Raw genomic sequence first — 230,686 nt, forward strand, 5'->3', positions numbered from 1 at the left:
CCAATTGCTCGCACTTATGTAATAAGCAATACACAGTTATTACTACACGGCCTTCGACAAGCCGTTAGCGGATAAGTGATTGAACTGTTCCGATTTTAAATTGATTTATGGGAATAGCATATCACTGTAGCAATGAATTAACTCCACAGCTATTTGGTGTATCCAAATTGAAAAATGTAAATCATCAAGACAGTATACAAGCTGAATTAGCTCAAAACGAGAGCTCGTTGTACATCAAAGGAAGCAATTAGAAGAGGAGAAAAGTTTCTATGTGCTTTGGGGTATTAAAGAAACAAGTACCCCCAAATTAGATATTATTTTACTCATTTTCAAGTGATAAGTATAAATATTTTTTTCTCATGCTTGTTTTCCAAAAGTTCATCTGGGGTGTATATTGCATTAAAGAAAAAGAGAGAACACTGAGGATACAAAGCGAAGCGCCGTCAACGTCTAACTTTGTGTCCTCAGTGTCCTCTCTTTTTCTTTGTGCTATCAAAAAATGCCGCTTTAGTGATTTTTTGAAATCAGAAACGACTTTACTATTTCACCAGCACCACCGTTGGATTCAGCGGATACCGTCCAAATTTATCCCCATACACCGCCAAACCACCAGGCATTGATTCAGGTACTTCTAAACGTACGACCAATTCACCTGTCGCCTTCGCAATGTTCAGGGCCTGCGCAGGGATGTTCACTGCTACCCGATACCCATAAGAGCCCGCTTCCTGCAATTTGCGCACCTTGGGTTGATAATGCCAGGACAATACACCCCGGTGATCGGCAGGGTCATCCGCCAAATCCACGCGCCCGGCAAATACACCATTGATGCTTACATTCACCGAACTAGGGGCGAGGTATTCATCGGTCATGGGGTAGGAATTGGGATTGAGGCTGGGGTCAACTTTGCCACCCAACATATAGTCTACATTGACATTGGTACTTTTGTCGATGTCTTTGACCAACAATTGTTTGGCTCCCAATTCGGCGATGAAAGTAGCGGATTCAGTACCTGCCGGCTTTTCACTCAGCTTGAAGGTATATTCAAAAAAGCCACTTCCCGCACCGTTCACCTTGAGACCATCCAAAACGTTCCATTGCTTTTTGCTCCATTTGGCCGCGCTGAAGTTTTTGGCATCCACGCTGGTCACTTGAGCCGTTTTGCCGTTGGGCAAAGTCAATTGTTTGGGGGTAGGCGCTTCCATGATGAAACTCATGACGTTGTGGTGCAGGTCGTTGCCCAAGGCGTCTTGCAACACCAATGACAAATGGGCAATTCCTTTTTCATTAGGCAAGGTCAGCGCCAGTGAGTCCAGTTGCTTTTGCATCCAGGGCGTGTAAGGCACACTGCGTTGGGTGCGCATCCAGGTTTTTTTCTGGCCCAGAGCATCGTAACCGTAAAGCTGGATTTGCAGCGTAAGGGTGCTGCCCAGGTCCTTGCGGTTGGCATAAAAGGAAGCGTAGAGTGGGATTTTCACACTTTCGCCCGGCTTCACGGTCTTGCTGATTTCGTTGCCCGTCGAAATGTAAATCATGGAGTGCAGGTCTTTGATCGACATACCTTCCACCATTTCTTCCAAACCCGTGTATTTGTTGGTTCGATCAAACTTCCAGTAGCCGTTCCATTCGTTGATTACGTCGTGGTGTTCGGTGTAGAGCCAACCTGCCACCTTGGGGTATTTGCGGAAGGTGTTCATCATGCGGTGGTAATCCCAGCTCCAGTCCACATCCCCGGTGCTGCCATCGTAACCCCATACGTTACCACATTCCGAGTTGATGTTGGGTTGGCGGCCCTGGGTGTAACCCGCTTCCATGTGGTTTTTGCTGCCAGGATAGGTATTGGCGTCGATGTTTTTGAGGTGTTCCTCCCAAGCCCAGCCGGGCAGGTATTCGTGCCAGGAGTTGATGTCGGTTTCGGTGTGGCCGCGCCCGCAGCAAATGGAGTTATCTTCCACCAGGCGGGTGGGGTCGAGTTGTTTGGCGAGGCGGTACACCGAGGCTACCCATTTTTGGGTTTCGGGCAGGTATTTGCTTTGCTGTTTGCCATTTTCCTCCACTTTGGTGGTCAAGCCCCAGGTTTCGTTGAAGACGATCCAGGAAAAAATAGCCGGGTGGTTGTAGTCCCGTTTGATCATTTCATGCAGGGTGTATTCACTTTCCTTGCGGGCTGCTGCATCAGGCTCACCCCAAAAGTTGGGCAAATCCGACATAACCAGTACGCCGAGGCGGTCTGCCCAGTACAACTTGCGGGGAATGTCCACCTTGATGTGGGTGCGGATGCCATTGAGGCCAATGCCCCGCGCCAGCAGAATTTCGTTTTTCATGAACTCATCGTCCGGGAAAGTGTAAAATCCTTCGGGATGATAGGATTGATCCAGCGTGAGTTGCAGGTAAATGGGTTCGTTGTTGAGCGCAATGTAAGGATGGCTGGTGCCAGGCAAGTCCACTACCGAAATTTTGCGCATGCCGAAGTAGGTTTTGAGTACATCCGGCGCGTTTTTCCCATCGCTGAGTTTGGCTTCCACATCGTAGAGGTAAGGATCGTCCAAAGTCCACAAGTGGGTATTTTCGATGGGTATTTCAAAAGTCAAGCTGGAGCTACCCGCTGCAATTTTCTGCGTGTTGGTTTTGCCCGCCAGTTTGAGTTCCAATTGCAAGTCACTACCGGCAGGCGCTGGTAGGTAGGCGCTGACTTTCACCTTATTGTTGTCGATGTCTGGCGAAAAGTGCAGGGCATCGAGGTGGTTTTGGCCACGGGCTTCGAGGTAGGTGGTTTGCCAGATGCCCCGGGCATTGCCGTAGCCTTGTTTGCCGTAGAGGGTGAATTGGCGGCGTTTGTCATCCACTCTGATGTTGATGCGTTGAGGGCTGTCGTATTTGAGGTGGGGCGTAAGGTCAAAGGAAAAGGGGGTGTAGCCGCCCTGGTGTTTGCCCAGCTCCTTACCGTCGAGGTAAACGGTGGTTTCCCAATCGCTGGCTCCAATGGTAAGGAAAGTACGTTTGCCTTTCCAGCTGGCGGGTACTTTGATTTCGCGCTGGTACCAGGCGATATCGGCCTCATCCCCTACCCCGGACAAGGGCGCACCCCAGGGAAAGGGCACATTGATGCTTTTGCTGAACTTGCGGCTGCCGCTCATCCATTTTTGAGCTACGCCCTGATCGTTTTTGTCAAATTCAAAGGCCCAGCTGCCGTTGAGGTTGATCCAGTCCGGGCGCTCGAAGTCGGGGCGAGGGTGCTCCGGGAGGGGGATGGATTGGGAGAAAATGGAAACTGGAAAAAAGAGTGCGATGCTAAAAGCTAAGGCGCAAAGGCGCGCCAAGCTTTGATGTAGTGTGTAGGAAACCATGCTTCGTTTTGTTTGTTTCGGCCAAAACTAAGCATTGTTTTCATTTTACTTATACAACTTCTCCCGATCCGCCTTGATTTTATCCGATACCAAATACTCATCGTAATCCATCAAACTATCAATCACTCCACGAGGGGTAATTTCAATGATGCGGTTAGCTACTGAGGAAGTCAAAGCGTGGTCATGCGAGCTGAAGATCAGGTTGCCCTTGAAGTTTTGCATGGCCGTGTTAAGGGCAGTGATGGATTCCAGGTCGAGGTGGTTGGTAGGTTCGTCCATGAGTACAAAGTTGGGGAAACCCAGCATCACTTTGGCCAGCATACAACGCACTTTTTCACCTCCCGACAATACGCTGGAGTGTTTGTGTACTTCTTCACCCGAGAACAACATCCGACCAAGGAAGCTGCGGATAAATTGTTCGTCTTTGTTCTCTGAATACTGGCGCAACCAGTTGATCAGATCCGTATCGTTGCCTGCTTTAAAAAACTCCTGGTTTTCGTTGGGCAGGTAGCCTACCGTGATGGTTTGACCAAACTCAACAGTACCCGCGTCTGGTTTTTGTTTGCCAGCGAGGATTTGATAAAAAGCCGTAATTGCGGTGGCTTCGCGGCTTAGAATGGTAATTTTTTCACCCTGATTGACCGTAAAGGATACATTGGAGAACAACAAACTGCCATCCGAAGCGGTGGCCTTGAGGTCGCGTACGGCCAGAAGCTGATCCCCTGGTTCACGTTCCATCTGGAAGTAGATGTAGGGGTATTTGCGGCTGGAAGGTTTCATCTCTTCCAGGTTGAGTTTTTCCAGGGCTTTTTTGCGCGAGGTCGCTTGCCGCGACTTGGAGGCGTTGGCGCTAAATCGTTGGATAAACTCCATCATTTCCTGGCGCTTCTGCTCAATCTTTTTGTTCTTGTTGGCGGCCTGCTGGAGCATCAATTGGCTTGATTCGTACCAGAAGGAGTAGTTGCCCGTAAAGATGTTGATCTTTTGGAAGTCGATGTCGGCCACGTGGGTACACACCATGTCCAGGAAGTAACGGTCGTGGGAAACGACGATTACCGTATTTTTAAAATCCGCCAGGAAGTCGGCCAACCAGGTGATGGTTTCGGCGTCCAGGTCGTTGGTAGGCTCGTCGAGCAGCAGGATATCGGGGTCGCCAAAAAGGGATTGCGCCAGCAGCACCTTCACTTTATCGGAACCGTTGAGGTCCTTCATTTGGCGGTAGTGCAAATCCTCCTTCACGCCCAGGTTGCTCAGCAGGGTGGCCGCGTCGCTTTCGGCGGTCCAGCCGCCCATTTCACCGTAGAGGTTTTCCAAATCCGCCGCCCGCAATCCTTCAGCTTCCGTAGCATCGGGATTCATGTAGATGGCGTTTTTTTCCTGCATGATGGCGTACATCTCCTTGTGCCCCATCAACACGGTGTCCAACACGGTGAACTCCTCAAATTCAAAGTGGTTTTGCTTGAGCACCGCCATGCGGCAGTTGGGCTCCAAAGAGACCGAACCGCGGTTGGGGTTGATTTCGCCCGACAAAATTTTCAAAAATGTGGACTTGCCCGCACCATTGGCACCAATCACGCCGTAGCAATTGCCACGGGTAAACTTGATGTTGACTTCATTGAACAAAACCCGCTTGCCGTACTGCAAGGACACATCGCTGACTGTGAGCATTTGAGAAGGTATTTTTTTGCGGGGGCGAAGGTAAGAAAAAAATGTGTTGAGAAGGAAAGAATGTTAAAATAGCTTGAAAGGAAAGAATGCTATTTATCTGATTTTTAAGTTGTATGACAATTGACCTAATTCATTAAATTGCCAATGTGCTCAATTACGCCTAGTGATCTTGTCTATGGCAACCTCGATACCTTTGGCTATGTCCGTCCAAGATTTGTGGTCGGAAAGATTACGAACCCACTTGTTTTTGGGAAAACTCTGGAGTTGTGAGATTTTTAGGTTATCCCAATTTACTTCTTTGATGCGAATCGGGACCACTACTTTTTTTCCCAGATCATGAGCTTCCAATGCTTGAGTTAATTCCTTGGAATAACAAAAATCGGAGTTGATGAAACTCCCGCTAATCAAACAAAGCACAACGTGTGCCTTTTCCAAATTCTCATAAATTTCATTGAGCCATTCTTCCCCTGCATCAATACAATTGTCATCCCACAAACTGACCCGATTGAGTCTAAAAAGTGGACTTAAATGCTCCAGCAATTTCTCTTTGAATTTTTGGTCTTGTTGGGCATAAGAAATAAAGATGTGACAAGGCCTAAGTCCTTTTCGGATTTCGGGTTTTTCTATCTTATTTAACAAGGTAGAAACCTGGAATGATTCCTGCAGTTCCCCTGAAAAAAACTGCTTTTGATGGGCTCTTTCATGCCCTTGTAATTCCATATATTTTACCAATACCGGTTTACTTTTGTATTCACTAGGCAAAGGGACCCATTCAATAACATTCAAGTTTTGATAAATTGAATTTATTTCCTTAATTGTTTCCCGAATTACACTTAAAAAATCACGATTCCGCTCGCCCTTAACTTCAATGTTGATTTTCCGGCCTTCCTTGTCCATGACAATTTTGGCAATACTATAAAACAAGGTTTTTTCCTCTAATACCATTCCAGTCTTCCAGCACTGCTCTTGATAGATGTATTTATGTAGTTTCACCATGAGGCGAGGAATGATGGTGGCAGGCAAAAAATCGCGGTATTCAATCATAAAGAAAATAACCTCATTTTCTTCTGAAAATGACTGACTCTGTTCTTCATCTGGCAACAACGCCGGTACCAAGTAATGAAAATTATCCAATTGGAACAGGATTTCAAACTGCCTCATCATGGCTACGATGAATAAAAATTTCTCTTCGGGAAATTTTTTAAATTTTTGCTCTAGTTTCCAACTTTTGGAAATGTTTTCCCAGTTTTCCGGGCTTTCCTCTCGATAGTATTCATCATTGATGATAGCATCCAGATCGTTAATGTTGAAACGTCCATTGGATTGAGTAAGTATAGGCGAGTTGATGATGCGATATACGGCATTGGTTAACCAATGCGGGTTGAGCACTTGGGTATCAAACCATCGAAGATTTTCATAATTGATTACCACCCCCAAATCATTCAATAGTTCCAATAGTACTTTTTGGGAGGCCTCATCTTTTACATCTTTTTCCCAACAAATTTTCTGGTATTGAGAATACCCAATGAAGTCTTCCTGCATTTCCTCTAATGCCATTTTTGTGTTAGCCCAGCTTTTGGGTAACGTATACTCACGTAGCTCCATGTTCCAGAAATGTTTCAATAAGTCTTCCTTTAATTCATTAAACCCAGTTTCATCATTAGGCAATTCATAAAAATCCTGAATTCTGGGATATTTTTTACTGATGAAGTTTCGATTGACATTAAAAGTGGGGTTTTTATCTCTATCCAGCACAACAATTACCGGAGATGTGCCGCCAAAACTTTCAATGTAATTTAACCAATATTCTGTTTTTTCAACATTCCGACTATCCAAGACCAAAATATACAGACAACGTTTAGTCAAAAAAAACTGATGGGTGGCATGCATAATTTCCTGCCCACCAAAATCCCAGAAATGCACCAATAAGTCTTGTCCTTGGTGTTTAAATCTCTGTTTGGTAATTCTGATACCTTCTGTTTGTGAACCTTTTTGATCAGAGTTTTGCTGAAGCAATTGTTTAATTAATCTAGTTTTTCCTGTTCCGCCTTCGCCTAAAAGAAACACTCTAACCTCGTTGAGTTGATGCGTTTCATCAATTTTATTAAAAAATTCAAGCACAGTTGGCAAATCGTTTTGAACGATTTCAATAGGCGGATATATAAGGGGGCAGCCTTCAACAATAATTCCATTAGGATTTGATGTCCATTTTTGTTGTACCGGAATTCCATTGAAGATTAATTGTTTTATTGGTCTTAAATCACTTACTTCAGTATTTGAAAGATTAAGTAAAGTCAAATTGGTCAAAGAAACCAAAGGAATTAAATCATTCACTTTTGTATTTGAAATATTTAGAGAATATAAGCTAGTTAAAGAAGCCAGAGGTTTTAAGTCTTTTACGTACGTCTTAGAAATGTCAAGAAATGTCAATTTAGAGAGCAGTCGTAATGGTGTTAAATCGTTAACCAGTGTATTGGAAATGTGAAGTTTACGCAAATTTGACAACTTAGACAGTGGGTTCAGATCTTTCAAATTTTCATTCTCGCTTAAGATTAGTACTTCGAGCCATTCAAATGTTGATAATTCTTTCGGTATTTCACTAAGCTCACAATGACCTAAATCCAGATACCCTCCTCTTTCTTGTCTTTCATTCTCAATCAATTGCAATACCAATTCACTATCTCTACCTTTGTTCGCTTTTGGCACATCAAGCTGTAATGCATTCCAAACCTCAGTCGGAATCTTTGTTTTAAATCCTTTCCCAATTTTTTCTTCACCCTCAGTCAAAAGCCCCAAAAACGGCTTCAAACGTTCCAAAGCCCCCTCCAAATCCCCAGCCTTATATTGCCGAATGCCCAGTACCATTTGTTCAGCAGTCAACAAAGCATCACCAGCACTACCTGAAACCTGATTCAGTTTGTTCCGCTCCTTGGCCCAACTCAGGAAATAATCAATTTTGATGCCCGCATCAGGGTTTTCTTCTTCTTGTTGCAACAGGTCCAGGATGAGTTTGGCGGCTTTTTCTGGCTCCAGATAAGAGGCGACCAACCAACTTTGTGCCTCTTTAAAAGCAAGCGTGGGAATTTTCTCCGGGTTATACTGTAGGTAATCGCGTAAAAAACGCGCCAGTTCAAAAACTCGGGCCTCACCAAAGGCTTCAGAGGTCTGCAAGGTCGAGATCAGTAGCTCCCGGATGTCGGCTTGCATTTCATACATATCTCGCCCCACTTCCCGGAACAAATCAGAGTGCAACAAATCGGAAACGGTGCTCAACAATTCAAGCGGGTCTTCTGTAGTGGTCGTTTTGCGGAAATTAAGCCAGATTTTATACAACAGATCAGTGGTCAGGGCAATCGGAAAGGCGGCATGACAAGCCAAATGCAAATGCTCATCCCCAGGATAAGCCTGGCGAAAAGAAGCCCAATACAGGCGGGGAATGGTGTCAAGATTTCCGGTTTCGATTTGCATGATTTGCCCATTTAATGGCTGACCTTGTCCCTTCCGGATTAAAGGCTTCCATTTTGACCATTAATGAAAGATAGTTTGCTAAACTCCCGGCCCACCTGCGTTTGGGCAAAGGGTTGAACCAGCTGACCGTCACCCCTCGCTTGGCGATTGCATCAAAAAAATCCATCCAGTGCTGTAGCGATTCATGATCCAGGGTGGGTTGATACACGCCTGCGTCGCTAAAAATGACCAGCCAGATTGGAGCGGCTTGATTGCCCAGGATTCTTTCCAGGGTAAAAGCGCTGGTATGTTCTGGATTGGTATAAAATTTTAAGGTTTTGGAGCCATTATCATCTTCAACCGCACTGGGAAAGTCGTGAAAAAAATAACGCTCCACTGACTTGATCGCTGGGTGATCGGTAAAGACGCGAAATAAATAATCGCCCCAAGACTCAAATGCGGCCATTGAGCCTTGATGATCGCTCAGCAAAATTACCTTTTGTTCACTGACTCTTTGTAGTTTGTAATGCAAGGTGTCTACATAGCGGAATTTGCCAAAGGTATCAACCATCGCCGCTACGTCCAGTTGATCCCCAGGGCGATAACTTTGGTTCATCTGTAACTTTTGCAAGAGATGACCCATTCGCCGGGGGGCAATGGGTAGATGTTTGTCATCCGAAAAGATAAAAGTTGAGTTTTTTTCGGAAATCTCTTGGGGTGTTTTTTTTCCTCGGGTTGCTGCTTTACCTTTTCCTTCTTCAAAATTCAGCAGGATGTCGGTCAGGCTTAAAGAAGGCTCTGGTTTTTCACCTTCAGTTATTGGTTTTTTGCTTGGTTCCTTGCCCCGATTTGGTTCTTGAGCCTTTTGATCCTCCCTGGGTTTAGTAGCCTCATCCTTCTCCCCTTGCTTTCCTTTTTGATCATCTTTGTTTGTGTTTGCCTCATTCTCTGGTTCACTTTCAATTCCAGCAGAAGGCAGCCATTGCTCACGTAAATCCTTCACAGCTTCTTTAAACCAATGTTCAAAAATGTCTTTGTATTCCAATTTGGTCAACCAAAGGGTTTTGCACAAATTCAACAAGGCAGGTTCATCTTTGGCATGACCTTTTATAAAAAGTTCAAGAAATAAAAAATACTGATTCATATCCAATTCCATTCCTGCCGACTCCCGTAGTCGGTTAAAAAAAGGCAGTAGAATGAAGCCAGGCTTGGATGAACTCATTTCTTTTTGGCGTATTGTTTGTAATCATCCAGGCTTTTGAGCAGCACTTCGGGATAGAGCAGGCCGTTGGCGGGAAGTTGGTCTTTTTCAAACGGCAACTTATCCGTCAAATAGTAGTGATGAATGAGCCTGAGCCAGTCGAGTAGTTCGCTGGTCGAAACCCGCTTATCCGTATTGGGGCTGGCCTTCATGAATTGATGCAACTCGTAAAATTGATCCACTAATTTTTCCACCAGTGTATCCGGCATGGCTTTTTTTATTTCTTGCTCCTGGCTCAGCACCCGCGCTTTGGCGATCTGGTACAATTCCTCCAGCTTTGGGAATTCGATGTAATGGAAAACACAGCGGCGCAGGAATGCATTAGGCAATTCCTTTTCATCATTACTGGTAATGATCACAATGGGCGGGTGTTCTGCATGAATTTCCTCATGGGTTTCTTCAATGAAAAAACGCTTTTCATCCAGTTCCAGCAATAAATCATTGGGGAAATCCAAATCAGCTTTATCAATTTCATCGATCAGTAGTACCGCTGGTGCATCGGGTTTAGACGCCAAAAAAGCTTTACCCAATGGCCCGAAACTGCGGTAAGCGATGGGTTCTTGCTTGTTATAAGTCTGAATGTCCCTCAAGCGGCCCAAATGATCATATTGGTACAATCCTTCTTTGGCTTTGGTGGATGATTTGATGAACCATTCGAAGTAGTGATTGCGGTAATTGTCACCTTTCTGTTGATGGTAGAGTTCATACGCCAGTGCTTGGGCTACTCTGGTTTTTCCACAACCCGGTTCCCCACGCAACAAAAGTGGGCGCTGCAAAATACGGGCATATTCAATGGCGTCGATGAGCTCTTTGCTGGGAAAATAAGGTGCAATGTCTTCTACTATTTCCTTTTTGGGGACTTGTACTACGGTTTTGAATTGACTGTCGTCAACGGTATAGCGATGATTTTGAACCAAAGTAGCCAAAGCCTGGCCATCATAAGGTGTGTATTTGTTATCTTTCATTTACAGTTAGTTAAATGGTAAGTAATTTTTTACAGATTTCCGGGCATTTCATTAAATCACATATTTTAGCAATGGCTTTAGCCATGTAGGGGTCTCTCAGGATTTGCTGTGATTTCTCCTCTTGAATAAGCGAATGAAACAGGTCTTCCTTCGGAAAACGTTTCCCAGTGCTGGCGTGCCAACCATTCCAGATTTGTTCATTTAGTGGTTCAATCAGGTCTAGTGATCGTACATTAAACAAGGGTGGCTGATTGACAAAGCCCTGGGTAGTCCAATTTTTTTGGCTGTCCTGGCATTCCTTGTGGATGAAGAATAAAAAAAGGCGATGTTTGGTTTCCTGAAGGTGCAAGGTTAGTTCATTCCAGAAATTTTTAATCACGCTTAAACAATCGCCGTGATTTTTTGAAATATCGTTCAAAACAATAATTAAATCTTGTTGCATGGTTTTTTGCAGGATTGTTTTTCCAATCAATTCTATACCCAAATCCAAATCTACAGACAATAAGGTATGGGTTAGCATTCTACATAAGTCCTCCTTGGTCAATTTTCCAGGAAGATAACTTTTAACCGAAACAACATCAGGTTTTACGTTGCTAGAAACCCTAGGGTTTGCATATCGTCGTAGTTTTTTCACCAATAGTTCTTGAGCACAATTAGGGGAACCCTCAATCAACATCAGGTTATGCTTTCCAAAGCGAAAAGAAAGTTCCTCATCCTTGGATTCAAAAGGCAAACGCTGTTTTGTGAAATTAAGGTCTTCTAATTCAGAAGCAAGGGTAGCCTCTCTACTTCTAATACTTTTTGTAATGAATTGAGCACAGAAATCATTAAATGCAAATTCAAGGCCATAAACTTCCGAAAGTCTTTCCAAACTAGAACGTGGGCTAGGGAATATGGGAGCATCATCTCTTTCCAGTTGACTAGCAATTTGGGTAAAGGTTTTAGCTGTGTCACCAGTACAACCCAAAAAAAGTAACGGAGCTTTAGTTAATAAGGGAATTAACCATTCAAATCTTTTAAAGAAAGCAATCGTTTCCTCCGTCAGTAAAATGATCACCTGTTCTACATTGGCAACTAACTCTTCTTTTTGGTCTTCTAAAAGGATATCCGAAAACGGTAATATAAGAACGCCCTGATCTTGCAAAAAAAGATTATCAATAAGTCGGTAATATTTGTCATTTTCATTGCTGTCCTCAACGATAACCAAGATTTTAGTTTTGATGCTAGGTTCGAAATACCGCTGAATGGGTCGCTCAACCAGATACCAATTGTCTACAAATGTATCTTCCTTAAAAGATAAAGTCCAGGTTGATTCTTCATGGTCATCCCATTTAACAATCGAACGTCCTTTTTCTACACTTCGATAACCTACACTTTTTATATCAGCAAAAGAATCTACTGTTTGATCAAAGGCAAGTTTAAGATTTTTGCCAGCATGCAAGCTTTGATAAAATTTCTCGGCAAATTTCGCTGCGGTTAAGTCACTGATTTTGCTCGTTGTTTCTATGACAGCTTGTATATGATCACATTCTGCAAGCAACATTTCCCCCAATGTTTCTGAACTGCAACTATTCAAAAAAACCAGCTCAAGCTTTTTTTGATATTTGAAAAAGTTGACCAAGTTCTGGTTGCTTAGCATTCTGTTCCCTGCCCCATCTTGCTGCAAATACAATTGCTCACCATCGGAGTGGCCACAGTAATGGAAAACATTGATTTCTTTATCTTTTGTGTCTGGAGCATTAAAATTATCAAACAACCCTTCAAAAGTACATTCTTTCTCTTGCTGTAGGGCTATTTTACCCTTTTTGATAGAGTCGTTTAACACCCTTCCAATCCCATCCCGCTCCTCTTTCAGATGATCTAAGTATTCTTTATTGGTATTGACCTGAGCGCTTGCAAGTAAAATTCGCTTCAAATATGGCATACGTTTAGGGTGAAGTTGACATGAGGTTTCAAATGATCAGGAAAAGATAATAATTAAGGATGAGTTTTAAAAAAAATCTCAGCTAGTTCAATTTTTTTTAACAAGAATAGTAATATCTGCACAACTCGGAGCTTCAAATTGTGAGAGATAAATACACCCATTAAATAATTGAAACCGAATCCATTCCTCTATTGACTCAAACCCTCAAACCCCCTACATTTGCAATCTATCCAAATCACTTTTTAAGCCCAGGTGGACCATGTTTCACCACAGTTAAAACTCTTTTTTCTCATGGCAAAAAAAACATCAAAACCCACACCTTCCGAAGGAGGAGCTACCCATCCTCACTATTGCTCAATGATTCCTATTCCAGAGCGTCAATTTGAACCAGATGTAAGCCCTAACCGGCAGCGGATGATTCTGGTTACGGACCGAAAATGGGTCAATGGCACCAAACTAAAGTATTACTTTTTCAACGGTCCGAGTGACGGCTCTCCAAGTTCCTGGAAAGGGACAACAGCACAAAAAAACACCGTAATTCAGGCCTTCAAAATCTGGAAGGATTTAGGGATTGGCCTGGAATTTGAAGAAACCAATGACAAAAATGAAGCCCAAGTCAGGATTGGTTTCAAAAGAGGAGATGGTGCCTGGTCTTATGTGGGCAGAGACGTCATTGACATTGCCAGTTCGCCCAATGAAAGAACCATGAATTTTGGTTGGGACATCAGCAATGACCTTGATACAGCCTTGCACGAAATTGGGCATACCCTGGGTGCGCCACACGAACACCAAAACCCCAACGCAGGCATTGTGTGGGATGAAGAGGCGGTCTATACTGCCCTCGCTGCACCACCCAACCGCTGGGATCGGCAGACTACCTTTTTCAACATCATCCGGAAAATTCCGGCCAATGAAGTACAAGGTTCTACCCACGATCCGAACTCGATCATGCATTATCCCTTTGAGGCAGGTCTGATTCTGGAACCTGTGGCCTACCGCAATGGCATCAACCCTGCTGGTGGTCTCTCCAGTAAGGACAAGGAGTTTATGAAGCAATTTTATCCTCCCCTTACGACCAGCGATTACACCGAGCTCAAAGTTTCGGCCTCACAGTTGTTTAACATCAAAGCTGGTGAGCAAAAAAACTTCCGCTTCAAACCCACTGTTTCTCGCAAATACACGATTGAAACCTTTGGAAGAATGGACACCTTGATGGTGCTTTTTGAAAAAACAGCCGCAGAAGAGGTTTACTTGGCCGGAGACGACGACAGCGGTACGGGGTTAAATTCCAAAATTCAACTACGCCTCATCCAGGGCCGGGAATACGTCATTCGGGTGCGCCTGTACTATGCTGAAGTGGCGGGGTCCGGATCGCTGATGGTTTATTGATGCCGAAAGTGGTATTTCTAGTACCTGAGGTGAGTCTATCGTTTCTGAGGTTTCTTAGGTGGTTAAGAAGAAAGAACCTGCGTAGCAGGGCATTTTTTCACCACCTAAGAAACCTCAGGCACTTAAGGATTCACCTAAGTAAGGATAAAATTCATGATATCCACTACATTCATAGAGCTGTATCTCCTCAATTCCGCCCCATATTCTGCAACAAATACCCTTTCATGACCCGACTAATGAACTCATTCGTATTGATGTAAACACCCACCTCGGCATTTGGCGTCTTGTTTTCATCCACCTTCGTGAAGCCTTTGTCGTCCACACTCACATTGACCATTTTGGTTTTGAACAAATCAGGGTACAACAACATCCCAATGGCTACCGGATCAAACAAGGTAGGTGTTTCATGCCCCCACAATACGTACAAGCCAGATAAAGCATTGGTCAGTGGGGATTGGCGCATCAGGAGCATGTCGCGTTTGGCTTTATCAAGTTTGACAAAAGCGGTGATGTCCAGCCCGGCGTAGGCGATATTGGCCCCGGAGTTGACAAATTTTTTAGCGGCCTCAATGTCGCATTTGACATTCCATTCTGCCTCCGGAGTGGGATATCCACTGTAACTCACATAAAAGGAACCAAACATCGCATAGATCTTTTTGGCCATCTTCAGGGCATTGGGGTCTTTTTGCAGCACATCCCCCAGATTGGTAACCGGGCCCACCGAGATAACCACCACTTCATTGGGATACTTTTTGAGGCTTTCGAGGATGAAATCCGCTGCACCTTGTTTGTTGGGTTGGATTTTGGAAAAACCTTGCGCCCAGTAAAATTGCTCGGCGTACCAATTGGCTCGTTCACTGGAGGCAGAGGTGTTGCGGCCCATGTACACGGGGATTTTTTCCTGACCCATTTCATACAAAAACTTGAGGGCCAGAGTAGCGCGGTCATTGGTGCGGCCGTAACAGGTGGTGATGCCCAGGATGTCCACCTTGTCTTGGTTGGTCAGGAGCATGGCCAGGGCAAAAGCGTCGTCGATGTCATCGCCGAGGTCACAGTCGAAGATGACCTTTTGGCGGGTAGCGTTTTGGGCGGTAGCACCAAGGGTGAAGAGGAGAAAAAGGAACAGAGCAAAGTGTTTCATGTCAGGAATGCGGATTGATGGTTCGTTAATTTGACCAAAATAATGAATTGTGATTGTCAGAAACAAAATACTCCGCTTTCTGCGATTATCCAATTCCCAGGCTTACACTTCGTTAAAAACCTTCCAGGCTGCTTCCCGCCACTCCAATGGGGTCACCCTAAATTCCTGTTTAAACACCCGGGCGAAGTAGCTGGGATCACTAAATCCACAATCGTAAGCTACTGCCGTAACACTCAAATCAGGATCACGCAGTAAGGTTTTTGCATGATTCAAACGAATGTTGCGGATGAATTGATTGGGCGAAAAACCCGTGAGTGCTTCCAATTTTCGTTGCAACTGTCGTTGACTCAAGTGGATGGCTTTACACAAGTGTTCAATGCTGAAGGTGTAGTCGGATATATTGGCTTCAATACATTCGCGGATTTTTTGTACAAAAACGTCTTCTTGTTTTTCCAGCGCTGGAATTTCCTGCGCAGAGTCTCGTGAATCGAAAGTTTGCTGGTAGTGTTGTTTCAATTTTTCCCGCAGTTCCAGGAGCTTCCTGATGCGCAGTCGTAGCTCTTCGGGTTGGAATGGTTTTTCCAAATACACATCGGCACCCCGGTCCAAGCCCGTCAATTTGCTTTCAAAATCGGCTTTGGCGGTTAGTAGGATAATCGGGATATGGCTGCTGCGCTCATCGTCGCGCAGGTGTTGGCACAAGGTAAAACCATCCATCCGAGGCATCATGACGTCGCTGATGATCAGATCGGGGATGAGTTCGGTGGCTTTGTCTAAGCCATCCTGGCCATCTACGGCAAATTCCAGCCGGTATTCGGGCAAACAGGAATTGAGGTAGGCCGCCACATCGGGGTTGTCTTCTACCAATAAAATCAATTGGTGAGCTTCTTTTTTAATCTGAATTGGCGTTGCAAGCTGTGGATTGACAGGAACTGACTGGGGCTTTTCACTGGCCTTGGGCTGGCCTTCAGCAAGCGGTTCAGCTACCATTTGCAAGGGTAAAAGCACCGTAAATTCTGAACCTTTTGTACTGCCTATAGCGGGGCTGCTGACCCGAATTTCTCCTTGCAACAGATTGACCAGTTCCTTGGTCAGCGCCAGGCCAATACCCGCGCCTTCGCCTGGTCGGGTAATGCTGTCGTCAACCTGGTAAAAGCGGTCGAAGATATGGGGCAATTGTCCTCCGGGAATGCCGATGCCCGTGTCCTTAACCGTAATTTGTAAATATGGCTTTTCAGCTTGAAAACTGCGATCAATCGACAAATAAATATTGCCGGATTCCGGAGTGAATTTCAGCGCATTGGACAACAGATTGGAAACAATTTGCCGCAGTTTTTCTGGGTCATACGCACAATCCAATGCTTGCAGAGTGGACAAAAAATGCAATTGTTTTTGTTGGCTCTCCGCCAGAGAATGAAAGGATTCAAGCATGTAGCGCAAAAACGCGATCACATCCCCCTGGATGAAACGCAGGGCCATTTTTCCACTTTCCAGCCTGGACAGGTCGAGCATTTCATTGACCAGTTGCAGGAGTTGTTGCCCATTGCGCAGGATCATCTCCTGTTTGAAGGCCAGGTTTTCGTCAGGTTTTTCCAGGGTTTGTTGGGCCATGCCCATGATCACGGTGAGGGGCGTGCGGAATTCGTGGGTGATGTTGGTGTATAAGCGGGTTTTGGCCGTATCCAGTTCTTTGATGCGGCTTGCTTCGCGGGTTTCGTAGGCGAGCTGGTTCCGCAATTTCTCCCGGTTGAGGTAAAATTGGAATAGAGTCCTGCCCGCTGCTGCCAGGAGCAACGCGTAAGCCAGGTAAGCCCAGGTGGAACGCCACCAGGGGGGCAGTATTTTGATGTCGAGCCTTGCTACATAAGGGCTCCAGATGCCTCGGCTATTGCTCCCTTGAACCCGAAAGGTGTAATTCCCAGGAGGCAGGTGCAGGTAAGTTGCCGAACGGCGGGTGCCTGCTTCAACCCAATCTGGATCAGCCCCTAACAGCTGATAGCGGTACCGGTTAAACATTGATCCGGTGTAATCAAGCGCGGCGTAATCCAGACTAAGGATATCCTGCAAGTGGTTCAAGGTGATGCGCCGGGTGGTTTCGATACTGCTGTGCAAAATCCCGGTATCATCTCCAACTTTAACCGGACGATTGTTGACGGAAATGTTGGTAATGAAAGTTCGAGGCTGGTAGTCCCGTCCCAACATTGCCGTGGGGTCAAAAACATTGAGTCCGTTTACGCCTCCGAAAGCCAGTTCACCATTAGACAATTTGGCCAAGGCGCCGGTATTGAATTCATGATTTTGCAGCCCATCCGTTACGTTGAAATTCCGAACGGTATACCGAGGCTTTTCAGACGGATTGTGGGATGAGACGGCCTGGCTCAGGCAAAAAATACCCCGGTTGGTACTGCCCCACAAATTTCCCCCTTCATCAGCCAGGAGGCCGTAAATGACATTGTTGGGCAAACCATCCTCCATACTCAGGCGCAGGAAATCACCGGTCTTTTTGTCCAAACGATTTAAACCCACCCTCGTACAAACCCAAAGGTAACGCTGAGGCGTAATAGGGTCATCGAGAAAGCCAGTCACATAGTTGTAACTGAGCGAATTGGGCTGATTAGGCATATTTCTGTACCAACGAAAATGAGGTTTGCCCCTGGAAAAATCAGCTTTGACAAAACCCTCCATGGTTCCGATCCAGATTATGCCGTCGCCACTTTCGTACAAGGAAATCGACAGGGAGTGATGTTGCATGGGGTTGGCACCGTCGGCAAAATTATAGAGGTTCACCTGATTGTTCGTAGGATCAACCCGCGCCAGTGCCCCTTTTAATCCAGCCAGCCAGATCTTGCCGTGGTGGTCTTCCAACATGGGTTGCCTTTCCCCAAAAGTGGCGGCGGGGATGGGGATTTGGGTGGGGCTGTTGCCTGGCCGAAAACGAAGAAGCCCCTGCTTGGTCAAGGCCCAATGCTCAGCGGAATGGCTGATCAAAAAATTGCTGGTCTGGGAGGAAATGGAGCCCAGGCTATTTGTTTTTAAGGCATTGCCTTGTAGTTGGTACCAAAGCTTGCGGTAAGAGTCGAGGTATACCGAGCCGTCGGGTGCAGTAATGATTCTGCGAATGCTGATGCCTTCGGCGTAGTGTCGAAATTTCTGCTGGCAAGGGTTGAATTTGTAGACGCCATAGTCATGAGTACCCGCTAAGACCATGCCGGAGCGGTCGATGGCCAGTGAAGTTAAAGGAGCGCTTAAATCCAGAGCGAGTAATTTGGCTTGAAACTGGTCCTCTTTTTGCGCATTGACTAACGCATTTAAAGGCGCTTTCATTTGGGCAAAAAAAGGCGTTGTGCCCCATTTTAATGGTTTGCCGGGCTTCCATTCTTGCAAATCCAGACCATATAAACTGCTGCCTTTGATCAACCACAGCTTTCCATCTGGGGCTACTTGCAGGTCAAAAACCTGGCTCAATTCCTCAAAAAGTGGTGCTGCGCGTTTTCCATCCCAATGAAAGGGGGAATGGTTTTGGTCGCTGGCCCACAAGCTACCATCGGAATTGGCGCAAGCTACTTCAAACGAATAGCCCTCGATGGCCTTGCGCAATTGAAAGGTTTGTGCATCATACTGGTAGATACATTGGTCATCAGCTCCCATCCAAACCCTGCCCTTGCTGTCTTTGGCTATGCCGGTCACATTCAGGTGCCGGGGCAACGCTATCCGTTGGATTTTGGGTGCCATGTTTTTTTCAAAAGAATCACCAGCAAGCCTGATTACGTTCAGATCGGCGCCATCGGCGGCGGCCAGAATGTTGCCCTCAGCATCTTCGGCAATACAACGGATCTGATTGCTGGATAAGCTCCTGGGGTTTTGGGGGTCGTGTTGTATCCGCTGAAAACGCCCCGTTTTTTTGTCGTAAACATTCAAACCTTCATTGTCCGTTACCACCCAAATCCGGCCTTGTTGGTCTTCAAACAATTTCAGGATGCTGTTGCCCGAAAGGGAATGAGGATTGTAGGCCTCGTTGGTGAATACTTTGAGATTATAGCCATCGAAGCGGTTGAGTCCGTCCTTGGTCGCAAACCACAGGAAACCTTCGCGGTCCTGTAGAATGTCATAAATCATACCTTGGGAAAGACCCTGCTGAATGGAAATCGATTCGATTGGAACCTGTGCAAAGCTTTGGCCTGGCTGAAGCAGTAAGGTACACAGCATCCACAACAGGAATAGGATGGTGCTTCGTAATAGAGGCGTCAGGTGTGTTTTGGGTTGTTTCATGGCTAAGTAAAATGGGTCCTAGTACAACGTAGAAGACAAGGTATTCCGCCTAATTGGCCGGCAAAAAATCGCAGAAAGTCCGAAAAATCCTGGCAATGTCCAGCAAATCCTGTCCCTTGGCCAAAAGATCCTGCAAGTTGTCCGAAAAATGCAAGATTGTCAATAGCCCAGCCTTCACCTTTGTACCCGCAATTTTTTACCAAAACCCGACAACTTATGAGAAAATGTTTTTTGCTCTTATCGTTTGCCTTCTCCCTTTTTTATCCCCTGGGCAAAGGGCAGGATTTTATTCCAATCGTAACTGAATCATACGCTAAAAGCTGTAGCTGCCAGTCCCTGCAAAAGGAAGGCTCCAGGGATTCGTTGAAAGTTGATTTAACAGCAGGCCAACATCCACCACATTTTGATGATTGGGACAACTATGTAAAAGGTAAGGTCATTTACCCGCAATTGGCCCGGGAAAATGGCATCGAAGGCACGGTCAGCGTGTTGGTCTATGTATCTGAAAAAGGCCAGGTGACCAAGGCCCAGCTGCTAAAGAGGATTGGCTTTGGCTGCGATGAGGCAGCAATCAATTTGGTTTACGCCATGCCTTGCTGGACTCCGGCATCCAATTTTGGTATTCCGGTAAAAGGAAAAAAAGTGCTTGACATCAGTTTTAGGTTGCTCGACAATTGAGTGAGTTTTAAGTTTGGATTTACAGAGTAGTATCAAGTTGGAGCTTGCTGTCCCTGCCTCCTTTACTCAGCCCTATTAGCCAATGTTGGAGGCAGGGTGGCAAGCCTTTTGGGTATTACAAATTTCTCTTCTTCAACTCCTCCACCGCATTATTCGCCGCCCTTGCCGTAATCGCCATAAAGGTCAGCGAAGGGTTCTGCGTGGAATTACTGGTCATACAAGCGCCATCGGTTACGAATACATTTTTGCATTCATGTAGCTGGTTCCACTTGTTGAGCAGGGAGGTTTTGGGGTCCTTGCCCATACGTACACCGCCCATTTCGTGGATGTCCAGGCCAGGGGCCTTGCTGGGAACATCGTGGGTACGGATGTTGGTAAATCCGGCCGCACTGTACATCTCGGTGAGTTGTTCGTGGAAGTCCTTGATCATTTTTTCGTCGTTGTCGTCGTAGGCCACAGAGACTTTCAAGAGGGGAACACCCCAGGCATCGGTTTGTTTGCCATCGAGCGCCACGTAGTTGCTTTCCTTCGGAATCGTTTCGCCCATCATGTGGGAGCCTACTCGCCAGTTGCCGTATTTTTTGACCGACAAACTGTTTTTCAAGTCCTCACCGATTCCAGAAGTATCATTGTAGGTCATGCGGCTGGCGCTGAAACCGGCGGCGTAACCGCGCAAGAAATCAGTCTCCTGCTTGAATACGTTGCGGAAACGAGGGATGTAGCTGCCATTCGGCCGACTGCCAGCAGTGGTGCTGTCCAACATACCTTCGTATTCGCCGGAGATGGTGGTGCGGAAGTTGTGGAAGGCGATGTATTTGCCCAACAGTCCATTGTCGTTGCCCAAACCATTGGGAAAACGATTGGATTTAGAGTTCAACAAAATCAGGTTGGTATTCAGCGTAGCCGCATTGACGAAGATGATTTTGGCGTAATATTCCGTCATCTCTTTGGTGTTGGCATCCACTACCCGCACACCAGTGGCCTTGTTTTTCTTTTCATCAAAAATGATGGAATGCACCACCGAATTGGGCTGCAAGGTCAATTTTCCGGTTTGTTTCGCCCAGGGAATGGTGGAGGAATTGCTACTGAAATAACCGCCAAAAGGACAGCCGCGCTCACAGATGTTGCGGTGCTGGCATTTGCCCCGACCTTGTTGCAGGTGGATGGGTTGTGGCTGAGTCAGGTGCGCACAGCGGCCAATGATGATGGGTCGAGAGCCATTGTATTTTTTGGCCATCGTTTGGGTGAAGTGTTTTTCCACACAGGATTGCTCGTGTGGCGGCAAAAACTCCCCGTCGGGCAATTGAGCTAAGCCATCTTTGTTGCCAGAAATGCCCGCAAAAATCTCCACATAGCTGTACCAAGGTGCCAATTCCGCGTAGGTAATCGGCCATTCCACCGCAAATCCATCACGGGCTGGGCCATCAAAATCATATTGCGACCAACGCTGCGTACCTCTAGCCCACATGAGCGATTTTCCGCCCACCTGATAACCCCGAATCCAGTCGAAGGGCTTTTCCTGGATATAGGGATGCTCAGCATCTTTGACAAAAAAGTGAGCCGCGCTCTCCGTGAACGCGTAGCAACGGCTGGCAATCGGGTTGGCATCGCGCATCTCCTTGGTAATCTGGCCGCCGTGCTCAAATTCCCAGGGATTCATATTGGTGGTAGGATAATCCTTGATGTGCTCTACGTTGGGGCCACGCTCAAGGAGCAGGGTTTTCAGGCCCTTGCCGGTCAGTTCCTTGGCCGACCAACCGCCGCTGATGCCCGAACCTACGACAATGGCATCGAAGCTGCGTTTTTTGATGGAATCTATGGTGAGGTTAGACATTGTTTGCGTCTGATTTGAGTGTTACAAATAAAAATGACTTGTCCCTACTGCGTAACGGGCACACAACCGTGATAAAAACCAGGTACCAATGTAAATTTGGCAATGTTCACCAGGTAGTACTCCGAATTGGTGTAGCCGCGAATGGTGAGGTTTTTGACCAGGCCAATAAAAGCTTTGCTGCTGGCATCATTGCTCATTTTTTTCAACAACTCAATGCGTTGTGGAGTGTCACATTGCACAAACGTTTTGCTGTAGCTTTGTTGCGCCAGGGTATCGGTTTGGGTCAACCCTTGCTGAAAAGTAGCCTTGGCTTTGTCATCGTAGCAATCCTGAATCATCCGTTGTACAAACTGATGTACTTTGAGTGATTTGGCTCCAGGTGTGCTGGTTTCGGGAATGAAGGTTTCTACAATCTCCGCCAGCAAGGCTTCATCGGCTACAGCCGAAAAATGGGCAGGACCAAGGGATTCAGGCGTCCAATTGTTGGCCCAGGCGGGAAGTGCAACCAGGCCACCGAGGGCAACCCCCAAGCTTTTCATTGCAGCACGTCTTTTCATGGTTTTGATTTTGATCGTAATAGGAACATGGTTGAAAAAGGGAATCAGCCGAGATACAGGCGTCGGGTGATCAAGGAACTGATTCGTTGGGGGAAATTACAAAAAGTTCAATTCTGGGGCCCAAAAAGGATGTGTTAATCCCATTTTGCCAAATTTTTATAGCGGGAAAAAGGAAATCCCCTTTATGAACTGTATTTTGGGTTCAACTTCAAAAATCACCACACCATGCAATCCTTTTTTTCAACTACACCATTTTATCAAGAAATTGTTCTCGCCATTCTGCGCATCATTGTCGGTTTATTGCTGATTTACCATGGCTACGAGGTTTTTGATGCAAAACTGATGCAAGGGTATCTGGAATGGGAGAACTTTAAAGGCCCGTCGGGTGCATGGCTGGTTTATCTGGGCAAGGGCTCGGAGTTTGTGGCGGGTATTCTGCTCACGCTTGGATTGTTAACCCGGGTAGGCGCGCTGATTTGTATTGGAACCCTGGCCTACATCACCTTTTTTATCGGGCATGGAAAGTTCTGGTATGAGGACCAACACCCCTTTATGTTTGTGTTGTTTGGGGTCTTGTTTTTGTTTGCTGGAGCTGGGAAATGGAGTTTGGATGGGCTGCTGTTCCCAGGAAAAAAATAGTCGAAAATCACGACCAAAAGTGCTTTGACATGGCTTTTGTCATGTATTTTTAGGGATCATTTTCCCTAAAGCCGATAGCTTATGACAAGCCAAAAAATAATTACCCGTAAACTCAGCATTTACCTGTTGATATGCTATGCATTTGTTTGTTCTATTGACCTCAAAGCACAAACTTATTCCTTCAATTGGCAAGAACTGCAACTAAGCTGGCCCGTCCGCTTCGACCCCAACGTTTTGCCCATTTATGCCAATAGCAACCCCTACCTTTATCCCCTGCGTTACACCCTGCTCAAATCCGATAACACCGACTACAAAGGAGGTACCGGAGGACACAATGGCATCGACATTGGTTTGAATTCCTTTCGACCAACCGACAATAACGGGGCAAAAATTTACGCCGCAGCCAAAGGTGTTTTGGTCGCTTACCGCGACGGCATACCCGACCGCACCACTGGCGGAATCGCCTGGGATAAAATCATCCCTGCCGATAAATTGACCGTAACCAACCTGGCCCCCACACATACTGGTTTCAACATCCAAACTACGGTGGATGGCAGTGGCAACGTCATTTATTTACAACACGACAATGGTTTTGTTACCCAATACGCGCACTTGAAACAAGGGCTGGCTGTCCTGGAAAAATACAAATTGGGCGACGTGGTTCCTGAAGGTGCATTGCTCGGTGTGATGGCCAGTTCGGGATCTTCGAGTGGGTCACACCTGCATTTTGGCGTTTATTCTGGGCCTCACTCGACCAAAGCTGGAGTGAACATTCCCAGCAATAACCGCATCTACAAGGGGGTACTGGCAACACCCTGGGGGTATTTTGTTTGCCCCTTTTATGAAGAAACGGTGCAGGGCAAAATCACCAACATGTGGAAAGGGGCGTATCCGGAAGTCTACAAACCCCTCGAAAATGGCAACCTGGAAGTCGTTGATCTGGTGCTGGCTGCCACTCCTTTCAACTCCGTCACGCCTCCTCCCAACGTCGGTGCAGTGCCATTGGGTTATCCACTTTACCTGCTGCCTTACACTGTCGGAGCAAAAGGTTCCTATACCATCCAAATCAAATCGAATACGGAGACCATCAGTTTTGGCACCAGAACGGATACCTTAAAAGCCGGCGTTGTGCTTAATCCGGGCCAAACCATAAGCTCCAAGAATGGCAATTTTTACGCTAGTCTCCAGTCCAATGGCCAATTGGGCGTATGGGATCGGAGCAGCACCAAACCGCGTTGGACCAGCCCCCCTCCAAAGGCGCTTATTCCCAATGCCCAGTACTACCTGCGTTTGAATACAACCGGTTCCTTGTGTGTGTACGTAAAACGCCCGGTACAGGATTCAGTGATTTGGTGCAGCGACCTGACCCAGGGAACGGGGAATTTTTATGCTTTACTGCAAACTGATGGCAATTTTTGTGTGTACAAAAATCTAAATGAATACCGCTGGTGCTCCTTTACGAATTCCAACGACCGGGATTTGACCTCCAATGTCACCCAATTAAAAACGCTTCCAGCAGGTGAATACACCTTGAGTGTTTTTCGGCAGGTGCCTGGTGATCCTGCACCAGTGCTGCGCGCCCAATCGACCTTCAGTATTTTTCAAGGCTCGAAGCTGGAAAAATTGACCTTGCAAGCTAGTTCGGACAACGTGGTAGCGGGGCAATTGACCGCAGGAGATTTTTACAGCGCTTCGAATACAGTGGATAAACAGACTCAATTCACCGTTTATTTACCAAAACCTGCTCCTCCACGGCCCTTGCCGCAATTTGCGATCCTCTCAGTCCCCATCACTGGGATCACCGGACTCAACCCTTTTGAAGGGCAATGGGGCGCCAGCATGCAACTAAAAGCCAGTGTCAATGGTAAGTCGATTGCGGCTTTTAGCCCGGTTACCACAGTCAATGGTGTGGCCAAAGCGGTCATTTTTAACCCGACCGAACTATTCAACCCAGGAACTTACGGCCTCGCTGCCTGGCCCGCCAATGGCTTGCCGATTACCATTTCCTTTGAGGTGCCCCACAATTTCAACAAACAAAGCGACTACCTGAGTTTTGGGGCGGTCACCTTCGAGTATTATTATCAAACGACCACAACTGGGCTGCACGACCTGGAACCGCAATTGATTCAGGATGTCCAGCTTTTTCCCAATCCGGCGGCTGAAACGGTACAAGTTGCCTTTTCTCTCGCAGAGTCTGCGGATGTTCAGATACAGATTTATGACCTATTGGGGCGCTTGCAAGGACAGGGATTGAAACAGAAGATGTCGGCGGGCAAACAACAAATTCAGCTGAATGTAAAGCAGTTGCCGGTGGGGATTTACTCGGTGGAAGTGCGAGCTGGGGGAAAAAAGATGGCGCAAAAACTGGTGCTGGAGCGGTAAGTTTATCGCTAATTTTGAATTCTGAACAATTCTTTATCTCACATACAAATCTTGGTATTTACCAATCTTTAGCTGCTTGAACGCTCGCAACTTTGTCCCAACAAGAAATCATTCGACTACACACTTAAAACTTTGTGAGATGTTCAAAAAAGAAACAGTGCTGCGCATTGCAACCTTCGTGGTAATTGCCTTCAACGCATTAGGCGTACTGATGGTGAGTTTGCAAGCTTTTGTATCCCCTCAATCAGTTATGGATTTGGTTGGCGTTCAATTGAACAACACCGATGCCTTTAGCTCCATTCGGGGCGTGTATGGTGGCATTGGACTGCTGATTTTTATCCAATTGATCTACCTGGCTTTTAAAAACGCCAAACAGGGACTGGCGTTGGTCGCCTTATTTGGGGGGCTGTATGCCATTTCCAGAATCATGACCATTTTTATGGAAGGACAGTTGGGCGATTTTGGTCAAAAATGGCTGGTTATTGAATCCAGTTTATGTGTACTAGCCCTGTTGTTGCTATTTTTCCATGCTCGGGTACCGAAAAAAACAGCCTTAGAGCATGCCTAAAACCCATCTTCAAACACCTTAACCCATTGCGAACAGGTTGGTTGATGCATTCAACTGACCTGTTTTTTTGTTCAATTAAAAGCTAGAACGCTCCTCCTTCCCGCCTAAACAAATACCCAATTTCATTGTTCCAATCTCCGTTTTTAAACAAGCTTCGCTTAAAACTTAAGATAACCTATTATGATCCTTTCACTACCAGACATCGAAAAACTTCCCCGGATTCCTCGTTTGACCTTGATCAATGCGATTACAGGCTTTAAAAGTGGCAATCTAGTAGGCAGTGTAGGCCCGGATGGAGTGCCCAACCTAGCCATCTTTTCCTCTGCCGTACACATTGGTTCTGCGCCACCTTTGATTGGTATCGTAACCCGCCCGGTAGACGGAGATTTAAAAACAACCCGGCACACCTATCAAAATATTCAGCATTCCCATTTTTTCACCCTCAACCATGTGCAGGAAAACATCGTCCAGGCGGCTCACCAAACTTCAGCCAGTTACCCCGATGGAGTTTCTGAATTCAACGCAGTGGGGCTCACACCCGAGTGGCGCGAAGGCATTGCAGCTCCTTTTGTAGCTGAGTCCAGCATCAAAATGGGCCTGGAATACGTGGAAGAATACTACATCAAGGCCAACAATACCATTTTAATCATTGGCAAGGTGTTGGAGTTGATTTTGCCGGATGATTGTATGGATGAAAAAGGTAACCTTGACCTGCAAGGGGCAGGCACAGTGGCGGTAAGTGGTTTGGATACTTACTATCGTACCGAACAGGTTGCGCGCTTACCTTATGCACGAGTTTAGTCACCCTTAAAAATGAAAACCCAGTTTCAGCGAAGCTTCAGGGTTAAACAGGGGCAAGGTGAATAGTTGTTGGTCGACAGGAACATCGCGGTCGCCAGCAATCCGCATGCTCAAACCCGCCCAGGGCGAGAGGTAAAACTGCTTCCCCACTTTCAGGTTGTAGCCCAAACTGCCATTCAAAAGAAAGTTGTTAAAATGGGCGGTTTGAATCCGGGCATCGGTTTGGATGCGGCTTTGCCAATACACTGGCCCGGCGCCAATCCACCAACCCCGCCAACCGGGTTTCAAAAAAACGTCAACTACCGCTGCATAGGCCGCGACGTGGTGTTTGGTAAAACCCTCAGGCGTGCTCCAATCGGGCTTATTGACGTTGGCAGTCAAAACCCGGCAACGCCAATGACCTTGACCAGCCCAGCCAGCGATAAAATACCCGCCCGTAAGGTAAGGGAGTGCGTCCAGTTCCAACCCGACATTGAATGTGGATTCTTCAGCTTGTTGGCCTCGACAAAGGCCAACGCAAGCCAGCAACAACAAACTTAGTATGGCATTTTTCATGCTGCAAAAAACGATAAGCCAATTGTTGATGCACTGATTTTTGGCTTGAAGAACCCCTATTTTTTGTCATACCGTTTTGCTTACTTTTTTCCCGAAATCGCCTTAAAGCCTGGCAGGATAAGAAAATCGATTATTCTAATACCCGCAAAGCCCGCCTGCTGCATCCAGGCCTCAACTTCGGATTGACTCCAAAGCCCCGCGGTACTGCTTAACAGAAAAAACAAATCGCCCAATGCGCCCAACATATCCCCATTTTTTTTGATGGTGTCCTGCCGCATAAACTCCAATATGGTAAAAGTGCCCCCAGGTTTGAGGGCAGCATGGGCTTTTTGTGTCACCAACAGATTTTCTTCGGGCGTAAAATGATGCGCTACATTGACCATGAGAATGTAATCGTACTGTGCTGCTCCGATGTCGTCGGTCAAAATATTGCCAGGGCGGTAGGTAATGCGTTCACCCATGCCGTACTTGGCTAAAATCGGGCGAGCCTTTTCGACTGCTGCAGGTAAATCAAGAATGGTAGCGTGTAAGTTTGGGGCTTTTTTGCACATACCCACACTATACAAACCATGCGAGCCGCCAATGTCCAATAGTTGGGTGGCTTGGGCAGCAATGGGCAATTTTTTCATGGCTTCTTTTGCTAAACCTATGGCAGCAGATTCCATAGCATTCTGGTACAAATACCACTCATCGCTGTTAAACGTATCGTGGTATTGTAAGCCCTTGCCAGTGCGCAGGAATTCCGGAAAATAGCTCATCCAGGCCATACAGACCCGGTTATCGAACAACATCATCCAGTAGACACTGTCTGGGCTGTCTTTGAGTAAGTATTTTTTAGCCTCTGAAGTCAGGCTAAATTGACCATTTTGTTCATCCATCTGTCCCATTGAAGCTAGTACCCCAAGCGTTCCTTTGAGGGCTTTTTCATTCAATCCACCGCAAGCCTGGGCAATTTCGGCAATGTTTTTTTTGTCCTGACCAATGGTTTCGAAGATGCCAACATCTACGGCTTCCAATAAAAATTTACTCATCATGAACCCGAAATGGCCGTACAACAAAGGCATGGGCAGCAGTTTGGCCTGGATGGCTATCCATTCGAGTGGATTCTGGGAGATGGCTCCAATTTTCATAGTATTGGGTGTTTTAGTTGTAACCAAGTTTTAGCATGGGGATCTACGAAAACAAGAGCAACCTGATGTTGAACAATAGTAAATAGCATAAACTTAATAGTTGGCAAAAAATAAACAGGCCAGCTGAATTCATCCGCTGGCCTGCCTATTTTCAATGTTAATCTTTGGTCGGCGCTCAAGCTTTTTTCAGCACCATTACTCCTTCAGGTCCGCCGCGGCCCTCACAAGCATCACTTACTCTGGTCATGGTCATGGTATCGCCTTCCACTTTGAGTGTGTACACGCCAACGCCCGTGCATTCGGTGCCCTCAGTTTCCTGAATGGTCATTTTTGCCCCATCCATAGTGTATTTTCCTTTGGTTTCGATGCTGCCATCAGCACCAACATCCAGGGTAAAAGTTCCCTCAGCAGAAATGTCTACTTTCAGGGTAATCATGTTGCCACTTCCATCGGGAACGGGCAATTTCCAGGAGCCCACCGGGCTTTGTGCCATCAGGCTTAAAGGCGAAAGCAAGAGTGCAAGAGTCAAAAAACGCAAGAATGGATTCATAGGTGTGTTTTTAGGTGATGTAAAACAAATGGCCCACAGAATTGTGGCTATTGAAGCTTCAAAGTACGCTAAAAATTATTCAAAGTCAAGCATTTAGGCAATTAGCCATTTTGAACCTCCTTAGCTATACTACTTTATAAAAAGCTTGTATTTTTACACGCTTGCTTTCCCCCAAAGCATCCACATCCAAAATGCTATTGCCAACCTTTAAGCTTGTGTAACACATGAAAAACAATGCTCTTTTTTTGCTCTTGACACTGATCTTACTGCCGTCTTTAGCCTTTTCTATCGGCACTTATGCTGCGGGAGACAAATTAACCGTACACGCGGCCAGTGGGCTCATTCTGCGTGAAACGGCCGCACCAACGGGCACTAAAATTATGACTGTAGAGTATGGCGCCTTAATAACTGTTCAAGCCGAAGGCCTCAAAAAAACAGCTCACTCAGTGACCGTATTTCCTGGATTCACCATTAAGGGGTTTTGGGTAAAAGTAAAAACTGCTAATGGCAAAATCGGGTTCGTATTTGATGGCTACCTGTCCAAGTACAAAACCCCAGGCAGCTTGCCCAATGACGACGATTCTGACGTGGGCACCATTCAGGAACGCTACCTGAAAATGCACTCCCCGCGCAAGGCTAAGGTTGATCTGCCCAAAGGGGAATCTCGTTATGACCATTATAAAGTGACTTATACCAACGGCGCAGAAGTAGAAGCGGACATGGGCGAAGGAGGCTCGGCTTACACCATTCGCTTTAACCCCGGAATGACCATTGAAGAAGCTTACTTGATTGGCAAAGCCTTGTGGATGGAAGATGCTGAAAACATCAAATCCAGCATCAATAAGGGCGTGATTTCACTGCTGAGTGGAGACGAATTGTGGGCGATGGAAGTGTCGGTCAAAAACGGCATTGTGCATTTGGTGATGCAGCACGCGGATTAAAAAAATAGACTGGATCAGTGTTGTTGAGCATTGATCCAGTGTTGTTTAGTTAACGAAGCTAGCCTTTACATTAACTTTTTAGCCAAACGTTTAAAAAATGGATTGGCCATCAAATAGGCACTCCAATCCAATAACTTTGGTACAAAATGAAAACTGCGCAGCAAAATGGTGCTGGTTTTTAATTCCTTTCCAACGATTTTGAATAAATTTTTTTCATAGCTTTTTAAAAAATCAGCGCTAAAGTCCTGCTTTTTAAAGGCCACCACAATCGTTTCCGCGGCCACTTTTCCACTCACAATGGCATTGCTGATGCCCTCTCCAGAGGCAGGATCAATCAGCGATGCCGCGTCCCCGATCAACAAAAAATGATCGCCCGACATGGACACCCGCCGCGAACCCAAAGCCAGCCCAAAACCCTCCAACTTTCCAACCTGTGTGCTTTCGCCAAAACGTGCTCTGAGCTCAGGAGAAGCCTGAATGAAGGCATAAACAGCCTCTTTTAAATTGACTTTTTGTCGCGCAATGCTGCGCGTCAACATCCCAAAACCCACATTGGCCGTATCTTCAGACAAGGGAAAAACCCAAAAATAGCCAGGCATAAACTCGGGCAAAACAAACACTTCGGTGCGGTTCAAATGCAAACCCTTGACCCCACTAAAATAGGCGCGCACGGCCCCAGCGTGGTGGTTTTGATCCAGGCGGGTGGTGCTTAGTTTTTTGCTGACCATGGATTGGGTGCCGTCGCTGCCAACCAGAAACTGGGTACTGAAATAACGCCGTTGGCTGGAATTACCGACCAGGAACCTTCCAGGAGTTGTATCGTCCTGAACAATCTCATCTACCTGAAATCCTTCTAAAATCTGCACATTGGGAGCGTATTGCCGCACTCCTTGCAAGAGCGCATCATCAAAATCAACCCTCCGACAACAGTAGGCCTCATTGACCCAATGGATGTCGACGGGCTTGTGGGCGTTGATGTGCAGGCGAGTCTGTTTGATCTCGGTTTTTTGAGGGAAGGAACGAAATTGTTCCACCAGTTCCGGGCAACAGCGGAACAAGGTCTTGATGGAGCGGCCGGTGATCGCGTCGCCGCAGGTTTTGGAGCGGGGAAAGGTCGCTTTGTCAATCAAGAGTACTCTCAAATTGGAATGGCGCAGTTGTAAAGCACAGGTAGCTCCGGCAGGGCCGGCCCCGATTATGACGAGGTCGAAGTGGGATGAGTTTGGGTAAAGGGGGGCTTTAACTCGTTCTTTGGTCATTTGCTGCTGTGCTTTTCACGAAATGTATGGTTTTTTGCTTTATCGAAGCTTCCAGGCAAAAAATTGCATAATTTTTTTCAATCTAATTGGATTATTTTATCTTTGTAGAGTGATTAGTCAATCTACAAATGGATAAGGTTACGGAAATACTTGCAGCAGCGCTCAAGCTCTTTGTTGAATATGGATTTCATGGTACACCGACCAGTAAAATTGCTCAAGAGGCCGGAGTGGCCAATGGCACCTTGTTCCATTATTTCAAGACCAAGGAAGACCTGATAATTGCCCTGTACATCGATATCAAGACCCGCTTGGCACAGCATTTAATTGAAAATGTGTTGCCAGAAACTGCACTTAAAGCTAGAATCAAGAATCGCTATTTGCAAGTAATGTATTGGGCGCTGGAGCATAGTACAGAATTCAGGTTTATCCAACAGTTTCACACTTCGCCTTTTCTTTCACGTTTGTCCATGGAAGAAATGTACCGACAGATGAAACCAGATCTCGACCTGATTGAAGAAGGGATTGCCACTAAAATCATTCAGCCAAGGCCAATTGATTTTATCTTCAGCCTGTTTTCTAACCACATTTATGGTTTCAATCAATATTTGAGCAGTGCCAATATCCCTGCTGCTGAGCAAAAAAAACTCATTGATGATACTTTTGAAATGTTGTGGGGGATGATCACCTGAGTTTTTTTGTTCTTCAATTAGAGTGATCAGTCACTCCATTTAATCAACTAAATCTTCCTTAACCCATTAAATGATCAACCATGTCTACAAAACTCTTGGCCAGTGCCCTGCTGATCAGCAGCCTTTGGGTATTGGGCTCCAACTCCCTCATTGCTGAACAACAAGCCGTGCCAAGGGGAGTTTCAGTCGGGGACAAGGAAAAGTCGCTGGCTGCCTTCCAAAGCATCCTCAAAGTGCTAAAAAGTCCACGTTGCATGAATTGCCATCCCTCTGGAGACGTCCCACGTCAGGGCGACGATCAACACCTCCATCGTATGGGCGTCAGCCGGGGGAAAGCCGACCACGGTGGTCTGGTTAAAAAATGTGAAACCTGTCATCATCAGGAGAACAACCTTTATGCCAACGTTCCTGGGGCGCCGCATTGGGGCCTGGCGCCCCGTTCGATGGGTTGGCAGGGTTTAAGCGATTTGGAACTGGGTAAAGCTCTGGTGGATAAAAATAAAAACGGAGGACGTAGTCCGCAAGACCTTGTCAAACACATGGGGCAGGATTCCCTAGTGCTTTGGGCATGGAATCCTGGGCCCGGTCGGACTCCTCCACCTGTTGCCCTCCCTGAATTTCGGGCCGCCCTTAACGAATGGTTGACCAACGGCGCACATATTCCTCAATGATTCAAAATTATAGTCATGAAAATAGATTTCAGCATCAATAAAAAACCCGTCAGCGTAGATGTTGACCCCGAAATGCCCTTACTCTGGGTCGTCCGGGATGAGTTGCACCTCAAAGCCACCAAATTCGGCTGTGGCCGAGCCATGTGCGGTGCCTGTACCTTGCATGTCGATGGGGAGGTGTACCGTTCTTGCGCGCTGCCCGTGCAGTATGCCGCAGGTAAGGAGGTGACAACTCTGGAGGGATTGTCTACCGAGACCAAAATTCACCCCATTCAGCAAGCCTGGATTGAAGAAGAAGTTCCCCAGTGTGGATATTGCCAGCCCGGCTTTATGATGGCCGCGGCTAAACTCATTCAGGAGATTCCCAATCCCAGCGACGAAGACATCAAAAGCAATATCAGCAACATTTGTCGCTGCGGTACCCATCCCCGCATCATCAAAGCCATCAAAAGAGCAGCAGCCATTCAACAAGCTTCCAAAATCTGACACCATGAGCACTAAAGCCAATTCCAATAAAAGACCTTTTTCTCGGCGCAAATTCCTACGCCGTACTGCCGTTGTACTCGGCGGCTCAATTGTAGCGGGTTACCTGGGCTGCTCGCCTACCCGGCGTTATTTGGCTCAAACGGTAGAAGGTATGGACTTTCCAGCCGTCATCTCCTCTATGAAGCCCGATTTTTGGTTTCAGGTTTTGAGTGACAATTCCATTTTGTTCAAATCACCGAAAATAGAAATGGGGCAAAATGTGATTACTGGTTTGGCGATGCTAGCCGCCGAAGAGCTGGAAATCCCCTTGGAACGCATCAAAGTGGAACATGCCAGCACCGGCAGTGGGATTGTTGATTCCCTGGGCACTGGTGGTAGCAATTCTACGCTGGCCTTGTACATACCAGTGCGGGAAGTAGCCGCCACCATGCGCGAAATGCTCAAAACTGCCGCTGCTGAGCAATGGGGAGTACCATTGAGTAGTGTCGCCGCAAAAGATGGGGTATTGAGTAGTGGGAACAAAAGCATGACCTATGCCGAAATTGCGGAAAGTACCACAGAATGGAAAACCCCAAAAACTCCTGCACTGAAACCTTCATCTGCGTTCAAATACGTCGGCAAAACCGTAAAAAGGCTTGACTTACAGGAAAAAGTTATGGGCACGGCCTTATACACCATCGACCATGAGCGCAATGGTCTGCTACACGCCGTTACCCTCGAATGCCCTTATTTGAATGGCAAGATCAAAAGTATTGATACGACCGAAGCGGCCAAAATGCCAGACGTAGTGAAGGTAATCCAGGAAGACGATTTGCTTGCTGTGGTCGCCACCAACCGTTATGCCGCCGAAATGGCCGTGCGCAAGATCAAAGTGGAATGGGACATCCCCAAAGCCTGGCAGCAAAAAGAAATCATCGGCCTAGTCACGGTTGGCAAAGGCAAACCGGTCAATGTCCAGGATAAAGGCAGTGCCCGATCTATCCTGTCAAACAGCAAAGCCAAGATTTTTGAACAGGCCTACCGAACCCCCATGGCGGCGCATGCCCAAATGGAAACCTACGGAACCCTTGCCCATATTGAAAATGACGAGGCAAGCATCGTTATTGGCACCCAAGCTCCAGGGATGATCCAAGGGGAACTCGCTAGCGCAATGGGGATGAAGAAGAACAAAGTGGATGTACAAGCGCCTTACCTTGGCGGCGGTTTTGGCCGAAAAATGGGCCGCAACAACGCCACCCAAGCCGCCAGGATCAGCAAAATTGTAGGTGCCCCCATCAAACTGATTCCTACCCGTGAACAGGAGTTCCAAAATTCGGTATACCGCCCCAATACCCATCACGTATTGAAAGCCGTATTTGACGAGCAAGGGGAACTTGAGGCTATCTCTCACGACCAGGCTACACCGGACATGGTCATGAAAAACCTGGGTGGTAATTTTGCCCTTTCTATGGTTGGTGCAGATTGGCTTTCAGCAGGTCATGGTGCGAGCATTATGTACCCCGTCAAAAACCGCTCCGCTTCCGTTTGGAATGTGGAAGTCCCCTACCTTTCCGGCATTTGGCGCTCGGTGGGCATTTTTGCCAACACCTTTGCCATCGAGTCGTTTGTGAACGAATTGGCCCACCATACCAAGCAAGACCCAATCGAAATGCGGCTCAAACTGCTCAAAGGTGGCGATGAACTCAACCAACGGATGAGTAAGGTGCTGGAAGTACTGAAAGATAAAGCTGATTGGAGCGCTGAACGTAAGCCTGGGGTTGGCCGAAGCGTCGCCATTTGTAATGACCGCAAAACCATCGCCGCCGCTGCCATCGAGGTGTCGATTGTGGATGGGGCCGTCAAAGTACTAAAAGTGACCGAAGTGGTAGATTGTGGCATCGCCATCAACCCTGGCGGTATTCACCAACAGGTAGAAGGCGCGATCATGATGGGCATCAGCGCAGCTTTGTACGAAGAAATCACCATCGCGGATGGCAAAATCTCGGCGAGCAATTACCACGAATATCCTCTGGCAACTTTGAATGATGTTCCTGAAATTCAGGTCGTGATTCTGGAAAATGCCCCCGAGCCTTTTGGCATTGGGGAGCCGCCCCTAGGGCCGGTTGCGCCAGCCATTGCCGGGGCTTTATTGGATTTGACGGGAAAGGCGTTGCGGTCTTTACCGTTAAGATTAAGCGAGGGGTAAATTGCAGGTTTTTGAAGTGTTGAGCACAACAATATCACTTTCCAGCAATGCTTTTTTCTGGATTTTTGTAAAAATAATGGTACGGATTACCCATTAAACCGCTGGTTCAAACTTAGGTGTATTGAACCAGCGGCTTCATCTCAAAGTTTTATAAACACCCCTTATTTAAAACGAATCCCAATTTTCGCGGTATTCTCCCAGTCAATCAGCAGGTTTCCATTTACTGTACATTCAAGTTGAAATAGTGTAGTTGTAAAGCACAGATAGGCCCGATGATGAGGACCGCTCTTTTGGATTAACAATCCGTTAGGAAAAACTGCAATATCTTCCAAGACTCTCCGGATTCTGTGCATGAATATTTGTATCGATCAATTATTCATTCACCCTGGTATTTGGGTTGCAAACTCACTGCACCCGGGCACCGCCATTTTCAATCCGACAAATATGAAAACCATTTTTTTGCACACTCTTTTTTGCCTGCTTGCCACTACTACTTTTGCCCAAAGCACTCCTGAATCAAAATTATTAGGCGTGGTTGACTTAAATGGGCTACAGCAGGCACCTTATGCCAGCTGGTACAATCCCGCATACCAAAATTACACGCCCAATCCAGGTATTGCGGCCCAACTCAAACAGCAAAACACGGCTTCCATCAACATCAAAATCGTTTTTGGTACCTGGTGTGGCGATAGTAGAAGAGAATTGCCCAGAATGATGAAAGTACTGGATCAGCTCGCTTTGCCAGCTGCAAAAATCACCCTCATTGCCGTCGACAATGCCGATAGCACCTACAAACAAAGTCCGGGCCGCGAAGACCGGGGCTTGTTTGCTTTCAGAGTGCCCACCTTGATCGTTTACGAAAATGGGGTGGAACTCAACCGCATCAATGAATCCCCCGTGGAGAGCCTGGAACGAGACCTGCTCAAAATCCTGCGCAAAGAAGCCTACACGCCCAATTACCAGAGTTATTCCTACCTCAACAAATGGCTCAAAGCAGGTTTGTTGACTGATGAAAACGTCAGCTACCTGGGCCTGGCCAATCAAATCCGGCACAACATTTCGGGCGAAAGTGAACTCAACGCAGCAGCTTATTATTTGCTGAACAGTGGCCATGAAAAAGCAGCCCTCAGCGTTTTTCGAATCAACGTAGCCTTACACCCCAATTCGGCCAATGTTTACGACAGCTTGGGCGATGGCTATTTAAAAAATGGCAACAAGGAACGTGCCCTCGCTTTTTTTGAACAAGCCCTCAAATTGGACCCCAATGTGGAAGAAACCCGCAACAAGTACAAAAAATTGTTAATGATTCAATAAGGAAGTTAAGTGCCTGTTAAGCACTGCTTTTGTGGATTGTTGCACGATATGGATGTGCTAAATTAGCTCAAAATCAGCACTTATGGCCCAACATTCAGGCTTTGTATCAACTCCTCGAAGTCGCTTGCTGGTAGGTAAGCCCAAGCAGCAAGCGGCTTTTTATTCTCACCATGCCAAGCCACTCAAACCTAAGCATAGCTCTACAAACGAAGCCTCCCAAGAGGTCATTTTTGAACAAATCAAAATTTACCTCAGCCAGCATGTAAAAGACAAAATCTGTCTGGATGAGTTGTGCAAACGTTTCAATTGTGACAAGTTCAATCTCCTGCGCCAGTTCAAACAATATACTGGACTATCTCCGATCAATTACCTGATTACCCTGCGCATCCAAAGCGCCAAAGAACTGATGATCAGCACCAATTTACCTTTGGTACAAATCGCCCTGGAAAGTGGCTTTTATGACCAAAGTCATTTCAGCAATTGTTTTTTAAAATTAGTGGGGCTGACGCCCGGGGAGTATCGAAGGCGAGTTGCACAGCATTTGGATAGGTGAAATTTCAGGCATGCTCCAAGGCGCAAGGTGCTCATCTCACCCATAAAGCAATCAATGCTGCACTTTCCCTGGTTTGAGGAGGTCGCTCAGCTGAGCCTGCGCGCGCATCAGCCTTGGAATGGACTCGTGCTGCACATAGGAGCTTTCAGGATGGTGTTGCACATAATCCTGGTGGTAGTCTTCCGCCACCCAAAATTTGGTGAATGCAGCAACCTCCACCGAAATGGGCCGCTTGTACTTTTTAGAGGCGTTGAGCGTAGCGATATACTCTTCCACCATGGCTTTTTCTACCGGATTTTTGTAAAAAATGATGGAGCGGTATTGCGATCCAAGGTCTGGCCCCTGGCCATTCACCTGGGTCAGATCTCCCGAGGCAAAATACACCCGCAATAGGGTTTTGTAATCGATCACCGTGCTATCGTAATACACTTCTACCGATTCTGCGTGGCCGGTTGTACCGGTATTGGATTGCTCATAGGTCGGATTTTGGGTGGTGCCGCCTGCATAACCAGAAATGACTTCGGCCACCCCATTGATACTTTCGAATACCGCCTCTTCACACCAAAAACAGCCTGCTGCAAAAACGGCGGTATGGTATTTGGCCAATTCAGCGGAGGGGACTTTGGTAGTGGAACGTACCGTCGTTGGATAACCTTGTTTCTGTCCGCAGGAACTGAGGGCCAAAAAAATGGGGAAGCTCAGTAAAATATGGATCGGTTTCATTGATTTTTGCTTTGTCTGAAAGTTGATTTGTGGTTTAAGGGTAACAGGGAAGGGGTTGAAATGGTTTAAGGTTGTTTATCTTGGCTGGTAGAAAAATTGCTACAAACCTAAAAGCATGAATAAGGCCTGTTTGCTCCTTTTACTGATGTGTACATTGGGGATTTCCCTGGACTGTTTTGCTCAAAACAGCTACAATCGCACTACTCAGCCTCCCATTGCTCAGCCAGATTTGCTCATCCAATCTTCCCAGCAGGAATTGCTTGAGGCTTTCAATTGGGCCAAAGAGAAGGCCAGGTTTTATGTGCAAACCGGAAAAACGGGCCCCCTGGATGCCTGGGAACGGGGCGCAGGATCAGGAGATGTTTCCTATCTACCCACTTATTGGGCGGGTTACCCTAAAAGGTCGGCGTTTTATTCCCGCGATTTTTGTCACCAACTTATCGGCGCCCATCTGCTGGGGCTACAGGAGGAAAATTTTACGATGCTGAAAGCTTTTGCAGCTTCGGCTGACGAGGGCAAAAAATGGTTCCCATTGTGGGCCATCAACTTTAATGGCGCACCATTCCTGCTGGATTACCGGGGCAATGACAACTTTGTACGGGAGGTACCAGCAACGTTTGAACTGGTCGAAAAAGCGTATGAATTGTATCTATGGACTGGCGACGAGCGCTACCTCAAAGATGAAGTAATTTGGCGGTACTGCTCCAAAGTGGTGACCGACTTTATTGTGCTGCACGATCAACAATTGCCCAATGGTATTGCCGAGGGTACCGGCAAGGGCATTTTTCAGGGCGCCGCCTCCTACAACGAAGCCCAGGATGCTCCTTTGATCGAATCGGGCGACGGAATCGCTTGCCAATTCAAAGCTTTTGAGGCTTATGCTAAAATGGCGGCCCTGCGGGGCGAAGCCAAATTGGCCAAACTATTTGCAAAAAAAGCCACAGACCTGAAAACTTTTTTTAACCAAAACTGGGGCACCAAAAACACCAACACCTACAACCGGGGCTACACCGCAGATGGGAAAGCAGTGGCTGGATGGGGCAAAGAGAACTCCTGGTTCATGCCCATGAAAGGCTTGACCGAGGGCAATGTACCGCGCACCCAACTGTACCTCGATTTCATCAACCAACGACTGGAATCCAAGGACGATATTCCCGACAACATTGAAGCCATCAGCTACATTCCCGAAACCTTTTTCCTGCACCAACAGAATGAAACCGCCTGGAAATGGATGAAGCACATCATCACCCGCTTAAACCAGCAACACAGCTACCAATCGGCAACGGGCCGGAATGGGGATTATCCTGAAGTATCGTACGTCCTGATTCGCAACACGGTGGTCGACTTGTTGGGGATCACACCACAGGCTAGCGCTCATGCCCTGAGCACCTTGTCGCACCTGCCAGCGGAAATCGACTACCTTGGCCTGGAAAACATCCGCATCGGCCAGTCGCTGGTAGCACTCAAACAGGAAGCAAACCACACTTCTACCCTCCGCTTGCAAGCAGGAGATGCCCCGCTGAACTGGCAAGCTGGTTTCCCGGGGGTACACCAACAGGCTTGGGTGAATGGGGTGAAAAAGGCTTGTCGACAAGGCAAAGACCAGTCGGGACGAGTTTATTCGTATTGTAAACTGAGGGTGAAGCCGGGCGATGTGGTAAGGGTGACGTTGAAGGGGTGAGGGGGGCGATTGTGCAGACGTCTGCACAATTCCAAGTTTTGCCCCCACGATTCCTAATCCTAACGTGAGTTTTGAATTAATGAAACTGAAAATCAATTTAATAAATCCCAGACGAGGTATTTTGCTGCCTGGAGGGCAGCCATCTTGGTAGATTCAATGTAATCGGGATATTGTTGCGGCTGCCCGGTGGGCAACTATCTTTGAAAAAATCATGCAGATAGCTGCCCGCCGGGCAGCCAGGAATCATAAACATTCCATTATTTCTACCCAGATAACTGCCCTCCTGGCAGTTCTAATTCAAAACTCACGTTAATCCTGCGGTATTTCCAAAATCCGGTATTATTTTCACAAAAAACACCACCGCATGCGCCGAGTTATACTCTTTTTTGTGCCTTTATGCCTCAGTTTCCTCGCTGGGTTTGCCCAACAAGCACGTTCCCCGCTACAGGCCTCCTTCGCTCAGTACCAGTCCCTAAAAACTACCAGCACCTTTGGGCTCGATTGGGTGCCCATCGGCCCCATGCTCAACTCCGCCCGTGCCGATGTAGTGCAAGTGGATCCCCGCCACCCTGGCACCATGTACGTAGGTTTTGGCTCGGGTAGTTTGTGGAAAACGGTCAATCACGGAGTTAACTGGAATCCGATTTTTGAGGGGCAGTCCTCCTTTAGCATCGGCGATGTGGAACTTGCCCCTTCCAATCCTTCCATCATCTACCTGGGTACCGGGGAAAACCTCAAAAAGCCCCGCAATTTTACCTTGCCGGGCACGGGCATGTACCGATCTGCCGATGCGGGCAAAACCTGGCAGCACATTGGGCTGGAAGATTCCTGGGCCATTGCCGAAATCGCCATCCACCCCAAAGACCCCAACATTGTTTTTGTGGCAGTTCTGGGGCATTTGTGGTCTAAAAATCCCAATCGTGGTTTGTTCCGTACCCTCAATGGGGGCAAAACCTGGGAAAAGGTGCTCTACAAAGATGAGATGACTGGCGCCAACGACATTGTCATCTCCCCCAGCAATCCGCTAATCATGTATGCCACCCTTTGGGAGGTCTATCCCGGCATCAGTGGCAAAAACAGTGGCGTGTACCGTAGTTCCGACGGGGGTAAAAGCTGGACGGCCTGCACCAAAGGTTTACCCTCTGGGCCCAAGGTAGGCCGCATTGGCCTGGCCGTTTCGCAATCCAATCCTGCCAAGGCCTACGCGCTGATGGACAACCTGAACAATGCCCGCGACGAAGCTGCCGAGTTGTACAAAACCAGCGACGGCGGCCTTAGCTGGAGCAAAACCCACGCGGGCCCTTTCCAGATTTTTCCCGGCATCGGCTGGTACTTCACCGATGTGTATGTCAATCCCAAAAATGACGAAGAAGTTTTTTGTTTGGGCGTACGCCTGGCGCACAGTATGGATGGGGGGAAAACCTTTGATTTCATCGGGGGCAAGGTTACGCGTATGAACCCCAGCCTGGCCCAGGGGCTGCACCTTGACCAGTGCGAACTCTGGATCAATCCCCAAAATCCGCAACACATGGCGGTCGGCAACGATGGCGGGTTTTACCTGAGTTACGACAAGGGGCAAACCTGGATGCATTACAACAACATCCCGACTGGAGAATTTTACGACATCACCATCGATCAAAAAAACTACCTCATCTATGGCGGTACCCAGGATGACGCCACCGTATTTGGTCCGCCTACGGAACTCAATCCCCGTTTTCCAGACCCCTGGAAATACGTCTGGATTGATCCCTGGGATGGCGGCGACGGTTGTGTGAGCCAGGTAGACCCCAGCGACGGCAACATCGTCTACTACAGCATGCAGCATGGTGCAGCCATCCGCCTGGATCGTCGCGCCGATACCACTCATTCCATCCAACCTGAACTGCCCAAAAACAGCAAGGACACTCTGAATTTTAATTACATCGCCCCCTACTTTATCTCTCCGCATCAGGGCCAAACGCTTTACCACGGTGGGAATTTTATCTTCAAAAGTCAAGATAGAGGCGACACGTGGAAAGTAATCAGCCCCAATTTGGCACTTTCGGCCATCCCGGCGAAAAAGTCCTCCGCCGCTGGTGCCCTGGTAGAATCGCGATTAAACAAAGGCTGGTTGTACGCAGGTACGGACAAAGGGGCTTTTTGGGTCAGCAAAAACGACGGTGCAAGTTGGGAAGAGCATTCTTTGGGTCTGACCAACAACTACATCCGCAGCATTTGCCCTTCCCGTTTTGTCAAATCGCGGGTTTACCTTGCAATGACGGGGCTCAATTACGATGATTTGCACAGTTACCTGTACGTTTCCGAAGACGACGGAGCAACCTGGAAAAGCATCGCTGCTGGTTTGCCGGATGAGCCAGTGAATGTGGTTTTGGAAGACCCGGTTCAGCCCAATGTCTTGTATGTCGGCACACTGCGGGGCTTGTACGTGTCGCTTGATCGAGGTGAAAGTTGGTCTTTATTTGGGAAAAATCTGCCTGCCGCTGCGGTTGCTGACCTGGAGATTCACGAGGAGTCAATGGATTTGATTGTAGCCACGCATGGCAGAGGTTTGTATAAACTGAATTTACGCCCGCTACAGGCGCTGGTGGCGGGAACATTGCCCCTTGAGCAGGATCACCTTTTTGAGATTCCAGCAGCCAAAAGGCCCTGGCACAATTCTTTGGGTGGGGAACCCGATTACCGCACGGTAGAAAAAACGCCAATCACGTTTTGGCTGAGCCGCTCCAAGCCGGTGACGCTCTCCTTGCGGGATGTGACGGGTAAAGAGCTTTGGAAAACGCCCCTGGCGGGTCAGAAGGGTCTTAATCAATACCGCTGGGATCTGGTATTCAGCAAGCAGACCAGTGATTACCCGTATTTCGTGCATTATGAGCGTTTTTTGAGGGCTAGGACGTACCAGATGGTGCTCTCGGATGGGGAGCGTGAGTTGATACGCCCTTTGGTGGTAGTGGAGGGGGTGTCGCCTTATAAAAAGGAGCGGTGATTGTTGGCTTTGGTGCTTGATAACCTAGGTTTCCAATCAAACAGCTTTGTGTTGGTATTGTGCCTTGTCGCGTGGTGTTTATATTTTTTAACTAAAATTTTTAAAAATAAAAATTTAATCTATTTTTGTTTTTAAATTTTCCACACTATGCCTAAACCCATCGACTACGACGCTCTACTCAAAGATTTTATCACTGATTTTTTCCCTGAGTTCATTGCCTTTGCTGACCCAGCGCTTTATGAAGCCATTGACTGGTCAAGGGGATATACTTTTTTGGAACAAGAACTAATCAATGCCCTGCGGGGTAAATTCAAAATACGCGGCAAGCGTAAGTTTACAGACAAACTGGTCAGGGTTTACCTCAAAACTGGCGCTGAACACCTGGTATTCATACACGCCGAATTTCAACATCAGCCGGAGGTAGGTTTCGGGCGCAGGATGTACGAGTACCGAGCATTGATCGGCTTGCGTTATGGTGTGGAGGACATTAGTGCCATCGCGGTATTTACTGGTGCTCCACCACCAATTGAAGAGCGGAGCTATCAGCGGACTACCTTCAAAACCCGCATTCAATACGATTTCATCAGCATCGTAGCCGCGCAAGAAAAAGAGCAAACATTAATCAATGCATCCGACAACCCTTTTGCCTTCGCTTTACTCGCCGCATTGTATGCTTACCAAAGCAAAAAACAGCCTAAGTTGCGTTTAAAGCTAAAGAGCAAACTATTCGAGCTCGCCCGATCGAAAAAAATGCCCTTTGACAAAATCCTCAAATTGCTTATTTTTGTAAGGGATTTTGTGAATTTACCACAGACATTTGAAAACGAATTTCGCGAAACTCAATATTACCTGACTTTTCCAAAAACAGAAGCCATGACCATTTCAAAAGGAACCAAAGAATTTGCGGCAGGGCTGTATGAACATGTATTCGGCTACGATCCGGCAGTAGCATTGGAAGAAGAAAGAAAGCAATATAAGGAACTGCTTGAAAAGGAGCGTCAAAAGGCTGAGGAAGAACGTCAAAAGGCTGAAGAGGAACGCCAACGTATAGAAGCAGAGCGCCAGCGTACTGTACTCTACTTTCACGAAACCTTACAAATGCCTGCCGCTGAAATTGCACAGGTTTTGAATCTGGAATTGGCTTACATTGAAAGTATAATCAATGCATTAGAAGGTAAGAGTGAAGAATAATTCCCCTCACTCAAATCGCTCATCCCTCCGATAAGGCAATCTTTCCAAATACTGCAACGTAATGCTGAACACCCCAAACTCCTCAGTCACCTTACCCTGTAGCAAATAAATGCCTTGCCCTTTCAGTGGGAACTGCTTCATTTCTGCTGGAAAAACCACGCTATTGAAGTACTCGCCCTGTTGGTCATACCAGGCGTCAAAACCCATTGGTAGCCCTTGTTTGGTCGTCGTGGTTTTGCGACAAATGAAATAGCCCAAGATGGAAATGAAGGTGTTGACCTGATTTTTTAGCTGATTCGACAAGCTCAGCTTCTCTTTTTTGTCCTCTAAATAATCCCAATCCAACAAATCGAAAGGAGAGCAAAGTGGGAATTTGAGCAACTCTATTTCATCAAAAGCCTGATCGAACGCCCCCTCGTGAAGTTCAGGCAGGTTGAAATCTTCGTTGGCGCTTTCGAAAAAAGTAGCCGCCTGAACGAAGCTGTTTTTTGGGTTTAGCACCTTGTTTTTTTCCCACATCAGCTGGTATTTGTTCAGGCCAGTGAAGCGGAAGGCATTGACCTTGATGAGCAATTCCAGTTGTAAGGCAGATATGGGAACCCGGTTGATAAAATCCTCCAGACTTTTGTAAGGGCCTTGGTATTTGCGTTGGTACACAATTTCCTCGGCCAGGTTTTTTTCCAAACCCTGGATAAAAATCAGCCCGATGTAGAGGTTTTTGCCCGCAAGCTTGGCCAGCACCTCGCTGTGGTTCACACAAGGCGCATGCAGGGTAGCGCCCAGTTTTTTGGCCTCGTGCAAGTAAATTTCTGTGCGGTAAAATCCCCCAAAATTGTTGATCACGGCGGTGATGAACTCCAGCGGGTAGTAGGCTTTGAGGTACAAATCCCGAAAAGACAATACGGTAAACGCCGCCGAATGCGCCTTGCAAAAGGAATAGCCCGCAAAACTCTCGATCTGGCGCCAGACTTCCTGGACCAGCTCCTCCGGGTGGCCCCGGTCTTTGCTGTTGTTAAAAAACTTGCCTTTCAGTTGTTCAAAGGTTTCGGAGTTGCGGCGTTTGCCGCTCATGATTTTGCGCAGCACATCACTTTCCCCCAACGACAATCCGGCAAAAGCATTGCAAATCTTCATCACGTCTTCCTGAAACACCATTACACCGTGGGTTTCTGCCAAATGCTCCTTAAAGCAGGGGTGCAGGTACTCAAAGGCATAGGGGTGTTTGTGCCGCTGAATGTACTCGCGCATCATGCCTGAGCTGGCTACCCCCGGGCGGATGATGCTGGAGGCAATTACCAGATCGGGGTAATTGTCGCATTGCAGTTTGGGCAACAACTCCCGCATGTTGGGCGATTCAGCGTAAAAAACACCCACGGTATCACCAGTGCGCAGCAGCGCCTTCGCTTTTTCATCGGCGTAGATTTTTTCCATGTCTTCCACATCCACCGCTTTGCCCTGGTTTTCGCGGATATAGGTGACGGTATCGCGGATGTGCGAAAGCCCGCATTGCCCCAGGATGTCAAACTTGTTGAAGCCCCAGTCCTCTGCGATGTACATGTCAAAATGAACAATGGGAAAGCCAAAAGGCATCTGCCGAAGGGCTGAGTAGTGATACAGGGGCTGCTCAGCAATGATGACCCCCGAAGGATGCACGGAGAGTTCGTTGGGCATGTTTTCCAGACGGTGGCCGTACTCCCAGATTTTGCGGGCCAGTTCGTGGTGTTCTTCCGGGCTTTGGGGATTGGCTACAATCTTTTCCATTTCACTTTTGGGCAAACCAAACACTTTGCCCAGCTCCCACACAATGGAGCGAAACTGGAAGGTATCATACGTGCAGATAAAGGCCGTGTGGTGCCGACCATACCGTTTGAAGATATAATCCAAAATGAGCGGGCGTTGGTCAGAAGGAAAATCGACATCAAAATCGGGCGGCGAACTGCGGTGCTCGTTGATGAAACGTTCAAAGTAGAGGTTCAAACCAATCGGGTCCACATCGGTGATGCCAATGCAGTAGGCCACAATGCTGTTGGCACCACTCCCTCGCCCCACATGAAAAATATTGCTGTAAGAAGCGTATTTGATCAGGTCCCATACAATGAGGAAGTAGGCGGTAAAACCCATTTGGTAGATGAGTTTCAGCTCTTTTTCCACCCGATTTTGGGCCTCACGGTTGCGTTTGTTGTAGCGTCGACCAAAACCTTCCAGGGCCAGTTTGCGCAGCAGGGCCTGGTCTTCTTCAACACTACCCGTAAAACAGCGGCGATTGTGGCCCAGGTCTTTTTTAAATTCGATTTGGCAATCCCGCACAATTTGGGCCGTATTCTGGACAATTTCGGGATACAATTCATACGCCTTGAGCAATCTTTTGATTTCAAAAAGCCGCTCGTAAGGCCCGGCAAAGTCCTCTTTTTGCAAGCGGCTAATCAGCTCGTTTTTGCCAATGGCCCGCAGCACTTTGTGTAGCTCGTACTCCTCGGCCTCGGCAAAAGTGACCGGGGAAAGAGCTACCAGTTTAGTCGGGTGTTTTTTCAATTCCGAACTAAACAGGCTCTTGACCTGCTCGGGCCGCACCCCGATAAATTCATAGCTGCGGAAATGTTCAAGGGGTTTAACCAAACCAGGGTAAATGATAAACACATGCTCCATTTTGGGCGGAACAGTCGGCAATGGTTTTTGATCGATTTGAGAAAGCAGGTGGTTCAACTCGTACCAACCTTTGTTGTTTTTGGCCAGGCCGATGTAGAGGAGCTGGTGTTTTTCATTCCTGAATTCGATGCCCAAAATGGGTTTGATGCCCTGTTTTTTGCAGGCCTCCACGAATTCAAAAGCACCAGATACATTGTTGATGTCGGTCAATGCCAGGGTTTTAATGCCTTTAGCCTTTGCAGCTTGTACCAGCGCTTCAGGTGAAAGTGTGCCATAATTTAAACTAAAATGAGTGTGACAGTTGAGATACATCGGTTTTAGCTAAAAAAAAGTAACTATTTAGCAGCCGCCTGCGGCGGGATTTTTCACCACAAAGACAATAAGGCACAAAGACATTAAGCGCTAAAATGTTGTGTCTTTGTGTCTTTGTGTCTTAGTGTCTTCGTGGTGAAAAATCCCGCCGCAGGCGGCTGCTAAATAGTTACAAAAAAAATTACAATGCGGATGCCCATTTGATCGCATGCTGGCCAAAACGGCGGCGCACCCGATCGAGGGCTTGTAACAATTCAATTTCCTGAGGGGTATCTTCGAGGAGGCTGATCTGCAGATTGCCGCGCACCAGGCCGGAAAAACGGACGCCAATCAAGCGCACCAATTGCCGTCGGGTATACAGGCGATCAAACAAATCCAGGGTGCAATCGAGGAGGGTTTGGTCACTGGAAGTATAGGGGATTTGTTTTTGTTTGTGGTAAGTTTGGAAATCGGTGTAACGGATTTTGACCGCTACGCAAGAGGCCAGTTTGCCGGAGGCACGCAGATTAAAAGCCAGGGTGCTGCACAAGTCGGTAAGCTGGGCTTTCAAAAACCGGAGGTCAATGGTGTCGGTTTGGAAAGTGCACTCTTTGGACAAGGATTTTTCCTCGTGATAGGGAATCACCCGGGAGCTATCGATGCCGTTGGAATGTTCCCAGAGGGTAGTGCCGTATTTGCCAAACTCGCGCACCAGAAGCTTGGGGGGGATTTGGCTCAAGGTGCCAATCTTGCGAATACCCATGTACACGAGTTTGCGGGCGTAGACCTCCCCTACCCCATGCATTTTCGCAATTTGTAGCGGCGACAAAAAAGGTCTTTCCTGCCCCTGATCAATCAACAACTCGCCACAAGGTTTTGCGGCATTACTCGCCATTTTGGACACAAAACGATTGACCGACACTCCGGCTGAGATGGGCAAACCCGACTCCCGCATGATGCGCTGGCGCAATTCCCCCGACCACTTGAACGCACCAAAATAACGATCCAGCCCGCTGAGGTCTACTTCGAAATCATCAATGGAGTTTTTGGCAAACACCGGGGCGTATTCGGAAATGATGTCAGTGATGAGCTGCGATTCCTGGGTGTAGGCATCCATGTCTCCGCGCAGATAGATGGCTTCCGGGCAAAGACGCTGAGCCATTTTCATAGCCATTCCGGAACATACGCCGTATTTGCGGGCTTCATAACTGCAAGAAGAGACCACCCCGCGGTCACTGCCTCCACCGATCACGATGGGCTTGTCTTTTAAGGCGCTATTGCGCTTGCGCTCAACGGATACAAAAAAGGTATCTGCGTCGAGGTGTAATACGGCTCGGTCAAACATGGGCAAACAATATTAGACTTTATGAACAAAAGCTCACTTGGCCAGAACGGGGTCTTTTTGAGCTACTTTTCGGCTATTTTCTCATCCGTAGCGCTGCTACGTACTCAAAAATGAGCCTCAATTAGCTCAAAAATCCCTCCGTTCTGTCTCAAGCAGCTTCTGTTCATAAAGTCTATTAGTTTTTAAAGCTTTATAGTCAGGAAAGGTAAAACAAATTCTATCTAAAATGCGCGTTTTTGTTTGTTAAAACTTAGATTTATTTTTGTTTAAAACAAAAAAGATTGAAAGGCGTGGAGTGTATGGATAGAGAAAAGACGTATGCTAAACGTTGCTACTAATGGAGGGGCGAAACAAATAGAAACTTCCCGTATATTCCCGGTACTTAAGCACCTTTGGCTATGAAAATAACCCACCTCCTGTGCATGCTGTTGTGTGCAAAATTGCTTTGCGCCCAAACCGCATCCAACACCCGGCCCAATATCATTTTCATTCTGACCGATGATCACCGGCACGATGCACTCGGCTATGCTGGCAATAAATATGCCCATACTCCCGAAATGGATAAACTAGCCAAGGCGGGGGCGTATTTTAAAAAGGCCTTTGCCAGCACTCCGATTTGTGCGGCGAGTCGGGCCAGCATCTTGTGTGGCTTGCACGAACGCACCCACAAGTACACCTTTCAGGTAAACAAGGTCCGGCAGGAGTACATGGCTAACGCTTACCCCAAAGTCATGAGGGACGGGGGCTATTACACCGGCTTTTTTGGAAAATTCGGGGTGAATCACGATCGACTGGGCGACCTGTTTGATCGCTATGAATCTTATGACCGTAATGAAAACTACAAGGACAAACGCGGCTATTTTTATAAAACCCTGGGCAAGGATACCGTACACTTAACCCGCTATACCGGGCAGAAAGCCATTGATTTTATAGCGCAGGCCCCAAAGGACAAGCCATTTTGCCTTTCCCTGAGTTTTTCAGCACCACATGCCCACGACGGCGCAGCTGAGCAGTATTTTTACGATCAACAAACGGCGGGCCTTTTAAAAAATGTAAAAATTGCTCCGCCAACGCTTGCCGATGACCGTTATTTTGAGGCTCAGCCCGCGAAGGTTCGCGCGGGTTTTAGCCGCCTGCGCTGGACCTGGCGCTTTGACGAACCGGAAAAATATCAGCGCATGGTCAAAGGGTACTACCGCATGATTGCAGGGGTAGATCTCGAAATTGGTAAAATCCGCGCACAACTCAAAAAACAGGGCCTGGACAAAAACACCGTGATCATCCTCATGGGGGATAATGGTTACTTTTTGGGCGAGCGCCAATTGGCGGATAAATGGCTGATGTACGATCTCTCCGTTCGGGTACCACTCATTGTTTACGACCCGCGCATTCGCCAGCATCAGGACGTAGAAACGATGGCCTTGAACGTGGATATTGCGGCTACCATTGCTGAATTGGGCGGGGTATCATCGCCTCAGAACTGGCAAGGCAAAAGTCTTTGTCCTTTGTTGAAAAAAATGGCCCCAAACTTTAATCGGGACACCATTTTGATTGAACACTTGTGGGAATTTGAAAATATCCCGCCCAGCGAAGGGGTACGAACCAAGGACTGGAAGTATTTCCGCTACGTCAACGACAAAGCCTGGGAGGAACTGTATGACCTTAAGAATGACCCGAAAGAGGAATTCAATCTGGCGAAAAATCCCCAATACCAAGCCGTCCTGGCTCAATTGAGGCGAAGCCTCGAAAACTTCATTCAACAATACCGCGACCCCTACTCGGGTATTCCCCACGGACCCAGTGTTGCATACACGGCTAGCAAGGGAGCGAATCCTGAATACACCTGGCTGCTGCCCAAAGAAGCGCTGGCACAAAAAGCCTATCAAATTTTGGTGGCTACTTCACAAAAACAAATTGAGCAAAACTCAGGTGATGTGTGGGACAGTGGACAAGTGCGCAAAAACACCAACTCCAACATCACCCACGAAGGAAAACCGCTTCAGTCCGGGCAAACTTACTACTGGAAAGTCCGGATTTGGGATCAGGACAATCGTTTGAGTGAGTATTCGGCGGTGCAGTCGTTTAAGGCTGGAGAAGGAGGCTGAGGTGTCGATGCAAGGAAGATACATTGTCTGGGCAGGGTCAATACTTGCCATTGTACACGGTAACTACCACATTGTTGAACACACCATTTTCAATAGACAATTCGGACTTCTTTGCCATACCTAGGGGACGACTTAAGAACCCGCTGATTTTACCGGATATTGTTGCTGTTCCGTTTCCATTTTCTCGGTAGGAACTGATTTCAACTTTTAAATTTCGACCTTGTGAATCAGGGTACTTGTGGCCGTACAATTCCGAATTTTTTTCATCGCCAAGGGGAGATCCACTCAGTAGCAATTCAATCTGTTCACCGGAATAGATCCCTGGCTTAGCATCTGCGGTAGTCAAAAGAACATTGAGTTGTCGATTGTCAGGCCCATTCACCGCCTTAAAAGTTAGCATCAAACTTGGCTTCCCGTCGTTAAATTGTTTGACTCCGCCTTTATAAAAAAGATGAGAATTGGCAAAACCATTTCCGGTCCAAGCAGCCCCATCAATTTGCGCCATGAAGAGCCCATCCGTAGATTTGGTATTGGCCTGACTGGCAGGGACCGGAGCCCCCGGGCTGACAAAGGAAAAATTGCTGTTGAATACAGCATCCTTTGGCCCGCTGAGCATGAGGTAAACTGTTCCGGACTCTTTATCCGCACTTTTGATGTCTTCGAAAGGGTTGCGTATTTTTACGACCACAAAAGTGAAACGTTTGCCATCTGCGGAGACTGCATCAATTTTATCACCTGTTTTTATGACCCCACTTTCAACCTTTACATCCGCCTGAAAATTAAAAGCCGGATCTTTGTCGGGGTAAACTGCTTTGATGGCTGCTTTTAAGGGTGTTTGGGCGACCGTACTGGCTTTGCTACTGGTCGTTGAACCGCTGGTGGGATTGGGTTTGTTTTGACAAGCTGCCGTACTCACTAAAAGTACAAATAGAGGCAACAGGTATGACTGCTTTGAAATCATGTCGTTTGACTTTTAATTGGTAAATAATTTTGCTACCATTCAGTGACCAACCCAGTCCCATTCGGTTGGGTAACACATTTGCGACAATCTTTGACTTCCCATTTCCCTTTCACACAAATGGCTACTTTGTTTTCCCCCATACATTTCTGGCTATTCTTGACAATGGCCGGGTTGGTATCGTCACAATCAGGGCCGTGGGTTAAAAAATCGGCACCTGAGCTTTCTTTCTTGAGTGGTACGAGAATGATGCTTTCCCATTTTTTTTGAACGGCGTCTTTCGTTGTTCTAAAAACTGGTAAGGCACCAAGTCCATAATTGAAGCACTCACAGGAGGCTATACCGTCGCCGTCGCGGTCGCTTTCGCTTGGTTCTTGAACAAAACCGTGTTGAATATAACCTTGCAAATTAAGATCAACAGGTCCGATCGTACCGGGGTTGCAATCTTCGTCAAGCAAGGAGGGCATCCATATTATCGTTGTTCCATCCAATTGAAGAATGGAGTCTTTGGCACAGGTCTCCCTAGCAGAGGGGTTAACCAAGTAATTCCAATCATCACAATCGTCGCCTCCTATGTCCCATGCAGGGTGGCCATCTCCATCTTTATCGGTTTCAACACCTCTCTTAAGCCGGCGACAGACCGTATTCATCAAGGCGCTGGACTGGATTTGTATTTTTATTCTTTGCTCCAGACTCAAGGTACTGAGGTATTGTAAAGTTGCCCGGTCGTTTCGGGCTCTCAGGTGGGTGTTTAAAGTGGGGTCGGAGTATCCCGTTGAGGTTGCGGCATTTGCCGAGGGGGGCGCTACCACTGCAACATTCCCCATGTTGTTATTGACGACTTCCCCAATTTTGTCGTCAGCACTTGAATTGGGACTGATAAAGACATTGTATATCCCAGCGGCCCCGGAGACAAGCGGGGTTCGATTCTGGTTTCTTAATTCCCATTTGCCGAGCCCCGGATTGTAGACAACCTCTAGATCAGAATTGTTGTAATACGACTCTAGGCTTTGGGTACCAACGACGGTTGGAAATCGATGTGTCGCATAAATTTTTGCTGTAGGATTATTGTTAGTCAATGGATGGTCAATGATACATTTCCCATCCGGGGATGGAGATACATCGATCACATTGTCTCCGTGGGGCATGAGCCAATAGACAAAGGTTACCCCGGGAGGCATCGCCTTTCTATCCTCATTGTAGATGCACCAGGCGAATTTATTGTAGATATCCAGCCATACCCCTACAGGATGAGGATTAGCCGATTTTTGCCCTGGATTAGGTTTTATAATCATGGCGAATCGACCGTCTCTCGAGTAGGTATAGATGTCTTGTGGCAGGCTAATAAAAGTGTAATTGCCATCAATATTATTCGCAGTAGTGGTGTGAAAACGCGGCTCTCGGAATGTTGCCGGAATTTCTTGTGCAAATCCCAAAAAAGAAAGGCATAAAAAGTAGAGGAAAAGTCCAGCTTTAAGTATTGTTTTCATTGGAAAGAATTAGGTGTTAAGGACTGAGGTTTTAGTACTTCTCAATAAACCAGCGCTGGTTGCGTGCAAAATTGGCATCCCACTGGCCCAAGGGCGCAGCTACCTGGGTAGCGGCATTGTACACTTCCATCACGCGTTTGGTGCGGACATTCCGCAGCACCCAAGTCCCGTCGCAATACCGAATAAAAGCCCATTGCTGCGTTTCGCTGTTGTCAGGTGCGCTGGTGACGATATTTGAACCGTTGATATCGTTTTTGTTCAGCAAATCGAGATTGAGGCTGTTGTAATTGTTGGTGATGTTGAAGTAGTACTGGTTTATTTTCTTGATTTTCCAGCGTTGACTGCTTAGTCCTTTCAGGTCATTCAGGACAACATGTGTATTGCTGGTTCTGCCTCCGTTCAGCACATCGATTTCTTTATCGGCGGCGTGAACATTGCGGAAAGAATAGTTGGCCAAAGGATCAAACACATCCTGCCAAACCTTATTGATCGCATTGTATTGATTAGGATCATTTACTCTTTCAAAAGACAGGTATAGCGTGTATTCGCCTTTGAAGCGATCATCGTCTTTGAAGCGCAGGGGTACGATGCCGTTGCCGTAGCCAAAGTCTCGATCCACCAGCGTATTGGCGATGTTGTTGTCCATCCGGATTTGTAGGGGAGTAAAAACCATATTGGCATCAATACCAATCGGGCGATCATTGGGGCCATTTGCGTTGACGTAAAGTTTTCTCCGGTCTTCTTCTGAGAGTGTGGCCAAATTGGCTCGGTAAAATACATTTCCAAACTGTTGCGTGACCGTTGGTGCAGGCCAAACACCTGGACTGCTGTCATTGTACCCACTACCACTGCTGTAACCAGGTATACTGCTGAACAATTGAAAAGGTAAACTCAATACATTGGTTGCGGTTCTTGTTGCCAAACCGATGAAGCTGTTGTGCCAAAAATTGGTCAAAAAGTCGGCAGGGCCATCGTATTCCATGATCCCTGGGTGAATGATGACATAGTCGCTGCCCGGATAAAGATTTCCCTCCCACAAAACGTAGGGCAATAGCTCCCCGGAGGCGGGCGCATTATTTTTCCAGGGTTCAATGTCGGGTAGATTGTCTCCGGTTTGAATACCGCCCAAGCCTCCGCTGGCACTGCCGGCCATGGCCCATTTGTTTTCAGGGCCCCGACCATTGATGTCACAAAAAACGCGGGTACGGGTTCTAACGCTAGTGTTAGGGATGGTGTTATTGGCGTTGTTGACCATGAAACTGAAAGAGCTAAGGTAAATCTCGTCTCTTTTCCCATCTCTTTCCAGGATATCATCAGCAGTTTCACGGTTGCAGGTAAATCCTTTGGCTACTACCCGGAAATAGGTTATGGGCTTGTTCAGGTTTTTGAGATTGCGCGCGTCATCAGGTCTTATCTGTGCAGACAAAGGAGGCAGGCCAACCATGCAGGCCCCCAGGAAAAGAAGGAAAGGAAGTTTCATTTTTACGGTTTTTGGGCAACCATTTTGGCCAGCCGCCAGCATGGTCACATTTCTGATCCCTAAAATTGAAACACCCACACTTCCTGCACAAGCCCAATTGAGTATTGCGGGGGAAAACTTGATTATTCAGCAGTTATAGTTTGCGAAAGGTTTCCAGAAAAGCTTCTTTCTTGTTGCGGCTAATGCCAATTTGGGTGCCATCCTTCATGATGACATAGGCGTTGTCCCCTTTGACGTATTTGCTGATGTGGTTGATGTTCACCAGGTGACTTTGATGGATGCGGAAAAAAGGGTTTCCACTGATGTTTTCTTCAATTTCTTTGAGGGTTTTTGCCAGGGTTACTTTTTTGCCATTGGTCAAAAAGATGTGGGTATAATTGCTGTCACTTTCACAGCGGAGGATCTCATCTGGCAATACAAACTGCATGGCATCGCCCAAAGGCAGTGCAATCCGCTCGGTCATGCGATTTGGTGTTTGCAGTTGTTGAGATAAAGTCTGAATTTTTTGCGCTAAACTGTATTCCCCTTTTTTGTTCTTGACTCGTTCTACTGCGGTTTGTAATTCAATAATGTCAATGGGTTTGAGCAAATAATCAAGTGCCGAAAACTTAAATGCCCGGATGGCAAATTGATCATAAGCCGTGGTAAAGATTACTTCATAATGATACCCTTCCGTAGCCTTAATGACATCAAAACCATTTACATGGGGCATTTCAATGTCCAAAAAAACCACATCGGGCCTGAATTTTTTGATTGCTGCAATGCCTTTTTCACCACCTTTACAGGCAGCTACAACGTTTACATCTTTGCAAAACCTGGTGAGTTGCATTTCCAGTACTTCCAGTGCATTGTTTTCATCATCTATCAATACTGCATTGAGCATAACTAGGCATTTAATGATTTAAGTGGAATATTAAGCACCACTCTGGTACCCGCAACTTTGCCTGCATCATCTCTCAAATCAATGATTTCACAGGTGGCATTGATGTTTTGGGTATGGTTGATGACGGCGATGCGATTTTCAGTAATCCGCATACCATAACTTTTCTTTTGCAAAATTTGTTTACTGCGCAATTCTTCTGCCTTATCACGGCCTATACCATCATCTTCAATCGTCACTTGCAGTCCGTTTTTCCCTGTTTTACTGAAATGGAGTGCGAGTGTTCCATTCTCTTCTTTGTGGATCAAGCCGTGCCAAATCGCGTTTTCAACATAAGGCTGAATAAGCATGGATGGTATTTCGCAGGTCTCGATGTTCAAATTGGGATCAACATAAAAATAATACTCAAATTTATCGTCAAAGCGCAGGCTCTCCATTTCAATGTAAAGTTTCAATAAATCCAGTTCACTACTCAGCAGAATATTGTTTTGATTGCTGTGATCCAAAATCAGCCGAATCAGCCTTGAAAACTTGGTAAGGTATTGTGATGCTTCAAAATGTTCATTCTTTAAAATGTATTTCTGGATGCTGTTGAGTGAATTGAAAATAAAATGGGGATTCATCTGGGCACGCAAGGCTTTCATTTCCGATTCAGCAAGCTGTTGTTTGAAACTGGCTTTGAGCTGTTCTTCCTTACGGGCCTGGAGCACCCGATGGCGATTCCAAAAAAACAGGGTAGCAGTAATTCCAATCAGACAAATTGCGATGAACCAGCTCGTTGCATAAAAAGGTGGACGAATTTTAATGCGGTATTCGGCAGGAGTACCCCACACCCCGTCGCTATTAGCCGCTTTTACTTTAAAAACATAGGTGCCGGGTTTAAGGCGTGCGTAACTAACCTTGTTTTCATTGCCTCCATACACCCACTTCGGGTCAATACCTTGCATTTTCCAGGCATACTGATTGCGGTTGCTGTTGCCAAACACCAATGCTGAAAATTCAAATTGCAGGAAGTTTTCATCCGCATTCAACCTAATTTCCTTTTTGCCAGGCTCAAGCAGAGGCAACAGTTCTTTCTCCATTGCTTTGAGTGATTGAACCTGAACAGTGGGTTTGAAGGCATTAAACCGATAGGTTTTTAGGTCTAATAAATGCAGGGTTCCAAAAAACAATTGGGTGAGTAGATGCTCATCTATGATGTTAAAGGTATAGCCGCCATCGTCTACTGAAAACCCGTTTTGACTGCTAAAAACAGAAAGTACTCTTTTTTTTACCGGATCGATGCGCAACAGTCCAGCTACATTGCTGACCCACAAACTGGAGTCAATGGGGCTCTGCATGATGCGCCAGCAATAATCTCCGGGAAGCCCGGTAAAATTGCTGCTGTTGTAATTGTTGAGCTGTGCCACTCCATTTTTTTCATACCATTCATAAATGCCATTTGCCTGCGTTACAATCCAAAAGTGCCCCCGCTTGTCCTCGGCTACATCAAAAGTGGTACCCATTGGCGGTAGTTTTTTATGCGCATCCGCGTTGATGTAGGTGTATCGATTTGCTGCTTTGTCGTATCGATACACGCCATTGCTACAGGTAAACCAGCAATTGTTTTTTGAATCAATTAAGCAGGGTGAAAGCACATTGTCATCGGCATTTATTTTGTCGATATCGTGTTTATTGAAGTGTTTTATGGCCTTGTCCGGATAATCCCAGATGTAAAATCCATTGTTAACACTCGTAAGGTAGATCCGCCCGTCTTTGTCGCATACATTCCTGCCCACATCGATTACAGGCTTTCCTTTTTGATCATTCAGTGGATAAGGAGTCATCCTTTTTTGGGCGGGATGGTATTGAAACAAATTGCGGCGGTCAGAAAGAAAAATACTGCTGTCGAGTGTGGTGATTAAACCGTAGATGCGCTTGCGATCTGTTTTTGCCGGATTGACAACGGTATGAAAGGTTTTAGTATCCGGGTTGTAAACAATCAAGCCCTGGCTGGTGGTATTGGTGATCAGTAAATCCTTGCTACCTGGTGAAGCGAATACCTGAATGGGCTCCACATTGTTGTCTGTACTATTATCCTGGATGTTAAGTGTTTCAATCTGGGTATTCTGAAAAGGAATCATCGCAAGGCCATTGTGGCTGCAAAGCCAGGTATTTTGCTCACGATCTTGCACAATATTTACGACCTTGGTAATATGGAGTTTGTAATCTTCTTTGCTTTGGGGAAAAGTAAAAAAACGCCCTGTTTCAGGATGAAAATAATGCAGTGGATATCCTCCCAACAAATAGCCTCCCCCTGGCGCAGTGTGGATACTGAAAAAAATGTGTTTTTTTAGCGCCCCTTCGTTTATCAGGTTATCGATTTTTTTTGAAGAAACCTGGAAACTAAATACTCCTTTTCCGTCAGTGGTAATCAGGATGCGGTTTTGCGTTTTATCAAAAAAAGCATTGGTGATGCGCTTGAAAGGGAATAGATAGGTGCCGGAAAGTTTGCCCTTAGGGGTAAAACAGTACAACCCTTCGGCGTGTACAGCGTAAATTTCCTGCTCTGTTTCAATAATATTGACAACGGCCTTTGTGGCACTTGAAGGATAGGCGGCAAAATGGGTAAAAGAAGAATCGGCAGCATTGAAGCGAAAAAAATAATTGCCATTGGTGCACACCCACATACCGCCTTTTTTGGCCGGCACGATTTGCTGGATCATGCCTTTGATCATCCTTGAAACGGTTTTATTGCTAAAATCGGGTGTCCAGAATTGATAAGTTGAAGGATTAAACCATTGCAAAGTGTTGATACTACCCAGCCAGAGGTGATTGGATTCATCTTTGGCAATGGCGTGTAAAGTATTGGTAATGGTGTGGCCAGGTCGGTCAGCGGTGCTGCTGGTTTTTTTGAAGCGATGTCCGTCATACCGGTACAAGCCCGTGACGGTGGCAAACCACATGTACCCCTTGGCGTCCTGTACGGCGTCGTATACATACTTATCCGTAAGGCCATCTTTGGCACCAAAATTTACAAACCGATATCGTTCTGGCGCTTGCCCCTGCAACAAGGTATAGGAGTACAAGAATAGGAGGATAAAGCTACGTTTCATAGTGTTCAAATTTACAAAAGCAGCAGCTTTTTTCCTATTGAATGTCAGGTTCTGATTAATTTACCCTTTAGGCAATTTTTTCTTTATATTTAGGAGGAACTATTGAAACAGCCCTTTGCCATGAAGAACCTATTGCTTTTTCTGAGTCTTTTTTGCTTTCAAACCCTTACTGCCCAGGATGTTGCAACCGTAAAAACCTACCCTCAGGTTTTTAAAACCTATCCTTTTTCCGATCCCGACCCGGTTCCTCATCCGCAAAGCCGCATCTATCCCTATTTTCGTTTTGATGGTTACGCCAGCGAGCCCGTCGATCAGGAATGGACGGTAGTTGCCCTGGAAAACGACTACATCAAGGTATTGATTTTACCACAAGTTGGCGGAAAGATCTGGACGGCTATCGAAAAATCCACCGGCAAGCCCTTCATCTACAACAATGAGGTCATCAAGTTTCGCGACGTAGCCATGCGGGGGCCCTGGACTTCAGGAGGAATCGAGGCCAACTATGGAATCATTGGGCACACCCCCAATTGCGCCACACCAGTTGACTACTTAACCAAACAAAACGATGATGGCAGCGCCAGTTGTTTTTTGGGCTGGTTGGACCTGCTTACACGCACCTGGTGGCGCATTGAAGTGAGGCTGGAGGCCGACAAAGCCTATTTCACTACCCACTCGCTATGGCACAATGCAACTGCGCTGGAACAGCCCTACTACCACTGGATGAACGTAGGCATCAAAGCCGCGGGAAACCTGGAATTTATCTACGATGGCAAAAATTACCTTGGGCACGACGGGGAAATTGGGGATTGGCCAATCAATCAACAAAATGGCAAACGTGTCTCTTTTTACGAGCAAAATAATTTTGGAACGTACAAAAGTTACCACGTTTTTGGCCAGTACAGCGATTTTTTTGGCGCTTACTGGCATGACGAGGACTTTGGAATGGGGCGTTATGCGCCGCATGACGAAAAAGCGGGGAAAAAAATCTGGATCTGGGGGCTTTCCCAACAAGGGATGATTTGGGAAAAACTATTGACCGATAACAATGGCCAATATGTAGAAGTGCAGTCAGGACGCCTGTTTAACCAAGCTGCCGAAGGCAGCAACCTCAGCCCTTTCAAACAACAAGGATTCGCTCCCTACGCTACGGACACCTGGACGGAATATTGGTTTCCGGTCAAACAAACCAAGGGTTTTGTCAAAGCCAATAATGTGGCGGTTTTGAACGTGAAGGATGGCAAAATCTGGCTCATGGCTTTGCAACACCTGCAAGACAACATTAGCATCAGCAGTGGAAATAAGCAGATCGCCCAGCAAAAAATCACGCTTGCCCCGCTCCAGGTATTTGAATACGATTTGGGGAGCAATATCACCCCAGCTCAACTGCAAATCACCCTTGGAACCGAACTGCTCGAATACAATACCCGCCCTGAATCCCTCGACCTGAATCGCCCCACTACCGCCCCCAAAGATTTTGACCACAACAGCGCCTATGGTTTGTGGCTGCAAGGAAAACAATTCATGCACATGCGGGAGTACGCCAAGGCTGAGGAGAAATTACAAGCCGCACTCAAGCGTGAACCTTATCACATTCCCACGCTCTGTGACTTGGCCCAATTGTCCTATCAAAAAATGCATTACCCGCAGGCTTTGACTTTGCTCAAAACGGCCCTGAGCGTGAATACCTATGATGGCCAGGCCAATTACCTCTACGGCCTGGTGAATGTACAGCTCAAAAACTGGGTGGATGCCAAAGACGGCTTTGACCTGGCGACCTCGAGCATGGCCTACCGCTCTGCAGCGTATACCGAGTTGGCAAAAATCTATTTTACGGAATACAAAATGAGCAAAGCCTATCATTACGCCCTGAAAAGCCTGGAAAACAACAGCAAAAACTATGCGGCACTGCAATTGATGTCCTTTATTGCCCGCGAATTGGGAGAAATGAATCGAGCCGATTCGATCATTGAAGTGTGCTTGGCTGCCAATCCCTTCAACCCCATCGCGCGTGCCGAAAAAATGTTCAACGTGTATGGCCGATATCGCAACGGAGCCCTGGCCAAAGTTCAACTGAAACGCCACCTGCGCAGCGAACTACCCGAAGAAACCATCCTGGAATGCCAGGCTTATTATACCCGTTTTCCCATTGCCATGAATTGGTTTGAGGTGTACAGTAGCCCGGCCATCGTATTCCACAATCGTGCAGGGGTAGAGGATTTGCTACAACAAAAAACGCCGTATTTCCCTTTTCGACCCGAAACAGCCGTACTCCTGGAGGAGGCCATCAAAAACAATCCCCATTGGAAGTTGAAATACTACCTCGCTTTGGTCAAGTGGCACTTGGGGGATTTGCCCGCTGCCCAAACCTTATTGGAGGCTTGTGGCGAACAACCCGATGAAGCAGTGTTTTATGCAGCCAGGGCGGAATTTTTCCAAAAAGACCCCACTCGTTTTGCGCAAAACATGGAAAAAGCCAGAAACCTGGACCCGGCTCAATGGCGCTATGGCCAGGCGATGATTGAATGGCACCTCCAGCAAAAACAAGCTGCCCCTGCCCTGAAACTGGCGGAAAGCTACCTCCAGAAGCACCCCAAAAACTATTACCTGGGCCTGCTGTATGCCAAAACGCTGCTGCTGAATGCTCAGTATACTCAGGGCATCGCATACATGCAACTGCTTCAGGTTTTGCCCAACGAAGGCGCTACCGCCGGGCGCGGCGTCTGGAAAGAAACAAACCTGATGCAGGCTTTGCAAAACATCAAGGCTCAACAGTACGAAAAAGCCTTAAGCAATATCCAAGACGCCCGCCTTTGGCCCGAAAACCTGGGGGTAGGCAAACCTTATCCCAAGGACATCGATGAACGCCTGGAGGATTTTTTGGAAGCTTTTTGTCTGGAGCGCCTGGGTAAAATGCTTGAGGCAAAAAACAAGTACGCTCAGGCCAGGCAATGGAAAACTCAGGCTCCAGGTGCTGCGACCAATGATCTGTTGTTGAAGTTTTGGCCCAATCGATCTGCTTTACGGCAAGCCCTTTTGAGCGATAAATCCAGGGATACTGAAAATGGACGGGTTATTTTGGAATGGTGTAAGGTGAGGTAGGTGAGCATACTACTGGACATTTTTGTATTTCAGAAGCGAAAGGCATGAATTGCCACGTACTTTAGCGCGTGGATGAAGACTATCTCTATTAGACTTAAGGTGATTTGATTATCAGGTAATCGGGCAATCTTGGGCGTTACGGTTAGCGGCAGAGCCGCCAAAACGTCTGTAGCTCAAGGAACGAAGATAGATTTTAAGGTACGTAGTACCGTAACTGTTGCTTTTTGTTCCGGTGCTCTGCACCTTAAAAGCCTTGCGAGATCTAAATACTACAGACGTTTTGGCGGCTCTGCCGCTGGTCCTCCGAGCAAAATGTCCAGTAGTGTGGCAGATAAGATGCTAGGTGATTTTTCCCTATTCCTGGCTTTCGAAGCCCACCCACATCATTTCAAAACCTTCACCAATTTCTTTGCAATTATCTCATACCCCTTATCCGAAGGATGCAGTCCGTCGTAAGTCATATCAATAGCTTCAAGTGGATAGGGATATTCGTCCGTTGCAGGATCAAACGGGATGTCGATGAATGCCGGATATTTGTAATTTTTATAAACGCCAGTTTGTGGGTCTTTCAAACGTTTAAATTTCACTAGTTTTTCTAATTTCAAACTCGGGGTATTGTACAAATCCACCACCTCAATCTGTTCAAATTTGCCGATGGTATTGATGGCTTCGGCAAATTGCGCAAGCCGCTGCCCTTTTTTCTCCTTATACGAGCCGTAGGCATTGTTTTTCATATTGGCAATGTAGACAAAATCGACCCTTTGCATGGGGGTGATCAAAACGATTTTTGCGTCCTTGTTCAAGTCGCGCAACTTGTTGATGATGATTCGAAAAGAGCCGTACACCGTCTCATTACCAGTGTTGTTTTGATAATCGGAAAAATTGCCGAGGGGTCTACCCTGCCACCAATCATTGGTGCCCAAAAAAACGCTGTAGACATCGGCTTTGCTCAAGCCAAGGGTCTCTATTTTTTGAGCGATGCCCCCCGAAGTCCAGCCATTGTAGCCTTTGTTGACGTATTCAATCTGGGGCAATCGCTCCACCACCCGGGTCATGTAACCTTTGGTGATTCGATTGCCCGTTTCGTTGGGGTGCTCGTTTAGGTAAGTGATGGAATCACCAATGGCTATCCAAAGGGTTTTGGGTGGGGTGGTGGTGCTGAGGGTGAGTGTGGTGAGTAATAGAATGATTTTCAGCTGGATGGCTGTCTTAGCAAGCATTTTTAGCAAGGACCAATTTTTCATTCAATGTAGGTTTGGGGTAAATTTAAAAAATTAAAGGAGGTATTGCTTCGCCGTTTTTTATGGTTAATTTATTGACTGTTTTTAAGCATTAAACTTCTTATTTTTCTTTATGTCTTCACTAAATTGGATTTCGTTTTCAATTTTGGCAAGAAACTTTCTGGCCAAAGTCAATGGATGATCTGGAAAGTCCTCGTCATATTGAGCATCTTCTGATTTATTCATTAAAAGCCCTTCTTTAAAATCCTGGTCATAAGGATCTGAAAACCAATTTTCGAAACCGTTTTCCCCCAATTGCACCACATTCTCATCTAATAATTTGGCACTGATCAATGTGTCCCTGAACCCAGTAGTTCCAACTTCCGGGGCCTGAATTTTGACAACATAACTTGAGCGTTCAAAGGGTATAGTCAATGATGCGAGGTAGGCAACCCCAGTGGGTTCTTGAGGTATTTTAAATATTGTCCTCACTGCTGAGTGTCCTTTCAAAGTAAGCAAATTGACTTCTACAAGCCCACCATTAACTTGAGAAATGAGTCCCCGATAGAACTTTCTGAGTATTTCTACATCTTTGATCGTTGGGAGATCCGGTTCTTTGTCGAAATAATTGAGCGATAGTGCAATCGTCTGTTCTGGATTTACCCAAACGATAACCGAACTGTTTTCTTCTTCTTTTGTCCAACCCCATTCCGGAATTTGAACAGCATTAATTTTTGGGCTCTTTTTTTTAAAGATGTTTAGCATTGGCCATTTAATTGTAGTTCAACAAACGTATTTTTTACTTGGTTATCTCATCACCCCGTACCCTTTCTACACCCTTTATGCTATCATTAAGTTTTTCATCATAGCATGTGGAATTTTGCCAAGAAGGTAGAAACAAACATTCAATGTTGCAAGCAAAGGTGGAGTTGGGTTTTAGCTGCCCAAAAAAGTGTTTCAGGGTTTTCACTTTGGATCGGCCTGTTGATAAAATTCTTCTGGCAAATCCTCAAATTCCTTGATCAATTTTAATTGCTCTTCTTCAAGGTTTTTTTCTAATTTATACACTTCGGGAAAAGGCATTCTGAAATAATGCCCAAAATTTCCTGACTTTTGCTCCGCAGCCAAAAGTATATCCCGATAATCACCATAGTCAAACTCTCGTTTTAAAATAGCTATGTCTCCATCCGATATGAACAGCGCAGACCTAATTACTTCTTCTGAATATCCTGTATCCTTTCTAAGGGCAAACAGCACGGAACAAAGACTAATCGCATAATGACATGAAGGTACTGGAAACTTATCGACGATAAAATCAATTATGTCTGGTGGAAGGGCTTGGTATGCTTCTCTTTCGATCATTTTTTGCCTTTTTGGGAGTTTCATCCAACGGTATCACTGTTGATGCGATGAAGTTTGGGAGGTGCTTCGCCATTCAGAAAGGAAGCCTTCCTGAATGGCGAAGCTGGCCCTGTGACGAAGCATTTTCTTCATCGCCCAGTCGAAACGAACCATTTTTTTGGCCATTGCGGTTGTTTTTTAAACAAAGATAAGATGTTTTAGGGGGGAGAAGTGGAAGTTTTTTGTGTTGGGATTTTATAGAACTGTCAGCGCTAGCGACGCGCCCAGCTTTTGCAGGGCATGGTCGCCGGCGCAGTGTTGGACGCAGATTTTCATTTAAATTATTCCAATTTTGTGGAGATAATTTGCCACGTCTTTAGATGTTCGAATTAATTCTTCATCTTTGAAGATTGATTTAAATTTCTTTAAAATGTTCTTTTGGTAAACTTGTACTGTAATTCTACTTATATAAAGTTTTTTTGCGATTTCATTTGAATTAGCATTTATTAGTGAAGCTTCTAATACTTCAAGCTCTCTTTGTGTGTAAATACCTAATAGAATTTTCTTAACATTTTCATCATTGACAATTGTATTGGGTGTTGCATGATAAGCCTTTCCACTACTTTTTTCATAAGTCGTTTCAATATTGTTAATGATTTTCTTGACTTTCGACTCTGGGATGTTAATTCTTACTTCATTTTCAACACCCTTAGTGATATTAATTTTGATACTTTCTAAGCCAATTGAGTTGAATAAACTCTTGAAATAACCATTTAGACTTTTCATCTCATAATCACTATAACTTACATCGTTTAGACCAGCAGCATCTTCAGTGACATCCTTGTTATTTGTTTCTTTGTTGATCTCTTTTGCTATTGTCAAAATTCCTTTACCTATTCCTACTTTGAAAAGTTCTCCTTTCTCGTATTCAATAACCCCTAATATCAAATCTTTTTCGATTCTTGCTAATTTGCCAGAAAGTAATATAAGGGTACTATAGGTTTCGCTTATATTTTCAGGTTTAGAATCCAATTCATCAATTGATTTTAAAATGTAATCAATCGATTCTTTTAGATTCCCATTCGAAATAAGTTTATATATCTTACTTATGTCCATTTTATTGGTTTAATTCCTATTGCGCACAACAAGTCCCTGACGCAACATACGTCAAAGTGAAAGGTGTAATTCGGGTTTCACTTTGACATCTATTGCGTGTAAACCCGCCCTGTCTTCACCCCACTTTGCTTCGTCTACAGTCAAATATACATGATACAAAGGCTCAAGTCAAAGGTAATCTTATAGCCTAAAGTTTACAAAAAAAGCACATTAAATTTCCAAATCATCAATCGGACTTTTGATTCGATTCTAACCTTTGTGCGCAATGTGCCTATAATTTTATGTCACCACTATTTTCATTCCATCACCGCCTCAAAATCCCCCCAACACCCCCACCTCCAAAAATTCCAAATCCTCCGACCACCCCACCACCCGACTCCCCAGCCCCGGCGGCATCACCCAAGCATCCCCTTGTTTCAATTGTTTCAAAGCATACCCCTCCACTTGTAAATCCAAACTTCCTTTCAGCACAAAAGAGAAAAGAATATCCCAGTCGTGGCTACTAGTTTGAGGCTTTTCCACGCTTTGATCAGGCCGCACCACCTGTACCGATGCCACGCCTTTGGTCGCCTGATGAATCCCCGTATCCCGGTGCTCAAAGCCTTTTATGCGCCAGGGTTTCCAGCTGGCGGCTGCTACCTGATGATGGCAAAAAGTTTGCCCTTGAAATTCCCGATCGGGGCGAATCTGTGCAGTAGGCAAGGTCATCTCGTGGTCAATCGTGGTCATGTGCACCGCTGGAACCCCGATTTCGATCACCTCCAGATTGTCCGATGCTTCCAGTACCTGGTGCCGGATTTCCGGCGGTTGCGTCACACAATCCCCGGCATGGAGGATAAAGGGTGGCCCCTGGTCTTCGTACACCAGTTTCACCCAGCCGTTGTAGCAATAAATCAGCTGGAAGCCAATCGTGTGGTAATGTACCATGTCCGGCACTGGACCACCGTTGGGAATGCGGATGTGTGAGGCAATGATGCTGCCCCCCAAACGATCTGGGATCAGATCGCGGTACAACATACCCGCCCGGCCAATCACCCAGGGGTCTTTGTCTTGCAGTTGCCGCACTTCAAATTTGTGTTGGGTAGCTGGTCGGTGCAACTGATACGAGCGGGGGAGCAATTGGATGGTTGTTCCATTCGGGGCGATCAGGGTCCTTTCTGCTCCGGCCAGAGCTGCTGGGTCGTCGGTCAGGAGGTGAATGTTTGGCGCAGGGCACTTTGCTCCTTTATCAATCCGCAGGTGCAGGCCGTATCCCGACATAATCGCCACGGCTGGATCATCGGCCGGGAAGATGTTGTCCAGCCGGAAACCCAGCTTGGTAAAAAAAGCCATATCCTCGCTTAGCTCATTGCTGGGAAGCACAAGTTGGGGTAAAATGGCTGCTGCTTTGTTGCCCATTTTTGAATCCGGTTTTGTTGCCAGTTGTCTAAGGTGAAAGTTTTTGGCAGGGCTAATGTAGGCCGATTACCTAAAAAATTGGTAACTATTTAGCAGCCGCCTGCGGCGGTTTTTTATTTTATACCACCAAGACACGAAGACACTAAGGCACAAAGACATTAAGCGCTAAAATGGTGTCTCTTCGTGTCTTTGTGTCTTCGTGCCTTAGTGGCTAAAAAACTTTGCCGCAGGCAAAGCAAAATCCGCGTAAATCCGCCTAAATCCGCGTTCATCCGCGCTGCCATTATTGTCGCTTTGGTAAGAATAGTGTCTTCGCGAAATGGACTAATACACCCCCGAAAATGCAATCCCCGTATACCGATGCATGTCGTAATTCAAGGTAGTCAAATCATTGAAATTAAATTCCTGAACAGTATGGTGTCCACAGGCCCTGGCGATCACTTTAATCAAATCATTGGAGGCCTGCAAAAAATTGTGCAGTTGCATGGCCGAAGCTTCCACGATCAAGCGGCTTCTTAAACTTTCTTTTTGGGTCGCAATCCCCACCGGGCAATTGTTGCTGCCACAGGCGCGCATGCCCAGGCAGCCAATGGCCTGCAAGGCTGAATTGGCAATGGCCACGGCATCCGCGCCCAACATCATGGCTTTGGCAAAATCCTCGGGCACCCGCAGTCCTCCGGTGATCACCAGCGTAATGTCGGTGATCCCAAGCTTGTCCAGGTGTTTTCTGGCTCGGGCCAGGGCAGGAATGGTTGGCACATTGATGTTGTTCCGCAGGATGGAAGGCGCTGAACCCGTTCCACCACCCCGGCCATCCAGGATCAGGTAATCAACACCCACTTTCAGTGCAAAATCAATATCGGCTTCAATATGGCTGGCCGCTATTTTAAATCCGATGGGGATACCTCCGGTTTGAGCCCTTACTTCCTGTGCAAAGGCAGCAAAATCTTCCGGGGTGATCAGGTCGGGAAAAGCGGCGGGGGATATCGCAGATTGTCCTTCTTGCAGACCCCGAACTGCGGCAATCTCTTTGCTCACTTTGTTGCCCGGCAGGTGGCCACCCGTCCCGGTTTTGGCCCCTTGTCCACCTTTAAAATGAAAGGCTTGTGCTTTTTTTACCTTGTCCCAGGAAAAGCCAAACTTGGCCGAAGCGAGTTCATAAAAATAGCGGCTGTTGTTTTGCTGTTCTTCGGCGAGCATGCCACCTTCACCGCTGCAAATGCCGGTACCGGATAGCTCGGCACCCATCGCCAGCGCAATTTTGGCTTCTCTGGACAAGGAACCAAAACTCATGTCCGAAACAAAAATGGGGATCTCCAATTCTAGTGGCCTTTTAGCTCGGGGGCCAATTACCACTTTGGTCTGCACCGCTTCCTCATCGAGTAAAGGGCGTTTGGCGAGTTGAGCGGGCAAAAACTGAATGTCCTCCCACTTGGGCAAGGTATTTCTATCCACGCCCATGGATTCAGAAGGGCCGTGTTTGCCAAATTTTTTCAAACCATTCTGCGCGAGTGCTTTGATGTACCCCGTGTAGGGTTCGGTGCTTTCGGGATGGGTATCGGCATATTGCCCGAGGTATTGGTCGCGGTTAAAGGGTTGGGGATGTTGAGCCAAAAAGTCATTTATTTCGTCCTCATCTATCCATACGATCCCTTCTTTTACTTCTGCAAAAAACTTATGCAATACCTCATGGTTGTTGTATTCACTCACCCCGGTATCATAGCGGTAATCCCAGCCGTGCACGCCACAAATCAGGTTTTGACCGTCGATGTAACCATCCGCCATCAAAGCACCGCGGTGCAAACAACGGCCATAGAGCACCGAAATCTGGTCATCGTAACGAATCACCACCAAATCGAGTCCATTGATCAGCCGATGGGCTGGAATCCTGTCTTCAAAATTGTTGAAGGCAGCTAGTTCAATTTTTTTCATACTCACGGTTTTAGGTGTAATGTCAGGTCTTGCGCCTTAGGAGGAGAAGCAAAAAATACTTTGATAACCACCCCTTAGCAAGATGTACCACTTGACAAAATTCTGGCCAAAATAAGACTTGATCTGCTTCTGAAACGTTCTGTCAAAGACAGATTGAAGGTTCAGGTTTATTTCATTTTTAATTGTTACGACAGGTTTTCCACACCCGCTGTTTTTACCAACAGCCACTTGAAAAACCCCATATTGGCAGCATTTTTTAAGTTATGCGCAAGACTTGATCAAAAAAAACAATTATCACCCGACCACACAGGTGGCAGTTTGTACGGATGTGACTTGTGCGAAGAAGTGAGGGCTCCACATGACAAAATCGGGGCAACGCACTGTAGAGACGCACGGCTGTGCGTCTCTGATATGTTGTGAATACACGGAGTCCGACGCACGGCCGTGCGTCTCTACCTAGCCAAATCCTACTTCCAAATCTAAAGCTGATCGACCCCACCCGTTCCCCCTGCCGGTACAAACCGATTCTCCGTCACCTGCCCCGACCAATCAAAATCCGGGTTCTCCTCATGCAGTTTTCGGTATTGCAGCGGTGCACAATGGCGGTACTTCATAAACAAGCGGTTGAAATTGGTCACATTATTGAAGCCCGAATGAAAACAAATTTCCGTGATCGTTTCTTCCGAATCCAGCAGCAACTTACAGGCGAAACGCACCCGAATGTCGATCAAAAACTGCTTAAAACTGTGGTGCGCGTGTTTCCGAAAAAAATGACTAAAAGCGGAATCGCTCATGTTCATCAAGCCCGCCAGGTCGGATACTTTCATCTGGTGGTTGGAAAAATTCTCCAGAATATAGGTATAGGCCACCTGGATGCGGCGACTGTCAGATTTTGAAGTTGCTGGGGCCAGGCCCTCGCTGTTCAGGTATTCAAACTCAGTGGAGCGCGAGAGGACATCCAGCAGTTTAAAAAATTCCAATACGCTGTCCATGCCCTTATCGGTAGTCAACTCTTTCATGCGTAGGAAGGCATCCTCGTAGGTTTTTCCGTAAAAGCGGATGCCGCGTCCGCAGCGTTGCAGGAGTTTCCTGATTTTGTTGTAGGGCTCTTTTTTCAACAATTGCGCCGTGAAGAGGTCGGCGCCAAACTGGATGGTGATCACCCGGTAATTTTTGCCTTTGGGTTGTGCCGCCACTGCGCCATCCCACTTGTGGTAGAGGTAGGGGCCCATAAACACCAGATCGTTTTCCAGATAACTTTGGGTAGAGTCCCCCACCGTCCGGGTGCCCGAGATGCCACTGACCAAACTGAGCTCCAATTCAGCATGGTTGTGCAAGGGGTAAGCAAATTTATTGTTGACCGCATCCAGCACCACAAATACATCCGACTCTTTTAGAGGAGTTATTTCGAGAAAAACTTCCATCGTAAAATTTTCTTTTGGAATAGGAGGAAAAACTTTTCAAAGATTTCTTAAAGATACTACTGATTTGCTCGAAAGTGCCATAATTCCAGGTATTCTCCTAGTAATTTTGCAAGAGTTGGCAAAGTGACGAAGGTATCTTCTGAGTCGACTTCGCGGCGCACTCGACGATATGAAGCAAATTTTACCCTTATTGGCCCTGTTCTTATACGGAATCAACAGTTTATGTGGGCAAAGCACTGAAACATTCCAACTCAAAGGTACGGTATTGGATGCCGCCAACCAGGAAGCCCTGATTGGGGTAAACATTCAAGTAAAAGGAACCCAAACCGGCGCGGTCACCGACTTAGCAGGTGCCTTTAGTCTGGAATTGAGCAAAGGCAGTGTGCTCGTCTTCAGTTTTTTGGGCTATACCTCCCTCGAACGTACCATTCAAGACGCCACTCCCCTACTGATCCAATTGGAAACCGAAGCACAACTCCTGCAAGACATGGTGGTGGTGGGCTACAAACGGGAGTTCCGCTCCGACGTGGCCTCGTCCATCAGTTCCGTAAAAGCCAAAGACATCGCCAAACTCCCGGTTCTGGGCCTCGACCAGGCCCTGCAAGGCCAGGTTGCAGGCGTGCAAGTCACCCAGGCCACCGGCGCACCCGGCGACGACATTTCCATCCGCATCCGTGGGGTCAATACCCTTGGCAACAACAATCCGCTCTTCATCATCGATGGCGTGCCGACCACGGGTAGCATCAACATGTTTTCCACCAACGACATCGAATCCATCGAAGTGCTCAAAGATGGCGCAGCAGCGGCCATTTACGGTGCCCGCGCCGCCAACGGAGTGGTTTTGATCACCACCAAAAAAGGCAAATCGGGTAAACCCTCCTTTTCTTTTGATGTGTACCAGGGCCTGCAACAAGCCAGCAATTTACCCGAGTTGCTGAATTCCGCAGAATACCTGACCATCCGCAACGAGGCCATCCAGAACGCCAATGCGCTACGGGATCCACGCAGGCAACTCACGGGTTACGACCCCAAAATCCTGGATACCTTGCCCGACAACAATTGGCTCGACAAGGTCTTCAGCACCGCGCCCATGAGTCGCTACTACCTGAGTGCAACGGGTGGGGGGCCGCACGGATCGTATTATTTGATGGGCGAATACCTGGATCAACAGGGCATTTATACCGGACAAGGTTTTAAAAAATACTCGGTCCGGATGAACAGCGAAATCGGCAATTCCTGGCTAAAACTGGGCAACAACCTTTCCTTTTCGGTTTCTGACCGCAAGTTGATCGGCAGTTCCGGCGATGGTGGAGGCCCCGGCAATGAGCTGAGTGGCATTCGTTACGCCTTGATTGCTGCGCCCGTTTTTCCTGTGTCGCGAGCGGATGGAACGTATTACAAAACCAGTTCGGAATTGGGCGACCCTACTTTATACGGCGACGGCAACGCCAACCCGCTGGCCTTTAATGAAGCCACCGATTGGAACATCAAACGTTACCGGGTTTTTGGCAATGTTTTTGCTGAACTCCAGCCCTTAAAAAACCTGCATTTTCGGACCAACCTGGGCGGCGACTTTTTGTTCACCAACGAAAAACTGTTCAAAGAAAGACTCTCGCCAGCGATTTATTCCCCCACCTCGCTCAACGAATCACGGGTGTTTGAACAAAACCTGGTCTGGAACAACTCCGTCGATTACAACCTCAAAACTGGCCAACACAAAGCCTCCATTTTGCTGGGCATGGAAGCCATCGTAAACCGCACGAATTACCTGGGCGCGTCAGCCAATAACTTCTCGCGTACCGATCCCCTTTTCCGCAACATCAACAACTCCGTGCCACAAATTTTGACCAATCTTGGCGCTTCGGGCATCAGCACCGAATGGAGTTTGTATTCCTTTTTTGGCCAGGCCAATTACAGCTACGCGGGCAGGTATGTGCTGAATGCTTCGCTGCGGCGGGATGGTTCTTCCCGTTTTGGCGAGGGCAATCGCTACGGGTATTTTCCCTCGGTATCGGCCGCCTGGAATGTGTCCAACGAAGCGTTTTTAGCCTCTAATAAATTGATTTCTGGCTTAAAAATCCGGGCTTCTTATGGTGAATTGGGCAATCAGGAAATTGGCTTGTATCCGTATAGCTCCCTCGTACAAACCGGCCAACGAGTCTATTCTTTTGGCGGCGAAGTAGCCACCGGAGCACGACTGGTTGAAACGGGCAACAGCAAGATCAAGTGGGAAACCACCGCGCAATTCAACCTGGGCGTCGACCTGAGTTTGTGGAAAGACCGCCTCAACTTTACCGTCGATTTGTACAAAAAAATCACCAGCGACATCATCGTGCGGGTGCCGGTCCCTCAGGCGGGTGGCGGTTCCAATCCACCCTATGTCAATGCAGGCAAGGTGGAAAACAAAGGTATCGACCTGAACCTGAACTACCGGGCGCGCTTCAAAGACGGGAGTTACAGCGTTACGGGCAACCTTTCCCTGGTGCGCAACGAGGTACTTTCTGTGGCCGATTCTGAACCCATTTTGGGCGGATTTGGCCTCTCCGATGGCCCCATCACCAAAACCGAACCGGGCTACCCGATTGGTTCTTTTTTCCTGTATAAAATGGATGGAATCTTCCAAACCCCGGAAGAAATCGCGGCCAGCCCCTTCCAAACGCTGGATACCCGCCCCGGCGATGTCAAATTCGCCGACTTGAATCAGGACGGCACCATCGACGACAAGGACCGCAGCCACCTGGGCAGCCCCTTCCCGAATTTCATTTACGGCCTCAACCTCAATGTGCAATACAAGAGTTTTGACCTGTCGGTACTGGCCCAGGGCGTACAAGGCAATGACGTGTATTTCCTCTACGGGAATTTTGCCTACGAGACCCAATCGCGTGGATTCAACTCCTACCGCGAGATTTTGGACCGCTGGACCCCCACGAATACCGACACTAACATACCTAAAGTCAGTGTAGACGATCGCAATGGCAATCGCCGCATTTCTACCCGCTTTTTGGAAGACGGCTCCTACCTGCGCATCAAAAACATCACCTTGGGTTACGACCTGAAAAAGAGCCTGAACTGGCCCGGCGTCGGCTCGGCTCGCTTGTACCTAAGCGCCCAAAATGCCCTGACCATCACCCGTTACAGTGGCCTTGACCCGGAAATTCAGGCCAATGCCAACGATACCCGTGGCTACAATGTATCCTCCGACCTTGCCGTAGGCATCGACTGGGGAACGGTACCCGCCCCACGTACTTTCATCCTGGGCTTTCACCTGGATTTTTAATCAGATTCCTATTCCTAATCAGTACTTTATGAGATTTTGGAAACAAGTGTTTGGCATAAGTTTGTTTTTCGTTTGTTCTGCTTGCGCAGACATTCTGGACAAGGAACCCATCGGTATTCTGGACACCGGTTCTTTTTTCAAAACCGCCCAGGATGCTGAACAAGCCGTTAATGCCGCTTATAACTCCCTGCTGTTCAACAACGAAAACAACAATTTTTACTGGGGCCTGGGCGTCATCGCCTCGGACGAAGCGGTGGCAGGTGGTGACGGTTCACGACCAGGGTTGAGTGAATTTGATTTTTTGATCCATACCCCCCGTACCCAGGAACTCAACGACCTGTGGAAGCTCAATTACAACGGCATCACCCAGTGCAATACGGTACTGGAGAAGGTGCCCGCCATCGAAATGGATGCCGCCTTAAAAAGCCGCATTTTGGCCGAAGCGCAGTTTTTACGGGGCTATTATTACTTCATCCTGACCCAGGTTTTTGGCGATGTTCCGTTGATTACCAGGCTACTTCCACCTGCTGAAATCAAAATTCCCCGCACGCCTCTGCGCGAAGTGCAGGCGCAAATTCTCCTGGATTGTGAAAGCGCGGCAGCGGTATTGCCCCTGAGCTATCCGGCTACTTCACAGGGTCGGGCCACCAAAGGCGCCGCGCTGGCATTGGCGGCGAAAACCAAAATTTACCAAAAAGACTGGACGGGTGCTTTGGATTACATTCAAAAAATCAAGGCACTGGGCATCTACCAATTGGTGCCCGATTTTCGCGACAATTTTCGCAAAAACACCCAAAACAACAGCGAATCAGTGTGGGAAATCCAGCACAGCAACCTGCAACTTGGCGTAGGCAATTCGCTCAACCAGTGGTGGGCTTCCAAAAAATACGGTGGCGGTTATGGCTTTGCGGAAGTGACCAAAGAATTGGTGGATGCTTTTGAAACAGGTGACCCCCGGCTCAAATTCACCGTAGCCCGCAATCGCGACGATTATTTCGGAGTCGTCTATTTTGCCTCATTTTCCTCCACCCAATATAGTCCGCTTAAATACCTGCAATCGGACAAAGAAGCGACCCAAAAAGCTGACGGAGACATCAACTACACCGCGATTCGCTACGCGGAAGTTTTGCTCTGGGAAGCCGAAGCCCAGGCCGAACTCAACAAAATACCGGAAGCAAAAATTCCGCTGGAAGTAGTCCGGGCGCGGGCCAGGGCGCAAGCCACTACACCCGCTACGACTTTGCCTCCAATCAGTGCCACCGATCAGGCTACAGTTTTGGAAGCCATCCGCCACGAGCGACAGGTGGAACTGGCCTTCGAGATGCACCGCTTCTTTGACCTGGTGCGCTGGGGCTTGGCTAGCAAATACTTGCCCAACTTCAAAGTGGGCAAACACGAGTTGTGGCCCTTGCCACAAACGGAGCTGGATTTGAATCCCAAATTGGTGCAAAATCCGGGCTATTGATCATTGTAAACTTTAGTATCAGCTATTGCTAACTAGCGCCATAGGCGATACTTTCTAAGGTGTCTAAGGTGCCTAAGGTGGTTCAAATAAAAACTCTTCGCGCTTGCGCGCTTGAGTCATATTTTTTCTTAACCACCTTAGGCACCTTAGACACCTTAGGGGTCACTTTAGCTAGACAGTATCGACTATTCCCCAAAAAACAATCATTTGTATATGAGCATCAGCGTCTTCAGGTTTCGTGCATCACTTTTCCTCTCCTTCTGGAGCATCGGCATCTCCGCCTTCGCCCAAGCAGGCCAAATCGCCATTCCCCGCATTGAACAAATGCCCAACCAACCCAGCCCCTTCAACATCCGCAACTGGGCGCAGGTGGCCCTGAAGTACGACTCCTTTGTGTACGATGCCACCAAAACCGGAACTTACCTGCCACTGGTTTTTTTCAAAAATGCAGGCATTAACTATCCAGCAGCACCCGTTTTTGGCCTGACAACTTACGTGGGTTCAAATCCCCCGCCCGGTAATGAAGCCATCAACGTCTTGCCTTCGCTGGTAGGCGCAAGTTTGGTCGGCATCGACAAACAAAATCAATTTGGCCGCAACTGGCTGCTGCTGGCCCAGGATTTTTACAACAAAGCCAACGGCGAAAAGCTCTACCTCAACAATGCCAGTTCCCGTAGCGGGCAGGATTGGTGGTATGACATGATGCCCAATGTGTATTTTTATCAATTGACCGACCTGTACCCCCAAGGATTTGGGGAATCCAAACTCCAATTTACCACCATTGCCGATCGGCTGCTGGAAGCCACCAAAGCCATGGGCGGCAGCACGGCACCCTGGAGTAGCGCCTACCTCAATTACCGCGCCTGGAATTTTATACAAATGAAACCCTTGGTCGCTGGAGTCAAAGAACCCGAAGCCGCCGGAGCTTTTGCCTGGATTTTGTACCACGCCTACAAAAAAACGGGCGACAAAAAATACCTCCAGGGTGCTGAATGGTGCCTGGAATTCCTCAATGGCTGGCCAGATAATCCTTCCTACGAACTACAATTGCCCTACGGAACCTACGTGGCGGCCAAAATGAATGCCGAACTCAACACCCAATACGATGTAGAAAAAATGCTGAATTGGTCCTTCAATCGCGGTGCTTTGCGCGGCTGGGGCACCATTGTGGGCAAATGGGGTGGTTTTGAGGTGTCGGGACTGGTGGGCGAAGCCAATGACGCTGGCAACGATTACGCTTTTCAACTCAATGGCCTGCAACAGGCAGCTGCCTTGGTGCCGATGTTGCGCTACGACAAACGTTTTGCCCGAGCCATCGGCAAGTGGATGCTCAACCTGAGCAATGCCAATCGATTGTTTTACCCTGGCTTTTTGACCGATGCGCAACAAGATGCCTCGGCCTGGTCCAATCAATACGACCCGGATCGGGTAATCGGTTATGAAGCTCTGCGGGAAAAATTGAATGGAAGATCCCTGGTTTCGACGGGTGACGCCCTGGCTGGAAAATGGGCGGCTACCAATCTCTCCTTGTACAGTACCTCCTCGATTGGCTATTTGGGTGCCATCGTCAAAAAGACCAATGTGGAAAAAATCCTGTCCCTGGATTTGTTGAAGACCGACTTTTTTAAGGAGGCAGCTTATCCCAGCTATTTGTTGTTCAATCCTTATGCCACCGCCCAGGAGGTAGAATTGGACTTGGGCGCTGCACCAGTGGATGTTTACAATACGCTGCAAGAGGCTTTTTTAAAAACGAATGTACAAGGTAAAGTTAAGGTCTCCCTTCCCCCCAATGAAGCGGTATTGCTGGTGCTTACACCTGCTGGTGGCGCGGCAACTTATCACGAAAATCAATTTTTGGTGGATGGGGTAGTGGTGGACTATCGGCAAAGTACAATCAAACTCAATAAACGCCCCCGCATCCAGGGTCTTGGCCTCAAAGAAGACACGCTGATCGTCAAGGACCAAGTCAGCGTTTTTGGACAAGCCCTCGATCCAGAAGGCACTGCATTGACGTACATCTGGTCAACAAGTCAAGGGGAAATTTCGGGGACGGGCAAAGAAGTTTTGCTCAAAACCCCGGCCGCACCCGGCCAAATTCAAGTCCAACTGATCGTAAAAGACTCGGAAGGGCTGGCCGATACGGCTACACTGTTGCTGACCGTAGTTGCAGCCATCAACCGGGCACCCGTCATCCAGGGCATTGAAAAATCAGCGGCGTATACTTCTCCGAATACTGCTTTGACCCTGCTTGCTCGTGCTACCGACGCCAACCTTGATCCCTTGACCTACAACTGGTCAACCACGGGTGGAACGTTACAAGGCACTGGTGCACAAATCAACTGGCAGGCACCCAGTGTGGAAGGCATCTATACCATCACGGTAGAAGTCAAAGATCCTGCGGGTTTAAAAAGCAGCGCCAATACCAAAATCTGGGTGCGCAATTTTGCCCCCTCCACTGGCGAATTGGTCGCATTTTACCCTTTTCAGGGCGACGCCCGCGACATGGGATCCAATCACCTGGATGGTACCGTTAACCGTGCCCGGATCAGTTCCGACCGCAACGGCCTTACCTCCGAAGCCTTTTCTTTTGATGGCAACACCCAGCACATTCTGGTGCCCAATCATCCGCTGCTCAATTTTGATCGTGCGATTACCCTGAGCACCTGGTTCAAAGCCAATGCCATTCCCGATCGGGAGAGTTTTTTGTTGTCGCACGGCAGTTGGCAACAACGTTGGAAATTATCGCTTACTCCTACCCGCCAGCTCCGCTGGACGGTCAATAGCCTGAATGGCATCAAAGACCTCGACAGCGCGACGGAATTGCTGCCGGGCCAATACCACCAGGTCACGGCCACTTACGATGGCAGCTACCTGGCGCTTTACCTCGATGGGGAGTTGGAAGCAGCTGTACCTTTTACCGGAAAAATCAGGACAACAACCTTGCCCATGCTTTTTGGGCAAATGTGGCCGGACGACGCTCAATACAATTTTGCCGGAGTACTCGATGAAGTGCGCATCTACAACTATGCCCTTCCTCCCGATAAAGTGAAAGCGCAATACACGACTAATACGACTACACATACACAGCAGGCTCCAATACGTGCAGAGCCCTTGCAGGTAAGCCCCAACCCTTTTTCTCATTCCATCCAGTTGACCGATATAGCTTGGAAAAAACAATCCGGAACCCTCCAACTCTATCAACTCGACGGAAAAATGATCAAGACCTGGACGCTGGAATCCGTAGGCGGTCGCCCACTGGATTTGTCCTACTTACCTGCCGGTGCTTATTGGCTAAAGCTGTTTTCGAATGGACTCATCCAAGCCAAATTAGTAGTAAAACAACCCTAAAAATCAAAATCCAATGAAATTCAAACTACAACATTTGACATTGCTTTTTTTATGCCTCCTCTGCACTGGAGCGCTGTACGGGCAAACTCCGATTGCGAGTTACCCCTTTGACGGCTCGGCCAATGACGTTTCGGCCAACCACAACCACGCGGTGGTCAACGGGGCCAGTTTATCCGCCGACCGTTTCGGCTGGTCGAACAAGGCATTTTATTTTGATGGAGTGCAAAGCACCTTGCAAGCACCAAACTTTGCTGCCCTCAATACCCTCAACACGACCGTGGCTTTTTGGGTGAGGGTGAAAGCTCTGCCAGCACAAGGGGAAGTTTTTTTATTGTCTTTTGGCGGCTGGCAAGAGCGCTGGAAAATCTCCTTGCCCAATCACGGCAAACCAGTTTGGACGACCAACCACAGCAATGGCATTTCGGACATGGATTCCGGGGATGGGAACACCCTCGCCCTTGGGGTCTGGAAACACGTCGCTTTTGTACACGATGGGGCCAAAGACCTCATCTACATGAATGGGGTTAAAGTGGCCGAAAAAGCCGTAGCTGGCAACCTCAACAGTACGAGCAAGCCCCTCGGGATTGGATACAATGCAGTAGATGGCGGCAACTTTTTCAACGGCGACATCGATGAACTGAACATTTTTGGCGTAGCCCTTACGGCCGTCCAAATCAGTGCCTTGTATACCGCTCAAAGTACCGCTCCGGTCTTAGCCAAAGGTTTGTTGAGCCATTATCCCTTTTCGGGCAACAGCAAGGACATCGGCATTTTGGCCAATCACGCCGAAGGCAAAAACCTCAGTTGGAGAACCGATCGTTTTGGTTTTGGCAACTCGGCTTATCATTTTAATGGGACTTCTTCGGAATTGACTGCTCCTCCTAGCGCGCCACTCAATTCGCCCAAGGCTTCGATTAGTTTTTGGGTAAAAGTGAACAAACTGCCTGCTACGGGTGAAGTTTTCCTACTTTCTCATGGTGGCTGGCAGGAACGTTGGAAAATCTCTTTGCCTGGTCACGGCAAGCCCGTTTTTACCACCAATTATGCCACCGGCATTTCCGATATGGATTCCGGCGATGGCAATGCCCTGGTGCCCGGAAAATGGACCCATGTGGTGATGGTACACGACAGCCTCAAAGACCTCATTTACTTGAATGGCATCTTGGCCAATTCCAAAAATGTGGTGGGCAATTTGAATGCTACCAAGTACCCTTTGGGTATTGGTTATAACCCCATTGATGGCGGCAACTTTTTTGATGGCGACCTGGATGAGGTACAATTGTACAACACCGATTTGAGCGCGGCCCAAATTGGTATCCTGTATATTCTACAATCCACCGCGCCAAATAACCCTCCTTCACCATTAGTTGCTGAATTCAAAATGGCGGGCGATTTGCACGATGCCACAGCTTACAAAAACGATGGGATCAACCACGGATCGGTACCTGCAACAAGTCGCTTTGGTTTGGCCAACAACGCTATCGCTTTTAACGGTGCGGAAGGGGTTGAGGTGCCCAATTCATCCGCCTACAACACGCCCAATACGACGATTAGTTTTTGGGTAAACGTCAAAGAATTGCCCGGTACCGGTGAATATTACATTATGTCGCATGGCGGCTGGCAAGAACGTTGGAAAATCTCCCTGCCTGCGCATGGCAAACCGGTGTTTACCACCAACTACGCCACGGGAATTTCGGACATGGATTCTGGTACTCCACTCACGGTCAACACCTGGACCCACGTGGTGATGGTACACGATGGAGCCAAAGACATCATCTATTTTGATGGGGTCAAAGTGAATGAAAAAGCAGTGGTAGGTGCTCTCAATGCCACCAAATACGACCTGGCTTTGGGCTACAACAACATCGACAATAGCAATTACTTCAAAGGCAGTCTGGACGATGTGCAATTGTACAACAAAGCGCTGAGTGCCGCTGAGGTGACGGCTTTGTACAACCTTCAAAAACTGCCTACACCCATTGCAGGCAGTCTGGTGGCGGAATACAAATTCAACGGCAATGGTCAGGATGCTACCGCCTACCTTAACCACGCCAACCTGGGCAAAGCAACGCTGGACAAAGACCGCTTCAACAAGTCCAACAAAGCCGTCCTTTTGGATGACAAAACCACCGAGGTGAGTGCGGCCAACTCCGCGCAACTCAATTCGGATTATACCACGATCAGTTTCTGGACCAAAGTCAACAGCCTTCCCGGCAACGGAGAAGCATTTTTGTTGTCCTTCGGCGGCTGGCAGGAGCGTTGGAAAATCTCGCTGCCTGGCCACGGCAAACCGGTCTGGACGACCAACTACGAAGGTGGCATCTCCGATATGGATTCCGGTGATGGCAACGCTCTGGTCGTGGGCACCTGGACCCACGTAGCAATGGTACACAATGGGGTTCAGGATAAAATTTTTATCAATGGAAAATCCGTTGCGACCAAAAACGTACCTGGCAAGTTGAATAAAACGACCAAGCCACTCGGCATCGGTTTCAACATCATCGATGGAGGTTCCATTCTAGATGGCTCTCTGGACGATATCCTGATTTTCAACAAAGCCTTGGGCGATGCCCAAATCGACTCCCTGTACAAAACCCAAATCCTGGCACCTTCCTCCAGCGATACCCTGGCGCCCGATGCGCCTTTGAATCTGGTGGCTGTTGCTAAAAATACGACTGTCTCATTGGATTGGCGGGATGCTACAGATAACCTGGGCGTTACCGCTTACAACATTTTCCAGGATGGCAAAAAAATTGCCACTTCGATTGTATCTGAAAATGTGGTCGAAAACCTGAAGCCACTCACCAACTTTATCTTCGGCGTTACTGCACTGGATGCCGCTGGCAATGAGTCAGTGATGACGACGGTTACTGTAAAAACGGGTGAAGAAGCCAGTCCTGACCTCACTCCACCTACCAAACCCGGCGCGCTCAAAGTTGACGTAGGAACCTTTACCGCCATTCTTTCCTGGACGGCATCTACTGACGATCGGCAAGTGGCCGGGTATGTTGTTTTGGTCGATGGCGTCATTGTGGATACTTTGGCTGGCACGGCTACTTCGATTGTGGTTTCCGGCCTGGAGCCCGTTACCCCTTACACCTTTGAGGTCTATGCCTTTGATGGTGCAGGCAACAACTCCGAATACGCCGACGTAACCGCTGTCACCAAGCCCAAACTAGTAACCAGTGAACCCGGCCTCGTGGCCTGGTACCCTTTTGAAGGCAACGCCAACGATGCTACCCCGTACAACAACCACGGAGTGATCGGTGGAAATCCGGTATTTGAAACCGTTACCAATCGTTTGCGCCCCGGCGGCAGAGCCATTAAATTTGATGGCCAACAGGATTCCGTATTGGTTCCAAATGGCGTTCAACTGATTTCGGATTACACCACGGTGAGTTTCTGGATTCGGGTAGACAGCACCAGCACCAAAGATGCGGAAGCCTATGTGCTCGATTTTGGCCACTGGGATCAGCGTTGGAAAATCTCCCTGCCCCAACACAAACGGATCGTGTGGACGACCAACAGCAAAAATACCCAGTTCCCCAACTTCATCTCAGACATGGACGCCAAGGACGGCAACGAGCTGATTCTGCGCGAGTGGTGGCATGTCACCATGGTACACAATGGCACCGACGATGTGATTTACATTGATGGCAAAGAGGTGAACCGCAAACCTGTCACTGGTGTACTGAACCCTACCACACGCCCGCTGGGCATCGGAAACAACCCCGTGGAAGGTGGCCAGTATTTCATTGGTGCCTTGGACGAATTGAAGATTTACAATACCGCGTTGACTACCGCAGAGATTGCCAAATTGTACCAAAATGGCGTAACCAGTTTGAGAGACCTGCAAGAAAACGTGGGCCGGTACATTCAACTGGCTTATCCCAATCCATCACTCAACGAAGTGACCATCAAACACGCTCTTCCTGGCAATCAGGATCTGCTGGTGCGTGTTGTTGACCTGAGTGGTCGTCAGGTGGGCGCTTTTAATTTTGACAAAGGCAGCCTCGGTGCAGGTACCCTTAATCTGAACATTGCCAACTACCCGGCCGGGACTTACCTGGCTAATTTTATTTTTGGTGGCAAAAATATGGGATCGATCAAGTTTGTTAAAAAGTGATCGATTAAGTATTGAATTGATTTTCGGAGGGTTCAGGTTTTGGAACCCTCCGAAAAATTGAAATCAACTTCATTCATTCCGATTTTATAGCCTTCCAGCGCCCATTTTTAAACACCCAGAGGTCCTTGGGATTATCGTAGTTGGCTTCCTCCCGGGCACCTCCCCCAAAAAGGATGACTTGTTTGTGCTTTTGGTCGTACACCAAGGATTGGCCTTCCCGCAGGGATGGAGCAATGCCCAATTCCAGTTTAGTCCAGTTTGTTCCGTCCCAAATCCAGGTGTCGCTCAGGTTTTTTCCTGGTTCAAGCGCTTTCAAAGCGGCCAACTTGGTTGATCTTCCAAACAAAAGCATTTGCTGTTTTCCTTTTTCATTCATACAAGCCGCGTTGTAATTGCCCAATTCGATGGATGGCAAGTGGCTATCCAACAATTCAAAATTCTGCCCGTCCCAGGCCCATACTTCGTTGAACCTTTCATCCTTGATGCTCACGCCCCCTACAATCAAGGTCTTTTTTAAAGCAGGTGAATAAACCATGCTGTGGGCAATTCTTGGAGCTGGAGGATTGTGCGCTTCTATTTTTTGCCAGTTGTTCCCATCCCATTCCCAAAGGGCATTTGAAAAGCCTTTTTCGTCAATATTCACCCCACCGAACATGACTATCCGGTTGCGGTGGGGGTCATAAACGAGGTTGGTGTGTAACATTCTACCTGGTGCTGCCGATGCAGACAATAAGTTCCATTTGTTTCCATCCCATTCCCAAAATTCCGCCAATACTTCAACCTTGCCAGCAGGATTAATTATCCGGCCACCATAGAGGTAGGTTTTTCCGTTTTGGGCATGGTACACCATTTTTGCATCGTTGCGCAAGGATGGCCCCGTTTCAGACAAGCTGCTCCAGCCTGATTGGTCCCAGGCCCAAAGTTTGTTGTCGATTGAAAGCGAAGATGGGGCGGTATTTTTATAATGCTTCTCACCTCCAAAGATCAACATTAGGCCTTTTTTTGAATCAAAAGCAGCAGCATGCTGGCTTCTCCCGGAGGGCAATAAATGGAGTTTTCCCGGTTGAGCCAACACCTGAACGCCAGCTAGTAGTATGAGGATGATTAAGTTTGCTTTCATTGAGGCTTATTGTAATTTTTCCAGCAGCGGTCTCCAGCGGGCATCGGCTTTGAGTGAGTCCAAATCGGTATCATTTTCAAATTGCTCTTTGCCTTTAAAGCCATTTTCGATGGCTTTATTCAGTGTGTCAAAGGCTTGGTCTTGCTGACCACAAAGGGCATAACCGCAGGCGAGGTTGTAATAATTGCCAGCGTTGGGTTGCAGCTGCACCGCTTTTTCGTAACACCTTGTTCCTTCTTTATTTTTATTGATGGAACAAAGCTGCATGCCCAGTCTTCCAAAGGATTCCAAAGCACCTGCTGCGAGGGCATTCGACAGGTAATTTTCTGCTTCTGTACTTTTATTCAAGGTGTATAAAACCTGCAGGAGTCTAAAAAAAACATTGTGATCTCTAGGTTTTAATACATAAGCTTTTTTTAAGAGTTCTTCAGCAGCTGCATATTGCTGCATGTTGCGCAATAGTTCCCCATATTGTTGGAAGGCATCTCCATCTTCCGGGTGATTTTTTACCCAATCCGCCAGCATGTTGAGGGTTCGGGCGGAATCCATTGCCTCCTGTGGGTTCATGAGTTTCCAGGCTCCTTTTTTCCATTGCCAAATTTCATTGGATAGGCCCCATTCCACCACCCCGCCGTACAGGTACAAAGCCCCTTTGCCATACTCCATGGTTGCTGCAGCCCGTTTTGCAGGTGGATGAGCGGATACTACCTTTGTCCAAGAAATGCCATCCCATTTCCAAAAATCACTAAAAAAAGGATTGGCATTGTTGCGGCCACCAAAGAGAAAAGTGGCTTTTTCTTGGGGGTGATAGGCCAATGCGTAGCGATTTCTGGCATCGGGGAATGCTCCAGTTGCGGTAATCTTATCCCATTTTTCATTTTTCCATTCCCATACTACGGATTTGCCATTCTCCCAACAGGGGATAACGAGGGCATTTCTGGCAATGTCAAAGGCTATTTCATAGGCAGAAATGATGTTTGGCCCATCCGCCGAAAGTTTTTTCCATTGATTGGCCTTCAATTCCCAAAGTTCGAATACTTGGGGGTCACTACCTCGCCTGAGTTGGGTTTTGTTGTAGACATCACCATACACCAAAATTCTCTGATTGATGGGATCGTAAGTGGCCTCGGATGTTTTTACTGGAGCATCAGTATTGCTCAGTTCCCACTGTTTTCCATCCCATTTCCAAACATTCAGGTTGACTTTTGAAGCAGCTTGGGCCTCAGTGACCCCGGCAATTAAAAAGGTGGCTTTTTGCTGGGGATCATATACGAGGGCATGCCCAACGCGGTTTCCAGGCACCTCAAATTGGGCCTCTTTCCACGCAGATTGATCCCATTCAAAAACATTTTCGGGAAAAGCGAATCCCTTGCCAATCACATTGCCGCCGCCGCCAAAAAGAACAATTTTGTCTCTTTTTGAGTCGTAAGCGATTTCTTCAAGGTGTCGGGGATCTGGCGAGATTTGGGAAAATGCCGCTACTGCGCACAGCAAAATAGCTGCGATCAGGAAGGTCCTCATTGATCTATATTTTCACGACAGAGCGAGGTGGCATCAGGTTGAGCCACTTTGATTTCCCATTTTTAAAGACGGCAGGAATTGATTAAGGGTTGCAGGGGCTGCTCTGGTCAACTCAAATTTTCTTTATAAAATTAGCTTGCCAGCCGTCTTTTTACTTATTTAGCTGTTTATCAATGCATCTTTCCTAAAAACACCAATGACATGAAACTCCTGGGACGTCTCTTAAAATGGTTATTCCTGAGCCTGTTGGGGCTGGTGTTATTGGTGTTGCTATTTTTGGTTTTGGACCAGGATGCCCAACACATTACCCTCAGCAAAGCAGACCAGGAATCCATCAAAGTGCTGAAAAAATATGTGCGCCCGGCGGATTCCAGTGAATATTATTCTCTATTGAAAACCTGGGGAGAAAACAAAAAACTAGCTCCTGGTTTTGAACTCCAATGCCTCCTGGCTCTGTCGCATTATCCAGAACTCAAAAAAGCGTCCATCGATTTTTTGGTGCAGCCAGCCTTTATCCAATTGTCGGCCCGACCCGATCCCATCACCGTTTTGTTGCCCTGGGTAAAACGAAAATATCTGGTTGTGATCAGCAATGATACGGGTAGAGAAAATGACCCGATTCTTTTGTCAAAAGCACCTTTCAATGAACAAGTGGGGATCATTGGGCACGAACTGGCTCACGTGGTATTTTACCTGGACAAAAACTCCTTGTACCTGGCCTGGTTGGCTTACCAATACCAATTCAATGAGCATTTTGCTACGGTTTTTGAGCGGGAGACTGATAAAAGGGCGGTGGCACATGGCCTGGGTTATCAGCTTTACGACTTTGCTTTTTTTGTGCGAAAAGCTTTTGGCAATACGCTTGAGGAAATTGAAACGGAAAAAGGGGATATGTATTTAAGTCCTGGGGAAATTGCTCAGGAGATGAAGAAGTACGGGTTTTATAGGGACACTTTAGATGCGCCTAAAAGTTATTTTGAGAATTGAGGGAATTCCCTTTTTTGTACCCAAAACTCCCGCCGCATCTGATACACCAAACAATCATCTTCATCAAAGGTGCGTGCTTCCACAAACTCAAACCCCATTCGCTCATAAAAACGGATCGCCGCGGTATTGTACGCCAACGGATCAATCAATACCGCTGTAACCTCGGGATGGCTAAAACAACGATCCAACGCCTGGGTCATCATTTCAGTGCCATAACCCTTGTTCAGTTCATCTACTTCCCCGATCCAGATATCAATGGCGCGCAAATTGGCGGGCACCTCGCCCCAATAGTGGCTGTCTTCCAACAATGGATCGATGATTTGTACAAAACCAATCGGGCGGCCATCCAATTCGGCGATCAAAAACTCCCGCCATTCCGGGGTACGCTTCAGTTCCTCTTCCCAGTTCCAATCATCTTCATTCGGGTCTGAATGTAGGATGTGAGGTTGTGCATCCCAATGCCGCAAAATTGCCAGATCCTGGGGATTAGCGAAGCGGAATTGAATGTGTGGTTTACTTTGGCTCATTCAATTTAGTGTACTTTATAGTTGCTTTGTTCAATTTTAGACAGCAACACCGCTTTACCCTCCAGAAATACCCGATCGTAATCACGGGTCGCCAGAGTCGTGTCTTTTATTTCATAATTGTCATAATCCTGAAAAACGATCCCACCCACAGTTTCGCGGCGAGTAGCTTTGCGAAAACGCGGTCCTCCCGTAGCATAAGACAGGTAATCCATGGTATGCGTCTGCTGGTTGATCCAGTAGCAATACACATCCTGGAAGTCTTTACCGCCACCTTCCTGATCAAAGCTCACTTCAATTTTATCGTATTTTTGGTCGCCAATCTGGATTTCTCCCACGTGTTTGAGGTTCACGGCAGGTTCGCTCAGTTTGTAGGGCAACAAGACAAAATAAGCCAGTGCGTTCACACTTTCGCGGTACTTCTCCTCGGGAGTTTGGGCCTGGCCGTTGATGCTGCGGCTGAGCCCGGTATTGCTCAATACATCAACGATGACCTTACCACTGGTATCCCGGGTGCTGCGTTCATAGCGAAATTTACCGCCCTGGTGCTTCAGGCGAACCTGGAAGGCACGAAAATCAAAAGAAATATCAAAGTTGCGGTAATTGCGGCCGCCGTGGGTTTCGATGCATTGCTGAATGATGGCAGTAGCTTTGGGGTCGGTATTTTTTTGGGCATTGCAAGACTGAACGAGCAACAATAGCCCCAACAAGGGCAACAAAGAGATGCGCATAATTTGGTTTTTGACAAAAGTACAGTTTTGAGCGGGAAGGAGTTCAATGTTGGATAAAAGGAATTCCACAATTCGTCGTGGTCAGGACGAGCAGTACAACCACCGGGAACGTTCCCGTTAAAATTCTTTACCCAAAAGCTTCATCTACTTTAAATCAAAGAGTAAAAAACTTTATTTTGCCCAACATAGCAGTGGGGCAAAACAAGCACTTATTTTTTCTCGCCCCTTAGGGTATTTTATCATTACTATCGTCTTTATTTTACTCTCATCAAACCCATTAAAGGAATGATCAAAACGAACGAAAAACGTACTGCAACTGACCTGTCAAACAAACTCCAACGCTTTTGGGCGCTTTCCGAGCAAAAAATCAAGTTGATTGATTCAAATTACGATGAATCAAAAGGCTCCCCCGTTTTTACGGTAGCTGGGGAATACACCACCCGTGGTTGGACGGAATGGACCCAGGGCTTTCAATTTGGCTCGGCCATTTTGCAATTTGAAGCGACAGGAGACCAGGCGATTTTGGAAAGGGCCAAACAACAAACCCTCACAAAAATGGCCCCCCACGTCAGCCACATCGGCGTGCACGACCACGGCTTCAACAACGTCAGCACCTACGGCAACCTCCTGCGTTTGATGCGGGAAGGTAAAATTCCCTTTAACGAATGGGAGAAAAACTTTTATGAACTGGCCCTAAAAATATCCGGCGCTGTACAAGCAAGCCGTTGGACGAGCATCAAAACGGGGGGCTTTATTCATTCTTTCAACGGTGCGCATTCCTTGTTCGTGGATACCATTCGCTCTTGCCGGGCCTTGATCGTCAGCCATGAATTGGGTCATGTGTTCCAGGGCGAGGGGGATGCTAAAATAAGTCTGCTCGAAAGAGCGCTGCAACACATTGAAGCCACCGCCCGGTACTCGGTATTTTATGGCGAAGGCCGCGATTCCTACGACATCTGGGGCCGCACCGCACACGAGAGTGTGTTCAACGTAAAAGATGGCCAATTCCGTTGCCCCAACTCACAACAAGGTTATACTGGCTTCACCACCTGGACGCGTGGCCTCGCCTGGGCCATGTGTGGGTTTGCCGAACAACTGGAATGGTTGGATACCGCTGATGAAGAATCCTTGACTCCTTTTGGGGGCAAAGCAGCGCTGGAAAAAATGATGTTAAAGGCCGCTCAAGCCACCTGTGATTTTTACATTGAACATACGCCCGTAGATGGGGTGCCTTATTGGGATACTGGTGCCCCCAATTTGCATAAGCTAGGCGATTATTTGGATCGCCCTGCCGATCCGTTCAATGATTTCGAGCCTGTGGACAGCTCTGCGGCGGCCATTGGAGCCCAGGGATTGCTGCGTTTGGGCAAATACCTGAGCGAAAAAGGCAATGCTGCGGCTGGTGAAAAGTATGTACAGGCCGGATTGAAGGTAGTGGATACGCTCCTGGATGAACCCTACCTGAGCACCAATGAGCAACACCAGGGTTTGCTGCTGCATACCATTTACCATCAGCCCAATGGTTGGGATCACGTACCTGCTGGCAGCAAAATCGCCAATGGTGAATCCTGCATGTGGGGCGACTACCACATCCGGGAGGTTTGCCTGTACTTGCAGCGCATGATCAACAACGACACTTATTACACGTTTTTCAATTGTGTCAAATGAGTCCTAGTCCAATCACTGACCTGTCCAAACTCTGCATCCATACCATCACCACCAAGCCCTGGGCCATCGAAGAGTCGGCCAAAAACTTTGCGGCGGCGGGGGTGAAAGGCATTACGGTTTGGCGCGATGCACTGGCGGGCAGGAACATTAAACATACCGGCGACCTGCTGCGGGATCACGATTTGTCGATCGTGTCCCTGTGTCGGGGTGGCTTTTTTCCCAGCATTGATCCAGCCAAAAGACAAGCAGCGCTGGACGACAACCGCAAAGCCATTGAAGAAGCTTACGAATTGGGTACCAAATTGATTGTACTGGTTTGTGGTGCCGACCCCGGGCAACCCCTGGAAGATTCCCGGCAACAAATTCAGGATGGCATCGAATCCCTAATTCCCGAAGCTTCTGCAGCAGGGGTACAATTGGCCATTGAACCGCTCCATCCTATGTACGCCGACACCCGTTCCGCCATCAACACCCTCGGGCAAGCCAACGACATGTGTGAAGCCATCAACTCCCCCTGGGTAGGTGTGGCCGTAGACGTGTATCACCTCTGGTGGGACTCGAACCTGGAGCGGGAAATCAAACGTTGTGGGGAAAACAATCACCTGCTGGCCTTTCACATCTGCGACTGGAAATCACCAACCGTGGACATGCTCAACGATCGTGGGCTGATGGGGGAAGGCTGTATTCCGCTCAAAAAAATCCGCTCCTGGGTTGAAGCAACCGGCTTCAATGGTTTCCGCGAGGTAGAGATTTTTTCCACGGAATACTGGCAGCAAGATCAAGCTCAATTTTTGCAGAAAATAATCACTGGATACAAAAACAACTCATAGCGATCAGCTTTCAGCAATCAGCAATCAGCCAAATTTGCGCTGAAACCTGGCTGATTGCTGATTGCTGATCGCTGAAAGCTTTCAAACATGAAACAACATACCATCGGGATCATCATGAACGGCGTTACAGGGCGGATGGGTACCAACCAACATTTGCTGCGTTCTATTGCTGAAATCATGAAACAAGGCGGCGTCAAACTCAGCAATGGCGAAACCATCATGCCCGACCCTATTCTCATTGGCCGGGACGAAAGCAAGTTAAAAAGACTCTGTGCACTCACGGGCATCACCAATATGAGCACCAATTTGGAGGATGCTTTAAAAAGTTCACATTACAGCATCTATTTTGACGCCCAAACCACGGGTCGCCGGGCCGATGCGGTCAAGGCGGCGATCAAGGCGGGGAAACACATTTATTGTGAAAAACCAGTAGCCGTCAGCACCGAGTCTGCTTTGGAATTGTACAAATTGGCTACCGAGGCTGGCCTCAAAAATGGGGTAGTGCAAGACAAGTTGTGGCTTCCCGGCATTGTAAAAATCAAACGCCTCATTCAACAAGGCTTTTTTGGAGAAATCCTCTCCGTGCGGGGCGAATTTGGCTATTGGGTTTTTGAAGGGGACAACATCCCCGCGCAACGCCCCTCCTGGAATTACCGCAAAGAGGACGATGGTGGGATCATTGTGGATATGTTGTGCCACTGGCGCTACGTCCTGGATGATGTGTTCGGCAATGTAAAAGCAGTTTCTTGCCTCGGCGCAACGCATATTCCTACCCGGGTAGATGAAAATGGCAACACCTACAAGTGTACCGCCGATGATGCGGCCTACGCCACTTTTGAACTGGACAACGGGGTCATTGCCCATTTCAATTCTTCCTGGACGGTTCGGGTAAGACGTGATGATTTGCTCACGCTGCAAGTGGATGGCACCAAAGGCTCGGCGGTGGCTGGTTTGCGGGAATGTTACATCCAGCATTATGGCAATACGCCCAAGCCCGTTTGGAATCCCGATATAGCCCAACCCATCGATTTCTTCGGTGGCTGGTCCAAAGTACCCGAGCAGGAAGTACACGACAATGCTTTTAAAGTACAATGGGAGTTGTTTTTAAAACATGTGGTGCTCGATGAGCCCTTCCCCTGGAATTTGAAGGCTGGTGCCAAAGGGGTGCAGTTGGCGGAAAAGGGTCTTGAAAGTTGGGCGAAAAGAGCCTGGGTTGACGTACCTGAGCTTTAACCCCAAAGGGGTAACATGATTATAGCAAATGCGTAATAGAGGAATATTTTTCTGGATAAACCCCGAAGGGGTGGCATTATTCAATCCCAATTTTAAAATGTCACCCCTTCGGGGTTTATCCAGAAATTTAATCCTCTTTTTTTGCTATAATCATTTCACCCCTTCGGGGTTTTTGGTCATTAAATAAAAATCATACACATAAAATTCACAAATGGCTAGTGTTGCTTTAGTAACCGGAGGAAGCAGAGGGATAGGATTGGGCATTGTACAGCAGCTCGCACAACAAGGTTTTAACATCGCAATCAATGGCGTAAGGCCCCAAGAAGGCGTCACCGAAGTTCTGGAAAGCATCAAAGCCCTCGGCGTTGAGGTCATTTATTGCCAGGGCAACGTCGCGTTGAGTGCCGACCGCACCAAAATCCTCCAGGAAGTAAAAAACCACTACGGTCAACTCAATATTCTGGTCAACAACGCCGGGATTGCTCCCCGCGAACGCCGCGACGTACTGAGCACCAGCGAAACAAGTTTTGACGAAGTACTCGATACCAACCTCAAAAGTTGTTATTTCCTTACCCAGGCTGCCGCCAACTGGATGATCGAACAAAAGGCAGCTCAACCTGATTTTTCAGCCTCCATCATCAATATCTCGTCCATTTCGGCTACGGTTGCTTCGGTCAATCGGGGCGAATATTGTGTATCCAAAGCCGGAATCAGCATGGTTACTCAGCTTTTTGCCGCGCGTTTGGGCGAGTACAACATCCCCGTGTACGAAGTTCGCCCTGGTGTCATCGCTACGGATATGACGGCTGGAGTGAAAGAAAAATACGACAACCTCATCGGCGGGGGGCTTTGTGTACAACCGCGCTGGGGTACTCCGGAAGACGTGGGCAAAGCCGTTGGCGCTTTGGCTGCTGGGGGGTTCCCCTACTCTACCGGGCAGGTATTTATGGTAGATGGCGGGTTGACGCTGTCACGTTTATAATTTTAGGTTGAGAAGGTTTAGGCTGTCGCAGCGACTTAGACGAAGACATCGTCAGAATCGCTGTGGCAGCCTAAACCTTCTCAACCTCCCTCAACCAACCCATTTTAATACATCTACAACCACATCAGATGCAAGCAGACAAATTAAGCGCGGGACAATACAAAGTCACCGCCACCGGTTTTTTAAGTTTGTTTTCCATCGTAGGCATCATGTTCTATGGGCTGCCTTTTTTCTTTGATTTTTGGGTAAAAGAATTTGGCTGGACCCGGGCCATGGTCACCTCGGGCAACCTGGCTGGGAAAGTGATAGTAGGTCCCCTTTTTGGTTTTGCCGCAGGTTGGTTTATCGATCGTTTTGGCCCGCGGCGATTGATGTTGTCCGGCATTCTGATGGTTGGTTTGGCGGTGATGGGCTTGGGCATCATGCAGTCCACCTGGCAATTTTACACCTTCTATTTTCTGATTGCACTGGGTTACATGTGTGGTGGGCCATTGCCCAACCAGGTGCTGATTTCCCGGTGGTTTAGTACCGCGCGGGGCAAAGCCATGGGCATTGCCTATTTGGGGATTGGCGTAGGGGGAATGTTGGTTCCCCATATTGCACGATGGTTGAATCAGGAGGCCGGCTGGCGTACTGCCTTGACCGTGCTGGGTGGAATCATCATTGTGGTGGCCTTTCCAATGGCCTGGTTTGTTAAGGAGAATCCCGACGAACAACACGAAGTACAAAAAGCACCAGAGCCCAAAGTTTCCTTATCTAGCGTCCTGAAAAGCAAGTCTTTCTACCTGTTGGCCATTGGCAGTATGTGTTCCATTGGGGCAGTAGCTGGGGTCAGTCAAAACCTCAAACTGTTTTTGAGTCTCGATATGCAATACAGCCAAGGGCAGGCCGCCAGTATCATGTCGCTGGTGTTGGGGTCTAGTATCATCGGGCGTTTGTTGATGGGATGGTTGGCAGATCGTTTTGCCAAAAAGTATGTCATGTTGCTCATTTACGCCATTGTTACCTTATCCATTTTGTTGTTGTACAGCAGCACTACACCTACCGCCATTTATGTATTTGCTGTCCTGTTTGGCATAGGGCTTGGCGGTGATTACATGATCATTCCCTTGATGGCCGCAGAGTTGTTTGGGGTAAAAGTGATGGGCCGGGTAATGGGCTTGGTGCTGACCGTTGATGGCCTCGCAGAAGCTTTTGGGCCGATTATGGCTGGGGCGCTACGCGATAGAACGGGCAGTTACGCAATGGGTTTTACTGCTTTGATTGTGTTGTCGGTGATTGGGTGTATTGCGGTAGCGTTGTTGCCACGGAAGCAAGTAGAGTCGTTACCCGCCGCTTAGGCGCTAAACGTTGAATTTTTGTTTATTCGTTTATTGGACAGTGATGATGAATTACCTCAAGTTTCTAAAAAGAACTCAAAGCGACATTTTTATTATCACAAAGAAAAAAACAAGAACACGGAGGACACAAAGTTAGACGTTGACGGTCTTTGTGCCCTTTGTGCCCTCTTTTTTCTCTTTGTGGTCATAAAATATCGCTTTGGGTCATTCTCGATGGTTCATACCTGCTGTCTATAAAAAACCTTTCCAAATGGGAAATCAAATTCATTTCAGACAGCTGTGGTACTCAGCAATTTTTTGTGGGTTATTGTTGTCTATTGCTGCCTGCACCCCGGGCAAAGTTACCTCCACAAAAACGAGCAATTCCTCCAAGGATCAGGCCGCTTTAGCTTACTCCCAAAATGCCAATGTGTTGGCCAAAGGGCAAAAACTGTTCCAGGGCTACTGCTCTCCTTGCCACAATTTTTTACAAAAAGGCATTGGCCCCAGTTTGGAACAAGTGACTGCAGTCGTCACCCCTACCTGGCTCAAATCTTTCATCCGCAACGCGCCAGCAATGATCGAAAAGGGAGACCCACGCGCCAAACAACTTTTCGCAGAATACAATCAATTGATGCCCCCTTTTACTGAAATCAAGGAAGCTGACCTCGACGCCATTGTTTCTTACATCCACAGCCAACACAAAGAGCCTGAAAAACAAAGCAATGATCTGGGGACGCCCATGCAAAACCCCATCGCTGAAAAAATTGCCAAAAGTGGTTTGGCTTTACAAATTCAACACATCGCCACTGCACCGCCCACCGGTACCAAAGCGCCCATTGCACGCATCAACCAAATGCGAGTACTGCCAGGAGCCAAAGACCGTTTGTTTATTCACGATTTGCGGGGCTTTTTGTACGAATTGATCGACACCAGCTGGCATGTGGCTCTGGAAATGAAAAAGGAACGCCCCAAGTTTATTTTCGACCCAGGTATGGGTACTGGTTTTGGCAGCTTTGCTTTCCATCCTGAGTTTTACCAAAACGGTCTTTTTTACACCACCCATACCGAACCTCCCGGCACGGCAGTTGCTGATTTTGCCTATCCTGATTCCATCAAGGTCACCTTGCAGTGGGTAATCACCGAATGGACCATAAAAGACCCCAACGCAAAAACCTTTACTCCTACCGGCAGTCGTACCTTGTTCCGCGTCAACATGGTGACGGGCATTCACGGGGTGCAGGAAATAGCTTTTAACCCAGGTGCTAAAAAAGGGGATGCTGATTATGGCCTACTCTACATCGGCTTAGGTGACGGGGGCGCTAGCGAAAGTGGGTTCCCATTTATCTGCCATGACAAAAGCCGCATCTGGAGTTCGGTCCTTCGGATTGACCCAAAGGGCAAAAACAGTAAAAATGGGCAATACGGCATTCCCGCCACCAATCCTTACGCCAAACTCAGTGACGCAGAGGCTTGCCGGGAAGTTTTTTGTCGGGGCTTCCGCAATCCCAACCGCTACACCTGGACTCCTGATGGCCGACTACTAATCGCCGACATCGGCCACATCAACATCGAAGAGCTCAACCTGGCCGTCCCAGGCGGCGATTATGGCTGGCCCTACCGCGAAGGCACTTATGTGATCAATCCAAAGGCCAAAATGGATAAGGTATACGCTCTCCCTGCCGACGACAGCAAATACAATTACCTCTATCCGGTGCTCCAGTTTGACCACGATGAGGGCAAGGCGATCGAGGGAGGTTTTGTGTACACCGGCACGGCAATCCCGGAACTGCGGGGGAAATACATTTTTGGCGAAATTGCCCTCGGCCGGGTCTTTTATGCAGAAGTGAATGAATTGAAGCTTGGCAAACAAGCAACCATCAAAGAATTGGAGCTAAAAATGGGCGATAAAACGGTGAACATGCTGGATTTGAACAAAGGCATCAAACCGGATTTCCGTTTGGGAGTAGGTCTGAACAATGAGTTGTTCATTTATACCAAATCGGATGGAAAGGTGTACAAGGTGATGGGGCGTGTGAAGAATCAATAGAGTCCGTGATAAAATCGGGGCAACGCAGCGTAGAGACGCACGGCCGTGCGTCTCTACAATCCCACATCACCCGTCATGCTTTAACCATGACCAGTCGTATCCATTCATTATATAAATTCAGCCATGACAAACTCCTCTTTCATAAAATGCCTCTTGGCCTCATTCCTATTTTTGTCGCTCCCATTTTTGCTTGGAGCACAGGTAGGCAACAACAAGCCGGTCAAACTCCCCAAGCCCAACAAAGTCTGGGTTTTCTTACTGGCGGGTCAATCCAATATGGCCGGGCGAGGGGTAGTAGAAGCTCAGGATACCGTAATCGATCCACGCATCTTCAGCATCAATAGCAAAGGAGAAGTCATCCTGGCCAAAGAGCCTTTGCATTTTTACGAACCTAGCCGGGTTGGCCTGGATTGTGGATTGTCCTTCGGGAAAACCTTGCTCAAAGGCGTCCCCAAAAAGGTTTCCATTCTGCTCCTGCCCACCGCCGTAGGTGGCAGCGCGATGCGGCAATGGCTCGGCGATTCAACCTACCGGGAGGTCAAACTCTGGTCCAATTTTTTGGAAAAGGTGGCCATTGGCAAAAAATACGGCCAGATCAAAGGCATTTTGTGGCACCAGGGCGAAAGTGACGCCAATGACAGAAGTATCCCGCTTTATCCCGAAAACCTGGCTCGACTGTTGCAAAACTTCCGAACTGCTGTCGGGAATCCCCAAATCCCCGTTTTGATGGGGGAATTGGGCGCTTATTCCCAAAACCCGGAGCAATGGAAAAAGATCAATCAACTCATCTGGGCACATGCGGCTAAAGACCTTTTTACCTCCGTGATTTCCACCCAGGATTTGCAGCATAAGGGAGATAAGATCCATTTTGATTCGGCGGGGCAAAGGGCGATGGGGCAGCGTTTTGCGGATGCGTATTTGGGGAAGTTTGTTGTTCGAAAATAACAAGTCTGAAATTTTTTAAAACTAAAGTGTAACAGTTATGCCGATTGCAGATCACAATAGTTTTTGTCCAATAATAGAAGGAATAGGAGAGGTGACATTTGGTTACATCCGGCAACTTGAAGATGATGACCAAAAATTATTCTTCTTGAAAAAACGGTTGGAAGGTTTTCTTATTCAGCAGATCGATCCTGTTTCCGAAAGGAGTCAGTTCTTTTCTCCATTTCCATTGACCGTACTTACCTGTGTTGCGGTAGAAACGCTAGGGAGGGTAACTCAGCCTGTAACCAAATTGGAAAAAAGTGGGCACAAAAAAACTGAAATTTCAAAGCTTGTGTCAGTCCCTATATACGGCGAATTGGATAAAAAGCTGACTCGACCTCTGCCACAAGGTTTTAAAAAGTCGATGCAAGAGCTTTGGCCTAAGGACAAAAACATTAAGAGTATTAAAAGCTATGCCGAACTTTTTCATAGTTACCTCCGTACATCTTTCATGCATGGCTATCGTGCTAAAAATGTATATTTAAATGCTAATTTGGAAGAAGGATGGGTGGCTGAAAACGGCTCCTTAACCATTAATCCCTATTGGTTTTGGAAAGAATATAAGCGTGTATTTGAAGAATCCTTTGAGAAAATATTTGACAAAAAAGAAAAGAATAACCCATACAGGATAAATGCCCTTGCCTATTTACACAGATTGATTCATGAGTAAGTATTTAGGTTTTTTTAATAGGCTCACTCACCCCACCCTTTCTTACGTAAGTTTCCATTTGAAAGCGAATTGACAATAAAGTATTGTTCAGTCTCTCTGTCTCATCCAGTTTTTCAGCGCTAGCCTTAATCATGGCCTGCAAGGCCAGAAAATCAGCACTGTCGTAGTCAATAATACCTTCTGCTGAGCCGTTGATTCCGCCTTCGTTGATCACTTTTTCTTCTTCCATAAACCAGTTTTTAAGAGCCAAGGGTTTGCTTTTATTATAATCAAGTTACCCCTTTTTGGCCACTTTCCCAAACCTCTTTCCCCCAATCTGCCCAATCCCTTACAAAACCCTCACCATCAATCCTTTCTTTAATCCCGACAAAACCTTATCTTAGCCCACAAACCTAATATCATGGCCACCTACACGCTCACCATCAACGGTGAAAAAAAGACGCTGAATGTCGAGCCCGATACCGCGCTGCTTTGGGTATTGCGCGAGTACCTGGGGCTCACCGGTACCAAATACAGTTGTGGCAAATCCTATTGCGGGGCCTGCACTGTACATCTCGATGGGCAGCCCATTCGCGCCTGTGTGATGCCCATTTCCGCGGTGGAAAAACGCAGCATCACCACCATTGAAGGGCTTTCGGCGAATGCTGATCACCCCCTGCAAAAAGCCTGGCTCGAAGAACAGGTGGCACAATGTGGCTATTGCCAATCCGGCCAAATCATGCAGGCTGCCGCTCTGTTGAACGAGAAGAAAAAGCCCAGTCGGGAAGAAATCATCAGCCATATGAACGGCGTATTGTGCCGCTGTGGAACCTATATGCGCATCCTTAAGGCCATTGAACGGGCTTCAAAAGAAATTTGACCATGAGCAAGAGCAATACACCCTCCTCAACTGCCCTGTCCCGGCGCAAGTTTCTAAGCGCTGTCGGAGGCATTACCTTTGCGGTGAGCGCTTCGGCCATTTTGCCCAAATGGATCATGGATGCCGCTGAACCAGCATTGAACGCCGAAGACAAAGGCTCGGCTATCAGCGCCTGGGTGCACATCCGTCCCGACGGCCGCATCACCATCTACAACCCTGCCGCAGAAATGGGGCAAGGTTCCATGACGGCACTGCCCGCCATTTTGGCTGAAGAATTGGATGCCGACTGGTCAAAAGTACACATTGAATTCTCTCCGATTGAGCCCAAAATATATGGCCCCGGTGCCTGGGGTGGGCGTATGATGACCGTGGGTAGCCGGGCAGTATCGGGCTATTATGAAAGTTTGCGGCAGGCGGGAGCACAAGCCCGCTTTGTGTTGATGGACAATGTGGCCAAAAAATGGAATGTACCTCTGGCCGAATTGAGTACTGAACCCAGTATGGTCATTCACCGCGCCAGCAATCGCAAAATCAGCTATGGCGAAATTGCCAGTTTTGCCACCATGCCGGAAAAATTGCCCCAAATCCCCAAGGAGCAATTAAAGGACCCCAAAAATTTCCGCCTGATCGGCAATCCCGACATTGAACGCTGCGACATGCCCTCCAAGGTAAACGGCAGTGCCAAATACGCCATCGATGTGCGTATTCCGGGTATGGTTTACGGAGTCATCAGCCGATCGCCAGTGAATGGCTCTAAACCAACCTTGCTTAACGGGGAAGAAATCCGTAAAATCAGTGGGGTCATTGATGTGGTTACCCTCAATCACGGGATTGGACTAGTAGCAGACACGCTGGAAAAAGCTTTAAAGGTAAAGGCACAGTTAAAAATACAGTGGAGCGCTGATGCCAAAGCCGCCAGTCACAGCAGCGAGCAGGCCTATGCGGAATACACGAGCTTGGTGAAGGACGAAAACCGCAAGGGCCGTAGCCTGGAAGCCAAGGGCGACCTGAACAATGCGCTCAAAGATGCCCAGAAGGTCTACAGTGCCATTTACAAAAATGACTACCTCTACCACGCTCAAATGGAGCCCTTGAATGCCGTGGTTGCGCTTGCACCCGATGGCAGCAGTGCAGAAGTTTGGTGTGGTTCCCAAGCCCCAGATAGTGCTAAAGGCGCAGCGGCAAGGGTATTGGGGCTCGATGAGTCAAAAGTTACGCTCTACCCCCATTTCTTGGGTGGCGGTTTTGGGCGGCGCTCCAGCACGGATTATGTGGAGGAAGCCGCAGCATTAGCCAAAACCGTACGCAAACCCGTTAAACTAATCTGGACGCGCGAAGACGACTTGCAATACGGCCAATACCGCCCGATTTGTCTGCAATATTTAGAAGCTGGAGTGGACCAGGCTGGAAACATCAATTCCTGGAAATACATCATTTCAGGTACAGGTGACAGCCTTTTGGCCAGTGGCGCAGAAATGCCATTTTATACCTTGCCGGATTTGCAGATTGAATTACGGGCAGTAGACCATGGCATGCGTACCAAACACTGGCGGGCAGTAGGGCATGGCCCCAACAAATACGCCATCGAAGCTTTTATTGATGAAATTGCGCATGACCAGAAAAAAGACCCCTACCAGTACCGTCGCCACCTGATGCGCAACCATCCACGTGCATTAAAAGTGCTCGAAACAGTGGCAGAAATGGCTGGTTGGGGTAAAAAATTACCAGCGGGCCGAGCGATGGGCATTGCTTTTGCGGAGCGCAGTGGCAGCCCTGGCGCTGGAGTGTGTGAAATTTCCCTTGATCGAACTACTGGAAAAATCAAGGTGCATCGCATTTGGGCGGCTGTGGATGGCGGGGTTGTTGTTCAACCAGATAATGCCAAGGCCCAAACCGAAGGGTCGCTACTCATGGGCTTGAGCAGTGTGTTTTATGAAAGCATAACGATCAAAAATGGGGAAGCGCAGCAGTCGAATTTTCACGATTATCCGCTCTTGCGCATGGAAGATATGCCTGAAATCCTGGAGGTGAAATTTGTGGCGTCCAATGAACCACCATCGGGTTTGGGCGAAGCGGGTTTGCCTTTTATTGGGCCAGCTGTAGCGAATGCCTTTCTGGCACTGACCGGGAAGGCCTTACGGCACATGCCTTTTACACCAGAAAAGGTGCTGGCCGTGCTGGCAGCCAAGTGAGCATAGTCTTAGGTGCCTCTTTAGTGTCTTAGGTTTCTTAGGTGGTGAAAAAGAAAAGCTATGCGAAGCAATTTTCACCACCTAAGAAACTTAAGGCACTGAAGATACACCTTAGCCCTCATCCCGAACCACCAAAAAGCCTTCCACAAAAGGATCGACCACTTCCTCCAACACGGCTCCAAATTGAGGGCCATACTTCAGATAAAAATTCAGAAAATTATCCGTCCTTTCCTGTAGTCCATTGCCGGGGAATAACTTTTCCTTGAGGCTGCGGATTTGGTTAATGGCAGTTTCGTGCTTTTGTTTTTCGGCACGCACCAATCGGCCTTCCAATTGCTCGATGACTTTTTCCTGCTTCACCCCTTCGGCCAATACCGCTTTTTCAAGGGTAGCGTCAACCTCCAGGGCTTTGAGGCGAATTTGTTCAAAAAGCGCCTTCAGTTGAGCCATTTCGGCTTGAAGACTAAGTTCTCCTTCTGAATTGAGCGCCACGTATTGTTTGATCAGGAAATCGGTATCTACGAATAAGTCGTGCACCCGTAAGCCCAGTTTGTCAATGCGGCTAGAGGTCGCTTTGTCGATCCACAGCAAGGAGTTGCGTCGCAAAAGCAGGGGGTAATTGATCCCAAAATGAGCGAATTGCGCTTTACGTTCCAACCAGTAAGCTATCTCACCGCCCCCACCTACGTAGGCGAGGTTGGGTAAAATGAGTTCCTGAAACAAAGGCCGCAGCACTACATTTGGGCTAAACCGCTCGGGGTGCGCTTCCAACTCGGCTTCCATTTCAGCAGGAGTAAAACGGAGGTCGGTATTCAAGATGGCAAAATCCTCAGCCTCTCGTACAATGCGGTCGCGGCGATTCTCTTGCAGGTAAAACAGGTTAATGTCGCGGGCATGCGCCTGTCCGGAAAAACCAGCAGCCGTCAGCGCATCCTGAGTAGTCGCAATCAATCCTTGGGAGCTTTGTTGAAACAACTCTTCCCGCATGATCGGGATAAAGCGGCGTTTAAAAGCCGGAACATTCATGTTCAAAGCGACCAATCCGTAGCTCCCGAACAGGCGATTGACCAGGTCAATGGTGGCATCGGCGTATTTGGCGTGGCTGGTGTATGCCGCTTCGATTTGTTGATAGATGTATGTGGCGTTTTCACTTTCACCCAACACTTCCTTCAATTGAGCCAGTACTGGTGCCAGGGTTTCGGTGGACATGTCGCCACAAGATCCGCCTACTGCTTCGTGTTCCCAACGGATGGTTTTTCCAAAAATATTGGCGTGATTGATTTCTTCAAAATCGTGGTCTTCAGCCCCATTGACCAATACCGGCACAAAATTATAGTCTGGATAACCTGTGCTCAATTCTTTAGCCAGCTTGATGGCCGTAAATATTTTGTACCAGTAAAACAGTGGCCCGGTAAACAAACTGGGTTGATGCGCGGTCACCACTACATAGGTGTTTTCTTCTGCCAAAAGTTCGATGTTCAGCTTTACATCACGGCTGGTTTCCAGCTTGGCGTATTGTTCACGCAGCACTTCTACCAACAATTGGCGATCAATAGGCTGCTTGGCCTTGTCGTCGATCACTTGCCGAAAAGAATCGGGGCTGGGGCTATACTTGAAAAACGGTTTTAATGCCGGGTTCTGTGTAGCATAGGCTACGTCCTTTGGTGCCAGTTGTGGGACCGAAGCATAAGGGAGGATGTTGACGTCCATATCGGGTGTGTCGGTTAGTAGAGTGTTTTTTTGGTGTAAAAGCATTTTGGACGAATAAAATTTTATATTTGAAGTTGAGTGTCTCGACTTCGCTCAACAACCGACACTTCGACTACGCTCAGTGACCGGTTGTCGAGCGAAGCCGAGACACTCAACATCCTTAATGACATAAACACCAAATTAGTTTAACCCAGCATTCAAATTCTCCTTTTTCAATCATGCAACAATACATTCTTGCCCTCGATCAAGGTACCACCAGCTCACGAGCGATTCTTTTTGACCAGGATGGCAATGTGGCCGGTGTACGCCAACAAGAGTTCACACAACATTACCCACAGCCCGGTTGGGTAGAACACAACCCGCTGGAAATCTGGAATACCCAGTTGGCCGTTGCCCGTGAAGTGCTCAACGCCCACAATGTGAATCCAAGCCAAATCGTTGGCATCGGCATCACCAACCAGCGTGAGACCACAGTCGTTTGGGATAAAACCAGCGGGCAGCCCATTTTTAACGCCATTGTTTGGCAAGACCGCCGTACTGCGGCCATTTGTGATGCCCTCAAAGCCCAAGGTGAAGAAGCCTACATCAAGGCCCAAACCGGGTTGGTGGTGGATGCCTACTTTTCGGGCACCAAAGTAAAGTGGATTTTGGACAATGTGGAGGGTGCAAGGGAAAAAGCCGCAAAAGGGGAGCTGCTTTTTGGAACCATCGATACCTGGCTGGTTTGGAAACTGACCGGGGGCAAGGTGCACATCACCGACTATTCGAATGCTTCCCGGACTTTGATGTACAACATCCAAAAATTGGAATGGGATCAGCATTTGTTGGACGTGTTGGATGTGCCTGCCAATATGTTGCCCCAGGTATGTCCTTCCAGCCAAATTTATGGCAAAACCAGCGCTGATCTGTTTGGCGCCGAAATTCCGATTGGAGGCATTGCTGGTGATCAACAGGCTGCCCTCTTTGGTCAGGGTTGTTTTCAGCCGGGCGCTGCCAAAAACACCTACGGTACCGGCTGTTTTATGCTGATGAATACGGGTAAAGAAAGAATCCAGTCCAACGCCGGGCTTTTAACTACCATTGCCTGGGGCTTAAACGGTGAGGTTCATTATGCCCTGGAAGGTAGTGTGTTCATCGCTGGGGCGGCCATCCAGTGGTTGCGGGATGGACTAAAAATCATTGATGAATCTCCTGATTCTGAATTTTTTGCGATGAAAGCGCCCAGCACGGAAGGAGTGTATGTAGTGCCTGCCTTTGCGGGTTTGGGTGCACCGTATTGGGACATGTATGCACGCGGAGCAATTTTTGGACTTACCCGAGGCACCTCAAAATCGCACCTGATTCGGGCAACCCTGGAATCCCTGGCTTACCAAACCAAGGACGTTCTGGGCGCTATGGAAAAAGATGCAGGTACTCCTCTCGCAGTTTTGCGCGTAGACGGCGGAGCCTGTGCCAACAACCTCTTGATGCAATTCCAAGCGGATATCTTAGGCGTAAGTGTTGAACGACCAAAAATCATTGAGACTACGGCCCTCGGCGCAGCGTATCTCGCTGGTCTAGCCTGTGGCTTTTGGAGTATGGCAGACCTGCAATCCAAATGGCACCTTGATCGGGCTTTTCACCCCAACATGTCTGTGGAACAACGTGAGAAGTTGTACAAAGGATGGTTGAAAGCAGTGGAAAGGACGATGGGCTGGGAAGAGTGATAAAGTAATGAATGATGAATGATGAGTGATGAATTGGCTAGCGCAGCGTTATTGACAATTCATCATTTATCATTCATCACTTATCACTTTTAATATCCTCCTTCTCGTCCCACGTCATGGGTATCCGCCAAAGATTTGATCTCTGGATTGGTACCGAATACAACAAGGATGTCTCCTTCTTCAAAAATGGTATCGGGTTTGACGACACCTTCGGAAACGTAGATGACTTTATTGATGCCCAGCAAGTTTTTCTTGATGCGCTTGCGGACGATGGTAACGATGTTCAAGTTGAAATTTTTGCGCAAATCAACCTCCTGCACGGTTTTGCCTACAAAAGAAGGCGGAAGGTGCAACTCCACCACGGAGTGGTTTTGATCCAAATCAAAAGATTCGATGGCCGTTTTAAGGTTGAGTTTTTTGGCCAGGCGCTCCGCAGCTTCCAACTCCGGGTGCAGGATTTCCTGGATGCCCATTGCTTCGAGTACTGTTTCGTGGGTATTGGACAAAGAGCGACTGATGACCCGTTTTACGCCCAGTGTTTTCAGGTTGGCAGTGGTCATCAAAGAGGCACCTTCATTTTCACCAATAGCGACTACCGCCACATCAGTGTCTTTTAAAGGCAGGTTGCGCAAAGCCACCAGGTTGGTACCATCCAGGGTAACCGCGTGGGTTACTTTATCTTTGATCAGTTCTACTTTGTCCGGGTTTTTATCAATGGCAATGACCTCATGACCCATTTCAGTCAGCTGAAAAGCCAGAGATGCACCAAAATTACCCAATCCGAAAATCAACACTTTCATAGGTTGCAAGTATAATTTCCCACAAACATAATAATAATGCTGCGCAATTCGGAATATTCTGTGCATTAGACTTAATCTGGGCGATTAAGCCCGAAAATTATATAATATGAATAATGTTCCTTAACTTTAGGTTGCAAGGAAATGATATTAATGCGCTCCTATGAAAAACTTCCTAAACCGTTTCCTGCGTTTGAACGATACCACAGTACCTTTAGAGAACAAACTATCTGATATTGTTACTTTTGGCACTTTCGTTAGCGTGGGAGTTGGGCTTATTCAGAACATCACGATTGGCATCCATTGGTTTGTCAACTCGATGCTCGGTGGAACGATGCTGGTCAGCGCGATCTGTTTTTATTTGTCGCGGTACAAAAATCTTTTTCGAGAGATCCGACCTTATTTTCTGACAACAATTGGCGTTTTTCTGGCCATTTCCTGGTTTGCCAACTATGGCGTCCGGGGCCCTTCGCTGGTATTGATGGCAATGTTCGCTGTACTGGGAGCCTTGCTGATCAAAAAAAGAAACAACACCCTGTTTTTTATTGCATTAGCCCTTTTGTCTACGGTGCTCCTATTGGTCGAATTGTATCATCCGGAAACCTTGCGGGTTTATGAGACTGATTTACAACTGCAACTGGATTTGTTCAACACCTACATTTTTGGGATAGTCTTTTTGGCACTCACCATTTCATTTTTCAAAAGTAGTTATGAAGAAGACCGGGAAGTACTGATTCAAACCACAGAACGTTTGGAACGTTCGCAAGAGGAGATCATCCAGGAAAAGGAGAAAGCAGAGAAAGCAGAACGCGCCAAAACCGAGTTTTTGGCCAATATGAGTCACGAGATTCGTACCCCGCTCAATTCCATTATTGGCACAGCTGACTTGCTCAATGAAACCGAACTTACACCCCGGCAACAAGAATACCTCGAAACCATCAGCATCAGCAGCCGGCATTTGCTTGGTTTGGTGAGTGATGTACTCGACATGTCGCGGATTGACCAGGGGCGCTTGTTTTTGGAAAGCCAGGATTTCCAATTGACTACCTTAATGGACAGCACCCTCAAGTTGTTCAGCAATGAACCAAAAATCGGCAACAAACAATTGACCCTAAACCTGATTATAGACCCCAACACCCCACAAAACCTGAGAGGTGATGCCTATCGATTGCGGCAGGTGATCGTTAATCTGGTCAGCAATGCCATCAAGTTTTCAAACAGTGGCACTATTGAAATCAAAGTTGCCAAAAAAGCGGTCCAGGTACCGGGTAAAATTTGTATTGTTTTTGAGGTAAAAGACCATGGTGTTGGAATCGCAGAAGAGGACCTGCCTAAATTGTTCCGACCATTTTCCGAAATAAAAACGGCAACTCAGCATCCATTCCGGGGTGCTGGCCTGGGTTTGGCAATTACCCATACCATCGTTACCATGATGGGAGGTGAAATTAAAGTAGAAAGTGTATTGAACCAAGGGACTACCTTCACCTTTTGTGTGCAACTGGAGGCAGGAATTCCGCTTATTCAAATACCGGATAGCGGTGGTGGCGAAGAAGGCAAACTGGCCGATGTATACCCCTTGCGGATTTTGGTAGCCGAAGACAATATCCTCAACCAAAAACTGATTGTTCGCATCATGGAACATTTTGGATACCATATCGACATTGTAGACAATGGCAATGGAGTGATTCAAAAACTGGCTCAGCAGGATTACGACCTTGTTTTTATGGATGTACAAATGCCCGAACTGGACGGGATCGAAGCAACCCGCGCCCTACGACAACTCAGCACTGCCCAACCCTACATAGTAGCCATGACTGCTGCGGCAGCCCCCGAAGATCAGGAAGCTTGTTTTGCTGCAGGAATGAATGATTATGTGGTCAAACCGATTTCAATGACCAAAATTCGGACTTTGATCCCGAAATGGAAGGAGGGCGTGGAGAGCGGGAAAAGTGAAAAGTGAAAAAATGCGCTTTCACTTTAGTTCCAAACTTTAAGCTCAGAAAAATCAATTCAAACAGTTGAAAAACCAGTGGTGACCCAGCTTTTCACTTTTCACTCTTCACTCTTTAAACCTCCGCTTTCTCCTTATGTTTCAGCACCTGTTTTTTAATTTTTTCAGCTGCGCTGGCAAGTGCTTGTTCAAAAGTTTCTTCGGCAGATTCTGCAAAAAAAGTAGTTCCTGGCACCTCCAATTGGATTTCTACCACCCGACTAGGTTTGTGTAAAAAAGGGTTTACCTCATCGCGGAGAAAAACTTTTGCACCAAGGATACGATCGTAAAAAGTACTCATTTTGTTGAGTTTATCTTCGATCATTGCTTGAGTATGGTCAAAAATTTGAAAAGGAGCTTGGATATCAATTTTCATTTTTAGGGAATTTTATGTAAAAAAATCTGTTCTTGTCGTTAAGTATGTGATTAACGAGCATGTGTCAAAAGTAATTGGCGAAAAGAGCCCCTACTTTGACTTTTGTTACAGCTATAACTGATTTTCATCAACCCCCAGTCTAAATGCTTATGAAAAAGAATCTTACACTTTTCTTCGTCCTATGCACGCTAGGACTACAAGCACAAAATTTAAGTGGCTTTTGGGTAGGAACGGTCATGCAGAATGGTCGACCCAATGTATTTTCCTATCAATTGGACCTTCAACAGGAAGGTACCACCCTGACGGGCAAAGCGATTTCCATCACCCAGGATGGAACGGCCAGCGCTGAATTCTCCATTGCAGGCACTTGGGAAGGTGGTGGCAAACTCATCCTTCAAGAATTGACACAGGTCACCCCTAAAGGCGGCGGCTGGTGCCTCAAATACGCCAGTTTGCGTCTGGGTACCACTGGTGATGGCATCTGGGTACTCCAGGGCGGCTGGATTTCAGATAACTGTTCACCTGGTACCATGCGTTTGGTCAAAGAAGCAGATAGCAATCAACTGGATGTAGGTGCCGATGCATTTGTGCCTGAGGGCATCTGGACAGGCGAGCTCTCTCAAACTGATCGCTCCTATGAGTTTTATTATGAATTGGAGCTGAAGGAAGGAGGAAAGGGGTTTGCCAAAATCATGTCGGAAGAAAATGGTGGCAGCGCCCGACAGCTGTTGAATTGGAAACTCACCGAAAACCGTGACTCCCTGATCATCGAAGAGCAAGGCGTCATTGAAAAAACCGACCCCAACTGGCGCTGGTGCATCAAAAAATTAAAACTCCGCCTGGACGAAGACGTGAATCGTTTTGGCTTTCATGGCGTCTGGGAAGGGCGGATGGACGCGACCGAAACCCAAAAAGCCGGCGCTTGCGCACCAGGAAAAGTATACCTGGAAAAACCCATATTGGATAAAGACCTAAAAGCAAGCATTCGTAGCCTGCAAACCCAAACCGCCCTCAACAATCAAGGCCGCAAACTCAAACTCCAACGCACCATTGAGGTGAAAGCATCAGATTTGACCATCAGTGTGTGGGACAACGGCACCGAAGACGGCGATGTGATTACGCTCTTTTTTAATGGCCAACAATTGGCCAAACAGCACCGCATCTCCAAAAACAAGTCCAATTACCGGGTTAAGTTGTCGGGCGATGAAAACTTTTTGATCCTGCAGGCAGATGACCTGGGGAGCATCAAACCCAATACCGTAGCCGTTTCGATCAATGATGGTCAACGAGAACAAATTCTGGTGATGAGCGCCGATTTTGAGGAGAATGGGGCGGTGTTGATTCGGAAGATTCAGCAGTGAGGGACACAATGTTAGTAAAAAGTTATACCAAAACGACACAATTAGCACAAAGGACACTAAGGCAGCACAAAGGACACAAAGTTAGACGTTGACGAGGCATTTATTAAAGGTTATAGGAAGCCCAAACTCGGGTGCATCACTTTGTCAACGTCTCGCCTTTGTGTCCTTTGTGCTGCCTTGGTGTTCTTTGTGCTAAAAAATGCCGCTTTTGTTTCGAGATCACTTTGATACACATTCTTATAGCGCAGCCGTCCGTTTCAGCCACGCATAAACTGGAATGCCCAGCACCAACAAAATCAACCCACTCCCAATCGTCGCCCAACCCGTTCCGATTATGGCCGCCAAAACCAGGCTAAACGTCACCATCGAACGCAGGCCTAAAAGCCAATGCGCCCTCCATCTCAACTTCCTCTCCCTCCAGAGGCACCCCAGTTCAGCCACCGCGCTGAACAAATAAGGAATCAAATTAGCCAGTGTAGCCAAGAGGATCATTTTTTTGAATTGATCTTGCAAGGATTCGCTGTAATTCAAAAACACCATTACTGACATCAATACACTCGACAAAATCAAAGCCTGAGCGGGCGCCCCTCTCCCATTCTCACGGCCAAAAAAAGCGGGAAACAAACCATCCTTAGCCACCGTGTAAGGAATTTGCCCCTGCAATAAAATCCAGCCATTCAAAGCCCCCAAACAAGCCAAAGCGGCGGCTGCTGCGATGGCATAATAGCCCGGCATGCCCCACAAAGTTTTGGCCGCATCCGCAAAAGGAGCAGCCGAAGATTTTAATTCCTCCTGGTTCAAAATGCCCATCACGGCAGAACAGGAAGCTACAAAAACCAGTGCCGAAAAAACCGTACCCCACCAGGTAGCCCGACTGATGTTTTTTTCAGGATTGCGGATAGAGGCAGCAGGAATGGTAGCCGATTCGATGCCCAAAAACGACCAGAAAGTCAAAGCGGCCCCTTGTAGTGCCATACTCCCCAGAGAAAAAGGTTGAGGGTCTACCGCCCAGTTGCTCCACTTGAAATGACTAAAGCCCCAGGTGCCCAACAGCAAAATGGGCAAAAGGCGCAAAATGGTGGTCAGGAGCTGAAACTGTGCCGCCTCTCGTACTCCCCGCAGATTGATCGCTGTTGCTACCCAAATCGAGGTCAAACAAGCCAACAAGGAATAAATAGAGTTACTCCCAAGTGTTGGAAAAAAGGGGGTAAGATTGGCCACAAAAGCTATCGCAATGGCCGCGTTGCCCGTCCATAACGAAATCCAGTAACCCCAGGCCACGGTAAATGCACTTAAATCCCCAAAGGCCACCCGGGTATAGGCGTAAGGGCCTCCATTCACTGGAATTTGACGGCTGAGCCGGGAAAAGGTGTGGGCCAATAGCAAAGCCCCTGTTCCTGATACCAACCAACCCAACAAACTAAAATGACCAAACACCGCCAAGGTAGCTGGCAGCAAAAAAATACCTGAACCAATCATGTTGCCCGCTACCAGGCCTATGGCAGGCCACAGGCCAATTTGTGACGTTTTCAAACCTGGCCAGTTTTAAGAAAAATGGGAAAACGGATGTCCAATACTTGATCTGTCGGCCACCAGGCCTGCAGTTGCGGCTGAAGCTTCAAAACCGGGTCTTCATTGTGCTGTTGGATGTATTTTTTGACACTCGACCAGGTACCCAAATATCCGATGAATTGCTCCAGGTTCCAACGCTTGTGGATGGAAAACTGGGCTTGTTCAAGGGCTGAGAAGGGAAAAGGTATCTGGGCGTAGGCTTCGTCGATGTGGTGCCGCTCGGCATCCCAATAAGGGCCGATGGTGGAGCGGTAAAAATGTTGAATCCAGGGATCAATTTCAGGGTGGACACTAAGCAGCCCATAACCCCAAACGGCCAATAAGGCCCCTGGTTTTGCTACCCGCCCGACCTCCGCATAAAATGCCCCGAAGTCGAACCAGTGCAAAGCTTGAGCTACTGTGATGAGGTCGAAATGTTGCTCGGCAAAAGGGCTTTGCTCCGCCCGACAAACGCTGTATTGAATCCGTGGATGAGGGGCCGCTTGTTCGATTTGGGCAGCACTCAGGTCGCTGGCCTGTACCTGATTGAATCGTTCGGCGAGCACCAGTGCTACCTGTCCATTGCCCGTACCACAATCCCAGGCGCAATCAAAGTGTTTGACTCTGGCGTAGAGGTAGTGGTACAATTCGAGGGGGTAGTCGGGCCGGAATTGAGCGTATTGGGCTGAGGCGGTGGAAAAATTATCAATGGATGCTTTCATGGCTAGGCTGATCTTTGCGGAAAGTAGTACTTTTTGGGAAATTTCAGCGCAGGGGAACCATTTATCGTTCAAATTTGTACTGCCTCCGTTTTTGAACCTAACAACCTTCTAACCATGAGTAAGTTATATACCGAGTTCGCCGAAGTGTACCACCTGATGTATCAAGGGTTGATTGATTACGATGAAGAATTTGTGTATTACCAAAAAATCCTGGCCGATTTTAACGCTAAATCCTTACTGGAAGTAGCCTGTGGTACCGGACAATTGGGCCGCCGCTTGGTCGGAGCGGGCTACACCTACCAGGGTCTGGACATGAGCGCAGACATGTTGAGTTTTGCCCGGGAACTTTTACCTGGAGGTCAATTCCACCAGCAAGATATGCGCTACATTCAACTTCCCGGTACTTTTGATGCAGTGCTCAGTACGGCCAGAAGTGTTTCCTACCTGCTAAAAAATACCGATTCCCTGAGCACCTTCCAAAACATCAAAAAAGTGCTCAGACCAGGTGGTATTCTGGTTTTTGATTTTATTGATGCCAACACCTACATTCCCTATATCCAGGCCAACCCGACAGCAACTCATGAGGTAGATACGCCAAAAGGTAAATTCAAACGGGAAAACCATTACCAGTACAGTTTTACAGATAGTTGGTGTTTTACCTGGAATGCTGAGTATTTTAAAGAAGATGGTGCTGGCCTTTATCACTCTATTGGGACTGATGAAACCCAATTGCGCTCATTTACCGAAGATGAGATGTGTTTGATGCTGGAATTGTCTGGGTTAAAGGTGCTAAAAGTGTTGGAACGGCCTTCTTATGCGTACAATACCAAAGTGGCGATTGCGCAGAATGCGTAAATACATTACCAAAAATTTTAAAGACGGGGTAAGCTTTAAACCGCCTTTTCAAAAGGTACACCCTTTTGAAAAGTTCTTTAGCGCAAAATGGTGCAGGCAAAACCCTCCGAAATTCGGAAACTTTCGGAGGGGAGTTCTGGTGCTGTGCCCTAATTTTTAATTTTAAGTGCAACCTAAATTTAAAAGTCCATCAAACGCAAGGCTTCCCGTGTGGTTAAAGCCGCCAATTTATGGCTTTGTACAAAATTCTTCACCCCTGCTGGATTCGTCTTCGAATATTCACGCAATGCCCAACCTGCCCCTTTTTGTACAAAAAACTCCTTACTGTCCGCCCGACGCAGTACATTTTTGAACAAGCGCTGGGCGTCAGTTTTTTGTTTGTAACCCAATTGAAAAATGATGGCCGCACGTTGATACCAGAAATTGTCACTTTCGATCCAGCGGTCGGTGTATGGCGCAATCTGGTCAGGGAAACGCAAAAACAAGCCTCCAGCCAATTTGGGAGCCAAAAAATCCACCGAATCCCACCAGGAATGTTGGCCAATCAAGTCCTCAAACACATCCAAAAAAGAAACGTCCAGGGTTTTTAATCTTTTGTTCAAAGCATCACCCACAAAATAGTGTAACTCGCGGTATTCCGATTCAAAACAAGCACGACACAGCGCTTTTAAAGCCTCCCCTTCCGGCAGGCCATGCTCAGCAATGAACGCAGCAGCCAGTGCCCGACGTTCTGGCGTTTTGATCCCATAATAGGGAAACTGCTCTTTCATGTAGCGCGACATCCCTTCAGCATTGGTCGGGTTGCCATGCTGGAGATAGACTTTTTCGAGTTCCCGGACGTATTGATTTACTTCGTTCATCTTTAGCAAATTACCTTTGATGCTACTAAGCAGTTCTTTATTTTTTTTTTATCAAAAATACATTTTTTTCAAAAAAGACTTGACAGGCTGCAAGTTCAATCGTAATATTGCGATATATTTCATCGTAAAATAACGATCAATGCGAAACGAACAAGAATTGAAAGAACTGGTGCACAGCAAATACAGCGCCATTGCCCAATCCACCAGCAAAGCCAGTGGCTGTTGTGATACCTCTTGTTGTGGTCCCAGCGACGAAGTGTACACCCTGATGGCGGATGAATACACCAATCTGGAAGGCTACAATCAGGATGCGGACCTGGGCTTGGGCTGTGGTTTGCCCACTCAGTTTGCCAAAATCAAGGCAGGCGATACTGTACTCGACCTGGGTTCCGGAGCAGGTAATGACTGCTTTGTGGCACGCCATGAAACGGGCGATAAAGGCCTGGTGATCGGCGTTGACTTTTCAGAAGCCATGATCGCCCGTGCCCGGGCAAATGTAGCCAAATTGGGTTTCCAAAATGTTGAGTTTCGTCATGGCGACATCGAAAACCTGCCCGTTGCCAGCAATTCCGTCGATGTAGTGGTGAGCAACTGCGTACTGAACCTGGTGCCCAACAAAGCCAATGTCTTCGCTGAAATTTACCGCGTACTCAAACCCGGAGCTCATTTCAGCATTTCCGACATTGTGATCGAGGGAGATTTACCACCTTCTTTGCAAGAAGCCGCCGAAATGTATGCGGGCTGTGTTTCTGGTGCCATCCAACGCCAGGACTACCTGCAACTGATCGAAAAGGCTGGCTTTAAAAACGTCACCCTCCAAAAAGAAAAACCCATCCTGCTGCCCGAAGAATTGCTGCAACAGTACCTCTCCCCTGCCGATGTTGAATTGGCCAAGGCGAAAATGGGCGAGATAATGAGCATTACTGTGTACGCAGAAAAGTAAGTATTGAAGGGTGAGTCATCCCGTATACTACTGGACATTTTGCTCGGAGGACATGAATAGCCCCTGGCTTTAGCCTGGGGCTATTCATATCCTCCGAGTCTGAAAAACAAAAGCCTCCAGTAGTGTGGTCATCCCGAATTTTAATTTCAAAAAACACCTAAAATCACAGCGTAATTAAATTTTGCATGGTCTAATTTCGGGCTTCAAAACACGGGATGACTCACCTTTTACTGTTTCGCTTTTAGCTGTGGCCGTATCATATTCTCTGGCGACAGTACTTCATCCAGCTCTGCCTGGCTAAGCAGGTTTTGCTCCAAAACCAGATCATAAATACTGCGATCATTGGCCAGTGCTTCTTTGGACAAAGCAGTGCAAATCTCATAACCCAATACCGGGTTTAAGGCCGTGACGATGCTGATGCTGTTTTTCACCAAATCCCAACAGCGTTTTTCGTTAACGGTGATGCCATCTACACATTTGGTACGCAGGGTTTGCATGCCATTTCTGAGAATGTTGATGGACTCAAACAGGCAGTGACCGATGATGGGTTCAAAGGCATTGAGCTCCAATTGGCCCGCTTCTACAGCCATGTTCACCGTTAAGTCGTTCCCCATCACCCGGAATGCAATTTGATTGACTACCTCTGGAATCACCGGATTGACTTTGCCGGGCATGATGGAAGACCCCGGCTGCATGGGTGGCAAGTTGATTTCATTAAACCCAGTGCGTGGACCGGAGGACAAGAGGCGCAGGTCATTGCAGATTTTCGACAACTTGATCGCCAGGCGTTTCACGGCAGAAGAAAACATGATAAAAGCACCAGTATCCTGGGTTGCTTCAATCAGGTTTTTGGCTTTTACTACTTTAAAGCCCGAAATATCCCTCAAGTGCGCGATTACCAGGCGGCCGTAGTTGGGAGACGTGTTGATGCCCGTACCAATCGCAGTACCACCCAGGTTGACTTCCAAAAACAGGTTGGTATTGTTTTCGATCCGGTCGATTTCTTCTTCCAGCGTGACGGCGTAGGCTTCAAAGGTTTGCCCCATCGTCATGGGTACAGCGTCCTGCAATTGGGTGCGTCCCATTTTGATGACGTGTTGGTACTGCTCCCCCTTGCGCCGGAAACTGTTGATGAGGGCCACCAGTTCCATCAACAACCTGGATTTACTTTTGATCAAAGCCACTTTTAGTGCCGTAGGATAGGCATCGTTGGTGGATTGCGACATGTTGACATGGTTGTTGGGGTGGCAATGGTCGTAATCACCTTTTTTGTAGCCCATGATTTCGAGCGCTCGATTGGCGATCACTTCATTGGCGTTCATGTTGGTTGAAGTACCTGCCCCACCCTGGATCATGTCCACCTTAAACTGATCGTGAAATTTACCCGCAATGATCTCATCACAAGCGGCTACAATCGCATTTTTGACCTCATCGGACAAAAAACCAAGATCGTAGTTGGCTAAGGTAGACGCCTTTTTCACCTCAGCCAAGGCCTCGATGAATTCAGGGAAAAACTGCATGGTCACACCACTGATCTTGAAATTTTCCAGCGCCCGCTGGGTTTGAATGCCATAATAGGCATCCACAGGAAGGTGTTTTTCGCCTAGCAAATCGTGCTCAAGACGAACGTTTGGATTGGCATTTGAAATAGCCATGGTTTGGTTTAATTTGGTCAGAGTTGAAAAATTAGGGCAATAAAAAAATAAATGTTCATTTTGCCCCACTACTAAGTACAAATTTAGCCATTCTTTTGGGCGCATTTGTCATTAAAAACCAATTAAAAAAAGAAAACCCGCAAGAACAATCTCTGTTCCTGCGGGCGTTCAGCTTAATGATAGTTTTGGGTAAAACCCGATCTTTATTTCACAATGGTAATGTCACCTTTGATGATCACCCCATTCGGAATGTCCAATCGCAAAATGTAATAATAAGTACCAGTCGGTAAATCCTGTCCACTCGTATTTGTACCCTTCCAGTTGTTGACATAAGGCTTAGCCCGGTATACGATGTCACCCCAACGGTTGAAAATCACAATTTCGTTGTCTTTGTATTGTTCCGGTTGAACTTCGAGGACTTCGAAACGCAGTTCATCGTTGGCACCATCTCCGTTAGGCGTGATGCCAGTTGGAACCGAAAACTGGTAGGTATTATCCGACTTAACCTGGATTTTTACGGTTGCAGTATCACACAGTTCGATACAGATTTTGTTACAAACCTGGTAAACGAACTGATCTGATCCCGAGCGGCCAGGCAATCCCCGGTACACTACACTACCGCCGTTGATGGCATCAATAACCCCCAAGCTTGGGTCCTTCGCAACAGTTACTACATAGCCAGCCGTTCCACTGATTTTTTGATCGTTGGCTACCACATTGATGGCAGTCGTTGGCTTATCGGCAGTAGCCACAAAGTTGTCCAGTCGATCATCAGTCGCAACTGGTGCAGTTTCGCGCACAATGCTCAAGCTGTCCCGGCTGTAGTTGGGACAGTCAGCTGTAGACAAAGACCAGATGAAGCGGTTGCTGCCATCTCTCAAGCCCAAAGCCATGGTGCTGGCCAAGGATGGCATTTCAATGGTAATGCCGTTTGGTCCGGTCCATTGTCCGGTAGTACCTGTTGGCAAGTTACCGATCAGCGGTGCTTCATCGTTACAGGTAGAAGTATCCCGGCCTGCGGAGGCACGGGCAAGGGAATTATCCAGGGAAACAGTTACGCTAGACTCGCTGGTACAACCATTTTCACTGTTGGTAACTACCAGTTTGTAGGTGCCCGGTGCATTGACCTGAGGAGTCAGGGTATTGTCGGGCGTAATGGTTCCATTTCCACTTCCAACTGTCCATTTGTAGGTAATACCCGCCCCAGTTGCTGATCCAGCGCCATTAAGGGATACTTTCACGCCAGCACAAGCGATAGGCACTGGTGTGACTGCTTGAGCTACTGGTTTTTGCGAATTATCCGCAATAGTGGTAGTCGCCTTGGTAGAACAGGAGTTTTGAGTGTTCAAAATCGACAACTCGTAAGTCCCCCCTTTGGATGCACTGATTTGTAGCGGATTGGCACCAGGTGTTACTGCTTGTCCATCCGGGCCTTTCCAAGTAATTTGGAACAAAGCTCCCTGAGAACCAGTGGCAGTCACCTGCACTGCTGGCGTTTTACAGGTAATGGCCGGAGCCTGAGCAATGGAAGCTTGTGGTGCTGCCTTGTCCGCAGTAACCACTAAACTATCTGCCCGGAAACAACCATTTGAGGTATCCCGCACCGTAAGAACGTATACACCAGCCTGGGTGATTTTGCCCTGGAGGGTATTCGCTGGAGTTGGAGCTACACCACCACCTTTCGCTGTCCAGGCATAAGTAAATTTAGTGCCGGTGGAAGAACCTGTACCGTTTATGGACAAGGTATCCGATTTACAGCTTAAGGTTTGATCTGCTCCAGCTTGAGCTACCGGACGAGCCGTATCTGCCGTGATTTGAGCCAATCCTTCACCGATACATCCGGTGCTTGAATTGGTCACCTTGATGGCGTAAGATCCTGCACGGTTTACTCTGGAACTAATGGTGGTTCCACCACTTACAATGTTTCCATTGGTAGTGGTCCATTCAAAGGTATAATTCGCAGTTGCGGGACTAACACTTGCAGTCAGCGTCGCATTGGGTGTTTTGCAGGATATTTTCGGCAGATTGGCAATGGTCACTTGTGGTAAGGCACCATCCTGGGCGACAACAGCCGAATCAATCACCGAACAACCACTCAAGGTATCCAAGGCGGTCAAGCGGTAAGTACCCGCAGCAGTAATGCGCAGCGAAGTCGAGTCTTTAGCAAATGCCTGGCCATCCTTTGTCCAGGTGAGGCGCAGGTTTTGGCTTCCCCCCACTGTACCTTTCAAAGACAAACTTGGTACCTTACAGGTCAAAGTTCCACCCGCGCTGACATCAGCGGTAGGCGTGGTTTTATTCTCTTTGACCACAACTGTATCATTGGTAACACAACCACTTGCAGTATTGGTAACTGCCAGGAAGTAAGTACCGGGAGCAGTGACAATTGCGCTGAGTATGGTATCGGTACCCACTTCAAAAGCACCACCAGTACTGGTCCATTTTGCCTTAAATTGAGGCGTATTGCTAATGGTGGTAGTCAATACTGGTTTATTCGTTTTACACGAAATATCTACATCCTTAGACCCAACAATACTTGGAAAATCCGGACTTGGCTTCACCAAAATAGTATCGATGTCCAAACAACCATTGGCCTCATCCACTGTCCGCAAACGGTAGGTACCTTGAGTAGTTACGTTAAATTTGAGTTCCCGGCTCAGGATGTTGTCCTTTTCATCCAGCCATTCATAAATAACGGGCACTCTGTTCTGTGATTTAGTCGCATCCAGGGTCACCGATTCACCTTTACAACCCAGGAAAAGATCATCGCCCGCATTTGCGTCAGGACGAGTTTGAGCGCTTTTCACTTCTGCAGTATCTACAGCCCTACAACGCGTGATGGTGTCCAAAACTTCCAGGGTATAAAAACCTGGATTGGTAGCTTTTGGGTTGAGTGAATTTATTTCTGAAGGATCAATGGTAGTTCCTACCGGGCCGCTCCATTTGTATTTAATAGTAGTACCTTGGGTAGATTTACTTCCATCCAGACGGAGAGTATCTCCCCGACAATCTAGAAAAGCGTCATTCCCTGCGTCAGCAATGGGGATAGGAGCATTTCGGACTTCCACTGTATCCTTACCCGCGCAACTTGTCGTTTTATCAAATACTGTAAAGACATAAATACCTGGTTCTCTTACTACAGTAAAGCTACGATCAGTAAGGCCCTCTATTTCACCCGTAACAGCTTCCCATAGATATCCGATGTTAGTACCTGTTGCACCACTTCCATTTAAGCGCAGTGGGGCAAGACAGCCTTTGATGGTATCTCGACCAGCATTCGCTAGTGGGACAGTGGCATTTTCAGGAATATCAAAGGTATCTACCCGTATGATTGCATCGGCGCCTTGCCCACTAAATATCCGTAGCTGCACCTGCCCTGCGGGCAAATTGATGGCTTTTTGGTTAAACTGTAGCGGAGCATTTTGACCCAATACCGTCCAAGTGTAAAAGAAATTCTTGTCCACACCCTTCCCATCTACAGCTTTTACCTGAATGGTTCCGTTGCTAAGTCCAGGGCAAGATACCTGTGTAATGAGCGTATCAACAATCAGAATCGTGTCTTTGATACACACTTCCCCTGCTTTAGGGAATACACTGCCTACTCCATCCAGGGTAGTCACCGATGGGTTCGGACTGTTGTTGATGTCAATTTTATGGCACTCATTAATTCCATCAACCAATTCAAAACACATGGTGAAAATGGTTGAAGAATCGGCCAAATCCTTACCAGAAACGTCACTGTAATCCACAGTCATCAAGCCTACATTCGCCGAGCTCACATCCAGTTTAAACCCGGTCAATCCATTGGCAGGAGCTGCCGAAACAAATTTTAATGCTGTTGGCCAGTTGACTTTGAACTGAGTAGAGGTTACTTTTTTAAAGTTCTCAACCTTAAAATCTACACATACAGTGTCTTTAATGTAGCCAGTATTTTGACCCATCAAAAGGAAAAATCCGGTCGGGTTCAAGATACAAAATTGGGTAGGTGCCCCAGTAATCCCTACGTTTTTACCGTTCGAGGTACTGAGAATGGCCTGGCTTTCCAGCGGGAAATCCAAAATTTCGATGTTGTTGTCACAATTATCCTGGGTTCCCAACTCGCCGGGAGATGGGCCGATGATTTTATAACATACCTGGAAAATTACGGTGCCTTCAGGTACCGTAATGGGCGTTTGAGATTCGTAGTTGAAAGTCAATGCCCCACTTTTAACCCCAGCAGAATCAAAATTGGTATTAAAGTCTAATCCCGGGAGCCGGGCAGAATTGAGGTTTTTGACCTGGGTAAATTCGATGTCAGCTGGTTCCCAGTTCAAAGAAAACTGAAAGTCAATGACGTTTTGGAAATTACCTACTGTCACATCTGTACAAATCTCGTCATTGGGTTTGCCATTACCTGCAGTAAGGATCACCTTTACACCGGCAGGCTGCTTAATTTGTACTTCACAGTTGCTGGGCGCCAACCCTATATTAATTATACCTCGGTCTCTTTGGTTAATGATGGCTGTGTTGCGGTTCAACTGTACAGGTGCCTCCAATATGCTATCTCCGGGGCTAGTACCACCTAAACCGATTGCTTTAAAACAAACTGAAAAGACCTCCTCGCCAGGGTTTACGTTGGCAACCTGGGCACCAGGCGCTGCCCAATTTAAACCCAAAACACCATTGGCTACATTGGATTTGTTAAAATTCGCATCTGACAAACCGGGTACTTTTCCTCCAGGGATACTAACTCTGACAAACTGTAATGCATTGGCGTTCCACTCTGTAAGGAAGTTCATGCTGTTGATGTTTGGAGTCCCTTGCGGAGCTGTCACTTTAACACATACTTCCTGGTTGATTCGCACGGGAACTCCGCAATCCACAGCTAGTTTTAATCCAGGAGGATCACACTGGTCAATCTCAACGTAAGTGGATTGTCCAACAATCGGAATTACCTCACCTTCTCTTACGGTATTGATGGCCTCTTTTTTGGTTGGTGAATCCGAGAAAGAAACCTCTGCGAGGTCGGAACCGCAAGGCCCAATGATTTTGAATAAAACCTGAAAAATGGTCGTACTATCTTTTAATGTTATACCCACTGGATCGATATACGACCAAGAAACGTTTAGGTCTCCTTTGTCAACACTCCCCTGAGGATCATCAGGGCGTCCAAAACTAGTTGCAGAGAGATTAGTCAAAGTTTCCAATGGAACAACACTGTTGAATTCCAACAAAGTAGTATCATAGTTCATTGAGAACTGGCAACTAATCAATTTATCGAATCCACTCACCTTCACGTTGATGACTACAATATCACCAGTAGCACCCGCTGCCTCCGAGGCGAAAAGCCGAATCGGGCGGACCCCAACTGAAACAGTTCCCACTGTTGAATTGGGGTTGTAACCAATGGCCGAGCAACCAGTTCCAAAGTAACGCTTAAAAATAATTGGATTCAAATCTCCGACAAAGTCTCGGTCATCGGACATGAGTATCGAAGTAGACTGGCCATATTTCCCAATGACCTTGAAACATACTTCAAAAATGGTTTCAAAGTCATTGATGGTGATTGAGTTGGCTTCAATACATTCACCTGAAGACCAGTTGAGAAACAATAAACCTGATTTAGCACGGCTAGAATTAAAATCGGAAACGTCCAGTCCAGGTAATTTACCCGTAACCCGTACCTCTTTGTATTCCAAAACTGTGCTATCCCAGCTAATGGGAATCTTGAGCTCGGTCATATCCGAAAAGTCTCTGACCGTCACTTGGATACAAATCTCCTCCCCGGTGTTTTTAACCCCGGAGGAAAAGTTAACCGAGGGCCCTTGAGCCCAGGTCATCATTTGAACAGCTAGGATACAACCTAGCAGAGCAAGAATTTTTTTCATGGAAGAATGAATTTGGGACATGTTGTCCATTTTCCAGTCTTAATTCAATTCATGGAAATGAACTGAGCGATCAATTTTGGAATGACAAGGTTAAGTTCAACTCATGGGTAGCTCCAGTGGAGGGGCCAAATGTACTGAAGTTGTAATCGAAACCATAGCCTAAGCGGAATGTATTGTTCAACCCCGCATTTTCACCGAGCACAAATCCCGTTTCCAGGTGTACAGCTCCTGCTGAAGAACCACCAGCGCCAATCCAAAGTGCCGTTGGCATTTGGTAGCGCAGGTTGACATCAACGTTGACGGGTGCATTAGGCGTGTATTTCACCCACATCGATGGCTCGAGAAAGCCGTCATTGCGGAAAAACTTGTAATACCCGACTTGGCCATAAAAGTGTTGAACCCTTTTGGTAAAAAACTCGCCCTGGTCATTGGTAAAGGTGAGATCCAAGCCAAAAGCTTGAGGAACTGAAAGGCCCGCATAGAAATAGTCGTCAGAAAATCGACCACCAACTGATTTGTAGAAAAATACGCCCACGCCTACATCTGGGAACATTTGCCCCTGGTCTACTCCTGAGAGCGCATCGTTATCGTCGCGAAGTTTAATTTCTGAAGAACGAACACGGTACTGTACCATCCCGGCAGTAAGGCCAATGGACAAACCACCGTATTCTGGGTCTTCCGACAATACCCCGGCAATGCGACCATAAAACCCGGTAAATCCAGTTGGGCCCGTTTGGTCGTTGATCAATTGACCGCCAAACATCATGGCGACCCCGCTGCCACCAGAATTGAGGTAGGAAGCGCGCAGGGTTTGTGTTTTGGGCGCAGCCCCCCCGAAACCAGCCCACTGGCTACGGTAGGAAGCCCCAACACTGATGTTGTTTCCATATGCAAGAAAATCGGACTCAACCGCAGCAGGGTTGATAATAGTCTGATTTTCACGATACTGAGTGAACAGGGAAAGCTGTTGAGCGAATGAAACAGCGGTCGTCAATACAAAAATGACAAGTAAACATACTCTGGTCATGGGACGAGTTTTTGAGATGGCCAAAATTACCAAAATTCCCTTTGCTTGGTTGTTAAATAATTTTCAGCCCCAAAAATATCTTTTTTTTACGTATTTGAATTATTTCCACGCAAATTTACGGTCTCCGCGATAAATAAAGGAAAACCATACACGTAAGTTGCTGATACAGGGTAAAAACCATTACAAGCAAAACCAAACTTCGCCAAATGCAGCCGAGTGGCTGTTAGACTTGTCTAGGGTGAACCAAATCAGGCTGAATTTTAATCGAAGTACTATATGAATGCAGATTTGTAAAAAATATTTTAAAAAGTAACAAAAAAAGCTTTGGGCTATCAGCAGTCAGCGACAAGCTGTCAGCTATGAGCGATCAGCAATCAGCAGCCAGCTAGAGTTGCTCATAGCTGATTGCTGATTGCTGGTTGCTGACTGATCAATAAGTTTTCCACCTCGTTTTCAGCCATTTTTTCACCCCTTTGGCTGCTTTCCCGGTGATGCTAAAAAATTTCTGGGCTTCTTTTAGATTGGTTTGTGGATTGGCTTCATGAAAACGATCGGCCATTTTGTACACCAGGGATTTGAAATTTTCTCCAGCTGCACCCGAAGTGGCATAATTGGCATTAAGAATTTCGCTAATTAACGGTATTTGGTCGGTAAACAGACAATTGTGATCAACGTAATATAACGCGAAATCAAAATGTTTGGGATCGCGGAGGTATTGCTCCATTGGCTGGAGTTTGAAACCAAAATTGCCCAGGTTATTGGTTTCAAAAGAGCGTTCCAGTTTGCGGTATTGGCTTTCAAAAGCTTCCCAATTTTTGTTTTTTTCCAGGGTTTGGAACTCCAATTGGGCCAGTTCAAAATCTTTGGGGGCTTCGTATTTACGCAGCGCTTCATTGATGCTATAAATGTCAAGGTCGCAGTAAGTAGCGGCCTGGCAAACGGTAAAAATCTTTTGGTAAATGTCGTAAGCTGCTGCAAACTTGCGTTGGCTAATCAGTTGTTCGGCATTTTTCACCCCAGTTTCGTACATTTCTCTTTCTTCAAAACAAGAGGCCTTGGCAATGTTCTTATAGCGATTTTGCAGGGCGGCAGGTACTGGCAAAGGATAAGAAGACAGGTATTGCCGGAAATTTTTGAGCGCTTCATATTTTGCTTGTTGGTCATAAGTGCGTTCTACATCACTCAGTTTTTTATCCAACAAATCGGCAAAAACCTGGTCGCGCAAACGTTTAGCATCATCGCGCATCGCCAAACTGCTGGTCTGGTTGTTTTCCACCAATGGATGCAACAAATCCAGGGCTTTTTGAGGGTTACCTTGGGCTATCAGCGTCTGCCCACGGGTCAACTGCAACTTGAATTCAGTGTCCACGAAAGGGTCTGGCTGATTGGCACTCACTTTGAGGTTACGGGCCAAAGTGGTGTTTTCCTTGCGAAAACGGGCCAAAACTGCGGCAGCATCATCCAGCGCGCCGGAGGTAATCATTCCCTCCAATAGTCGCTTCTGGGCATCCACTTTGCGGCCAAAAAGGATGGGGCCCCGGGTTACAAAAGCATTGGTCAAACTATCCCCGGACTGGGCCGTGGTGATGAAAGTGCTCAAGTCTTCAAAAAGCACTACCCCGGCGTCGATCTGGTCGTTGCGCAGATACTGATCCAAATAGCCCAAAGTACGTAAGCTAAAACTCCGCCGCATCCGCGCCACCTGAGCAGTTTGGGTTTCCGTCAAATAAGGGCGGTACAAGGTCCGCACCGAATCCAGGGAATTGAAGCGACGAATGGCCGTTTCCGCAGTTCCTGGGTTGAACATCCAGCGCTCTGCTTCCTTGGTCAAAAAGCTGTAGTGGTCCTGACTCAAACGGCGGCGTTCTTCCCGACTGTTGTTTTGAGGAAGTGCCCCCGTCATTTGTTGTTCCAGGCTTTCTACTTTGTCCAGTGCCCGAAAACCTTCCTGAAAACGTTGTTGGTCGCGCAGGTTGCCGATTTTGCGCAGGTACTCCTGGTGGAGGTCAACGAGCATGTCATTGGTATTCAAAAACTGAAAACCGGAAGTCCGCTGCATGTTTTGCAAGTCATTAAGGGCAGTTTCGGCCTGGCTGAGGTTGTCGCTGCGGAGGTAGTCCACAAAGCGTCGCTGGCTGTTGTCCGAATATTTGCGCAGAGCTTCCTGTTTTTCTCCCCGCAAGGAAGAGGTCGCATAACTGTTGAAGTACCGAGGGTTGGCGTCGGCGAATACAATCGCTTGGTTGTAATAATTGTGGATCAGCGACCAATCGTTGCCCGAAGCAGCCTGACGAGCGCGTTGCTGCAAAGCTGCCAACTCCGCTTGATAAGCTTGTTGAATGAGGCTTTCCAGTTCGGCAAAACAGGCATTTTGGTCCCGGTCGGTACTCAGCAGTTTGCAATATTCCCCGGCAAAAGTGCGCAGGTGGTCTTCCTTCAACCTTAAAGTCGGCTGACGCCCGGCCTCCGCAATGGCATCGTCACGTTCTTTGTAAATCACGCTGGTGATTTCGCGATTCAATTGTTCGGCTACATAATCGCGGTTGAGGCGAATGGCATAGCGCAATTGCTCGATCCGGCGGCGGTAATCCAGCTGGCGGCGACGGTACAAGATATTTTGAACTTCAGCGCGGGCAGCTTCCCGGATTTTGTAACCCAGGTCGTTGAGCGACTTATCGCTGAGTTGGTATTTTTTGACAAAATCAATGGCGTCGAGATAAGCATTTTCTTTGTCTTCAAAAGCAGTGGATTGTTCAATTTTACTGCGTAGCCGAGTCAGTTCTTCTTCTTGCAGGCGGTATTTGCGATCACTGACTTCGGTTTTTTTTGCACTCAGGTAAGTGGGATTTTCGTTGACCAGGGTTTCAACATCAGCCAGGGCTTTCCATTTTTCCTCAAAAGTGCGGCGATTGGCGATGTTGTTGAGTAATTCGGTGTAGCGATCAGCGTGTAATTTTTTCAACAAATCTTCTGCTGTGGTTTGGCAATTCCAATTGAGTACAGCCAGGCTGTTTTTTTCACAAAAAGCCTTGGCCTCCAAAAATTTGCTGCGTTTTTGTTCAAAGCTACTCGCATTTTTTCCAGCTTCAATCAGGGCATCAAAACGCAATTGGGCGTCTTTTTCCCGGATCCGCTCACTGCAGTTGTCGGTACTGTAGAGGTCGCAAAGTTCTCTGGCTTCTTTGAGGCGATCCTGGTTGTTGAGGTCGATCAAACGTTTGATTTCGCGGGAAAAAGCAATTTTGAGCTGGCTGTCACAATTCTCCAACTTGCCGTTAGTACAGAGTTCTTTGGCCTGCCGCAACAAACTGACTACATCGGCGCTGCCCTGTGCCTTTTTGAGCAATTCATCAAATTTGGTTTGATCCGTGGTAGCTGGGGGTGTTTTGATGGTATCTTCTTTGGTCGGTTTGATCTCAATTTGCGCGCGTGGGCGGCCTGAGCTTTTTTTGAGCAAGGTGTCCAATTTTTGGGCAAAGCCAAATACACTTAGCAACAAGAAGCCAGTGAGCAGGATGAGTTTTTGACCAAAACGAGGTTTACATAGCGTTTTCATACCACAGCAAATTTGTTTGTTCGGGAGATCAAGGTTCCGCCCCCTTAAATGTCTTTAAAATTACAATCTAAGGACGCAAAGTTCTATTGTAAAGTTAAAGTCAGGTAAAACTTTGCATTTTTCTTAACCAAGCAGGCTCGATTTGTTATCAATTTTAAAGGTGATTTAATTTTTTATGTCAAATTTATTACAAAATAAAAAAATAGTATAATTTTATTGGCTCATCCTAAAATCCAACACCATGGCTAAAATGAATTTTTACCTCCTCGGGCTTTGTGTTTTTGTCGCAGCCTGTAAACCCGATGGTGCCCCCTCCGAACCTAAAAAGAGCTACTACGCCCAAATCACCGAAGATACCAGCTATGACTCTTTATTGGCTAAAAAACTGGGCGCTGATGATTATGGCATGAAAGCTTATGTGATGGCTTTTTTAAAAACAGGCCCCAATCGCGACCTCGACTCTGCGGCCACCGCCAAACTCCAGGAAGCGCACCTGAAAAATATTTTCCGCATGGCGGATGAAGGGAAATTGTTGATCGCTGGCCCATTTATGGACGATACCGATATTCGCGGCATCTACATTTTTGATGTTCGTTCGGTTGAAGAAGCCAAAAAATTAACGGAAACGGACCCGGCGATCAAAGCGGGCAGTTTGGTGATGGAGCTGCATCCCTGGTATGGCTCGGCAGCCTTGCCCTTGTTGGCTCCACTGCATAAAAAAGTACAGAAAAATGCGATTGTGGATTGAGCGTACGACAGGACATTTTTATTTTCTGCCACAAAGACACAAAGGCGCTAAGTGATTAATAGCGCTTTGTGTCTTTGTGCCTTTGTGGCGAAAAAAAATTCTGGTTGTACGCTTTTAACTGCAACAATATTTACCAGAACTTAATGTAAATCGCGGTCAAGATCAAAACGGTAGCCACAATCATCGCCATGATGCGTGGGCTCACTTTGAACATGCTTGCATCCAGTTCAAACGCTTTTTCGTTCACCTTAGGCCCGAACAAGCTCATCACAATCATCACCAGCATGGTGAATCCAAAAGCCAGACCCATACAGATCAAAAATGGAATTTCGAAACCACCTTTGCCGTTGGGATAAGCCGTATACAAGAAGGTATGGTTGCCCAATACCGTTGGAGCGTATTCGTTGAAAAACACCGAAAGTATAAAACCAACCAATACCCCGGCAACTGCTGCTGCTCCGGTGGTGCGTTTCCAGAACATCCCCAAAAGGAACATGGCAAATACCCCAGGACTAATGAATCCGGTGTATTTTTGGATAAAGGTAAAACCACCTTCACCGCCAATGCCCAAGAGGTCGTTCCAGGTCAGCGCAATCGCCAACACCATGGCAGCAACGATGGTCATCCGGCCAATCCAGACCAGTTTACGGTCGTTGGCATCTTTATCGAAGTACTTCTTGTAAATATCCAGGGTAAAAATGGTCGAAATACTGTTGGCTTTTCCGGCCAATGAGGCTACGATCGCCGCCGTCAGTGCCGCCATGGACAAACCTTTCAGGCCCGCAGGCAAAAAGGTCAAAATGGCCGAGTAGGCATTATCGGTCATGAATTTACCATCGGGTGCCATTTGCGCCTGTAATTCGCCGTTTTCGTACAACACATATGCGGCAATACCTGGCAACATTACGATGATGGGCATCATCAATTTGAGGAAACCCGCAAACAAAATCCCGGTACGCGCCGTGTTGAGGTCAGCCCCCAAAGCCCGCTGGGTGATGTATTGGTTGCAACCCCAATAGTTGAGGTTGACGATCCATTGCCCGGCAAAGTACATGGCAATCCCTGGCAGCAGGAGGTATTTATTGATGTATTCCTGTGAAGCTTCCGGCCCCGGTTTCGCCATGATCATGTGAAAATGGTCGTCTGCTTTTTCCATCAAGAGGTTGAAGCCAGCAAAGACGTTTTGACCCATGCCAAATTTTTCGCTCACCATTGTCAGCGCCAACCAGGTCGTCGCCAAACCACCAATAATCAGTACCAAAACCTGCAATACGTCGGTATACCCAATCACTTTCATCCCCCCGATGGTAATGAACAAGGCAAAAACCGCCAGGCCAATCATGATGAGGTGGAAATACCCCCCGCCAATCAGGTTGTTGATGGCCAAAGCCCCTAGGAACAAAATCGAAGTGAGGTTGACAAAAATGTACAGGAACAACCAAAAAATGGTCATGATCATACTCACCGTTTCATTGTACCGCGTTTTTAAAAACTGCGGCATGGTGTAAATATGATTTTTGAGATAGATTGGCATAAAAAATACCGCCACGATGATAAGGGCAATCGCTGCTATCCATTCGTAGGCAGCTACTGCTATCCCAACAAAATAACCATTCCCCGACATGCCAATAAACTGCTCTGCAGAAATGTTGGAAGCGATCAAAGAGGCGCCAATGGCCCACCAGGTCAGTGACCCTTCGGCCAGAAAAAAATCGGTGGTTGTGGTTTCCGCCTTTTTCTTACGCTGGTAAATCCAGTAGCCGTAACCGACTACCAAAATGAAGTAAGCGAAGAACACCACCAAATCCACCGTTTGTAGATTTTGCATCAGTCCAAATGTTTTGTTTGTTTAAAAAATCTATGCAGGTCGCGAATATAGGGAACTAATGCATACGGTTACATGCGGTGACCATAATACACTTCATTCCAGCGCAACTCATTTTTGAAATCGTACAAATTGGTGCGCTCGTTGATCAATACGTATTCAATACCAGCAATTTCCGCAAAGTCAGCCAGGTATTCGGCACTCAGGTTTTGGCTGTAGCAGGTATGGTGGGCTCCACCCGCCAAAATCCAGGCAGCGGCTCCGGTTTTGAGATCGGGTTTCACCTTCCACAATACCCGTGCTACCGGCAGTTTGGGCAAATCCTGCGCAGGCTCAATGGCCTCCACTTCATTGACGATCAAGCGGAAACGGTTGCCCATGTCCACAATCGAAGCGTTGAGGGCTGGACCAGCCGGGCAGTTGAAGACCAGACGTACGGGATCAGCCTTGCCACCAATCCCGAGCGGATGCACTTCACAACTCGGCTTTTTGGCCGCAATGGAGGGGCAAATTTCTAGCATGTGTGAGCCCAATACTTGCATGTTGTCGGGCTGAAAGTGGTAGGTATAATCTTCCATAAAGGAGTTGCCGCCAGGTAGGCCAGTCCCCATTACCTTCATCGCCCGCACTAGCGCGGAAGTTTTCCAATCGCCTTCGCCAGCAAAGCCATAACCTGCTGCCATTAAGCGCTGTGAGGCAATACCAGGCAATTGCACCATGCCATGCAGGTCTTCAAAAGTATCGGTGAATCCTTTGAAGTTGCCCGCTTCCAGGAAGGTCTGAACGCCCAATTCGATGCGGGCGGCTTCGATGAGGGAACTGCGTTGAGCGCCGCCTTTTTGCAAACTGGCGGATAAGGTATAACTCGCTTCGTATTCTTCGATCAGTTGCTGGATTTGAGCATCACTCACTCCATTGATGACCTGCACCAGGTCCCCTACCCCATGGGTATTGACAGAGTAGCCAAATTTGATTTCGGCCTCAACCTTGTCGCCTTCGGTTACCGCCACCTGGCGCATGTTGTCGCCAAAACGGACGAACTTACCACCCTGCCAGTCGTTCCAGGCCGCAGCTACCCGGCTCCATACGCCCAGGCGCTCCTGGACTTCGGGGTCTTGCCAATGGCCAACGATTACCTTGCGGTTCAGGCGCATGCGTGCACCGATGAACCCAAACTCGCGGTCGCCATGGGCCGATTGGTTGAGGTTCATAAAGTCCATATCAATGCTCGACCAGGGGATGTCCTGGTTGAATTGGGTATGCAGATGAGCCAGAGGCTTGCGCAGGATTTTGAGCCCATTGATCCACATCTTGGCAGGTGAGAAGGTGTGCATCCAGCAGATCAGCCCGATACACTGCGGCGCAGAGTTGGCTTCAATGATGAGTTTGCTGATTTCTTCAGGCCCAACCACGATGGGTTTAAAAACGACCTTTACCGGGATATTTGCAGCAGCATCCAGTGCTTTGGCAATGGTTTCGGCGTTTTGAGCAACTTGTTTCAGTGTCTCTGGACCGTAAAGGTGTTGGCTTCCGGTGACAAACCAGGCTTCGAGTTGTTTGAGTTGGATCATTTCTTTTGATTATTCGATTATCGTTGGGGCGACCGTTGGGGCAGCCCTATGTGGCTGCCCTTTCTTGCTGCCCTGGAAAAGGCAACCACGTAGGGTTGCCCTTACTGCCCGTAATAGGCGTTTTTACCATGCTTGCGTTCATAATGTTTTTGGATCAAGGCGTCCTTGAGTCTGGGTACGTCTGGGCGAATGGTCACACTGAGGTAGGCCATACGGGCAACTTCCTCCAAAACTGCGCTGTTGTACACGGCTTTTTCTACCGTTTTGCCCCAGGTGAAGGGAGCGTGATTGCCCACCAGAATCATTTCCACTTCTTCGTAGCTGTAGCCCCGCCGGGTAAAATCATTCATGATCTGGAACCCCGTTTCGTATTCGTAATTGCCCTGGATCATGGCGTCCTCCATGGGCGGCGCACAAGGAATGTCCACGGTGAGGTGGTCGGCGTGGGTGGTACCCAGGATGGGGATGTCCAGTTGGGTTTGAGCCCAGGCGGTGGCGTAGGTGGAATGGGTATGTACAATGCCACCGATGTTTTCCCAATGCTTGTACAACACCGCATGGGTTTTGGTGTCCGACGAGGCCCGTTTGGTCCCTTCAACCACCTGGGCTTCGAAGTCGAGGATGACGATGTCTTCGGCGCGGAGGCTCGCGTAGGGCACTCCACTGGGTTTAATGGCAAAAACCCCAGCAGAGCGATCCGCCACACTGGCATTGCCAAAGGTGAAGAGCACCAATCCCAGTTGGGGCAGTTGCATATTGGCTTCGTAACAAGCTTCTTTAAGGCTTTGGTAAGCGCTTTTCATTGTTGGTTATTTTCAGGCAGCTTCGCTGCTGGGTTTTTCACCACCTTAGAAACTTTAGGCACTTAAGACACACCTTAGTTACTAAGTACATTGTTTCATATGCTTAGGTGTAACTTAAGTGCCTCAGGTTTCTGAGGTGGTGAAAAAAATTACTTCTTTTCCACAAAATCCCCGAATCGGCCATACTCAGCGTACAGTTTTTCATACAGTGCTGCATTGGCCGGAATGGGATGGTAAATTTTATCAAAACCATTGCCCATTACCTGCATGGCACTCGCCACATCGGGGTATACCCCTGCGGCTACGGCGGCATACATGGCTGCGCCCAAAGCGGGAGCTTGTTCCGAGCGGGCGATTTTAATGGGGCGGTTCAGTACATCGGCCAGGGTTTGCATGACCAGGTCCGATTTTTTGGCTACACCACCCATGCCTACCACGGCTTTGATGGGAATGCCTTCAGCTTCAAAGCGGTCGACAATTTTTTTGGAGCCAAAACAAATCGCTTCGACCAGGGCCTTGAAGATCGCGGGGGCATCCGAGCCCATGTTCAAACCCATGATGGCGCCCTTCAGGCTTTGATCTGCATCCGGGGTACGGCGACCATTGACCCAGTCCAGGGCGACGATCCCGGTTTGGGCGACGGGGATTTGGGCGGCAGCTGCGCTAAGTTGGGCGATGATTTTGTCTTCCATTTCGTCCAGAAGCGCCGTTTTGGTGGCTTCATCCAGCAACTGGCTTTGTGGCAGCAGTTGTTGCAATGGCCAGGTAATGACTTGTTTGAACCAGGCCAGTAAGTCGCCAAAAGCAGACTGACCAGCTTCCAGTCCCATCATACCGGGTACGATGGAACCATCCACCTGACCACAGATGCCGTGGACGAGTTTGTCTTGTACTTCATCTAGTGGCGCTACCAACATGTCACAAGTGGAAGTGCCCATTACTTTGATGAGGGTATAGGCTTCGGCTTCGCCGCCTACTGCTCCAGCGTGGGCATCAAAGGTACCTACGCTCACTACCACGCCTTCGTGTAAGCCCAGGCGTTGCGCCCATTCGGCGGAGAGATTACCCGCAGCTTCATCAGCGGTATAGGTATCCTGGTAGAGGCGATCGCGCAGACCCGCGAGTTTGGGTTCGAGGTGGGTTAAAAAGTCCTCGGATGGCAAACCATCCCAGGATTCGTGCCACATGGCTTTGTGCCCGGCAGCACAGCGGCTGCGTTTGGTGCTCAGGGCATCATCGCCTCCGATGAGCAGGTGGGTGATCCAGTCGCAGTGCTCCATCCAGGAATAGGCGGCTTGTTGTACGGCTTCGTCCTGGCGGATGGTATGGGTGATTTTGGCCCAAAACCATTCGGAAGAATAAATACCCCCTTCGTACATGGTGTAGTCGATGCCACCCCAAGCACGAGCTTTGTGGTTGATTTCTTCGGCTTCGGCCAGAGCGGTATGGTCTTTCCAAAGGATGAACATGCCGTTGGGATTTTCGGCAAATTCGGGCAGGAGGGCCAAAGGTGTGCCCGTTTTATCTACCGCAACTGGTGTTGAGCCAGTGGTGTCAACGGTGATGCCAACAACGAACTTGGGATCCAAACCCGGCAATTGCTTCAAGGTGCGGACGATGGCGTCTTCCAGACTTTCTACATAATCGAGGGGATGCTGGCGAAACTGGTTTTGGGCAGGCTTACAGTACAAACCTTTTTTCCAGCGTGGGTAGTAGGTGACGGCACTGGCCAATTCGGCACCGTTAGCGGTATCAACCAGCACTGCGCGGACCGAATCGGTGCCAAAATCAGCGCCGAGGACGTATCGATTCATGTCAACAGTTTTGTTCTTGCGATAATAAATGTAAAAGTAACAATTATTGTTGCTTGTGCAAATTTGGCGGCTATTTTTTATCTGGTTCGGGTCTGCAAGGTAAAAAGCCGCTCGGACATCGTGACTTTTTTATGGCCTTAAGCGAGAATTTGAAGCTATTCAAATGGAATCCCGCTAACTTTGCGCCTTGTAATTGGAGCCGAACCATGAAAAAGAAGCAGACTTACAAAGTCAAAGAAATATTTTACACCCTGCAAGGGGAAGGTGCCCAGGCGGGTCGCCCGGCGGTATTTTGCCGTTTTTCGGGCTGCAACCTCTGGTCGGGCCGTGAAGAAGACCGCGCCAAGGCGATTTGCCAGTTTTGTGATACCGATTTTTGGGGTATGGACGGCGAGAATGGAGGGAAGTACAACGCGGAGGAGTTGGCGGATATGGTGATTGGGTTGTGGCCGGGGGGGAGTGAAAAGCGAAAAGTGAAAAGTGAAAAGCAAGCGGGGCATATCTCGGATTTGGAGGGTAAACCTTATGTGGTGTGTACAGGGGGTGAGCCGCTGCTGCAATTGGATGAGGAGCTGATTGCAGCTTTTCATGCACGCGGGCTGGAGGTGGCGGTGGAAACAAATGGCACCGTGGCTGCTCCGGCGGGGTTGGATTGGATTTGTATGAGCCCCAAAGCAAATACCGAGTTGCTCATTCAAAAGGGGCATGAATTGAAACTGGTGTACCCGCAGCCTGGGGCTGAACCTGAGCGGTATGAGCACCTGGATTTTGACAATTTTTACTTACAGCCGATGGATGGGCCGTTGGGGCAACAAAATACCAAGCTGACCTTGGAGTATTGTATGAAGCATCCGAAGTGGAAGTTGAGTTTGCAGACGCATAAGATTTTGGGGATTGCGTGAGGTAAGTAAAAGGTTATTTTGTAATCAATCATCCAATTATAACAATAAACATCAATTCAAGTCATTGGGCTTGACATAGACTGTGTAATGTTGTAACATTGCAGCTAAGAACTACATGCATCATCTTATCCGGAGTCAATTATTTTGCTTTTTATATATTTTCAATACGCTACAACTATAAAAAATCCATGAATTACTGCCGATTCATTGTAAGCCTCTGTTTGAGCGTGTCCATGCTGGGAGTGCTCCAGGGACAAACCATCCGCAAGATTTCAACAGGAGAATTGAATATCGAACAGGCCGTATATCTGCCATCCCAAGGTAAATTGTACAATGCTGTACCCGATGATAATTTTTCCCAATACGCCAATCGACTGATCAAAGTTGATCCAGCCTGGGGCAAGGTAGAAAAGGTATTCAAAATTGGTTTTAACCCAACGCTGGTGACCGCCACTAATGATGAGCAGTATTTGTACATCACTACTTCCGGGCCTTCGAGGTTGAAACTATTCAAGGTGGCTGAGGAAAAAATAGAGTGGGAATTGCCTTTGGGCGCCCTGCAGCCGACTTTCATTTTGCCCGCGCCACAACAAAATAAGGCCTTGTTGTTAATCTCCAGTTCTATCACCGAATCCTGGATCCAATTTTTAAAGGATGACTCCATTCAACCCGAAAAAATAGTCATCCCCTCCCCTGGCTATTACACCAAAGCAGCCTTTGTCAACGACAGCAGCATCATTGCCTGGAATGGTTTTGGGCAAATTTTCCGCATTAAATTGCGCAGCAATGGTTTGTTCCTCGAAAATACTTTTGAAAACCTACCCTTGTACCTTAGGGAGGAAAACATTTACCTAGACGGAAAACTGATTTCTGCCAAAGGTAGAATCATTGATGTATCAAGGGCCGAGCCACTGGTTTTGGAGCAAAAGCTACCCGTTTCGGAATATGCGCCCCTAATCCACGACGATCCTTTTTCTCCATTTTTCTACATCCTTGAATCTTTTGCGGGGCCAAATCAACATGCTTATTTAAAGTTTAAAAAATCCACCCTGGAGTTGGAAAAGAGGTTGACGGTACCCGTTCCGCTAGAAAGTCCCGATACTTATGTTTCTGAATTTTATGCTACTGGGCCGGATCGTTTTATGGTAAAAAACCACTTATTTACCCATATCTATTGGGCTTGTACTTCTGAGTTGTCCCGCCCCAGCATCAGTGCAAGTGGAGCGCTGGCCCGCTGCCCGGATAGTGACACCTTATTTTTGCAAACGGCCTTGGGCAATGCTTCTGAAGTGGTGTGGACAACAGCCGAAAAAACATCACGGATTGCGGCTACCCAGGCTGGTGCTTATGGTGTAAAACTGTCGGACACCCGAGGTTGTCAAACTGCGCTTTCGGAGCCGGTCGAAGTAACTTTTCATCCAAAGCCCTACGTGCTGTCAATCAACAGTGAACTGGGGCGTCAGTCGCCTCAAACCATTTGTAAAGGGAAAAGTATTAGACTGTCGGGAGATGGATTTGGCGGAAATCAATGGCGCTGGTCCAGTGGGGAGCGTACTTTGGAAATCGTGGCCAAAACAGGTGATTATCAAGTCAAACTCATCTCCGAACAAGGCTGTGAAAGTGATTGGTCACCCGTTTTTAGCATTTTACCCGGGCCAGACTCCCTACCTGTGAAACCTGTAGTCACCTTACTCAACAGAAAAGAGGTGTATTGCGTTGGAGATACCGCAATCGTCCAAGGCCCTACAGGTTATCAATACTACTATTGGAACATATCCAGTGAAAACAAAGCGGTAGTCAGCACCCAGTCTTCGAGCATGGCCGCCTTGATCGTAGGCAATGATCTGCGCTGTTTGAGTGAACGCTCGGAGCCCCTTGAAATCCGATTTAACCCACAACCTTTTCCACCAGTAATTCGCCAGGAAGGAAACCTGATTGTCAGTAGTGTTGGAACAGCAACCCACGAATGGTTTGTCAATGGAAATAAACTCAATGGGGAAACTGGTTCGACCCTGAACCTGAAAGGAGGTGGCTTTTATTCCGCCAAGGTTTTTAATAATGGTTGCTCCTCTCGCATTTCCAATCTGATTTCCATTAGTGGTAAAACCGTTTCAATTGATGAGCCAATTGCGACTCAAACGCTCAAAATCTACCCTAATCCTGCTCATGACTACATCCGGCTTGATTTCGCAGCAGAGCCAGTTTATGCCTTAACGGTGCAACTTTTCAGTGGAGATGGCCGAAAAATCCTGGAATTATCTGGCTTAAGAAGTGACCCACAGCTCAATAGACTCGCCGTCGCTACGCTTCCTCCTGGGCTCTATGTCGTGGAAGCATTGGCGGAAGACCGACGTTTTGTAGGCCGTTTCATCAAATGGTAAAACTAAAACCTGCTTGGCATGAAGGCATATCAAATCCTGCTGCTTTTTTGTTGTTGGCTGAATTACGGGCATAGTCAAAGCATCCGTGAACTGGGTGAAATACGCACTCCCTGGGTATGTTACTCGAGCAAACGTGAATTAATGTATGCTTTTTTAGGGCAGGAGGAAGGGGGCCCTGGGCGGATTCAGATCCGAGACCCTAAATTTGGTAAGGTATTAGAGACGATCCCCACAGATGCCCTACCTCGGCAGACGGTGCTCAGCAAAAATGAACGGTATATTTATTTCTACACCAGTTTTCCACTCAAAATCCAACGTTTAAACCTGGACGATCACCAGATTAGCACCTTGGTCACTTTGCCTGATAGCGTCCACAATCTTGGGCAACTTAGTTTGCTGCCTTTTGATGATGAAAAGTTCTTTTTCTCCTGGTCCAACAACAATGGCAGTGGCTTGCACTATTTCAATGGCAAAACGCTTGAATTCAATGTTTCGCGGGATTTTACAAACTTGATGTTTCAAAATGACAGCACATTTTTTGCACCCACCCAGGAAGGTTTTTTGCAAGAGTATCTCTTCAGTAATGAAAAAATCACCCCAGGAAAACGTTTGATTCAGTCCAGAATCATCGATCGGCAGCCTACGCTGTGGCAAAATGACACCTTATACTCCGCTATGGGCGATGTATGGAAATTGGTTGAGGACTCCTTGATTGTGTTGAAGCAGGGGCGGCCTTATTTCGCCAATCGCTACAGCCTCAATGCCCATCCTGCCTCGGCCTACTATTACATTTATGTGGATGGTTTTGATCGGGATACTGTTTACAAATACCCCAAAGGCAGCTGGCAAAGTCTGGATTCCTGGATCATTGGAGCCGACCTGATGCAAGGCACCTATCTTTTCACCGTTCGATTGTTGGCCGAAGACGATTTTTATGTAAGTAGGACTCCAGGCTTGTTGGTGCGTCGCTGTAGCGGGAAAAACCAACCCGCTCGCATTAAGGAGGGCACGCAGGCCTTTGCCTGCTTAAGCCTTTCCCCTATCCTCAGCCTCCACGCAGCAGCACCGGCCTATGAATACCTTTGGTCAAATGGTGCCACTACGTCGGGCGTGGACCTGACCACGGTGCAATCCATCCAGCTTAAAACCGGCGACAGCACGGGTTGCCTCAGCAATTGGTCCGAAGTGTGCAATGTTGGTTTTCCAGAGCCACATGCTGGACCACAAATTGATTACTTTAACGGAGAAATCAGTTTGCAGTTTTGTAAAAAACAAACCCTAATTTTTATCGCCAGGCAAAGCAGCGTAGAAGGTTTTGAGTGGTCGAATGGTGTAAAAAAAGACACCCTGCGCACCTCTGAGCCTGGACAGTATCGGGTACGTAGTTTTATCCGCAACGGCTGCCCGGGGCTATGGTCACCTTATGTCAAACTCGAACAATTGCCCGACACCATTCCGCAGACTCCGGTAATCCGTACAGAGAAAGGAAATTTTGACTTTTGTATGGGCGAAAAAGCCAATTTACTAGCCCCAAGTGGATACACCTATTACGTTTGGTCGAGACAAGAAACCCGAACACCGGTATTTTCCACCAATACCCCACTTGGTATGTACCTCCAGGTTGGCAATGATTTGCGGTGTTTGAGCAACACTTCGGCCACCGTCAATGTCCGGTTCAATCCGGTTCCCAGCAAGCCCAAAATTCAACGACTCGGCAATTTACTGGCGACCAACAATTTTGGAGAAAATCACGCCTGGTCGAAAAATGGCAGATTGATACCAGGAAATGAAGGACAGTTTTTGGAAATTGAAACAAACGGAAAATACACCGTCATCACCAATGCCCGGGGTTGTTTTTCTCCAGTTTCGGACACCCTTGAAGTAATCGACCTGCTTTTTCAGGGTAACCCCAACAAACGCAATACACTGCGATTGCGTTTAAGCCCCAATCCAGTGGGGGTGGAAATGTACATTACTTTGGATGGTCAAAACTCAAGCGGCAGATTGTACCGCATCAGCGACTTGGAAGGAAAAATTCATCAGCTTGGATATGTGGACAACAATGGAAAAATTCAGGTCAGCACGCTGCCCCGAGGCATGTATATCCTGAGTTTGTTGTCGAGTAACTTCGATCCTCTTGCCAGCAAATTTTTTAAAGAATAATCCCAAATAGTTTAACATGAAAAAAGCGAACAACACCTCATTGTGCATTGCCCTTTTGCTGAGTCTTGCCGGCATGTTACAAGGGCAAAGTATACGTAGCATTGAGTATTTTAATTTTGAAAGTGGGGTTTATCTTCCCGCCGAGCAAATGGTTTACGCAACGGCGGTCGATGGTTCGCTCAATAAATATTCCAACAAGTTATTAAAAATTGACCCCGCCTGGGGTGCGGTTCGAGAAGAAATAAACGTGGGCTTTGATCCTCGTTTCTTGTGTGCTACGAGTGATCGTAAATACCTTTTTTTTGCAGCAGATCAGCCTCGCAGAATCAAAAGATTCAATCCGGCTATTCAAGCCATTGACCAGAATTTTGCCGCACCATTTGGGGAGGAAACCCAGTTAAAAGAGCTGTATGCCATTCCGAAGCAACCGGAAGCGGTGATGTTACTTACCCAAAGCCCGGATAGTTATGAATTCTGTGTTTTTGAACGTGGCCAGAAAAAAGTACAATCGGCAAAATTATCCCCCAATGAGGGATCCGAATTGAGCCTGGGCTTTCAGAATGACAGCACTTTGTGGGTCATTTCTACCTTCGAAGGTCATATCATTCGTCTGAAAATACGAAACAATGGCATCGTTCGGGAGCAAACTTACTCCGGGTTTAAAGGGATACTAAGTGGTAGTTTTTATTTTTCTGGGCAGCATTTTATTTCTACCACTGGTTTGTACATTTCACTTGGGATCAATGGTCCGCAGCTGGAAGATAGACTGGCCATTTCGCACAGTAGTGCCATCGCGGGGGATGCAGATTCATCGTTTTTTTATGTACTCGAACCCTTTGGCTTTAATGCTACACAAATCCGCAAGCTCAGCAAAAGCAGCTTTCAAGAGTTGGAGAAATGGCAGATTCCCGTTTACCCCAACTATTTCAACTCAAAAAGGTTTTTAATCTGTGGCGATAAACGTTTTGTCTTTACCACTTTTAATGTAGAATTTTATTGGGACTGCGTACCTCAAATCAGCAAACCTATTATTTCGGGAAAGACGGATGGGGTTTACTGCCTCCCTCAAGATTTGGGCTATGTGCTCAAAACCCAGGAGCCTGCAATTGAGCTGTTCTGGCAGCGTGAAAACCAGGGAGGCCAATACGCAAACGAATTGAGCATTACAGAATCGGGAGCGTATCGGGTAAAAGCAAGCGATAAACGAGGTTGCCAAACCGCATTTTCAGAGCCTGTTGGTATCTGGCTACAAAACCCCAGCCCAACAGCGACGATCCTTAACAATCTTAACGTCAGCTTTCCGGTCAACGCCTGCACCGGGCAAGAGATTGAATTGCGAACCTCCACTTTTATACAAGTAAACCAATTCGAATGGTCGAATGGTGATACTTCTGCCCGCATTAAAATAAAAGATGTTGGAGCGTTTCGGGTAAGGGTACGGCCAATCGGTGGTTGTTGGAGTACCTGGTCGGATAGTGTTCGGATAAATCGGGTGAAAGCACTTTTTCCCGATCAACCCATTGTTTCATTGGTAAATGCTCAATCCAACGTTTTTTGTTCAGGGGACACCATTGTATTGCAAGCCACACCTGGATACCTACAGTACTTCTGGAGTTTGCCCAATCAAGGTACCGGCAATCAGCTTAAATTCAGCTTAAATTCAATCATCGATTTCGGAGTCAGTGTCTATGTTGCCAATGCAGAGCATTGTGTGAGTGAATATTCAGAGCGGTTTCAACTTCGCTACATAGCCAAACCCACTAAACCACAAATTCAACGGGCCGGCAATGTGCTGGTCAGTAGCAATGCCGATCCTGCGGCCATCCACAGTTGGTACCGCAACGGGGTTTTACTCGACAATGCGTCTGGCCGATATCTGACCGTGCTACGCGAGGGTTTTTATAGTACACAGGTCACTTATGGTGCGTGCTCTTCCCTCCCCTCTGATTTATTTTCTTTTACTGGAATTACAACAGCATTACGTGAACCAAATCCATCGGATGCATACCCCTTGTATCCCAATCCAAGTACAGATAAAGTCTTCGTTCAACACCGGGGCACTGAATTCAAACAAAGCCAACTTTTTGACGCACAGGGCAAAGCGCTGCCACTATCCCATTTCCACAAAGGGCAGGATCAGTATGAAATGAGTCTGAGCCATTTAGCCGCTGGGGTATATGTACTGAGGAGTTTTGTGGAGGGAAAATGGTGTAGTTGGCGATTTGTGAAGTTGTAGGTACTGAGTGGGAGATCAATGGATAATTTAAGAGGCTGGGACTGATGAACAATTGTACCAGCAGGCTACGCAGTAATGCGAATACCCTAAATTTTCATTCTACCCTTAAAAACATTAATTTTGGACAAATTCCTGGCACGGACCACGGTCGAAACACGTCCAAACATGAGGATTTATACAAAAGAAGAAAGAACAGATGATCTATAGCATTGGCATTTTCTTAGCGTTTTTTCTCGCCCTATTGTCATTGTTTAAAAGAGGCCGCTCCACAGCTGATCTGACACTGGGTATTTGGTTGATGATTATGGGATGCCATACCTCTTTTTTTTATTTCACTTTTACTCATGATTTGCTTGACTATCCTCACTTATTGGCTTTAGATGTTCCAATGCCCTTTCTGCACAATCCCCTGTTTTACTGCTACGTTTTGGCCCTGATCAAGCCTAAAAAATTGACTACCCAACTTTTGTTGATGCACTTTTTTTTGCCCATCCTGATCTATTTACTGTTGATGCCACTATTTTTGGCCAGTACAAGTTATAAAATGGATTTAATCAGACGTGGGGTTGTTTTTGTAACCTTGTCCAGGCTACTGATCACTTTCATGGCACTGAGCACTGCTGCTTATGCCTATCTCATCCAAAAGGAGTTAAACACCTATAAGACAGGTTTGAAACAAGCACTATCTGCTCATGATCGGCAACAATTGGCTTGGATCAACATCATTTTTTACACATTGATTGGAGCATGGCTGATTGTCCTCTTGACAGAAGTGGAAATTTACATCTTTGGTGCACTGAGTTGTCTGGTTATCCTGATCGGCTACTTTGGCATCAAAAAAGTCGGCGTATTCACCAATCGCGAGCATCCCGAGGAAGATCAGGCCCCAGCTTTAGTGCCGCAAAAAGACAAAAAAAAGTACAGCAATTCCGGGCTTAATTCCCTTGGCATTCAAGCTTTACAGCAACAATTGTTGGAACTCATGGCCCAAGAAAAACCGTTTTTAAACCCGGAATTAACCCTTAGCGAACTGGCCGCACAACTACACACCCATCCCAATTACCTCTCCCAAGTTCTCAATGATGAACTTCGGGCCAACTTTTATGATTACATCAATGCGCTGAGGGTGGAGGAGTTCAAACGCCTAGTGGCCTTACCCGAAAATCAAAAATATACCCTTCTTGCTTTGGCCCATCAAAGCGGGTTCAATTCCAAAGCATCATTCAACCGAAATTTCAAAAAGGTTACCCAAGAGTCGCCTTCCCTATTTTTAAAAAAACAAGCCATAGCAATGGTTTAGTAGTTTCATCTGTCAAGATGGGTCGACTGATTGATTCCGGGTGTGCATTTTTGCGCAAAAAACGCAATGAATAGCAAATCCATTAATCGTTACGTACTTACACTTTATGCTGTAAGCTGGGCGATTCAGCTGTTGACCATTTATACCAGTAAAGTTTTGAAGCTTGAGGATACCAGAATGTGGTTGCTAGCGGGAACCATGCTGACCCCCACCATAATTACCCTTCTGTTCTTGCGGCGCAACCCTGAATGGAGGTCCTACTTGTTGCTTAAACCCAATCGCCATCTGCTGTCCATGTCTTTTTGGAGCATTGTTAGTCACAGCGTACTTGCCTTTGGAACAGTTTTTATGGTTTTACAATTGAATTGGGGAACACATCCCTGGTTTCATTTTTCTTGGCAGGGGGTAGAAATACTGGGCGGGCCCTGGGTATTGGGAAAAGGACCGCAAAGCTGGTTGTTTTTTTTAGGCAATGGACTGGCCACTGCATTGGTTTTTGCGCTTTTAAATGGCGTGGTTGCTGCTGGTGAAGAGTTCGCCTGGCGAGGCTTTTTGCAAAATGTCTTGATTGAAAAACTGGGCTTGAACAAAGCGCTCCTTCTGACTGGATTAATCTGGTCATTCTGGCATTTGCCGATTTTTTTAGCCGGACACAACGAGCCAGAATACCCGGTTTTGGGGGCGTTTATCCTGGCACCAATCCGTTTGGTGGCGCTGTCTTTTTTTTGGGGTTGGCTAACTTTACGCTGTCGAAGCTTTATTCCCGCAGCACTGGCTCATGCTGCTTTGAATTCCATCCAGGAAGGGGTTGTGGGCAATCTGGAGCTGTCGGTTGGAACGATTAATCGAGATGTATTGGTGCTAATTTTGACCATAGGACTAGGCGTATGGGGGGCATTGATGTTGCGGAAAGACAAACTCTATGGGGTGAACACATTAGGATACAAGTAGCCAAAACCCTATGATTCATACCCATTTCCCCCATTTTTTTTATTTTTAAGCATGAAAAACAAGCGCCTACCCTCCATCGACATCTTGCGGGCAGTAACCATGCTACTGATGATTTTCGTCAACGACCTTTGGAGTTTGACCAATGTTCCCCGCTGGCTACTGCATACCGCCGCGGAGGAGGATGGAATGGGTTTGTCCGATGTGGTATTTCCTGCTTTTTTATTCATTGTAGGACTGTCTATTCCCCACGCGCTGAAGGCGAGGTTGGAAAAAGGAGCCTCCAAGGTTTCGGTGCTGCTGCACATCCTCAGCAGAAGCTTGGCTTTGTTGGTCATGGGTCTATTCATGGTCAATCTGGAAAACATCGATGCTACCCAATTGCTGATCCGCAAGGAGTATTGGCAAATTTTGATGGCCCTGGCTTTTATGCTCATTTGGAACAATTACCGAAGCCCGATGGTCTTTGGCGTAGTGCCTGCTATTTTCCTCAAAATTTTGGGCTGGCTCATTTTGGCCTTTTTGGCGTCCATTTACCAAGGTGCGTCGGGCCATTGGATGATGATCCATTGGTGGGGTATTTTGGGTTTGATCGGCTGGGCCTATTTGTTGGTGGCTTTGCTGTATTTGTGGATTGGGAATAAAGTATGGTGGTTGGCCGTAGCCTGCATTGGGTTGTTTCTGCTCAATGTCAACGAATTTATTCGGCTGCTGGGGTTTGATTTCCAATTGGTGATCAGCGCGTCCACCCATGCCAGTGTGATGCTGGGGGTTTTGACCACGGTGATTTATACTCAATTGGCAGCCAAAGACCAATTGAAGTGGCTGATTCCCAGCTTAATTGGAATTGCATTGCTTTTGATTGCTTTTGGTTTCGCCACCCGACCCGAATGGGGCATCTCCAAAATTCGCGCCACACCTTCCTGGACGGCCATCTGCGCCGGGATCAGTATTCTGGCCTTTGTGCTGCTGCATTTTATTGCGGATGTGAAGGGGTTTATCAAGTGGGCAGCTGTCATTGCTCCGGCGGGATCGAGTACTTTGACCTGCTACCTGATGCCTTATTTTGCTTATGCTATTGTGGAGCTATTGGGCTGGAGTTTGCCGGAGGTATTGACCGATGGGGCAGTCGGGCTACTCAAATCCACACTCTTTGCCTTGCTGGTCATTCAATTTACGGGCTTGTTGAATCGGGTTCAAATAGGATTGAAGATCTGAGGGATTAGGATTTAACAAAACACTGTATCATGTACAAAATCAACCTATTAACATTGATCTTAATCTCAACCTTAACCAGTTTTTGTAGTTCTAAAAAAGAAAAAAGTACTCCTCCCAGTCCTGTAAAGCAAACAACGTCCTCTACTGTTCCAACCTTTGAAAAGGAAGATACCCTAGGGCCAAAAGAACTTAAAATGGAGTACTTCGATTTGAGCACCTTACCTCCCTCTCAATCTGTTTCTTTTTATGAATTTCAAGAAAAGAACAATACTGGGCTTGGGGTATTGAAACAAGGCTACAGCTTTAATCTGGTTTCGTGGATGCGGACAGAAGATTTTGGGATTAGATGTGTATTAATGACCTCAAAAGCTCCCGAAAAATATCTAAATACGGTGAGTGAAGCTGACTATGTTAAGTTCATTAATGCGGAGATAAAAAAGATTGTTCCAGCCTTATTTAAGGATAAAAATGTAGTGAATGCCATTATGGATGCTTTAAAAAAGCCGGATCATTACACTTATTACCCTAAGACAAAAAGTTATAGTGTTTACGCCGAGCATAGTGACTATGATGAAATTACGATAGCTGCGGAGTGGCTTTTTTTAAAGAACTTGCACATCGCTATTGTTGCTAGGGGGATTGACACTAGTTGGTAATAATGATGATGATGTCATCACCTCACTGACAATCGAAAACGATTTAAGCTTTGCCGCTTTATCATAAATGTGGCTGGTAATCATCAATTCATCGATGCCTGTTTCCTCCACAAATGCCGATAATTTCCTTTGTAGGGTTTGTTTGCTCCCTGTAAACGTGTAATACATCATACTTTGAATGGCCTGCTGTACATCTGGATTCCTAAAAACATCGGGCAAGGGTCCCGGGGCTTGCAATGGTCTTCGCTCATTGGTAATGATGCCCAGGAACATTCGGTAAAGGCTGGTCGACAAAAACTCAGCTTCTTCATCCGTGTCAGCAGCCAGCACATTGACACAAGCCATTACATAAGGTTCTTCCAGTTGGGCAGAAGGGCGAAAATTCTTACGGTAAATCTCAATTGCCGTCCTGAATAGTCTTGGTGCAAAATGGGCCGCAAAGGCATACGGCAAGCCCATACTAGCCGCAAGGTAGGCACTATCGGTGCTGGAACCCAAAATCCAGATCGGCACCTCCACCCCTTCCCCGGGGAAAGCCCTTACTTTGGATAATTTGTTGTCGGGGCTGAAATATTTTTGCAGTTGCAGGATCTCGGCCTGGAAATCATACTCAACATAGGCATTGTTTCTGCGCAAGGCCAGGGCGGTTTGCTGATCGGTTCCCGGGGCTCTTCCCAGTCCCAAATCAATTTTGCCCGGATAAATACTTGCCAGGGTTCCAAATTGTTCAGCTACCGTCAAAGGGCTGTGATTGGGCAGCATGATGCCACCAGAACCTACTCGAATTTTCCCGGCGGTGGCGCCGGCAATATGCCCAATCAACACCGCTGTAGCCGAGCTGGCCACGTGTTCCATATTGTGATGCTCGGCCAGCCAGATTCTTTTGTACCCGAGCGATTCCGCATGTTGAGCCACTTCAACCGTTTTCCTGATGGCTTTAGCTGCATTGTCCCCTTCTGAAACCACAGCTAATTCTAAGACAGATACTGGAATATGCTTCATCGTTCATTATTTGGTAAACCCCATCCAACATGGCTCATGTTTGGATAGAACCTAACGTAGTCCGGAATAGTTTAACTCCCCGAAAAATCAATTTCCCTACTCCACGCATTTTTTTATCTTTGCCCCATCTATGGAAAAGCAACGCATCATCATCGGGCCCGAACGGTTTTCGCTGACCATTGAGCGGCTCTGCCACCAATTGGTTGAAGAATTTGATGATTTTAGCAACACCTGTATCATTGGCATTCAGCCACGCGGGGTTGCCTTATCGGAGCGAATTTACCGCCACCTCATCGACCAGCTCAATATTCCACACATCGATTACGGGGTACTGGACATCACCTTCTACCGCGACGATTTTCGCCGCCCCGGAGCATCCATGCATGCCAGTGTGACTTCCATTGATTTTTTGGTGGAGAAAAAAAACGTGATCCTGGTAGACGACGTCTTGTACACCGGACGCACGGTGCAAGCGGCCCTGACCGCCCTAAACCATTACGGCCGCCCTGATAAGGTGGAATTGCTGACCCTGGTGGATCGGCGTTTCAACCGCGAATTGCCCATTCGTTCTACTTTCACTGGCATCAAGGTCGACGCCGTGGATCAGGCTTATGTCAAAGTGGAATGGGCCAATACCCACGGAGAAGACCGGGTTCTTTTATTTTCTGACAAAAAAGCGGCACAATAACACGGGAAGATGGCTAATCAACAACTAAGCAGCAAACACCTCCTGGGCATCAAAGACCTCAGCACCGAGGACATTCGGTTGATTTTTCACACCGCCACCAATTTTAAGGAAGTCATCAATCGCCCCATCAAAAAAGTGCCTTCGCTGCGCGACATCACCATCGCCAACCTCTTTTTTGAAGATTCGACCCGTACCAGGGTTTCCTTTGAGTTGGCAGAAAAACGCCTCTCGGCCGATACCATCAACTTCTCCGCTTCTTCTTCTTCGGTCAAAAAAGGGGAAACCCTGCTCGATACGGTGAACAACATCCTGTCCATGAAAGTGGACATGGTGGTGATGCGCCACCCCGCTCCCGGCGCCTGCCAGTTTTTGGCCCAACACATCGATGCCAACATCATCAACGCTGGCGACGGCACCCACGAGCACCCCACCCAGGCGCTGCTCGACGCCTTCTCCATGCAGGAGCAATTGGGTGACCTGGAAGGCAAAAACGTGGCCATTTTCGGCGACATCCTGCACTCAAGGGTAGCCTTGAGCAATATCTTTTGCCTGCAAAAATTGGGGGCTAAAGTCCGGGTTTGTGGCCCCCCTACCCTCATGCCCAAGTTCATCCACAAACTGGGCGTAGGCGTAAGCTACAACGTGCGCGAAACCCTGCAATGGTGCGATGTGGCCAACGTGCTGCGCATCCAACTGGAGCGCCAAAACATCAAATATTTCCCTACCCTGCGCGAGTATTCGCAGTACTTCGGTATCAATCGACAGTTGCTGGATTCCCTGGATAAAAAAATTGTGATCATGCACCCTGGGCCGATCAATCGTGGGGTGGAGATCACGAGTGATGTGGCGGATTCTGAGCATTCGATCATTTTGCAACAGGTGGAGAATGGGGTCGCGGTAAGGATGGCGGTGTTGTTTTTGTTGGCGGCGAAGGGGTGAGGGAGAACACGGAGAATTTTATCCAAAGCGACATTTCATTGGCACAAAGGACACAATGGAAAGCACAGAGGACACAAAGTTAGACGTAGACAAGGATTATTCTTTAGAAATATGACCTCTGTCAACATCTAACTTTGTGTCCTTTGTGCATTCCATTGTGTCCTTTGTGCTAAAAAATGCTGCTTTTGCTACTACCAAACACATTGTGTTCCTCTTTCACAAAATCACGCGTCGCACCCCATCCCGAAACAGCAAGGTGTTGAAATTCATCAAAAGCCCCAAATTACAATCTGCCAACCGCAAATAAGTCAACAGTTGCGCCAAATGCACATCGGTCAGGGATTCAACGGCCTTCAATTCTATGATCAACTTTTCCTCGACCACTAAATCAGCCCGATAGCCTACCTCAAGTTTCACCTCGTTGTAAATCAAGGGAATCGCCTTTTGCTTCTCCACCTTGAGCCCCAATTGCTTCACCTCATAAGCTAAGCACTCCAGATACGCATTTTCCAACAATCCTGGCCCCAGGGCCTTGTGTACCTTCAAACCACACCCAATGGCCAATCTGGCCAGTTCATTCTCTGACATAAAACAACTTTAAAAAGTGAATAAAGAGAAAGGATGTGTAAACAATTAAGGCACTCCAAAAATAAGTATCTTTACGCTAATACCAAAACATCAGCTCGCATGTTAGCCATCCAAAAAAGATTAGCACCTTCCTTTTACGCCCTGCTCAGTTTGCCCTCTACGGCCATGGGTTTTGCCTTGTCGGTTCAAATTTCCGCCTTAAGCTGGATCTTGAGTACCAAGTACGGCCTGGCCATTCACGACATTGGCCTGGTTTGGGCAGCCGGGCCTATTGCCGGTATTTTTGGACAGGTTATTGTAGGCCTGATCAGCGACAATGTCTGGTTTTGGGGTGGCCGTCGCAGGCCCTTTATCCTGGTGGGGGGGGCATTGGCCGCCTTGATGCTGCTGGCATTGCCCAATATCGGCGTCATTTCAAAAGCCATGGGCACCGATGCCTTGTTGGGCGTAGCCATCACCGTGGCGCTCACGCTCGATTTGGCGATCAACATCAGCTTCAACCCGACCCGCTCGATCATTGCCGATGTTACGCCTGCGGGCGATGCTCGTACCAAGGGCTATACCTGGATGCAAACCATTTCAGGTACCTTTGGGGTAGCTGCTTATGCAATCGGCGCCATTTGGGGCAATTATACCCTGATTTATTTTGGTGCCATCCTGGTTTTGCTCATTTCAGTGATCCCTCCTTTTTTTATCGAAGAACCTCGGACCTTACAAGCTGAAGCCGATACTGCCGATGTTCCTCAACAAAAAGCCTCTTTTTCACAAATCGTCGTTGCCATCAGTCCTTTATGGGGTTATCTGCTGTATGCATTGATTGGCATCATTGCCCGGCTTCTGGATCAACCGGTTAGTTCCCTGTTGCAAGGCATTTGTGTCGGACTGACTATTGGCAGCATTTTGTTGATCTTTTTGTTGAAAAAATCTGCCTTTGGCCCCAAATACGCCCATTTGATCGACTTTCAAAAAATCCTCGCTGCACATTCCTTTACTTGGCTGGGCATTCAAACCATGTTCGTGTACATGTTCGCCTACGTGCAACAAAAAATAGTGGGGCTGAGCGATGACCAAATGGGGCAAGTGGTCTCCATCTCTTTTTTGATTTTTAATGCCATCGCGGCAGTGTTACCCGCCATTTTGTTGCAGCCACTGACCAGCAAAATTGGGCGGGTAAAAACCCACCTGATTTGTATTGCCATCATGGCCTTGGGCTACGCGAGTATATTTTTGTTTGGACATTCGGTGTTCAGTATTTATGTATTGATGGGTGTAGTGGGGATTGGTTGGGCAGCCACGGTAAGCTTACCTTTTGCCATCATGTCTCAAACCATTGATCAAACACGGATGGGGATGTTTATGGGTTTGTTCAATTTATCGGTAGTTTTACCGCAGTTGGTCGCCAGCCTGGGGGTGGGTGAAGCCATCAGTGCAGCCGAGGACAAGGGTCTCATTTTTATCATTTGTGCCCTAAGTCTGGCAATATCTGCCGTTCTATGGTTGTTCATTAAAGACAGTCAAAGCAAAATTGAAACAGAAACGCTTGTATCTGGCGGAGGCCATTGATATATTTACTTTTTTCAACAAACACATTCAATGAAGTCTGTTAAAACACTACTACTTGCTATTTCCATGCTGAGTGTTGTGACGGGTTGGGCACAAAAATTCCCACTCAAAACCCTCCCACTCGAAGACATGAGCAATTTCAAAACCACGGGCAGCAATTGGCAAATTGTGGGCGATGTGGTGATGGATCGCAATGGCGGCATGAAAGTTACACCTGGCAAAGGGATCCTGCTCAACAATGTATCCGACAAGGACCACGACATTCTGGACCAGGCCAACAAAAAACAGGATTGGGCTACCGTCGAAGGTTACAAAGTGCTTACCGCCTGGGAACACGGCGACCTGGAATTGGAACTTGACTTTATGATGCCCAAAGGTTCCAACTCGGGCATCTACCTGCAAGGCCGTTATGAGGTGCAACTGTTCGACAGCTGGGGCGTAAAATCGCCCAAGTATGGCGACCTCGGCGGCATCTACCGCAACTGGGAAAGCGCCCCTGGCAAAATCTATATGGGCAAAGCACCCCTGGCCAATGCAGCGAAAGCGCCTGGCTTGTGGCAAAACATGAAAATTTCCTTTCAGGCACCCCGATTTGATGCCCAGGGCAATAAAATCGAAAATGCCCGTTTGAACTCCGTAATCATCAATGGGGTTTTGGTGCACCAGAATTTGGAAATTCCATTGCCAACCGGTGGCCCACTCGATCAAAAAGAAGTGCCCCTTGGCCCCATTTTCATCCAGGGCGACCACGGTGCGGTTGCTTTCCGCAACATCAAGTACCGCTCCCTGGGCTCCAAAGTGGCCAGTACCAGCGACATCAGCTACAAGTACTTCGAAGGCAAATTCAAAAATGCGGAAGAGCTGAACGCTCAAACCCCCAAAGCCAGCGGGAAACTTCCCGCAGTGACGATTGAAGTGCTGGATCTGGAAGATGTTTCCGGGGTTCGTTTTGATGGTGTATTGAATGTTCCTGAAGATGGCTATTACCTGATGTCGCTCAATACGACTGGGGGGTACAAACTGCAAATCGACAACCAGAATGTAGCCTTCAACGAGCGTCCGGATAGTTGGTGGGACTCCAAGCAGAGTAGTGTGCAACTCAAGGCTGGTGCGCATCCTTTTACCCTTTATTACTACAAAGACGCGGGTTATATGCCTCCCCGCCTCGGTTGGGTCATTGAAGGTTCGGCCATTCAACGTTCCACTTTGACCACTTTTGGCTCTTATCCACCAGACCCCAATCCTACTTCACCCATCCAGGTGGCTGTGGGCAGCAAAACCAGGTTACTTCGGGCTTTCCTCGATTTTGAGCGCGACCGGGCCCGCCGCCTCACCCATACCATTGGAGTAGGTGACCCTGGTGGCCTGCATTACATTTACGACCTGAAAGCTGGCAATGTCGCCTGTGTTTGGCGGGGTGATTTTATCGATGCCACCCCGATGTGGAATGACCGTGGTGACGGCAGTTTCCGGCCGCTGGGGGTTACTCAGTTCACTTTTATTGGCCAGAGCCTGGGCATCATCCAGGGTAGAAGCGATGCATTCCCCACTACTTATCAGGAAGCAGACTTCAAAACCAAGGGTTACGCCATCGAAGAAGCAACCGGTCGGCCAATTTTCCGCTACAGCTATAAAGGGATCGACGTAGAGGAGCGTTGTTACCCCAGTGTAGATCAAAACAGCCTGGTGCGGGAGATCGCGCTTAACGGGGCTATTCCTGATGGTGCACACCTCAAAATTGCCGAAGGCAAAGACATCACAGCCATGCCCGACGGCTCTTTTGCCATTGACGACCGCAAGTACTACATCGTCCTTGGTGGTGACCTGAAAGCGTCGATTCGCGATTTTAATGGCAAAAAAGAATTGGTTGTGCCCGTAAAAGCTGGCATTGCGAAGTTTTCGATTATTTGGTAATCTAGTTGAGGAGTTGAGAAGTTGAGGAGTTGAGGCTGCCGCGTGCGACCCACTCCTCAACTTCTCAACTCCTCAACTCCTCAACTTTCTCAACATGAAATATTTTATCCAAACCGGCTTACTTTTAGCTGGTCTGCTTATCATACAGCTGTTTACCAGTTTTAGCTGGAGCGTAATTCCGCCGGCCAAAACACCTACGGAAGACGATTATTACAAAATCATCACCCTCCCCACTACCGAAGGAATGCTCCTGGAGGTGGGTGGGATAACCACTTTGCAAGACGGTCGCCTGGCCCTTTGTACCCGCCGTGGAGATGTATACTTGGTAGAAAACCCGGAAATGACCAACGGGACTTTGCCTCGTTATAAACTTTTCGCCTCCGGATTGCACGAACCATTGGGACTTGCTTCCAAAGACAATGCCCTCTACGCCGCCCAACGGGGTGAACTCACCAAGTTGATGGATACCAATGGCGACGACGTAGCCGATGTGTACGAAACCGTATACGCCTGGCCTGTTTCCGGCCACTATCACGAGTATTCTTACGGACCAAAATTTGCGCCCGATGGCAGCATGTTTGTCACTGGCAACGTAGCATTTGGTGACCAGGAATGGTGGCGGGGTGAAAGTCGGGTCTTTGGCCGCGGCTGGACCATGCGCATTACCCCCGATGGCAAAATGGAGCCCTGGGCAACCGGGATGCGTTCCCCTTGCGGTTTGGGCATGATCGATGGTGAGTTGTTTTACGACGACAACCAGGGCGATTACATGGGCTCCGGGGGTATCTGGCACGTTAAAAAAGGCGCCTTCACCGGTCACCCCGCTGGTTTGGTATGGACCGATAAAATTGCCAACTCTCCGGTAAAAATGACCGCTGATCAGTTCAATGCGGTGGTCGATCCCCGAAAAGTTAAAAACTCAACTGGCGGGTACGAAAAACCCGAAAACATCGCCACCGAAACCAACCCAAACACCCTTTTTGCCGTAAAAAGTAAATTGCCGGAAGTAACCTTACCTGCGGTTTGGTTGCCGCACGGGATTTTGGGCATTTCCAATTCTGAAATTTTGCCCGATCAAACCAAAGGTGGATTTGGACCTTTTGCCGGTCAGGTTTTTGTAGGGGACCAGGGCCAAAGTCGCGTGATGCGCGTGGTGCTGGAAAAAGTGAAGGGTGAATACCAAGGGGTGGCCTTTGATTTCCGCAGCGGCTTCCAATCGGGAATCCTGCGCATGACCTGGGGTCACGATGGTTCATTGTACGTAGGTGAAACCAATCGCGGTTGGGGTTCAGCTGGAACGGCCACTTCTGGCTTGCAACGCCTGGCCTGGACAGGTAAAGTGCCGATGGAAATGAAAACGGTTCGTGCGATGCCTGATGGATTTGAGATTGAGTTCACCTTGCCCGTTGACAAAGCCAGCGCCGAAAATCTCGCTTCCTATTCCGGCAAAAACTTCATCTACAAATACCACCCAGTATACGGCAGCCCGCCCATCAGCGATACGCCGCTCGGCATCAAAGGGGTGAAAGTATCCGAAGATGGTCTGAAAGTGCGTTTGGTGATCGACAACATCAAACAATACTACTTGCACGAAATCAAGGTGGATGGGATTCGTTCGCGTGATGGTTTACCCGTTTTGCACCCAACTGCCTACTACACCCTCAACAACATTCCAGACGGAGCTAAATTGAGCATGGCAGAAGTAAGTACCAAAAGAATGGAAGCCACGCCAGAAAAGGTGCTTGAAGAGGTGAAAGTTAAAGTACCCAAGGCCAAAAAGGGCAAAGAAACGGTAGAAGCCAAGGCACCTACTTACGATAAGGTACAACCCTTGTTGGCCAAGTGGACTTGTTTGGGTTGCCACAACACCAACACCCGGCAGGTTGGCCCTTCTTTTATCGATATCGCCAAGCGCAAGTACAGCAACGAGCGCATCGTAGAATTGATTCACAAACCTGAGCCTAAAAACTGGCCCGAATACGCTACCGAAATGGCACCGATGTCTCAGGTACCGAAGGCGGATGCTTTGAAAATGGCGGCATGGATTAATTCTTTGCGGCAGGAAACACCTTAAATAAAGATGAAAGATGAGAGATGCTACCGCAGAGACTTTGACAAGGTCATTGTCAAAAACGCTGCGGTAGCATCTCTCATCTTTCATCTCTCATCTCTACTTCCCGCCCGTATACATCTTACAATCCACTCTGAATTCAATAAAGCGCTGATTGTTGGTTTCCAGAATTTCAGTGATTTTCAAACCTGGATCTACAATTCCTCCCAGGTAAAAGTTTCTTCCACAGTAGTTGTGCAAATCCACCATCGGTAGCTTCATGTCATTCACATAGTAGATTTGTGAAGCGCCTGGCGCCAGGGTTTTAGTGTTGGAAATTCGTCCACCTATCACCAGTTTGTCTTCGGGGAACTGCCCAGCAACAGCTAACGGCGCATAGGCCATTGGTGCAGCGGTATTGGACGAGGTGATGATGTCCACCATATAGCCATTCGCAGGATCAGTATCCGTACCAACAGCAGGGCCAGTACCAATGTTTTTTACCTCAATTTTGAAGTCAGAAAAAGGCAAACCAGGGCCACCTACGGGATTGGCCAGGGCCATGTAGGTAATCACGAGATCAGGGCGAGGTGCGGTAGTTGAACCACTGCAATCCAGTTTCACCCGAACAAAGCGGGTATTGTCATTTTCATTGGTTTCAGCTACTTTTTTACCGGGGTCGGCAATAGCACCGATGGCCACGTAGCCCAATTGGCAAGGTTTAGCAATTACTTTGGGCATTGGGAAACTTTCCAGGTAGGTGTCTTCCTGACCAGGAGCCAAAGTTTTGGTGTTGCTGTAGCGACCGCCGATCACCAGCATGTCTTCCTGGTATTCGTAGGGGTTAGGTACTACTGCAAAGGCGATTGGTGCACTGGCATCGGTTGACAAAACCAGGTCAACCATATAGCCTTTGGCGGGGTCATCCAGGGTGCCGATGGCTTTGGCAGAGCCGATGTTTTTTACGGTTACTTTGCAATTGACCGTTTCACCTGGCACGTACACCGGTTTTTCTGGAACAATATTGGTAATGACCAGATTGGGGGCCGCAGCGGTTAACGCAGAAGGATTGACCACTAATGGGTTTTGAGCGGATGCCAAAATTGTGACCAAAGAGGCTACAAAAGTGAAAAGTGCGTTGAAGCTTAACTTTTTCATTGGGATGTTTTTATCAAGGTTAAAGATGTTTTGATTAAAGACCTTACATCCCAATGTGTCAAACGCAGTTTGTTCCGTTCCACTTTTTTTTATTTTTTTGTAACCATTTAGCAGCCGCCTGCGGCGGAATTTTTCACCACAAAGGCACAAAGACACAAAGACATTAAGCTCTAAAATGTTGTGTCTTTGTGCCTTTGTGCCTTTGTGGTGAAAAAAATTGAATGTGAAATCCACCGCAGGTGGATGGGCGCTAAATAGTTATATTTTTTTAACTGCTCATACTCCCACTTTGTACAAATCAATCGGTTTTTCTTTGCCCTTCAGACTAATGTTGCTTACTTTTTCCAGTGAATATGGTGGGTTCGACAGGATATCAACCAGCTTATCTGTGATGACCATTTTAGCGCCAAGCGCGCCACATTCCTTCTCGACCCGCGAGGTGGTATTGAGCACATCGCCCGAGAATTTGATAGACTTTTTGATTTGTCCCATCTCCCCGATGATCACTTTCCCACAGTGGACGGCTGCTTTAAATTGCGGGATAACGCCATAACGGCTGAGGTAGGTGGTCTTTTTTGTTTCGATCACTTTTTCAAAATCCTGGTAACAGGTCAGACAGCGCGTTTCAAACGAACCACTGGGAAAGGTCCAACTGATGATCACCTGGTCGCCCACATACTCTACCACTTCACCTTTGTGTTGGGTAATGACTGCAGCGATATCGTGGAAAAAATCATTTAAAAACCGGTAGAATTTTTCGTTGCCCAGCTTTTCGGCAATCGTCGTGGAATGATTGAGGTCCAGAAACATAAAAATCCGTTGTTCTTCCTTGGGGTTAAAATACCGCCCACTGAACATCATCCACAGTTCATTGCTCCCGAAGCGTTCGGACAATTGCAGCCAAAAAGAGGAAAGCAGCACCAGCAGCAGAATCGGAGAAACTGGATGCCAAAATGCAATCGAGCCGATAAAGTTTCTAGTCTCCTGCCAAGCCAGCGGATCGCCGATGCTTCGGCCTGAAAGGATACTATTGAAGGCATAGGAAATGCTCAAAAGCAGCATAAACAATAGTACCGAATAAATGGCAATCTTTTTAAGAATGGCTACCCAAAATCTTTCTCGCGTGATCTTTTTTTGAAAATAAAACAGTTCCAGCAATCCAAAAAGCAGGCTTCCTACAAACAAACCGCCCATGGCCGCAATGGCATTTTTTCCCAAATTGAATTCCTCCATGGGGGCAGTTTCTAAAACTCCGGGATAATTGGCCAGAAAAAAATATTCGTACAAGGCGGTCAACAAACCCGCTGTCACCCATATTACGCTAATAACCGTCAATTGAACGAGTTGATTTCGTGTCATCGTTTAGTGTTGTTGTTGAAGTAAGGATACACAATGCCTGCAATAGTTGCAAGAAGGGTTTAGGCAAGCAGGGTGACAAATGCGAAGAAACTTTTTAAATACTCCATTGCAGTTGGCTAAAAGTAAAAAAGGGCAGAAGCACATTCAAGCTTCTGCCCTACCATTTCAAGTATTTTAGACAGGGGGCCCTTATTCAGCTCCGTCTAGTTTTGCTCTATTGAGGCTGTATTGTGCAACGTTTTTACCTTGGGTGATCCCCACCTCCGCATCAAAGCGGTAGTGAATACCTCCCAAAATCCGGGACTCAGCAGCTTCATTTGCCCAATCTCTCGCTTTTTGGGCTTCGTTGGGGAAAACGTACGCTACAACTTCCGCGGCAGCAGCCGAAAACGTGCTGTGCCCGGAAGTGTAGGCAGGAAAGTTTGGAGTACCCAGTATTGTCTTGAACCCTGGAATTGCCTGGATTGGCCGGGGATAATGGTAGTAATATTTCGCATCCCAACAGCTGATACCTGCGTCCATAACCGCCATGTTCAGGTAGGCAAAAGTGCGGGCCGAGCGTAGTGGGTTAAATTTGTATTCGATCAATAAATCTTTGACATAGCGATTCCAGTGCCCTGGAGGGGTATAAGTGCCCAAACCATCTGACCACCAGTTGGCTATTTTGCGCTGTTCCGGGGTGATTTTTTTGGCAATATCCTGTAATTCCTTGGCTGCGGTATTAAACTCCGCAGAACCTGGCGCTGGTGGCGGTCCTGGGCGAACCAATTCCACATTCGGTACATTCCACATTTTCACCTTACCAAAAAGTGGTGCCAAACCAACCGGGCGTACCGGGGTTTCCTGATTGTCCCATTGCCAGCCAAAACGTTTTAAAGCAGCGGTTTTAATCGAATCCGAAATGGGTCTGGGCGCTTGGGCCTTGCTCATGCCATCCGTCCGCGCTCTCGCCATAGCTACTTTGGCTACTTCCACCCCAATGGTGGCACCTGCGTCGATGTCGCTTTTTACGTTCACACCTGCCCAGGTTAGGCTGGACATGTGTTCCGTAGCTTTAGCAGCCAGGTAATCCTTTTCCAGCGGGAACATTGCCGTCAGGATATCCCGTGAGGCCGTTGCAACCACCGCTGCGTCGGCTGGATAAGCAGGCAGCGATGTTTTTGCGTAGGCGGGTACAATGCTGTTGTCAACGTCTGATGGCGCTTTGCGATTGAAGGTATACTTGTAGTACCAGGCGCTGATCAAACCATCAAATTGTGCCACACTCAAATAGGCCAAGGCCCGTGAGGTGTACGGTGGATGGGCAAAAGGAAACTGCGGGTATTTGCTTGGATTGGCAGGATCCGGCAAAGTATAGGTCCCATCTGCATTGGGTTGGGGAATGATGTTGTACTTGGCGGCCAATTCGAGTGCAATCTCGTTCCAGCGCAAGACCGGATTATTGGTCCAATATTCGATCGCTTTCTTTTGGTCGCTGGTTAAATTGGCCATTGCCGTTTTTAGGGCAGCCAATTCATTTTTATAGTCGTCGGAAGTGACGTCCTTAGGAGTGGGAATGGAAATTTGGTTGCCCCCGCTTAGAAGGATTGGTTTCCAGGAACCTCCTTTTTCATCCAGGCTGGCAAAAGTGTAATCAGCATAATCGGCGTGGGTCAGCAAATCTTTTTCACAAGAAAAGGCGTAAACCAGACCGAAGGTCAAAATGATACGTATCCATTTATTTTTCATGGCGAATTGGCAATTTTAGAGTTTAAACTGATAGGTTACTCCGGCACCCATGTTTTGGAATTTACCCATGTTGCGGCCATCGATGATTTGGGAATAATAAGCCAGGATACCCAAACCCTGGATGGCCTTGATGCCTTGGAAATAGTACTGGCCAAAGAAACCCACCTGGTCAAACGACATTTTGTTGGTCGGCTGTGGCGCATTGTAAATCCGAATGTCATCGCCCGTAAGGCAATGAACCGCCATGTAATTGGCCTCCAGTTTCAAGGAGTTGTTGAATAGCCAGACTCCCACAGCACCATGGTAATTCAGGGCATTGGGCACATCCATCCACTCGGAATAGTAGCTACCATTGTTGTAGTAATAATCCCGCTCGACCTTGCTTTGTCCCCGCCAAAGGTGGGCAAAGGCGCCACGAGCATAAATGCCATTATCAAAGCGATACTGCAGGATACCACGCAAGGTGACCTCTCTGGTTTTGAGGCCAATGCTAAAGGGCATGTAATCCGACAAATAATTGGATACCGGAAAAGAAAAACCAGCAGTAGTCAAGAAGGAAATCTTGCCCGGGCCCACCTGGCGGTTGAACAATTCTGCCTTGACGGCAATGCCCAGGTCTTGCAAACCTTTGGCACCTACCAACTGGCCACCCGTTGCATCCGTAGAGATGTAGGGTACCCCGGCAAGTAGATTGATTTTGTCGGTAATGCCGTAAGCAAACATCGGCATGATGATCTCCCTGGAAAAAGTGCCAATGTTGCCATTTTCGCGCAGGCGGGTACCTTCCCAGTATTGATCCCAGGAGCCAGTTTCATAAGAGGCTGCCAAACAGATTTCCCGCTTTTTCATCATCAGGTCATCAGCAGGCGTTTGGGCAAATGCCGCGCCCAATTGGCTGAGTAGTACAGCCAACACGAGTATGTATTGGAAGTGATTTTTCATCGAAAAAAGTTAAACCAATGAGTATTAGCCATGGCACTTCAAGAGCGCATGGTCATTAAAAACAAAGAAAAGCATGAAAAATCAGGCCAACTGCGGCGGTGGAGTAAGAATGGAAAGGTCAGACAAATCAACTAAGTCTTTGAAAATAAGCGGTTGAGCAGTTTTTGTGCAATGATCAAAAAGTGGGTTAATGTCCAGGATAAGGTGTTCTTCAAAGCAAAAGTCGGAGAAAAAACGCTCCGTCAAAGTTTTAGGTGCTGAACGATCTTCCTGGTTTTGTGGCTGGTCAACCTTGTATTCGTGGCGAAGGCCATGTGGAGATTTGGCGTCAACGGTGTAGTATTGGGTTTCCCCGTCGGTTTCTTCCGAGAAGAGGAAGGGAGCACCATAACCCATCCCCTGAACGACCTTGAGGTCTTTTTTGTCTTGGATTTTAACATTGGCGGTTACCCCAATTTCGGCTTTAAGCTTCTGGGCAATCGCGGTTTCTTTGGCGTTCATCAGGTGTTCAATCCGGGCAGTGTAGACCACATTGATAAACACCCGCCCCCCTATCCACTGCACCACGATGAGCAGGATAAGCAGCCAAGCGCCAATTGATCTTAGGGATTGCCTGAACTTGTTCAATGCACCTTGTTTTGATGATTACAAGTAAGAACAGCATTTGCCATTCTGGTGCAAGAACGGAATTATCTAAAAAAAAGCAAAACAATGGCCATATTTATTTTGGTAGCACTAAAAAAGGCGGGTAGATTTTAGAGAATTAACAATGCGTCAAAAGCCAAACGCATCGATTAAACCTTTCATGACACAAAGAGCGCCAAGGGTAGTTAACACATACATCGGTACAATAAATGAACGGTCATCAGATTGAAAAAGCAAAAATTGAATCATAAAACTCAGGCCCATAATCCCTACGCCGACGGCCATCCAAGTCAGGCCCCGTTGGAAGAGGCGGAGGTTTTTTTCTTTGCTTAGTGCATCCAATTCTGGTGGACTCGAATCCATGGAGCCATCATTGGGCCCGTAGTTTTGATCTTGAGGTGTCATTGGTTCCATTTTCTACCTATTTAGATTGTTTTAATAAAAGCAAGATAATCAAAATTTAAATTGGAAATTGAAATAAATGCAATAAACTAAATGGCTATTGTGCCTAATTCTACTTTCATCGTTCAATACCTTCCACCTTCCCACCTTCTACAAAAAACCGCCGATAATCTACCCCAAACTGCTCCACAATCTCCGCAATCCTCGTCTCATGCGTATCCGTGATAAAAATCTGCCCAAACTGCCCTTCGGTGAGCAGGCGGATCAGGTGGGTGACCCGCTGGGCATCCAGTTTGTCAAACAAGTCATCAAGGAGTAAAATTGGCGATACGCCCTTGTTTTGGCGCAACATCTCGTATTGCGCCAACTTAAGCGCCAGCAAAAAGGATTTTAACTGCCCTTGCGAGCCGTATTTTTTCAGTGGATGCTCACCCAGGCTAAAAACCAGGTCATCGCGGTGTACCCCCTTGGTGGTGCGTTGCAGGGCCAGGTCCTTTTGCCGACTTTGTTTCAAGAGGTCTTCCAGGTCGTTTTCCAGGAGTTGTGACTCGTAAGTCAATTGCACAGCCTCCTTCCGGCCGGTGATGTATTGGTGGGTCGATTGAAAAATGGCGGTAAATTTTTGCGTAAACACTGCCCTTTGTTCCAAAACGTACAAAGCCGGGTCAATCAACTGCTCATCGTACACATCCAACAAGCTCATGCTCCCGCCGCTGCGTTCGGCCAGGCTTTTCAGCAGGGCGTTGCGTTGCTGCAACACCTTATTATAAGTAATCAGTTCGTACAAATAACGCTGATCAAGTTGGGAGAGGGTATTGTCCAAAAAACGCCGCCGCTCTTCACTGCCTTCGCGGATGAGTTGAATATCGTCAGGGCCGATAAAAACCACGGGCAGGAGGCCGATGTGTTCAGCCAGTTTGGAATAAGCCACATCATTGCGTTCGAGTTCCTTGAGTTTGCGTGGCATCACCTTGGCCACGATTTTTTCTTTTTTTTCCTGCAAAATAAAATGGCCTTCCAGGCGGAAGAAATTTTCATCGTGCCGGGCGATGGCATTGTCGGCCAGGTTGAAGTGGCTTTTGGCCATACACAAATAATAAATGGCGTCGAGCAAGTTGGTTTTGCCCATACCATTGTTGCCCACCAGGCAATTCAAGCGGGTGGAAAAGTCAAGCTTTTGATTTTCGTAATTTTTAAAATTCGCTAAAGCAATGCGTTCGAGGTACATGAAGCGTCAATTGAGCAATCAGCTATGAGCTATCAGCAATCAGCATTCAGAGATCGCCTGGAAGCTGATTGCTGAATGCTGATTGCTGATCAACAAAATAGCTTTTCGGGCGTTGAAGGTAAAAATAAAAATCTGCCAGACACTTTTGTCGGAAGATATATATTTGCCTTATCTTTAGCTCGACTATTCAACAAACATAGCGAAATTTCGCTAAGAGTAAGTTTAAAAGGCAGGTTTTGAGCATGTCTAATTTTAAACCACTCCTAAACATACAGTGCACATGGGTTCGGTTGTAGAAAAGAAAGCATCAGCCAAAAAAAGCAGCAACAAGATCACTTACAGCAAAGAGCAGTACCTCTATTGGTATGAATTGATGCTGCGCATCCGCCGTTTTGAAGAACGTGCGCTGATGATGTATGGACAGCAAAAGATTCGCGGTTTCTGTCACGTTTACATTGGTCAGGAGGCCGTAGCTGCGGGTATTGAGTCGGCGATCACCAAACAGGATGGCATCGTAACAGCCTATCGCCAGCACGGGATTGCGTTGGCCAGAGGGGTAAGCTCTCGGCAGGCTATGGCCGAGTTGTACGGCAAAGCAACGGGTATCGTGAAAGGTAAAGGTGGTTCTATGCACTTTTTCGATGCTGGCAATAAGTATTTTGGTGGAAATGGTATCGTTGGTGCTCAAATTCCAATCGGAACGGGCATCGGTTTTGCTGAAAAATACAAAGGCACCAAAAATTTCTGCGTGACCATGTTCGGCGACGGAGCTTCCCGCCAGGGAGCCCTGTACGAGTCTTTCAACATGGCCATGACCTGGAAGTTGCCCGTTTTGTACATCGTGGAAAACAACGGTTACGCCATGGGTACATCCGTTGAGCGTACTTCCAATGTAGAAGAACTGTGGAAGATTGGTTTGAGCTTTGAAATGCCCAGCGAATCGGTGGATGGCATGAGCCCAGAATCGGTACACGAAGCCATCTCACGCGCGGCTGAGCACATACGTGCAGGAAATGGTCCCTACTTCCTGGAAATCCGTACTTACCGCTACAAAGGTCACTCGGTATCCGACCCTGCCAAGTACCGCACCAAAGAAGAGGTACAAGCTTACCAGGATCGTGACCCCATCAAGGTGACTGAAGAAAAAATCCTGAGCGAAAAAATTGCTACGGAAGCAGAGATTCAAGCCATTAAGGACAAAATCAAGGCAGAGATCGAGGATTGTGTACAATTCGCTGAAAACTCACCTTATCCAGACGCTTCGGAGCTTTATACCGACAACTACACAGAATCTGACTACCCTTACATCAATTATTAAACCAGCGCTAAGGGCTCAAATTCAAAATAATAGACAAATACGGCGACAGCTAAAAAGCTACCGCCGTATTTTTTTGTCTTAAATAGGGGGGGAAACAAAACTTTATTTATTTTTGCGTTCCTAATTGGCAAATCACACATCAGTTGTGACCTGCCAATTAAATATAACTAGCTAACAAAGACAGAAAATGGCAAAAGGAAGACAGGTGCGCAGGGGTGCTGCTCCTAAGGCTGCGAATCGGCCAGAAGATGAAGTTTTGGTGGATATTGTAGAGGTTCGCGATCGCGCACAGGACACGTTGAATCGTTTTCGTAAACCTTTGATGATTGCAGGTGCTGCTGTAGCAGTGCTCATAATAGGTTTGATCGCTTGGAAATTGTATGTAGGCTCTCAGCAAAAAGAAGCTGTTGAGCAAATGCGCCAGGCCGAACGTTTGTTCGAACGCGATTCGTTCGCTACTGCAATGTTGAAAACCCTGCCTGGTGGCTTCAAAGGGTTCCCTCAAATCATTGAAGATTATCCAGGTACACCCGCAGCAAATCTGGCCAACTATTACGCCGGCGTTTGTTTGTTGAACCTGGGCAAATACGACGCTGCCATCAGCTACCTCAAGGACTTTAGCCCTAAAGGCAGTGTAATGCCCATCATGAAAAATGGTGCCTTGGGCGATGCTTATTCTGAAATCAAGGATTTCGCCAGTGCCAAAAGCTACTACAAAAAAGCAGTAAGTGGTAAGGCCAACGAACTCCTGACTCCATTTTACCTCAAGCGTTTGGCCATGCTGGCGCAAAAAGAAAATGACATCGCAGCTGCCCGCGAATACTACCAAGAGTTGAAAGATGAATATCCAAGTGCCCCTGAAGGCCAGGATGCTGAAAAATATTTGATCTTCTTGGAAGGAAAATAATCTTTTCCAAGGGTCACTTTGTTTGGAAAAAGGTAAGAAGGCATTGGTGGCTTTCTTACCTTTTTTTGTTAAGATGTTGAGGAGGTTGAGAAGTTGAGAAGTTGAGGCTACCGCAAACGGTCGCTGAGCGAAGTCGAAGTGTCGCTCGCGGCAGCCTCAACTTCTCAACTTCTCAACTTTTCAACCCAAAACCACAATACATGGCTAGCGCCCTCAAAAATCTTTCCCACTACGACGAAGATTCCCTGCCATCTGCTGCTGACTTGCGCTTTGGTATCGCAGTAGCCGATTGGAATGCCAAAATTACCCATGCTTTGTACCAGGGCTGCCTCGATACTTTGCTCAAACATGGAGCCAAGGAAGAAAACATCCATATGGTACAAGTGCCCGGTTCCTTTGAATTGCCTTCCGCGGCCCGTTTGTTGGCTGGTGCCCACAAACTGGATGCCATTGTGGCCATTGGTTGTGTCATCAAAGGAGAAACCAACCACAACGAGTACATCAACAACAGTGTGGCAATGGGCTTGACCAACTTGAGCATTGCCACCAATATTCCCTGTATTTTCGGTGTACTTACCCCCAACGACGAGCAACAGGCCCTTGACCGGGCTGGTGGCATACATGGCAATAAAGGTGTGGAAGCGGGTGCCACCGCCATCCGCATGGCCGCCCTTAAAAAGCAACTGCAACAAGGAGAAAAAAGTAAAATTGGGTTTTAAATTACAGTAGAGACGGGATGCGTCGCGTCTCTACCGACCATTATATACAACATGGAAGCTCAGACCATTGAAACCAACATTCAACTCCATACCGTAGAAGAAGCCATCGAAGCCATTCGCAAAGGTGAAGTCATCATCGTAGTAGATGATGAAGACCGCGAAAACGAAGGCGATTTCATCTGCGCTGCAGAGACTGTAACCCCCGAAATCATCAACTTCATGGCCACTCACGGCCGGGGCTTGATTTGTACCCCGCTGGACGAGCGCCGTGCAGATGAGCTTGACCTCCCAATGATGGTCTCCTCCAATACTGCGCTGCACGAAACGGCCTTTACGGTGTCCATCGACCTGATTGGCCACGGCTGCACCACCGGGATTTCTGCCTACGACCGGGCTACGGGTATTCGTGCTCTGGTGGACCCGAATACCAAAGCTAAGGATTACGCCCGTCCAGGACACATTTTCCCGCTTAGAGCCAAACAAGGCGGGGTGTTGCGCCGTACCGGGCATACCGAAGCAGCGATCGATCTGGCTCGCATGGCCGGCCTGTACCCGGCAGGCGTATTGGTAGAAGTGTTAAACGAAGATGGGACGATGGCTCGTTTGCCTGATTTGTATAAAATTGCCCAGCGCTTTGGCCTCAAAATCATTTCCATCGATGATTTGGTTGCTTACCGCATGCAAACCGAACGTTTGGTCAAACGGGTCACCTCGGTACAATTGCCAACCCGATTCGGAGAATTTGAAGTGATTGCTTATGAACAAATCCCTGGCGGGGACGTCCATTTGGCCTTCAAATATGGTGAATGGAATGAAGATGAATCTATCCTAGTACGCGTCCATTCCTCTTCTGAAGCTGGCGACATCATTGGTAACTTGTTTGAAGAACAGGGGCTTCATCACCACCAGGCCATTCAAGCTATTCAAAAGGAAGGTAAAGGAGTGGTACTGTTTATGCGGCAATCAGAAAAGGGAGATGCAGCTTTGTTGGCTGCTTTGCAACAGTTACAACAACAACGCGAGCAAGGTAAGGAAATGAAAATCCGCAACGAAATGACCCAACGCGATTTTGGCGTCGGCGCCCAAATCCTGCGCGACCTTGGCATTTGTAAATTGCGTTTGTTGACCAATCATCCCCGCCGCAGGGTAGGTCTGATTGGATATGGGTTGGAAATTGTGGAGAATGTGCCGTTTTGAGCTTAGGGAAAGTTGGAGGAGGAGATGAATAATACAACTTTGTGTCCACAAAAACGGCACAAAGTTGTGTCTCTTTTATTAGAGAATCACTGGGAATCAATAGCTCCGATAGCCCCGGATGCCCGAAAAAATTCGTTCAATAAACCGGCGCTCCTCGGTAATGATGCGACCTTTCCCATACAATTCCTCATCACTGGGCACCAGCTTCCCGGCCGTAGTTACCATTTTATTGGGGAAAATTACCTCAACGGCCACTTCCGATTTTTCGCCATCGTCACGGGGGGATAAGGCTTTCCAGGCTACTATCCCCTCCAGGACACCAAACTCCTGAAAGTCCAGGCTTTCCAAACGGACCACTACTTTTTGATTGAGTTTAACCCGGCCTGAGCGATTGAAAGGAATGAACATTTTGCCGATTATCTCTTTATTTTTGTTGGGAATGACCACCATCAATTGTTCATCTTTGTACACAAAGCTGTTCTCCGCTACATTTCTACCCACAATTTGAACCATGCCGCTGCGTGGAGATTCAATGAGGTGGCGCTGCTTCCAGGTGTTCACACCTTCCCGCAAGTGGTTGAACGACTCTCTTAGCACATCTGAAGCAAAATTGGTTTCATTGTCGGCACCACTTTCCAGGCTGCGCACCTTGATTCGTAATGCAGAAAGCTCTGATTCCCGATCGCGGATTTCGGTTTCGGTACGAATCAATTCCTTGTTGAATTCCATAATCCGGCTCTGTACCCGATTGACATCATCCTGGGAAGCTTGATTCACCGAGACGAGGTGTTCCTTGTTTTTTCGTTCTTGTTCGGCTACGGCTATCTGCTCCTGAATCTGCCTGCGCATTTCTTTTTGGTAGTCGAGACTCCGATCCAGGCGACTAATTCTGCTCTGGGAAGAGCGCAAGTCAGAACTGGAAAGGTCTTTGTACAGCTCAGAGTTGTACTTGAGTTGTACGTCCTGGAAGTCAAATAAATCCGCTTGCAATTCCCCCAGTACCAGATTACTGGGGACCTTGAACTTCAACAAGTCTTCATCCCGCAAACTGTGTAGTGCAGTGATGTAGTCATCAAGCGTCAATACATGGCGGAAATTAGCGGTGCTGCGAAAGGCAATCAGGGCTTGTCCCGAATCCACCTGGCTATTGTTTTTCACCACCACTTCTTCAATTCGATTGGCGTTGGGGGCAGTGATGCGCACGGGTGGATCTTTGGAAACCAAACGTATATCCGCCTCTACTATATCAGGGTATTTTACCAAAAAAGACAGCCACATCAAAACGACAAACAGGGCCAAGGCGGTCAAGCTACCCCAACGCACCATCCAGGAGGGCGGTGTCCCCAGAATTTCCTGTACTTCCTCGCTGCGGATTTCAATGTCTTCTAATTCTTTCATTTTATTGGTTTAGGAGGTTGAGGAAGGTTGAGGAAGGTTGAGGCTGCCGCGAGCTATTTTGAAAATGTCTTTGTCAAAATCGCTGGCGGCAGCCTCAACCTCCCTAAACCATCTCAACCTTCTCAACTAATCAAGAACCAAGTTCCAACTGATTTTTCACCAACTGATAATACGCTCCCCGCAAGTAAGTCAACTCGGAGTGAGTGCCTTGCTCCACAATTTCTCCATCTTCGATTACGATGATGTTGTCAGCATTCATGACGGTGCTCAGGCGATGCGCCACGATGATCAGGGTTTTGCGGCGGAAATATTCATCCAGGTTTTCCATGATCACCATTTCGTTGAATACATCAAGGGCAGTAGTGGCTTCATCGAAGAACAGGTATTCCGGGTTTTTGTACACGGCGCGGGCAATGTACAAACGTTGTTTTTGGCCCTGGCTCAAGCCGAGTCCTTCTGAGCCAATTTTGGTATTGTAGCCCATCGGCAATGCTTCGATAAAGCTTTGAATATTGGCTACTTTTACTGCACGAAGCAGTTTTTCCTTATCGATGATTTCGTCGCCCAATGCTACGTTGCGCGCAATGGTGTCGTTAAAAATGTAACCTTCCTGCATGACCACCCCGCATTTTTCGCGCCAGATGCGGTTGCTGAGGTTGCGCATCAACACATCCCCTACCCGAATGGTACCTTCGCTGGGTTCGTAAAAATTGAGGAGCAGTTTGAGCAAGGTTGTTTTGCCACTGCCACTCCGTCCAACGATTGCAGTGGTTTTACCTTTGGGAATGCGCAAATCCAGCCCTTTGAGCACCATTGGTGAACTGGGGCCTTCGTAATGAAAACTCAGGTTGTCGATCACGATGTCGCCCGTTTCGGGCAAAATGGTCATTTTCTCCTGAGGGTTTTCTTCGTCTTCCTTCAGGTGGATTTCGTTGATGCGCTCCATGCTGATGGAGGCTTCTTGCCAGGCTTGTAAAAAGTCGACCAAACGGTTGATCTGGTTATTGAGTTGTCCAATGATGTATTGCGCGGCAACGAGCATGCCCAGGCTCATTTGTGCATTGACTACAGCTTGTGCGATCAGGTAGATGATCAGGAGGTTTTTACCTTCATTGATGGCCACTGCTCCGGCGCGTTGCAGTTGTTCAACCCGCAGTTCGCTCATGTTCGTGCGAAACAAACGGGCTTGTCCACGCTCCCAGGCCCAACGTTTTTGTTTTTCAGCATTGTACAACTTGATTTCCTGCATGCCGTTGACCATCTCCATGAGGTTGACCTGATTTTCGGAGGATTGGGCAAAATGGCGGTAATCCAGATCACGCCGCTTTTGCATAAACCAGTTTACCCACAAAAAATTCACAGCAGTACCAATCAGAAAGACCAAAAACACCTGGAGATTCCAGGAGGCCAGGATGATGCCGAAAGCCAAGAGATTGAAAAAGGAAAAAGCTGAAAGTAAGGTGGTAGAACTCAAAAAACGTTGTACCCGCTCGTGGTCGGAGATGCGTTGCAACAAGTCACCCATAACCCGGCTATCAAAAAAACGGATCGGCAGCCGCGTCAACTTGATCAGGTAATCGGAAATTAAACTGATGTTGACCCGTACCCCGACGTGTAAAAGGATAAAAGTACGGATGTATTCAATCAAGATCTGGGTCAAAAACAAGACGCCTTGCGCAACCAATACGAGGGTGATGAAATTGAGGTTGCGATTGCCAATGCCCACATCCACTACCCCACGAATGAGGAAAGGGAAAATGAGTTGCAACAACATGCCCAAAAACAAACCTACACACAGCTGGATGACCAGATTCGAATAATTGCGGAAATATTTGGCAATGTAGCCAATGCCACCCTTGTTTTGTTTTTCGCCATCGCGGGAATAAAACTCCGGGGTGGTTTGCAACAATAAGACTACTCCATGCGGTTCTTCTTCTTCGGATTCGACAATCCAATGGCGCATGAACTCGTCTTTGTCCAATTGATACCGCCCTTTGGCCGGGTCGGCAATCCAAACGCGGTTTTTGTAAATGCGGTAAACAACAACAAAATGCTCATTTTCCCAGTGCACTACACAGGGCATGGGGATCACTGAGGCCAACTGCTCGAAGGTTGTTTCTACAGCCAGGGTTTGCATGCCGATGGCTTCTGCCGCATCGCTGATGCCCAGCAGGGTTACGCCCTGGCGGCCTACATGACTGAGTTCACGCAGGTATTCCAGTGAGTAAAATCGACCATAATGACGGGCAATCATCCTTAGACAAGTTGCGCCACAGTCCATTTTGTCGAGCTGTTGATAAATAGGGAAGCCGTCGTAAATCATGGTTCTCTCTCTGCTTCAGGGGGTAGTTTTATTGTTGGTGTATTCTCAGTGATTATAAGTTAGACGTAAGCTCTTTTACGGTGTTACAAATTTTAATGGGCAATATAAGTTTTTTGTGCAAAAAAGTGTAACTATTTTATTTAGTTGTTCAGTTTTGCAACAAATTCCTGATACAAAAATCGTTTTTCGCTGTTCAATCGCAACAAATAGGTGCCCGATGGAAGCTCCTGTATACCAATCCGCTCATTCACCCGCAACTGTTGCCCCAATTTCCGCCGCCAGACTACCCTACCCGTCAAATCCAGCAATTCCAGTTCCAGTGGCAGTGATTCTTTGAGTTGTAACTCTACTTGCAGCACATCCTGAGTGGGATTGGGGAATACCCGGGCTGCTTCGACCAGCGTAAAATCCAGCGTGGCGGTAGAAGTAAGTAATACCGACTCCCCGCTCTGGCAGTTTTTGCTATCGGTAATCGTCAGGAAATAAGTGCCTTTGGGGATATTGCTCAGGTTGTCAGTAGTTGCGCTGTTGCCCCATTGGTAGCGGTAGGGCGGCGTGCCGCCGCTGGGTTTGGCCTGGATGGAACCATTCGCCAAATCCCCTTTGGGCTGAACCACAGCAAAGTTGGCGCGAATGGGGTCCGGTTGAGGCACTGAATAGGTAAAAAACAGGGAGCAATTGTCCGCATCACTTACCAAAAGGGAGTATTGCCCGGCGCGCAGGTTGCTGATTTTGCGTACATCCAGGCCCAAAACCTGCCCCTGGGCATTTTGCCAGGTCCAGCGGTAAGGGGCCAGACCGCCGCTAAGGCCAATGGTCAACGCGCCCGAAGCACCGCCATTGCACTGCACCGGGGTGATGGTGTCGGCTACTGCAATTCCTTTGCTCGGTTCGGAGACGATAAAAGGTCCAAAGCTGGCTTTACAGCTATCTGAATCACTCACCAGCAAGGTATAGGTGCCCGCTTTGAGATTACTGATGCTGCTATTCCCAAGTCGGTTGTTCCAGGTATACTTGTAGGGAGCGCGGCCGCCTTGGATGTCTACGGTGATGACTCCGCTGGCTTCACCCCGGCATTTGGGGCTGGTAATGTCTACTTTGGCAACCTTCATGGGAGCTTTGCCCTGAATGCTGGCTGGCGGCAGGGAGTCCCGACACATCCGCGCATCCTGTACAATGGCGTAATAGGAGCCCCCACCTACCTGAGTCAAATCTTCGGTATTGGCAATCGGGAGCTTGGTATTAAAGTCGTACCAGGTATAAGTGTAGGGTGCATTTCCGCCCGAGCTGGAAACGTACACGCCTCCCCCAATCAGGTTGTCGCACAGGCTATTGCGAATGCTATCGCGGCGAATCCGCAAACGGGTAGGCTCGTTGATGGATTTTATCGTAGAGGTGACCTGACAACCTTTGGCGTCAACCACCAAGACCTGATAATCATTGTCTGCTGGCAGATTGCCCACTTTGACCGTCGTTTGGGAAGTGCTGATGGAATTCACCACGTTGTTGAACACGAACAAATATGGGGCAGTCCCACCGGTGATGCTGGCACTCACCTCCCCATCTTTTTTCCCAAAACAACTGATATCGGTGGCCACAAATGCAGTGAGTTGGATGGGGTCGCCTGCGTTGCGCAATTTGATGGTGGCGGGTTCCACGGTACAACCATTGCCATCTGTTACGGTTACGCTGTAATCGTCGGCGGGTTGATTGACAATGGCACTGGTCCGCGCTCCGGTGCTCCACAAGTAGCTGTAGGGCAAGGCCCCGCCACTCGCCGAAACACTCAATACATTGGAGCGGTCGCCCTGGCATACACTGCCTACCTGTACTTTGGTTTCCGCGTTCAGTTTATTGGGTTGGGTGAGGTTAAAATCGAGGTTGAGCGGACAGCCATTGTTGTCCAGCACAAAAAGTCGGTAATTACCCGCGGCGAGGCGGTATGCGCTAGACCCAGTAGAAGTGCTGCCAATCCAGGAATATTTGTAGGGCTGGTTGCCTCCACTGATGGCCAATTCGATAAAACCCGTAGAGTCACCATTGCAATTGATTTGCCCCAGGGCCAACACCTCGTGGGTCAGCTTGGGTGGGGTGCTGAGCAGGATGGAATCTTTTTTCAAAATACAGCCCAGGCGGTCGGTGATGGTTACAGAAAACAAACCTGGTGGTAAATTTCGGCGTTCCTCCAGGGTAGAACCATCATTCCAGCGGAAGCTGATGCCTGGATTTTCAACCCGCAACATTTGTACATTGATGAAACCGTCCCGGGAACCAAAACACAGGGGTGGCACCGCGGTGATGTTGGCCACCAGGGGCTGTTTTTCGGGCTGCAACACAAAGCTGGTGTCAATAATACAACCTTCTGCGTCGCGGATGCGCACTTTGTGTGAACCTACCCCAAGGTTGAGCACGGCATTGGTAGTGTCTCCTTTTTCCCAAGTGTAACGAAATGGCGCTGCGCCTTGGGGAACGACGGTAACAGCCCCATTGGTCAAACCCAAACAGGTGGGTGCATTGATCGTAGCGGTCAAGGCAATTTTTGAACTGGCATTTAAGGCAATTTTGAGGGTATCGGCAGTACAGCCTTTGACATCGCGCACCAGCACTTTGTATTGGCCAACCCCCAGGCTAAGCAAGTTCGCCGTGCTTTGACCCGTGCTCCAGGTGTAGCGGTAGGGAGCGGTTCCCCCGGTAACCAGGGTACTAATTCGTCCGGTGGTATCGCCAAAACATTTCGGTGCGGTGAGGCTACTCGTACTTACCAGCAGTGCCGCTGGGCTGGCTACGGTTATGGTAAGCGTGCTGGTACAATTGTTGGCATCGGTGATGGTCACGGTATAATTGCCAGCCGCCAGATTGCGGATGACGGGCAAAGTAGCGCCATTTCCCCAATTGTAGCGATAGGGTGGGCTGCCGCCACGGCCACTTACCCGAATCATGCCGTTGCGGAAGCCCGCGCAGGTGACCGCCAAATTGGAGTCGACGCCTACCGTCAATAAAGCGGGCGAACTCAGGCTGAAGATTCGGGTATACAAACAACCGGCTCCATCCGTAATGCTTACTGTTTGGGTGCCCCTGCCTATTCGTTCCAGGTCCTCTTTGATCGAGTTGTTGCTCCAGCGGTATTGAAAATTGCCTGCACCACCAAATACACTCAAATCGATGCGGCCATCCAAACTACCGAAACAAATAGGTTGGGTAAAACTGGCCAAAACACGCACCGAATCCGGCTCGGGCAGCAGCAGGTTGTCTACCACTGTGCTACAAGTTCCACTGGTGATGGTAACGGCGTAGATTCCGCCCGGCACTTTGCTCAATATGGCCGTGGTGTCGCCATTGCTCCATTTGAAACGGGGGTTGCCGCGCACGTCCAGGTTGATTTGGCCGTCTTTGGCCCCGTGGCAGGTCACTGGCTGGATATCGATGTTGCGGACTTCGATTCCAGGTCCATTGATGAGGGCATTGCGCAGAATGAAGCGGCAGCCCCGGCTCGAATTGTCGGTGATGGTCACCCGGTAAGAGCCTTGCTGAAGCCCAGTGATTTTAAAAGCACCCGCCGCCACATTGCTGGAATCACCCTGAATGCCCGCACCACTCCAGGTGTAGCTGAATGGGGCCAGGCCATTGAGTGGCGTGATCGTAATGCTGCCATTGTTGCCATTGCACACACTCACGTCGGTAGTGCTGCGGCGGATCGAGTCAATGCTATTGGTGGTGGTCACCACTACGTTTCCGGTATTGCTACAGGATTTGGCGTCGGTGATGGTCAGTTGGTAGCGGGATTTTTGCCCTTTTTCGATGCCAGCGCTGATGCGAATGGCGGCGGTTTCTTCACCCGTGCTCCACAAATAGCGGATGGCCCCCGTTCCCCCGCTGATGCTGGCGCCCAGTAGCTGGGTTGATTCCACACACAAGTTGAAGGAGTCGGAGGGGCTAAAGGCGATGTTGGGGATAGGATTGATTTTCAAGGTAAAATCACCCGTTTTTTTACAACCCAACGGACTGGTCATTTCAAAAAAATACTTGGTGCTCAGCCCCGGGCTGACCAGCGGATTGTCAATAAGCGTGCTGGCACTGGCGGGTAGAGCGCGGTAAAAAGCCAGGCTGGCCTGGGTGAAATGGTCGTCCTGGAGTTTTACTTTATTGAGGTCAAAAATTTGCTTGGCACAAATCTCGGGTTGTTCGGTCACTACCGGATTGGGCAGTGGATTCACCACTAAGAGTACTTCTGCCCGGGTATTGGAAAAACAACGCAGCCGATTGTCAACGGCCTCGGCATAATAGCGGTAAGTGATGGGTGTAAGGCCATTATTGGCGGGAATTTGGGGCAAAAACACCTGTCCTGAGCTTACAGCAGTGCCGCCCGTGGCCTGGGTGTACCAAAAAATGAGCTCGCCCTGTACGGGAGTGGCGTTCAAAGTGGGCACTTCACCTGAACAGATGGTGTCACCCTTTACATTGGGCGGCAACAGGATGGTATCGTCACCTGCGCCGTTGCAGTTGTTGTCGATGTTGTCGCAGGGGACTTCGGGGCGCCCGGGGTTGATGTTGACATTTGCGTCATTGCAGTCCGTTTTATTGCTCACGTAACCCGTAGGCGGCGTGGCGGCGCAACTGTAAATGAACACCGCCGCATTGCCATAACCATCCCGGTCAGCATCCGCGTAATAGGGTTGCTCGGGCCAGCCCTGATAGGTAGAACCATGCAAGGCAATGTGGTCCAAACCGATGTCGCCCAAAGAGCCATTGCCCTTGATGCCCACAAAGCGGAATTGCATCAAGGTTCCATTGGCATATTTGCGCAAACTTAAGGATTCCTTAATCCATTGGTTGCCCTGGCTGCCCTGGCGGGTCCATAAGCTTTGCCAGCTCAAGCCACCATCCACCGATACTTCCAAGCGCAACGTTCCGGTTGAACTGCCGAACATGTGGTAATAAAAGGACAGGTGGCAGGTGTCGGAATTTTTTTTGTCCAATAAAAAACAGCCCGATTGCAACACGGCCCGACTGCCATTGGCACACTGAAAACCGGTGGTTTCGATATAGGCATAGTTGCCGTTTCCACTCACATCCGCGTCGGGGCCAGTATCCGGGGTAGGCGTTGGGTCTTTGTAAATGAGCCAGTTGAAGCTGCTGCCGGGAAGGTTGCGCCATACCCCGGTTTGCACACAAACCGCATTACAAATGGGGTCACAAATGGGCTGGTTGTTGAAGGTTTCCAGCGTAGTGGGTTTGGGTGGCAAACAGCCCGTTCGGACCCTGATGGGACAGGAATTTTCGGAATAAGCGCCTCCATTACAGGTTCGGCGCACGTAAATATCGTAAGGGGTATCGGGTAGAAGGCCTTGCAAGGCGTAGGGTGGGCAGGCGGTGAAAGAAACTATTCGACCTTGCGCGCCCGCCTGAGCACCCGTGCCCGGAACAAACCCTGGAGGGCCATATTCGATGACCGAAGCGCCTGCACCACAGCCATCGGTGGGCGACCAATTGAGCACAACGGTGGTGGTATCCTGCGAAACGATGTGGACGGATTGGGCGGGCAAACAGCTCAAGGGCGCAAAAATGAGTTCTACAAACTCCAAACGCCCGGTATCTTGTTCGGAATCATCACAGATCAACAATTGCCAATTGCCGTTGGCACTGGTTTTGTTGTCGTTAAAATTGAGGAAGGATTCTTGTGGCAAATAAGGCCGGTCAATGAAGGGGGCTGTGCCCTGGTCAATCGGAGTACAAGCGCTGGTAGTAAATCGGACATAACCCTGGCAATTGGCACTATCGGGCACGCCATAATTGTCGTCCCCGCCCCCATTGTTCATGGTCAAAATGACCCTGGTTCCACTGGGCGAAATCAGGCGAACGGTCACATCGGCTGCCCATTGGTGCTGGATGCGCAAACGTACTTCCTTGAGGTAAACGTCCTTTCCCAAAATGGTTCCCGGTGCATTATTGACCCGGATGTTGAACAGGTTCGCCAGGAAGAATCCCTGGTTGTCAGGGCAGGTAAAATCCCGGATCGCCCAGGCGGTATCGCAGCGGGAGGGGTTCGTTAAAGTAGGTGTGGCGGTTTGGCTGTAACCCCAGGTGATGCTGCATAAAAACAGGGCTGCTACCTGCAGCAAAGTATACATTGGTGTAGCCTGGTTTGGGTTTGTGTTGCGCATAATCGTGTTTTGGGAAAAATCTGGGGCTAAAAGTACGGATTTTGGAGGAAGGGGCAAGGGAAAATATTGTCGCGGGGGTGGCGGAATGGGGGGGGTAGAAGCTAATTGTATTCTGTCGGGTATAATCAAAACCCTAAAAAAACGCAAAACCTTAAAGTAAATCTAGTGTTGTCTTATAGAATTTTTTTCTGGCAAGATAGAATTTCCTTTGCATCACTGCCATCCAATAACTGTACAGCCAAAGCCATTGGATTCAACTTTTAAAATTCATCGTGAAATGATAAAATTGAGTATCCTATTTTGGGCGGTACTATTCATAGCTAGCCCTACTACTTTTGTGTCTGCCCAAAAAAATCTGATCTTGCAGAGTGCCAACGTAGTGTACAAAATCAAGAATGCCGGGGTCAATACCAATGGAAGTTTCAAAAAAGTAGCTGCGGAGGTACTCTTTGATGCCAATAACCTCGAAAAAAGTAAAATTTCTGCCACGGTACAAGTCAACTCTCTGGATTCCGGTATTGGCCTCCGCGATAAGCATCTAAAAGGTGAAAATTATTTTGATGCCGAAAAATACCCGGTGATTTCCTTAGTCGCCACCAAAATCACCAAAACGGATAGTGGCTATTTGGGGACTTTCAACCTCAGCATCAAAGCCATTACTCAATCCATACAGTTGCCTTTCACAGTGACAACCAATGGTAATACACTAGATTTTCAAACCACAGAATTCGGTATTAATCGCCTGACCTATGGTGTTGGTAAATCTAGCATCACGCTCAGCAATACGGTAAACATCTCCATTAAAGCCACTTTTTCAATGTAATTCAAGGCTTGACCTAAATACCCTTAAACTGCTTGGAATCTCCGCTGGAGACACTACACCAGCGTTGTTTTGGGGTGGCGGGATAAGGGGGCAAGTTCCTCTTACCGCTTAGAAGGTTATTTTTCTGATTTATTCAATGTCTTTAAAAGGATTGTTAGAAAAGAACAGAGAGTGGCAAGCAAGAAGATTGAAGGAAGTCAGAAAATCACAAAGGCCCCAAGAGCAATCCCCTCTGAGCCTTTGTACCTTTATAGTGCAGCAGTCCACCCCCTAGCCCAAATCTTCCCTATTACCAACAAACAAAACTGGTGCAAGCTCCACGCTAGTCCAAGCCTCAGCAACAACAACTTTATACAATTCAACTGACAAATGCTGGGAAATTGCTGTTTCGTGTCTATTTTAGCACTCAAGCATTCACACCCTTTTTCACCCATCCATACCTATGAAATCAGCATTGCTTTTTTGTCTCGCCTTGTGCACCTGGATCACTTTGTGGGCTCAAGCGGGGCCATTGTCTTCAACGAGTGGCTTCACCAACGCCGCCAGTTTTGGTTTTTCCCCCAGCGCCACGGGTCTCGTAAACATGCAGGCTCTGCAAAAGGCGGTGGATCAGGGCGGAACCATCCAGGTGAGCACTCCGGGAACCTACAAGTTGGCCGGCACGGTGTACCTTGGCAGCCATACCACCTTACAATTCGGCAATGGGGTTTTTATTCAAAAAGTGAACGAACAGGGTGACTTCTCCCACGTCCTCATCAACAAAGGGGCAAAGACCAAAACTTTTGATCAGAACATTACCGTAGAAGGCCTGCACATCATCGTGAACGGGATGGATGTCCGCAAGTTTGTGGAAGCTTACGGGCTACACGGCCAACTGGCTTTTTTCTATGTGAAAGACCTAAAAATTGAACGCTTCCGCTGTCTTGATCTGGGTAAAGCCCAATACGGTATCCACGTTTGTACCTTTGAAGACTTGATCATCGACGATGTCATCATCAAGGGGCAAAAGGACGGTGTGCACCTGGGGCGGGGCAAACGCTTTACCATCCGCAATGGGGTTTTTCAAACCTTTGACGACGCCATCGCCCTAAATGCGCACGATTATGCCACGGGTAACCCCGAATTGGGTTGGATCGAAAATGGGGTCATCGAAAATTGCCACGACCTGAATGCCGAAAACACCACTGGTTATTTTTGCCGCATCCTGGCTGGTGCCTGGATCGATTGGGACCCTGGCATAGAGGTACAGCAATCGGATGCCGTAGTGTCCAATGGCCGTTTGTACCGGGTACAGGCCAAACCCGATGGAACCCTCTACAAGTCGCTCACTCAGCCTAGCCACGAAAAAGGCAGTATGGTGCTGGATGGCATCAATTGGGGCGTGGTGCAAGATGAGGTCACTTACACTGCGGGGGTGCGCAATGTGGTTTTTCGCAACATCTTCCTGGAAAAACCCCGCATCGGGCTCTCCATCCACTTTGACAACGACAAATACAGCCGCTCTTATTACCCTGGGGCGGCCATCCCCCTGCAGGAGCAATTGGTGTTCGACAATGTGCGGGTGTTGCACGATCAGGACATCCCCCTGCTCTCGATCGCTACTCCGGTGAACATGGTTACACTCAGCAATTGCCACATCCGCAACAACCGCATTCACTTCCTCAGCAACAAGGCCATGTGGGATTACCTCAAAACCAATATCCTCATCTATGGCTGCAACTTTGAGCACAAAGGCCCCATGGATTTACTGGTCAATGCAGTAGAGAATAAAGAGGTGTTGCTCAAAACCTTTGGGAATGTGGCTTTGTACGATGATTTTTTGGCGCGGATTGTTGGTGGTAAAGGTAAAATTGTAGTGGAATCGGATTTGAAGGGATTGGAAAGATAATGATGAACAATGCCATGTGAATTAGTGCTGCCATCATCTTTTTCACTGCGGCTATTTTTCATCATTACCAACCCTCATTTTTCCCCCATCCAGATAGAACGGATGAACAACTGTTGGGCGCTGGCCTTGGGATCTGGATTGATGAGAATCGCGGGCACAATCTCCTCGCGGATATCGGCCTGCAAGGTTAGTTCTTTCTCTTCCGTATCCGAAATCTTGCGTTTGACCACAAATGTAACCGTATCCCCAAGTTGAGAATGGGTCGAATAATGCTCAAAACAGCTTTGGTAGCTTGTCAGGTCAAAAGCTTGACCATTCATCGAAACGAATTTATCGCCCACTTGGAACCCTAAACGTTTCCCTAAATCGGTGGCTTCATCAAGTGACTGCACCAACAATGTTTTCCGATCGGGTCCAAGCGCCATGCCAAAAAGAATTTGCCGTTGGATCATCTTGGTTTCACCTTTGGGGTTGTATGCTACTCCAAGTGTGGCAAAGGTTTCGGCCAAGGGCAGTGGCTCCGCATTTTCGACATGTTTTTTAAAAAATGTACGTACTTCTGGATACGTTAATTCGGTAATCTTATCAAATAATTCATGGTCTTTGAATGATTTGTGTGGGCCATATTGCTTGGCCAAATCGCTCATCAATGCCCGGGTGTTATACTTTCCATTGGATTTTTGTAACAATAGGGCATCCAGGCAAAGGCCAATCAGCGCACCTTTCTCGTACACATTCTGGTACTGAGATTTGTATTTGTCCAAAGCGCCCAAAGAGAGTTCCGTAAAGGCCAGAGAGTCATTGAACATACTGGTAGCGTTATTGATTTTACTGGCTTGTCGATCCAGATAAGTCTGCAAGTCAATCAGCCCTGCCCGCAATTGGGAATGGTGCGCGGCATATTCGGTTAGTCCCTCGTACAGCCAAAGATGCTTGGACATTTTGGTGTCGATGTAATCAAAATGGCCAATTTCCTCGCTGTGAATGTTCAGAGGGGTAAGAATGTGTAAAAACTCATGGGCTGCAATGTCTCTGAAAATACTGGACTCCTCCGAGGCTGGAAGGTTGGATGGTAAAAAGGTAAAGCATGACTGTGAATGTTCCAAGGCTCCGAAGCGGGTCAGGTTTTTTCGATTCGAAAAATGCACCAGGAAAGCGTATTTATCCACGGGTAGTTTGCCCCCAAAATAGCTGCGGTGAGCTTCCAGTATTGGCTTGATGTCTTTCAATAAGGTTTTGGCTATGTTTTTTTGACCTTGCTTGTACACCGCAATCAAAACGGAGGTTTTGCCTACTTTAAGCCAGGCCGTATCTGGTTCACAGTAAAGAATTGGCGCATCAACCAAAGTATGGTAATTGCGGGTTTGGATCACGTCCATCTCCGGATTGCTTTGTTTGGATGGCTGAAGGGACGTAGCCCCATAAAAACCTTTGGGTTTGGAGATGCGCACTTGATAAGGCCGCTCTTCCAGGTTTTTTAAGTACCCAATGAAGCCGAAAGAATTGAGAACGAAAAAGGAATCTTGTTGGATATTGGTTCCCGCAGGTTCAAAGATGTCGCCCTTAATTTCGGGGGAGTCCCAGCTGTCGTCCACTTCGTAACTAAGGTGGTGTAGGTTTTGGGCACCTTTGATGATCCATGTGTTGGAGTCAGGATGTTCGACCTGGAGTTGGATTCCCGCGCGGTCAAATGCCTTGAAATTGCTCACGTATGCGCCATAATTGTGAATGGCATAGGTGCCGGGTACGATTTTGGGGAGATGGAACGCAATTGCTTCGGCCATCACCTTGGGCGTTTGAATGTTGACCGCTAAACGATCTTTTTGCACTTTGCGGAGGTCAATTGCAACTTGATACCCTTTTTGGGCTACGGCATGATTAAATACCATGAATAAAACGAAGGTAGCCAGCAAGAACTGTTTCATGAATTGATCTTTGGTTTTGCAGCAAATGAGTTCATCCCAATTGATACAACAAAGATGAAGGGGGCGCGACGAGTGTAAAACAAAATTTACAGGAATGCAGAAAAAGAGTGATGAGTGCAGGCCATCCGGTCTTTCCAAATGAAAATAATCCTAAGCAATAAAGGCAGGACTGATTCAAAACACAAAAAAATGAGTTACTGATCGCCCATTTGATGGGATCAGCCAATGAAATTGTAAACGTGTCGTGGGTCAATGGCGATGGGAATAGGAATGTAGGGAAGGATCAAATGAAGAGTTCTCGCTTTTTTAAATACATACCGATCCAAAACAGGGCCAGGATCAAACCGGGCATTACCGGACTATGCAATTGTCCTACCAAATTCACCGCAATAGCGCCCCCCAGATAACTGCAAATGAGCAAAAATCCTAGTTTCATGCTACGTGGGTAAACAAACAGCAGGATGCAGACTAGCTCTAGTATACCTAAAGGCGCCATCAATTCTGCCATTCCCGGCAGTGGTAAGTCCACTTTTGTGGGGTCAAAAAGGAAGAGTTTGGCAATGGCTGAAAACAGCAGCATTGTTGTCGGCAAAAAATAGAAATACTGTTTGATAAATGATGGCATGGCAATGGTTTGGGACAAAAATTCTAAGCTGTTCATGCTAAGGCAAGCCCCATTGTGCTGAAGTGGACAAAATCACCGCTGAAATGGACAAATCTGATGTTGATATTTTTTTTAAAAAATTGATTCATAAATACTTGTGATTTTTCTTGGCCAAATGATTGCTGAGTTATTAACTTGCCCGACATCAACGCTTTTCTCATATTAAGCAGCTACTTGTGAAACAAAAGTTATTGCGTTTAGCCCTTGTGCTATCTCCTCCAATGGCCATTTATGGGGTAATGCCTATTTATATTTTTGCCAAGCTTGGTTGGTGGCCAATGTTGCAAGCGACCTTTTTTTTAGCCATCATGATTTATGTGTTTTGGCTAATCAATATCTTTTTGTTGGATTATGTCTCAAAAGTATGGTACCGCTTTGCACTGAGCTACCTACTGATGGCGTCCATTCATTGGTTGATATCTACACTCCTGATTTCATCGTTTGGCCCCAATGGTTACAAGATCAGTCTGGGCATCTATCCGCTACTGGCTATTTTAGCCCTGGACGCTTTTATCTTTATTCTCATCCAATCCAATCTGCTACAATTCCAAAAGGAACAGGCCGAACTGGAGGTACAAAATTTGAGATTAAGTAATCTAGAGGGGCAAAAACAAGCCCTGATGCAACAACTGCAACCCCATTTTTTGTTCAATGCCTTGAGTACACTCAAATCGCTGATCAAGGAAAATGCCGCTGGTGCGGAGGATTATGTGCTCAAGCTTTCGGAGTTCCTGCGTTATTCTGTACACAATCAGGAGACTGATTGTGTGAGTTTGCGCGAAGAGCTACAGTTTACCCAGGATTACCTAGATCTTCAAAAGGTTCGTTTCGGACAGGCCCTTCAATGCCAAATTACCATACCGGATGCTGTGCTCAACCGTTTGCTTCCGATGTATGCCTTACAATCTTTGGTGGAAAATGCCATCAAACACAATGCCTTCACCGAAAACAAACCGCTGCATTTAAAAATTGAGTGCCTGGAAAACCGCCTGAAAGTGAGCAACAATAAATCGCCCAAGGCGATCCAGTCAGCGTCGGGAACGGGGTTGAAAAACTTGCAAAAACGGTACGAGCTTTACCTCAGTAAAGGCATCGAGATAGAAGACGGCGACCAAGAATTTGTGGTTTTCCTGGAATTAATCAATCCTTAAAGCATCAATGATGAAAGTGGTCATTCTCGAAGATGAAAAACTAACCGCCACGGACTTAGCCAAAACCCTCCAAAGTCTGGACAACGACATCGAAATCATCGCTATGTTGGGTTCACTGGAAGATGCCAGGGCTTATTTTAAGACCGATCCAGTACATGACTTGATTTTTTCCGATATCGAATTGGGTGATGGCTTGAGTTTTGAATTGTTTGAACAACTAAAACTAAACACCCCGATTGTTTTTTGTACCGCTTACAGTAAATATGCACTGGAGGCTTTTAACACGTTAGGGATTGATTACATTCTCAAACCATTCAGTAAAGTTTCCATTGAAAAAACCTTGAGCAAATACCAACAGCTCCAGCAAAAACTGGCACCACCCAGTGATCAGTATGCGGTATTGCTCCAAACTTTACAACAACAACTTCAGCCCCGTAGCCCTTCAGTGATTGTGCAACAGGGGGATCGGGTCATCCCCATTCGGGGCGAGGAGATCGCAGTTTTTTGGATCGAAGATGATTATACTTTTGCGCTTACCTTCGAGCAAAAAAAGTACATCGTGCCCCAACGCCTCGAAGCTTTGGAAAAATTATTTTCGCCGAGCTTTTTCCGCGCCAACCGCCAATTTCTCGTCAATCGGCAGGCGATTAAAGATGCTACGCAGCACTTCAACCGCAAACTGCAGGTTAACTTGAAGGTCGCTTTTTCTCATACGATCCTGATTGGAAAACTCAAACTCAACGCCTTTATGGACTGGCTGGCTGAATATTAATACACGCTCTAAGTCGTCTATAGTTCAGCCATCTTTACAATAGGTTCGATGCTTACTTTGTCCACTTCAGCTAGCTACTTCTTTCCTCCTTGGGCCTTAACCTGAATTTTTGCATGGTCTAAACAAATGATCACCATGCAAAACATCATCTTGCGTATTCTTTTTCAGTGCTTGCTTTTGGGGAGCACCCACGCTCAAATCTTCGCTCAGGAGGCTAAGGCGATTCTTGGTTTTTGGAAGGATGGCGCCAATCCCGACAAACAGATCGAAATGTACGAGCAGGGCGGCCGCTATTTTGGCCGATCTACACCTAGTGCTCCAAAACCTGGTTTTTTGGTCTTTCAAGACCTGGCCTGGAATGCTTCCAGCAAATCTTATCAGGGTTACATCCAAGACCCTGAAGGGAGCGGCCGTTATCCCATTGCCATTACCTGGAATGGCCCCAATGCTTTCCAGTTTAAGATCAAAAGACTGGTTTTTACCAAATCCTTCCGCTTTGTTCGCATCACTCAATAGCAGACCATGATCAAAAGAATATTATTGCTTGGGCTGCTGTTGATGACCGGACATTACTGGTGTTGGGGGCAGCAGATTTTTACCGATCTCCCAGGTTTACTCCATTACGCCCAACAGAAGAGCAGCAAGGTCCGTTCTGGCCAAATTCGCCTCGATCAAGCCAAATTGACCAAAGTTGCGGCAATCCTGGGCGTGCCCGATCCCTCGGGTAGCCTCTCTTTCAGCTATACCAACAATACCCGTTTGCCAGTAAACCTCTTTCCCGCTGAGATTTTTGGTGGTCCAAAGGGTACTTTTCAAGAAATCCAAACCGGCGTTCAGTACTTGAGCAATCAGAATTTTTACGCCGAGATCAAACTCTTCAACCTGGAGGGCTGGGAAAAGCTCAAACAGTCTAAGTTGAGTATGCAGAGTACTTTAGCCGATAATCAGTTGCAGCTCAAAAATTTGTTCGACAATATTGCTGCGCTTTACAGCAATATTGCCAACCTGAGCGCGCAATACCAGGCTACCCAACAGCATCTTGCAATTGCGGACACTTTGCGGCAGCTTACACACCAGAAATGGGAACAAGGACTGGCCAAACCGCAAGACCTGAATGAGACTGAAGTCAATTACCTCAATACCCAGGCTTCTTTGCAGCAACTGCAATTTTTGCTGCAACAGCAACACCTGGCCCTCAAAGTGCTGTGTGACATTCCCCTGCAGGATTCACTGTTGGTTCAGCCGGTGGTACCCCTGGAAAATCTGGCACCCAATCCCGAGGTGAACCTCAATCTGTTGGCCTCACAGCGGGTTGAATGGCAGGAAAAACAGGCATGGTCAAGCTTCCGGAGCACGTTGTTTGCTCAGTTGCCCACCGTTTCTTTGTTCTTTTCCAGCACCCGCCAACAGTTCAACACCCGCGCCCGCTTGTTCGACCAGGATCAGCGCTGGATTCCGAGTAGCTACCTAGGCGTGCGCCTGGCGGTACCGATTCCCTCTGCCCAATCGGTGGCTCAGGTGGGGAAGGCGCGTTACGATTATGCCCTCGCACAGGAACAGGCCAATCAGACGCGCATCCAAGCCCGACTTCAACAACAACAGCTGGTCACCGAGTATCAACAGGCATTGGTTCAATTAAAATCCAATGAAGCGATTTTGCGCTTGCATCAAGATACCTACGTCAAAAATCGCCTCAATTACAATGCCGGGATTACCAGCCTGGAACCAACCCTGCGCAGCTATCAGGCCATGGTCAATAGTGCAAGCAATCGCATCAACGCTGCGGTGAGTGTGCTACAGGCCCAATCTAAAATTTACATCAACAATACCCTCAAATGAAAACTTTAGCTTCTGCTCCTTATTGGATGATGGTACTGCTGGGAATCAGTTCTTTGGCATGTACCCAACAAATGGATGAAACCAGACCCATTCGCAAAAATGTTACAGAAACGGTTTTTGCATCGGGTGCCCTGGAGGCGGATGGGACTTACAATCTTACCGCTCAAACGGATGGTACACTGCTTCAGGTGTACTTCGAAGAAAATCAACAGGTGGGTTTATACGCTGTTTTTGCTACGGTAGACAACCCCCAAAACCAACTCAATACCGCGAGTGCCCAGGCTTTGTACGAAATCGCCCAAAAGAATACGCAAGCTGCTGCACCCAGCTTGTTGCAGGCTCAAAATTCAGTGCTGCTGGCACGCCGCCGAGTAGTTCAGGATTCCATCCAGTGGCAACGTTATCAGCGTTTGCTGGATGGCAAAAGTATTGCGCAGGTAGAATACGACAATGCTGAATTACAATACCAAAGTGCACGTACCAACTACCAGAATGCGCAGGCCAATTACCAGCAACTCCAGGAGCAAGCGCGCCAAAACCTGGTTGTCAACGCTGCTCAACTTGACGTGAATCGGGTGCTTTCAGCCAACAATCAATTGCGCACTCCTGTAGCGGGTAAGGTATATCACTTGTACAAACACCGGGGCGATTTTGTACACCGTGGTGATGTGATTGCCACTATTGGTCATCCTGACCTGATTTATGCGAAGGTGAGTGTGGATGAGGGCAGCATCAGTAAGCTAAAAGTAGGGCAAAAGGCCGTCATTCAGCTCAATACCCGTAAGGATAAAACGTATCAGGGTGAACTGGCCGAGATTTTACCTGCATTCAACGAAGCGACGCAGTCTTTTACGTGTAAGGTGCTATTTGTCGATCCCCTGGATTTTCGCCTGCTGAATACCCAACTTCAGACCAACATCATTGTCGGAATCAATAAAAACGCCTTGCTGATTCCTCGCCGTTACCTCGACTATGGCAACCTGGTGAAGGTGAAAGGCCAGGAAAAACCACGCAAGGTCCAAACGAAGTTCATCAGCAGCGAATGGATCCAGGTGACCTCTGGCCTGGATGAAAGCACCACCATCATTACCCCTAAAATCAAGTAGCCATGAACTTAGGTGTCAATACAGAAATTGCGCTTACGCATATTTTTACCCGCAAAAAACAAACCCTGGTGGCGGCGATGGGGGTCACGATTGGGATCTCACTGTATATTTTTTCTGACTCCCTGATCAAGGGCTTTACGCAGTACTCCCGGGTGGAAATGTTCAAAACCATTCCCCATGTTCGGGTTTTTAAGGAGGATGAGCTCAGTCAACCCTTGTTTGCTGCAACCGATACGCACTCAGTCGTTTTAATCAGCAATCCCAAGATTACAACCTTGACCAAAAGTATCGTCAATCCTTATTTGTTGCTGGATCAGCTGAAGCAACATGATTATGTAAGTAGCGCAGCGCCCCAGGTCAACGTCGATTTGTTCTACAACAACGGGCGTTCTCAAGTCAAAGGATTAGGAGCGGGAGTTAATATTCTGGAGGCTGATGCCATGTTTAACATCCAAAGTACCATGCTGGCGGGTAGTTTGCAGGCATTGGCTTCCAATTTGAACGCCATCATTATTGGCAAAGGGGTTGCGGAAAAACTCAATCTCGATCTGGCCGACAACCTAAGCATCACCTCGGCTTTGGGGGTGCGTAAAGTGATGAAAGTGGTAGGGATTTTTAGTACGGGCAACAAGGCTACGGATGAGTCCAAATCCTACCTCAATATTGCTACCGCACAACAATTGCTCCAGGTAGGGCCAGATTACATCACGGAGTTGTACCTGAGCGTGGATGACCCCGACCGCTCTTTGGAATACGCCCAACAACTCCAGGCCATTACCAATTACAAGGTGGAGGACTGGCAAACCAGCAATGCCGATACCCTGGCCAGTGACCGCATCCGTTCGGTGATGAATACCTCGGTGGCTTTTGCCATCATGATGGTGGCAGCTTTTGGCATCTACAATATCCTCAACATGACCATTACCCAAAAGCTGAATGATATTGCCATCCTGAAAGCCACCGGATTTAGTGGCAAGGACATCGTCCGCATCTTTGTGCTGGAAGCATTCATCATGGGCGTTCTGGGCACTGCAATGGGACTGAGTGCCGGGGCTCTTTTGGTCAATATCCTGAGCAAGGTTTATGTAGGGCCACCGATTGGGTATTTTCCGATTTATTACCGATTGGATGTATTTGCTGTTGGAGCCATTTTTGGCATGTTCACTTCCCTTGGTGCTGGCTATTTGCCTGCCCGCAAAGCGGCCAGAGTGGATCCAGTGGAAATTTTTAGAAAATAAATCATCATGGAGCGAAAAGAAGTAATCCTGAGTACCCAGTCGCTGGGGAAATACTTTTATGAACCCGTCCAGTTCAAAGTGCTGGACGACATCAGCTTTGAGGCGTACCGAGGGGAATTCCTGACCCTGGTGGGCAAAAGTGGCTCGGGTAAATCAACCCTTTTGTACTGCCTCAGCACCATGGATACGGCCTACGAGGGCAATTTGTACTTCAAAGGAGAAAAAGTGACTGGAAAAAAAACGGATGACTTGGCCGCTTTGCGTGGCCACAACATTGGGTTTGTTTTCCAATTTCATTACTTGCTCCCGGAGTTTTCTTGTCTGAAAAATGTGATGATTCCTGCCCTGAAATTGGGCAAATACAGCCCTGCCGAGATTGAACACCGCGCTTATGAAAAGCTCGAAATGCTGGGACTGCGCGATCAAGCCCTTAAAGAAGCGGCTAAATTGAGTGGGGGCCAACAGCAAAGGGTCTCGATCGCCCGGGCCTTGATCAACGATCCTTTGATCATTATGGGCGATGAGCCTACGGGCAACCTGGACAGCAAAAATGCCCAGATTGTGTTCAACATTTTTCAACAATTGGCGCAGGAATTCAACCAAACCATCATTGCAGTTACCCACGACAATGATTTTGCCAAAGCCAGCGACCGAACGATCGAACTGGCCGACGGCAAAATTATAGACCACAATAAACGGTTCTGAGGGCAGAGGATTTAATCCATATCAACCAGCAGGAAGGGTGTAGATGCGGCTATTTTCAGGAGTTAGGGAGCTAGTCATTGATGGTAATTTGTTCCTTGTGGACACATTGGTCAATGTGTCCACAAAAATTGGTTAAACCTGATTGCGGGTGTACAGATGTTGCATGGCTTCCTCAAGGGCAAGTTGCGGCTTTTTGGGGTTGAATCCCAGTTCTGTCCTGGCTTTACTAATGTCAAAATCCTGTTTGAGCCCCGAAAACATGGCTATGTCTTTTACGCTCAACAAAGGGGCTTTTCCACTGATTTTACTACCCATTTCCAGTAAGTAGGCAAACAATAAAAGCAGTGACTTGGGTACAGCGATGGGGAGTTTGATGTTCAATGCAGGAAATAGCCGCTGCGCAATTTGGGTGCTTTCGCGCAGAGAGATACTTTTTTCATTTGCAATGATGTAGCGCTCGCCACTTTTGCCTTTGGTCGCTGCCAAAATGCAGGCTTCCGCCACGTCTTTTACATCTATCCAGTTCAGCGTGATCTTGGTTTCGATAGGAATCTGCTTTTTTAGGATCAAGTCCACTATGTTGTAGGATACGCTCAGAGGCCCCGGAATTTCACTGCCGATCATGGCCGAAGGTAGTACAGCGACCAACTCAATGTTGTAGTGCTTGGCCAACTCAAAGGCTAGTTTTTCACCATCATTTTTGGAATTGTAGTACATGTCCCGGCGGTCGGGGTTGTATCCGTAGCTCTCCTTGGTAGGGATTTGGTTGTAGTTCAGCGCTGCAACCGAACTGACGTAAACAATTCTTTTCACCTTGGCAATTGCCGCCGCCTCCAGCATATTTTGGGTGCCCTTTAGGTTGACTTCGTAAATTTCCTTTTGGGGATTTTTGGCCCAGAGTTTAAAGGCGGCGCCTACGGCGTAGAAAGTATCCACACCCTCCAGTGCCTTGATTAAAGAGGCTTTATCTGTAATGTCGGCCTGCACTATTTCGCAGTTGAGATTGTTCAAGGCACTTTTGTGTCGCAAGTTGCGCACGGATGCCCGAACTGGAATGCCTTTTTGCAGGAGTAGTTGTACCAAATTGTACCCAAGGTGGCCGTTGGCCCCGGTAACTAGTACTAAATGTTGAGTTGCCATTGCATTATTGATTAAATGATGGCACAAAATTCAGCACTGCTTTCCTCAAAAGAGTTCACAAATGTTACCGAATCATTTGTTTACGGATTCTACTCAAACTTTTTGGGTTCATGCCCAAAAAAGAAGCGATGTGTTTGATGGGAACATTCAATAACACATCGGGGTTTTGCTCGATCAGCTTGCGATAGCGCTGCTCGGCAGATAGGGTGGCCAGCTCCTTGGCCCGATTTTCATTGTAGGCAATGGATTGCTGAAAAACAGCAATGCTGAATTTTTTTAGGTTGTCACTTTGCAGGATGAGTTGATCCAGCTTTGCTTTACTTATGCGTAGGAGTTGGCAATCGGTAATGCATTCTAAATTGTCATCGGAGCGACTCTGTTGGTTAAAATGCTGGTAAGCCGTGATGAATCCCGGTGGGCAATTGAGGTGGGAGGTGACCTCGTCTCCTTGTTCGGTGTATGTAAACAATCTCACATACCCGGAAACGACAAAATACAGGTATTTTGGAACATGACCTTCGGCTTCCAAAAGGGTGTTTTTGGAAATGGTAATAGGCTCAAAACTGCTGCGGCACAACTCAATTTCGGCAGGACTGAGCTTTACATGGGTATCAATGGTGCGAATAAGGTGATCTAGCATAAATTAAACAATCATACCGGGTAAAAATAAGCATTTAGTAAGTTCAATGGCACACCATTATTGAATAAATCCTGTTCATCTGATTTGAAGATGCTATAAAAATGAACCCCAGACAACACCCACTAACCCCAAGTCTTACCGCCCTAAATGCCACTAGCCAAGACTTTCATTAATCGGTGGCGTGCCAATTGTATTGGCCATAAACACACAAAGGCCCCAAGAGAAATCCCCTCAGAGCCTTTGTACCTTAGTGGCAAAGTTTTCCAACCTACCCCGCCACCACAATATTGATCATCCTTTTCGGAACAACGATCACTTTTTTCACTTCTTTACCTTCGGTCCATTTTTGCACCGCTTCCAGCTCCAGAATGGCTTTTTCCAAAACCTGTGGAGGTGTATCCGCAGCGAAAGCAGCGGTAGTACGCAATTTGCCGTTGATTTGTACGGGGTATTCGATGGTATCTTCCACCAAATAAGCCTCGTTCAAAATAGGGAAATTGGCGTGGTGCACCGAGCCGGATTTGCCCAGGCCCTGCCACAATTCCTCCGCCAAGTGAGGCGCAAAGGGCGCAATCAACTGCACCATTTCTTCCAAAATCGCCACCTTGTTGCAGCCTGCTTTTTGCAAGTCGTTGGTCGCAATCATGAAGGTACTCACACAGGTGTTGAAGGAGTAGCGCTCCACATCGTCGGTGATGCGTTTGATGGCGGAGTGCAGGATTTTCCATTCTTCACGGGTGGGTTCGGCATCCGAAACCGCCCAGTTGCCCAGTTTGTCAAAAAACAAACCCCAGAATTTGCGCAAGAAGTTGTATACCCCACTGATGCCTTTGGTATCCCAGGGTTTGGCCTGTTCGATTGGCCCCAGGAACATTTCGTACATGCGGAAACAGTCGGCACCATATTGCTCAACGACGTCGTCGGGATTGATCACGTTGTACAATGACTTCGACATTTTGCCGACCTCCGATTGGGTGATCAACTGGAAAGCACCCGTTTTGCCCGCTTTCGGAGTTACCACTCCATTTTGGAAAATGGCATCGGTCCCTTCAAAGATAGCAGCAGCATAATCGGGGCGCCAGGCGATGAACTGTTTCACTCCCGCCTCATTCAAGTGGGAGGAAGGCAAGCCGTAATCCGTCACGTAATCCACCAATACGGGCAATTTGGTGAACTTATGCCCCTTGGCCTCTTCTTCAGCCAGCAAGGAGGCACAAATGAAGCGGTTCACTCCATTCACCTTATCCTTTTGCATGTACAGGTTTTCTACCACGCCCTGGATCATGCCCTGGTTGATCAACTTTTTGAAGGGCTCAACGGTGGGCACCAATCCTTTGTCGTACAAAAACTTGTGCCACATCCGGGAATACATCAAGTGGCCTACCGCGTGTTCGGTACCCCCAATGTACAAGTCTACATCTCGCCAATAGTTCACCGCGTCCTGGCTGGCGAATTCCTGGTCATTCTGCGGGTCCATGTAGCGCAAGAAATACCAAGAGGAACCCGCAGAACCGGGCATGGTGTCGGTTTCCCGCGTCATGCCATTGGGCAAATTCACCCAATCCGTCGCCCGCGCCAAAGGTGCCTGGCCGCCGGAACTGGGTTTAAAATCGTCCATATCGGGCAATTCCAAAGGCAAATCTGCAGGAGCCATCGCCTCAGCAATGCCATCGGCATCGTAAGTCACGGGGAAAGGTTCGCCCCAGTAGCGTTGGCGGCTGAACAAGGCATCGCGCAATTTGTAGTTGACCTGGCGTTTGCCCAGGCCCATACTTTCGATGCGGTTCAACATCTCATCAATGGCGGCAGGCACTTCCATGCCGTTCAAAAAGCCGGAATTGATGATGATGCCCTCTTTATCGTGGCGGGTGGAGCCGGGATAATTGGACTTGTCGACTACATCGATGATTTTTAAGCCAAACTTGCGGGCAAAAGCATCGTCCCGGTCGTCGTCGCTGGGTACAGCCATGATGGCTCCGGTTCCGTAATCCTTCAACACGTATTCGCCAATCCAGATCGGAATTTGTTCTTCGGTAAATGGATTGATGGCGTAGGAGCCCAAGAAGGCCCCGGTTACTTCCTTCACATCGGCCATGCGCTCACGTTCGGAGCGGGCTTTGACGTAGCTTAGGTAAGCGTCTACTTTTTCTTTTTGATCAGGGGTGGTCAACTCGGGCACCAAATCGTGCTCAGGGGCCAACACCATATATGTCGCGCCAAAAATGGTATCCGGGCGCGTAGTGAAAATTTCAATTTTTTGCTCCGAACCCGCAATGGGGAAGAACATTTGAGCGCCCACCGAACGGCCAATCCAGTTGCCCTGCATGCGCTTCATGGCATCCGACCAATCGATGTTGTCCAAATCGTACAACAAACGGTCGGCATAGGCAGTAATGCGCAATGACCATTGCATCATGGCCCGGCGTTCTACGGGGTGGCCGCCGCGTTCGGATACACCGTCCTTTACCTCGTCGTTGGCCAATACGGTACCCAAGGCTTCGCACCAGTTGACGTAGGAAGCTTTTTTATAGGCCAGGCGGTAATTCATCAATACATCCGCCTGCTCCTTTTTGCTCATGCCCTGCCAATCGGCAGCGCTGAAGCTTTTGTCTTGAGAGTTGGCAGCGTTGACCAGGGTATTGCCTTCTTTTTCAAAACGCGCCACCAGGGTTTCGATGGGCATCGCCTTGTTTTGGTCTTTATCGTAGTAGTGTTTGAACAACTCCGCAAAAATCCACTGGGTCCACTTGTAGTAGGAAGGCTCGCAGGTGCGCACTTCGCGATCCCAATCGAAGCTAAAACCCAAATTGTCCAACTGCTCGCGGTAACGGGCGATGTTGGCAGCGGTGGATTTGGCCGGGTGTACTCCAGTGGTGATGGCGTACTGCTCCGCTGGCAAACCAAAGGCGTCGTATCCCATGGGGTGCAACACGTTGAAGCCTTTCAAACGCTTGTACCGCGCATAGATGTCTGAAGCGATGTAGCCGAGGGGGTGCCCCACGTGCAGTCCTGCTCCCGATGGGTAAGGGAACATGTCCAAGACGTAAAACTTCGGGCGATCGCTCTGGTGGCTTACTTTGTAGACCTTGTGCTCATCCCAGTAGGCTTTCCACTTTTTTTCGATTTCGCGTGGTTTGTATTCCATATGCGTAGCGTTGTTCGGGTATTAACGTTAGTTGGGGTGATTTTGTCCCCACATGAGGGGATTTTTGGGAATTGGGGGCAAAGGTAAGAAAAAAAGATAGAGGATGGATTCTATATTTGTAATTGGGCTATACCATTTTGATTCAATAGGGCATAGCCCTATCCCTATCCAATTCAATAGGGCTATGCCCTATCCAAAGAGATGTCGCCCTTTCAGGGCTAATATGTAGCCCTGAAAGGGCGGTATCTCCTAACGATGGGTGTAGCCCGTCGGTAGCGGCATGTAATCTCATAACCACGGGTACTCCTCATCAGACTCAGAAGCCATGGGACAATCTCTAGTAAAGAACTACATCCACATCGTATTCAGCACCAAATACCGCCAGCAGCTGATCTACCCGCCTTATGAGCAGGAGCTGCACAGTTACCTGGGGGGGATATGCAATGAGCTGGGCTGTCAATCCATCATCGTGGGAGGGTATACTGATCATGTGCATATTCTGTGCCTCTTATCCAAAAAGATAGCGCTGATGGACTTGGTGGAAAAGGTGAAAGCCAATTCTTCGAAATGGTTCAAGACGAGGCATGAATCGCTTAAGAATTTTTACTGGCAGGACGGGTATGGGGCCTTTTCGGTAAATCCAAAACAAGTAGACATTGTGATTAGGTACATTGCCAACCAACATGAACACCACCGAAAAAAGGACTTCCAAGCGGAATACAGGGCTTTTTTGAAAAAGTACAAAGTAGAATATGATGAGCGCTACGTTTGGGAGTAATCAAGTTTTCCTTTCTTTTTTCTTCGCAGCCGGGAAAAGGATGTTGTTCAAAATCAGGCGGTAGCCGGGAGAATCGGGGTGTAGACTGAGATCGGTATCCGGGTCTTCGACCCTGTGCAGGTAATCTTCGGGATCATGCCCCCCGTAAAAAGTCCAGAATCCTTTACCAAAAATACCGTGGATGTAGCGGGCCTCCTTTTGTGCTTTGTTTTCCCCTAAAATCAAGACATTGGTTTTGAGGTATTCCTTTCTAAAAGCGGTAGTTTGTCCGATGAAGCCCTTGATTGTCCGGGTATGGCATTGGGTAAGGATGGAAGGAACAGGGTCCCATTTGGCTGAAAAATCAAACAGCGTGAAATAATCCTGTTGGGGCATTACATTTCGCGACCAGCCGCGGCCCACATCAATGGTAGAAAAGTTGTGCCCGTATGGGCCATCGGCCAATATAAAATTTTTAAAGGCAAAGGTTTTGCTAAAATCGAGTTTTGACTGAGCATTGGGATCTGCAGGGTCTCCATCAAAAATTGCGTCACAAATATCCACCCCATCTGCGGACAGTGCTATGTCGAAAGTTTCGGTGGCCGAACACATCGCAAACATAAAACCGCCACCCGCTACCCATTCCCGGATCTTTTTGACGACTGCCAATTTGGAATGGGAAATTTTTTTGTAACCCAGGCTATAGGCCAAATCTTCCGATCTGGTTTTGTATTCCTCATACCAGGAAGCGTTTCTGTAGCCACGATTGCGGCCGAGCTGCCCGGTAAAATCTTCATGGTGCAGGTGCAGCCAGTCGTATTGAGGCAGTTTATCCTGCAACACTTCCCGATCGTACAACATATCAAAGGGGATTTCAGCATAGGTGAGTACCAGCGTCACCGCATCTTCCCAGGGCTGTATGGCTTTGCCCTTGCCATCGATCTCGGGGGTGTAAACCGCAATTCTGGGTGCTTTTTCCAGCTTCATCGCCTCCATATTCGCCTCTGGACTGGCGATTTGATCGAGTATATTTTTGAATTGAGCATCGGGGATGATTTCGTAAGACACCCCTCTGGTCATACATTCTTTTTCAAAAGGTTTGTTGTATTCAAAAGCAAAACTTCCCCCCCGGTAATTGAGTAACCACCAGGCTTCAACTCCGTTTTTCAACACCCAATAGGTAATCCCGTAGGCCTTCAGGTGGTCCTTCTGTTTTTCCGGGTCCATTGGCAGCAGGATATAAGCGGCTTTTAGCTGCCCAACAACCGCAGCGATCAGCACCATCATCAATAAACCTTTCTTAATCATCTCCAGTTTATTTAGATTTGTTGATTGGAAAAATAGGAAAAAGTCGGATCATTTCACAGGGTATACAACTGTTGAACTTCCACTCCTCCAAGTTAAACTTTTTTAAGCAAAAACAATACCATGGCCTCCGATCAAACATTCGTTGACTTCATTGTAGACCAAATTGAAAATGCTGGGGAAATCAGCGCCAAAAAGATGTTCGGAGAATACGGGCTGTATTCCGGAGAGAAACTATTCGCTTTGATTTGTGATAATAAGTTGTTCATCAAGCCTACCCAGGCTGGGCGTACTTTTATAGGGGATGTGGTGGAAGCGCCTCCATATCCGGGGGCAAAGCCTAGTTTTTTGATTGAAGAAAAGGTTGAAGACAGAGGGTGGCTAAGTGAGTTGGTGAGGATTTCGGCGGCCGAATTGCCCATGCCAAAGCCAAAAAAGAAGAAATAGAGTAAAAATTGGGGAGTACAACCTAAAAAAAGAGCGCTGAAAATCTTAAAAAATTTGATTTTCAGCGCTTTAGTGGAGGCGGCGAGAGTCGAACTCGCGTCCAGAGAAAGCACTCATTAGCCTTCTACATGCTTAGTTGCTTATTTTGGTCTCAGCACAAGGGTAGGTCCAGCAACGCACCAGTCTTGTACCCAGCCCGTAATCTCAAACAATGACGCGGGCCGCATCATTGTTCCAGCCTAGCATTGGTGATGTACGGGTGCGGGCCGGTTAGGCATAGGCCGAGGCTCCGTGGAGCCGTGCACCGTCGTACAATGACTTTCTAATTCCTAGAATTAGGCAGCCATGGCGTAGTTAGATTCGCCATTTATGGTTCGATGATTATTTTTTATACGGAGTAAACCATCATTCTCCGGCATGCTTACCAATCAGTCGACAATCCTGTCGATACCATTACGCCCCCATTTTCAAAGATCATTGCTATTGCTTAGCTACTGCACAATAACCCGCCAAAGGTATTAAAAGTTCCAGTAGTCCCCAATAAAAAAATTGCGTGATCTCCAACAAAGGCGATCACGCAATGGTAAAGTGGTCACTAAGACCTCGTTGTGTGTTTTCTCATAGTAATGTTCTCCAGCTCAGTAGTGGAGATTAAAGCATGGGATTATGCAAAGTGGCTCAAGCGGCCTTCTGTTCTTGGGATATTTGTCAGCAGTTGATCGTTCTTTCGTGCTTTATACTCTTTCAGACGGGATGTTATTCAAAAGTCACTTATACGCGAAAAAAAAATTTGAAAACATTTCAACAACGGTTACAAACGAGTATTGACGATGTTGTTGTACAAAGCTCCAAAAGTATAGCGCACCCCAAAATTGACGTTGGAATTGTAAGCCGTAGCGAGTTGTTTTTGGCCCAATAAAATGTCTTCTAAAGTAGTATTTCCTCGGGGTAATGTGATTTGATCATTTACGATGCGGAAGGTGCCGCCCATGTTGAAGGTCATACCTTTAAAAACCCGGACCCCTACCCTACCGTTGATGGATAAATGGTTGCGCGACCAGTCATTGAGGAAACAGCTGCCTTGCATAAACATGGTCACATCGCCCCAATCCCGACGCAGCCTTAGGTTGACATCCATGACGTGGCTGAATACCTTATCTTCCATTTTGAGGAAAATAGTCTCTTCAAAATACCGATTGTACAAGCGCCCGACGTGATAGGCTACTGTAAACTCTCGGGTAACCACCTCGGAATAAGGCAAAATGCTGTACTCAATTGCCGGAGCAAGCCACATCCCCAGTTTTACATTATTATAGGTGTTGGAATAAATGTTGTTGAACACGCCCAGAGACCAGTGCTCCCCTAAACTTTTCACCACTTTCCCATTGTAACCATTTTGCCGACGGTAGGAGCGAATTTCTTCTTCATCGGTGCGCACTACCCTTTCCTGAAAATAAAAATTGGGTTCAATGCGAATGCGCCATTCCGGAGTTAGGTGTTCAGCATAAAGGCCGTAGCGCAAATCAAAAGTGCTGCGCAGGGATTCCTTGTCCCAGTTCAAATTGGAATAAGCTTCAAACAACCAGGAATCCATCAACTTTTTGCCTTTACCTACTGGAATCGTCTCTTTGGGCTTTGCCTGGTTTTTTACGGCCAAATCAAAATTAGATGCCAGAGCAGTTTGGGCTACAAAAGGGACCAAACCCAGCTTGAGGGTCCGCACCAGGCCCTGCTGTTTTTCCAGGTCCGTCATGGTAGGTTCCGCCTGGAATTTCAAGGTGAATTTGTCATCGTCAAAACCCTCTTTGCCCAAAAACTCGAGTTGATGAACAGCGCCGCTCCCCCCGGTAGATTGGGAACTGACGAGGATATGCACCTGTGCCCGTAGAGGGTCATTGGCATAGTTGACAAACTTGATTTCGTTCTTGACGAAGTTGAGGTCACAGCCTGGGCAGTCCAGGAAAACATTGATTTGATCTTCAGCGGTTTGGGCAAAACTTACAGCACTTGTGACCAAAGCAAAAAACAGGATGAGGATCCGACACATAGCAGTAGTATATTTAATGGATTATGGTTCTTCAAAAATGTTGAATATACTTAAACATCGAAATTACATTATGCCTTGATTCGTCATGCTCAAAGGAGACGAGTAACCCATTTTTGATGTAATATTGCAGTTTAAGTGCCTCTTTGTATCTACGAACAGGCACGTATTGTCCCTAACCAGAAATAGTTTATGTTAAAAATTGGCATCATCCGGGAAGGTAAAGTGCCACCAGACGCACGGGTTCCGCTGAATCCGAGTCATTGTGCGTTGGCACAGAAGGAGTTCCCGGTAAGCATCCTTGTTCAACCCTCTGCAGGGCGTTGTTTTGCTGACGAAGAATACCAGCAGGCTGGCATCGAATTGGCCGAAGACCTGCGTTCCTGTGATGTGTTGATGGGTGTCAAAGAGGTGCCTGTTGACCTGCTGATACCCGAAAAAACCTACTTTTTTTTCTCACACACCATCAAGGAGCAGTCCTACAACCGGAAATTGTTACAAGCCGTTTTGGCCAAAAACATCCGCCTGATTGACTACGAAGTGTTGACCGATGAGCAAGGGCAACGTCTGATTGCTTTTGGCAAATTTGCCGGGATGGTTGGTGCACACAATGCCTTGTGGACTTACGCCCAACGGACGGGTAAGTTCCAGCTCAAACGGATGAAAGACTGCAAAGACTACGCCGAAGCCATTGATATTTACAAGCGTACGCCCTGGCCACCCATCAAAATTGTGCTGACTGGCAGCGGCCGGGTAGGCATTGGTGCAGCAGTCGTTTTGCGCGATATGGGCATTCGGGAAGTGGACCCAATCGAGTTTTTGATGGAGGAGTTTAAAGAAGCTGTTTTTACCATCTTGCACTCCGAGGACTATGCCGGGCGCAAGGATCGGCACCATTTTGACAAGCCGCGTTTTCATAGCCACCCGGAGGAGTACCGCAGCATTTTTGAGCCCTATTTCCAAACGGCGGATGTGATGATCAACGGGATTTTTTGGAACAATCGGGCACCGGCGTTTTTCAGTAAAGAAGAAATGCGCAGACCGGACTTTCGCATTCGGGTGATTGCGGATGTGACTTGTGATATTGCGCCAATCTCCTCCATCCCTTCCACCTTAAAAGCTTCAACCATTGCCGAACCCGTTTTTGGTTACGATCCCTTTACAGAAGCCGAATGCGCACCCTATCAGGAGCATTGCATCGACATGATGAGCATCGACAACTTGCCGAATGAATTGCCACGGGATGCATCAACGGCTTTTGGGTCAATGTTTATTTATCGTATCTTGCCTGAGTTGTTGAAAGAAAATAGTGAGGTGTTGGAGCGAGCGACGATTGCTGAAGGGGGGGAATTGATGCCGAGGTATGGTTATTTGCAGGGGTATGTGGAAGGTGGCTAAGGTTAAAATAACTTGGAATGTTTTGATCCGATCAGATGGTTTAAATGCCCTCGAAATTGTGCATATTTAAGCTTTTCGAAAGTCTGAAACTTTCGAAAAGAGGAACCAAATTTGTGCATAACCTCTAGCATAAAAGCGCCTTTTCAAAAGGTTCAGCCTTTTGAAAAGTTCTTTAGCGCAAGATTTAGGACGTTTACCAAAAACCAGTTGATTAAGATTGCACCCCAAAATGGCAACCTTATTATAAAGCTAGGCTTTGAGCCAATTCAAAATGTTCCGCTCAATGCGTTCCTGAATATCCGCCGTATCCGCCTTCACAAAATCCGTTCCCGTAATCCGCTCATACAATTCGATGTAGCGACTGGAGATTTCCCAAACGAACTCGTCAGACATGCTTGGTATGGTTTGCCCTTCCTTGCCTTGAAAGCCATTTTCAATCAGCCATTCACGGACAAATTCTTTGGAGAGTTGTTTTTGGCGTTCACCCTTGGCTTGGCGCTCGGCGTAACCATCCAGGTAAAAATAGCGGGAGCTATCGGGAGTGTGGATTTCGTCGATGACGTAAATTTTGCCGTCCTTTTTGCCAAATTCGTATTTGGTATCTACCAGAATCAAACCTTGTTTGGCAGCCATTTCAGTGCCCCGCTGAAAGAGTGCACGAGTATACGCTTCCAATTGAAGGTAGTCTTCTTCACTCACAATACCTTTGGCGATGATGTCTTCGCGACTGATGTCTTCATCGTGACCCTCTTCCGCTTTGGTGGCGGGGGTGATAATCGGTTCCGGAAAACGGTCATTTTCACGCAGACCCTCAGGCAAGGATACCCCACAAAGGCTACGTTCGCCGCTGGCGTAAACCCTGGCCGAATGCCCTACCAAATAGGCGCGAATCACCATCTCTACCCGAAAAGGCTCACAAGCATAACCTACTGCTACGTTGGGATCGGGAGTGGCAATCAACCAATTGGGGACAATGTCTTCGGTAGCTTTTAAAAAATGGGCGGCAATTTGATTCAAGACCTGCCCTTTGTAAGGAATGGGCCGTGGCAGGACATAATCAAAAGCAGAAATACGATCGGAGGCGATCATCAACAATTGATCACCAAGGGTATATACATCACGTACCTTGCCTCGGTAAAATGCGGTTTGGCCCGGTAGTTGAAAGTTGCTTTCGCGAATGGCGTGTTGTTCAGGTAACATAAGTTGAAGGTTCGAAGGTTCCAGAGTTCCTGGGGTTGGGGCAAAAGTACAATTCCAGCCTGATTCGGCCAAAATAATTGCATAAACCCGTAAATTCCTAACCCATCAGTTCCTGGTACCTTCGAACTTCCAGAATCACTACAACGCTGCGGTAGCTTTGGTAGTCTTTGCAGCAGCCTTAGAGGTCGACGCTTTCATCGCTCCAGTTTTTGGACATTTGCTGGGATCACAATTCGCAGGGTCACATTTGCTCAAGTCGCACTTGCTTAAGTCACAGTTGCTTGGGTCACAAGATTTAGTGGTAGCCGCCTTGAAATTGGTAATGCCACTTACAAAAGCTGCAAGACTGGGAGCTGTTTGAGTTGAAGCAGTCGAAGACTCGCTACACTTACTGGTAGATGCTGTGCTGGCAGTTGCTTTCGCCATGTCGCAGCCGCTTTTCTTTTCAGAAACGCTGGCTGTAGAAGTAGTGCTAGCCTTGGCTTTGTCGCAGCAAGTTTGAGCATTGAGGGCATTCATACCCATGAACATCAGAGCAAAGAGGATTAAAAATGAGTAACGCATGAGATTTGGTTAAAAATGATTCACCCAGATCCGCTGAGTTGCCGGTGTTGTTCGCTTTGAACGATACAAAAGTAGACCCTAAGGGTTGATTGAGGTGTTTTATTCCTGTTATTCACTTGTTAAGCGCCTGTTAAAATAGCCTGGCTATGGTTTTTTTGCTGTTTTTTTGTAACAGATTTTAGCTAGAATCCTATGAGAACGAATCGAATAAAAATAGTCATTGCTGCTTCTTGTCTGGCACTGCTGGGTTTAATTGCCATCCAGGTGCGTTGGATGAACTATTCCCGGGTATTGCTGGACGAACAATTCGAGCATCGGGTCGACATGGCGCTTTGCAATGCGGTACAAACCACCGCCGAAGAGCCGCTAAAAAGTACGGTAGGCATGACCTGTGCCAACAGCAAGGAAGGCTGTTGTGCAGATGCTGTTTCGGAAAGTATGATCCTCAGCGACGCACAATTGCGCAAAAACCTAGATCGTTCCCTGGCTTTTTACGACATTAACCTGCCCTATAATGTAAATGTAGTCAATCCTGGTCAAAAGAAAGACAACACAGCCAAAGCTTATTCTTGCGCCCTGGATCCTCTGGTTGTAGATGATACGCGCAGGCTGGAGTTGAGTTTCCCCACCAAACAAAGTTATTTGCTCGGGCAAATGAATGTGATGATCGGCAGTTCCATCCTGATCCTGAGTGTCATTCTGCTGGTGTTTTTTGCGGCCAGTTATTACCTGCTGAAACAAAAACGCCTCTCCGACCAAAATATCGATTTTTTCAACCACATGGCGCATGAATTCAAAACGCCACTGACCAATATCAAGTTAGCTGCCAATTTGTTGGCCCGCAAAAAACCAGAGCTCAAAGACGACCAGGTTTTACAAGTCATCGGCAAAGAAAGCAATCATTTGATCCACCAAATTGAGCGTTTTTTGCAAATGGCCAGTTTGGAGTTCAATAAAAACCCCTTGCAGCGGCATAGCTTGGATCTGGAACTTTTGATCCGCGAAGTCATCGAAGACCTGACCCCACTCATCCGCGAAAAAGAAGCCGTAGTGGAGCTGGAAGTGAAAGGCTCCTTGCCCCCCATGACGGGTGATGCCTTACACCTGCGCAATGCCTTTCGCAACCTGATCGACAATGCCCTGAAGTACTGCGAAGTCAAACCCAATATTCAGATCGCCCTGGAAGTGGGCAAGAATGAGCAAATCCAGGTGGCCATTCGCGACAATGGTCTGGGCATTTGTGAAAGTGAGTTATCGAGCATTTTTAAAGACTTCAATCGTGGGGAGGAAGCCACCGCCAAACGTTTCAGTGGTTTTGGACTGGGCTTGGCTTACGTCAAAAAAATTGTCGATCTGCACAAGGGAGTTATTGCTGTTGATAGCACCCAAAAACAAGGCACCTGTTTTTCCATGAGTTTTCCTACCAAATAAAAAGGGATTATGGCCGTCAAAGGGAATATTCTGCTGGTTGAAGACGATTTGAATCTGGGTTTTTTGCTGATGGAATTGTTGGAGTCTGAAGGCCACAGCGTAAAATTGGCGCGCAATGGCCAAAACGGCCTGGATCATTTCAAAAAAAACGGCTTCGATCTTTGTATTCTGGATGTGATGTTGGGCGATACCGATGGTTTTCAGGTTGCCAAACAAATCCGTTTGGAGAACGAGCAGATTCCCTTCCTTTTCCTCACCGCCCGCGTTTTGAAAGAAGATCGACTGAAAGGATATGCACTGGGTGCCGAAGACTACATCAGCAAACCTTTTGACGAGGAAGAGCTGTTGTGCAAAATAGCAGTGATTCTACGCCGGAACCATGCCCAAGTCAGTACCGAACTACCTGTACAATTCCAAATTGGTGATTATTTTTTTGACTACAAACGCCAGGAGCTGGTGTACGGTGATCAGGTAGAACGAGTTACAGAAAAGGAAAACGAGGTGTTGCGCCTACTCTGCCTACATCAAGACAACATCTTGCGCCGTGACGACGCTGTGGAAAGGATATACGGGGAAAAAGATTATTTTTTGGGCCGCAGTTTTGATGTGTTCATTTCTCGTCTGCGGAAAATGCTGCGCCACGATCCCCGGATTAGCATTGAAAATGTTTTTAAGGTGGGATTTATTTTAAAAGTGAAACAGTAGAGACGTTGCATGCAACGTCTGTACATGTGCATGCAACGTCTGTACATGTGCATGCAACGTCTGTACATGTGCATGCAACGTCTGTACATGTGCATGCAACGTCTCCACAATTGCATGCAACGTCTCTACCGTGTTTATCAATTCCAATTCGCCGAGTCCGGCATTTGCGCGATCACCGTATACGTTTTCCCTTTATTCTTCATGATTTCCTGCCACAACTCGTTAGGGTCCATTTTGAACAAATAATTGGCATCTGTATCGGCAATCACCCAGGAACCTGTAGTCATTTCTTCCGATAACTGCCCTTCGCCCCAGCCAGTATAGCCCAAAAAGAAACGGATATTGCTGGGTTGAATCAGTTCAGAAGCAATCAGGAATTTGAGTTTTTCAAAATCTCCACCCCAGTACACCCCATTGGAAACCTTGATGCTGCCCTCCAAAAGATCACCTACATTGTGCAGGTAATGAAGTGTAGTTTCGGATTCAACTGGCCCACCAAAAAACACCTCTGCATCAAATTCCGGGAAATCTTCCAAAATGGCGTTGATCCGATGGTTCAGTGGACGATTGATGACAAAGCCAATGCTGCCATCATCACCATGGTCGCACAGCAATACTGCGGCCCTTTTGAAGTTTGGATCCAACATAAAGGGTTCCGCTAACAGAATTTTTCCAGCTTTTAGCGCCTTCATAGGGTTGTGGTTGCCCACGGGAAGCACAAGAAGGATTCCCGTGGGTATATCATGGGTGATCGTCGGTTACAATGCGCTGGTTGGAAAAGCGCGATCAATTTTTTTCACCAGGCCTTGCAACACTTTTCCGGTTCCTCCTACTTCTACAAACTCGGTAACGCCTGCCTGAATCATGTTTTGCATGGTTTGGGTCCAGCGTACTGGTGCAGTCAATTGTTCAATCAACTTTGCCTTGATTTGCTCTGGGTCTGTTTCAGCCTGAGCATTCACGTTTTGATAAATGGGGCAAAGCGGCGCGGCAAATGTTGTTGCATGGATCGCTGCCGCCAATTCTTCCTGAGCAGGTTGCATCAGGGGCGAGTGGAAAGCGCCGCCTACCTGCAACAAAATTGCTTTGAGCGCTCCGGCCTCTTTGCACAAATTTACTGCTTTTTCTACTCCAGAGATGGTGCCAGAAATCACCAATTGACCAGGGCAATTGTAATTTGCAGGTACCACCAAATCGTCACTGATGGAAGCACATATTTCTTCTACTTTTTCATCGGACAAACCCAATACGGCGGCCATGGTGCTGGGCTGAATTTCGCAGGCTTTTTGCATGGCCATCGCCCTTTTGTACACCAGAGTGAGAGCAGCTTCAAACGACAGGGATTTGGCTGCTACCAAGGCCGAAAACTCACCTAGTGAATGCCCGGCAACGGCATCCGGCTGAAAGCCATCCCCCGCCAAATTTGCTTTGACTATAGAGTGTAAAAAGATGGCAGGTTGGGTGATTTTGGTCTGTTTGAGGTCTTCTTCCGTCCCTTCAAACATTACATCCGTAAGCGAAAAGCCCAGGATTTCATTGGCTTGATCAAACAATTTTTTTGCGCTCGCGTCGCTCTCATAAAGGTCTTTTCCCATTCCCACAAATTGGGAACCTTGTCCTGGAAAAATGTAAGCTTTCATGCAGTACTACTTTTTTCGCTACAAAAGTACTATTTTGTTGATTAGTTTATCCGATAATTTGGTGGCGCCTGGTTAGGCAAGGCGTTGTCAACAATTCAACTATGGAAACGGTTATCAGAAACCCTTTAAAATCAGGTGAAAAAATCACCGATCTGATCTTTTCAGCGCGAGGAGCATACCACATGCTTTTTTGGGTCATCGTCTTGTTGATCCTTACCATTGTAGAAGGTACGCAACGGGGCTTCTTTTTTACCATCACCAATGAGTTGATCACCATTTTTTTTTCAGCTTTGATCGTCTACATTAATTTATTGTACCTCATTCCAAACTACCTTACTCAAAACCGCTTTTTGACTTATGCCTTGTTGCTCGTTTTGGTCGTACTCATCCTTACACCAATAAAAACCTTGATTTTTTATTTCAAATTTGCCCATTACCCGCTTGAACAAGGAGAAATTCAGCAGACCCAGCTGGCCTTTTTTTTGTTTCACTTTTTGTTCGCCACGGGCTCAACCATATTCAAAATTGTCACTGATTGGTTTTACTACCTTCGCGAAAAACAAGTGCTGGAAACCGAAACCATGCAATCAGAATTGCGTTTTTTAAAATCGCAGATCAATCCTCATTTTTTATTCAACACCCTTAACAACTTATACGCGCTAACCCTCAAAAAATCAGACCTCGCCCCCGAGATAGTCATCAAACTTTCGGAAATGATGCGCTATATGCTCTATGATTGCAACGAAAAGCGTGTACTTTTGAGCAAAGAAGTGGCTTATTTGCAAAACTACCTCGATCTGGAAAAATTACGGCAGGGCAATAATGTGACCATCAATTTCACGGTAGAAGGTCAAATCAGCGAACAGAGAATTGCGCCCCTGTTGTTTATCCCTTTTTTGGAAAATAGCTTCAAACATGGATTAAATAGCTATATTACCAACGGGGGATTTGTAAACGTACTCTTACAGGTGGACCAACAAACGGTGCATTTTTCGATTGAGAACAGCAAACCCGAAAAAGTGCCCATTGCGGACCCCAACCGACGTAGTGGCGGGATTGGTTTAGTCAACGTACACCGCAGACTTAACCTCATGTATCCCAACCATTACGAACTAAAAATCGACAATAACCCTAAAACGTACATTGTCGATTTGATGATTGAATTAGACGAATAACCAAATAAGGTCATGATCAAAGTAATCATCGTAGATGACGAACCGTTGGCTCAAGATGTATTAGAAACTTATGTAGAAAAGTTTCCTGAACTGAGTCTGGTCCAAAAATGCAACAATGCCCTGGAGGCTAACGAAGTCCTGAAAAATCAAGACATTGACTTGATGTTCCTCGACATTCAAATGCCCCAATTAACCGGGATTGATTTTTTAAAAACCCTAACCCGGCCTCCTTTGGTCATTTTCACCACGGCCTACCCCAATTATGCCTTGGAGGGCTTTGAGCTGAATGCCCTGGATTACCTCCTTAAACCCATCTCGCTTGAGCGTTTTATCAAGGCAGTCAACAAGGCTGTAGAACAGATCAAACTCCAGCGCAACGAGCCGGGCTCGGTCAGCGCCAATGCGGCGGAGGGTGGTGATCATCCCGACTACATCTTTGTCAAGGCAGACAAAAAGCTGGTCAAGGTCAATTACCATGATATCATTTACATCGAGGGCTTAAAGGATTACGTCATCATTCGGATGGAAAACCAACGGGTGATTACCCTACAAACCATGAAAAGTTTGGAGGATAAACTTCCGGCGCCACGTTTCAAACGCATTCACCGTTCTTACATCATCAATATCGATAAGATCAATGCCATTGTAGGCAACATGGTAGAAGTAATGGAAAAAAACCAGCCTAAACATTTGCCGATTGGGAAAAACTATCGGGATGAGTTGAATGATATGATTGAGAAGAACAAGTTATAAACACTTCTAGACCAAAAGGCCATGTCGCAATTGACATGGCCGTACGATAATTATAATCCCATGAACATATCCAAATTTGGAGGGAAGAGTGCTCGCTCTTCCAGATTTGTACTATAGCTTTTCCTACCATTCGTAGTCCTCACCACTTTTCACTTTAGTGCAATACAAATATTTCACTTTCTTTTGGAGAAAACAAGCGTCGATGACATTTTTATTACAATTTCCATTTCCAGGCATGTCTAACACCAAAAATGACGAAATAGTTGTAAATAAAAAAAGCCGCGCATCAGACTGCACGGCTCTCACTAGCAATGATTATAATTCCACGAATAATAAGCTCAATAGTAGGGGCAAAATGAACACTTGTTTTTTCACCCCTTGCTGAAGGAAACGAAGCCGAAGCCCCGATTATTACACATACGAGAAAAAATAAATTATTTACTGGTTTATTTTAAAACCTCAAATTTCTCGCTGTATACTCCTTTGTCGGTAAACACCTTGGCTACGTACATTCCTTCTACCCAGTGGCTAACGCCAATTTCTGCATAAGGATTGCCATCACCCAGGCTGTTGTGAACCATTTGCCCGAGGGCATTGAATATTTGCAAACGTTGCAAGCTTGCCCCGTTGCGCAAGTCCAGACGGACTACATTTGAAGCAGGATTGGGGAACAAACGAACCGAAGGTTGTTTTTGCTCCAATGGCCGCCCCAAGTTGGGTGTAGCTGGTTTGGTTCCCGTTTTTTTGAATTTCAATTCGAACGGCGCAACCCGGATGCCAAAAGTTTGGCCAGTGCTGGAAATACCAGTACCAGTGCCGCCTTCGAATTGGATGACTGTTTCGCCATCTCCATCAGGTACACTCAATCCATCAATTGCATCAATAACGACGCCCTTACCTTTTCCGATTCGGCCATAGCCACTCACCAACACTTTATTGGTGCGGGTGTAAGCCATTTCCAACAAGCCCTTGTTGTTGTCTCGGGTCATGCTCAACACAGGTGAGTTGTAGCCCAACCAACTATCCTCGCTAAAGCTGACGCTAAATGAGTTGGGTTTAAACAATTTCGGGTTGTAGGGCAGTGCAAAAGTAAATCCATATAAGTCCACCACCGGATTTTTTTGATCTCCGATCACCAAATCAAACTCAAATGGTTTGCCGGGTTCTAATTCCTGGTTAGATACAATCCGGATTTCATAGTTGTAAAAAGGAATGGCCGTAGGCACAAAGGAGTGGGTATTGCCATAAAACTTACTTATCGCCAGGGTATCCCGATCCATAATCAGGCTATCCCCGTCCGTATCGAGGTGTTTGAGGTCATAGCCCGTTACATAGGGGTTGTTCCAGTCACTGCCATGTTGGCCGTACCATTCATTCAGGTCAGCAGCCTCACGCGCAACCCCAACTTCACCCATATGTAAGCCAAGTGGCAATAAATCGTTCAAGTCGACAATGCCGTCCTGATTGGTATCCCCAGCCCATACACAGTCATCCACACAAGAAGGTAAAACAGGGCTACCCACATTGAGTACAGTTACTTCTACTTTGATGCTCTTGCGGGTTTTACAATCTTTGCTGTCCGCTGGGCAATAAGAGACTTCAAAAGCATCTGTTCCGGTAAAGCCAAGATTGGGCACATACAAGAGTAGGTTGAACCCAAAAATCCGACGACCCGATACAACCTGGTCTACCTTGCCAGGAAAGAACAATACCTTTCCCTGCTTGGCCTGGGCCACAATATTGAAAGTATAGTTTTCAATCGGCACATTGTAGGCAATCACCAAGGGAGTGGATTTTGCCGTGCTCATCAAAAACTTGGTATAGGCTGGTTCGTAATTGCTCACGTAAACGTATACGGTGGCTTCTTCAGCTTTGCCGCCACACCCGGGAGGATAACTTTTGTACGTAAATTGGTCTACCCCAATAAAACCGTTGGGTGCCTTGTAAGTAAAAATACCTTTGTTGCGGCTGTCGTAACTTACCTGGCCATATTTGGGCTGAGCGTAATCAATACAACCAGCACCATAGACGTATCCATCATTTTGCAACACATCAACTTCAACATTTTTCCCTGGCAATACATCTGCACGGTCATCTACTGCAAACTTGTTGCGCACTTGATCGAGTACTTCTATTTTGGCTACAATTTTTGCATTGCCGTCTTCAAAAGTCAAATAGTCTAAACCCTTAAAATTGGGGTTCGGGCTATAAACTGGCACATCCAGTTCGCCATTGAAAAATCCGTGTTGAGGATCTTTGGTCAGTCCATATACGGCCGGGATCAAAACCGGAGCACTTTCATTCTTGAGCGTAAAGATTTTAATGGTATCTGGCTTGGAGCGATCATTCCGATCCACAAAGATGCTGACCGAAGCTTGATCACAAGAGCCTACCTTATCACAAACCGTATAAATCAATTTTGCAGTACCAGAAAACCCTGGTTTCGCTTGAAATTCAATATTGGGGTCACCTTTGGTGATCTTCGAAGTACCATTGTTGATCGTGGATACACTGACAATTTCAAGACCGCCTACGTTGGAAATATCATTGGTCAATACATTCAACTTTACGGGTGTCGCAGCGGAAGGAACGTAGTACAAATCTGGATAGGCATCAACTCTGGACAATTTTACCGTAACGGCTACCGTCACTTCTTTAAAACAATTGTTGCCGGCTACACAAGTCCTAACGAAATAGGAAAAAGTATCCAGACCAATGTATCCTTGATTTGGAGCATAAACGATGGTAAAAATTTTAGAGCCATTTGATCCATCCACGGTCATGGCGGCATCCAGGAAAGCTTGCCCGTGTTTTGGGTAGGCGGTTACGCCGGAACTGCTCACCCCTTCATAAATCACTTTGGAGGGAGTGTCCTGAAGGGTAACCAAAGAATCAAGTTGTTTTTGGGCGGGTAAAATCAAGGGGACTAAAAGAAACAAGAATACCCTAAACAGGGTACGCAATACAGTTTTTGGTAGAAATACATTCATGGTTTCGTGGATTTACATCATTGCTAAAAAACGCGACACAATACTTTGGGGCTAAGATACGACACTCCTTGTGAATTGTCTAAAAAATGCCCAAGGAAAAAAAAGAAAAGTTTCTTTATTTTACCCCCCCGAACAGCTGATCCCAAAAACCGTACCAGCATTCATTTTCATACGACATTCAAGCATTCATTTTAATCTGTAAATCAAATGTTAAGGGATGCAAAATTTTAAACTTTTCCAGATACTGGCCCAGTTTGATAAGTTGGAACAAAACCGCATCCGCAAGTTTATCCAATCCCCTTATTTCAACAAGGACAGGGTCGTACTGGCCCTTTTTGAATTGATGACTGAAGAAATCAATGCTCCCTCAGCCAAGGAATGGACCAAGGAAAAAATCTGGGACGCTTTAGTCCCTGAGCTCCCTTATGACGATGCAAGACTAAGAAAGTATCAGTCAGATTTGTTAAAATTAGTGGAACAGTATTTGATTCAACAAGAATTTGAATCGGACACTTTTATGTCTCAAGCTTACCTACTCAAGTCCATCAAAAAAAAGAAGCTAAAAAAACTGCACAATTCAACCTTGAAGAACGTAAAGGAAATTCCGGGAAAAACATCCTATCGAGATGGAAATTATTATTTAGGACAGTTTCTTATTGAAACATCTTATGACCAATTAATTAGCGATTTTGAAGAGAAAAAAACTGAAAAAACCAATCTTGAGGCGATGTCCAAGTTTTTAGATTATTTTTATATTGGAGAAAAAATAAAAATATATTGTGAAGTTCTATCTAGGAAGAAGGTAGCAAAACACGAGTATGATATTTCTTTAATTGAAGAAGCTGTTGCTATTGCTGAAAAAGATGATTACCAATCTATTCCATCCATAGCTATATATTACCAAATATTCAAAATGTACACTGAGCCTCATGAGCTTAATCATTATTATAAATTTCAGCATTTATTGGTTGAATCATCTCATTTTTTCCCTCGAAGTGAAGAAAAAAACTTCTATGGCCTGGCTCAGAACTATTGCGTTAATCAAATCAACCAAGGTAACAGTCAGTTTGTAAAAGAGCTTTTCGATGTATATAAAAACCTATTAGAAAAAGAATTTTTTGTTACAGAAGGGAGCCTAGAATCTTGGGAATTTAGGAACATTGTAGTTGTCGGATTGCGTAATCGAGAATTCGAATGGACAGAAAACTTCATCAACAACTACATTAATATACTACCTAAGGAAATAAGGGAAAACACCTATTCATTTAATCTTTCTCAATTGTATTTTTATCAAAAAAAATATTCGAACGTAATCAAAATCTTGCAAGAAGTTGAATACAATGATTACATTACTAACCTTAATGCTAAAACAACATTAATCATGACCTATTATGAAGTTGGAGAAATCGACCCTTTGTACAATTTGCTCGAAAGTTTCAGGGTATATCTTAATCGGAATAAAGAGATTCCTAGTGCTAGAAAAACTAATTTTAAGAATTTAATCAAATTCACCAAAAAGCTAATCAGTCTTCCTCCATCAGGTAATAAAATAATTAAAGCGTTAAAGACTGAAGTTGAATCCACAAAAAATATTTCCTCTCGCGACTGGCTCCTCGAAAAAATCGCCGAGCTTGAATAACCCTCAACGCACCAACTCTACCTCCATCCACACCGCCTGATGATCCGAAAACCTGAAATTTTGATTGATCCCCTTGATTTTTTTCACCTGAATATTCGGCGATACCAGGAAATAATCGATTAAGGTTACATTCGTTTTGTACTGCTGATAAGGGCGATCATTGTCACGATTGGTGGGTACAGTGGGGTCATAAATCCAGTTCCAGTCGGAAGGGAACAATTCAGGGTCCATGTTTTGCCCCCGAAATTCTGGTTTTTTCTCCTTCATGAACACATCCGGTGACAAAAATGGGGGGCAGGTATTCCAATCGCCACCGGCAATGACATAATTGCCTTTATTGTATTCTTTCAGCGCCAGATCCCGTAGGAAAGCCTCTTGCTGCTTTTTGATGCCCCCTTTGTCGAAGGCTTCATTGTGGATGTTGATCACCACCAGGTCTTTGCCAAAACTGGTTTTGTAGCGCGTGTAGCCCAAACAACGATCCAGCATAAACAAACGTTTTGGCCAACCAAATTTGCCCGGTAATTGCAATCGCTGAGCCTCCGCAGGCTCATACTTGGAAAAGGTAGCCAATCCACTGTTCACGGCTCCATAGGCTTTCCAGGGCTCTAATACCGGCACAGGCACCCTTTGAGCAATGTAATTGGGAAAGTAAGCTGCAAAAAAGCCAGGGACTTTTTGCTGCATGGCTGTAAACTGGTTTTGGTAATAGCTGCGCTTGGAGGCATAATCCACTTCCTGAAACAGGTAAAAGTCAGCTTGATACGTTTTGACCGCTGCCGTAGTCCCCGCAAAGTATTGATCCACGAGTTGCTTAGGCGGACGAACCATGCGGCCCCGCGAGGTAAAAAAGCCACCGCCCTGGTAAAAGAAGTCCGTTTCTGCCCCCAGTCCGGCGTAGCCTTGGTTCCAGATGAGCAAAGAAATTACGCTGTCGGTCAGCACTTTTTCCACAGCATGAGCCTTTACCTCAGCAGGCAAAACGGATTCCGGTTGGTAATCCGTCAAAGTCCCATGCAACATGATTCCTCCAAAGTATAAGGCAAAAACCAAGGGTAAAATACCCAGCCAGCGCAATTTTTTCATCGTTCTGTTTTTAGAAGCCTAAGAGGTCTGACATTCCGAATACGCCCTTTTTACCCACCAACCAGGTCGCAGCCTGCACAGCACCACTGGCAAAACCTTCCCGTGAATGGGCAGTATGGCGAATCTCAATGCTGTCGATTGCCGATTCGTAATAAATCTCGTGGGTACCCGGAGCTGGATCAACGCGATAAGACAGGATGCTCAGCTCCTCGCTGGATTCGGCCTTTTGATTGACCCATTGCTTTTTGCGACCAATTTGTTCCAGGATGCCCTCCGCCAACGTAATGGCCGTACCACTGGGTGCATCCAGCTTTTGGGTATGGTGGGTTTCAGCCATCCGTACTTCGTACTGGGGGTGCGCGCTCATCATTTGGGCCAGGTAGCGATTGACGGCAAAAAAGATATTGACCCCAATGCTGTAATTGGAAGAATGGAACAGTGCGCCATCGTGCTGGGCACAGCAGGCCTTGGCTTCTTCCAGATGCTGTAACCAACCCGTTGTACCCACTACCACCGGAACACCTGCTTCAAGGCATTTTTTGAGGTTTTCAAACGCCGTTTCAGGGCGCGTAAACTCGATGGCTACGTCTGCTTTGCGCAGGTTTTCGGGCGTAAAGTCGGCGGTATTGTTCACATCAATGCGCAGTACCACTTCATGTCCTTGTTGCTGGGCAATTTGTTCGATGGCCTTGCCCATTTTGCCATAGCCAATTAATGCAATCTTCATGAAAAAAAATTTCAGTACATATGGTGACTTTGGCAGCTGCCGCCGTCAAAAGATTAAATATCCCAAAAGCTGAACACACTACGGGGCGAAAAAAAAATAAGTAATTCATTTTGTCAAAGGGTTAGATAAGTAAACGGTTCATTTTAAGTATCTTATCTAATCCTTTGACTCAAAGAAAATGAATACTTATTTTTGCCCCACTACTACGCTAAATATCCATTCCACTGGATACTAAACCCCGAGCCCCAGGCCCCCAGTTTTTTTCCTTTACTATTCTCCAACACTCCAAAAACCAAACTTCTAGGGGGCAGCCTTCGGGCTGCTTTTTTTGTTGGGGCAGCCCTGTGTGGCTGCCCTTGGTGTCGGCAACCACGCAGGGTTGCCGCTACGATTGGGCAACCACGCAGGGTTGCCGCTACGATTGGGCAACCACGCAGGGTTGCTGCTACGATTGGGCAACCACACAGGGTCGCCCGTACGGTTATTCGATCATACCCTTCAATTCCCGCAATTTCAGCATGCATTCAATTGGGGTCATGGTATTGATGTCTACTTCCTGCAATAAGGCTTTGATTTGACCCGCCATTGGATCCACGGTCTCAAAGATGCTTAGTTGAATGGCGTCAGTACTGATCTGCTTGGTTTTGGGCTTTTCGACATTCGGGCCATCTGCATGGATACTTTCCTGATTGATGGATTTTTGTTCCAGTTGCTCCAAAATGTGATTGGCGCGTTCCACGATCATTTTGGGCATCCCCGCCATTTTCGCTACGTGAATACCAAAGCTGTGCTGGCTCCCTCCGGCCGTCAATTTCCGTAAAAAAATCACTTTTTGCCCCACTTCCTTAGTGGCAACGTGGTAATTTTTAATGCGGGAAAATTTTTCACACAACTCATTCAATTCGTGATAGTGGGTGGCAAACAGGGTTTTGGGCCGCGCCAGTGGGTTGTTGTGCAAATATTCGGCAATCGACCAGGCAATGGAAATGCCATCGTAGGTGCTCGTACCACGGCCAATTTCATCCAACAGAATCAAACTGCGATCCGAAATATTGTTCATGATGCTGGCCGTTTCGTTCATCTCCACCATGAAGGTTGACTCGCCGGAAGAGATGTTATCCGAGGCACCAACCCGGGTAAATACCTTGTCCAAAATCCCGAGGTGCGCCGATTTGGCCGGCACATAAGCCCCCATCTGGGCCATGAGGCAGATGAGTGCGGTTTGGCGCAACAAGGCGGATTTACCAGCCATGTTGGGCCCGGTGATCATTAGAATTTGTTGATGTTCGTGGTCGAGGTAAACGTCGTTAGGAACGTACAATTCTCCCAATGGCAATTGTTGTTCAATGACTGGATGACGCCCTTCGCGGATGTCGATTTCCAGACCTTCACTCAGTTGCGGGCGGCAATACTGGTGCCGGGTAGCTACTTTTGCAAAGGCCATGATACAATCCAGTCGCGCCAAAAGCGTCGCATTGTGTTGAACCGGCTGGATGTAGTCATTGAGATCGAGTACCAGCTCCTGGAACAAACGGTCTTCCAGGTCAAGAATCTTTTCTTCGGCACCCAGGATTTTGGCCTCCAGCGTTTTTAACTCTTCTGTAATGAAGCGTTCAGCATTCGCCAGAGTTTGCTTGCGCATCCATTCGGGCGGTGTCTGGTTTTTGTACTTATTGGTCACTTCCAGGTAATACCCAAACACACTATTGAAGCCTATTTTGAGGCTTGGAATGCCACTGCGTTCGATTTCTGCTTCCTGGATGCCTTGGAGCAGTTCTTTGGCATGCGTGATGACATGGCGCAATTCGTCCAATTCGGTAGAGAACCCGTCCGCAATCACTCCACCTTTACTCAGGTTCACGGGAGGTTCGTCTACGATTTGCTTGGCAATCCGTTCTACCAAACCCGGGCAAGGATTCAAGCCATCGGCAATTTTTGCCAATTCATCGTGGCCAGTACTGGTCAACATTGCACGCAAGGGTGCCACCGCCATCAAGGCCTTTTTGAGTTGTACCAACTCCCGTGGATTGACTTTACCAAGGGGTACTTTTGAAATCAAACGCTCCAGGTCCCCCATTTGCCGCAGGTATTGTTCCACCGTGCGGGCGTTTTCATCATTCTCCAAAAAATAGGCCACCATTTCCAGACGGGAATCGATAGCAGTTTTGGATTTGAGGGGCAGCACCATCCATTTTTTGAGCAAACGTGCACCCATTGGAGATACGGTTTGATCCAGGATTTTCAGCAAGGAAACACCTGTTTCATGGGGGCTCGACAGCAATTCCAGGTTACGAATCGTAAAACGGTCCAGCCACACGTAGCGATCCTGATGGATGCGGGTGATGGAGGAAATGTGTTTGAGGTTTTTGTTTTCGGTGCTTTCCAGGTAATGCAAAGCAGCTCCGGCGGCGATTTGCCCCAGCTCCATGTCTTCTACCCCAAAACCTTTGAGGTTTTGTACCTCAAAGTGTTTGAGCAGTTTTTCACGGGCATAATCCGTCGTAAACACCCATTCATCCAGTGTATAGAGGTAGAATTTTTCACCAAAACGGCTTTCGAATTGCTTGCGGCGGTCTTTGGAAAAAATGACTTCGGAGGGATTAAAACCTTGTAACAATTTGTCGATGTAAGTCCAATCGCCTTCGCTAACCATAAATTCCCCAGTCGAAATGTCCAAAAAGGCAATTCCAAAATCGTCTTTTTTCCCAAAATACAAGGCGGCCAAAAAATTATTGGACTGGTGATCGAGTAATTTGTCGTCTACGGCCACCCCCGGGGTAATTACTTCGGTTACTCCCCGGCGCACAATTTTTTTGAGCGGCGAAGGTTTTTCCAGTTGTTCACAAATGGCCACCCGATAGCCTGCCCGTACCAGACGAGGCAAATACAAATCGAGTGAATGGAAGGGAAAACCGGCCAATTCGGTATCATTACCCCCATTGTTCCGACTGGTCAGCACGATGCCCAATACCTTGGAGGCAGTCACGGCATCACTGCCAAAGGTTTCGTAAAAGTCCCCTACCCTGAATAACAGGATTGCATCAGGGTACTTTTTTTTCACCTTATTGTATTGATCCATTAATGGCGTCACTTTCTCTGACATAGCGTGGAATGGGTTTGGGGGACGATTTGCAAGCACGCAAAGATAAGTACCAGATTATAATTAATGACACTTTTTGATGGACTAGTCCTTTCCTCAAATTAAATAGCCTAAATAAAGATTTTATGAAATTAATGCGAACTCCTTTTATTTTTGCGCCTAAATTTTAATCAACTGAACCAGGGCGCGTTCCTGGTCGTTTACATTGAAAATTCTCTGACCCATGGCAATAATGATTACCGATGATTGCATCAACTGCGGTGCATGCGAACCCGAATGCCCCAATAATGCAATTTATGAGGGTGGTGTAGAGTGGGCCATTTCTGATGGAACCAGTATTTCGGACGATTACACGCTGGAGGACGGCAGTGTGGTGGATGCTAGCGACAAGCAAAATCCAGTTTCGGATGAATTTTATTATATTGTACCCGATAAATGTACAGAATGTGTAGGCTTCCATGAAGAACCTCAGTGCGCTGCAGTATGTCCAGTAGATTGTTGCGTACCGGATCCCGAACGCGAGGAAGAAGAAGAAGTGCTTTTGGCGCGTAAGGAACGTTTACACCTGTAAAACTTTGAGCGATTGCTCCAGGTATATTCTCGGAGCAATCGCCCTATTGTTCACCCATTATTGTGCACACATTGGCTTACAGAACGCTAATTGGTATTGTGTTTTGTTGCCTATATCTTGGATTATGGGCTGAGGAGGCTGATGTTCAGCCACCAGTTATTACGACCCCAGCCATCGACAGCATAGTTGCCCTTTTACCAAGAGTGCTCTCCGATACCAACAAAGTTTTGATGTACAAAGAACTCTGTTGGCAATACCGCAATTTAGATATGCTCTCAGCCGTAAAGTACGGCCAAAAGGGCATCACTCTGGCCAAAAAACTCGGCTATAAAAAAGGTGAAGCGGAGATCTGCCGCTTCATCGGTTTAACCTACCGCCACTACTTTTTATTCTCTGAATCATTGAGTTGGTACTTCAAAGCCCTTAACCTTTCTACCCAGATCAACGATATTGTGGGCATTGGCTTTTGTTACGACAACCTTGGTGTTGTTCGTTTTAACCAAAAGCAATTCGATGATGCACTCAATTATTTCAATAAAGCCAAAGAACATTTCGAACAAGCCAATCACCAGGAGGGCCTGAGTTATGCCTACAATCACATCTGCTGGGTCTTGGTAGAAAAGGAAGAGTACACTTCTGCTTTGGATTACATTCAGGAAGCGCTTTTTATTCGCAGAAAGATAAAAGCTTCTTCAGAACAAATCAGCAATACCCTTGGCGATGTGGCCACCGTTCAGGTCGCATTAAAAAAATACAGCGCAGCCAAAATAACCATCAATGAGGGCATCCAATTGGCTCGTAAGTTGAACAAGCCCATCATTGTCTCGGTGCACCAATTGACTTTAGCTTCTCTGTACCTGAACAACAATCAGCTGGACCAAGCCATCGCCATTGCCCAATCCAGTTATCAGATCGCGCAAGAAGCCAACAACAGCTTACAACGCATGAAATGTGCCAGAGCCCTGGCTAAAATTTATGAGAAGCAACAAAAATACGATCTAGCCTATCCTTACCTTATTGAGCAATACGCCTTAAAAGACAGTCTGTTTAATGAGGAAATCAACAACAAAACAGCCAATTTAGAAGCCAAATACCAGTTTGACCTCAAAGAAAGGCAATTGCTCGAATTTCAAAGGCGCCAGGAATTGGAAAACAAACGCAATCTTGACCGGGAGCGTTTTTTAAGTTCCTTATTGATCGCAGCGTTACTATTTGTAGGTGTTTTGGCGTTTTTTATTTACCAAAAACGCAAACAGGACAAATTTGTCAACGAGGAGTTGGTCCAAAAGAATGCCGAAATCAGTAGGCAGAACCAGGAAATCCAGGAACAAACTGCACAGTTGGCTGAAAACAATCGTTTCAAAGACCGCTTGTTTTCGATCATTTCTCACGATTTGCGCAGCCCTGTAGTGGGCTTGGTAGGTAGTTTGGAGTTGGTGAACGAAGGTTTATTGTCGGAAACCGAATTCCGCAATATGCTCCCCGACCTGGCGCACAACATCAACAGCATCCAAAGTTTGTTGGACAACCTTTTGGCTTGGGCGCGAACCCAAATGAAAGGTATCGCCATCCTGCCCGAAGCATTCCACATTCGGGAATTGCTTGATGACAAAACCTCCATGTTTAAGAAGCAAATTGAGGCAAAGGCACTCAACATCGTCAATCACATCGAAGCAGACTTACAGGTGCTTGCCGATAAAAACATGATTGATTTGGTAGCGCGCAATTTGTTGTCCAATGCCATCAAGTTTTCCGTACAAGGGGGCACCATTACCATGACTAGTTCCCGCCAAAAAGGCTATTCGCAAATTTGTATCGCCGATAATGGCATCGGCATCTCCGCCGACAACCTGAACCGCTTATTCGACGCCCAAACGGTTTCTACCAAAGGCACGGCGGGGGAAATGGGTACGGGTTTGGGCCTCTTGCTTTCCAAGGAGTTTATTGAGCAAAATGGGGGAAAAATCTGGGGCGAAAGTGTGGTTGGTGAGGGGAGTAGGTTTTGTTTTACCATCCCAGAATAAAAATATAGGGGGCCAAAATAGCCCCCTAGTTCAAGGTTTCCCTTGGTAAAACTGCGATAGGTCTGAGATTTTTTAATTGCTGGGCTGAACACTTTTAGATGGTTGCCGGCGACGTTTAAATGTGGGTAAAAAGTAATTGTAATTGGTTTTCCTCGAAATAGGTCCCATAATCCTTCCATATCAAGTACTGGATGGGCAAATTGCTCTTCTTGATCAGCGGAATTGGGTCAAATCCACGCTTGGCGGGTTTAAATGTGTAATCCTGAAGGATAAAAACCTGGTCAATTTGATTGGCTTCCGCAAAATTGTGGAAAGCCCTGGTGTTATAGCCGTGAAAAAGCTCAATGCGAATACTGGCGATCCGATTTTCGAAGCGGTTTTGTAAAATCATCAAAGCCTCTTCATACACTGCTGACTTAAGGCTTTCAATCCGTTTTTTTGGGGAATAAAAGAGCAATTCAGTTATCGAATCGTCTAACCACTCCGCGTACATCAGCACGATATCAACGGACTGATCTTCCTGTAGCTGCTCCAATGCAAGGCGCAAGGCATTGAGTGAGGTAACACTAAAATCTGTGGGTACTAGTAAGGTCTTTTGCATACTCAATCTTGATTGTGAATTGGTAGTGCAAAAGTGGGATGAGCAGATTAGGGAAATGTAAGAATAAGATTAGAGGCAGATTAGAATGAAGTGGAGGAGATTAGAAATAGATTAGAATTTCATGCGACAATACTGGCGATCGGCAATTTGATTTGTACAGAGGTCCCTACATTGACTTCGGAAGAAACCGTAAGTGTACCGTCGTGCAGCTTGAGAATGTTGCGCGTCAAAGGTAAACCGATGCCATATCCTTCAAACAATTGGGTATTGGAAGCTCTGAAAAATGGATCGTAAATGAACGGCATTTCCGCCGCTGGAATCCCCACGCCCTGGTCTTTGATGACGATGATTACCTGATCATTACTCGAAGCGATATAAACAATCACTGGCTTGTTGTGTGAATATTTACAGGCATTGTTGAATATATTGGCCAATGCCAGTTGCAACAATTGCCGATTGCCATTTACTTTAAGCTTTTTATGGTCTTCTGGTAGCAGATTTAAATCCAAGGTAACTTGATTTTGGGGGTTCATCCGATCAATCAAAGTTTTGACCTCCCAAAGCACTTCATCCATACGAACTATCTCAAAGATGATTTTTTTACCTTTATAACCGGTTTGGGCAAGGAACAACAAAGACTTGGTGATCTGATCCAAACGTTCAGCTTGCAGCAGAATGTTCTGCAATACTACCTGATAATCCTCTACTTTTCTTTCCTTGATCAAGGCCACGTCTGCTTCCCCGATGATTGCAGTCAAAGGGGTACTGAGTTCATGAGAAGCATTACTGATGAAATTTTTCTGGGTTTCAAAAGCTGTTTCAATACGATTGAGCAAGTCGTTGAAAGTTGCAGTCAGAGCGCTGATTTCGTTGTTGTTGTCTTGCTCTTCCAACCTCAAATGAATATTTTCTGTGCTGATTTGCCTGACTTTATGCATGATCTGGTTGATCGGATCAAATACATGCCGGGAAAAATAGATTGACAGCAATATGGTAATCAAAACGATCAAAAAAACGCCACCAAAAAGAATACTGCGCAAAAAAGAAAGGTGATGGGTAGCATAATAGTTTTCGGCAGAGACCACAACCAGATGCGTTCGACTGTTTTGCTGGTATTTGATCCCAGCATAAAAAGTATTGCCTTGATTGCTGGTAGATTTGCCCTTTTGAAGAACATCTTTTAAAAAATAAAGCGGCAGTTTGTAGTTACTAGCTGCTTGGTTAAGTGCAACTGCATCAACAACCTCCAGAACATATTCCTGCTCTTTTTCCAGTTTTTCAAAGTATTTCTCCCGAATGGTTTTAAAGGCTTCGGCATTCAGGGTATCTTGCTCCAGTTTGTATTTCGCAGTGATAATTGCTCTGGTTTGTAGTCTTTTATAAAAATCAACAAAAGAGTATTTGTTAAAAAAATAGTACACCCCAAGCCCGAATAACAGGACGAGAATCAGGTTACAAAAAAACAACAACAAAGCGATTTTCGACTGAGTTTTCATGCTTCTTTTAGTACATAGCCCATACCTACGACCGTATGAATGAGTTTGTTGTTCGTGTCCGCGTCGATTTTTTTCCGCAAATAGTTAATGTACACATCTACTACATTGGTACTTAGGTTAAAGTTGATGTCCCAGGCGCTTTCCAATAAATCCAGGCGCGAAAGTACCCGACCTTTGTTTCTGATCAAAACCAAAAGCAAGCGATATTCAGTAGCCGTTAATGCAATAAAAGTCTGATTGCGCTCCACAGTTTTAGCGTCATCATCCACTTTCAGGTCAGCAATGGTAAAAATATTGTGAGGCTGATTGAGTTGCTCCAAAGGGCCCGTCCTGCGCAAAAGTGCCTTAATCCTTGCATTTAACTCGATAAATTTAAAAGGTTTCACCAGGTAGTCATCCCCACCAATGTCCAGGCCCAGGGCTACATTTTCGGAAGCGCCCAAGGCTGTCAAAAAAAGAATCGGCGTTTGAATTTGGTTGTTGCGTATGGCTTTACAAACCTCCAGTCCATTGATATCAGGGAGCATAATGTCCAAAATGATCAAATCAAAACCTCCCTCCAGTGCCATTCTCAACCCCGAGTTCCCTTCAAATGCTACCGATACTTCATAGTCTTCCTCTACGAGGCCTTTTCTGATGAAACTTACTACACTCACCTCATCATCAACCAACAAAATCTTTTTCATGGAATAGGAATTAATTCTTCAACGGCAGCTCACCCAACAATCCCCGCAATACCCCATTGGTCCAGCCAAAGCCATCCTGTACCGGATACTCACCGCCCCCCGCTTTCAGGGTAATGTCGCTGACATTGTACTTTTCCACCATTTTGCCTGTTGCCTTATAGGTTTTTACATTGAGTTTGATCCAACGCGACTTGATGGTTTCAGCCAGTTTGTCCTGCTCGTAATGCCGAAGCCCCTGGATGCTTACCCATTGCAAGGGCGCCCAGCCATTGGGCGCATCCCATTGTTGGCCATTGAGATTGGCAGTACAAACCAGGCCACCAGCTTTGAGGAAGTTTTTTTCCACAACCTTCGCTGCACTGACGGCCTGGGCTGGCGTAGCCAATTGGTAGAACAATGGAAACATCCCGGCTAAGGACAAGACCCCCGTTGGAGTGCCTTTGACCCAATCGTAATCCACAAAATAGCCTGCCTGGGCATCCCAGCAGTATTTTTGGATGGCCTTGTTTCGAGCTTCCGCCAGAGCTTGATACTCCTGAAATTTGCTTTGGTTCTTATTGATTTGATGCGCTCTGGCAATGGTCATTTCCAGGTTGTACAGCAGCGTATTTAGATCGACCGGGATGATCCAGGTGGTGCGAATGGTGTTGAGTTTCATTGGGTCACTCAACCAACGACTGCTAAAATCCCAGCCCGATTCACAGGCCGAGCGCAAATCCCGGTACAACTCCCCTGCGGGGCGCTTGGTGGTTTTGGACAGTTCTACGTCTGCTGCATACATTTCGGCGCGGGGACTGGCACTGTTGTCGTAATAACGATTGAGAATCGAGCCATCTGGCATTTGTACTACCTTCAATTCTGCCTTATGATCCGGTCTCAATTTCTCCTGGCCTTTCATCCAGTACTGGTACTCTTTTTCCATTTGGGGCAAATATTTGACATAGATGTCCTCCCCTTTTTCTTCAGCCAGAATTTTCACCATCCCTGCAAAAAAGGGAGGCTGTGAGCGTGACAAAAAGTACGTGCGGTTGCCATTGGGGATAAAACCAATGGTGTCGATGAGGAAAGCAAAGTTGTCGATCATGTTGTTGATCAGATCCGCCCGGCCATCTTTTTGCAAACCCAACATCGTAAAATAGCTGTCCCAATAATACACCTCCCCGAAGCGTCCACCAGGGACTACGTAAGGATTTGGCAGAGGGATCAGCGTGCCCCGATGCCGCTCATCGGGATTCCGGGTCAGTACATCCCACAGGGCTTGAATGTGCTTTTCGGGGGCCTGGCTGGTATCCGATTTGAAGCCACTGGAATAGGCATGGGGCATTTCAAAACGATCAAGTACAAATTGCTTGAGGTTGAAGTTGGGTTCTTTGCGCAACTCTACGTAATCAGCCATGATTTGGTCTACACTAACCTTGGGCGTGCAGTCTGGAAAGGTTTTGCCATCGGGAAATATTTTACCCAACTGTACATCAATGAACAATTGCCCCAAGCGCTGTGCAGGATCGTACAGGAATGGTTCACTAGCCTGGGCAGCACTCGTCGTGCCTCCTTGGTTGGCGGATTGCCGGCATGCGGTAGTTAATAAAATCAGCGCTAAAGGCATGATGGTGCTCAATTTCATGCGGTAAAGAATTGGTTATAGCCCAATGTTGGAATACATAGGGCGATAAAAAAATAGATGTTCATTTTGTCATAGGATTAGATAAGTAAACGGTTCAATTTAAGTGTCTTATCTAATCCTATGGCTTAGAAAAAATGAACATTTATTTTTGCCCCACTACTAGGCTTGCGGTTTCCGATGGGTTAAATAGTCGGGCAAAATAGGTAAATTGATGGGGAAGTACAAAAAAGGGGGAAATTTTGTTGGCTATACGTCGCTTTTTTAAAATTTATTTTTTGCATTCTAGCTCATTGCCCTATTTTTTGTAGCTTAATGGCGATTAAAATTTACTGACTTCGGACGAAATTCAATTGTATCATCAAAAAAAATATTACTATATTTGCTATCCTCCTATTCCGCAGAACATTTACTTCAAATTATGGCAATTTTTGTACCCTATGGTCATCCAGCAATCCATTTATGCGCAGCAGCAGTGGACCGACCTACCCACCAAAGGTAGTGTAGGAAAGGATGTGCATAGCCAATTGGTGTTGATTTTTGGGGCTAAAAACCACATTGCCGACCTAGGTCTACGCAGTCAAATCCGTGCCCGGTATCCGCAAGCGGATTTGGTATTTGCCTCCACGGCTGGTGAAATTTTCGACAATCAGGTTCTCGACCATACCCTCTGTACCATTGCCATAACCTTTGCCAATACCCCCACGCGTTGTGTTATCAGCAATATCAGGGATTATCCTAGCAGCTATGCCATGGGCCAATGTCTGTTTCAACGCCTGGATCAGCCCGACCTCAACAGCATTTTTCTCGTGTCGGACGGCACACTGGTCAATGGGAGTGACTTGATCGCTGGACTGAATGCAGAAAACAAAAAAGGAGTGCCCATCAGCGGGGGGCTGGCCGGAGATGGGGATCACTTTGCCAATACACTGGTTGGTTTGAATGACCACGTCGAAACCGGAAAAGTAGTCGCCGTTGGGTTTTATGGAGATGCTTTGAAAGTATACCACAGTTCCCTGGGTGGCTGGGATGAATTTGGCCGTGACCGCATCATCACCAAATCCGATAAAAATGTATTGTACGAATTGGATGGCAAAAACGCGCTTGATTTGTACAAGGAGTACCTCGGGCCATTTTCAGCTGAACTACCTGGCTCTGCGCTGCTTTTTCCTATTTCCATCAAAACAGCTGAAAGTGAGCAAAAACTGGTACGCACCATTTTAACCATCGATGAGACCCAAAAAAGCATGACCTTTGCCGGGAACATGCCCGAAGGTGCCACGGTACGCTTGATGAAAGCCAATTTTGACAAGCTAACGGAAGCCTCGGCTGAATCGGCTCGGCAAATCATGCAATATGCCAATCACCGCAACCTCGAGCTGGCCATTTTGATCAGTTGTGTGGGGCGCAAATTGGTGCTACAAGCCCGCACTGAAGAAGAAGTATGGGCGGCAAAAAACATTCTGGGCGAAAACCCTGCCATTGCGGGTTTTTACTCCTATGGCGAATTATCACCCTACACCCCCAGTGGTCGTTGTGAATTGCACAACCAAACCATGACCATCACTGGCTTTTGTGAAAAATGTTAAAGTCTTTTCTTTGAACCATGGATGTACACCCTACACTAATTGCCCAAGTCAAAAAACACATGCCGGAATCTGCCCAGTCTGATTCGGACTTGTTGGCTTTGTTGCAATCGATTTCTCACCATTATTATTCCATGGAACGGGACAAGAGGTTGACCGAACATGCTTTTGAAGTCAGCGAAAAAGAATACCAGGAGTTGTTGAACGACCTGCGTCGGGAAAACGAACTCAAACAGCAGTCCATTTCCAAAATCAAAGCAGTTACCCTGGCACTGGATGCCAATTCCAATACCGAGCACCGCGAAGGTGAAGACCTTTTGGACGTGATCCAGTTTTTGGAGCGCCAAATTGTCAAAACCAAAATTCTGGAAGAGGAGTTGTTACAAGCCAAAGAAATTGCAGAGTCTTCATCCAAAGCCAAAAGTAATTTTCTCTCGGTGATGAGCCACGAAATTCGGACACCACTGAATGCAATTATTGGGTTTATCCATTTGATGTCAACCGAGCCGAGCCTTCCTACTCAGGTAGATTACATCAAGGCCATCAATATTTCTTCGCAAAACCTGTTGAACCTTGTAAACGACATCCTCGATTTTTCCAAGATTGAAGAAGGAAAAATTGAGTTTCTCTATTCCAAAATCAACATCCGCACACTCATCCACGAAATCAAACTGGCCAATACCTTTCGAGCCAATGAAAGGGAAAACCGCATCACGGTAATGTTGGATGAAGATTTGCCTACCTTTGTACTTGGGGACGAGGTACGTTTGAGTCAAATTCTCAACAACCTGATTTCCAACGCCATTAAATTTACCCACCGCGGGCAAATCCGTATCGAAATCCACAAATATGGGGAGTGTGAAAACCACCACCAAATCCAGTTTGTCATTAAAGATACCGGGGTAGGCATTGCCCCAGAGGCCAAAACCCTCATCTTTGAACGCTTTACCCAGGCCAACTCTGAAATCGACAGGCAATACGGCGGCTCCGGACTGGGTTTGTCCATAGTCAAAAAACTCCTGGAGTTGCAAGGCAAGGAGATTTCAGTAGAGAGTGAACCCGACAAGGGCTCCACGTTCACCTTTTGTATGGATTTTGGGAAGTGCACAGAGGAGGAAATGATCCTTTCTACCCATGAAGACAAAAGCAGCCAACACCTCGCTGGGGTTAAAATATTACTCGTTGAAGATGTGTACATCAACAGTGTGATGGCCAGAACCATGCTCAAAAATTGGAAAGCCGAAGTAGATTTGGCGGAAAACGGGCAAATCGCCATCGAGATGTGCATGCAAAAGGACTACGATGTCATTTTGATGGATCTACAAATGCCGGTTATGGATGGCATTACTGCTACGACCAAAATACGGGACTTTGATCCCTACATCCCCATCATTGCCCTTACGGCCTCCTCCTCCTACGAAACACAAAACGACATCAAGGCTTGTGGCATGGATGATTTTATCGCCAAACCGTTTAATCCTTATGTATTGTTTGAAACGATTAAGAAACGGGTGGTGAAAGTATAGAAAAAAGGTAACTATATAGCAGCCGCCTGCGGCGGAATTTTTTACCACAAAGGCACAAAGGCACAAAGACATTAAGCTCTAAAATGTTGTGTCTTTGTGTCTCTGTGCCTTTGTGGTAAAAAAATTGAATGTGAAATCCACCGCAGGTGGATGGGTGCTAAATAGTTACGAAAAAAGAGAAGTTTGAGGTTGTTTGACAATCAACTGCTTGATCATCAAACAACATCAAATTTATTCAATATCAGAATCTTGCCGTCAAACCCACCAGACCATTCATCCCCAGTACCGGGTAATGTTGCCAGCGTTGGCGGCGGTTGTCCATCAAGTTGTTTAGGCGGGCAAAAAGCCCAATATTTTCGGTCAATTGGTATTCAGCACCAGCACTTATATCCAGGAGTGGGTTCAAACTGCGCGACTCGTTGTTGGTAGTGCGGGCAGGTACCCCGTTTTGCAAAAATAAATCTGCCCGTACCTTCAGTTTTTCATCCAGCAACCTTACGACTGCTCCAATATTTAAAGTCAGGGAAGGCAAATGCCAGGGCTTTTCTTCCCTTTGTAGGTCAAACACATTTTGGCTGAAGGCCGCAATCAAAGCCACATTGTCCAACAATTGGGTCGAAAGTTCGCCACTGATGGTGATAATGTTGGCCGTATCGTACAATACATTAAAGCGAGGAATGGAGTCGCCATTGGTCACAAACAAGGCCAGGTTGTCCACGGTTTTGTAGCCCACTTGCCCTCGGTATTTGACGCCTTTGAACTCCCCTTTGATCCCCCCAAAGAAATTGTAGTAGAAGGAGTTGCGGATGTCTATCCGTGAAGACAAAAATGGATTGTAATCGGTCAGGTTGCGGAAGTTGTTCTTTTGCAATCCACCTTCAATCCCTGCGAAGGCAGTGATCAGATTGTCTACTACATTAACCGATGCTTCGAGATCGGGATAAATGTAGTATTGATCTGCGTGGGAAGCGATATTGGCACCAACTTTGAAGCGGAAACGATCAGAGTGGAACCCAAAGTTGGGCTTGAGGAAAAAGTTGTTCAAACTTTGGCTGGTCGTGTCATCATAGCCGGTAAAGTCAGTTTGTAGCGTGACACTCAGAGGGTGCTTTTTGTCAAACCATTTGGTACCGGTCAAAGCCAGGTCGAACCCCGTTTCTCGCGCAGCATAGTTGTCTTCCATGGCGTACAAATCCACACTGGCGCTATAGTTGAAATCCGCTACGGTTGGTTCACTGTTGTATACTTTGGCCTTTGCATAAAAGGTATTGAAGCGTTGCTTCACGTCTTTGGCATCATAGCTCAATTGGGTGGGGAAATCGTCGTCAAGGTCGTTGTACCCGTAAAAATGCAAGGTATTGGACTTGAATCCCACATCACCCAACAGGGAGAAACCCTTGTCCGTTTTATAAATGGCGTTCCCATTGATCTCCGTGGTGCTGAATCGCTGGTTTTCAACTTTTTTGCTGTTGTCGGCAGAGTAATGGTTCAGGTCGATGCCCACATTCAGGTTATCCGTAGCCACGAAATCGTGCGATCCATCAAAATAAAAAGCCCGAGGGAAACCCATCCCACCTTGTAGATAAGTCCGGTACACATCTGCCTTAGGATCGGTACGCCATTCCAGTGGGCGAATTTTTGGTGCAGGGTAATTGACGTTCAAAGGTTTGGCCAAAATGTTGTAGAACTGCCTGCGATTGGCGGTATCTATCGGTGGCAAAACAGGAGGTACGACAAAACGTTCTGCGTCGATCAAGCGGGCATTGAACTGCTTGATCACGTCGACCGATTCGGTGGGCAAGTTTTTTTGAGCCATACTGGCGCTGCCGATGCAAAAGAATAAGGCGGCCAGAAAAATATATTGTTTGTACATGGTTGTTTACACTTTAAAAATGAACATTCAATTGCAGATTTCGAGATTTAGGATTTCGGAAAATTCCAAGCCTGAAAGCTACCGAAATCCGAAATCACAATTCCGAAATATCAATTACCACCGCCACTCTTCTGAAACTCCAACAGATTGCTCTCAGGGGTTTTGTTCAGCGGAGAACTAGCCTCAATTTGTTTGTTGATCTGAGCCAAACGGGTTTTGGCAGTATTCACCAAGTCTTTGTCCTCATCAAAGTTTTCCAGCAATGCTTCCAAAGCTGCTTTGGCGTTGTACAAGTCTCCTTTATCAGCAAATACGTCCGCCAGGAGGAGTACACTCTTGGCTACCCAAAAAGGATAGGCGGAACTTTTTTGGTTCGCTTCCAAACACAACTGTTGAGCCCGGTCTAGATTGCGTTGTTTGTAATTGATAAAAGCGATGAGGTAGCGGGCTTCTGCGGTTTGTTCGTTGTCGCTGGTTTGTACTACTTTTTGCAGTGCAGGCAGTGCGTTGGTATAGTCATTGTTGTCAAAAGCCTGTTTGCCGATGTAGAAATTGGCCGTAGAGATTTGAGCGGCATTGGCTCGGGGATTGCTGGCTACTTTTTGGGCCAGAGCAGCAACTGCTGGTTTGTTGCCCGCCCGGTAAGCGCTACGCATGGCACCGAGTTGAGCTTCAAAGATGATGTTTTCATCCGTGCTGGCCCTTTCCAAATCTGAATAGTACTTGTAGGCTTTGTTGAAATCCAGTTCGTGGTTGTACGCAATGACGGCGCCTTTTTCCAGGGCTTTTACGTAGAATTTGCCAGCTCCCTGTAGGATTACCCAGTCGTAATCTTTCAATGCCAGGCTATACTGTTGGGTAGCTACGTAAGAATCGCCCCGATGGAAATAAGCGGTTGACAAATACAAACCTTGTGGAAAAGAGCGGATGTAGCTGGTAAAACCTTCAATGGCACGTGGATAGTCCGCATTTTCGTACTTGATTTCAGCAGCACGGAAATTGACGGAGTCACGTTTGAGGTTGTCCACCTTGTAGCCAGGAATGGTTTCCAGGAAGGCGAAATATTCACCGGGTTTACCCAGGTCTTTCACATAAATTTCTTCCAAAGAGGCCCGAGCCAAATTGGCTTCACTAGCTTCGGGGCTATTTTTAAACACCTGCTTGTAATAGTTGATCGCCCCATCGTAGTTGCCCGCATTGTAGTTGATCAAGCCCAGGGCGAGAAAACCCTGATTGACCAGCGGTGATTTGCCGCGGTACTTGGTTACCAGGTTTTGTAGATGAGGGATGGCGTCGTTGGCACGGCCAATTTCCTGATAGGTTTGTCCAATGCGCAAGAGTGCGTCGTCGGCAAATTCAGAGCCAGGGAAGTCCCGGGTCAAACGCTCCAAGGCAGCAATTTCTTCCGTTCTGCGGCCACGCAAGCCTTCGATAATCGCCTTCTGATAAATGGCATAGTCAAAACCGCCGTATTTGCGGTCGATGGCTTCGTTGTAATACCGCAAGGCATTGTCGTACTGGTTGAACTTGAAGAAAGAGTCACCCAGACGCAGCGTAGCATCACCCAGCACGTTATTGGCTACTTTGTCGTTGCGGTACAAGCTGCGGTTGCGGTTGATACCGTCGACCGTAGCCTGGAAAAATCCACGTGCACGCTCATAGTTGTCTTGTTTGATTAGGTTGTAGCCCTGAATGTAGTTGGCCGTAGCTACCGAAGATTCTTCGGGCAAATTGCTGATGCTACGGGACAAACCGAGGAAGCGATCCAGGTATTGAGCGCTTTCCTGGTAGTTCTTTTCGCGATGCGCAACATCACCCAACCAAAAGAGGGCGATTGCTTGAACGCTCATGTCTATCGGATTCTCCAGCGATTTTTGCAAAATCTCGCGTGCAGCCTGGTTTTCATTGTTTTGCAACAATTGCAAGCCCCGGTTTACGGCCACTTTTTGATAAGTTGCCTGCATTTGAGGCTGTAATCCTCCCCCATTGCGGCGGCGAATATCTGTGATGATTTCCAGTGCTTGTTGATAGTCCCGGTAGTTGAGCAACACATCAGCCAACAAGCGCTGAGCATCCTGATAGTAGCGTGAATTGGGCGCAAAATCAGTCAGGTTGGCTACTGCTTCGCGGGGTTGGTTCAACTCATAAGCCAACTTGGCATAGTTGAAGGTTGCCTCCTCCTTGATGACTGGATCAAAATTCAAACGTTTGGCCGCAGCTAAAGCGTTTAATGCATTGTTCTTCTGGTTGACTTTCAGGTAACAGTCAGCCAAATAAAACATGGCGTTTTGACCAATGGGAGATTCAGCTCCTGACAAAGGTTTTAAGGTTTGAATGGCCTTCTGAAAATTACCCGTTTGGTATTGGGTATACCCGATTTGGTACAATTCTTCCTCGCGCAATTTTTTGGAATTCTCCTGATAGTATTCCAAATAGGGCAATGCCCTTTGGTAATTGCCCAATTCGAAATAGGATTGACCAACCAACTGCTGGATTTCCTTCAAGTCCCGAATACCTTTGTCATTCGCTTTAGGCTCAGCATAGGCAATGACGTCCTGGTATTTTTTCTGTGCAAACAGGATTTGGGTCAGGTAAAAAGGAATATAGGGCCGGTAGGTAGGGTTGCTCTCCACAATTTGCAAGGAGGTTGCCGCCTGGGCATAATCTCCTTCAAAAAAAGAGCTTAAACCCATGTAATAATTGGCTGGTGCATAATATTCACCATCCGCCTCAGCAATGACGTCGCGGAAAAACGACTTGGCCAGATTAAATTCTTTCAGTGCAAAATTGGCGTAGCCCTGGCGAAAACGCATCTGGGTCAAAGTGCTCTTGGACATTCCCAAAGTAGGCACTTCGTTGTAAAACTCCAGTGCTTTGGCATAATCCGCTACGTTGAAGTAATAGTTGCCCATATCCATCAAGGCTTCCTGGTATTCAGGATCGGGACGGAAGGAGCGGATGAAATCCATGGTCATGATTTCACCTTCCTTTTGGCGCAATTCAACTGCACATTTGGCCATATACAATGCTGCCCGGGTACGAAAGCTCTCCGCAGCTGTTTCGTTTATAGGCAAACTTAAGTCAATGGCTTTCTGGAATTCACGTTTGGCTTTGGCCAAAACGCCTTGTTCATACAGCGTTACGCCGCGTTTGAAAGCTCGGTTGGCTTCGGTGTACACTGCTGTTTGCTGTGCGTGAAGGGAGAGGAAGCACAACAGCAGTAAAGGCAACAAAAGAACCTTTTTGGTCATCATCTTTGTTTGATTATCCGTTTAGGGATTCAAGTACCAGTTAATGGTTTATATCTGGCACTTATGGCTTGTAGACCAAATAATTGGATGCATCATCCAACGTTTTACCCTACAGTTTTAACCCAATAAAGGGAGAAATTTATAAAATTTTAACATAACTAAAGGAAACTTATATGTCTTGCGACAGCACAAGGTTTGCTCCTTTGTTTTGCATATCAATCACAGCCTGCGTGACATCACCTGCTTGCAGGTTCACGCCGCGGCAAGCGTCTTCGATCAAATTGACCTTGAAACCCAATTCCAAAGCATCCAACACGGTAAATTTCACACAATAGTCCGTAGCAATGCCCATCACCCACAATTCGGTCACACCTTGCGCTTTGAGGTAATCACCCAAACCAGTGGCTTTGCGGTGACCATTGTCAAAAAAACCGCTGTAGCTGTCAATTTCAGGATCAGTGCCTTTGACAAACACTTTATGAATGCCCTCAGTATTAAGGTCTTTGACAAATTCGGCTCCAAAACTTTCCTGCACACAGTGAATGGGCCAAAGTACCTGGGACAATCCATTGAGATCAATCACTTGTCCGGGTTTGCGCCAGGGGTGATTAGCGGCGAAACTACCGTGGGTAGCTGGATGCCAATCCTGAGTAGCCAATACTAAATCAAACTTTGGCATCAATGTATTCGCAATGGGAATCAACAAGTTGCCTTCATCAACGGCTAAGGCACCGCCGGGGCAAAAGTCGTTTTGTAAATCAATCAGTAGAAGGGTTTTCATTACGCGTTATTTGTCTAAACAAGCCAGTTGTTTCATGAAAAAATCCAGTTGGTATACTTCGTATTCCTCGTATCCACTGCTCCAAAAGACCCGAATTTTATCCACTTCACTTTTTTCCAAAAAGCCCAATTGATCCGAAGCAATACCGTAGTGCACGCGGTAGGTCAACAGATTTTCCTTGGTGTCGTAGCTCCCCCGATCCATGGTACCCGATTTCAGGTTGATAAAATCGCCATTGATCAGTCGGATGGTCAGGATGCTGCCTTTTTCAATAAAACCATAGGCTTCTTTGGCATTGGGGGTGGAAAAAGTGAATTCCAGGGTCAAAAAACGATAACCTCCATCCAAACTGCTCAAGTAACCTTTGCAACTCAGGTATTCTTTGTCTTTGAGGAAAAGGCGCAGTTTGTCGTCCGTGAAACTGAAAAGGTGTTGGGCATCCAGTTCTTTACGCAGCCGTCCTGTGCTAGGGTCTTTGCCATTGAATTTAAATTTGCACTGAACCTGTTTTTCCAGACCGTAGTAAGGATTGGTTTTGACAAAATCCTGGTAATACGGCGTAGTTGGATTGATGGAGGAAAAAAAGTCAGCAGAAAGCGCATCGGCTTTGGGGAAGTAAATTTGATTTTTGCGGCTTGCTTCGGCGGCTTTAAAGACTTCCAGGATATTGCCCTTTTGCGTCAGCTCGTCGGCCTTAGCCAATTCCTGTTGAGCAATCAAGGCCTCGTTTTTGGACTCTACTTCCGTTTTGCGGGCTGCACTGAGGCGGATATTGAGGCGGCGCAGGTTTTCACTTTCCGCAGTTTCGCGTGCGGAGGCTGCGGTGAAGTCTTGTTCCAGTTTCAGGCGTTGTTCGGTCGCTTTGCTTGCCCTTTCCTTGGCAATATCAGCAGCTTCGCGCGCCAATTGGGCCCGACGGGTTGCTATTTTGAGGGCATCCGCCTCGGTGATGAGCACTGGATTGTCAAAAGGAGTTACCGAAGCTTCATATACAGGATAGTCACTCCCTCCTCCACTTTTTTTCTCATTGAAATATTTCCAGGTACCGTCCGGATAAACAATAATCTTTTCGCCCTGAGCATTTTGGCGAATGACTTGTGCCGTTAAGAGGGTACAGGCAAAACAGATCGGGATGAGGAATAATAAACGTGTTTTCATGCTGCGCGTAAATAGCTTGGCTAATTGGGACGATGATTGAGAGTGCAAACACACTCTGACCACAAAAATAACGATAATTCACTCGTAAAAAGTGGACAACTTGCGCTATTTGTATCATTTTTGCATGGTCAACAAAAAATATGCTCTTACTTTTTAAAATAGGCTTTTTACCCATCCGCATTTGGGACTTATTAGATATCTTAATTGTAGGGTATTTGATGTACCTGATTTATCGCCTGTTGCGGGGCAATATCGCCTTTA

General features: G+C 47.2%; 163 protein-coding genes and 1 other RNA gene (1 of these 164 cut by a window edge). 78 read left to right on the forward strand and 86 right to left on the reverse strand.

Annotated features, from left to right (window positions below):
• Positions 1 to 539: 539 nt before the first annotated feature.
• From ACO08K_RS29030 to ACO08K_RS29055, 6 genes are all read right to left on the reverse strand, one after another.
• Entirely contained in the window at positions 540 to 3,344 is a 2,805-nt protein-coding gene (locus ACO08K_RS29030; protein ID WP_421800004.1) for a glycoside hydrolase family 2 protein, read from the reverse strand.
• A 45-nt stretch (positions 3,345 to 3,389) separates the two neighbouring features.
• Positions 3,390 to 5,012, reverse strand: a complete 1,623-nt coding sequence (locus ACO08K_RS29035; protein ID WP_421800005.1) for an ABC-F family ATP-binding cassette domain-containing protein — start codon at positions 5,010 to 5,012, stop codon at positions 3,390 to 3,392.
• Positions 5,013 to 5,162: 150 nt separating this feature from the next.
• Entirely contained in the window at positions 5,163 to 8,480 is a 3,318-nt protein-coding gene (locus ACO08K_RS29040) for a COR domain-containing protein (protein WP_421800006.1), read from the reverse strand.
• Complete coding sequence (locus ACO08K_RS29045; protein ID WP_421800007.1) at positions 8,455 to 9,681, reverse strand: hypothetical protein; 1,227 nt, start codon at positions 9,679 to 9,681, stop codon at positions 8,455 to 8,457. The genes ACO08K_RS29040 and ACO08K_RS29045 overlap by 26 nt, the downstream gene beginning before the upstream one ends.
• Complete coding sequence (locus ACO08K_RS29050; protein ID WP_421800008.1) at positions 9,678 to 10,685, reverse strand: AAA family ATPase; 1,008 nt, start codon at positions 10,683 to 10,685, stop codon at positions 9,678 to 9,680. Before ACO08K_RS29050 ends, ACO08K_RS29045 begins: the two co-directional genes overlap by 4 nt.
• A 10-nt stretch (positions 10,686 to 10,695) precedes the next feature.
• Positions 10,696 to 12,600 (reverse strand): hypothetical protein, encoded by a 1,905-nt coding sequence (locus tag ACO08K_RS29055; protein WP_421800009.1) that lies wholly within the window; start codon positions 12,598 to 12,600, stop codon positions 10,696 to 10,698.
• A gap of 300 nt (positions 12,601 to 12,900) precedes the next feature.
• Here ACO08K_RS29055 and ACO08K_RS29060 point away from each other — a divergent pair, with 300 nt between their 5' ends.
• Entirely contained in the window at positions 12,901 to 13,998 is a 1,098-nt protein-coding gene (locus tag ACO08K_RS29060) for a M12 family metallopeptidase (RefSeq protein ID WP_421800010.1), read from the forward strand.
• A gap of 187 nt (positions 13,999 to 14,185) precedes the next feature.
• Here ACO08K_RS29060 and ACO08K_RS29065 read toward each other — a convergent pair whose 3' ends face one another.
• Together ACO08K_RS29065 and ACO08K_RS29070 are read right to left on the reverse strand one after the other, a co-directional pair.
• Positions 14,186 to 15,139, reverse strand: a complete 954-nt coding sequence (locus ACO08K_RS29065) for a nucleoside hydrolase (protein WP_421800011.1) — start codon at positions 15,137 to 15,139, stop codon at positions 14,186 to 14,188.
• Positions 15,140 to 15,241: 102 nt separating this feature from the next.
• The gene (locus tag ACO08K_RS29070; RefSeq protein WP_421800012.1) at positions 15,242 to 19,408 is read right to left on the reverse strand and encodes a hybrid sensor histidine kinase/response regulator transcription factor; all 4,167 of its coding nucleotides are present in this window, start codon (positions 19,406 to 19,408) and stop codon (positions 15,242 to 15,244) included.
• A 216-nt stretch (positions 19,409 to 19,624) separates the two neighbouring features.
• On the opposite strand from ACO08K_RS29070, the gene ACO08K_RS29075 reads away from it, so the two are divergent.
• Positions 19,625 to 20,086, forward strand: a complete 462-nt coding sequence (locus ACO08K_RS29075) for an energy transducer TonB (protein WP_421800013.1) — start codon at positions 19,625 to 19,627, stop codon at positions 20,084 to 20,086.
• A 115-nt stretch (positions 20,087 to 20,201) separates the two neighbouring features.
• Here the strand turns inward: ACO08K_RS29075 and ACO08K_RS29080 are convergent, their stop codons facing one another.
• Together ACO08K_RS29080 and ACO08K_RS29085 are read right to left on the reverse strand one after the other, a co-directional pair.
• Positions 20,202 to 21,920: a GMC oxidoreductase gene (locus tag ACO08K_RS29080; RefSeq protein WP_421800014.1), complete on the reverse strand. Its 1,719-nt coding sequence runs from the start codon at positions 21,918 to 21,920 to the stop codon at positions 20,202 to 20,204.
• Positions 21,921 to 21,964: 44 nt separating this feature from the next.
• Positions 21,965 to 22,477, reverse strand: coding sequence for a gluconate 2-dehydrogenase subunit 3 family protein (locus ACO08K_RS29085; RefSeq protein WP_421800015.1), 513 nt, complete (start codon positions 22,475 to 22,477; stop codon positions 21,965 to 21,967).
• Between the two features lie 225 nt (positions 22,478 to 22,702).
• Between ACO08K_RS29085 and ACO08K_RS29090 the strand changes: the two genes are divergently transcribed.
• The 4 genes from ACO08K_RS29090 (at position 22,703) to ACO08K_RS29105 (ending at position 26,867) form a co-directional block, all read left to right on the forward strand.
• Positions 22,703 to 23,116 carry a DoxX family protein gene (locus ACO08K_RS29090; RefSeq protein WP_421800016.1) on the forward strand — a complete coding sequence of 138 codons (414 nt, stop codon included), beginning with the start codon at positions 22,703 to 22,705 and terminating at the stop codon, positions 23,114 to 23,116.
• Between the two features lie 81 nt (positions 23,117 to 23,197).
• On the forward strand, positions 23,198 to 25,498 hold the full coding sequence (locus tag ACO08K_RS29095; RefSeq protein ID WP_421800017.1) for a T9SS type A sorting domain-containing protein: 2,301 nt from the start codon (positions 23,198 to 23,200) through the stop codon (positions 25,496 to 25,498).
• Positions 25,499 to 25,637: 139 nt separating this feature from the next.
• The gene (locus ACO08K_RS29100) at positions 25,638 to 26,066 is read left to right on the forward strand and encodes a DUF4345 domain-containing protein (protein WP_421800018.1); all 429 of its coding nucleotides are present in this window, start codon (positions 25,638 to 25,640) and stop codon (positions 26,064 to 26,066) included.
• Between the two features lie 180 nt (positions 26,067 to 26,246).
• Positions 26,247 to 26,867 (forward strand): flavin reductase family protein, encoded by a 621-nt coding sequence (locus ACO08K_RS29105; protein WP_421800019.1) that lies wholly within the window; start codon positions 26,247 to 26,249, stop codon positions 26,865 to 26,867.
• Positions 26,868 to 26,873: 6 nt separating this feature from the next.
• On the opposite strand, the gene ACO08K_RS29110 is transcribed toward ACO08K_RS29105, so the two are convergent.
• From ACO08K_RS29110 to ACO08K_RS29120, 3 genes are all read right to left on the reverse strand, one after another.
• Positions 26,874 to 27,422, reverse strand: a complete 549-nt coding sequence (locus ACO08K_RS29110; protein WP_421800020.1) for a hypothetical protein — start codon at positions 27,420 to 27,422, stop codon at positions 26,874 to 26,876.
• Between the two features lie 80 nt (positions 27,423 to 27,502).
• Positions 27,503 to 28,552: a methyltransferase gene (locus ACO08K_RS29115; RefSeq protein WP_421800021.1), complete on the reverse strand. Its 1,050-nt coding sequence runs from the start codon at positions 28,550 to 28,552 to the stop codon at positions 27,503 to 27,505.
• Between the two features lie 175 nt (positions 28,553 to 28,727).
• The gene (locus ACO08K_RS29120) at positions 28,728 to 29,102 is read right to left on the reverse strand and encodes a hypothetical protein (protein WP_421800022.1); all 375 of its coding nucleotides are present in this window, start codon (positions 29,100 to 29,102) and stop codon (positions 28,728 to 28,730) included.
• A gap of 224 nt (positions 29,103 to 29,326) precedes the next feature.
• Here ACO08K_RS29120 and ACO08K_RS29125 point away from each other — a divergent pair, with 224 nt between their 5' ends.
• The gene (locus tag ACO08K_RS29125) at positions 29,327 to 30,043 is read left to right on the forward strand and encodes an SH3 domain-containing protein (protein ID WP_421800023.1); all 717 of its coding nucleotides are present in this window, start codon (positions 29,327 to 29,329) and stop codon (positions 30,041 to 30,043) included.
• 65 nt (positions 30,044 to 30,108) lie between these two features.
• Here ACO08K_RS29125 and ACO08K_RS29130 read toward each other — a convergent pair whose 3' ends face one another.
• Entirely contained in the window at positions 30,109 to 31,302 is a 1,194-nt protein-coding gene (locus ACO08K_RS29130) for an NAD(P)/FAD-dependent oxidoreductase (RefSeq protein WP_421800024.1), read from the reverse strand.
• 128 nt (positions 31,303 to 31,430) lie between these two features.
• Here ACO08K_RS29130 and ACO08K_RS29135 point away from each other — a divergent pair, with 128 nt between their 5' ends.
• The 6 genes from ACO08K_RS29135 (at position 31,431) to ACO08K_RS29160 (ending at position 37,200) form a co-directional block, all read left to right on the forward strand.
• Positions 31,431 to 31,991: a TetR/AcrR family transcriptional regulator gene (locus ACO08K_RS29135; RefSeq protein ID WP_421800025.1), complete on the forward strand. Its 561-nt coding sequence runs from the start codon at positions 31,431 to 31,433 to the stop codon at positions 31,989 to 31,991.
• Positions 31,992 to 32,071: 80 nt separating this feature from the next.
• Positions 32,072 to 32,662 carry a hypothetical protein gene (locus ACO08K_RS29140; protein ID WP_421800026.1) on the forward strand — a complete coding sequence of 197 codons (591 nt, stop codon included), beginning with the start codon at positions 32,072 to 32,074 and terminating at the stop codon, positions 32,660 to 32,662.
• Positions 32,663 to 32,677: 15 nt separating this feature from the next.
• The gene (locus ACO08K_RS29145; protein WP_421800027.1) at positions 32,678 to 33,148 is read left to right on the forward strand and encodes a (2Fe-2S)-binding protein; all 471 of its coding nucleotides are present in this window, start codon (positions 32,678 to 32,680) and stop codon (positions 33,146 to 33,148) included.
• 4 nt (positions 33,149 to 33,152) lie between these two features.
• Positions 33,153 to 35,333 (forward strand): molybdopterin cofactor-binding domain-containing protein, encoded by a 2,181-nt coding sequence (locus ACO08K_RS29150; protein ID WP_421800028.1) that lies wholly within the window; start codon positions 33,153 to 33,155, stop codon positions 35,331 to 35,333.
• A gap of 444 nt (positions 35,334 to 35,777) precedes the next feature.
• Complete coding sequence (locus tag ACO08K_RS29155) at positions 35,778 to 36,647, forward strand: tetratricopeptide repeat protein (RefSeq protein ID WP_421800029.1); 870 nt, start codon at positions 35,778 to 35,780, stop codon at positions 36,645 to 36,647.
• Between the two features lie 82 nt (positions 36,648 to 36,729).
• Positions 36,730 to 37,200, forward strand: coding sequence for a helix-turn-helix domain-containing protein (locus ACO08K_RS29160; protein ID WP_421800030.1), 471 nt, complete (start codon positions 36,730 to 36,732; stop codon positions 37,198 to 37,200).
• 51 nt (positions 37,201 to 37,251) lie between these two features.
• Here ACO08K_RS29160 and msrA read toward each other — a convergent pair whose 3' ends face one another.
• Positions 37,252 to 37,923 carry a peptide-methionine (S)-S-oxide reductase MsrA gene (gene msrA / locus ACO08K_RS29165; protein ID WP_421800031.1) on the reverse strand — a complete coding sequence of 224 codons (672 nt, stop codon included), beginning with the start codon at positions 37,921 to 37,923 and terminating at the stop codon, positions 37,252 to 37,254.
• 115 nt (positions 37,924 to 38,038) lie between these two features.
• Between msrA and ACO08K_RS29170 the strand changes: the two genes are divergently transcribed.
• The 3 genes from ACO08K_RS29170 (at position 38,039) to ACO08K_RS29180 (ending at position 43,778) form a co-directional block, all read left to right on the forward strand.
• The gene (locus ACO08K_RS29170; RefSeq protein ID WP_421800032.1) at positions 38,039 to 39,604 is read left to right on the forward strand and encodes a hypothetical protein; all 1,566 of its coding nucleotides are present in this window, start codon (positions 38,039 to 38,041) and stop codon (positions 39,602 to 39,604) included.
• Between the two features lie 364 nt (positions 39,605 to 39,968).
• Positions 39,969 to 42,587 carry a WD40/YVTN/BNR-like repeat-containing protein gene (locus ACO08K_RS29175; RefSeq protein WP_421800033.1) on the forward strand — a complete coding sequence of 873 codons (2,619 nt, stop codon included), beginning with the start codon at positions 39,969 to 39,971 and terminating at the stop codon, positions 42,585 to 42,587.
• A 147-nt stretch (positions 42,588 to 42,734) separates the two neighbouring features.
• Positions 42,735 to 43,778, forward strand: a complete 1,044-nt coding sequence (locus ACO08K_RS29180; protein ID WP_421800034.1) for a hypothetical protein — start codon at positions 42,735 to 42,737, stop codon at positions 43,776 to 43,778.
• Between the two features lie 6 nt (positions 43,779 to 43,784).
• Here ACO08K_RS29180 and ACO08K_RS29185 read toward each other — a convergent pair whose 3' ends face one another.
• Positions 43,785 to 46,736, reverse strand: a complete 2,952-nt coding sequence (locus ACO08K_RS29185; protein WP_421800035.1) for a DNA polymerase III subunit alpha — start codon at positions 46,734 to 46,736, stop codon at positions 43,785 to 43,787.
• 181 nt (positions 46,737 to 46,917) lie between these two features.
• Positions 46,918 to 48,060: a DNA polymerase IV gene (dinB, locus tag ACO08K_RS29190; protein WP_421800036.1), complete on the reverse strand. Its 1,143-nt coding sequence runs from the start codon at positions 48,058 to 48,060 to the stop codon at positions 46,918 to 46,920.
• Positions 48,061 to 48,458: 398 nt separating this feature from the next.
• Between dinB and ACO08K_RS29195 the strand changes: the two genes are divergently transcribed.
• A complete protein-coding gene (locus ACO08K_RS29195; RefSeq protein WP_421800037.1) occupies positions 48,459 to 50,165 on the forward strand; it encodes a sulfatase-like hydrolase/transferase in 1,707 nt (568 codons plus the stop codon).
• Between the two features lie 37 nt (positions 50,166 to 50,202).
• Here ACO08K_RS29195 and ACO08K_RS29200 read toward each other — a convergent pair whose 3' ends face one another.
• The 5 genes from ACO08K_RS29200 to ACO08K_RS29220 form a co-directional block, all read right to left on the reverse strand.
• Positions 50,203 to 51,126 carry a hypothetical protein gene (locus ACO08K_RS29200; protein WP_421800038.1) on the reverse strand — a complete coding sequence of 308 codons (924 nt, stop codon included), beginning with the start codon at positions 51,124 to 51,126 and terminating at the stop codon, positions 50,203 to 50,205.
• Positions 51,127 to 51,158: 32 nt separating this feature from the next.
• On the reverse strand, positions 51,159 to 52,613 hold the full coding sequence (locus ACO08K_RS29205) for a DUF7452 domain-containing protein (protein ID WP_421800039.1): 1,455 nt from the start codon (positions 52,611 to 52,613) through the stop codon (positions 51,159 to 51,161).
• Between the two features lie 31 nt (positions 52,614 to 52,644).
• On the reverse strand, positions 52,645 to 54,093 hold the full coding sequence (locus ACO08K_RS29210) for an RICIN domain-containing protein (RefSeq protein ID WP_421800040.1): 1,449 nt from the start codon (positions 54,091 to 54,093) through the stop codon (positions 52,645 to 52,647).
• 133 nt (positions 54,094 to 54,226) lie between these two features.
• Positions 54,227 to 54,976 carry a LytR/AlgR family response regulator transcription factor gene (locus ACO08K_RS29215; RefSeq protein ID WP_421800041.1) on the reverse strand — a complete coding sequence of 250 codons (750 nt, stop codon included), beginning with the start codon at positions 54,974 to 54,976 and terminating at the stop codon, positions 54,227 to 54,229.
• A gap of 2 nt (positions 54,977 to 54,978) precedes the next feature.
• Entirely contained in the window at positions 54,979 to 58,068 is a 3,090-nt protein-coding gene (locus tag ACO08K_RS29220; RefSeq protein ID WP_421800042.1) for a histidine kinase, read from the reverse strand.
• 120 nt (positions 58,069 to 58,188) lie between these two features.
• Here ACO08K_RS29220 and ACO08K_RS29225 point away from each other — a divergent pair, with 120 nt between their 5' ends.
• Positions 58,189 to 61,167 carry a DUF5107 domain-containing protein gene (locus ACO08K_RS29225; RefSeq protein WP_421800043.1) on the forward strand — a complete coding sequence of 993 codons (2,979 nt, stop codon included), beginning with the start codon at positions 58,189 to 58,191 and terminating at the stop codon, positions 61,165 to 61,167.
• Positions 61,168 to 61,550: 383 nt separating this feature from the next.
• Here ACO08K_RS29225 and ACO08K_RS29230 read toward each other — a convergent pair whose 3' ends face one another.
• From ACO08K_RS29230 to ACO08K_RS29265, 8 genes are all read right to left on the reverse strand, one after another.
• A complete protein-coding gene (locus tag ACO08K_RS29230; protein ID WP_421800044.1) occupies positions 61,551 to 62,411 on the reverse strand; it encodes an SGNH/GDSL hydrolase family protein in 861 nt (286 codons plus the stop codon).
• Positions 62,412 to 62,492: 81 nt separating this feature from the next.
• Positions 62,493 to 63,152: a hypothetical protein gene (locus tag ACO08K_RS29235; RefSeq protein ID WP_421800046.1), complete on the reverse strand. Its 660-nt coding sequence runs from the start codon at positions 63,150 to 63,152 to the stop codon at positions 62,493 to 62,495.
• 201 nt (positions 63,153 to 63,353) lie between these two features.
• Entirely contained in the window at positions 63,354 to 63,749 is a 396-nt protein-coding gene (locus ACO08K_RS29240; RefSeq protein ID WP_421800047.1) for a hypothetical protein, read from the reverse strand.
• A gap of 33 nt (positions 63,750 to 63,782) precedes the next feature.
• Entirely contained in the window at positions 63,783 to 63,914 is a 132-nt protein-coding gene (locus ACO08K_RS29245) for a hypothetical protein (protein ID WP_421800048.1), read from the reverse strand.
• A 150-nt stretch (positions 63,915 to 64,064) separates the two neighbouring features.
• Positions 64,065 to 64,844, reverse strand: a complete 780-nt coding sequence (locus tag ACO08K_RS29250) for a LuxR C-terminal-related transcriptional regulator (RefSeq protein ID WP_421800049.1) — start codon at positions 64,842 to 64,844, stop codon at positions 64,065 to 64,067.
• A 312-nt stretch (positions 64,845 to 65,156) separates the two neighbouring features.
• On the reverse strand, positions 65,157 to 66,242 hold the full coding sequence (locus ACO08K_RS29255) for a cupin domain-containing protein (protein WP_421800050.1): 1,086 nt from the start codon (positions 66,240 to 66,242) through the stop codon (positions 65,157 to 65,159).
• Between the two features lie 324 nt (positions 66,243 to 66,566).
• Positions 66,567 to 68,174, reverse strand: a complete 1,608-nt coding sequence (locus ACO08K_RS29260) for a glutamate synthase-related protein (protein ID WP_421800051.1) — start codon at positions 68,172 to 68,174, stop codon at positions 66,567 to 66,569.
• A gap of 479 nt (positions 68,175 to 68,653) precedes the next feature.
• Positions 68,654 to 69,598 carry an AraC family transcriptional regulator gene (locus ACO08K_RS29265; protein WP_421800052.1) on the reverse strand — a complete coding sequence of 315 codons (945 nt, stop codon included), beginning with the start codon at positions 69,596 to 69,598 and terminating at the stop codon, positions 68,654 to 68,656.
• A 169-nt stretch (positions 69,599 to 69,767) separates the two neighbouring features.
• Between ACO08K_RS29265 and ACO08K_RS29270 the strand changes: the two genes are divergently transcribed.
• From ACO08K_RS29270 to ACO08K_RS29285, 4 genes are all read left to right on the forward strand, one after another.
• On the forward strand, positions 69,768 to 72,875 hold the full coding sequence (locus ACO08K_RS29270) for a SusC/RagA family TonB-linked outer membrane protein (RefSeq protein WP_421800053.1): 3,108 nt from the start codon (positions 69,768 to 69,770) through the stop codon (positions 72,873 to 72,875).
• A 28-nt stretch (positions 72,876 to 72,903) separates the two neighbouring features.
• On the forward strand, positions 72,904 to 74,340 hold the full coding sequence (locus ACO08K_RS29275) for a RagB/SusD family nutrient uptake outer membrane protein (protein ID WP_421800054.1): 1,437 nt from the start codon (positions 72,904 to 72,906) through the stop codon (positions 74,338 to 74,340).
• 213 nt (positions 74,341 to 74,553) lie between these two features.
• Complete coding sequence (locus ACO08K_RS29280) at positions 74,554 to 77,688, forward strand: LamG-like jellyroll fold domain-containing protein (RefSeq protein WP_421800055.1); 3,135 nt, start codon at positions 74,554 to 74,556, stop codon at positions 77,686 to 77,688.
• 13 nt (positions 77,689 to 77,701) lie between these two features.
• Entirely contained in the window at positions 77,702 to 81,814 is a 4,113-nt protein-coding gene (locus ACO08K_RS29285) for a LamG-like jellyroll fold domain-containing protein (RefSeq protein ID WP_421800056.1), read from the forward strand.
• A 73-nt stretch (positions 81,815 to 81,887) separates the two neighbouring features.
• On the opposite strand, the gene ACO08K_RS29290 is transcribed toward ACO08K_RS29285, so the two are convergent.
• On the reverse strand, positions 81,888 to 82,934 hold the full coding sequence (locus ACO08K_RS29290) for a kelch repeat-containing protein (RefSeq protein ID WP_421800057.1): 1,047 nt from the start codon (positions 82,932 to 82,934) through the stop codon (positions 81,888 to 81,890).
• A gap of 6 nt (positions 82,935 to 82,940) precedes the next feature.
• Positions 82,941 to 84,455: a TPR end-of-group domain-containing protein gene (locus tag ACO08K_RS29295; protein ID WP_421800058.1), complete on the reverse strand. Its 1,515-nt coding sequence runs from the start codon at positions 84,453 to 84,455 to the stop codon at positions 82,941 to 82,943.
• Positions 84,456 to 84,656: 201 nt separating this feature from the next.
• Here ACO08K_RS29295 and ACO08K_RS29300 point away from each other — a divergent pair, with 201 nt between their 5' ends.
• A complete protein-coding gene (locus ACO08K_RS29300; protein WP_421800059.1) occupies positions 84,657 to 85,442 on the forward strand; it encodes a hypothetical protein in 786 nt (261 codons plus the stop codon).
• Here ACO08K_RS29300 and ACO08K_RS29305 read toward each other — a convergent pair.
• Both ACO08K_RS29305 and ACO08K_RS29310 read right to left on the reverse strand, forming a co-directional pair.
• The gene (locus ACO08K_RS29305; protein ID WP_421800060.1) at positions 85,427 to 85,969 is read right to left on the reverse strand and encodes a GNAT family N-acetyltransferase; all 543 of its coding nucleotides are present in this window, start codon (positions 85,967 to 85,969) and stop codon (positions 85,427 to 85,429) included. The genes ACO08K_RS29300 and ACO08K_RS29305 overlap by 16 nt on opposite strands.
• A gap of 5 nt (positions 85,970 to 85,974) precedes the next feature.
• Positions 85,975 to 86,697 carry a DUF6503 family protein gene (locus ACO08K_RS29310; RefSeq protein WP_421800061.1) on the reverse strand — a complete coding sequence of 241 codons (723 nt, stop codon included), beginning with the start codon at positions 86,695 to 86,697 and terminating at the stop codon, positions 85,975 to 85,977.
• A 285-nt stretch (positions 86,698 to 86,982) separates the two neighbouring features.
• On the opposite strand from ACO08K_RS29310, the gene ACO08K_RS29315 reads away from it, so the two are divergent.
• The 8 genes from ACO08K_RS29315 to ACO08K_RS29350 all read left to right on the forward strand — a co-directional run bounded on the left by ACO08K_RS29315 (position 86,983) and on the right by ACO08K_RS29350 (position 96,433).
• Positions 86,983 to 88,365 carry a glycosyl hydrolase gene (locus ACO08K_RS29315; RefSeq protein ID WP_421800062.1) on the forward strand — a complete coding sequence of 461 codons (1,383 nt, stop codon included), beginning with the start codon at positions 86,983 to 86,985 and terminating at the stop codon, positions 88,363 to 88,365.
• Positions 88,362 to 89,195 (forward strand): sugar phosphate isomerase/epimerase family protein, encoded by an 834-nt coding sequence (locus ACO08K_RS29320; protein ID WP_421800063.1) that lies wholly within the window; start codon positions 88,362 to 88,364, stop codon positions 89,193 to 89,195. The genes ACO08K_RS29315 and ACO08K_RS29320 overlap by 4 nt, the downstream gene beginning before the upstream one ends.
• Positions 89,196 to 89,282: 87 nt before the next feature.
• The gene (locus ACO08K_RS29325; protein WP_421800064.1) at positions 89,283 to 90,428 is read left to right on the forward strand and encodes a Gfo/Idh/MocA family protein; all 1,146 of its coding nucleotides are present in this window, start codon (positions 89,283 to 89,285) and stop codon (positions 90,426 to 90,428) included.
• 211 nt (positions 90,429 to 90,639) lie between these two features.
• Positions 90,640 to 91,410, forward strand: a complete 771-nt coding sequence (locus ACO08K_RS29330; protein WP_421800065.1) for a 3-ketoacyl-ACP reductase — start codon at positions 90,640 to 90,642, stop codon at positions 91,408 to 91,410.
• 128 nt (positions 91,411 to 91,538) lie between these two features.
• The gene (locus tag ACO08K_RS29335; protein ID WP_421800066.1) at positions 91,539 to 92,750 is read left to right on the forward strand and encodes an MFS transporter; all 1,212 of its coding nucleotides are present in this window, start codon (positions 91,539 to 91,541) and stop codon (positions 92,748 to 92,750) included.
• A 250-nt stretch (positions 92,751 to 93,000) separates the two neighbouring features.
• Positions 93,001 to 94,779 (forward strand): PQQ-dependent sugar dehydrogenase, encoded by a 1,779-nt coding sequence (locus ACO08K_RS29340; protein ID WP_421800067.1) that lies wholly within the window; start codon positions 93,001 to 93,003, stop codon positions 94,777 to 94,779.
• Positions 94,780 to 94,950: 171 nt separating this feature from the next.
• On the forward strand, positions 94,951 to 95,724 hold the full coding sequence (locus tag ACO08K_RS29345) for a sialate O-acetylesterase (protein ID WP_421800068.1): 774 nt from the start codon (positions 94,951 to 94,953) through the stop codon (positions 95,722 to 95,724).
• 37 nt (positions 95,725 to 95,761) lie between these two features.
• On the forward strand, positions 95,762 to 96,433 hold the full coding sequence (locus ACO08K_RS29350) for a hypothetical protein (RefSeq protein ID WP_421800069.1): 672 nt from the start codon (positions 95,762 to 95,764) through the stop codon (positions 96,431 to 96,433).
• Between the two features lie 4 nt (positions 96,434 to 96,437).
• On the opposite strand, the gene ACO08K_RS29355 is transcribed toward ACO08K_RS29350, so the two are convergent.
• On the reverse strand, positions 96,438 to 96,662 hold the full coding sequence (locus tag ACO08K_RS29355; RefSeq protein WP_421800070.1) for a hypothetical protein: 225 nt from the start codon (positions 96,660 to 96,662) through the stop codon (positions 96,438 to 96,440).
• A gap of 171 nt (positions 96,663 to 96,833) precedes the next feature.
• Between ACO08K_RS29355 and ACO08K_RS29360 the strand changes: the two genes are divergently transcribed.
• Both ACO08K_RS29360 and ACO08K_RS29365 read left to right on the forward strand, forming a co-directional pair.
• On the forward strand, positions 96,834 to 97,292 hold the full coding sequence (locus ACO08K_RS29360) for a (2Fe-2S)-binding protein (RefSeq protein ID WP_421800071.1): 459 nt from the start codon (positions 96,834 to 96,836) through the stop codon (positions 97,290 to 97,292).
• 2 nt (positions 97,293 to 97,294) lie between these two features.
• Positions 97,295 to 99,484 carry a molybdopterin cofactor-binding domain-containing protein gene (locus ACO08K_RS29365; RefSeq protein ID WP_421800072.1) on the forward strand — a complete coding sequence of 730 codons (2,190 nt, stop codon included), beginning with the start codon at positions 97,295 to 97,297 and terminating at the stop codon, positions 99,482 to 99,484.
• 111 nt (positions 99,485 to 99,595) lie between these two features.
• On the opposite strand, the gene bshC is transcribed toward ACO08K_RS29365, so the two are convergent.
• Entirely contained in the window at positions 99,596 to 101,239 is a 1,644-nt protein-coding gene (bshC, locus tag ACO08K_RS29370; RefSeq protein WP_421800073.1) for a bacillithiol biosynthesis cysteine-adding enzyme BshC, read from the reverse strand.
• Positions 101,240 to 101,412: 173 nt separating this feature from the next.
• Between bshC and glpK the strand changes: the two genes are divergently transcribed.
• The gene (glpK, locus tag ACO08K_RS29375; RefSeq protein WP_421800074.1) at positions 101,413 to 102,900 is read left to right on the forward strand and encodes a glycerol kinase GlpK; all 1,488 of its coding nucleotides are present in this window, start codon (positions 101,413 to 101,415) and stop codon (positions 102,898 to 102,900) included.
• An 89-nt stretch (positions 102,901 to 102,989) separates the two neighbouring features.
• On the opposite strand, the gene ACO08K_RS29380 is transcribed toward glpK, so the two are convergent.
• Positions 102,990 to 103,700 carry a TrkA family potassium uptake protein gene (locus tag ACO08K_RS29380; protein WP_320030986.1) on the reverse strand — a complete coding sequence of 237 codons (711 nt, stop codon included), beginning with the start codon at positions 103,698 to 103,700 and terminating at the stop codon, positions 102,990 to 102,992.
• Positions 103,701 to 103,860: 160 nt separating this feature from the next.
• Between ACO08K_RS29380 and ACO08K_RS29385 the strand changes: the two genes are divergently transcribed.
• Positions 103,861 to 105,657 carry an ATP-binding protein gene (locus ACO08K_RS29385; RefSeq protein WP_421800075.1) on the forward strand — a complete coding sequence of 599 codons (1,797 nt, stop codon included), beginning with the start codon at positions 103,861 to 103,863 and terminating at the stop codon, positions 105,655 to 105,657.
• Between the two features lie 106 nt (positions 105,658 to 105,763).
• Here the strand turns inward: ACO08K_RS29385 and ACO08K_RS29390 are convergent, their stop codons facing one another.
• Positions 105,764 to 106,063, reverse strand: coding sequence for an HPF/RaiA family ribosome-associated protein (locus ACO08K_RS29390; RefSeq protein WP_421800076.1), 300 nt, complete (start codon positions 106,061 to 106,063; stop codon positions 105,764 to 105,766).
• A gap of 149 nt (positions 106,064 to 106,212) precedes the next feature.
• Between ACO08K_RS29390 and ACO08K_RS29395 the strand changes: the two genes are divergently transcribed.
• Complete coding sequence (locus ACO08K_RS29395) at positions 106,213 to 107,424, forward strand: hypothetical protein (protein WP_421800077.1); 1,212 nt, start codon at positions 106,213 to 106,215, stop codon at positions 107,422 to 107,424.
• Between the two features lie 237 nt (positions 107,425 to 107,661).
• On the opposite strand, the gene ACO08K_RS29400 is transcribed toward ACO08K_RS29395, so the two are convergent.
• Positions 107,662 to 108,957, reverse strand: coding sequence for an amino acid permease (locus tag ACO08K_RS29400; protein WP_421800078.1), 1,296 nt, complete (start codon positions 108,955 to 108,957; stop codon positions 107,662 to 107,664).
• A complete protein-coding gene (locus ACO08K_RS29405) occupies positions 108,954 to 109,697 on the reverse strand; it encodes a class I SAM-dependent methyltransferase (RefSeq protein ID WP_421800079.1) in 744 nt (247 codons plus the stop codon). The genes ACO08K_RS29400 and ACO08K_RS29405 overlap by 4 nt, the downstream gene beginning before the upstream one ends.
• Before the next feature lie 114 nt (positions 109,698 to 109,811).
• Between ACO08K_RS29405 and ACO08K_RS29410 the strand changes: the two genes are divergently transcribed.
• The gene (locus ACO08K_RS29410; protein ID WP_421800080.1) at positions 109,812 to 110,552 is read left to right on the forward strand and encodes a class I SAM-dependent DNA methyltransferase; all 741 of its coding nucleotides are present in this window, start codon (positions 109,812 to 109,814) and stop codon (positions 110,550 to 110,552) included.
• Between the two features lie 179 nt (positions 110,553 to 110,731).
• On the opposite strand, the gene ACO08K_RS29415 is transcribed toward ACO08K_RS29410, so the two are convergent.
• Entirely contained in the window at positions 110,732 to 111,412 is a 681-nt protein-coding gene (locus tag ACO08K_RS29415; protein WP_421800081.1) for a DNA alkylation repair protein, read from the reverse strand.
• 139 nt (positions 111,413 to 111,551) lie between these two features.
• Here ACO08K_RS29415 and ACO08K_RS29420 point away from each other — a divergent pair, with 139 nt between their 5' ends.
• On the forward strand, positions 111,552 to 112,355 hold the full coding sequence (locus tag ACO08K_RS29420) for an arsenite methyltransferase (protein WP_421800082.1): 804 nt from the start codon (positions 111,552 to 111,554) through the stop codon (positions 112,353 to 112,355).
• A gap of 227 nt (positions 112,356 to 112,582) precedes the next feature.
• On the opposite strand, the gene aspA is transcribed toward ACO08K_RS29420, so the two are convergent.
• From aspA to ACO08K_RS29440, 4 genes are all read right to left on the reverse strand, one after another.
• Positions 112,583 to 114,010 (reverse strand): aspartate ammonia-lyase, encoded by a 1,428-nt coding sequence (aspA, locus tag ACO08K_RS29425; RefSeq protein ID WP_421800083.1) that lies wholly within the window; start codon positions 114,008 to 114,010, stop codon positions 112,583 to 112,585.
• 203 nt (positions 114,011 to 114,213) lie between these two features.
• Positions 114,214 to 119,877: a gliding motility-associated C-terminal domain-containing protein gene (locus ACO08K_RS29430; RefSeq protein ID WP_421800084.1), complete on the reverse strand. Its 5,664-nt coding sequence runs from the start codon at positions 119,875 to 119,877 to the stop codon at positions 114,214 to 114,216.
• 70 nt (positions 119,878 to 119,947) lie between these two features.
• A complete protein-coding gene (locus ACO08K_RS29435) occupies positions 119,948 to 120,904 on the reverse strand; it encodes a PorP/SprF family type IX secretion system membrane protein (RefSeq protein ID WP_421800085.1) in 957 nt (318 codons plus the stop codon).
• A 430-nt stretch (positions 120,905 to 121,334) separates the two neighbouring features.
• On the reverse strand, positions 121,335 to 124,460 hold the full coding sequence (locus tag ACO08K_RS29440) for a hypothetical protein (RefSeq protein WP_421800086.1): 3,126 nt from the start codon (positions 124,458 to 124,460) through the stop codon (positions 121,335 to 121,337).
• A 241-nt stretch (positions 124,461 to 124,701) separates the two neighbouring features.
• Between ACO08K_RS29440 and ACO08K_RS29445 the strand changes: the two genes are divergently transcribed.
• Complete coding sequence (locus tag ACO08K_RS29445) at positions 124,702 to 125,208, forward strand: YciI family protein (RefSeq protein WP_421800087.1); 507 nt, start codon at positions 124,702 to 124,704, stop codon at positions 125,206 to 125,208.
• Between the two features lie 130 nt (positions 125,209 to 125,338).
• Here ACO08K_RS29445 and ACO08K_RS29450 read toward each other — a convergent pair whose 3' ends face one another.
• From ACO08K_RS29450 to ACO08K_RS29465, 4 genes are all read right to left on the reverse strand, one after another.
• Positions 125,339 to 127,036 carry a sodium:solute symporter family transporter gene (locus tag ACO08K_RS29450; RefSeq protein ID WP_421800088.1) on the reverse strand — a complete coding sequence of 566 codons (1,698 nt, stop codon included), beginning with the start codon at positions 127,034 to 127,036 and terminating at the stop codon, positions 125,339 to 125,341.
• A 68-nt stretch (positions 127,037 to 127,104) separates the two neighbouring features.
• Positions 127,105 to 128,604 carry an L-arabinose isomerase gene (araA, locus tag ACO08K_RS29455; protein WP_421800089.1) on the reverse strand — a complete coding sequence of 500 codons (1,500 nt, stop codon included), beginning with the start codon at positions 128,602 to 128,604 and terminating at the stop codon, positions 127,105 to 127,107.
• Positions 128,605 to 128,705: 101 nt separating this feature from the next.
• Positions 128,706 to 129,407: an L-ribulose-5-phosphate 4-epimerase gene (locus ACO08K_RS29460; RefSeq protein WP_421800090.1), complete on the reverse strand. Its 702-nt coding sequence runs from the start codon at positions 129,405 to 129,407 to the stop codon at positions 128,706 to 128,708.
• 149 nt (positions 129,408 to 129,556) lie between these two features.
• Positions 129,557 to 131,221, reverse strand: a complete 1,665-nt coding sequence (locus ACO08K_RS29465; RefSeq protein ID WP_421800091.1) for a ribulokinase — start codon at positions 131,219 to 131,221, stop codon at positions 129,557 to 129,559.
• Between the two features lie 206 nt (positions 131,222 to 131,427).
• On the opposite strand from ACO08K_RS29465, the gene queE reads away from it, so the two are divergent.
• From queE to ACO08K_RS29505, 8 genes are all read left to right on the forward strand, one after another.
• Positions 131,428 to 132,123: a 7-carboxy-7-deazaguanine synthase gene (gene queE / locus ACO08K_RS29470; protein WP_421800092.1), complete on the forward strand. Its 696-nt coding sequence runs from the start codon at positions 131,428 to 131,430 to the stop codon at positions 132,121 to 132,123.
• Positions 132,124 to 132,311: 188 nt separating this feature from the next.
• Positions 132,312 to 134,504 carry a T9SS type A sorting domain-containing protein gene (locus ACO08K_RS29475; protein ID WP_421800093.1) on the forward strand — a complete coding sequence of 731 codons (2,193 nt, stop codon included), beginning with the start codon at positions 132,312 to 132,314 and terminating at the stop codon, positions 134,502 to 134,504.
• A gap of 18 nt (positions 134,505 to 134,522) precedes the next feature.
• Positions 134,523 to 136,667: a T9SS type A sorting domain-containing protein gene (locus ACO08K_RS29480; RefSeq protein ID WP_421800094.1), complete on the forward strand. Its 2,145-nt coding sequence runs from the start codon at positions 134,523 to 134,525 to the stop codon at positions 136,665 to 136,667.
• Positions 136,668 to 136,683: 16 nt separating this feature from the next.
• A complete protein-coding gene (locus tag ACO08K_RS29485) occupies positions 136,684 to 138,903 on the forward strand; it encodes a T9SS type A sorting domain-containing protein (protein ID WP_421800095.1) in 2,220 nt (739 codons plus the stop codon).
• Positions 138,904 to 139,291: 388 nt separating this feature from the next.
• The gene (locus ACO08K_RS29490) at positions 139,292 to 140,203 is read left to right on the forward strand and encodes a helix-turn-helix domain-containing protein (RefSeq protein ID WP_421800096.1); all 912 of its coding nucleotides are present in this window, start codon (positions 139,292 to 139,294) and stop codon (positions 140,201 to 140,203) included.
• Between the two features lie 66 nt (positions 140,204 to 140,269).
• On the forward strand, positions 140,270 to 141,154 hold the full coding sequence (locus tag ACO08K_RS29495) for a CPBP family intramembrane glutamic endopeptidase (RefSeq protein ID WP_421800097.1): 885 nt from the start codon (positions 140,270 to 140,272) through the stop codon (positions 141,152 to 141,154).
• A 51-nt stretch (positions 141,155 to 141,205) separates the two neighbouring features.
• The gene (locus tag ACO08K_RS29500; protein ID WP_421800098.1) at positions 141,206 to 142,369 is read left to right on the forward strand and encodes a DUF5009 domain-containing protein; all 1,164 of its coding nucleotides are present in this window, start codon (positions 141,206 to 141,208) and stop codon (positions 142,367 to 142,369) included.
• 29 nt (positions 142,370 to 142,398) lie between these two features.
• Complete coding sequence (locus ACO08K_RS29505; protein ID WP_421800099.1) at positions 142,399 to 143,025, forward strand: hypothetical protein; 627 nt, start codon at positions 142,399 to 142,401, stop codon at positions 143,023 to 143,025.
• On the opposite strand, the gene ACO08K_RS29510 is transcribed toward ACO08K_RS29505, so the two are convergent.
• Complete coding sequence (locus tag ACO08K_RS29510; RefSeq protein WP_421800100.1) at positions 142,972 to 144,027, reverse strand: LLM class flavin-dependent oxidoreductase; 1,056 nt, start codon at positions 144,025 to 144,027, stop codon at positions 142,972 to 142,974. The genes ACO08K_RS29505 and ACO08K_RS29510 overlap by 54 nt on opposite strands.
• A 130-nt stretch (positions 144,028 to 144,157) precedes the next feature.
• Between ACO08K_RS29510 and pyrR the strand changes: the two genes are divergently transcribed.
• Both pyrR and ACO08K_RS29520 read left to right on the forward strand, forming a co-directional pair.
• Positions 144,158 to 144,715 carry a bifunctional pyr operon transcriptional regulator/uracil phosphoribosyltransferase PyrR gene (gene pyrR, locus ACO08K_RS29515; protein WP_421800101.1) on the forward strand — a complete coding sequence of 186 codons (558 nt, stop codon included), beginning with the start codon at positions 144,158 to 144,160 and terminating at the stop codon, positions 144,713 to 144,715.
• Between the two features lie 9 nt (positions 144,716 to 144,724).
• Positions 144,725 to 145,654 carry an aspartate carbamoyltransferase catalytic subunit gene (locus tag ACO08K_RS29520; RefSeq protein WP_421800102.1) on the forward strand — a complete coding sequence of 310 codons (930 nt, stop codon included), beginning with the start codon at positions 144,725 to 144,727 and terminating at the stop codon, positions 145,652 to 145,654.
• A 216-nt stretch (positions 145,655 to 145,870) separates the two neighbouring features.
• On the opposite strand, the gene ACO08K_RS29525 is transcribed toward ACO08K_RS29520, so the two are convergent.
• The gene (locus tag ACO08K_RS29525) at positions 145,871 to 146,242 is read right to left on the reverse strand and encodes a GxxExxY protein (protein WP_421800103.1); all 372 of its coding nucleotides are present in this window, start codon (positions 146,240 to 146,242) and stop codon (positions 145,871 to 145,873) included.
• A gap of 99 nt (positions 146,243 to 146,341) precedes the next feature.
• Here ACO08K_RS29525 and ACO08K_RS29530 point away from each other — a divergent pair, with 99 nt between their 5' ends.
• The 3 genes from ACO08K_RS29530 to ACO08K_RS29540 all read left to right on the forward strand — a co-directional run bounded on the left by ACO08K_RS29530 (position 146,342) and on the right by ACO08K_RS29540 (position 151,793).
• A complete protein-coding gene (locus ACO08K_RS29530) occupies positions 146,342 to 147,805 on the forward strand; it encodes an MFS transporter (protein WP_421800104.1) in 1,464 nt (487 codons plus the stop codon).
• 30 nt (positions 147,806 to 147,835) lie between these two features.
• Positions 147,836 to 149,719 (forward strand): family 16 glycoside hydrolase, encoded by a 1,884-nt coding sequence (locus ACO08K_RS29535; RefSeq protein ID WP_421800105.1) that lies wholly within the window; start codon positions 147,836 to 147,838, stop codon positions 149,717 to 149,719.
• A 94-nt stretch (positions 149,720 to 149,813) separates the two neighbouring features.
• A complete protein-coding gene (locus ACO08K_RS29540; RefSeq protein WP_421800106.1) occupies positions 149,814 to 151,793 on the forward strand; it encodes a DUF7133 domain-containing protein in 1,980 nt (659 codons plus the stop codon).
• 96 nt (positions 151,794 to 151,889) lie between these two features.
• Here ACO08K_RS29540 and ACO08K_RS29545 read toward each other — a convergent pair whose 3' ends face one another.
• From ACO08K_RS29545 to recF, 7 genes are all read right to left on the reverse strand, one after another.
• On the reverse strand, positions 151,890 to 152,927 hold the full coding sequence (locus ACO08K_RS29545; RefSeq protein WP_421800107.1) for a hypothetical protein: 1,038 nt from the start codon (positions 152,925 to 152,927) through the stop codon (positions 151,890 to 151,892).
• Positions 152,928 to 153,203: 276 nt separating this feature from the next.
• Complete coding sequence (locus ACO08K_RS29550) at positions 153,204 to 154,286, reverse strand: adenylate/guanylate cyclase domain-containing protein (RefSeq protein ID WP_421800108.1); 1,083 nt, start codon at positions 154,284 to 154,286, stop codon at positions 153,204 to 153,206.
• A 189-nt stretch (positions 154,287 to 154,475) separates the two neighbouring features.
• The gene (locus tag ACO08K_RS29555) at positions 154,476 to 156,014 is read right to left on the reverse strand and encodes a phosphatase PAP2 family protein (protein ID WP_421800109.1); all 1,539 of its coding nucleotides are present in this window, start codon (positions 156,012 to 156,014) and stop codon (positions 154,476 to 154,478) included.
• A gap of 15 nt (positions 156,015 to 156,029) precedes the next feature.
• Complete coding sequence (locus tag ACO08K_RS29560) at positions 156,030 to 156,956, reverse strand: transporter (RefSeq protein WP_421800110.1); 927 nt, start codon at positions 156,954 to 156,956, stop codon at positions 156,030 to 156,032.
• An 81-nt stretch (positions 156,957 to 157,037) separates the two neighbouring features.
• A complete protein-coding gene (locus ACO08K_RS29565; RefSeq protein WP_421800111.1) occupies positions 157,038 to 157,583 on the reverse strand; it encodes a hypothetical protein in 546 nt (181 codons plus the stop codon).
• A gap of 147 nt (positions 157,584 to 157,730) precedes the next feature.
• A complete protein-coding gene (locus ACO08K_RS29570) occupies positions 157,731 to 158,015 on the reverse strand; it encodes a hypothetical protein (protein WP_421800112.1) in 285 nt (94 codons plus the stop codon).
• A 106-nt stretch (positions 158,016 to 158,121) separates the two neighbouring features.
• Positions 158,122 to 159,231 (reverse strand): DNA replication/repair protein RecF, encoded by a 1,110-nt coding sequence (gene recF / locus ACO08K_RS29575; protein ID WP_421800113.1) that lies wholly within the window; start codon positions 159,229 to 159,231, stop codon positions 158,122 to 158,124.
• A gap of 280 nt (positions 159,232 to 159,511) precedes the next feature.
• On the opposite strand from recF, the gene pdhA reads away from it, so the two are divergent.
• The 4 genes from pdhA to ribB all read left to right on the forward strand — a co-directional run bounded on the left by pdhA (position 159,512) and on the right by ribB (position 163,372).
• Entirely contained in the window at positions 159,512 to 160,549 is a 1,038-nt protein-coding gene (pdhA, locus tag ACO08K_RS29580; protein ID WP_421800114.1) for a pyruvate dehydrogenase (acetyl-transferring) E1 component subunit alpha, read from the forward strand.
• A gap of 187 nt (positions 160,550 to 160,736) precedes the next feature.
• A complete protein-coding gene (locus ACO08K_RS29585) occupies positions 160,737 to 161,456 on the forward strand; it encodes a tetratricopeptide repeat protein (RefSeq protein WP_421800115.1) in 720 nt (239 codons plus the stop codon).
• Positions 161,457 to 161,656: 200 nt separating this feature from the next.
• The gene (gene ribH / locus ACO08K_RS29590; RefSeq protein WP_421800116.1) at positions 161,657 to 162,175 is read left to right on the forward strand and encodes a 6,7-dimethyl-8-ribityllumazine synthase; all 519 of its coding nucleotides are present in this window, start codon (positions 161,657 to 161,659) and stop codon (positions 162,173 to 162,175) included.
• Between the two features lie 51 nt (positions 162,176 to 162,226).
• Complete coding sequence (ribB, locus tag ACO08K_RS29595; RefSeq protein ID WP_421800117.1) at positions 162,227 to 163,372, forward strand: 3,4-dihydroxy-2-butanone-4-phosphate synthase; 1,146 nt, start codon at positions 162,227 to 162,229, stop codon at positions 163,370 to 163,372.
• Between the two features lie 96 nt (positions 163,373 to 163,468).
• Here the strand turns inward: ribB and ACO08K_RS29600 are convergent, their stop codons facing one another.
• The 3 genes from ACO08K_RS29600 to ACO08K_RS29610 all read right to left on the reverse strand — a co-directional run bounded on the left by ACO08K_RS29600 (position 163,469) and on the right by ACO08K_RS29610 (position 173,254).
• Positions 163,469 to 164,770 (reverse strand): HlyD family efflux transporter periplasmic adaptor subunit, encoded by a 1,302-nt coding sequence (locus ACO08K_RS29600; protein ID WP_421800118.1) that lies wholly within the window; start codon positions 164,768 to 164,770, stop codon positions 163,469 to 163,471.
• Between the two features lie 130 nt (positions 164,771 to 164,900).
• Positions 164,901 to 167,093 (reverse strand): peptidase domain-containing ABC transporter, encoded by a 2,193-nt coding sequence (locus ACO08K_RS29605; RefSeq protein WP_421800119.1) that lies wholly within the window; start codon positions 167,091 to 167,093, stop codon positions 164,901 to 164,903.
• A gap of 140 nt (positions 167,094 to 167,233) precedes the next feature.
• Positions 167,234 to 173,254 carry a T9SS type A sorting domain-containing protein gene (locus ACO08K_RS29610; protein ID WP_421800120.1) on the reverse strand — a complete coding sequence of 2,007 codons (6,021 nt, stop codon included), beginning with the start codon at positions 173,252 to 173,254 and terminating at the stop codon, positions 167,234 to 167,236.
• 277 nt (positions 173,255 to 173,531) lie between these two features.
• Here ACO08K_RS29610 and ACO08K_RS29615 point away from each other — a divergent pair, with 277 nt between their 5' ends.
• Entirely contained in the window at positions 173,532 to 174,077 is a 546-nt protein-coding gene (locus ACO08K_RS29615) for a YceI family protein (RefSeq protein WP_421800121.1), read from the forward strand.
• A 442-nt stretch (positions 174,078 to 174,519) separates the two neighbouring features.
• On the forward strand, positions 174,520 to 175,965 hold the full coding sequence (locus ACO08K_RS29620; protein ID WP_421800122.1) for a hypothetical protein: 1,446 nt from the start codon (positions 174,520 to 174,522) through the stop codon (positions 175,963 to 175,965).
• A 74-nt stretch (positions 175,966 to 176,039) separates the two neighbouring features.
• Here the strand turns inward: ACO08K_RS29620 and ACO08K_RS29625 are convergent, their stop codons facing one another.
• Together ACO08K_RS29625 and ACO08K_RS29630 are read right to left on the reverse strand one after the other, a co-directional pair.
• Positions 176,040 to 177,890 carry a peptidase M61 gene (locus ACO08K_RS29625; RefSeq protein WP_421800123.1) on the reverse strand — a complete coding sequence of 617 codons (1,851 nt, stop codon included), beginning with the start codon at positions 177,888 to 177,890 and terminating at the stop codon, positions 176,040 to 176,042.
• A gap of 283 nt (positions 177,891 to 178,173) precedes the next feature.
• Positions 178,174 to 178,533 (reverse strand): hypothetical protein, encoded by a 360-nt coding sequence (locus ACO08K_RS29630; RefSeq protein WP_421800124.1) that lies wholly within the window; start codon positions 178,531 to 178,533, stop codon positions 178,174 to 178,176.
• Positions 178,534 to 178,730: 197 nt separating this feature from the next.
• On the opposite strand from ACO08K_RS29630, the gene ACO08K_RS29635 reads away from it, so the two are divergent.
• The 7 genes from ACO08K_RS29635 to ACO08K_RS29665 all read left to right on the forward strand — a co-directional run bounded on the left by ACO08K_RS29635 (position 178,731) and on the right by ACO08K_RS29665 (position 185,365).
• A complete protein-coding gene (locus tag ACO08K_RS29635) occupies positions 178,731 to 179,705 on the forward strand; it encodes a sensor histidine kinase (RefSeq protein ID WP_421800125.1) in 975 nt (324 codons plus the stop codon).
• A gap of 7 nt (positions 179,706 to 179,712) precedes the next feature.
• Positions 179,713 to 180,477: a LytR/AlgR family response regulator transcription factor gene (locus ACO08K_RS29640; RefSeq protein WP_421800126.1), complete on the forward strand. Its 765-nt coding sequence runs from the start codon at positions 179,713 to 179,715 to the stop codon at positions 180,475 to 180,477.
• A 135-nt stretch (positions 180,478 to 180,612) separates the two neighbouring features.
• Positions 180,613 to 180,993 (forward strand): hypothetical protein, encoded by a 381-nt coding sequence (locus ACO08K_RS29645; protein ID WP_421800127.1) that lies wholly within the window; start codon positions 180,613 to 180,615, stop codon positions 180,991 to 180,993.
• A gap of 6 nt (positions 180,994 to 180,999) precedes the next feature.
• A complete protein-coding gene (locus tag ACO08K_RS29650) occupies positions 181,000 to 182,316 on the forward strand; it encodes a TolC family protein (RefSeq protein WP_421800128.1) in 1,317 nt (438 codons plus the stop codon).
• A complete protein-coding gene (locus tag ACO08K_RS29655) occupies positions 182,313 to 183,422 on the forward strand; it encodes an efflux RND transporter periplasmic adaptor subunit (protein WP_421800129.1) in 1,110 nt (369 codons plus the stop codon). Before ACO08K_RS29650 ends, ACO08K_RS29655 begins: the two co-directional genes overlap by 4 nt.
• Positions 183,423 to 183,424: 2 nt before the next feature.
• On the forward strand, positions 183,425 to 184,660 hold the full coding sequence (locus tag ACO08K_RS29660) for an ABC transporter permease (protein ID WP_421800130.1): 1,236 nt from the start codon (positions 183,425 to 183,427) through the stop codon (positions 184,658 to 184,660).
• A gap of 6 nt (positions 184,661 to 184,666) precedes the next feature.
• A complete protein-coding gene (locus ACO08K_RS29665; protein WP_421800131.1) occupies positions 184,667 to 185,365 on the forward strand; it encodes an ABC transporter ATP-binding protein in 699 nt (232 codons plus the stop codon).
• Between the two features lie 132 nt (positions 185,366 to 185,497).
• Here ACO08K_RS29665 and ACO08K_RS29670 read toward each other — a convergent pair whose 3' ends face one another.
• The 3 genes from ACO08K_RS29670 to ACO08K_RS29680 form a co-directional block, all read right to left on the reverse strand.
• On the reverse strand, positions 185,498 to 186,505 hold the full coding sequence (locus ACO08K_RS29670) for an SDR family NAD(P)-dependent oxidoreductase (protein WP_421800132.1): 1,008 nt from the start codon (positions 186,503 to 186,505) through the stop codon (positions 185,498 to 185,500).
• Positions 186,506 to 186,569: 64 nt separating this feature from the next.
• Positions 186,570 to 187,145: a Crp/Fnr family transcriptional regulator gene (locus ACO08K_RS29675; protein ID WP_421800133.1), complete on the reverse strand. Its 576-nt coding sequence runs from the start codon at positions 187,143 to 187,145 to the stop codon at positions 186,570 to 186,572.
• 268 nt (positions 187,146 to 187,413) lie between these two features.
• Complete coding sequence (locus ACO08K_RS29680) at positions 187,414 to 190,290, reverse strand: leucine--tRNA ligase (protein ID WP_421800134.1); 2,877 nt, start codon at positions 190,288 to 190,290, stop codon at positions 187,414 to 187,416.
• 325 nt (positions 190,291 to 190,615) lie between these two features.
• Here ACO08K_RS29680 and tnpA point away from each other — a divergent pair, with 325 nt between their 5' ends.
• Complete coding sequence (gene tnpA / locus ACO08K_RS29685) at positions 190,616 to 191,068, forward strand: IS200/IS605 family transposase (RefSeq protein WP_421800135.1); 453 nt, start codon at positions 190,616 to 190,618, stop codon at positions 191,066 to 191,068.
• On the opposite strand, the gene ACO08K_RS29690 is transcribed toward tnpA, so the two are convergent.
• Positions 191,069 to 192,355, reverse strand: a complete 1,287-nt coding sequence (locus tag ACO08K_RS29690) for an asparagine synthetase B (RefSeq protein WP_421800136.1) — start codon at positions 192,353 to 192,355, stop codon at positions 191,069 to 191,071.
• A gap of 120 nt (positions 192,356 to 192,475) precedes the next feature.
• Here ACO08K_RS29690 and ACO08K_RS29695 point away from each other — a divergent pair, with 120 nt between their 5' ends.
• Entirely contained in the window at positions 192,476 to 192,799 is a 324-nt protein-coding gene (locus ACO08K_RS29695; RefSeq protein WP_421800137.1) for a TfoX/Sxy family protein, read from the forward strand.
• A 70-nt stretch (positions 192,800 to 192,869) separates the two neighbouring features.
• On the opposite strand, the gene ssrA is transcribed toward ACO08K_RS29695, so the two are convergent.
• Together ssrA and ACO08K_RS29705 are read right to left on the reverse strand one after the other, a co-directional pair.
• Positions 192,870 to 193,262, reverse strand: a transfer-messenger RNA (tmRNA) gene (gene ssrA, locus ACO08K_RS29700).
• 348 nt (positions 193,263 to 193,610) lie between these two features.
• Positions 193,611 to 194,846, reverse strand: a complete 1,236-nt coding sequence (locus ACO08K_RS29705) for a hypothetical protein (RefSeq protein WP_421800138.1) — start codon at positions 194,844 to 194,846, stop codon at positions 193,611 to 193,613.
• A 189-nt stretch (positions 194,847 to 195,035) separates the two neighbouring features.
• Here ACO08K_RS29705 and ACO08K_RS29710 point away from each other — a divergent pair, with 189 nt between their 5' ends.
• Complete coding sequence (locus ACO08K_RS29710) at positions 195,036 to 196,241, forward strand: NAD(P)-dependent oxidoreductase (protein ID WP_421800139.1); 1,206 nt, start codon at positions 195,036 to 195,038, stop codon at positions 196,239 to 196,241.
• A gap of 249 nt (positions 196,242 to 196,490) precedes the next feature.
• Here the strand turns inward: ACO08K_RS29710 and ACO08K_RS29715 are convergent, their stop codons facing one another.
• Together ACO08K_RS29715 and ACO08K_RS29720 are read right to left on the reverse strand one after the other, a co-directional pair.
• Positions 196,491 to 197,441, reverse strand: a complete 951-nt coding sequence (locus ACO08K_RS29715; RefSeq protein WP_421800140.1) for a phosphoribosylaminoimidazolesuccinocarboxamide synthase — start codon at positions 197,439 to 197,441, stop codon at positions 196,491 to 196,493.
• Positions 197,442 to 197,579: 138 nt separating this feature from the next.
• Positions 197,580 to 198,005, reverse strand: coding sequence for a hypothetical protein (locus ACO08K_RS29720; RefSeq protein WP_421800141.1), 426 nt, complete (start codon positions 198,003 to 198,005; stop codon positions 197,580 to 197,582).
• Between the two features lie 192 nt (positions 198,006 to 198,197).
• Between ACO08K_RS29720 and ACO08K_RS29725 the strand changes: the two genes are divergently transcribed.
• Together ACO08K_RS29725 and ACO08K_RS29730 are read left to right on the forward strand one after the other, a co-directional pair.
• The gene (locus ACO08K_RS29725) at positions 198,198 to 199,436 is read left to right on the forward strand and encodes a sensor histidine kinase (protein ID WP_421800142.1); all 1,239 of its coding nucleotides are present in this window, start codon (positions 198,198 to 198,200) and stop codon (positions 199,434 to 199,436) included.
• A 9-nt stretch (positions 199,437 to 199,445) separates the two neighbouring features.
• Positions 199,446 to 200,141 carry a response regulator transcription factor gene (locus tag ACO08K_RS29730; RefSeq protein WP_421800143.1) on the forward strand — a complete coding sequence of 232 codons (696 nt, stop codon included), beginning with the start codon at positions 199,446 to 199,448 and terminating at the stop codon, positions 200,139 to 200,141.
• A gap of 137 nt (positions 200,142 to 200,278) precedes the next feature.
• On the opposite strand, the gene ACO08K_RS29735 is transcribed toward ACO08K_RS29730, so the two are convergent.
• Positions 200,279 to 200,833: a YqgE/AlgH family protein gene (locus ACO08K_RS29735; RefSeq protein WP_421800144.1), complete on the reverse strand. Its 555-nt coding sequence runs from the start codon at positions 200,831 to 200,833 to the stop codon at positions 200,279 to 200,281.
• A 66-nt stretch (positions 200,834 to 200,899) separates the two neighbouring features.
• Positions 200,900 to 201,781 carry an ACP S-malonyltransferase gene (gene fabD, locus ACO08K_RS29740; protein WP_421800145.1) on the reverse strand — a complete coding sequence of 294 codons (882 nt, stop codon included), beginning with the start codon at positions 201,779 to 201,781 and terminating at the stop codon, positions 200,900 to 200,902.
• A 101-nt stretch (positions 201,782 to 201,882) separates the two neighbouring features.
• On the opposite strand from fabD, the gene ACO08K_RS29745 reads away from it, so the two are divergent.
• Both ACO08K_RS29745 and ACO08K_RS29750 read left to right on the forward strand, forming a co-directional pair.
• Complete coding sequence (locus ACO08K_RS29745; RefSeq protein WP_421800146.1) at positions 201,883 to 202,956, forward strand: sensor histidine kinase; 1,074 nt, start codon at positions 201,883 to 201,885, stop codon at positions 202,954 to 202,956.
• Between the two features lie 12 nt (positions 202,957 to 202,968).
• On the forward strand, positions 202,969 to 203,709 hold the full coding sequence (locus ACO08K_RS29750; RefSeq protein ID WP_421800147.1) for a LytR/AlgR family response regulator transcription factor: 741 nt from the start codon (positions 202,969 to 202,971) through the stop codon (positions 203,707 to 203,709).
• Positions 203,710 to 204,155: 446 nt separating this feature from the next.
• Here the strand turns inward: ACO08K_RS29750 and ACO08K_RS29755 are convergent, their stop codons facing one another.
• Entirely contained in the window at positions 204,156 to 206,699 is a 2,544-nt protein-coding gene (locus tag ACO08K_RS29755) for an Ig-like domain-containing protein (RefSeq protein ID WP_421800148.1), read from the reverse strand.
• A gap of 217 nt (positions 206,700 to 206,916) precedes the next feature.
• Here ACO08K_RS29755 and ACO08K_RS29760 point away from each other — a divergent pair, with 217 nt between their 5' ends.
• Positions 206,917 to 208,338 (forward strand): hypothetical protein, encoded by a 1,422-nt coding sequence (locus ACO08K_RS29760; RefSeq protein WP_421800149.1) that lies wholly within the window; start codon positions 206,917 to 206,919, stop codon positions 208,336 to 208,338.
• A gap of 3 nt (positions 208,339 to 208,341) precedes the next feature.
• Here the strand turns inward: ACO08K_RS29760 and ACO08K_RS29765 are convergent, their stop codons facing one another.
• The 4 genes from ACO08K_RS29765 to mutS all read right to left on the reverse strand — a co-directional run bounded on the left by ACO08K_RS29765 (position 208,342) and on the right by mutS (position 213,254).
• Positions 208,342 to 209,424 carry an endonuclease/exonuclease/phosphatase family protein gene (locus ACO08K_RS29765; RefSeq protein WP_421800150.1) on the reverse strand — a complete coding sequence of 361 codons (1,083 nt, stop codon included), beginning with the start codon at positions 209,422 to 209,424 and terminating at the stop codon, positions 208,342 to 208,344.
• Positions 209,425 to 209,434: 10 nt separating this feature from the next.
• Positions 209,435 to 210,151: a 4-hydroxy-tetrahydrodipicolinate reductase gene (dapB, locus tag ACO08K_RS29770; protein ID WP_421800151.1), complete on the reverse strand. Its 717-nt coding sequence runs from the start codon at positions 210,149 to 210,151 to the stop codon at positions 209,435 to 209,437.
• A gap of 203 nt (positions 210,152 to 210,354) precedes the next feature.
• Positions 210,355 to 210,675 (reverse strand): hypothetical protein, encoded by a 321-nt coding sequence (locus ACO08K_RS29775; protein WP_421800152.1) that lies wholly within the window; start codon positions 210,673 to 210,675, stop codon positions 210,355 to 210,357.
• Positions 210,633 to 213,254 (reverse strand): DNA mismatch repair protein MutS, encoded by a 2,622-nt coding sequence (gene mutS / locus ACO08K_RS29780; protein WP_421800153.1) that lies wholly within the window; start codon positions 213,252 to 213,254, stop codon positions 210,633 to 210,635. Before mutS ends, ACO08K_RS29775 begins: the two co-directional genes overlap by 43 nt.
• Before the next feature lie 220 nt (positions 213,255 to 213,474).
• Here mutS and ACO08K_RS29785 point away from each other — a divergent pair, with 220 nt between their 5' ends.
• Both ACO08K_RS29785 and ACO08K_RS29790 read left to right on the forward strand, forming a co-directional pair.
• Positions 213,475 to 213,822, forward strand: a complete 348-nt coding sequence (locus ACO08K_RS29785) for a 4Fe-4S binding protein (protein ID WP_421800154.1) — start codon at positions 213,475 to 213,477, stop codon at positions 213,820 to 213,822.
• 230 nt (positions 213,823 to 214,052) lie between these two features.
• Positions 214,053 to 215,846 (forward strand): tetratricopeptide repeat-containing sensor histidine kinase, encoded by a 1,794-nt coding sequence (locus ACO08K_RS29790; protein ID WP_421800155.1) that lies wholly within the window; start codon positions 214,053 to 214,055, stop codon positions 215,844 to 215,846.
• A 115-nt stretch (positions 215,847 to 215,961) separates the two neighbouring features.
• Here the strand turns inward: ACO08K_RS29790 and ACO08K_RS29795 are convergent, their stop codons facing one another.
• The 4 genes from ACO08K_RS29795 to treF all read right to left on the reverse strand — a co-directional run bounded on the left by ACO08K_RS29795 (position 215,962) and on the right by treF (position 220,253).
• A complete protein-coding gene (locus ACO08K_RS29795; protein ID WP_421800156.1) occupies positions 215,962 to 216,447 on the reverse strand; it encodes a universal stress protein in 486 nt (161 codons plus the stop codon).
• Between the two features lie 119 nt (positions 216,448 to 216,566).
• Complete coding sequence (locus ACO08K_RS29800; protein ID WP_421800157.1) at positions 216,567 to 217,943, reverse strand: ATP-binding protein; 1,377 nt, start codon at positions 217,941 to 217,943, stop codon at positions 216,567 to 216,569.
• Positions 217,940 to 218,629, reverse strand: a complete 690-nt coding sequence (locus tag ACO08K_RS29805; protein ID WP_421800158.1) for a response regulator transcription factor — start codon at positions 218,627 to 218,629, stop codon at positions 217,940 to 217,942. Before ACO08K_RS29805 ends, ACO08K_RS29800 begins: the two co-directional genes overlap by 4 nt.
• Positions 218,630 to 218,639: 10 nt before the next feature.
• Positions 218,640 to 220,253, reverse strand: a complete 1,614-nt coding sequence (treF, locus tag ACO08K_RS29810; RefSeq protein ID WP_421800159.1) for an alpha,alpha-trehalase TreF — start codon at positions 220,251 to 220,253, stop codon at positions 218,640 to 218,642.
• A gap of 437 nt (positions 220,254 to 220,690) precedes the next feature.
• Between treF and ACO08K_RS29815 the strand changes: the two genes are divergently transcribed.
• Both ACO08K_RS29815 and ACO08K_RS29820 read left to right on the forward strand, forming a co-directional pair.
• Positions 220,691 to 221,839, forward strand: a complete 1,149-nt coding sequence (locus tag ACO08K_RS29815) for an FIST signal transduction protein (protein WP_421800160.1) — start codon at positions 220,691 to 220,693, stop codon at positions 221,837 to 221,839.
• Positions 221,840 to 221,898: 59 nt separating this feature from the next.
• Positions 221,899 to 223,362, forward strand: coding sequence for an ATP-binding protein (locus ACO08K_RS29820; protein ID WP_421800161.1), 1,464 nt, complete (start codon positions 221,899 to 221,901; stop codon positions 223,360 to 223,362).
• A 241-nt stretch (positions 223,363 to 223,603) separates the two neighbouring features.
• On the opposite strand, the gene ACO08K_RS29825 is transcribed toward ACO08K_RS29820, so the two are convergent.
• The 4 genes from ACO08K_RS29825 to ACO08K_RS29840 form a co-directional block, all read right to left on the reverse strand.
• Positions 223,604 to 225,235, reverse strand: a complete 1,632-nt coding sequence (locus tag ACO08K_RS29825; RefSeq protein WP_421800162.1) for a hypothetical protein — start codon at positions 225,233 to 225,235, stop codon at positions 223,604 to 223,606.
• 110 nt (positions 225,236 to 225,345) lie between these two features.
• Positions 225,346 to 228,489 carry a tetratricopeptide repeat protein gene (locus tag ACO08K_RS29830; protein ID WP_421800163.1) on the reverse strand — a complete coding sequence of 1,048 codons (3,144 nt, stop codon included), beginning with the start codon at positions 228,487 to 228,489 and terminating at the stop codon, positions 225,346 to 225,348.
• Between the two features lie 166 nt (positions 228,490 to 228,655).
• Positions 228,656 to 229,267, reverse strand: coding sequence for a bifunctional nicotinamidase/pyrazinamidase (gene pncA / locus ACO08K_RS29835; RefSeq protein ID WP_421800164.1), 612 nt, complete (start codon positions 229,265 to 229,267; stop codon positions 228,656 to 228,658).
• Between the two features lie 6 nt (positions 229,268 to 229,273).
• A complete protein-coding gene (locus ACO08K_RS29840) occupies positions 229,274 to 230,425 on the reverse strand; it encodes a hypothetical protein (protein ID WP_421800165.1) in 1,152 nt (383 codons plus the stop codon).
• Between the two features lie 140 nt (positions 230,426 to 230,565).
• On the opposite strand from ACO08K_RS29840, the gene cdaA reads away from it, so the two are divergent.
• A protein-coding gene (gene cdaA / locus ACO08K_RS29845) for a diadenylate cyclase CdaA (protein ID WP_421800166.1) crosses the window boundary here: on the forward strand, positions 230,566 to 230,686 show its 5' end (the start). Its footprint extends 680 nt past the window's final position; 121 of the gene's 801 nt are visible here — the first part of the coding sequence; its start codon is at positions 230,566 to 230,568; its stop codon lies beyond the right edge, outside the window.

This window comes from Haliscomenobacter sp. (assembly GCF_965225875.1).
In the GTDB taxonomy this organism is placed as follows: Bacteria; Bacteroidota; Bacteroidia; order Chitinophagales; family Saprospiraceae; genus Haliscomenobacter.

Coding starts and splice junctions, on each gene's coding strand:
- ACO08K_RS29355 (WP_421800070.1), bottom strand. CDS start 96,662: ATGGAAGAAGAAAAAGTGATCAACGAAGGCGGAATCAACGGCTCAGCA.
- ribH (WP_421800116.1), top strand. CDS start 161,657: ATGGCTAGCGCCCTCAAAAATCTTTCCCACTACGACGAAGATTCCCTG.
- ACO08K_RS29115 (WP_421800021.1), bottom strand. CDS start 28,552: ATGAAAATTGGAGCCATCTCCCAGAATCCACTCGAATGGATAGCCATC.
- ACO08K_RS29290 (WP_421800057.1), bottom strand. CDS start 82,934: ATGAAAGCAAACTTAATCATCCTCATACTACTAGCTGGCGTTCAGGTG.
- ACO08K_RS29815 (WP_421800160.1), top strand. CDS start 220,691: ATGGTCATCCAGCAATCCATTTATGCGCAGCAGCAGTGGACCGACCTA.
- ACO08K_RS29615 (WP_421800121.1), top strand. CDS start 173,532: ATGATAAAATTGAGTATCCTATTTTGGGCGGTACTATTCATAGCTAGC.
- ACO08K_RS29300 (WP_421800059.1), top strand. CDS start 84,657: ATGAAACTCCTGGGACGTCTCTTAAAATGGTTATTCCTGAGCCTGTTG.
- ACO08K_RS29510 (WP_421800100.1), bottom strand. CDS start 144,027: ATGAAGCATATTCCAGTATCTGTCTTAGAATTAGCTGTGGTTTCAGAA.
- recF (WP_421800113.1), bottom strand. CDS start 159,231: ATGTACCTCGAACGCATTGCTTTAGCGAATTTTAAAAATTACGAAAAT.
- ACO08K_RS29185 (WP_421800035.1), bottom strand. CDS start 46,736: ATGTATCTCAACTGTCACACTCATTTTAGTTTAAATTATGGCACACTT.
- ACO08K_RS29280 (WP_421800055.1), top strand. CDS start 74,554: ATGAGCATCAGCGTCTTCAGGTTTCGTGCATCACTTTTCCTCTCCTTC.
- ACO08K_RS29390 (WP_421800076.1), bottom strand. CDS start 106,063: ATGAAAATTGATATCCAAGCTCCTTTTCAAATTTTTGACCATACTCAA.
- ACO08K_RS29805 (WP_421800158.1), bottom strand. CDS start 218,629: ATGAAAAAGATTTTGTTGGTTGATGATGAGGTGAGTGTAGTAAGTTTC.
- ACO08K_RS29435 (WP_421800085.1), bottom strand. CDS start 120,904: ATGACCAGAGTATGTTTACTTGTCATTTTTGTATTGACGACCGCTGTT.
- ACO08K_RS29775 (WP_421800152.1), bottom strand. CDS start 210,675: ATGCATGCTGAAATTGCGGGAATTGAAGGGTATGATCGAATAACCGTA.
- ACO08K_RS29480 (WP_421800094.1), top strand. CDS start 134,523: ATGAAGGCATATCAAATCCTGCTGCTTTTTTGTTGTTGGCTGAATTAC.
- ACO08K_RS29265 (WP_421800052.1), bottom strand. CDS start 69,598: ATGGAAGTTTTTCTCGAAATAACTCCTCTAAAAGAGTCGGATGTATTT.
- ACO08K_RS29125 (WP_421800023.1), top strand. CDS start 29,327: ATGAAAAACAATGCTCTTTTTTTGCTCTTGACACTGATCTTACTGCCG.
- ACO08K_RS29445 (WP_421800087.1), top strand. CDS start 124,702: ATGGCTAAAATGAATTTTTACCTCCTCGGGCTTTGTGTTTTTGTCGCA.
- ACO08K_RS29485 (WP_421800095.1), top strand. CDS start 136,684: ATGAAAAAAGCGAACAACACCTCATTGTGCATTGCCCTTTTGCTGAGT.
- mutS (WP_421800153.1), bottom strand. CDS start 213,254: ATGTCAGAGAAAGTGACGCCATTAATGGATCAATACAATAAGGTGAAA.
- ACO08K_RS29090 (WP_421800016.1), top strand. CDS start 22,703: ATGCAATCCTTTTTTTCAACTACACCATTTTATCAAGAAATTGTTCTC.
- ACO08K_RS29600 (WP_421800118.1), bottom strand. CDS start 164,770: ATGAAAGAATTAGAAGACATTGAAATCCGCAGCGAGGAAGTACAGGAA.
- ACO08K_RS29560 (WP_421800110.1), bottom strand. CDS start 156,956: ATGAAAAATCACTTCCAATACATACTCGTGTTGGCTGTACTACTCAGC.
- ACO08K_RS29175 (WP_421800033.1), top strand. CDS start 39,969: ATGCGCCGAGTTATACTCTTTTTTGTGCCTTTATGCCTCAGTTTCCTC.
- ACO08K_RS29440 (WP_421800086.1), bottom strand. CDS start 124,460: ATGAAAACGCTATGTAAACCTCGTTTTGGTCAAAAACTCATCCTGCTC.
- ribB (WP_421800117.1), top strand. CDS start 162,227: ATGGAAGCTCAGACCATTGAAACCAACATTCAACTCCATACCGTAGAA.
- ACO08K_RS29225 (WP_421800043.1), top strand. CDS start 58,189: ATGAAGAACCTATTGCTTTTTCTGAGTCTTTTTTGCTTTCAAACCCTT.
- ACO08K_RS29530 (WP_421800104.1), top strand. CDS start 146,342: ATGTTAGCCATCCAAAAAAGATTAGCACCTTCCTTTTACGCCCTGCTC.
- ACO08K_RS29790 (WP_421800155.1), top strand. CDS start 214,053: ATGTACAAAGAACTCTGTTGGCAATACCGCAATTTAGATATGCTCTCA.
- ACO08K_RS29460 (WP_421800090.1), bottom strand. CDS start 129,407: ATGAAAAGCGCTTACCAAAGCCTTAAAGAAGCTTGTTACGAAGCCAAT.
- ACO08K_RS29800 (WP_421800157.1), bottom strand. CDS start 217,943: ATGAAAACTCAGTCGAAAATCGCTTTGTTGTTGTTTTTTTGTAACCTG.
- ACO08K_RS29650 (WP_421800128.1), top strand. CDS start 181,000: ATGATCAAAAGAATATTATTGCTTGGGCTGCTGTTGATGACCGGACAT.
- ACO08K_RS29555 (WP_421800109.1), bottom strand. CDS start 156,014: ATGAAAAATAAATGGATACGTATCATTTTGACCTTCGGTCTGGTTTAC.
- ACO08K_RS29060 (WP_421800010.1), top strand. CDS start 12,901: ATGGCAAAAAAAACATCAAAACCCACACCTTCCGAAGGAGGAGCTACC.
- ACO08K_RS29200 (WP_421800038.1), bottom strand. CDS start 51,126: ATGATTTCAAAGCAGTCATACCTGTTGCCTCTATTTGTACTTTTAGTG.
- ACO08K_RS29585 (WP_421800115.1), top strand. CDS start 160,737: ATGGCAAAAGGAAGACAGGTGCGCAGGGGTGCTGCTCCTAAGGCTGCG.
- ACO08K_RS29220 (WP_421800042.1), bottom strand. CDS start 58,068: ATGAAACGTAGCTTTATCCTCCTATTCTTGTACTCCTATACCTTGTTG.
- ACO08K_RS29750 (WP_421800147.1), top strand. CDS start 202,969: ATGATCAAAGTAATCATCGTAGATGACGAACCGTTGGCTCAAGATGTA.
- ACO08K_RS29095 (WP_421800017.1), top strand. CDS start 23,198: ATGACAAGCCAAAAAATAATTACCCGTAAACTCAGCATTTACCTGTTG.
- ACO08K_RS29410 (WP_421800080.1), top strand. CDS start 109,812: ATGAGTAAGTTATATACCGAGTTCGCCGAAGTGTACCACCTGATGTAT.
- ACO08K_RS29085 (WP_421800015.1), bottom strand. CDS start 22,477: ATGAAAAGACGTGCTGCAATGAAAAGCTTGGGGGTTGCCCTCGGTGGC.
- ACO08K_RS29070 (WP_421800012.1), bottom strand. CDS start 19,408: ATGAAACAACCCAAAACACACCTGACGCCTCTATTACGAAGCACCATC.
- ACO08K_RS29670 (WP_421800132.1), bottom strand. CDS start 186,505: ATGGCAACTCAACATTTAGTACTAGTTACCGGGGCCAACGGCCACCTT.
- ACO08K_RS29735 (WP_421800144.1), bottom strand. CDS start 200,833: ATGAAGGCGCTAAAAGCTGGAAAAATTCTGTTAGCGGAACCCTTTATG.
- ACO08K_RS29270 (WP_421800053.1), top strand. CDS start 69,768: ATGAAGCAAATTTTACCCTTATTGGCCCTGTTCTTATACGGAATCAAC.
- ACO08K_RS29520 (WP_421800102.1), top strand. CDS start 144,725: ATGGCTAATCAACAACTAAGCAGCAAACACCTCCTGGGCATCAAAGAC.
- ACO08K_RS29335 (WP_421800066.1), top strand. CDS start 91,539: ATGCAAGCAGACAAATTAAGCGCGGGACAATACAAAGTCACCGCCACC.
- aspA (WP_421800083.1), bottom strand. CDS start 114,010: ATGGCTATTTCAAATGCCAATCCAAACGTTCGTCTTGAGCACGATTTG.
- ACO08K_RS29275 (WP_421800054.1), top strand. CDS start 72,904: ATGAGATTTTGGAAACAAGTGTTTGGCATAAGTTTGTTTTTCGTTTGT.
- ACO08K_RS29540 (WP_421800106.1), top strand. CDS start 149,814: ATGAAATATTTTATCCAAACCGGCTTACTTTTAGCTGGTCTGCTTATC.
- ACO08K_RS29730 (WP_421800143.1), top strand. CDS start 199,446: ATGGCCGTCAAAGGGAATATTCTGCTGGTTGAAGACGATTTGAATCTG.
- ACO08K_RS29785 (WP_421800154.1), top strand. CDS start 213,475: ATGGCAATAATGATTACCGATGATTGCATCAACTGCGGTGCATGCGAA.
- queE (WP_421800092.1), top strand. CDS start 131,428: ATGAAAAAGAAGCAGACTTACAAAGTCAAAGAAATATTTTACACCCTG.
- ACO08K_RS29450 (WP_421800088.1), bottom strand. CDS start 127,036: ATGCAAAATCTACAAACGGTGGATTTGGTGGTGTTCTTCGCTTACTTC.
- ACO08K_RS29325 (WP_421800064.1), top strand. CDS start 89,283: ATGAAACAACATACCATCGGGATCATCATGAACGGCGTTACAGGGCGG.
- ACO08K_RS29230 (WP_421800044.1), bottom strand. CDS start 62,411: ATGAAAAATTGGTCCTTGCTAAAAATGCTTGCTAAGACAGCCATCCAG.
- ACO08K_RS29205 (WP_421800039.1), bottom strand. CDS start 52,613: ATGAAAACAATACTTAAAGCTGGACTTTTCCTCTACTTTTTATGCCTT.
- ACO08K_RS29100 (WP_421800018.1), top strand. CDS start 25,638: ATGTTCAAAAAAGAAACAGTGCTGCGCATTGCAACCTTCGTGGTAATT.
- ACO08K_RS29195 (WP_421800037.1), top strand. CDS start 48,459: ATGAAAATAACCCACCTCCTGTGCATGCTGTTGTGTGCAAAATTGCTT.
- ACO08K_RS29645 (WP_421800127.1), top strand. CDS start 180,613: ATGCAAAACATCATCTTGCGTATTCTTTTTCAGTGCTTGCTTTTGGGG.
- ACO08K_RS29365 (WP_421800072.1), top strand. CDS start 97,295: ATGAGCAAGAGCAATACACCCTCCTCAACTGCCCTGTCCCGGCGCAAG.
- ACO08K_RS29120 (WP_421800022.1), bottom strand. CDS start 29,102: ATGAATCCATTCTTGCGTTTTTTGACTCTTGCACTCTTGCTTTCGCCT.
- ACO08K_RS29765 (WP_421800150.1), bottom strand. CDS start 209,424: ATGAAAAAATTGCGCTGGCTGGGTATTTTACCCTTGGTTTTTGCCTTA.
- ACO08K_RS29710 (WP_421800139.1), top strand. CDS start 195,036: ATGTTAAAAATTGGCATCATCCGGGAAGGTAAAGTGCCACCAGACGCA.
- ACO08K_RS29405 (WP_421800079.1), bottom strand. CDS start 109,697: ATGAAAGCATCCATTGATAATTTTTCCACCGCCTCAGCCCAATACGCT.
- ACO08K_RS29840 (WP_421800165.1), bottom strand. CDS start 230,425: ATGAAAACACGTTTATTATTCCTCATCCCGATCTGTTTTGCCTGTACC.
- tnpA (WP_421800135.1), top strand. CDS start 190,616: ATGGGACAATCTCTAGTAAAGAACTACATCCACATCGTATTCAGCACC.
- ACO08K_RS29315 (WP_421800062.1), top strand. CDS start 86,983: ATGATCAAAACGAACGAAAAACGTACTGCAACTGACCTGTCAAACAAA.
- ACO08K_RS29170 (WP_421800032.1), top strand. CDS start 38,039: ATGAATAAGGCCTGTTTGCTCCTTTTACTGATGTGTACATTGGGGATT.
- ACO08K_RS29065 (WP_421800011.1), bottom strand. CDS start 15,139: ATGAAACACTTTGCTCTGTTCCTTTTTCTCCTCTTCACCCTTGGTGCT.
- ACO08K_RS29495 (WP_421800097.1), top strand. CDS start 140,270: ATGAATAGCAAATCCATTAATCGTTACGTACTTACACTTTATGCTGTA.
- ACO08K_RS29075 (WP_421800013.1), top strand. CDS start 19,625: ATGAGAAAATGTTTTTTGCTCTTATCGTTTGCCTTCTCCCTTTTTTAT.
- ACO08K_RS29625 (WP_421800123.1), bottom strand. CDS start 177,890: ATGAAACAGTTCTTGCTGGCTACCTTCGTTTTATTCATGGTATTTAAT.
- msrA (WP_421800031.1), bottom strand. CDS start 37,923: ATGAAACCGATCCATATTTTACTGAGCTTCCCCATTTTTTTGGCCCTC.
- ACO08K_RS29180 (WP_421800034.1), top strand. CDS start 42,735: ATGCCTAAACCCATCGACTACGACGCTCTACTCAAAGATTTTATCACT.
- araA (WP_421800089.1), bottom strand. CDS start 128,604: ATGATCCAACTCAAACAACTCGAAGCCTGGTTTGTCACCGGAAGCCAA.
- ACO08K_RS29610 (WP_421800120.1), bottom strand. CDS start 173,254: ATGCGCAACACAAACCCAAACCAGGCTACACCAATGTATACTTTGCTG.
- ACO08K_RS29830 (WP_421800163.1), bottom strand. CDS start 228,489: ATGATGACCAAAAAGGTTCTTTTGTTGCCTTTACTGCTGTTGTGCTTC.
- ACO08K_RS29755 (WP_421800148.1), bottom strand. CDS start 206,699: ATGAATGTATTTCTACCAAAAACTGTATTGCGTACCCTGTTTAGGGTA.
- pdhA (WP_421800114.1), top strand. CDS start 159,512: ATGGGTTCGGTTGTAGAAAAGAAAGCATCAGCCAAAAAAAGCAGCAAC.
- ACO08K_RS29295 (WP_421800058.1), bottom strand. CDS start 84,455: ATGAGGACCTTCCTGATCGCAGCTATTTTGCTGTGCGCAGTAGCGGCA.
- treF (WP_421800159.1), bottom strand. CDS start 220,253: ATGAAATTGAGCACCATCATGCCTTTAGCGCTGATTTTATTAACTACC.
- ACO08K_RS29505 (WP_421800099.1), top strand. CDS start 142,399: ATGTACAAAATCAACCTATTAACATTGATCTTAATCTCAACCTTAACC.
- ACO08K_RS29500 (WP_421800098.1), top strand. CDS start 141,206: ATGAAAAACAAGCGCCTACCCTCCATCGACATCTTGCGGGCAGTAACC.
- ACO08K_RS29110 (WP_421800020.1), bottom strand. CDS start 27,422: ATGAAAAATGCCATACTAAGTTTGTTGTTGCTGGCTTGCGTTGGCCTT.
- ACO08K_RS29105 (WP_421800019.1), top strand. CDS start 26,247: ATGATCCTTTCACTACCAGACATCGAAAAACTTCCCCGGATTCCTCGT.
- ACO08K_RS29430 (WP_421800084.1), bottom strand. CDS start 119,877: ATGAAAAAAATTCTTGCTCTGCTAGGTTGTATCCTAGCTGTTCAAATG.
- ACO08K_RS29570 (WP_421800112.1), bottom strand. CDS start 158,015: ATGGAACCAATGACACCTCAAGATCAAAACTACGGGCCCAATGATGGC.
- bshC (WP_421800073.1), bottom strand. CDS start 101,239: ATGCTTTTACACCAAAAAAACACTCTACTAACCGACACACCCGATATG.
- ACO08K_RS29415 (WP_421800081.1), bottom strand. CDS start 111,412: ATGAACGAAGTAAATCAATACGTCCGGGAACTCGAAAAAGTCTATCTC.
- ACO08K_RS29210 (WP_421800040.1), bottom strand. CDS start 54,093: ATGAAACTTCCTTTCCTTCTTTTCCTGGGGGCCTGCATGGTTGGCCTG.
- ACO08K_RS29305 (WP_421800060.1), bottom strand. CDS start 85,969: ATGAGCCAAAGTAAACCACACATTCAATTCCGCTTCGCTAATCCCCAG.
- ACO08K_RS29605 (WP_421800119.1), bottom strand. CDS start 167,093: ATGATTTACGACGGCTTCCCTATTTATCAACAGCTCGACAAAATGGAC.
- ACO08K_RS29040 (WP_421800006.1), bottom strand. CDS start 8,480: ATGCAAATCGAAACCGGAAATCTTGACACCATTCCCCGCCTGTATTGG.
- ACO08K_RS29665 (WP_421800131.1), top strand. CDS start 184,667: ATGGAGCGAAAAGAAGTAATCCTGAGTACCCAGTCGCTGGGGAAATAC.
- pyrR (WP_421800101.1), top strand. CDS start 144,158: ATGGAAAAGCAACGCATCATCATCGGGCCCGAACGGTTTTCGCTGACC.
- ACO08K_RS29745 (WP_421800146.1), top strand. CDS start 201,883: ATGGAAACGGTTATCAGAAACCCTTTAAAATCAGGTGAAAAAATCACC.
- ACO08K_RS29285 (WP_421800056.1), top strand. CDS start 77,702: ATGAAATTCAAACTACAACATTTGACATTGCTTTTTTTATGCCTCCTC.
- ACO08K_RS29030 (WP_421800004.1), bottom strand. CDS start 3,344: ATGGTTTCCTACACACTACATCAAAGCTTGGCGCGCCTTTGCGCCTTA.
- ACO08K_RS29260 (WP_421800051.1), bottom strand. CDS start 68,174: ATGAAAAAAATTGAACTAGCTGCCTTCAACAATTTTGAAGACAGGATT.
- glpK (WP_421800074.1), top strand. CDS start 101,413: ATGCAACAATACATTCTTGCCCTCGATCAAGGTACCACCAGCTCACGA.
- ACO08K_RS29340 (WP_421800067.1), top strand. CDS start 93,001: ATGGGAAATCAAATTCATTTCAGACAGCTGTGGTACTCAGCAATTTTT.
- ACO08K_RS29475 (WP_421800093.1), top strand. CDS start 132,312: ATGAATTACTGCCGATTCATTGTAAGCCTCTGTTTGAGCGTGTCCATG.
- ACO08K_RS29760 (WP_421800149.1), top strand. CDS start 206,917: ATGCAAAATTTTAAACTTTTCCAGATACTGGCCCAGTTTGATAAGTTG.
- ACO08K_RS29255 (WP_421800050.1), bottom strand. CDS start 66,242: ATGGGCAACAAAGCAGCAGCCATTTTACCCCAACTTGTGCTTCCCAGC.
- ACO08K_RS29395 (WP_421800077.1), top strand. CDS start 106,213: ATGAAAAAGAATCTTACACTTTTCTTCGTCCTATGCACGCTAGGACTA.
- ACO08K_RS29385 (WP_421800075.1), top strand. CDS start 103,861: ATGAAAAACTTCCTAAACCGTTTCCTGCGTTTGAACGATACCACAGTA.
- ACO08K_RS29490 (WP_421800096.1), top strand. CDS start 139,292: ATGCCCTTTCTGCACAATCCCCTGTTTTACTGCTACGTTTTGGCCCTG.
- ACO08K_RS29245 (WP_421800048.1), bottom strand. CDS start 63,914: ATGGCCAAAAAAATGGTTCGTTTCGACTGGGCGATGAAGAAAATGCTT.
- ACO08K_RS29660 (WP_421800130.1), top strand. CDS start 183,425: ATGAACTTAGGTGTCAATACAGAAATTGCGCTTACGCATATTTTTACC.
- ACO08K_RS29250 (WP_421800049.1), bottom strand. CDS start 64,844: ATGGACATAAGTAAGATATATAAACTTATTTCGAATGGGAATCTAAAA.
- ACO08K_RS29535 (WP_421800105.1), top strand. CDS start 147,836: ATGAAGTCTGTTAAAACACTACTACTTGCTATTTCCATGCTGAGTGTT.
- ACO08K_RS29525 (WP_421800103.1), bottom strand. CDS start 146,242: ATGTCAGAGAATGAACTGGCCAGATTGGCCATTGGGTGTGGTTTGAAG.
- ACO08K_RS29690 (WP_421800136.1), bottom strand. CDS start 192,355: ATGATTAAGAAAGGTTTATTGATGATGGTGCTGATCGCTGCGGTTGTT.
- ACO08K_RS29675 (WP_421800133.1), bottom strand. CDS start 187,145: ATGCTAGATCACCTTATTCGCACCATTGATACCCATGTAAAGCTCAGT.
- dapB (WP_421800151.1), bottom strand. CDS start 210,151: ATGAAGATTGCATTAATTGGCTATGGCAAAATGGGCAAGGCCATCGAA.
- ACO08K_RS29640 (WP_421800126.1), top strand. CDS start 179,713: ATGATGAAAGTGGTCATTCTCGAAGATGAAAAACTAACCGCCACGGAC.
- ACO08K_RS29160 (WP_421800030.1), top strand. CDS start 36,730: ATGGCCCAACATTCAGGCTTTGTATCAACTCCTCGAAGTCGCTTGCTG.
- ACO08K_RS29655 (WP_421800129.1), top strand. CDS start 182,313: ATGAAAACTTTAGCTTCTGCTCCTTATTGGATGATGGTACTGCTGGGA.
- ACO08K_RS29380 (WP_320030986.1), bottom strand. CDS start 103,700: ATGAAAGTGTTGATTTTCGGATTGGGTAATTTTGGTGCATCTCTGGCT.
- ACO08K_RS29140 (WP_421800026.1), top strand. CDS start 32,072: ATGTCTACAAAACTCTTGGCCAGTGCCCTGCTGATCAGCAGCCTTTGG.
- ACO08K_RS29045 (WP_421800007.1), bottom strand. CDS start 9,681: ATGAGTTCATCCAAGCCTGGCTTCATTCTACTGCCTTTTTTTAACCGA.
- ACO08K_RS29145 (WP_421800027.1), top strand. CDS start 32,678: ATGAAAATAGATTTCAGCATCAATAAAAAACCCGTCAGCGTAGATGTT.
- ACO08K_RS29155 (WP_421800029.1), top strand. CDS start 35,778: ATGAAAACCATTTTTTTGCACACTCTTTTTTGCCTGCTTGCCACTACT.
- ACO08K_RS29235 (WP_421800046.1), bottom strand. CDS start 63,152: ATGCTAAACATCTTTAAAAAAAAGAGCCCAAAAATTAATGCTGTTCAA.
- ACO08K_RS29715 (WP_421800140.1), bottom strand. CDS start 197,441: ATGTTACCTGAACAACACGCCATTCGCGAAAGCAACTTTCAACTACCG.
- ACO08K_RS29320 (WP_421800063.1), top strand. CDS start 88,362: ATGAGTCCTAGTCCAATCACTGACCTGTCCAAACTCTGCATCCATACC.
- ACO08K_RS29550 (WP_421800108.1), bottom strand. CDS start 154,286: ATGACACGAAATCAACTCGTTCAATTGACGGTTATTAGCGTAATATGG.
- ACO08K_RS29545 (WP_421800107.1), bottom strand. CDS start 152,927: ATGAAAAAGTTAAGCTTCAACGCACTTTTCACTTTTGTAGCCTCTTTG.
- ACO08K_RS29795 (WP_421800156.1), bottom strand. CDS start 216,447: ATGCAAAAGACCTTACTAGTACCCACAGATTTTAGTGTTACCTCACTC.
- ACO08K_RS29420 (WP_421800082.1), top strand. CDS start 111,552: ATGCGAAACGAACAAGAATTGAAAGAACTGGTGCACAGCAAATACAGC.
- ACO08K_RS29050 (WP_421800008.1), bottom strand. CDS start 10,685: ATGAAAGATAACAAATACACACCTTATGATGGCCAGGCTTTGGCTACT.
- ACO08K_RS29135 (WP_421800025.1), top strand. CDS start 31,431: ATGGATAAGGTTACGGAAATACTTGCAGCAGCGCTCAAGCTCTTTGTT.
- ACO08K_RS29680 (WP_421800134.1), bottom strand. CDS start 190,290: ATGGAATACAAACCACGCGAAATCGAAAAAAAGTGGAAAGCCTACTGG.
- ACO08K_RS29820 (WP_421800161.1), top strand. CDS start 221,899: ATGCCGGAATCTGCCCAGTCTGATTCGGACTTGTTGGCTTTGTTGCAA.
- ACO08K_RS29215 (WP_421800041.1), bottom strand. CDS start 54,976: ATGCTCAATGCAGTATTGATAGATGATGAAAACAATGCACTGGAAGTA.
- dinB (WP_421800036.1), bottom strand. CDS start 48,060: ATGTTTGACCGAGCCGTATTACACCTCGACGCAGATACCTTTTTTGTA.
- pncA (WP_421800164.1), bottom strand. CDS start 229,267: ATGAAAACCCTTCTACTGATTGATTTACAAAACGACTTTTGCCCCGGC.
- ACO08K_RS29240 (WP_421800047.1), bottom strand. CDS start 63,749: ATGATCGAAAGAGAAGCATACCAAGCCCTTCCACCAGACATAATTGAT.
- ACO08K_RS29130 (WP_421800024.1), bottom strand. CDS start 31,302: ATGACCAAAGAACGAGTTAAAGCCCCCCTTTACCCAAACTCATCCCAC.
- ACO08K_RS29465 (WP_421800091.1), bottom strand. CDS start 131,221: ATGAATCGATACGTCCTCGGCGCTGATTTTGGCACCGATTCGGTCCGC.
- ACO08K_RS29360 (WP_421800071.1), top strand. CDS start 96,834: ATGGCCACCTACACGCTCACCATCAACGGTGAAAAAAAGACGCTGAAT.
- ACO08K_RS29620 (WP_421800122.1), top strand. CDS start 174,520: ATGAAATCAGCATTGCTTTTTTGTCTCGCCTTGTGCACCTGGATCACT.
- ACO08K_RS29080 (WP_421800014.1), bottom strand. CDS start 21,920: ATGTCTAACCTCACCATAGATTCCATCAAAAAACGCAGCTTCGATGCC.
- ACO08K_RS29310 (WP_421800061.1), bottom strand. CDS start 86,697: ATGCGCATCTCTTTGTTGCCCTTGTTGGGGCTATTGTTGCTCGTTCAG.
- ACO08K_RS29825 (WP_421800162.1), bottom strand. CDS start 225,235: ATGTACAAACAATATATTTTTCTGGCCGCCTTATTCTTTTGCATCGGC.
- ACO08K_RS29705 (WP_421800138.1), bottom strand. CDS start 194,846: ATGTGTCGGATCCTCATCCTGTTTTTTGCTTTGGTCACAAGTGCTGTA.
- ACO08K_RS29035 (WP_421800005.1), bottom strand. CDS start 5,012: ATGCTCACAGTCAGCGATGTGTCCTTGCAGTACGGCAAGCGGGTTTTG.
- ACO08K_RS29695 (WP_421800137.1), top strand. CDS start 192,476: ATGGCCTCCGATCAAACATTCGTTGACTTCATTGTAGACCAAATTGAA.
- ACO08K_RS29330 (WP_421800065.1), top strand. CDS start 90,640: ATGGCTAGTGTTGCTTTAGTAACCGGAGGAAGCAGAGGGATAGGATTG.
- ACO08K_RS29725 (WP_421800142.1), top strand. CDS start 198,198: ATGAGAACGAATCGAATAAAAATAGTCATTGCTGCTTCTTGTCTGGCA.
- ACO08K_RS29350 (WP_421800069.1), top strand. CDS start 95,762: ATGCCGATTGCAGATCACAATAGTTTTTGTCCAATAATAGAAGGAATA.
- ACO08K_RS29720 (WP_421800141.1), bottom strand. CDS start 198,005: ATGCGTTACTCATTTTTAATCCTCTTTGCTCTGATGTTCATGGGTATG.
- ACO08K_RS29150 (WP_421800028.1), top strand. CDS start 33,153: ATGAGCACTAAAGCCAATTCCAATAAAAGACCTTTTTCTCGGCGCAAA.
- fabD (WP_421800145.1), bottom strand. CDS start 201,781: ATGAAAGCTTACATTTTTCCAGGACAAGGTTCCCAATTTGTGGGAATG.